The 230686-nt window shown below is 71.7% G+C and carries 188 protein-coding genes, 5 tRNA genes, 1 pseudogene and 1 riboswitch (1 of these 195 only partly in view); of the genes and pseudogenes, 134 read left to right on the forward strand and 60 right to left on the reverse strand.

All coding sequences use genetic code 11. From position 1 onward, the window contains the following. The first annotated feature begins 41 nt into the window (after nt 1-41). From OG580_RS25065 to OG580_RS25095, 7 genes are all read left to right on the forward strand, one after another. Nucleotides 42-1007, forward strand: coding sequence for a tetratricopeptide repeat protein (locus OG580_RS25065; RefSeq protein WP_267045914.1), 966 nt, complete (start codon nt 42-44; stop codon nt 1005-1007). 592 nt (nt 1008-1599) lie between these two features. Further along, entirely contained in the window at nt 1600-2277 is a 678-nt protein-coding gene (locus OG580_RS25070) for a DUF6230 family protein (protein WP_267045915.1), read from the forward strand. Between the two features lie 107 nt (nt 2278-2384). Then, nucleotides 2385-2948 (forward strand): DUF6114 domain-containing protein, encoded by a 564-nt coding sequence (locus OG580_RS25075; RefSeq protein WP_267045916.1) that lies wholly within the window; start codon nt 2385-2387, stop codon nt 2946-2948. Then, nucleotides 2938-4329, forward strand: a complete 1392-nt coding sequence (locus OG580_RS25080) for a hypothetical protein (protein WP_267045917.1) — start codon at nt 2938-2940, stop codon at nt 4327-4329. The genes OG580_RS25075 and OG580_RS25080 overlap by 11 nt, the downstream gene beginning before the upstream one ends. A gap of 371 nt (nt 4330-4700) precedes the next feature. Next, nucleotides 4701-5432, forward strand: coding sequence for a VCBS repeat-containing protein (locus OG580_RS25085; protein WP_267045918.1), 732 nt, complete (start codon nt 4701-4703; stop codon nt 5430-5432). A 161-nt stretch (nt 5433-5593) separates the two neighbouring features. Next, a complete protein-coding gene (locus tag OG580_RS25090; protein WP_267045919.1) occupies nt 5594-9292 on the forward strand; it encodes a DUF4951 domain-containing protein in 3699 nt (1232 codons plus the stop codon). Between the two features lie 13 nt (nt 9293-9305). Continuing rightward, a complete protein-coding gene (locus tag OG580_RS25095; RefSeq protein WP_267045920.1) occupies nt 9306-9536 on the forward strand; it encodes a hypothetical protein in 231 nt (76 codons plus the stop codon). A gap of 74 nt (nt 9537-9610) precedes the next feature. Here the strand turns inward: OG580_RS25095 and pyk are convergent, their stop codons facing one another. From pyk to pta, 3 genes are all read right to left on the reverse strand, one after another. Next, a complete protein-coding gene (gene pyk, locus OG580_RS25100) occupies nt 9611-11041 on the reverse strand; it encodes a pyruvate kinase (RefSeq protein ID WP_267045921.1) in 1431 nt (476 codons plus the stop codon). Nucleotides 11042-11123: 82 nt separating this feature from the next. Further along, nucleotides 11124-12356, reverse strand: coding sequence for an acetate kinase (locus OG580_RS25105; protein WP_267045922.1), 1233 nt, complete (start codon nt 12354-12356; stop codon nt 11124-11126). Next, nucleotides 12353-14446 (reverse strand): phosphate acetyltransferase, encoded by a 2094-nt coding sequence (gene pta / locus OG580_RS25110; protein ID WP_267045923.1) that lies wholly within the window; start codon nt 14444-14446, stop codon nt 12353-12355. The genes OG580_RS25105 and pta overlap by 4 nt, the downstream gene beginning before the upstream one ends. Before the next feature lie 297 nt (nt 14447-14743). Here pta and OG580_RS25115 point away from each other — a divergent pair, with 297 nt between their 5' ends. Both OG580_RS25115 and OG580_RS25120 read left to right on the forward strand, forming a co-directional pair. Further along, nucleotides 14744-15769 (forward strand): ATP-dependent 6-phosphofructokinase, encoded by a 1026-nt coding sequence (locus OG580_RS25115; RefSeq protein ID WP_267045924.1) that lies wholly within the window; start codon nt 14744-14746, stop codon nt 15767-15769. Between the two features lie 243 nt (nt 15770-16012). Beyond that, nucleotides 16013-17125 (forward strand): helix-turn-helix transcriptional regulator, encoded by a 1113-nt coding sequence (locus OG580_RS25120; protein WP_267045925.1) that lies wholly within the window; start codon nt 16013-16015, stop codon nt 17123-17125. Here the strand turns inward: OG580_RS25120 and OG580_RS25125 are convergent, their stop codons facing one another. The 4 genes from OG580_RS25125 to OG580_RS25140 all read right to left on the reverse strand — a co-directional run bounded on the left by OG580_RS25125 (nt 17126) and on the right by OG580_RS25140 (nt 21080). After that, the gene (locus OG580_RS25125) at nt 17126-17866 is read right to left on the reverse strand and encodes a tyrosine-protein phosphatase (RefSeq protein WP_267045926.1); all 741 of its coding nucleotides are present in this window, start codon (nt 17864-17866) and stop codon (nt 17126-17128) included. Nucleotides 17867-17923: 57 nt separating this feature from the next. Further along, nucleotides 17924-18532, reverse strand: coding sequence for a helix-turn-helix transcriptional regulator (locus OG580_RS25130; protein ID WP_267048117.1), 609 nt, complete (start codon nt 18530-18532; stop codon nt 17924-17926). A 167-nt stretch (nt 18533-18699) separates the two neighbouring features. Then, nucleotides 18700-19395, reverse strand: a complete 696-nt coding sequence (locus OG580_RS25135; protein ID WP_267045927.1) for a response regulator — start codon at nt 19393-19395, stop codon at nt 18700-18702. After that, nucleotides 19392-21080, reverse strand: coding sequence for a sensor histidine kinase (locus tag OG580_RS25140; RefSeq protein ID WP_267045928.1), 1689 nt, complete (start codon nt 21078-21080; stop codon nt 19392-19394). Before OG580_RS25140 ends, OG580_RS25135 begins: the two co-directional genes overlap by 4 nt. Nucleotides 21081-21276: 196 nt before the next feature. Here OG580_RS25140 and OG580_RS25145 point away from each other — a divergent pair, with 196 nt between their 5' ends. After that, complete coding sequence (locus OG580_RS25145; protein WP_267045929.1) at nt 21277-22629, forward strand: cation:dicarboxylase symporter family transporter; 1353 nt, start codon at nt 21277-21279, stop codon at nt 22627-22629. Nucleotides 22630-22806: 177 nt separating this feature from the next. Here the strand turns inward: OG580_RS25145 and OG580_RS25150 are convergent, their stop codons facing one another. Both OG580_RS25150 and OG580_RS25155 read right to left on the reverse strand, forming a co-directional pair. Beyond that, nucleotides 22807-23700, reverse strand: a complete 894-nt coding sequence (locus tag OG580_RS25150) for an aldo/keto reductase (protein ID WP_267045930.1) — start codon at nt 23698-23700, stop codon at nt 22807-22809. Next, nucleotides 23700-24596, reverse strand: coding sequence for an NAD-dependent epimerase/dehydratase family protein (locus OG580_RS25155; RefSeq protein ID WP_267048118.1), 897 nt, complete (start codon nt 24594-24596; stop codon nt 23700-23702). Before OG580_RS25155 ends, OG580_RS25150 begins: the two co-directional genes overlap by 1 nt. 67 nt (nt 24597-24663) lie before the next feature. Here OG580_RS25155 and OG580_RS25160 point away from each other — a divergent pair, with 67 nt between their 5' ends. The 7 genes from OG580_RS25160 to OG580_RS25190 all read left to right on the forward strand — a co-directional run bounded on the left by OG580_RS25160 (nt 24664) and on the right by OG580_RS25190 (nt 29735). After that, nucleotides 24664-25194 (forward strand): Lrp/AsnC family transcriptional regulator, encoded by a 531-nt coding sequence (locus OG580_RS25160; RefSeq protein ID WP_267045931.1) that lies wholly within the window; start codon nt 24664-24666, stop codon nt 25192-25194. 59 nt (nt 25195-25253) lie between these two features. Further along, a complete protein-coding gene (locus tag OG580_RS25165) occupies nt 25254-25676 on the forward strand; it encodes a MerR family transcriptional regulator (protein ID WP_267045932.1) in 423 nt (140 codons plus the stop codon). Between the two features lie 5 nt (nt 25677-25681). Beyond that, nucleotides 25682-26020 (forward strand): thioredoxin domain-containing protein, encoded by a 339-nt coding sequence (locus OG580_RS25170; RefSeq protein WP_323182605.1) that lies wholly within the window; start codon nt 25682-25684, stop codon nt 26018-26020. Nucleotides 26021-26395: 375 nt separating this feature from the next. Then, nucleotides 26396-26914: a hypothetical protein gene (locus OG580_RS25175; protein ID WP_267045933.1), complete on the forward strand. Its 519-nt coding sequence runs from the start codon at nt 26396-26398 to the stop codon at nt 26912-26914. 95 nt (nt 26915-27009) lie between these two features. After that, entirely contained in the window at nt 27010-27852 is an 843-nt protein-coding gene (locus OG580_RS25180) for a DUF4097 family beta strand repeat-containing protein (RefSeq protein WP_267045934.1), read from the forward strand. A gap of 75 nt (nt 27853-27927) precedes the next feature. After that, nucleotides 27928-28953, forward strand: a complete 1026-nt coding sequence (locus OG580_RS25185) for an ATP-binding cassette domain-containing protein (RefSeq protein WP_267045935.1) — start codon at nt 27928-27930, stop codon at nt 28951-28953. Next, nucleotides 28950-29735, forward strand: a complete 786-nt coding sequence (locus tag OG580_RS25190) for an ABC transporter permease (RefSeq protein WP_267045936.1) — start codon at nt 28950-28952, stop codon at nt 29733-29735. The genes OG580_RS25185 and OG580_RS25190 overlap by 4 nt, the downstream gene beginning before the upstream one ends. Nucleotides 29736-29765: 30 nt before the next feature. Here the strand turns inward: OG580_RS25190 and OG580_RS25195 are convergent, their stop codons facing one another. After that, nucleotides 29766-30482, reverse strand: a complete 717-nt coding sequence (locus tag OG580_RS25195) for a TetR/AcrR family transcriptional regulator (protein WP_267045937.1) — start codon at nt 30480-30482, stop codon at nt 29766-29768. 127 nt (nt 30483-30609) lie between these two features. On the opposite strand from OG580_RS25195, the gene OG580_RS25200 reads away from it, so the two are divergent. Together OG580_RS25200 and OG580_RS25205 are read left to right on the forward strand one after the other, a co-directional pair. Beyond that, nucleotides 30610-31308: a DUF4386 domain-containing protein gene (locus OG580_RS25200; RefSeq protein ID WP_267045938.1), complete on the forward strand. Its 699-nt coding sequence runs from the start codon at nt 30610-30612 to the stop codon at nt 31306-31308. A gap of 108 nt (nt 31309-31416) precedes the next feature. Continuing rightward, entirely contained in the window at nt 31417-33651 is a 2235-nt protein-coding gene (locus tag OG580_RS25205) for a UvrD-helicase domain-containing protein (protein WP_267045939.1), read from the forward strand. On the opposite strand, the gene glgB is transcribed toward OG580_RS25205, so the two are convergent. The 5 genes from glgB to OG580_RS25230 all read right to left on the reverse strand — a co-directional run bounded on the left by glgB (nt 33638) and on the right by OG580_RS25230 (nt 42790). Next, nucleotides 33638-35905 (reverse strand): 1,4-alpha-glucan branching enzyme, encoded by a 2268-nt coding sequence (glgB, locus tag OG580_RS25210; RefSeq protein ID WP_267045940.1) that lies wholly within the window; start codon nt 35903-35905, stop codon nt 33638-33640. The genes OG580_RS25205 and glgB overlap by 14 nt on opposite strands. A 163-nt stretch (nt 35906-36068) precedes the next feature. Beyond that, nucleotides 36069-37418, reverse strand: coding sequence for a maltokinase (locus tag OG580_RS25215; RefSeq protein WP_267045941.1), 1350 nt, complete (start codon nt 37416-37418; stop codon nt 36069-36071). 233 nt (nt 37419-37651) lie between these two features. After that, complete coding sequence (treS, locus tag OG580_RS25220; RefSeq protein ID WP_267045942.1) at nt 37652-39346, reverse strand: maltose alpha-D-glucosyltransferase; 1695 nt, start codon at nt 39344-39346, stop codon at nt 37652-37654. After that, nucleotides 39343-41328 (reverse strand): alpha-1,4-glucan--maltose-1-phosphate maltosyltransferase, encoded by a 1986-nt coding sequence (locus OG580_RS25225; RefSeq protein WP_267045943.1) that lies wholly within the window; start codon nt 41326-41328, stop codon nt 39343-39345. The genes treS and OG580_RS25225 overlap by 4 nt, the downstream gene beginning before the upstream one ends. A gap of 520 nt (nt 41329-41848) precedes the next feature. Continuing rightward, nucleotides 41849-42790 carry an SDR family oxidoreductase gene (locus tag OG580_RS25230; protein ID WP_267045944.1) on the reverse strand — a complete coding sequence of 314 codons (942 nt, stop codon included), beginning with the start codon at nt 42788-42790 and terminating at the stop codon, nt 41849-41851. Between the two features lie 117 nt (nt 42791-42907). Here OG580_RS25230 and OG580_RS25235 point away from each other — a divergent pair, with 117 nt between their 5' ends. The 6 genes from OG580_RS25235 to glgP all read left to right on the forward strand — a co-directional run bounded on the left by OG580_RS25235 (nt 42908) and on the right by glgP (nt 52402). Next, nucleotides 42908-43900: an AraC family transcriptional regulator gene (locus OG580_RS25235; RefSeq protein ID WP_267045945.1), complete on the forward strand. Its 993-nt coding sequence runs from the start codon at nt 42908-42910 to the stop codon at nt 43898-43900. Nucleotides 43901-44134: 234 nt separating this feature from the next. Continuing rightward, nucleotides 44135-45565: a 4-hydroxyphenylacetate 3-hydroxylase family protein gene (locus tag OG580_RS25240; protein WP_267045946.1), complete on the forward strand. Its 1431-nt coding sequence runs from the start codon at nt 44135-44137 to the stop codon at nt 45563-45565. Next, on the forward strand, nt 45562-46989 hold the full coding sequence (locus tag OG580_RS25245) for an MFS transporter (protein ID WP_267045947.1): 1428 nt from the start codon (nt 45562-45564) through the stop codon (nt 46987-46989). The genes OG580_RS25240 and OG580_RS25245 overlap by 4 nt, the downstream gene beginning before the upstream one ends. A gap of 123 nt (nt 46990-47112) precedes the next feature. Then, entirely contained in the window at nt 47113-48219 is a 1107-nt protein-coding gene (locus OG580_RS25250; RefSeq protein WP_267045948.1) for a monodechloroaminopyrrolnitrin synthase PrnB family protein, read from the forward strand. Between the two features lie 22 nt (nt 48220-48241). Further along, nucleotides 48242-49576 (forward strand): FAD-dependent monooxygenase, encoded by a 1335-nt coding sequence (locus OG580_RS25255; protein WP_267045949.1) that lies wholly within the window; start codon nt 48242-48244, stop codon nt 49574-49576. A 276-nt stretch (nt 49577-49852) separates the two neighbouring features. After that, nucleotides 49853-52402, forward strand: coding sequence for an alpha-glucan family phosphorylase (glgP, locus tag OG580_RS25260; RefSeq protein WP_267045950.1), 2550 nt, complete (start codon nt 49853-49855; stop codon nt 52400-52402). 66 nt (nt 52403-52468) lie between these two features. On the opposite strand, the gene OG580_RS25265 is transcribed toward glgP, so the two are convergent. The 4 genes from OG580_RS25265 to OG580_RS25280 all read right to left on the reverse strand — a co-directional run bounded on the left by OG580_RS25265 (nt 52469) and on the right by OG580_RS25280 (nt 57976). Continuing rightward, nucleotides 52469-54079, reverse strand: a complete 1611-nt coding sequence (locus tag OG580_RS25265; protein WP_267045951.1) for a histidine kinase — start codon at nt 54077-54079, stop codon at nt 52469-52471. After that, nucleotides 54072-54728, reverse strand: coding sequence for a response regulator transcription factor (locus tag OG580_RS25270; protein WP_267045952.1), 657 nt, complete (start codon nt 54726-54728; stop codon nt 54072-54074). The genes OG580_RS25265 and OG580_RS25270 overlap by 8 nt, the downstream gene beginning before the upstream one ends. A gap of 99 nt (nt 54729-54827) precedes the next feature. Further along, entirely contained in the window at nt 54828-56861 is a 2034-nt protein-coding gene (locus OG580_RS25275) for a M4 family metallopeptidase (RefSeq protein WP_267045953.1), read from the reverse strand. A 203-nt stretch (nt 56862-57064) separates the two neighbouring features. Further along, on the reverse strand, nt 57065-57976 hold the full coding sequence (locus tag OG580_RS25280) for a TetR/AcrR family transcriptional regulator C-terminal domain-containing protein (RefSeq protein ID WP_267045954.1): 912 nt from the start codon (nt 57974-57976) through the stop codon (nt 57065-57067). Nucleotides 57977-58101: 125 nt separating this feature from the next. Here OG580_RS25280 and OG580_RS25285 point away from each other — a divergent pair, with 125 nt between their 5' ends. Continuing rightward, nucleotides 58102-59595 carry an MFS transporter gene (locus OG580_RS25285; protein ID WP_267045955.1) on the forward strand — a complete coding sequence of 498 codons (1494 nt, stop codon included), beginning with the start codon at nt 58102-58104 and terminating at the stop codon, nt 59593-59595. Between the two features lie 57 nt (nt 59596-59652). Here the strand turns inward: OG580_RS25285 and OG580_RS25290 are convergent, their stop codons facing one another. The 3 genes from OG580_RS25290 to glgX all read right to left on the reverse strand — a co-directional run bounded on the left by OG580_RS25290 (nt 59653) and on the right by glgX (nt 65676). Then, nucleotides 59653-61509 (reverse strand): ABC transporter ATP-binding protein, encoded by a 1857-nt coding sequence (locus tag OG580_RS25290; RefSeq protein ID WP_267045956.1) that lies wholly within the window; start codon nt 61507-61509, stop codon nt 59653-59655. Next, on the reverse strand, nt 61506-63368 hold the full coding sequence (locus OG580_RS25295; RefSeq protein ID WP_267045957.1) for an ABC transporter ATP-binding protein: 1863 nt from the start codon (nt 63366-63368) through the stop codon (nt 61506-61508). Before OG580_RS25295 ends, OG580_RS25290 begins: the two co-directional genes overlap by 4 nt. A 130-nt stretch (nt 63369-63498) precedes the next feature. Beyond that, nucleotides 63499-65676: a glycogen debranching protein GlgX gene (glgX, locus tag OG580_RS25300; RefSeq protein WP_267048120.1), complete on the reverse strand. Its 2178-nt coding sequence runs from the start codon at nt 65674-65676 to the stop codon at nt 63499-63501. A gap of 196 nt (nt 65677-65872) precedes the next feature. Between glgX and OG580_RS25305 the strand changes: the two genes are divergently transcribed. The 6 genes from OG580_RS25305 (at nt 65873) to OG580_RS25330 (ending at nt 72558) form a co-directional block, all read left to right on the forward strand. Then, nucleotides 65873-67111, forward strand: coding sequence for an Ig-like domain-containing protein (locus OG580_RS25305; RefSeq protein WP_267045958.1), 1239 nt, complete (start codon nt 65873-65875; stop codon nt 67109-67111). Nucleotides 67112-67464: 353 nt separating this feature from the next. Continuing rightward, nucleotides 67465-68727: an Ig-like domain-containing protein gene (locus OG580_RS25310; protein ID WP_267045959.1), complete on the forward strand. Its 1263-nt coding sequence runs from the start codon at nt 67465-67467 to the stop codon at nt 68725-68727. Nucleotides 68728-68809: 82 nt separating this feature from the next. Further along, on the forward strand, nt 68810-69577 hold the full coding sequence (locus tag OG580_RS25315) for an enoyl-CoA hydratase/isomerase family protein (protein ID WP_267045960.1): 768 nt from the start codon (nt 68810-68812) through the stop codon (nt 69575-69577). Nucleotides 69578-69659: 82 nt separating this feature from the next. Beyond that, on the forward strand, nt 69660-70178 hold the full coding sequence (locus OG580_RS25320) for an ATP-binding protein (protein WP_267045961.1): 519 nt from the start codon (nt 69660-69662) through the stop codon (nt 70176-70178). 395 nt (nt 70179-70573) lie between these two features. Then, nucleotides 70574-71359 carry a polysaccharide deacetylase family protein gene (locus OG580_RS25325; protein WP_267045962.1) on the forward strand — a complete coding sequence of 262 codons (786 nt, stop codon included), beginning with the start codon at nt 70574-70576 and terminating at the stop codon, nt 71357-71359. After that, nucleotides 71359-72558 (forward strand): YncE family protein, encoded by a 1200-nt coding sequence (locus OG580_RS25330; protein ID WP_267045963.1) that lies wholly within the window; start codon nt 71359-71361, stop codon nt 72556-72558. Before OG580_RS25325 ends, OG580_RS25330 begins: the two co-directional genes overlap by 1 nt. A 150-nt stretch (nt 72559-72708) precedes the next feature. On the opposite strand, the gene OG580_RS25335 is transcribed toward OG580_RS25330, so the two are convergent. Then, nucleotides 72709-73347, reverse strand: a complete 639-nt coding sequence (locus tag OG580_RS25335; RefSeq protein WP_267045964.1) for a GNAT family N-acetyltransferase — start codon at nt 73345-73347, stop codon at nt 72709-72711. 74 nt (nt 73348-73421) lie between these two features. Between OG580_RS25335 and OG580_RS25340 the strand changes: the two genes are divergently transcribed. Continuing rightward, nucleotides 73422-73637, forward strand: a complete 216-nt coding sequence (locus tag OG580_RS25340; protein WP_267045965.1) for an EF-hand domain-containing protein — start codon at nt 73422-73424, stop codon at nt 73635-73637. Nucleotides 73638-73705: 68 nt separating this feature from the next. Continuing rightward, a complete protein-coding gene (locus OG580_RS25345) occupies nt 73706-74653 on the forward strand; it encodes a CopD family protein (protein WP_267045966.1) in 948 nt (315 codons plus the stop codon). Nucleotides 74654-74664: 11 nt separating this feature from the next. Here the strand turns inward: OG580_RS25345 and OG580_RS25350 are convergent, their stop codons facing one another. The 5 genes from OG580_RS25350 to gcvT form a co-directional block, all read right to left on the reverse strand. Then, complete coding sequence (locus tag OG580_RS25350; RefSeq protein ID WP_267045967.1) at nt 74665-75564, reverse strand: hypothetical protein; 900 nt, start codon at nt 75562-75564, stop codon at nt 74665-74667. Between the two features lie 116 nt (nt 75565-75680). Next, on the reverse strand, nt 75681-77051 hold the full coding sequence (locus OG580_RS25355) for an L-serine ammonia-lyase (protein WP_267045968.1): 1371 nt from the start codon (nt 77049-77051) through the stop codon (nt 75681-75683). A 158-nt stretch (nt 77052-77209) separates the two neighbouring features. Next, nucleotides 77210-78478 carry a serine hydroxymethyltransferase gene (glyA, locus tag OG580_RS25360; RefSeq protein ID WP_267045969.1) on the reverse strand — a complete coding sequence of 423 codons (1269 nt, stop codon included), beginning with the start codon at nt 78476-78478 and terminating at the stop codon, nt 77210-77212. A gap of 31 nt (nt 78479-78509) precedes the next feature. Further along, entirely contained in the window at nt 78510-78887 is a 378-nt protein-coding gene (gene gcvH / locus OG580_RS25365) for a glycine cleavage system protein GcvH (RefSeq protein ID WP_267045970.1), read from the reverse strand. 77 nt (nt 78888-78964) lie between these two features. Next, nucleotides 78965-80089 (reverse strand): glycine cleavage system aminomethyltransferase GcvT, encoded by a 1125-nt coding sequence (gcvT, locus tag OG580_RS25370; protein WP_267045971.1) that lies wholly within the window; start codon nt 80087-80089, stop codon nt 78965-78967. 159 nt (nt 80090-80248) lie between these two features. Then, a riboswitch (glycine riboswitch) is annotated at nt 80249-80348 on the reverse strand. A 151-nt stretch (nt 80349-80499) separates the two neighbouring features. On the opposite strand from gcvT, the gene OG580_RS25375 reads away from it, so the two are divergent. The 11 genes from OG580_RS25375 (at nt 80500) to OG580_RS25425 (ending at nt 92664) form a co-directional block, all read left to right on the forward strand. Continuing rightward, a complete protein-coding gene (locus OG580_RS25375; RefSeq protein ID WP_267045972.1) occupies nt 80500-81162 on the forward strand; it encodes an AAA family ATPase in 663 nt (220 codons plus the stop codon). 116 nt (nt 81163-81278) lie between these two features. Beyond that, nucleotides 81279-82019, forward strand: coding sequence for an enhanced serine sensitivity protein SseB (locus OG580_RS25380; RefSeq protein WP_267048121.1), 741 nt, complete (start codon nt 81279-81281; stop codon nt 82017-82019). A 99-nt stretch (nt 82020-82118) separates the two neighbouring features. Then, nucleotides 82119-82910: an enhanced serine sensitivity protein SseB C-terminal domain-containing protein gene (locus OG580_RS25385; protein ID WP_267045973.1), complete on the forward strand. Its 792-nt coding sequence runs from the start codon at nt 82119-82121 to the stop codon at nt 82908-82910. A gap of 362 nt (nt 82911-83272) precedes the next feature. Then, nucleotides 83273-84301 (forward strand): ABC transporter permease, encoded by a 1029-nt coding sequence (locus tag OG580_RS25390; protein ID WP_267045974.1) that lies wholly within the window; start codon nt 83273-83275, stop codon nt 84299-84301. 110 nt (nt 84302-84411) lie between these two features. Continuing rightward, nucleotides 84412-86184: an ABC transporter substrate-binding protein gene (locus OG580_RS25395; RefSeq protein ID WP_267045975.1), complete on the forward strand. Its 1773-nt coding sequence runs from the start codon at nt 84412-84414 to the stop codon at nt 86182-86184. Between the two features lie 114 nt (nt 86185-86298). Further along, nucleotides 86299-87297: an ABC transporter permease gene (locus OG580_RS25400; RefSeq protein WP_267045976.1), complete on the forward strand. Its 999-nt coding sequence runs from the start codon at nt 86299-86301 to the stop codon at nt 87295-87297. After that, nucleotides 87294-88400 (forward strand): ABC transporter ATP-binding protein, encoded by a 1107-nt coding sequence (locus OG580_RS25405; RefSeq protein ID WP_267045977.1) that lies wholly within the window; start codon nt 87294-87296, stop codon nt 88398-88400. Before OG580_RS25400 ends, OG580_RS25405 begins: the two co-directional genes overlap by 4 nt. Before the next feature lie 8 nt (nt 88401-88408). Continuing rightward, the gene (locus OG580_RS25410; RefSeq protein ID WP_267045978.1) at nt 88409-89626 is read left to right on the forward strand and encodes an ABC transporter ATP-binding protein; all 1218 of its coding nucleotides are present in this window, start codon (nt 88409-88411) and stop codon (nt 89624-89626) included. Nucleotides 89627-89783: 157 nt separating this feature from the next. Beyond that, complete coding sequence (locus OG580_RS25415; RefSeq protein ID WP_267045979.1) at nt 89784-90461, forward strand: trimeric intracellular cation channel family protein; 678 nt, start codon at nt 89784-89786, stop codon at nt 90459-90461. Nucleotides 90462-90484: 23 nt separating this feature from the next. After that, the gene (locus OG580_RS25420) at nt 90485-91339 is read left to right on the forward strand and encodes a thioesterase family protein (RefSeq protein WP_267045980.1); all 855 of its coding nucleotides are present in this window, start codon (nt 90485-90487) and stop codon (nt 91337-91339) included. 161 nt (nt 91340-91500) lie between these two features. Further along, nucleotides 91501-92664, forward strand: coding sequence for a cysteine desulfurase family protein (locus OG580_RS25425; protein WP_267045981.1), 1164 nt, complete (start codon nt 91501-91503; stop codon nt 92662-92664). Nucleotides 92665-92688: 24 nt separating this feature from the next. Here OG580_RS25425 and OG580_RS25430 read toward each other — a convergent pair whose 3' ends face one another. Then, nucleotides 92689-93348 carry an N-acetylmuramoyl-L-alanine amidase gene (locus OG580_RS25430; RefSeq protein ID WP_267045982.1) on the reverse strand — a complete coding sequence of 220 codons (660 nt, stop codon included), beginning with the start codon at nt 93346-93348 and terminating at the stop codon, nt 92689-92691. A gap of 60 nt (nt 93349-93408) precedes the next feature. On the opposite strand from OG580_RS25430, the gene mnmA reads away from it, so the two are divergent. Next, complete coding sequence (gene mnmA / locus OG580_RS25435) at nt 93409-94542, forward strand: tRNA 2-thiouridine(34) synthase MnmA (protein WP_267045983.1); 1134 nt, start codon at nt 93409-93411, stop codon at nt 94540-94542. A gap of 5 nt (nt 94543-94547) precedes the next feature. Here mnmA and OG580_RS25440 read toward each other — a convergent pair whose 3' ends face one another. After that, the gene (locus tag OG580_RS25440; protein WP_267045984.1) at nt 94548-95336 is read right to left on the reverse strand and encodes an alpha/beta fold hydrolase; all 789 of its coding nucleotides are present in this window, start codon (nt 95334-95336) and stop codon (nt 94548-94550) included. A 98-nt stretch (nt 95337-95434) separates the two neighbouring features. Between OG580_RS25440 and OG580_RS25445 the strand changes: the two genes are divergently transcribed. From OG580_RS25445 to gatB, 9 genes are all read left to right on the forward strand, one after another. Next, nucleotides 95435-95974, forward strand: a complete 540-nt coding sequence (locus OG580_RS25445; RefSeq protein ID WP_267045985.1) for a TIGR00730 family Rossman fold protein — start codon at nt 95435-95437, stop codon at nt 95972-95974. Between the two features lie 7 nt (nt 95975-95981). Further along, nucleotides 95982-96680, forward strand: a complete 699-nt coding sequence (locus OG580_RS25450; RefSeq protein ID WP_267045986.1) for an SDR family oxidoreductase — start codon at nt 95982-95984, stop codon at nt 96678-96680. A gap of 17 nt (nt 96681-96697) precedes the next feature. Beyond that, entirely contained in the window at nt 96698-97696 is a 999-nt protein-coding gene (locus OG580_RS25455) for a methionine synthase (protein WP_267048122.1), read from the forward strand. 32 nt (nt 97697-97728) lie between these two features. Then, on the forward strand, nt 97729-99909 hold the full coding sequence (gene ligA, locus OG580_RS25460; protein WP_267045987.1) for an NAD-dependent DNA ligase LigA: 2181 nt from the start codon (nt 97729-97731) through the stop codon (nt 99907-99909). Nucleotides 99910-100220: 311 nt separating this feature from the next. Next, nucleotides 100221-102359 carry a bifunctional diguanylate cyclase/phosphodiesterase gene (locus OG580_RS25465; protein ID WP_267045988.1) on the forward strand — a complete coding sequence of 713 codons (2139 nt, stop codon included), beginning with the start codon at nt 100221-100223 and terminating at the stop codon, nt 102357-102359. 104 nt (nt 102360-102463) lie between these two features. After that, nucleotides 102464-102760, forward strand: coding sequence for an Asp-tRNA(Asn)/Glu-tRNA(Gln) amidotransferase subunit GatC (gatC, locus tag OG580_RS25470; protein ID WP_015036350.1), 297 nt, complete (start codon nt 102464-102466; stop codon nt 102758-102760). Nucleotides 102761-102766: 6 nt separating this feature from the next. Next, nucleotides 102767-104269: an Asp-tRNA(Asn)/Glu-tRNA(Gln) amidotransferase subunit GatA gene (gene gatA, locus OG580_RS25475; RefSeq protein ID WP_267045989.1), complete on the forward strand. Its 1503-nt coding sequence runs from the start codon at nt 102767-102769 to the stop codon at nt 104267-104269. Beyond that, nucleotides 104266-104511 carry a hypothetical protein gene (locus OG580_RS25480; protein ID WP_267045990.1) on the forward strand — a complete coding sequence of 82 codons (246 nt, stop codon included), beginning with the start codon at nt 104266-104268 and terminating at the stop codon, nt 104509-104511. Before gatA ends, OG580_RS25480 begins: the two co-directional genes overlap by 4 nt. Before the next feature lie 29 nt (nt 104512-104540). Then, a complete protein-coding gene (gene gatB / locus OG580_RS25485) occupies nt 104541-106052 on the forward strand; it encodes an Asp-tRNA(Asn)/Glu-tRNA(Gln) amidotransferase subunit GatB (RefSeq protein WP_267045991.1) in 1512 nt (503 codons plus the stop codon). Between the two features lie 77 nt (nt 106053-106129). On the opposite strand, the gene OG580_RS25490 is transcribed toward gatB, so the two are convergent. Then, nucleotides 106130-108067, reverse strand: a complete 1938-nt coding sequence (locus tag OG580_RS25490) for a protein kinase (protein WP_267045992.1) — start codon at nt 108065-108067, stop codon at nt 106130-106132. 71 nt (nt 108068-108138) lie between these two features. Here OG580_RS25490 and OG580_RS25495 point away from each other — a divergent pair, with 71 nt between their 5' ends. The 7 genes and pseudogenes from OG580_RS25495 (at nt 108139) to OG580_RS25525 (ending at nt 116731) form a co-directional block, all read left to right on the forward strand. Further along, nucleotides 108139-108876, forward strand: coding sequence for an RNA-guided endonuclease TnpB family protein (locus OG580_RS25495; protein WP_267048123.1), 738 nt, complete (start codon nt 108139-108141; stop codon nt 108874-108876). 96 nt (nt 108877-108972) lie between these two features. Further along, nucleotides 108973-109635, forward strand: a pseudogene (locus OG580_RS25500) (phospholipase domain-containing protein); the annotation flags it as partial. A gap of 198 nt (nt 109636-109833) precedes the next feature. Further along, the gene (locus OG580_RS25505; protein ID WP_267045993.1) at nt 109834-112086 is read left to right on the forward strand and encodes an MMPL family transporter; all 2253 of its coding nucleotides are present in this window, start codon (nt 109834-109836) and stop codon (nt 112084-112086) included. Beyond that, nucleotides 112064-112651: a GNAT family N-acetyltransferase gene (locus tag OG580_RS25510; RefSeq protein ID WP_267045994.1), complete on the forward strand. Its 588-nt coding sequence runs from the start codon at nt 112064-112066 to the stop codon at nt 112649-112651. The genes OG580_RS25505 and OG580_RS25510 overlap by 23 nt, the downstream gene beginning before the upstream one ends. Before the next feature lie 35 nt (nt 112652-112686). Beyond that, nucleotides 112687-113265: a hypothetical protein gene (locus OG580_RS25515; RefSeq protein WP_267045995.1), complete on the forward strand. Its 579-nt coding sequence runs from the start codon at nt 112687-112689 to the stop codon at nt 113263-113265. Nucleotides 113266-113469: 204 nt separating this feature from the next. Beyond that, nucleotides 113470-113667, forward strand: coding sequence for a hypothetical protein (locus tag OG580_RS25520; protein ID WP_267045996.1), 198 nt, complete (start codon nt 113470-113472; stop codon nt 113665-113667). Nucleotides 113668-113674: 7 nt separating this feature from the next. Beyond that, entirely contained in the window at nt 113675-116731 is a 3057-nt protein-coding gene (locus OG580_RS25525) for a helix-turn-helix transcriptional regulator (RefSeq protein ID WP_267045997.1), read from the forward strand. Here the strand turns inward: OG580_RS25525 and OG580_RS25530 are convergent. The 3 genes from OG580_RS25530 to OG580_RS25540 form a co-directional block, all read right to left on the reverse strand. Further along, nucleotides 116615-116992: a DUF6191 domain-containing protein gene (locus OG580_RS25530; RefSeq protein ID WP_323182606.1), complete on the reverse strand. Its 378-nt coding sequence runs from the start codon at nt 116990-116992 to the stop codon at nt 116615-116617. The two genes, OG580_RS25525 and OG580_RS25530, sit on opposite strands and share 117 nt — an antisense overlap. Continuing rightward, nucleotides 116911-118044, reverse strand: coding sequence for a sorbosone dehydrogenase family protein (locus OG580_RS25535; RefSeq protein ID WP_267045998.1), 1134 nt, complete (start codon nt 118042-118044; stop codon nt 116911-116913). The genes OG580_RS25530 and OG580_RS25535 overlap by 82 nt, the downstream gene beginning before the upstream one ends. Nucleotides 118045-118145: 101 nt before the next feature. Then, nucleotides 118146-119156: an aldo/keto reductase gene (locus tag OG580_RS25540; RefSeq protein ID WP_267045999.1), complete on the reverse strand. Its 1011-nt coding sequence runs from the start codon at nt 119154-119156 to the stop codon at nt 118146-118148. 75 nt (nt 119157-119231) lie between these two features. On the opposite strand from OG580_RS25540, the gene OG580_RS25545 reads away from it, so the two are divergent. From OG580_RS25545 to OG580_RS25615, 15 genes are all read left to right on the forward strand, one after another. After that, nucleotides 119232-120197: a 2-hydroxyacid dehydrogenase gene (locus OG580_RS25545; RefSeq protein WP_267046000.1), complete on the forward strand. Its 966-nt coding sequence runs from the start codon at nt 119232-119234 to the stop codon at nt 120195-120197. Between the two features lie 439 nt (nt 120198-120636). Then, a complete protein-coding gene (locus OG580_RS25550) occupies nt 120637-123549 on the forward strand; it encodes an EAL domain-containing protein (protein WP_267046001.1) in 2913 nt (970 codons plus the stop codon). A 215-nt stretch (nt 123550-123764) separates the two neighbouring features. Continuing rightward, a complete protein-coding gene (locus tag OG580_RS25555; protein WP_267046002.1) occupies nt 123765-125615 on the forward strand; it encodes an acetolactate synthase large subunit in 1851 nt (616 codons plus the stop codon). 32 nt (nt 125616-125647) lie between these two features. Further along, nucleotides 125648-126175 carry an acetolactate synthase small subunit gene (gene ilvN, locus OG580_RS25560; protein ID WP_024756291.1) on the forward strand — a complete coding sequence of 176 codons (528 nt, stop codon included), beginning with the start codon at nt 125648-125650 and terminating at the stop codon, nt 126173-126175. A 119-nt stretch (nt 126176-126294) separates the two neighbouring features. Next, nucleotides 126295-127296, forward strand: coding sequence for a ketol-acid reductoisomerase (gene ilvC, locus OG580_RS25565; protein ID WP_267046003.1), 1002 nt, complete (start codon nt 126295-126297; stop codon nt 127294-127296). Nucleotides 127297-127533: 237 nt separating this feature from the next. Continuing rightward, nucleotides 127534-129123 carry a phosphoglycerate dehydrogenase gene (gene serA, locus OG580_RS25570; RefSeq protein ID WP_267046004.1) on the forward strand — a complete coding sequence of 530 codons (1590 nt, stop codon included), beginning with the start codon at nt 127534-127536 and terminating at the stop codon, nt 129121-129123. Nucleotides 129124-129212: 89 nt separating this feature from the next. Next, complete coding sequence (locus OG580_RS25575) at nt 129213-129791, forward strand: TetR/AcrR family transcriptional regulator (protein ID WP_267046005.1); 579 nt, start codon at nt 129213-129215, stop codon at nt 129789-129791. A 462-nt stretch (nt 129792-130253) separates the two neighbouring features. Continuing rightward, on the forward strand, nt 130254-131489 hold the full coding sequence (locus tag OG580_RS25580) for an ROK family transcriptional regulator (RefSeq protein ID WP_267048125.1): 1236 nt from the start codon (nt 130254-130256) through the stop codon (nt 131487-131489). A gap of 456 nt (nt 131490-131945) precedes the next feature. Beyond that, nucleotides 131946-132449, forward strand: coding sequence for a flavin reductase family protein (locus tag OG580_RS25585; protein ID WP_267046006.1), 504 nt, complete (start codon nt 131946-131948; stop codon nt 132447-132449). A gap of 45 nt (nt 132450-132494) precedes the next feature. Then, a complete protein-coding gene (locus tag OG580_RS25590; RefSeq protein ID WP_267046007.1) occupies nt 132495-133568 on the forward strand; it encodes an ABC transporter substrate-binding protein in 1074 nt (357 codons plus the stop codon). Continuing rightward, nucleotides 133565-134500: an ABC transporter permease gene (locus OG580_RS25595; RefSeq protein ID WP_267046008.1), complete on the forward strand. Its 936-nt coding sequence runs from the start codon at nt 133565-133567 to the stop codon at nt 134498-134500. Before OG580_RS25590 ends, OG580_RS25595 begins: the two co-directional genes overlap by 4 nt. After that, nucleotides 134476-135321, forward strand: a complete 846-nt coding sequence (locus OG580_RS25600; protein ID WP_267046009.1) for an ABC transporter ATP-binding protein — start codon at nt 134476-134478, stop codon at nt 135319-135321. The genes OG580_RS25595 and OG580_RS25600 overlap by 25 nt, the downstream gene beginning before the upstream one ends. Next, nucleotides 135305-136699, forward strand: a complete 1395-nt coding sequence (locus tag OG580_RS25605) for an LLM class flavin-dependent oxidoreductase (protein ID WP_267046010.1) — start codon at nt 135305-135307, stop codon at nt 136697-136699. The genes OG580_RS25600 and OG580_RS25605 overlap by 17 nt, the downstream gene beginning before the upstream one ends. Further along, a complete protein-coding gene (locus tag OG580_RS25610; RefSeq protein WP_267046011.1) occupies nt 136696-140619 on the forward strand; it encodes an ABC transporter ATP-binding protein in 3924 nt (1307 codons plus the stop codon). Before OG580_RS25605 ends, OG580_RS25610 begins: the two co-directional genes overlap by 4 nt. Continuing rightward, nucleotides 140616-141656: an aldo/keto reductase gene (locus tag OG580_RS25615; RefSeq protein ID WP_267046012.1), complete on the forward strand. Its 1041-nt coding sequence runs from the start codon at nt 140616-140618 to the stop codon at nt 141654-141656. The genes OG580_RS25610 and OG580_RS25615 overlap by 4 nt, the downstream gene beginning before the upstream one ends. Nucleotides 141657-141669: 13 nt before the next feature. Here OG580_RS25615 and OG580_RS25620 read toward each other — a convergent pair whose 3' ends face one another. Further along, nucleotides 141670-142782 carry a CdaR family transcriptional regulator gene (locus OG580_RS25620; RefSeq protein ID WP_267046013.1) on the reverse strand — a complete coding sequence of 371 codons (1113 nt, stop codon included), beginning with the start codon at nt 142780-142782 and terminating at the stop codon, nt 141670-141672. 182 nt (nt 142783-142964) lie between these two features. On the opposite strand from OG580_RS25620, the gene OG580_RS25625 reads away from it, so the two are divergent. Both OG580_RS25625 and pruA read left to right on the forward strand, forming a co-directional pair. Then, nucleotides 142965-143891 carry a proline dehydrogenase family protein gene (locus OG580_RS25625; protein WP_267046014.1) on the forward strand — a complete coding sequence of 309 codons (927 nt, stop codon included), beginning with the start codon at nt 142965-142967 and terminating at the stop codon, nt 143889-143891. Nucleotides 143892-144141: 250 nt separating this feature from the next. Next, the gene (pruA, locus tag OG580_RS25630; protein WP_267046015.1) at nt 144142-145773 is read left to right on the forward strand and encodes an L-glutamate gamma-semialdehyde dehydrogenase; all 1632 of its coding nucleotides are present in this window, start codon (nt 144142-144144) and stop codon (nt 145771-145773) included. Between the two features lie 76 nt (nt 145774-145849). Here pruA and OG580_RS25635 read toward each other — a convergent pair whose 3' ends face one another. Beyond that, a complete protein-coding gene (locus tag OG580_RS25635) occupies nt 145850-146740 on the reverse strand; it encodes an alpha/beta fold hydrolase (protein ID WP_267046016.1) in 891 nt (296 codons plus the stop codon). A gap of 406 nt (nt 146741-147146) precedes the next feature. Here OG580_RS25635 and OG580_RS25640 point away from each other — a divergent pair, with 406 nt between their 5' ends. From OG580_RS25640 to OG580_RS25650, 3 genes are all read left to right on the forward strand, one after another. Continuing rightward, nucleotides 147147-147278 carry a hypothetical protein gene (locus tag OG580_RS25640; protein ID WP_267046017.1) on the forward strand — a complete coding sequence of 44 codons (132 nt, stop codon included), beginning with the start codon at nt 147147-147149 and terminating at the stop codon, nt 147276-147278. Nucleotides 147279-147384: 106 nt separating this feature from the next. Further along, a complete protein-coding gene (locus tag OG580_RS25645) occupies nt 147385-148425 on the forward strand; it encodes a 3-isopropylmalate dehydrogenase (RefSeq protein ID WP_267046018.1) in 1041 nt (346 codons plus the stop codon). Nucleotides 148426-148681: 256 nt separating this feature from the next. Then, a complete protein-coding gene (locus OG580_RS25650; protein WP_267046019.1) occupies nt 148682-149770 on the forward strand; it encodes a branched-chain amino acid aminotransferase in 1089 nt (362 codons plus the stop codon). A 61-nt stretch (nt 149771-149831) separates the two neighbouring features. Here the strand turns inward: OG580_RS25650 and OG580_RS25655 are convergent, their stop codons facing one another. After that, nucleotides 149832-151253 carry a cytosine permease gene (locus OG580_RS25655; RefSeq protein WP_267046020.1) on the reverse strand — a complete coding sequence of 474 codons (1422 nt, stop codon included), beginning with the start codon at nt 151251-151253 and terminating at the stop codon, nt 149832-149834. A 136-nt stretch (nt 151254-151389) separates the two neighbouring features. Here OG580_RS25655 and ureA point away from each other — a divergent pair, with 136 nt between their 5' ends. The 3 genes from ureA to OG580_RS25670 are packed head-to-tail and all read left to right on the forward strand — an operon-like array spanning nt 151390 to nt 154805. Then, nucleotides 151390-152097: an urease subunit gamma gene (gene ureA / locus OG580_RS25660; RefSeq protein WP_267046021.1), complete on the forward strand. Its 708-nt coding sequence runs from the start codon at nt 151390-151392 to the stop codon at nt 152095-152097. Further along, on the forward strand, nt 152097-153779 hold the full coding sequence (locus OG580_RS25665) for an urease subunit alpha (protein WP_267046022.1): 1683 nt from the start codon (nt 152097-152099) through the stop codon (nt 153777-153779). Before ureA ends, OG580_RS25665 begins: the two co-directional genes overlap by 1 nt. Before the next feature lie 9 nt (nt 153780-153788). Beyond that, a complete protein-coding gene (locus OG580_RS25670; RefSeq protein WP_267046023.1) occupies nt 153789-154805 on the forward strand; it encodes an agmatine/peptidylarginine deiminase in 1017 nt (338 codons plus the stop codon). On the opposite strand, the gene OG580_RS25675 is transcribed toward OG580_RS25670, so the two are convergent. Next, nucleotides 154780-155175 (reverse strand): hypothetical protein, encoded by a 396-nt coding sequence (locus OG580_RS25675; protein ID WP_267046024.1) that lies wholly within the window; start codon nt 155173-155175, stop codon nt 154780-154782. The genes OG580_RS25670 and OG580_RS25675 overlap by 26 nt on opposite strands. Before the next feature lie 124 nt (nt 155176-155299). Between OG580_RS25675 and sigJ the strand changes: the two genes are divergently transcribed. The 8 genes from sigJ (at nt 155300) to OG580_RS25715 (ending at nt 165248) form a co-directional block, all read left to right on the forward strand. Next, on the forward strand, nt 155300-156307 hold the full coding sequence (sigJ, locus tag OG580_RS25680; protein WP_267046025.1) for an RNA polymerase sigma factor SigJ: 1008 nt from the start codon (nt 155300-155302) through the stop codon (nt 156305-156307). A 102-nt stretch (nt 156308-156409) separates the two neighbouring features. Next, a complete protein-coding gene (locus OG580_RS25685; RefSeq protein ID WP_267048126.1) occupies nt 156410-156955 on the forward strand; it encodes a TetR/AcrR family transcriptional regulator in 546 nt (181 codons plus the stop codon). A 75-nt stretch (nt 156956-157030) separates the two neighbouring features. Then, nucleotides 157031-158359: an MFS transporter gene (locus tag OG580_RS25690; RefSeq protein WP_267046026.1), complete on the forward strand. Its 1329-nt coding sequence runs from the start codon at nt 157031-157033 to the stop codon at nt 158357-158359. 282 nt (nt 158360-158641) lie between these two features. After that, nucleotides 158642-160273, forward strand: a complete 1632-nt coding sequence (cimA, locus tag OG580_RS25695) for a citramalate synthase (protein WP_267046027.1) — start codon at nt 158642-158644, stop codon at nt 160271-160273. 61 nt (nt 160274-160334) lie between these two features. Next, the gene (locus tag OG580_RS25700) at nt 160335-161654 is read left to right on the forward strand and encodes a hypothetical protein (protein ID WP_267046028.1); all 1320 of its coding nucleotides are present in this window, start codon (nt 160335-160337) and stop codon (nt 161652-161654) included. Nucleotides 161655-161792: 138 nt separating this feature from the next. Beyond that, nucleotides 161793-162782: a hypothetical protein gene (locus tag OG580_RS25705; RefSeq protein WP_267046029.1), complete on the forward strand. Its 990-nt coding sequence runs from the start codon at nt 161793-161795 to the stop codon at nt 162780-162782. A gap of 2 nt (nt 162783-162784) precedes the next feature. Then, nucleotides 162785-163789 (forward strand): beta-ketoacyl-ACP synthase 3, encoded by a 1005-nt coding sequence (locus OG580_RS25710; protein WP_267046030.1) that lies wholly within the window; start codon nt 162785-162787, stop codon nt 163787-163789. A gap of 94 nt (nt 163790-163883) precedes the next feature. Continuing rightward, the gene (locus OG580_RS25715; protein WP_267046031.1) at nt 163884-165248 is read left to right on the forward strand and encodes a hypothetical protein; all 1365 of its coding nucleotides are present in this window, start codon (nt 163884-163886) and stop codon (nt 165246-165248) included. A 134-nt stretch (nt 165249-165382) separates the two neighbouring features. Here OG580_RS25715 and dnaN read toward each other — a convergent pair whose 3' ends face one another. Then, complete coding sequence (gene dnaN / locus OG580_RS25720; RefSeq protein ID WP_267046032.1) at nt 165383-166495, reverse strand: DNA polymerase III subunit beta; 1113 nt, start codon at nt 166493-166495, stop codon at nt 165383-165385. A gap of 269 nt (nt 166496-166764) precedes the next feature. On the opposite strand from dnaN, the gene OG580_RS25725 reads away from it, so the two are divergent. Continuing rightward, nucleotides 166765-167922, forward strand: coding sequence for a serine hydrolase domain-containing protein (locus tag OG580_RS25725; RefSeq protein ID WP_267046033.1), 1158 nt, complete (start codon nt 166765-166767; stop codon nt 167920-167922). Between the two features lie 178 nt (nt 167923-168100). On the opposite strand, the gene OG580_RS25730 is transcribed toward OG580_RS25725, so the two are convergent. Then, nucleotides 168101-168712 (reverse strand): YceI family protein, encoded by a 612-nt coding sequence (locus OG580_RS25730; protein ID WP_267046034.1) that lies wholly within the window; start codon nt 168710-168712, stop codon nt 168101-168103. 238 nt (nt 168713-168950) lie between these two features. Here OG580_RS25730 and OG580_RS25735 point away from each other — a divergent pair, with 238 nt between their 5' ends. The 5 genes from OG580_RS25735 to OG580_RS25755 all read left to right on the forward strand — a co-directional run bounded on the left by OG580_RS25735 (nt 168951) and on the right by OG580_RS25755 (nt 177952). Then, on the forward strand, nt 168951-169460 hold the full coding sequence (locus OG580_RS25735) for a hypothetical protein (RefSeq protein ID WP_267046035.1): 510 nt from the start codon (nt 168951-168953) through the stop codon (nt 169458-169460). 131 nt (nt 169461-169591) lie between these two features. Beyond that, nucleotides 169592-173476 carry an endo-alpha-N-acetylgalactosaminidase family protein gene (locus OG580_RS25740; RefSeq protein WP_267046036.1) on the forward strand — a complete coding sequence of 1295 codons (3885 nt, stop codon included), beginning with the start codon at nt 169592-169594 and terminating at the stop codon, nt 173474-173476. A 120-nt stretch (nt 173477-173596) separates the two neighbouring features. Further along, on the forward strand, nt 173597-175987 hold the full coding sequence (locus OG580_RS25745; RefSeq protein ID WP_267046037.1) for a polysaccharide lyase 8 family protein: 2391 nt from the start codon (nt 173597-173599) through the stop codon (nt 175985-175987). A 162-nt stretch (nt 175988-176149) separates the two neighbouring features. Then, nucleotides 176150-177733, forward strand: a complete 1584-nt coding sequence (locus OG580_RS25750) for an acyl-CoA carboxylase subunit beta (RefSeq protein WP_267046038.1) — start codon at nt 176150-176152, stop codon at nt 177731-177733. Between the two features lie 15 nt (nt 177734-177748). Continuing rightward, nucleotides 177749-177952: an acyl-CoA carboxylase subunit epsilon gene (locus OG580_RS25755; RefSeq protein ID WP_267046039.1), complete on the forward strand. Its 204-nt coding sequence runs from the start codon at nt 177749-177751 to the stop codon at nt 177950-177952. Between the two features lie 200 nt (nt 177953-178152). Here the strand turns inward: OG580_RS25755 and OG580_RS25760 are convergent, their stop codons facing one another. From OG580_RS25760 to OG580_RS25795, 8 genes are all read right to left on the reverse strand, one after another. Beyond that, nucleotides 178153-178734 carry an ATP/GTP-binding protein gene (locus tag OG580_RS25760; protein ID WP_024756258.1) on the reverse strand — a complete coding sequence of 194 codons (582 nt, stop codon included), beginning with the start codon at nt 178732-178734 and terminating at the stop codon, nt 178153-178155. Then, the gene (locus tag OG580_RS25765) at nt 178715-179263 is read right to left on the reverse strand and encodes a DUF742 domain-containing protein (protein WP_267046040.1); all 549 of its coding nucleotides are present in this window, start codon (nt 179261-179263) and stop codon (nt 178715-178717) included. The genes OG580_RS25760 and OG580_RS25765 overlap by 20 nt, the downstream gene beginning before the upstream one ends. 92 nt (nt 179264-179355) lie before the next feature. Continuing rightward, nucleotides 179356-179769, reverse strand: a complete 414-nt coding sequence (locus OG580_RS25770) for a roadblock/LC7 domain-containing protein (RefSeq protein WP_053725133.1) — start codon at nt 179767-179769, stop codon at nt 179356-179358. Between the two features lie 7 nt (nt 179770-179776). Next, nucleotides 179777-183091: a nitrate- and nitrite sensing domain-containing protein gene (locus OG580_RS25775; protein ID WP_267046041.1), complete on the reverse strand. Its 3315-nt coding sequence runs from the start codon at nt 183089-183091 to the stop codon at nt 179777-179779. A gap of 371 nt (nt 183092-183462) precedes the next feature. Next, nucleotides 183463-184044, reverse strand: coding sequence for an ATP/GTP-binding protein (locus OG580_RS25780; RefSeq protein ID WP_267046042.1), 582 nt, complete (start codon nt 184042-184044; stop codon nt 183463-183465). Continuing rightward, nucleotides 184025-184429, reverse strand: coding sequence for a DUF742 domain-containing protein (locus tag OG580_RS25785; RefSeq protein ID WP_017235980.1), 405 nt, complete (start codon nt 184427-184429; stop codon nt 184025-184027). Before OG580_RS25785 ends, OG580_RS25780 begins: the two co-directional genes overlap by 20 nt. Nucleotides 184430-184584: 155 nt before the next feature. Then, the gene (locus OG580_RS25790) at nt 184585-184998 is read right to left on the reverse strand and encodes a roadblock/LC7 domain-containing protein (RefSeq protein ID WP_030325548.1); all 414 of its coding nucleotides are present in this window, start codon (nt 184996-184998) and stop codon (nt 184585-184587) included. Nucleotides 184999-185007: 9 nt separating this feature from the next. Continuing rightward, nucleotides 185008-188883 carry a nitrate- and nitrite sensing domain-containing protein gene (locus OG580_RS25795; RefSeq protein WP_267046043.1) on the reverse strand — a complete coding sequence of 1292 codons (3876 nt, stop codon included), beginning with the start codon at nt 188881-188883 and terminating at the stop codon, nt 185008-185010. 571 nt (nt 188884-189454) lie between these two features. Between OG580_RS25795 and OG580_RS25800 the strand changes: the two genes are divergently transcribed. From OG580_RS25800 to OG580_RS25840, 9 genes are all read left to right on the forward strand, one after another. Then, nucleotides 189455-189667: a hypothetical protein gene (locus OG580_RS25800; RefSeq protein WP_267048127.1), complete on the forward strand. Its 213-nt coding sequence runs from the start codon at nt 189455-189457 to the stop codon at nt 189665-189667. Nucleotides 189668-189788: 121 nt separating this feature from the next. Continuing rightward, nucleotides 189789-190583, forward strand: a complete 795-nt coding sequence (locus OG580_RS25805; protein ID WP_267046044.1) for a fumarylacetoacetate hydrolase family protein — start codon at nt 189789-189791, stop codon at nt 190581-190583. After that, nucleotides 190576-192051: a glutamate--tRNA ligase gene (gltX, locus tag OG580_RS25810; protein ID WP_267046045.1), complete on the forward strand. Its 1476-nt coding sequence runs from the start codon at nt 190576-190578 to the stop codon at nt 192049-192051. Before OG580_RS25805 ends, gltX begins: the two co-directional genes overlap by 8 nt. 121 nt (nt 192052-192172) lie before the next feature. After that, complete coding sequence (locus tag OG580_RS25815; protein ID WP_267046046.1) at nt 192173-192895, forward strand: HAD family hydrolase; 723 nt, start codon at nt 192173-192175, stop codon at nt 192893-192895. Nucleotides 192896-192987: 92 nt separating this feature from the next. Beyond that, a tRNA-Gln gene (locus OG580_RS25820) sits at nt 192988-193059 on the forward strand. Between the two features lie 66 nt (nt 193060-193125). Further along, nucleotides 193126-193198, forward strand: a tRNA-Glu gene (locus OG580_RS25825). 84 nt (nt 193199-193282) lie between these two features. Next, a tRNA-Glu gene (locus OG580_RS25830) sits at nt 193283-193355 on the forward strand. Nucleotides 193356-193369: 14 nt separating this feature from the next. Further along, nucleotides 193370-193441 (forward strand) — tRNA-Gln (locus tag OG580_RS25835). A gap of 41 nt (nt 193442-193482) precedes the next feature. Beyond that, a tRNA-Glu gene (locus OG580_RS25840) sits at nt 193483-193555 on the forward strand. A gap of 131 nt (nt 193556-193686) precedes the next feature. Here the strand turns inward: OG580_RS25840 and ndgR are convergent. Next, a complete protein-coding gene (ndgR, locus tag OG580_RS25845; RefSeq protein ID WP_006346345.1) occupies nt 193687-194403 on the reverse strand; it encodes an IclR family transcriptional regulator NdgR in 717 nt (238 codons plus the stop codon). Between the two features lie 140 nt (nt 194404-194543). Here ndgR and leuC point away from each other — a divergent pair, with 140 nt between their 5' ends. The 4 genes from leuC to OG580_RS25865 all read left to right on the forward strand — a co-directional run bounded on the left by leuC (nt 194544) and on the right by OG580_RS25865 (nt 197745). Then, the gene (gene leuC / locus OG580_RS25850) at nt 194544-195968 is read left to right on the forward strand and encodes a 3-isopropylmalate dehydratase large subunit (RefSeq protein ID WP_267046047.1); all 1425 of its coding nucleotides are present in this window, start codon (nt 194544-194546) and stop codon (nt 195966-195968) included. A gap of 6 nt (nt 195969-195974) precedes the next feature. Then, nucleotides 195975-196568 (forward strand): 3-isopropylmalate dehydratase small subunit, encoded by a 594-nt coding sequence (leuD, locus tag OG580_RS25855; protein ID WP_267046048.1) that lies wholly within the window; start codon nt 195975-195977, stop codon nt 196566-196568. A 104-nt stretch (nt 196569-196672) separates the two neighbouring features. Further along, entirely contained in the window at nt 196673-196900 is a 228-nt protein-coding gene (locus OG580_RS25860; protein WP_267046049.1) for a hypothetical protein, read from the forward strand. Nucleotides 196901-197043: 143 nt separating this feature from the next. Continuing rightward, a complete protein-coding gene (locus OG580_RS25865) occupies nt 197044-197745 on the forward strand; it encodes an HU family DNA-binding protein (RefSeq protein WP_267046050.1) in 702 nt (233 codons plus the stop codon). An 80-nt stretch (nt 197746-197825) separates the two neighbouring features. Here the strand turns inward: OG580_RS25865 and OG580_RS25870 are convergent, their stop codons facing one another. Continuing rightward, nucleotides 197826-198035 carry a hypothetical protein gene (locus tag OG580_RS25870; RefSeq protein ID WP_267046051.1) on the reverse strand — a complete coding sequence of 70 codons (210 nt, stop codon included), beginning with the start codon at nt 198033-198035 and terminating at the stop codon, nt 197826-197828. Nucleotides 198036-198045: 10 nt separating this feature from the next. Further along, nucleotides 198046-198693: a 2-phospho-L-lactate guanylyltransferase gene (cofC, locus tag OG580_RS25875; protein WP_267046052.1), complete on the reverse strand. Its 648-nt coding sequence runs from the start codon at nt 198691-198693 to the stop codon at nt 198046-198048. Between the two features lie 126 nt (nt 198694-198819). Between cofC and OG580_RS25880 the strand changes: the two genes are divergently transcribed. The 3 genes from OG580_RS25880 to OG580_RS25890 all read left to right on the forward strand — a co-directional run bounded on the left by OG580_RS25880 (nt 198820) and on the right by OG580_RS25890 (nt 201810). After that, the gene (locus OG580_RS25880) at nt 198820-199572 is read left to right on the forward strand and encodes a 1-acyl-sn-glycerol-3-phosphate acyltransferase (protein WP_267046053.1); all 753 of its coding nucleotides are present in this window, start codon (nt 198820-198822) and stop codon (nt 199570-199572) included. Next, nucleotides 199569-200570 (forward strand): NAD(P)H-dependent glycerol-3-phosphate dehydrogenase, encoded by a 1002-nt coding sequence (locus tag OG580_RS25885; protein ID WP_267046054.1) that lies wholly within the window; start codon nt 199569-199571, stop codon nt 200568-200570. The genes OG580_RS25880 and OG580_RS25885 overlap by 4 nt, the downstream gene beginning before the upstream one ends. A 100-nt stretch (nt 200571-200670) precedes the next feature. Then, complete coding sequence (locus tag OG580_RS25890; RefSeq protein WP_267046055.1) at nt 200671-201810, forward strand: D-alanine--D-alanine ligase family protein; 1140 nt, start codon at nt 200671-200673, stop codon at nt 201808-201810. Between the two features lie 35 nt (nt 201811-201845). On the opposite strand, the gene OG580_RS25895 is transcribed toward OG580_RS25890, so the two are convergent. Beyond that, nucleotides 201846-202325 (reverse strand): DUF3515 domain-containing protein, encoded by a 480-nt coding sequence (locus OG580_RS25895; RefSeq protein ID WP_267048128.1) that lies wholly within the window; start codon nt 202323-202325, stop codon nt 201846-201848. A gap of 23 nt (nt 202326-202348) precedes the next feature. Continuing rightward, the gene (locus OG580_RS25900) at nt 202349-202582 is read right to left on the reverse strand and encodes an Lrp/AsnC family transcriptional regulator (protein WP_003993216.1); all 234 of its coding nucleotides are present in this window, start codon (nt 202580-202582) and stop codon (nt 202349-202351) included. A 233-nt stretch (nt 202583-202815) separates the two neighbouring features. Here OG580_RS25900 and OG580_RS25905 point away from each other — a divergent pair, with 233 nt between their 5' ends. Both OG580_RS25905 and thiD read left to right on the forward strand, forming a co-directional pair. After that, nucleotides 202816-203778, forward strand: coding sequence for a thiamine-phosphate kinase (locus tag OG580_RS25905; protein ID WP_267046056.1), 963 nt, complete (start codon nt 202816-202818; stop codon nt 203776-203778). After that, the gene (gene thiD, locus OG580_RS25910) at nt 203775-204575 is read left to right on the forward strand and encodes a bifunctional hydroxymethylpyrimidine kinase/phosphomethylpyrimidine kinase (protein ID WP_267046057.1); all 801 of its coding nucleotides are present in this window, start codon (nt 203775-203777) and stop codon (nt 204573-204575) included. Before OG580_RS25905 ends, thiD begins: the two co-directional genes overlap by 4 nt. Before the next feature lie 124 nt (nt 204576-204699). On the opposite strand, the gene rpmB is transcribed toward thiD, so the two are convergent. Next, a complete protein-coding gene (rpmB, locus tag OG580_RS25915) occupies nt 204700-204885 on the reverse strand; it encodes a 50S ribosomal protein L28 (protein WP_003957616.1) in 186 nt (61 codons plus the stop codon). Between the two features lie 274 nt (nt 204886-205159). On the opposite strand from rpmB, the gene OG580_RS25920 reads away from it, so the two are divergent. From OG580_RS25920 to mutM, 9 genes are all read left to right on the forward strand, one after another. Further along, a complete protein-coding gene (locus tag OG580_RS25920) occupies nt 205160-206791 on the forward strand; it encodes a DAK2 domain-containing protein (RefSeq protein WP_267046058.1) in 1632 nt (543 codons plus the stop codon). Between the two features lie 26 nt (nt 206792-206817). Then, nucleotides 206818-209010 carry an ATP-dependent DNA helicase RecG gene (gene recG / locus OG580_RS25925; protein WP_267046059.1) on the forward strand — a complete coding sequence of 731 codons (2193 nt, stop codon included), beginning with the start codon at nt 206818-206820 and terminating at the stop codon, nt 209008-209010. A gap of 67 nt (nt 209011-209077) precedes the next feature. Continuing rightward, nucleotides 209078-209662, forward strand: coding sequence for a 16S rRNA (guanine(966)-N(2))-methyltransferase RsmD (gene rsmD / locus OG580_RS25930; protein ID WP_267046060.1), 585 nt, complete (start codon nt 209078-209080; stop codon nt 209660-209662). Between the two features lie 26 nt (nt 209663-209688). Next, complete coding sequence (gene coaD, locus OG580_RS25935; protein WP_267048129.1) at nt 209689-210168, forward strand: pantetheine-phosphate adenylyltransferase; 480 nt, start codon at nt 209689-209691, stop codon at nt 210166-210168. Nucleotides 210169-210278: 110 nt separating this feature from the next. Further along, nucleotides 210279-211328, forward strand: coding sequence for a cell division initiation protein (locus OG580_RS25940; RefSeq protein ID WP_267046061.1), 1050 nt, complete (start codon nt 210279-210281; stop codon nt 211326-211328). 128 nt (nt 211329-211456) lie between these two features. Further along, complete coding sequence (locus tag OG580_RS25945; RefSeq protein ID WP_267048130.1) at nt 211457-212110, forward strand: DUF177 domain-containing protein; 654 nt, start codon at nt 211457-211459, stop codon at nt 212108-212110. Nucleotides 212111-212112: 2 nt separating this feature from the next. Beyond that, the gene (gene rpmF / locus OG580_RS25950; RefSeq protein WP_015036448.1) at nt 212113-212286 is read left to right on the forward strand and encodes a 50S ribosomal protein L32; all 174 of its coding nucleotides are present in this window, start codon (nt 212113-212115) and stop codon (nt 212284-212286) included. A gap of 20 nt (nt 212287-212306) precedes the next feature. Continuing rightward, the gene (rnc, locus tag OG580_RS25955) at nt 212307-213119 is read left to right on the forward strand and encodes a ribonuclease III (protein WP_267046062.1); all 813 of its coding nucleotides are present in this window, start codon (nt 212307-212309) and stop codon (nt 213117-213119) included. A 173-nt stretch (nt 213120-213292) separates the two neighbouring features. Further along, the gene (mutM, locus tag OG580_RS25960) at nt 213293-214153 is read left to right on the forward strand and encodes a bifunctional DNA-formamidopyrimidine glycosylase/DNA-(apurinic or apyrimidinic site) lyase (RefSeq protein ID WP_267046064.1); all 861 of its coding nucleotides are present in this window, start codon (nt 213293-213295) and stop codon (nt 214151-214153) included. 65 nt (nt 214154-214218) lie between these two features. Here mutM and OG580_RS25965 read toward each other — a convergent pair whose 3' ends face one another. Continuing rightward, nucleotides 214219-214605 (reverse strand): helix-turn-helix domain-containing protein, encoded by a 387-nt coding sequence (locus tag OG580_RS25965; protein ID WP_267046065.1) that lies wholly within the window; start codon nt 214603-214605, stop codon nt 214219-214221. Nucleotides 214606-214729: 124 nt separating this feature from the next. Between OG580_RS25965 and OG580_RS25970 the strand changes: the two genes are divergently transcribed. Continuing rightward, complete coding sequence (locus OG580_RS25970) at nt 214730-215314, forward strand: flavodoxin family protein (protein WP_267046066.1); 585 nt, start codon at nt 214730-214732, stop codon at nt 215312-215314. A gap of 71 nt (nt 215315-215385) precedes the next feature. On the opposite strand, the gene OG580_RS25975 is transcribed toward OG580_RS25970, so the two are convergent. After that, nucleotides 215386-217002: an MFS transporter gene (locus OG580_RS25975; RefSeq protein WP_267046067.1), complete on the reverse strand. Its 1617-nt coding sequence runs from the start codon at nt 217000-217002 to the stop codon at nt 215386-215388. 162 nt (nt 217003-217164) lie between these two features. Here OG580_RS25975 and OG580_RS25980 point away from each other — a divergent pair, with 162 nt between their 5' ends. Continuing rightward, on the forward strand, nt 217165-217671 hold the full coding sequence (locus tag OG580_RS25980; RefSeq protein WP_267046068.1) for a hypothetical protein: 507 nt from the start codon (nt 217165-217167) through the stop codon (nt 217669-217671). Nucleotides 217672-217778: 107 nt separating this feature from the next. On the opposite strand, the gene OG580_RS25985 is transcribed toward OG580_RS25980, so the two are convergent. Beyond that, nucleotides 217779-218732 (reverse strand): CAP domain-containing protein, encoded by a 954-nt coding sequence (locus OG580_RS25985; RefSeq protein ID WP_267046069.1) that lies wholly within the window; start codon nt 218730-218732, stop codon nt 217779-217781. 202 nt (nt 218733-218934) lie between these two features. Here OG580_RS25985 and OG580_RS25990 point away from each other — a divergent pair, with 202 nt between their 5' ends. The 4 genes from OG580_RS25990 to OG580_RS26005 all read left to right on the forward strand — a co-directional run bounded on the left by OG580_RS25990 (nt 218935) and on the right by OG580_RS26005 (nt 225258). Next, entirely contained in the window at nt 218935-219216 is a 282-nt protein-coding gene (locus OG580_RS25990; RefSeq protein ID WP_267046070.1) for an acylphosphatase, read from the forward strand. Nucleotides 219217-219603: 387 nt separating this feature from the next. Continuing rightward, complete coding sequence (locus tag OG580_RS25995; protein WP_055641131.1) at nt 219604-219822, forward strand: hypothetical protein; 219 nt, start codon at nt 219604-219606, stop codon at nt 219820-219822. A 239-nt stretch (nt 219823-220061) separates the two neighbouring features. Then, on the forward strand, nt 220062-223643 hold the full coding sequence (smc, locus tag OG580_RS26000; protein WP_267046071.1) for a chromosome segregation protein SMC: 3582 nt from the start codon (nt 220062-220064) through the stop codon (nt 223641-223643). 181 nt (nt 223644-223824) lie between these two features. Then, complete coding sequence (locus OG580_RS26005; RefSeq protein ID WP_267046072.1) at nt 223825-225258, forward strand: sugar porter family MFS transporter; 1434 nt, start codon at nt 223825-223827, stop codon at nt 225256-225258. A 48-nt stretch (nt 225259-225306) separates the two neighbouring features. Here the strand turns inward: OG580_RS26005 and OG580_RS26010 are convergent, their stop codons facing one another. Further along, nucleotides 225307-226278: an LLM class flavin-dependent oxidoreductase gene (locus OG580_RS26010; RefSeq protein WP_267046073.1), complete on the reverse strand. Its 972-nt coding sequence runs from the start codon at nt 226276-226278 to the stop codon at nt 225307-225309. 58 nt (nt 226279-226336) lie between these two features. Beyond that, complete coding sequence (locus OG580_RS26015) at nt 226337-227794, reverse strand: cytosine permease (protein ID WP_267046074.1); 1458 nt, start codon at nt 227792-227794, stop codon at nt 226337-226339. Between the two features lie 162 nt (nt 227795-227956). On the opposite strand from OG580_RS26015, the gene ftsY reads away from it, so the two are divergent. Beyond that, nucleotides 227957-229180, forward strand: a complete 1224-nt coding sequence (ftsY, locus tag OG580_RS26020) for a signal recognition particle-docking protein FtsY (RefSeq protein ID WP_267046075.1) — start codon at nt 227957-227959, stop codon at nt 229178-229180. A gap of 86 nt (nt 229181-229266) precedes the next feature. Here the strand turns inward: ftsY and OG580_RS26025 are convergent, their stop codons facing one another. Then, on the reverse strand, nt 229267-229920 hold the full coding sequence (locus OG580_RS26025) for a bifunctional DNA primase/polymerase (RefSeq protein ID WP_267046076.1): 654 nt from the start codon (nt 229918-229920) through the stop codon (nt 229267-229269). Nucleotides 229921-230347: 427 nt separating this feature from the next. Between OG580_RS26025 and OG580_RS26030 the strand changes: the two genes are divergently transcribed. Next, nucleotides 230348-230686: the beginning of a hypothetical protein gene (locus OG580_RS26030; RefSeq protein WP_267048131.1), read on the forward strand. It continues 1137 nt past the right edge of the window; the window shows 339 of its 1476 coding nt (coding positions 1-339); the start codon lies at nt 230348-230350; the stop codon falls past the right edge of the window.

The following is a 230686-nucleotide window of genomic DNA, read 5'->3' on the forward strand; positions in this document are numbered from 1 at the left end:
TGACTTACCGGTTACGCGCGCGGAAGGGGGAGGATGTACGCATGCAGCCCCGAAACATGTCCATGAGCGGCGTCGTCGACCTCGCCGCGGTGAAGGCGGCCGGAGAGGCCAAGGCCAAGGCGGAGCAGGTCCGGGCCGAGGCCGCCCGGCAGGGTGGCTCCGCCGCGGTGCCGCCCTCCGCCCTGGTGATCGATGTCGACGAGGCCGGCTTCGAGCGCGATGTCATCCAGCGCTCCGCCGAGGTCCCGGTCGTCCTCGACTTCTGGGCCGAGTGGTGCGAGCCGTGCAAGCAGCTCGGCCCCCTCCTGGAGCGGCTGGCCGTCGAGTACAACGGCCGCTTCCTGCTCGCGAAGATCGACGTCGACGCCAACCAGATGCTGATGCAGCAGTTCGGCATCCAGGGAATTCCGGCCGTTTTCGCGGTGGTCGCCGGTCAGGCGCTGCCGCTCTTCCAGGGCGCGGTGCCCGAGGCCCAGATCCGGGAGACCCTCGACCAGCTGATCCAGGTCGGCGAGGAGCGCTTCGGTCTCACGGGGATCGCCGTGGACGCGGACGTCGACGGTACGGCTCCGGCCGCGCGCCCGGCGGGCCCGTACGACGCCCTGCTCGAAGCCGCCATGGTCGCGCTCGACGCGGGTGACCTGGCCGGCGCCGTCCAGGCGTACAAGAACGTGCTCGCCGACGACCCGGCCCACCCGGAGGCCAAGCTGGGCCTGGCCCAGGCCGAGCTCCTCGCCCGGGTGCAGGACCTCGACCCCGCCGTCGTACGCAAGAACGCGGCGGACGACCCGGCCGATGCCGCCGCGCAGATCGCCGCAGCCGACCTCGACCTGGTGGGCGGCCACGTGGAGGACGCCTTCGGGCGTCTCGTGGAGACCGTGCGCCGTACGGCGGGCGAGGACCGGGACGCGGCGCGGCTGCGACTCCTGGAGCTCTTCGAGGTGATCGGCTCCGACGACCCGCGCGTGACGGCTGCCCGGCAGGCCCTCGCCCGGGTGCTTTTCTAGGCGCTCCCCGACCCGCCGGATCGTCCGGCGATTTGGCGACACAGCGACATACAGCGGCCGCGCTTTACCAAAACTTGGTAATCGCGGCCGCTGTTACTTGCAGTAAATCGAACCGAGGATTCTGTCCGCATTCATTCGGCTATCTGCCGATATTGCGCAGCACTCGACCGCACCCTGCGTACCCGTTCGGCACCGCCCCGCCACGGCCCGGTTATCCACCCGTTACTAGCGAGTAACGAACCCTCTTGTGCGGGGGCCCGGAATGGACCACGATCGGCGACGCTCGGTCCGAACCGCACACCCCGGCAACCAACCGGGAATGCGGAGAGGGTCCCCACCGGGTGGGTCGGTGCCTCTGGCGCCGGCCGTGGACAGGGGGGTTCCCGCTCTCACCGAACGGGGCCTGTCCAATCAGGGCATGCGCAAAGGCGTGGCCCGTGGTTGTCGCTCGGGGGTGATCGCCGGTGATTCGGATGCGCATCGCGCCGCCTGATGCCTCGGCGCTCTCCTTTCCGAGGACGTAGCTCTTCTCCCATCCCAGGACGGGCCCCCGGCCCCTCCGGAGATGTACGTCCGAGAAGGAGGAATTCTCATGAAGTCCCAGGTTCGTGGCGGCACCAGATGGAAGCGGTTCGCCGTCGTCATGGTGCCGAGTGTGGCCGCGACGGCCGCGATCGGTGTCGGACTGGCCCAGGGTGCGCTGGCGGCGTCGTTTGCCATCTCCGGCCAGGAGTTCAAGGTCTCCACCAACCAGCTCGTCGGCACGCAGTTCGTGCAGTACGGCAGTGTGGCCAAGGGTGTGGGGCTCGACGGCAAGCCGTTCGGCGCTCCGGTCGCGGTCTCTGGCTTCGATGAGGCCTGGATCACGAACATGTGCCAGTCGGTCGTGACGCCGAACATCCCGGTGCTCGGTGACATCACCCTCCGCCTGGAAGCCGGCACGGATGCCCTGAAGACGGGCAAGACCGAGGACAAGGTCTACGCGAAGGACATCTACCTCGATGTCTCCGAGCTCAAGGCCGACGCCGAGTTCAAGAGCATCGACATCGGCATCGCAGCCGGGGCGCTCGGCCAGGGCAAGCCCGACGGCTGGCAGGGCATCCAGCCCAACACTGAGGCCAAGACCGCCGGCTTCGCGCAGCGCGCCGACGAGGCCGTGCTGAGCAACGTCAGGCAGAAGGCGTGGGCCACCACGGCCGCCACCTTCAAGCTCCCCGACCTGAGCCTGTCCCTGCACCGGGGCACCGCGGCGGAGTGCTTCAAGGACTGATCAGGTCCTGGAGGTGCGGGCCACCCCGGTGGCCCGCACCCCTTCCGGGGCTCGTCCCTGCCTCTCCACCTTCTTCTCAGCAATACCGCTTCCAGGGAGCTGTTTCCATGAGCGCCGAGATCCCCGCCTCCCGCGAAGTCCCCCAGGAGAACAGGTTCAAGGTCTGGCGGCAGACCCGACCCTTCTGGGCGGGACTGTTCACCATGATTGGCGGCCTGCCGATCGCCTACCTTCCATACGGGGACATGCGGCTCGGCAATGTCACCCTCGCCATGGCGACGACCGCCGGAGCCGGCGCGCTGATCATCGGCGTCCTGCTCATCACGCTCGGCCTCACGATGTGGTTCCAGCCCATGGTGCGGGTCTTTGCGGGCGTTGCGTCGATTGTCCTTGGGCTGGTGTCCATCCCGGTGTCGAACTTCGGCGGTCTGGTCATCGGGTTCCTGTTCGCCCTTATCGGAGGCGGAATGTCCGCCGCGTGGGCGCCCGCCCCCCCGGTCGAGGAGGCCGCCGACGCAGAGCACGACGGTCAGCCGGAGGCCTCCGACGAGGCCGACGCCGAGTTCGAGACCGCGGCCGTGCAGGCGGCCGGGATCCCGGAGCAGTACGAGGTGGACGAGGCGACCGAAACGACGATCGACGCCAAGGGCGGGAGGAACAGTGCGGGGTGACGAGACTCAGTCGGCGCTCGCGAAGGAGGGCCCGCGGCACGCGGCCCCGCGCAAGTCGCTGCTGAACAGGATCCAGGGCCCCGCGGGCAAGGCGATGGCGCTGGCCGCCATGCCGACCGCGGTGTTCGTGGGCATGGGCCTCACGCCCAAGCTCGCCCTGGCCGACGACAAGGACATCCCCTTCGCGCCCGGCCCCTGTGTGACCCGCTCGGACGAGCCGCTCCCGGAAGAGACGGCGACGGCGAAGCCGACGGAGAGCGCGAAGCCGACGGCCACCGCCTCGGCGACCGCGACCCCGACCGCCACCGCGACCCCGACCGCCACCGCGACGGCGACCGCTTCCGCCACCGTGACCCCGACGCCCACCGCGACGGGAACCGGTTCGGAGACGGGACAGGCGACCACGCAGACGACGCGGGAGCAGGCGGCGACCGCGCCCGAGCCGACCGCGACGCCCACGGCGACGGCCACACCCACGGCCACGCCGACTCCGACGAAGTCGACGAACCCGCTCGACCCGCTGGGCGTGGGCGACGCCATCCGTGACTTCTTCGACGGCCCGAACCCCGAGCCGACCGCCACCACGGCCGCGCCGACGACGGCGGCACCGACCACGGCCGCCCCGCAGGTGCAGAAGGCCGCGGCCGACGACGAGCCGGTCGCCACCGCGACCCCGTCGACGACCGCCACCGCCACTGCCGGCGCCACCGCCAAGCCGAAGACGGCCAACGCCTCGGCCTCCGACGCGATCAACGCGGGGACCAACGCGGCGGCCAAGACGGCGATCGAGAAGGCCGCCGACAAGGCCGGCGTCACGGTCGCCGAGCTCCCGGAGAGCGCCAAGGGCCTCGACCCCAAGAAGGACGAGTCCATACCCGACGGCGCCAAGCCGCGCTTCCCGTGCCCCGAGCTCGACCCCGAGGCGCTCGCGGCGGCCGACCTGGACCCGGGCGTCCCGCTGGTGCCGGACGAGCCGTGGCGCCTGGAGAGCTCGCTGCTCACGCTGAACGGTCTGAAGTACCACGGCATCGTGGAGGTGAAGACCGGCAGCGGCAAGATCAAGAAGGTCCTGAAGTTCACCGCGACCGGCATCGACATCAAGGACCTCCACCAGCTGACGGTCCACTCCGAGGGCCGCACGGGACACGTCCGCTCCGACAAGGGCTCGACGTCGACCATCCGCAACGGCACGGTGACCATGTACACGGAGGAGCTGAAGGGCAACCTCTTCGGCCTCATCCCGATCACCTTCGCCCCGGAGTCCCCGCCCCCGCTGGACGTCCCCTTCGCCTTCTTCACCAAGGTGCAGCTCAAGCAGGCGGGCCAGTTCGGCGGCACCCTCAAGGTCCCGGGCCTGCGCAACACGATCGAGCCCAGCTGATTTGTTCGTGGGCCGCACTCATGTCGAGTGCGGCCCACAGTATCTACTCAAAGGCTGAATAGAATCTTCACAGAATCAAACTGGTGTTCTAACTTGAGGGGTAGCTGAGGCCGACAAGGCCTGGCGCGCGGACGTCGGGGGCGGCCGTCGTGCAGTGACCCTCCATGCGTCCACGCGGGTACTCCTGTGAGGACTGATCCCACTTCATGCTTCGTCAATTCGACCGCCCGCTACGTCGGGCGGCGATCTGCGCAGCGGTCCTGACCGCTGCGCTGGCTGCCCTTCTTGTGGCTACAAGACCGTCTCTCCCTTGGGCCGACCGCACGCGCGCGGCCGCTGCTCAACAGCTCCAGGTCGCTCCTGGTCCCGTCATGTTCCCCCTCTTCGCTCGAAAGTCCGGTCGGCTCTACGACTACGAACCCAAGGGGACTGGTGGAGTCAAGCCTCTCGTCGATATGGGGGGAGGGTGGGCGGAGGCTGACGCCCTCGTCCAGGCCAATGTCTCAGAGGGCGGCAAGGGTAACGATCTCTACCACCGCTTGGGCGGCAGGCTCTTTTACACGGCCGAGCACGGCAACGACACCAAGGTCGTGGGCGCGGGCTGGGAGATTTACAACTTGCTGGTCTCCGTCGGAAACATGGGCGGGTCCGCTGAACCCGACCTGGTCGGCCGTCACACGGACGGCACGCTCTGGCTCTACCAGGGGAAGCCGGATGGCATGCTCCAATCGCGCATCCGCATAGGTAGTGGCGGTTGGGGTGGCATCTCTGCGCTCGCAGGCCGAGGTGACTACACCGGCGACGGCAAGACCGACCTCGTTGCGCGTTCCACGGACGGCACGCTCTACATCTATCCGGGCACTGGAAACCTGGTCGAAGACGGTGTGCTCGGCTCGCGCATCACGGTCGGCACGGGGTGGAACGTCCACAAGTCGATTGTCTCCGCAGGGGACAACAACGGCGACGGCAAGACCGATCTGATCGCCGCTGACACTGATGGCCTGCTCTGGCTCTTCAAGGGCACTGGAAACCCCAGTGCGCCCTTCGTCCCAAGGGTCCAGATCGGCACAGGCGGCTGGGCCGCCTTCGACCTCCTCTTCTGACCAGGACGGCTTTCATTCGTATGAGCAAGAGAACGATGCCGCTTTGGTGCCGTGGGCGATCCTGGAGAGGGCTCTTGGCCGCCACGAGCCTTACGACAGCGCTGACGATTGTGGCCTCCGGAAGCGGGCTTCAGCAGCCGGTTCCCCTCAACATCCGATCCGTGGCCTTGGCTGAGGACATTCCCGCCGGCTTCGACTTGATGGAGGCGGCCAAGGTTCGCACGGACCAGTGCCGGCTTAACTACGTGCTCCGCAAGGGTGGCACGGAGATGAAGGCCGTTGCGAGGAACGGATTGGCTGGAACTGACGAGCAACTGCATGCGGCTGCCTCGGAAAGGTACTGGGAGGCGACACCGCTGGCCCTAGCCCATGACAAGGACTGGGCCTATTCCCTAGCCAAATCTGATGAACTCACCGCCAGATCACGAGTATGGGGAGATGAGCTTTCCTTCCCCACGATGTGGGATGTCCCTGGCTATCAGAACGATGCGCCGGGCTACCCAGGCGATGATGAGGATGACATCTTCTCCCAGACAGGTTTCGCTGGCTGGATCGCAGACCAGTTCTGGAGGAGTGAGAGCGAGTTCTACGAGGACGTGACGCCTCGCGTGAGCCAGGAGACCGCGGACGCGGCAGCCGGGGTCATCAACGCCAGGTACTCACCTGACCGGTACGAAGATTCCAAGGACCTGGCTGCGTGGGGCAGCATGAACTTCCCCAGTCACCTCTTGCCCTATGCCGACGACGTGCGTCTCGTCTTTCAGTACGGCGGCTTCCCGACTAGCGCACCCGAGCCGGACTCGATGGAGTTCCGTGTCGACGTCGAGAACCTCAAGTCGCGATTCGCCTCCTGCACCAGCCACAATCCGCCGGACCCGCACAACGTTCTCGGGCCCGAGGTGGCCACTGCGTCTCTCGAATGGCAGCAGGAGCTCGCGGGGCAGCGGACCCAGCGTGACACGATCCTCGCCGCGGAGGCCCAGGCCAACAAGGCCCTCCAGACGGCGACCCAGGCCATGGGAGAGGCCCTCGGCCAGTCCATGATTGCGAGCCGTCTTGCCGAGTGGCGGGGCTACTGGACGACGAAGGCGCCCGGTTCGCCCGACTACCCGACGGCGGCAGAGTTCGCCGAGATAGACAAGCGTATTCAGTACGCGCAGGGCCGGGCCGGTGGCCGTCTCTACGTCGCCAGCCGGGCCATGGTCGATGCCAACGCCCAGGTGGCGAAGGTCGACACGGCGCTGGCCGCGGCGTACACGATCGCCGACGCGGCCGGTCTGCCGCGCGGCCGGGGCCTGATATACGGCCAGCAGGCGGCGCAGATCACCAAGGCGTCCGCCGCTGCGGCCAAGGCCGCGACGAAGGCCACCGAGACCGCGCTCAACGCCACCCGCGCATCGGCTGCCGACGCCAAGACGCTGGCCGCACTGGCGATGACCCAGGCGCACGCGGCCAAGGCCGACTTCCGTCGCAAGGCAGCCGAGGAGGCCGAGGCACAGGCCAAGGCTGCCGCCGACGGCGCGGCCGTGCAGGCGAAGCAGGCAGCGGACAACGCGGCGAAGGCCAAGGAAGCGCAGGCCAGGGCCGCCGCGGCAGAGGCGGAGGCCAAGACCGCCGCGGACGACGCCACGGCTAAGCGGGAGCAGGCCGAGGCCGAACGCGACTACGCCAAGTCCCAGAAGGAACTGGCGGACACTGAGCGCGCCAAGGCGGCCACCGCGAAGTCGAAGGCGGATGCCGAGCGCCAGGTCGCCGCCGACAAGCTCGCTGCGGCCCAGTCCGCCGCCTCAACGGCGGTCACCAACAAGGACGAGGCGCTCGCCGCAGAGAAGAGGGCCGCCGAGGCGCGAGACAACGCGCTCGCTGCCGAAGGCAGGCGGGCCGCACTGGATGCCAAGGCCTACGCGCTGGAAGCGCAGGCGGACGCCGACGCGAGTTCGGAGAACGCGGCCGCCTCCCGTGCTGCCGCGACCGAGGCACGGGCCGCGGCCGACGCCGCCGGTACCGCCGCCGTGAACGCCCGTGCCGCGGCGGACGCGGCCACCACAGCCGCCTCCAACGCCCGTGCGGCGGCCACCCGTGCCGACGCGGCGGCGAAGCGGGCGCAGGCCGCGGCCGACGGCGCTAAGCGGGATGTCGCCATCACTGAGGCTGCGATGAAGAAGGCTACGGCTGCCGCTGCCGACGCCATCGACGCGGCGGACAAGGCGAAGTGGAACGCGATCACCGCCAGGGCGCTGTCAGCCGAGGCCCGGGAGAAGGCGGCGGAGGCCAAGGGGCACGCAGCTGTCGCGCGGCAGGAGGCCACGGCGGCCGTTGCCGAGTCGGTTCGGGCCGCCGGGTTCGCCTACGCCACGGCGCAGGCCGCGGTGGCCGCGCGTGACTCGGCGGCCCAGGTGATCAAGCCGGCCAACGACGCCATCGAACTCGGCTCCCCGTACAAGGAGACTGATACCTCGGCGGGCCTCGCTGTGCTCACCGGACAGGCGTCCAAGACGTTCGCCCAGCAGCAGGCCGAACTGGCGCAGGCAAAGTCCGACCAGGCGGCCGTGGCGGCGGCCAAGGCCAAGGACCTCGCCGCGCAGGCGAGTGCAGACGCGAAGGCGGCTGCCGAGGCCGCGGCGCGCGCCGCGGAGCACGCGGCGAACGCGACGAAGTCCGCGGCCGCAGCTCAGAGCTCGGCCAACGCCGCGGCGGCTTCGGCCGAGGCTGCCAAGAAGTCCCAGGCCAAAACGGAGGAGTACCACAGCCGGGCGAAGACCGACGCCGAAGCGGCGCAGGCGGCGGCAGACTCGGCCGGCGACTACGCCGCCCAAGCGGACGCCTCCGCAACGGCGGCGGAGCAGGACGCATCAGCGGCCCGCGCTTCGGCGACGGCCGCAGAGAATGACGCCAGCACGGCCAATGACGTCGCGACCCAGGCGGAGAGCGACGCGACCACGGCCGAGGGCGCGGCCGTCCGCGCGCAGGAGTCTGCGGACGAGGCGCAGGCCGCGGCGAGCCGGACGCAGGACAACACGTACGAGGAGGATCGCGTCAAGCTGTCGGGCGAGGGCGGTCCCCTTGGTGCGGCAGACGTGCTAGGAGTCCCCTACGGGGTATCGTCCACCGCCGAGTCCGACGGGTTCTGCACCGGCACGAACGGCTGCGACTACCAGGTCGACTATCACGTCACCGGCACGATGCTGTTCTTCGTCGTGTTGTGCCCGTTCCCGGACACCTCGCTTGCGGAGTGCGTCGGGGACCTCGAAGTGCAGTACGTCGACCAGGCTCCGATCGACGTACGCGAGACGCGCACCGAGCACATCAGTGGGTACGACCTGACCATGGCCGCGCTCGAAGGTATGGCGCGCGGTCTGGTCCAGGACTTCGTGGACTGCTGGAACCACGAGATCTCCGGCTGCCTCTGGGCCGCGGCGATCGTCGCTCCCACGGTAATCGGGATCGCGGCGAAGCTGATCAGGACAATCAGGGCGTCGGTGCTCGCGGGGTCGGGTGCGGCCGAGGCCGTGAACGCGGCCACGACGAGCGGCCTCAGCGCCACGGCGGCGAACGGTACGGTGCGTTCCGCGAAGACGGCCGCTGCGGTGAAGGCAGAACTGGAGGCGGTGGTCGTGATTGCGAACGCACACGGCACGACCGTCGGTGGCCTGGGCAAGGGTGTTCTCTGGGCGAACAAGGCCGAGAACCTGGGCCTGATGAACGCGGCGCATGTCGCCAAGGTCAAGGGGGCTGGCTTCACGAAGGCTCAGATCCAGACTGTCTTCACGTACTACGACCAGGTACGGAAGGTCACGCCGCAGAACCCCAGCGCCGGGTTCCGGGCAGACCTCATGGAGTACATCCTCAAGAATTGGTAGGCGGAGCAGGCAGATGAGATTTCGAGTAACCGCGGCCGACGCGCCGCTCACCGTACAGTTCGAACCCTCGGGGATGGAGTACGAGCTCTCCGTCGGGGAGCACATCGACGTCGAATGGCCGCCCGTCGCTCCCGGGGACATCGCCGGTGACATCGACTATGGTCCGACCATGGTGACGATCGGGGCCCGTGGCACCGGATACGCGCGTGCCTGGAACTCCGAGGGGGTGGAGGTGACGACCTGACCCCCGGTCATACGGCCGTGGGCCGCACCCCCTTCCAGGGGTGCGGCCCACGGCCGTTCGCTTCGGGCGGGACGTCAGTCGCGCTCGCCGCCACCGAGGTGGTGGACGCGGACCATGTTCGTGGTGCCGGGGACGCCGGGGGGCGAGCCGGCCGTGATGACCATGGTGTCGCCCTCGCTGTGGCGCTGGAGCTTGAGGAGCTCGGCGTCCACGAGGTCGACCATCGCGTCCGTGGTCTCCACGAACGGGACGAGGAAGGACTCGACGCCCCAGCTCAGGGTGAGCTGGTTACGGGTGTTCTCGTCCGTCGTGAAGGCGAGGATCGGCTGCTGCACGCGGTAGCGGGAGAGGCGGCGGGCGGTGTCGCCGGACTGGGTGAAGGCGATCAGCGCCTTGCCGCCCAGGAAGTCGGCGATCTCGCAGGCGGCACGGGCGACGGAGCCGCCCTGGGTGCGCGGCTTCTTGCCCGGGACCAGGGGCTGGAGGCCCTTGGAGAGCAGCTCCTCCTCGGCCGCGCTGACGATCTTCGACATCGTCTTCACGGTCTCGATCGGGTAGGCGCCGACCGAGGACTCGGCGGACAGCATGACCGCGTCCGCGCCGTCCAGGATCGCGTTGGCGACGTCGCTCGCCTCGGCGCGGGTCGGACGGGAGTTGGTGATCATCGACTCCATCATCTGGGTGGCGACGATGACCGGCTTGGCGTTGCGGCGGCACATCTCGACGAGACGCTTCTGCACCATCGGGACCCGCTCCAGCGGGTACTCGACGGCGAGGTCGCCACGGGCCACCATGACCGCGTCGAAGGCCGCGACGACGGCCTCCATGTTCTCGACGGCCTGCGGCTTCTCGACCTTGGCGATGACGGGGACGCGGCGGCCCTCCTCGTCCATCACCTTGTGGACGTCCTTGACGTCGTTGGCGTCGCGGACGAACGAGAGGGCGACCATGTCGCAGCCCATGCGGAGCGCGAAGCGGAGGTCGTCGACGTCCTTCTCCGACAGCGCGGGGACGTTGACGGCCGCGCCGGGCAGGTTGATGCCCTTGTGGTCGGAGATGACCCCGCCCTCGACGACGATCGTCTTGACGCGGGGGCCGTCGACCTCGACGACCCGCAGCTCGACGTTGCCGTCGTTGATCAGGACCTGGTCGCCCTTGGAGACGTCTCCGGGCAGGCCCTTGTAGGTGGTGCCGCAGATGGACTTGTCACCGGGGACGTCCTCGGTGGTGATGGTGAACTCGTCACCGCGCACCAGCTCGACCGGGCCCTCGGCGAAGGTCTCGAGGCGGATCTTGGGGCCCTGGAGGTCGGCGAGGACGCCGACGGCGCGGCCGGTGTCCGCGGAGACCTGCCGGACGCGGTCGTACCGCTCCTGGTGCTCGGCCTGGGAACCGTGGCTGAAGTTGAATCGGGCCACGTTCATACCGGCCTCGATGAGAGCCTTCAGCTGCTCATACGAGTCGACGGCGGGGCCCAGCGTGCAGACGATTTTGGAACGGCGCATGAGGCGGATCCTATCGGTTTGTTTCACTGCGGAATATTCCGACTGGCGGAAAGTACAAATGGGCGCGGGCCCGCTCAAGCGTTCACTCGTTCGAGCTCCATGAGCTCTGAACGAGCGCGAAACTCTGCCGTGCGATCTCGAGCTCCTCGTCCGTCGGCACCACCGCGACCGCCACCCGCGCGTAGTTCGGAGAGATCAGCCGCGCCTCGTCGGAACGGACGGAGTTGAGGTCCGCGTCCACGGCGAGCCCCAGCTCCTCCAGGCCCGCGATCGCAGCCTCCCGCACCGGGGCCGCGTTCTCGCCGACCCCCGCCGTGAACACCACCGCGTCCACCCGGCCGAGCACCGCGTAGTAGGCGCCGATGTACTTCTTCAGCCGGTGGATGTAGATCTCGAAGGCGAGGGCCGCCGCCGGATCGCCCTCGTCCACCCGGCGCCGGATCTCCCGCATGTCGTTGTCGCCGCAGAGTCCGACCAGGCCGGACCTCTTGTTCAGGAGCACGTCGATCTCGTCGGCCGACATGCCCGCCACCCGCTTGAGGTGGAAGGTGACCGCCGGGTCGATGTCGCCCGAGCGGGTACCCATGACCAGGCCCTCCAGCGGCGTGAGCCCCATCGAGGTGTCCACGCACCGCCCGCCCGCCACCGCCGAGGCGGAGGCCCCGTTGCCCAGGTGCAGCACGATCACGTTCACCTCCTCGGGCGCCTTGCCGAGCAGCTTCGCCGTCTCGCGCGAGACGTACGCGTGCGAGGTGCCGTGGAAGCCGTACCGACGGATCCGGTACGCGTCGGCCGTCTCGACGTCGATCGCGTACCGCGCCGCGGACTCCGGCATCGTCGTGTGGAAGGCCGTGTCGAAGACCGCCACCTGCGGCAGGTCCGGGCGGAGCGTCATCGCGGTACGGATGCCGGTGAGGTTCGCCGGATTGTGCAGCGGCGCCACCGGCACGAGCCGCTCGATCTCCGCGAGCACCTCGTCGTCGATCACCGTCGGCTGGGTGAACCGCAGCCCGCCGTGCACCACCCGGTGACCGATCGCGGCCAGTTCGGGGGAGTCCAGGCCGAGGCCGTCCGCCGCCAGCTCCTCGGCGACCGCCTTCAGCGCCGCCGCGTGGTCGGCGATCGGCCCGTCCTTCTCGCGCTTCTCCCCTCCGCCGCCCTGCAGCGGGGTGTGCACCAGACGGGAGGTCTCCTCGCCGATCCGCTCCACCAGACCGACCGCGAGCCGGCTGCCGTCCGCCATGTCGAGGAGCTGGTACTTGACCGAGGACGAGCCGGAGTTGAGGACGAGGACACGGGTGGGGGTGCCGGTCATGCGGAGAGCTCCTGACCCTGGGAGGGAACCTGGGACTGGATCGCCGTGATGGCGACCGTGTTGACGATGTCGCTGACGAGCGCGCCGCGCGAGAGGTCGTTCACGGGCTTGCGCAGACCCTGGAGCACCGGGCCGACGGCCACGGCGCCGGCCGAACGCTGCACGGCCTTGTAGGTGTTGTTGCCGGTGTTGAGGTCGGGGAAGATCAGCACGGTCGCCTGCCCGGCCACCTCCGACTCCGGCAGCTTCGTCGCCGCGACGGAGGGCTCGACGGCCGCGTCGTACTGGATCGGGCCCTCGATCCGCAGCTCCGGATGCGCCTCGCGGACCAGCTTCGTCGCCTCCCGCACCTTGTCGACGTCGGCGCCGGAGCCGGAGGTGCCGGTGGAGTACGAGAGCATCGCGATCCGCGGCTCCACGCCGAAGCGGGCCGCGGTGGCCGCCGACTGGGCGGCGATGTCCGCGAGCTGCTCGGCGTTCGGGTCCGGGTTGACCGCGCAGTCGCCGTAGACGAGCACCTTGTCGGCGAGGCACATGAAGAAGACCGAGGAGACGATCGAGGCGTCCGGCTTCGTCTTGATGATCTCGAAGGCCGGGCGGATCGTCGCGGCGGTGGAGTGCACCGAGCCGGAGACCATGCCGTCGGCCAGGCCCTCCTCCACCATCAGCGTGCCGAAGTAGTTGACGTCCGCGACCACGTCGTACGCGAGCTCGACGGTGACGCCCTTGTGGGCGCGGAGCGCCGCGTACTTCTCGGCGAACGCGTCGCGCAGCTCCGAGGTCTGCGGGTCGATCAGCTGCGTGTCACCGAGGTCCACGCTCAGCTCGGCGGCCTTCCTGCGGATGACCTCGACGTCGCCGAGCAGGGTCAGGTCGCAGACGTCACGACGGATCAGCACGTCGGCCGCGCGCAGCACACGCTCCTCGGTGCCCTCCGGGAGCACGACCCGGCGCCGGTCGGCGCGCGCCTGTTCGAGGAGTTCGTGCTCGAACATCATCGGGGTGACCCGGCCGCTGCGGGCGACCGAGACCCGCTTCAGGAGGTCGGAGGTGTCCACGTGCCGCTCGAAGAGGCCGAGGGCGGTCTCCGCCTTGCGCGGGGTGGCGGCGTTCAGCTTCCCTTCCAGGGAGAAGAGTTCGGCCGCGGTGGGGAAGCTGTTGTCGGCCACGGAGATCACCGGGGTGCCGGGCGCGAGCCGGGCCGCCAGGGTCAGGATCTCCTTGCCGGGCCGCTCGTTGAGCGTGAGCAGCACGCCGGCGATGGGCGGGGTGCCGGCCGAGTGCGCGGCGAGCACGCCGACGACCACGTCGGCCCGGTCCCCGGGGGTGACGACGAGACAGCCGGGGGTCAGCGCGTTGAGGACGTTCGGCAGCATCGCGCCGCCGAAGACGAAGTCCATGGCGTCCCGCGCGAGGCCCTGGTCGTCGCCGAGGACCACGGAGGCGCCCAGCGCGTGGGTGATCTGGGAGACGGTGGGCGCGGCGAGCGCCGGCTCGTCCGGCAGGACGTAACAGGGCACCGGAAGCCGGGCGGAGAGCCGCTCGGCGATGACCTCCCGGTCCTCGCCCGCCACCCGGTTGACGACCAGCGCGAGCACGTCGCAGCCGAGCCCGTCGTAGGCCCGGAAGGCGTTGCGGGCCTCGGCCCGTACGGACTCCGACGGCTGACCCTTGCCGCCGACCACCGGGATGACGGAGGCACCGAACTCGTTGGCGAGGCGGGCGTTGAGCGCGAGCTCGTCGGGGAGCTGCGTGGCCGCGAAGTCGGTGCCGAGGACGAGGACGACCTCGTAGTCGCGGGCCACGGCGTGGAAGCGGTCGACCAGCTGGGAGACCAGCTCGTCGGTGCCCCGCTCGGCCTGGAGGTCGGAGGCCTCGTGATAGTCCATGCCGTAGACCGTCGAGGGGTCCTGCGAGAGCCGGTAGCGGGCCCGCAGCAGGTCGAAGAGCCGGTCGGGACCGTCGTGCACCAGGGGCCGGAACACCCCCACCCGGTCCACCTGGCGGGTCAGGAGCTCCATGACTCCCAGCTCGACGACCTGGCGGCCGTCACCGCGGTCGATCCCGGTCACGTACACGCTGCGCGTCACGCCGTGGTCTCCTGTCCAGTCCTGGGGAACGGGCGGCGGTGCCTCGGGCACCAGCGCGGCCCTTTCGTCAATCGCGGGCCCTCGGAAAGCCCCGATAGAGCGGCATTACCCCCTTGACAATACTCCCGCCAATAGCTAAATCGCCCGCCGGACGAAGGGCCTGGAGCCCCGGGACGAAAGGCCTCCACGGGGCGCCGGGAGGGACGCGCGGAGAGGCGACGAGCATGTCCGTCAGGTCCGGCGTGTGAGAATTGCGACGGCTCATCTGGACCGCGACCGAGCAGGAGACACAGCACGATGCGCATCGGAGTTCTCACCGCAGGCGGCGACTGCCCCGGCCTGAACGCAGTGATCCGGTCGGTCGTGCACCGGGCGCTGACCGGCCACGACGACGAAGTGATCGGCTTCGAGGACGGGTTCAAGGGCCTCCTCGACGGCCACTACCGGCCCCTCGACCTCAACAACGTCAGCGGCATCCTCGCCCGCGGCGGCACGATCCTCGGCTCCGCGCGACTGGAGCGCAACCGGCTGGCCGAGGCCGCCGAGTCGGCCCCCGACCTGGCCAGGCAGTACGGCATCGACGTCCTCATCCCGATCGGCGGTGAGGGCACGCTGACCGCCGCCCGGATGCTCTCCGACGCGGGCATGCCCGTCGTCGGCGTCCCGAAGACGATCGACAACGACATCTCCTCCACGGACCGCACCTTCGGCTTCGACACCGCCGTCGGTGTCGCCACCGAGGCCATGGACCGGCTGAAGACCACCGCCGAGTCCCACCAGCGGGTGATGGTCGTCGAGGTGATGGGCCGCCACGCCGGCTGGATCGCGCTGGAGTCCGGCATGGCCGGCGGCGCGCACGGCATCTGCCTCCCCGAGCGCCCCTTCCAGGTGGACGACCTCGTCAAGATGGTCGAGGAGCGCTTCGCGCGCGGCAAGAAGTTCGCCGTCATCTGCGTCGCCGAGGGCGCCCATCCGGCCGAGGGCTCGATGGAGTACAAGAAGGGCGAGATCGACCAGTTCGGTCACGAGCGCTTCCAGGGCATCGGCAACCAGCTCGCCGTCGAGCTGGAGCGGCGCCTCGGCAAGGAGGCCCGCCCGGTCATCCTCGGCCACGTCCAGCGCGGCGGCACGCCGACCGCGTACGACCGGGTGCTCGCCACCCGCTTCGGCTGGCACGCGGTGGAGGCGGCGCACCGCGGCGACTTCGGCCGGATGACGGCGCTGCGCGGCACGAACGTCGAGATGGTGCCGCTGGCCGAGGCCGTGACGCAGCTGAAGACGGTCCCGGAGGACCGGATGCGCGAGGCCGAGTCGGTCTTCTGACCGGACCTCCGACCGTCCCCCCGGTCGGGACTTCCGTCCCGACCCGTCCCGGATCCGCTCCGGGACCCGCACGCACCCGAGTGGCCCCGACCTTCCCCCCGTGGAGGGTCGGGGCCACTCGTCCGTCCGGCATCGCCCACCGGAAATGCCGAGCTCCACTCTTGAGCCGGAGCCCGAGATCAACAAGGCTTGGGGCTTGTCCCGGACATGTCCCAACTCTGTCCGGCGGAAGGGGAGAGACGGATGACGCCGGGCGAACGGGCACCGGACCCGAGGGAAGCACGGAACACCGCGGAGTTCCTCGCGCGCCTCCAGGCCCTGAAGGACTGGTCGGGTCTGACCTACCGCGAGCTGTCGGCCCGGGCGGAGACACACGGCGAGGTCCTGCCCCGGTCCACCGTGGCGAACATGCTGGCCCGCGCCACCGTCCCCCGCGAGGAGCTCCTCACCACCTTCGTCCGCGCGTGCGGGGTGGGACCGAGTGACCTGGAGGAGTGGCAGGCGGTACGGAGGGAGCTCGCGGTACGGGGGGTGTACGCGCCGGTCGACGGGCACCCGGCGGGTGCGGGTGCGGGTGCGGAGGCAGAGGCGGAGGTGGGTGCGGAGGCAGAAGCGGAGGGGGACGCGGAGGTGGACGGCACTGCCCCCGCCCCCGACACCGCCCCCGCGCCCAGCCCCGGCCCTGCCCCCAGCCCCGCCCCCGGTCCGTCGGTCGTCTGGCCGCGGGATCCGGACGAGCCCCCGGAGGACGCGCCCGAGCCCCGGCCGGGGCCCCGGTCCCGGATAGGGCGCGGACTCGTCGCGACGGTCGCGCTGGCCGGTCTCGTGCTCGCCGGCGTCAGTGTCGTCGCCTTCCTGCGGGACGGCCACGGCGCGCACCCGCCCCGTACGCTCACCGCCCCCGCCGCCGGGGACGTACGCATCCGGGTCATCGGCCCCGACCTCTGCCTCGGCGAGCGGCGCGGCTCCCGCACCGGGCAGATCCACCAGGTGCCGTGCCCCGACGCGAAGGTGCCGTCGTACGGGCTGGAGGAGGCGGGCGGCGGCCGGTGGAGAATCCTTTCGGACCACCCGGACTACGGCCCCGGCTGCTCCGGCATACCCTCCGGCGGCCGGATACCCGACGCCGCCTACGAGGACTCCGAGTGCGGCGACCCGAGCCGGGTCGAGGAGTTCGCCCTGGAGCCGTACGGCACCCCCGTCGAGGGCTACCGCATCGTTCCGGCGGGCTCCGCGACACCCGGCAGCTGCGTCACGGTCGTCGGCGACCGCGAGGCGGCCTGGGCACGACTGGCCCAGGCCCCCTGCGCGCCCGACGCGGCCGGTCAGCTCTTCAGCTTCGACCGGCGGAGCTGATCAGGCGGGGTCGACCAGCCGGGCCCTGAGCGTCGTCACCACCGCCGGGTCGAGCCCGACATGGCCGGTGACGTACCCGTACACCGAGCCGTACCGCGCGCGCAGGTCCGCGAGGAACAGCCGGATGATCTCGGCCGGCGCCCGGCCGTACCCCGGCCAGCGCAGCTCGCGGCCCGGGTGCGTCGCCCGCCAGTCGGCGATCAGCCGCTCCGTGGCCAGCTCGGTGAGCGCGAAGTCCGCGAGGATCTCCTCGTCCGGGACGTCCAGGAGCGCGAGGACGACGGCCGCGAGGAGACCGGTGCGGTCCTTGCCGGAGGCGCAGTGGAAGACGAGCGGAGCGTCGGCCGCGGCGATGACCTCCAGGGCCGTACGGAGTTCCACCGCGCCGTCCTCGGCGACCTCGGCGAACCGGTCGGCGAGGTAGCGCCACGGGTCGAGGTCCGGGTCGATCTCCGCCTGGTCGTACGGCCGGTGCTCGATGGACAGGTTGTGCCAGGAGACCTCCTCGGTCTCCGGCAGGCGGCCCTTGGCGTCGATCTCCCACGGGTAGCGCAGGTCGATCACGGTGGCCACGCGGAGCGCGCGGAAGCGGGCGAGGTCGTCCGGACCGGCTCCGGTGAGCTTGGCCAGGGAGTCGGAACGGTAGAGGGTCTCCCACCGCACGGTCCCGCCGTCGGCGGTCCGATAGCCGCCCAGGTCACGGAAGTTGTGAAGTCGTTCGAAGGGTATGTGTCGTCTCACGGCGTCAATCTACGGCCCCACCAGGGCCGTCGGCCTGTCAGCCTGTCGGCCCGGTGGCTACAGACCCACCGCCGCCCAGAAGTGTCCGGTGATCTCCTCCAGGTACGCGCGCCCCTCGTCGCCCGTCGCCGCCGAGGCGCCCCAGCTGCTGGTCGCCGCCATCCGCGCGTGGTACTCCGTGTGCAGCTGCTGCAGCGCCGGTTCCAGGGTCCGCTTGGGCAGCGGCACCATCTTCACGGCCGGTTTCACGTAGGCCTGCCAGCGGGTGGTGGCGGCGTCGCGCAGCAGCTCGGCGAGGCTCTCGTCGCCGCCGGTCGCCGTGATGAGCGCGCGCGGGCCGAGGCCGAGGAGCTCCGCGAGGGCGGCCGTCTGGCGTTCGGTGCCGCGCCAGCGGCCCTCGTCCTCCATCCGCTGGTACGCGTGGGCCGCCACACCGACCCGCCGGGCCAGCTCCTCGGGGGCGAGCCCGCGGGCGAGCCGGTGCTCGCGCAGGGTCGAGGCGGCGGCGATCAGCTCGGCGGGAGCACACCACAGCACGCCGGCGAGGGCGGTGAGCTCCTGCTCGGTCGGGCGGATGCGGCCGCGCTCCCAGGCGACGACCGTGTCGGGGGTGACGAGCAGGCCGTACTGGGCGCGCAAGCCGTAGGCGACATGACCCGGGGCCATGCCGAGGCCTTCGCGCAGCCGGCGCGCGGCCAGGGCGTTGAAGGGGGGAGAGGGTTGGTGCACTTGGCCACGGTAGGGGCGGAGGGTGACGGTTGGCTACGGTTCGTTCGCCCAACCTGCGAGGTCGTAGGAACGTGGGAACCGATCAGTAATGAGCGGGGAACCGCTCAGTGGCCGCGCGGCCTTCCGTCGAGCCAGCGGTACTGGAGCTCGGGCCGCCCGATCTGCCCGTACTGGGGGGCGCGCACGGCCCGGCCCTCGGTCACGAGGTGTTCCAGATAGCGGCGGGCGGTGATCCGGGAGATCCCGACCGCCGCGCCGGCCTCGGCGGCGGTGAGCCCGGCCGGGGTGGACCGGAGGGTACGGGTGACCGCCTCCAGGGTCGGGCCGCTCAGTCCCTTCGGCAGGGCGGCGGGGTGCGGGGCCCGGAGGGTGGCGAGCGCCCGGTCGACCTCGTCCTGCCCGGAGGCCTCCCCGGCGGACGCCCGGAACTCGGCGTACCGGGCGAGCCGGTCCCGGAGCGTCGCGAAGGCGAAGGGCTTCAGGACGTACTGGACGACCCCGAGGGACACGCCCTCGCGGACGACCGCCAGGTCGCGGGCGGAGGTCACGGCGATCACGTCGGCGGAGTGCCCGGCGGCGCGGAGCGCGCGCAGGAGCTGGAGGCCGTGGCCGTCGGGCAGGTAGAGGTCGAGCAGGATCAGATCGACCGGCGTCCGGTCCAGCACCCGCACGGCGGCGGCCCGGGAGTGGGCGACACCGACGACGGTGAAGCCCTCGACCCGCCCGGCGTAGAGCGCGTGGGCGTCGGCGGCGACGGGGTCGTCCTCGACGACGAGGACGCGGAGCGGGCTCGTGCTCACGGGGTCACCTCGGAACCGGTGGCGGGCGCCGTCGACCCCGGGCCGCCCTCACGGGGAAGGGGCAGGAGTACGGGTACGGGCCCGGGCGTGGGCAGGGATACGGGCAGCGGCAGACGTACGGTGAACTCCGCGCCGCCCTCGGGAGCCTCCGACAGGGTCAGCGTCCCGGAGGCACGGGAGACCGCCTGCCCCACCAGGGCGAGGCCGAGGCCCCGGCCCGGGCCGCGGGTCGACCAGCCACGGCCCAGGACCGCCTCCCGGTCGGCCGGGCGGACGCCGGGGCCGCTGTCCCCGACGCGGAGCAGCAGCTCGCCGTCGCCCGTCCGGGCCGCGACCGTCACCGTCACGCGCGCGTGCGGGGTCCCGCCCGCCGCCTCGACGGCGTTGTCGATGAGGTTGCCCAGGATCGTGACCAGGTCCCGGGAGGGCAGGGCCGCCGGCACCCGCCCGTCGTCGATCCGGCTCTCCTCGGTCAGCACCAGCTCCACGCCCCGCTCGTTGGCCTGCGCCGCCTTCCCGAGCAGCAGCGCCGCGAGGACGGGTTCACCGACCGCTTCGACGACCCGGTCGGTGAGCGCCTGCGCGAGCTCCAGCTCCGCCGTCGCGAACTCCACCGCCTCGGCCACCCGGTCCAGTTCGATGAGCGACACCACCGTGTGCAGCCGGTTGGCCGCCTCGTGGGCCTGCGAGCGCAGGGCCTCCGTGAACCCGCGCTCGGAGTCCAACTCACCCGACAACGCCTGGAGTTCCGTACGGTCCCGGAGCGTGACGACGGTGCCGCGCCGCTCCCCGCCCACCACCGGGCGGGTGTTGACCACGAGCACCCGGTCGGTCGTCAGATGCGTCTCGTCCACCCGCGGCTCCGCGGAGAGCAGCGCGCCCGTCAGCGGTGCGGGCAGGCCGAGTTCGGCGGCGGGGCGGCCGACGACCCCGTCGTCCAGACCGAGCAACTCCCGTGCCCCGTCGTTGATGAGGGCGATCCGCCGCCGTCCGTCGAGCATCACGAGCCCTTCCCGCACCGCGTGCAGCGCGGCCTCGTGGTAGTCGTGCATCCGGCTCAGCTCCGACGCGTTCATGCCGTGCGTATGGCGGCGCAGCCGGGCGTTGACGACGTACGTCCCCGCGCCGCCCAGCGCGAGCGCCGCGCCCGCCATGCCGAGGAGGGCGGTGACCTGCTCCCGTACCTGCTCGCTGATCTTCTCGATCGTGATGCCCGCGCTGACGAGGGCGACGATCCGGCCGTCGTCGTAGACGGGTGCCACCGTCCGCACGGAGGGGCCGAGCACCCCGAGGTGCGTCTCGGAGAAGGTCCGCCCCCGTACCGCCTCCTCGATGTGGCCGAGGTACGTCCGGCCGATCTGGGCCGGTTCCGGGTGCGTCCAGCGGGTCCCGTCCGGCGCCATGATCACCACGAAGGCGACGCCCGCGTGCCGGCGCAGCGATTCCGTGTACGGCTGGAGCACTGCCGTCGGGTCGGCCGAGCGGGCCGCGGCGACCACGGACGGGGAGTCGGCGACGGCCGCGGCGGTCGCCGTGGACTGGCGCCGCGCGGTCTCCTCGGCCTGCGCCCGGTCCGTGACGTACGCGAAGATCGCGCAGCCCGCCACGACGACGGCCACGAGCACGACCTGCATCGCGAAGAGCTGGCCGGCCAGGCTGCGGGGGTGGGGGCGGGGGAGACGCATGCGGGTAAGTGTGCACGGCGGGATTTGCGCGGGGGCATTGCGTTCCCGAATCGTTCTCTTCCCGCTCGCGCCGTTCGGACCCGTCGGATGTTTCGGTCGTGAACGAAACGTACGCAACGGTGACCCCGGTCACAGGCTGATGGATAGTCGCGGAGTCCACCGGGACGTGGACACCCATCAGCATGAGGAGGACCCCGTGGCCGCACGGCGGGACCGTACCCACTATCTGTATCTGGCCGTCATCGGCGCCGTACTGCTCGGCATCGCCGTCGGCTTCCTGGCGCCGGGCGTCGCCGTCGAGCTCAAGCCGCTGGGCACCGGCTTCGTCAACCTCATCAAGATGATGATCTCGCCGATCATCTTCTGCACGATCGTCCTCGGCGTCGGATCGGTCCGCAAGGCCGCGAAGGTCGGCGCTGTCGGCGGCCTCGCCCTCGGCTACTTCCTCGTGATGTCGACCGTCGCACTCGCGATCGGCCTGGTCGTCGGCAACCTCCTGGAGCCCGGTTCCGGCCTCCACCTCACCAAGGAGATCGCCGAGGCCGGCGCCAAGCAGGCCGAGGGCGCGAGCGAGTCCACGCCGGACTTCCTCCTCGGGATCATCCCCACCACCCTCGTCTCCGCCTTCACCGAGGGCGAGGTCCTGCAGACCCTCCTCGTCGCCCTGCTCGCCGGCTTCGCGCTCCAGGCGATGGGCGCCGCGGGGGAGCCGGTGCTGCGCGGCATCGGCCACATCCAGCGGCTCGTCTTCCGCATCCTCGGCATGATCATGTGGGTCGCGCCGATCGGTGCCTTCGGTGCGATCGCCGCCGTCGTCGGGGCGACCGGCCTCGACGCCCTGAAGTCCCTCGCCGTCATCATGATCGGCTTCTACCTGACCTGCGGGCTGTTCGTCTTCGTCGTCCTCGGCACGATCCTGCGGCTGGTCGCCGGGATCAACATCTGGACCCTGCTGAAGTACCTGGGCCGCGAGTTCCTGCTGATCCTCTCCACCTCGTCCTCGGAGTCCGCCCTGCCGCGGCTCATCGCGAAGATGGAGCACCTGGGCGTCAGCAAGCCGGTCGTCGGCATCACCGTGCCGACCGGCTACTCCTTCAACCTCGACGGCACCGCGATCTACCTCACGATGGCCTCGCTCTTCGTCGCCGAGGCGATGGGGGACCCGCTCTCGCTCGGTGAGCAGATCTCGCTCCTCGTCTTCATGATCATCGCCTCGAAGGGCGCGGCGGGCGTCACCGGCGCGGGCCTCGCGACCCTCGCGGGCGGCCTCCAGTCGCACCGGCCCGAACTGGTCGACGGGGTGGGCCTGATCGTCGGCATCGACCGTTTCATGAGCGAGGCCCGCGCCCTCACCAACTTCGCGGGCAACGCCGTCGCCACCGTCCTCGTCGGCACCTGGACGAAGGAGATCGACAAGGCGCGGGTCGCGGAGGTCCTCGCGGGGCATCTCCCCTTCGACGAGAAGACCCTCGTCGACGACCACGCCCCCGCCACGGTCCCGGACCAGCGGTCCGAGGAGGGCGAGGAGAAGGCCCGCGCGGGCGTCTGACCCCTCGGGCGCCCGACCCCGCGGGCGCCCGACCCTCGCGGTCGTCGTGCCCCGACGACCCCAGGCGAGGGGCCGCGCCCCTCCGGGTCCCGGGCCTTGAGCCGGATCCGGGCCCCGGGGGGACACGGCGGTATCCGGTACGCATGACCCAGGGGGGCGACCCCGTACGAACGCCCGTCAGGCGGCTCCGGGCAGGCCGTCCAGCTCCGCCGACTCCTCCACCGTCAGGTCGAGTTCGGCCGCGGCGGCCGAGTCGCGTACCGTCTCGGGCCGGCTCGCGCCCGGGATCGGGAGCACCGTCTCCGACCGGGCCAGCAGCCATGCGAGCGCCACCCGCTGCGGGCTCACCCCCCGCCCCCGCGCCACCCGGTGGAAGCCTCCGAACTCCGGGTCCGCCTCCAGGGCGGACGCCCCGTCCAGCGAGCTGCGCGAGATCCCGCCCAGCGGACTCCACGGCAGGAAGGCGAGACCCAGCTCGGCGCAGAGCCGCAGCTCCGCCTCGCTCTCCCGGACCGCGGGCGAATACCGGTTCTGTACGGAGACGAGCCGGTCGCCCAGGATCTCGCGGGCCAGCAGGATCTGCTCGCGGTCCACGTTCGAGACACCGGCCAGCCGGACCGTACCGGCGTCCAGCAACTCCCGTACGGCTCCCAGCGATTCGGCGTACGGGACGGCAGGGTCCGGCTTGTGCAGCTGGTACAGGCCGATCGGCGCCCCGCCGAGCCGCCGGGCCGAGCCCTCCGCCGCCCGCCGGAGGTGCGCGGGCCGGCCGTCCACGGTCCAGCCGCCGTCCGCCGTCCGGCCGCGCCCGCCCTTCGTCGCCACGAGGACGTCGTCCGTACGGCCCCCGTACGAGGCGAGGGCCCGGGCCACGAGCGACTCGCCCTCGCCGGGCGCGCCGCCGGGCGGGTGGTAGGAGTCGGCGGTGTCGAGGAGCGTCACTCCCGCGTCGAGAGCCGCGTGCACGGTGGCCACGGCCCGGGCCTCGTCGGGGCGGCCCTCGATGGAGAGCGGCATGGTGCCGAACCCGACCGCCCCGACCCGGACGTCCCCCAGTGTCCTGAAGCGCATCAGCGCGTCCCCCCGACCGTCTCGGAAACGGCGCGCGAGAGCCACTCGGCGGAATGCGAGAAGGAGTAACCGAGTGCGGTGGCGCGGGAGTTGTCCATCCCGTACGAGCGGGCGAAGGAGAACGGCGAGACCTCGCCGACCTCCACCTCGCGGAAGACCGTCCGGCCGCCCACCTGCTTCTCGACCTCCGCGCAGATGTCGGCCGTGGTGAGAGGGCCGTGGGAATGGGCGTTGACCGGCCCGGTGAATTCCGCCTCGACGGTCCAGGCGAGGAACGCGGCGATCTCCTCCACGTACACATAGGTCGCCGGACGGTTCACGACGGGTACGGCGATCGGTTCGCCGGCCCGTACGCGCTGGACGTAGTGGTCGAGCCTGCCCGTGAAGTCGTCGTCGCCGCCCAGTACGTGAGCGACCCGCACCGAGGCCCACGCGAACGGGGACCCGGCCGCGAACACCGCCTCCGCCTGCCGCTTCCCCTCCCCGTAGTGCTCCTCGCGGAACTCGGGGTCGTCCCAGGCCGGACCCGTGTCGACGGTGACGGCGGCCAGGTCGAGGACGGACTCGGCGACCGGCGTGACCGAATCCTCGTACCCGTACACCTCCACCGTCGACGTCATCACATAGCGCCGGGTCCGCGTCGCGAACACCCGCCGGGCGATCTCCGCCTGGCGCGGGGTGTAGCAGACCTGGTCCACGACGACATCGAAGGAACGGCCCGCCAGTACGGATTCCAGGGCGGACTCGTCGTCGCGGTCGGCCACGAGGTGCTCCATTCCGCCGGGCGCGGCGGAAGAACCCCGATTCAGGATGGTGATGCGATGCCCGGAATCCCGCAGCAGGGCGATAAGGCGCTTTCCGAAATAGCGGTTTCCGCCGATGACAAGAATATCCATCATTCCCAACTCCCTTGTGTCGCAGGACAAGTGTTACGTTGTGCGCTCGCCGTCTGAAGGGGGAATCATGGGAGTCCTCGCCGCCGCGCCGAAGGAACCACGGCCTGCGCGCCCCGCCGCCGACGATTCCTCGGCGGCCGCTTTCGACCCCATCGACCGGCAGATCCTGGACCTCCTGCAGAGCGACGGCCGCATCAAACTCAGCGAGCTCGGCCGCCGCGTCCGGCTCAGCCCCGCGGCCGTCACCGAACGGGTCCGCCGCCTGGAGGCGAGCGGAGCGGTCACCGGCTACGGCGCCCACGTCTCCCCGGCCCGGCTCGGCTACGGCATCCAGGCCTTCATCCGGGTCAACCCGCACGGCGGCTACACCCTGAAGCACCCGCGGACCCTGGAGCTGACCGCGCGCCCCGAGGTCCTGGAGGTCCACCACGTGGTGGGCGAGGACTGCTGGATCCTCAAGGTCGCCGTCACCGACACCGTCCACCTCGAAGAGGTCCTGGAACAGACCTCGGCGCTCGGCAGGACCACGACCTCGATCGTCCTGTCGTCGCCGGTCGAGCGGAAGCCGCTGCTGCCGCCCGGCGGACACCGTCCCTGACGGCGTTCCCGCCCTCTCCGCTTGCCTTGACGTCGGCGTCAAGGCTTACGTTCGGAGACATGCGCATCGGAGAGCTGGCCGAGCAGGCGGGAACCACCACGCGGACTCTGCGGTACTACGAGTCCCGTGGCCTGCTGACCGCACGGCGTACGGAGCAGGGGTACCGCACGTATGACGAGGGCGACCTGCGACTCCTCCAGCAGATCAGGACCTTGCAGGACTTCGGGTTCGAGCTGGAGGAGACGCGGCCGTTCGTCGACTGCCTGCGCGCGGGACACCCGGCGGGGGACGCCTGCCCCGCGTCGATCGCCGTCTACCGGCGGAAGGTCGCCGAACTGGACGGCCTGATCGAACAGCTCCAGGCGGTACGCGCCCAGGTGGGCGCCCAGCTGCTGCGGGCCGAGGCGGAACTGCCGCACGGTCCGGAACCCCGGTGCGAGCTCGGTACGGAGTGGGGCACGGAGACGGACACGGAGGGGTGACGGGGATGACGACGTACACGGAGGGCGTGGCCGAGGTCACGGACGCGGACTTCGGCACGGAGGTGCTGGAGGCCGGACTGCCGGTCCTGGTGAAGTTCACCGCGGAGTGGTGCGGGCCGTGCCGGCAGCTGAAGCCGGTGCTCGGCGCGATCGCCGCGGAGGAGTCGGCGCGGCTGCGGATCGTCGAGATCGACGTGGACCGGAACCCGGAGACCACGGTGAGGTACGGGGTGCTCGCGACCCCGACGCTCATGGTCTTCCGGGCGGGCGAGCCGGTGAAGTCGTTCGTCGGCGCGCGACCGAAGCGCCGCCTCCTGGAGGAGCTGGAGGACGTCCTGGCCTAGGGCCTGTCCGGCGGCGTGTCGATCAGCGAGGAGAGGACCCCGGCGGGGTGACCGCCGGGGTCCTCCGTCGTGCGGTGGCGGCACCGGATGGCGCGGTGTCGCACCCCATGGCGCCGCGTGGCACCGCGTGGCACCGCATGGCACCGCATGGCACCGCATGGCACCGCATGGCACCGCATGGCACCGCATGGCGCCGCGTGGTGCCATCTGGTGCCACTCCACGCCCACGCGGGGCGGTGGATGCGCGTGGTGCCATGGCCTCCCAGGTTGGCGTCACTGTGTTTGTGCAGGTGAGAGAGGGTGCGGGGAGTGCTGACCCCTCGGATGGCGCCATGTGGGTTGCGCATGGCGCCATCGTGGTGCCATGATGGCGTCATGGACCTCACCCCGTATGTCGACACCCTCCGCCGTGAACTCGCGGTGGCCGCCGAAGCCGGCGGTGAAGAAGCCCGCGAGCTGGCCGAGAGGCTCACCGCTCCTCTGGAGTCGGCGACCCGGCTGACCATGCTCAACGTGCTCTCCGCCGCGATGGACGAGGTCACCCGCGAACTCGCCCCCGGCTCGGTCGACGTACGGCTGCGGGGGCTCGACCCCGACTTCGTGGTGACGCTGCCGCCCACCGGCGACGGCGCCCCCGCGGAGCCGGCCGCGCCCGCCGCACCCCTCGCGGCGCAGGCACCCGCCGACGCCGACGAGGGCGCCACCGCCCGCGTCAACCTGCGGCTGCCGGCCCCTCTCAAGGCGCGCGCCGAGGAGGCCGCGAACCGTGAGGGCCTGTCGGTCAACGCGTGGCTGGTACGGGCCGTGTCGGCCGCGGTCGACGGCGGTACCCGGCCGCGTACGACGGAGAAGGCCCAGGCCGTCGGACAGAGCTTCACGGGCTGGGTGCGCTAGCCGCGCCTCACCCGCATCACCGCACCCGCACCACCTCACCCACACCACGTCCCACCAGCGGGGACGCCCTGAAGAGCCAAGAGGACGGGACAGCCATGCCTTCTTTCGACACTCCCGAACCGATCTCGGTCACCGCACGCGTGGAGGCCGGTTCCCTCCAGTTCACGGCGGGCGACCGGCCCGACACCGTCGTCGAGGTGCGCCCCCGCGACCCGAAGAAGGACCTGGACGTGCGGACGGCCGGCCAGACCGAGGTCGTGTACGGAGGCGGTGTACTGACCGTCCGGACCCCCAAGTCCAACCTCTTCGGCCGCACCGGTGTCGTCGACGTGACGGTCGAACTGCCCACGGGCTCGCACCTCGACGTGACCGGCGCCTGGACCCAGGTGCTCGGCGAGGGCCGGCTCGGCGAGGTCCGTGTGAAGACCTCGTCCGGCGACGCCCGGTTCGACACGACCGGCCCGCTGAAGCTGACCGCGTCGCACGGCTCGATCACCGTGGACCGGGTCGCGGGACCGGCCGAGATCACCACCAGCTCCGGCAGCCTGCGCGTCGGTGTCGTCGACGGTCCGGCCGTCATGAAGAACTCGCACGGCACCACGACCGTCGGCGCCGTGACCGGCGAGCTGCGAGTGAGCGGAGCCAACGGCGACATCGAGATCCGGCGCGCCGAGGACTCGGTCACCGCCACCACCGCCCACGGCACCCTGCGCGTGGGTGAGGTGGCCCGCGGCACCGTCCAGCTGGAGACCTCCTACGGTGCCATCGAGGTCGGCGTCCGCGAGGGCACGGCCGCCTGGCTCGACGTCAACTCCGGTTCCGGGCAGGTGCGTAACACGCTCGCCGCGTCCGGAGCCCCGGAGGCGACCGAGGACACCGTCAAGATCCGCGCCCGCACCCGGTACGGCAACATCGACGTCCGCCGCGCCAAGGCCTGACCCCGGAAGTCCGGACTCGCCCCCACCCCCACCACTTCAGCCTTCGATTGGGAGGGCCTCATGCCTTCATCTGTCATGCCCACGTCCAGGCAGGCGGACGCTCACCCGTCGCCGGCCGCCGTCTCCGCCGTCGGGCTCCGCAAGTCCTACGGGGACAAGACCGTCCTCGACGGCATCGACCTGCTGATCCCGGCCGGGTCGGTGTTCGCCCTGCTCGGGCCGAACGGCGCCGGCAAGACCACCGCGGTGAAGATCCTCTCCACGCTCATCACCGCCGACGGCGGTCAGGCCCAGGTCGCGGGCCACGATCTGGCCGTCGATCCGCAGGGGGTGCGTGGTGCGATCGGTGTCACCGGGCAGTTCTCGGCGGTCGACGGGCTGATCACCGGTGAGGAGAACATGCTCCTCATGGCGGACCTGCACCACCTGTCCAAGCGTGAGGGGCGGCGGGTCACGGCCGAACTCCTGGAGCGGTTCGACCTGGTGGAGGCGGCGAAGAAGCCCGCTTCGACGTACTCCGGCGGGATGAAGCGGCGCCTCGACATCGCGATGACGCTGGTGGGTGACCCGCGGATCATCTTCCTCGACGAGCCGACCACCGGTCTCGACCCGCGCTCCCGGCACACCATGTGGCAGATCATCCGCGGCCTGGTCGCCGACGGCGTGACCGTCTTCCTCACCACCCAGTACCTGGAGGAGGCAGACGAACTCGCCGACCGCATCGCCGTCCTGAACAACGGCAAGATCGCCGCCGAGGGCACCGCCGACGAACTCAAGCGCCTCATCCCCGGCGGGCACGTACGCCTGCGTTTCACCGACCCGGACGCCTACCGCAACGCCGCCTCCGCCCTGACCGAGGCCACCCTCCCCCAAGCTCTCGGCTTCGCTCGAGCAGGGGGTACCCCCATCGACGAGGCCCTGGCCCTGCAGATCCCCAGCGACGGCAGCCAGCGCGAACTGCGCTCCCTCCTCGACTGGCTCGACGCGGCCGGCATCGAGGCGGACGAACTGACCGTGCACACCCCCGACCTCGACGACGTCTTCTTCGCCCTCACCGGCGGCGCCGGCGTCCCCCGCCAGTCCAAGGAGGATGTCCGATGAGCTCCCTCTCCCTCGCCGTGCGCGACTCGTCCACGATGCTGCGCCGCAACCTGCTGCACGCCCGGCGCTACCCGTCACTCACCCTGAACCTGCTGCTCACCCCGGTCATGCTCCTGCTGCTGTTCGTCTACATCTTCGGCGACGCGATGAGCGCCGGCATCGGCGGCGGCGACCGCTCCGACTACGTCGCCTACCTCGTCCCCGGGCTGCTGCTGATGACCATCGGCAGCACCACCATCGGGACGGCCGTGTCGGTGTCCAACGACATGACCGAGGGCATCATCGCCCGCTTCCGCACCATGGCGATCCACCGCCCGTCCGTCCTCATCGGGCACGTCGTCGGCAGCGTCCTGCAGTGCGTGATGAGCGTGGTCCTCGTCGGCGCCGTCGCCGTCGCCATCGGCTTCCGCTCCACCGACGCCACCGCCCTGGAATGGCTCGCCGCCTTCGGACTCCTCGTCCTCTTCGCCACCGCGCTCACCTGGATCGCCGTCGGCATGGGCCTCATCAGCCCCAACGCCGAAGCGGCCAGCAACAACGCGCTGCCCCTGATCTTCCTCCCGCTCATCTCCAGCACCTTCGTCCCCATCGCCTCGATGCCCGGCTGGTTCCAGCCCATCGCCGAGTACCAGCCCTTCACCCCCGCCATCGAGACCCTCCGCGGCCTGCTCCTGGGCACCGAGATCGGCCACAACGGCTGGCTCGCCCTCGCCTGGTGCCTCGGACTCACCGTCCTCGGCTACCTCTGGTCCACCTCGAAGTTCAACGCCGACCCGAAGTAGCGGGAGAAGATCCGGTCGGCGGGAGCGCCGTCATCGGGAGGTCCAGCCCTCCCGGTGACGGCGCTCGATGCCGTCCAGGAGGAGGTCGAGGGCGAACTCGAACTCGAACTGGTCGTCACAGCCTCCGCCGACCGTCGAGCCATCGTCGTGAGCGGCGGCCGCGGCGATCTCCGCGACGTGGGGATAGGCCGCAGCCGCAGCCGAGCCCGCAGCAGCCCCCGAACCCGCCCCCGAGCCCGCGTCCGGCACGTCGGACGCGGGCTTCGCCGCGCCCGTGGCGAACAGCTCGGGGGAGAAGCCCAGCAGGCGGGTGCCCAGCGCGTGCATCGCGTGGTGCGTGAGGTCCGTCGAGAGCCCGCCGTCCCGGAACGTGCCGATCACCGAGTCGAGGTGGGCGAGGACGGCGGGGGTCGGGCCGGGGCGCGACTCGATGACGGGCGCGGCCCAGCGGTGGTGCAGCAGCTGGCTCCGTGCGGCGAGGACCTGCTGCCGTACGGCCGTCTTCCACGGGGCGCCGGGGGCCGGCCGAGCGATGTCGCCGACGACGACGTCCACCATGCCGTCGAGCAGCTCGTCCTTGTTGGCCACGTGCTTGTAGAGCGCCATCGGGACGACCCCGAGCTCCTGGGCGAGGCGTCGCATGCTGAACGCCTCGGCTCCGGTCGCGTCGGCCAGCGCGACGGCGGCCCGCAGGATCCGCTGCCTGCTCAGGGGGGTGCGGTCGCCGGTTCCGCGGTGCTGGGTCATCTGCCCTGCTCTCGTTTCCTCGTGAGGGACGGTTCGTGCTGCCGTTGACGAGTGTACGCCGTACACCTAGGGTGATCCCCAACGGTTCGGTGTACGCCGTACACCTCCGGAGGGGAAGGGTGAACCCATGGACGGGACACGAAGGACCGCGGTGGTGACCGGGGTGTTGTTCCTGGTCACCGAGGTCGCGGCGGTGGCGGGGCTCGCGCTCTACCGCCCCGCGCTCGACGGCGCCGCATACGTCGGCGGTCCCGGCGCGGACCCCCGGGTCCTCGCGGGGGCGCTGTGCGAGATGGTGCTGCTCATCGCCGTGATCGGCACGGGTGTCGCGCTGTACCCGGTCATCAGGCGACGCCATGAGGCCCTGGCCGTCGGCTATGTGTGCGGCCGGCTGCTCGAAGCGGCCGTGATCGCCGTCGGTGTCGTCGGCGTGCTCGCGGTGGTGACCCTGCGGCAGGACCTCGCCGGTCGGGCCGGCGAGTCCCCGGGGGTCGATCCCGCCGCGTACGAGGTGGCCGCGAGCGCGCTGGTCGCGGTGCGCGACTGGGCGTTCCTGCTCGGCCCGAACGTCGCCCTCGGCGCGAACACCCTGGTCCTCGCGTACGTGATGCACCGGACGGGTCTCGTGCCGAGGTGGATCGCCCTGCTCGGCCTGGTCGGCGGCGCACTCATCTGCGCCTCGGCGGTCGCCGTGCTCTTCGGTCTCTATCCGCAGGTGTCCACCGTCGGCGCGCTCGCCGCGCTCCCGGTCTTCGCCTGGGAGGTGACCCTCGCCGTCCGGTTGCTGACCCGCGGCTTCACGCCGACACGAAAATACCCCGACTAGAATTGACAGTCGGGGTATTGCGTCGCGTATATTAATGGATTCCGTGCCCGAAAAAAGAAAAAGCACGGAGAAGTTCAATAAACGCACTGTATCGCGCCGGGAGTCGAATTGTCAACCGAGGAATTTCGGAATGAGCAGCAATTCATCACCGATCTGTACGCACGACTCGACGACCTGAGGGACCAGGCCGAGGTCGCCGTCGCACAGGCCCTGCGCACCCCCGGGGCCGGCAGCAATCAGAGCCGTCTCGAACGGGACGTGACCGTCGCCGAGCAGTCCGGGCTGCTCGCCGCCTTCGACGCGGGGGAGAGCGGCCTCTGCTTCGGCCGGCTCGTCTTCCGCGACGGACGCGACCACCACATCGGCCGGATCGGCATCCGCAGGGACGACCCGAACCGCACGCCCCTCGTCGTCGACTGGCGCGCCGAGGTCGCCCGGCCCTTCTACCTCGCCACCGGGTACGAGCCCATGGGTCTCTCCCGCCGCCGGCACATCAGCACGAGGGGCCGCGAGGTCACCGCCCTCCACGACGAGGTCCTCGACCTCGCCGACGCCACCCGCACCGGACACGAGAGCCGCGACGCCGACGAGGTGCTGCTCGCCGCGCTCGACGCCGCCCGCACCGGCCGTATGCACGACATCGTGCAGACCATCCAGGGCGAGCAGGACGCCATCATCCGCTCCCCGCACCACGGTGTCCTCGTCGTCGAGGGCGGCCCCGGCACCGGCAAGACCGCCGTCGCCCTGCACCGGGCCGCGTACCTCCTCTACGCCCACCGCGAGCAGCTCGCCAAGCGGGCCGTCCTCATCGTCGGCCCCAACCCCGCCTTCCTCGGCTACATCGGCAACGTCCTGCCCTCCCTCGGTGAGACGGGCGTCCTCCTCGCCACCCCCGCCGAACTCTTCCCCGGCGTCCGCGCCACCGGCACCGACACCCCGCGCGCCGCCGCCGTCAAGGGCTCCGCCGCCATGGCCGAGGCCCTCGCCGCGGCCGTACGGGACCGCCAGCAGGTCCCCGAGCGCGGCGCGCCCCTCGTCGTCCCGCACGACGACGGTGACCTGGTCATCGACTGGGACATGGCCCTGGAGGCCCGCCACAAGGCCCGCGAGACCGTCCTCCCGCACAACCTCGCCCGCCCCTACTTCGTCTTCCGCATCCTGGACGCGCTCGCCGAACAGCTCGCCGACCGCATCGGCGCCGACCCCTACGGCGGGCCGAACTTCCTCGGCCCCGACGACCGCGCGCTGCTCGCCAAGGGCATCGCCGCCAACCCCGACGTCCACGCCGCCGTCGACACCCTCTGGCCCGAGCTCACTCCCCAGGAGTTCCTGGCCGACTACCTCGCCGAGCCCACGCACCTCGACGACGCGGACGCCGCTTCGATCCGGCGCGACTCCGGGGACTGGACCCCCGCCGACGTGCCGCTCCTCGACGAGGCCGCCGAACTCCTCGGTGAGGACGACTCCGCCGCCCGCGCCGCCCAGGAGGCAGAGCGGCAGCGGCAGATCCAGTACGCGCAGGGCGTCCTCGACGTCTCGTACGCCTCGCGCACCTACGAGTTCGAGGACAAGGAGGAGCTGGACGAGGACGCTTCGGAGGTCCTCTCCGCGCACGACATCATCGACGCCGAGCGGTTCGCCGAGCGGCACGAGGAGGCCGACCACCGCACGGCCGCCGAGCGGGCCGCCGCCGACCGCACCTGGGCCTTCGGCCACATCATCGTGGACGAGGCCCAGGAGCTCTCCGCGATGACATGGCGGCTCCTCATGCGCCGCAGTCCGACCCGCTCCATGACCCTGGTCGGCGACCCCGCGCAGACCGGCGACCCGGCCGGCGTCGGCGCCTGGGAGCGGATCCTCTCCCCGTACGTGCAGGACCGCTGGGAGCACGTCCGCCTGGGCGTCAACTACCGCACGCCCGCCGAGATCATGGCCGTCGCGGCCGAGGTCCGCCGGGCCGCCGACCCGGACTTCGAGCCGCCCAGCTCCGTCCGCTCCACCGGGGTGGAGCCCTGGGACCGTACGGTCGACGACCCGGTGAAGGAGGCCGCCGACGCGGTCGCCGCCGAGCTGCGGACCGAGGGCCGGCTCGCGGTGATCGCGCCGGAGGGCCTGCTCCCCGGCCTGGTCGCGGCCCTGCCGGAGGCCGCCCACGGCATCGCCCCCGACCTGACCCGGCCGGTCGTCCTCCTCGCCCCCCGGCAGACGAAGGGTCTGGAGTTCGACACGGTCCTGGTCGTCGACCCGGACGGCATCGTGGACGGCGCCCCGCACGGGGTCAACGACCTGTACGTGGCGCTGACCCGGGCGACTCAGCGACTGGGCGTCATCAGGCCGGCCTGAGCCAGACCGTCGCCAGCGGCGGCAGCGTCATCCGGACGCTCGCCGAACGGCCGTGCCACGGCACCGACTCGGTCTTCACCGGGTCGGTGCCCACCACGTCCCCACCGCCGTACCGGGCGGCGTCCGTGTTGAGGACCTCCGCCCAGGCGGCGAAGGTGTCCGGCACGCCGAGCCGGTAGTCGTGCCGGACGACCGGCGAGAAGTTGCAGACGGCGAGCAGCGGGGAGCCGAAGCCGTCGAAGCGGAGGAACGCGAAGACGTTGTCCTCCGCCGCGTCCCCGACCACCCACTGGAAGCCGTCCGGGGCGGTGTCCCGCTCCCAGAGCGACGGGTTCGCCGCGTACACGGTGTTGAGGTCCCGCACCAGGTCCCGCACCCCCCGGTGGTCGGGCTCCGCCCCGTACGCCGGGTCGAGCAGCCACCAGTCGGGCCCGTGCTCCGCCGACCACTCCGCCCCCTGGGCGAACTCCTGGCCCATGAAGAGGAGTTGCTTGCCGGGGTGGGCCCACATGAAGCCCAGGTAGGCCCGGTGGTTGGCCCGCTGCTGCCACCAGTCGCCCGGCATCTTCGACACCAGTGACCGCTTGCCGTGCACGACCTCGTCGTGCGAGATCGGCAGGATGTAGTTCTCGCTGTACGCGTACACCATCGAGAAGGTCATCTCGTGGTGGTGGTACTTGCGGTGCACCGGCTCCTTCGACGCGTAGCCCAGCGAGTCGTGCATCCAGCCCATGTTCCACTTCATGCCGAAGCCCAGACCGCCGAAGCCGCCCGGCCCGACCTGGTCCGTCGCCCGGGTCACCCCGTCCCAGGCCGTGGACTCCTCGGCGAAGGTGACGATCCCGGGGCAGCGCCGGTACACGGTCGCGTTCATCTCCTGGAGGAAGGCGACCGCGTCCAGGTTCTCCCGGCCGCCGAACTCGTTCGGCAGCCACTCGCCGTGCTCCCGCGAGTAGTCCAGGTAGAGCATCGAGGCGACCGCGTCCACCCGGAGCCCGTCGAGGTGGAACTCCTGGCACCAGTACACGGCGTTGGCGACGAGGAAGTTCCGTACCTCCTTGCGCCCGTAGTCGAACTCCAGGGTCCCCCAGTCGGGGTGGTGCGAGCGGCGCGGGTCCTCGTGCTCGTACAGCGGACGCCCGTCGAACTCGGCGAGCGCCCAGTCGTCCTTCGGGAAGTGCGCCGGGACCCAGTCCATCAGGACGCCGATCCCCGCCCGGTGCAGGGCGTCGACCAGGTACTTGAAGTCGTCGGGCGTGCCCATCCGGGCCGTCGGCGCGTAGAAGCCCGTGACCTGGTAGCCCCAGGAGCCGCTGAACGGGTGCTCGGCGACGGCCATGAACTCCACGTGCGTGAAACCGAGGTCACGGACGTAGTCGGGCAGCTGCTCCGCCAGCTGGCGGTACGTCAGGCCAGGTCGCCAGGAGGGCAGGTGGAGCTCGTAGACGGACAGTGGCGCCTCGTGGTGCGGGCGGGCGCCGCGCCGGTCCATCCATTCGGCGTCGTCCCACGCGTAGTGCGAGGCGGTGACGACCGACGCGGTGTTCGGCGGGCACTCGGTACGGCGGGCCATCGGGTCCGCGCGCACGGTGTGCGTACCGTCGGGGCGGGTGATGTCGTACTTGTAGAGGGCGCCCTCGCCGACACCCGGCACGAACAGCTCCCACACGCCCGTCGAACCGAGCGAGCGCATCGGCAGCGCCGTGCCGTCCCAGTGCGTGAAGTCGCCGGTGACGCGGACACCGCGGGCGTTCGGCGCCCAGACGGCGAAACGGGTGCCGGCCACGCCCTCGTGGACCAGGGGGTGGGCCCCGAGCGCCGTCCACAGCTCCTCGTGCCGGCCCTCGCCGATCAGATGGAGGTCGAGCTCGCCGAGGGAGGGCAGGAAGCGGTACGGGTCGACGACGGCGAGCTCGTCGCCACCGTCCTCGTACCGGACCCGCAGCTCGTACGCGGGCACCTTGCGCAGGAGCGGCAGCAGGCAGGAGAAGAGGCCGTCGCCGTCGTCGTGCAGTGCGACGCGGCGGCCCTTGGCGAGGACGGCGACCTCCTTCGCCCACGGCCGTAGCACCCGGACCACGACCCCGCCGCGTACCGGATGCGCACCGAGCACGCCGTGCGGGTCGTGGTGCTCGCCGGCGAGCAGCCGGGCACGGTCACCCGGACCGAGGGCCGGCGCCTCCCGTACGGCGGTCCGGTCCGGTGCGGGCGTCTTCCGGGCGCGGGACGTCTTGCCTGCGGATCGGGCGGTCACGGGGGTGCCTCCTGGAGGGCGAGGGGAACAGGGGTACGGCGTACGGGGTACGCAACGGTGGGGTGGGGGAGCGGGACACTCGGCCGAACGGGGCGCGTAGGGGTTGCCGCAGGCGAGAGCGGTGCGGCGGCGCCCGATCACTGCTCCGATCGGGCGCCGTCCGTCACGTGGACGTCGCGAGACGTTCGATCGCGGACATCGGGACCGGGAGCCAGTCCGGGCGGTGGCGGGCCTCGTAGACGACCTCGTAGACCGCCTTGTCGGTCTCGTAGGCGCGCAGGAGCGCCGGGTCCGCGCGCGGGTCGGCGCCCGCCGCCTCCGCGTAGCCCGTGCAGTACGCGGCACGGCAGCGCGCCGCCCAGTCCGCGTTCCACGGGCGGTGCGTGCGGGCCGCGTAGTCGAAGGAGCGGAGCATTCCGGCGACGTCGCGGACCGTGGGCTGCGGACTCCGCCGCTCCTCCAGTGACTTCGCCGGCTCGCCCTCGAAGTCGATGACCGCCCAGCCGCCGTCGGAGCCCCGCAGGGTCTGCCCCAGGTGCAGGTCGCCGTGGATGCGCTGGAGCGCCCCCGCCCCGGGTGCGTCGCCGGCCGCCGCGAAGACGGCCCGCAGCCCCGGTACGTACGGCAGGAGCGCCGGCACCGCCTGCGCCGCCGCGTGCAGTCGCCGGTCCATCGCGGCGGCGAGGTGCTCGGTCTCGGTCCGCAGCAGCCGCCGGGTCGGCAGCGCGTCGGCGAGCGCGAGGTGGACCTCGGCGGTGGCGCGGCCGAGGGCCCGTGCCTCGCCGATGAACTCCCGCCCGTCGGCCAGCGCGTCGAGCGCGAGCCGCCAGCCGTCCCGGGAGTCCCGGAGGTAGGGCTGGAGGACGCCGAGGGTCGCGGCCCCCGACTCGAACCAGGCGACCGGGGCCGGTACGCGGGCGCAGCCGGCCCGGCTCAGGGCGAGGGGCAGTTCGAGGTCGGGATTGGCCCCGGGGCTGACCCGTCGGAAGATCTTCAGGATGAACGAATCGCCGTACACGAGGGACGAGTTGGACTGTTCGGCGTCCAGCATGCGGGGGGCGAGGACGGGTGGCAGGGGCGTGGTGGCGTGGAAGCGCAGCGGGCCGGTCCGGCCCGGGGTGCGCAGTCGCTCGTAGAGGAGTCCGGCGAGCCGCGGGTCGCGCAGCCCTTCGTAGACCGCGCGTCCGGCGAGCGGGCCCTGCCGGATCCGCCCGATCAGGGCGGGGGCGAGGCGGGGCGGGAGCTGTGTCCGTACGCCCAGGAGGAGTTGGTAGCAGTCGGCGGGCGTTCCGGCCGGGCGGCCGGGCTGCTCGACCCGTACGAGTAGATGGAGGAGGCCGGGTCCCGTGCCGTCCAGGGGCAGCAGCTCGGTGGCCGCGTCCAGCGTGAATCCGGTGACCCGGCGGCCCTTGCCCGCGAACCAGCGCTGCCGTGGCAGCCATTCGTGGAGCAGGGGGGCGAGGGACGGAAGGAGGGCGTCCGGGGCCCGGGTGGTGGATGCGGTCTCCGGCATGGCATCGCGTCCTTTCCCCGGGGCGCGCAGTTGGCTGTCGTATGCGTTCAAATGCGCAGAGTGTCCCGGATGGCGACTTGGACTGTCCGGATGTGCGGGACGTGTCGGAAGGGGAAGATCCGTATGGGTCCGGCAAGAAGGCCCGTATGGACCTGAATCGTGTGTGGGACACAGTGCCCAGAGGGGGACGGGGGAAACCGTCCCACCCCGGACGAATCCGAACTGACCGTCGGTCAGCCCTTCTTGAGACGGAACCAGTAGAAGCCGTGTCCCGCAAGGGTCAGGAGGTACGGCAGCTGGCCGATGGCCGGGAACGTCACCCCGCCGATCAGCTCCACGGGCTGGGTTCCGGCGAACTGCCGCAGGTCCAGCTCGGTCGGCTGGGCGAAGCGGGAGAAGTTGTTCACGCAGAGGACGAGGTCGTCGCCATCCTCACGGAGGAAGGCGAGCACCGCCGGGTTGGACGCCGGGAGTTCCGTGTACGTCCCCGTGCCGAAGGCCCGGTTCTGCTTACGGATCTCGATCATCCGCTTCGTCCAGTGCAGCAGCGAGGACGGCGAGGCCATGCCCGCCTCGACGTTGGTCACCTGGTAGCCGTGGACCGGGTCCATGATGGCCGGCAGGTAGAGCCGCCCGGGGTCGCAGGAGGAGAAGCCCGCGTTCCGGTCGGGTGTCCACTGCATCGGGGTGCGGACCCCGTCCCGGTCGCCCAGCCAGATGTTGTCGCCCATGCCGATCTCGTCGCCGTAGTACAGCACCGGCGAACCGGGCAGCGAGAAGAGCAGCGCGGTGAACAGCTCCATCTGCTTGCGGTCGTTGTCGAGGAGCGGGGCGAGCCGCCGCCGGATGCCGATGTTGGCCCGCATCCGCGGGTCCTTGGCGTACTCGGCGTACATGTAGTCGCGCTCTTCGTCCGTGACCATTTCGAGGGTGAGCTCGTCGTGGTTGCGCAGGAAGATGCCCCACTGGCAGCCGGAGGGGATCTCCGGGGTCTTCGCCAGGATCTCGGAGACCGGGTACCGCGACTCGCGCCGCACGGCCATGAAGATGCGCGGCATGACCGGGAAGTGGAAGGCCATGTGGCACTCGTCGCCGCCGGAGCGGAAGTCGCCGAAGTAGTCGACGACGTCCTCCGGCCACTGGTTCGCCTCGGCGAGCAGCACCGTGTCCGGGTAGTGGTCGTCGATCTCCTTGCGGACCCGCTTGAGGAAGCCGTGGGTGGCCGGGAGGTTCTCGCAGTTGGTGCCCTCCTGCTGGTACAGGTACGGCACCGCGTCGAGCCGGAAGCCGTCGATCCCCAGGTCCAGCCAGAACTTCAGCGCGGAGAGGATCTCCTCCTGCACGGTCGGGTTCTCGTAGTTGAGGTCCGGCTGGTGCGAGAAGAAGCGGTGCCAGTAGTACTGCTTGCGGACCGGGTCGAAGGTCCAGTTGGAGGACTCGGTGTCGACGAAGATGATCCGGGCGTCCGCGTACTGCTTGTCGTCGTCGGCCCAGACGTAGTAGTCGCCGTACGGTCCGTCCGGGTCGCGGCGGGACTCCTGGAACCACTCGTGCTGGTCGCTCGTGTGGTTCATGACGAAGTCGATGACCACGCGCATCCCGCGCTGATGGGCCGCGTCGACGAACTCGACGAAGTCGGCCAGGTCGCCGAACTCGGGGAGCACCGAGGTGTAGTCCGCGACGTCGTACCCGCCGTCCCGCAGCGGGGACTTGAAGAACGGCGGAAGCCAGAGGCAGTCCACGCCCAGCCACTGGAGGTAGTCCAGCTTGGACGTGATGCCCTTCAGGTCGCCGACGCCGTCGCCGTTGCTGTCCTGGAAGGAGCGGACGAGGACCTCGTAGAAGACGGCCCGCTTGAACCAGTCGGGATCGCGGTCCTTGACGGGGGTGTCCTCGAAGGTGTCGGGGACGGGCTCGTTGACAGTCATGATGTGGGTGACCCTCCGGTCTGCGGGGACGGTCGCAGGACGAGGACGTGCGCGGGTGTGACACCCGGCTCTAGGCGCACGTAGCTGGCCCTGCCCCAGTGATAGGTCTCGCCGGTGAGCTCGTCGCGCACCGGCACGGTCTCGTGCCATTCGAGGCCGAGTTCCGGCATGTCCAACGAGACCGTCGCCTCCTGGGTGTGGTGCGGGTCGAGGTTGACGACCACCAGAACGGTGTTCGAGCCGGTGCGCTTGCTGTACGCGATCACCTGCGGGTTGTCGGTCTCGTGGAAGGTGATGTTCCGCAGCCGGCGGAGCGCCGGGTGGCGGCGCCGGATCCGGTTCAGGGCGGTGATCAGCGGGGTGATCGTCGCCCCCGTACGCTCCGCCGACTCCCAGTCGCGCGGCCGGAGTTCGTACTTCTCCGAGTTCAGGTACTCCTCGCTGCCGTCCCGCAGCGGGGTGTTCTCGCACAGCTCGTACCCGGCGTACATGCCCCAGGACGGTGAGAGGGTCGCCGCGAGCACCGCGCGCGCCTCGAACGCGGGCCGGCCGCCCTCCTGGAGGTAGGCGTGCAGGATGTCGGGGGTGTTCACGAAGAAGTTCGGCCGCATCTGCGCGGCCGCCTCCCCGGACAGCTCGGTGAGGTACTCCGTCAGCTCCTCCTTGGTGTTGCGCCAGGTGAAGTACGTGTACGACTGCTGGAAGCCGATCGCGCCGAGGGTCCGCATCATCGCGGGCCGCGTGAAGGCCTCCGCCAGGAAGATCACGTCCGGATCGGCCCGGTTGATCTCGCCGATCACCCGCTCCCAGAACACCACCGGCTTGGTGTGCGGGTTGTCGACGCGGAAGATCCGCACCCCGTGGTCCATCCAGTGCCGCAGCACCCGTACGGTCTCCGCGACGATCCCGTCCATGTCGGCGTCGAACGCCACCGGGTAGATGTCCTGGTACTTCTTCGGCGGGTTCTCCGCGTACGCGATCGAACCGTCGGGGCGGTGGTGGAACCACTCCGGGTGCTTCTCCACCCACGGATGGTCCGGCGAGCACTGCAGCGCGAAGTCCAGGGCGATCTCCAGGCGCAGCTCGCGGGCGCGCGCCACGAAGGCGTCGAAGTCCTCGAAGGTGCCCAGATCCGGGTGGAGCGCGTCGTGCCCGCCCTCCGGGGAGCCGATCGCCCAGGGCACGCCCACGTCGTTCGGGGAGGCCGACAGGGAGTTGTTCGGGCCCTTGCGGTGGGTCTCGCCGATCGGGTGCACCGGCGGCAGGTACACCACGTCGAAGCCCATCGCCGCGACGGCCGGGAGCCGTTCGGCCGCGGTACGGAAGTTCCCCGGGACCGTGCGGCCCTTGACCTTCCGTACGCCCTCCGAGCGCGGGAAGAACTCGTACCAGGAACCGAACAGGGCCCGCTCCCGCTCCACCTGCAGAGGCAACGCGGGGGAGGAGGAGAGGAGTTCGCGCAACGGGTACCGGTCGAGTGAGTCGACCACCCGTGGGGCGAGCGCCGCCGCGAGCCGGACGGCGGCCGGGCGGGACACGTCGCGGAGCGCGTCCGCCGCGGCGAGCACGGCCTCCCGGCCGCCGCCCTTCTTCGGCACGCCCTTCGCGGCGCGCTCGTGCAGCGCGGCCCCCTCGGCGAGGACCGTTTCGGAGTCGATCCCGGCCGGGATCTTGATCTTCGCCGTGTGGCGCCACGTGGCCACAGGGTCGCTCCATGCCTCGACGGTGTACGTCCACGTGCCCTCGGTGTCCGGGGTGACCTCGGCACCCCACCGGTCGGTACCGGGGGCCAGTTCACGCATCGGGGTCCACGGGCCGGGGCGCCCGGACGGGCCCCGCAGTACGACATTGGCGGCGACCGCGTCGTGGCCCTCGCGGAAGACGGTCGCCGTCACCTCGAAGGTCTCTCCTGCCACCGCTTTCGCGGGGCGCCGGCCACAGTCGACCAGCGGGCGTACGTCCAGTACGGGAATGCGTCCCATGAGCGGATTCACAGCATCACCTGACGGGTTACGGGGGTGCGGGTGGTGGTGCGCTCTTTCTAGCTCCGTCGACGGCCGGCGGGTTGCGGGCATGGCCGCTCCTGTCCGCGTTCACTCGGATGGCGGGTCCACAGGGAGTACGGGGTCCAGAGGGAAGTACGGGGGTCGGTACGGGGGTCACGGGGGACGGTTTCGGGGGGTGTACCGGAGGAGCCTTCCCACGGTTCTCGGGTGAGCAATCCGGCGCTTTGTTAACTACTCGGACGTAGGCGTGCGGGCAAGCGCCCGGACGACCGAAAAAAGGGGGGCGCACGCGAACCGGCACCCCTTCTTTCAGGGCTCGGTTCGCCTCCGGGGCGCTGGAGCCGGGGGAACGGGGACGGCCGTGCTCGAATCGCTCGTTCCTCACGATCCTCCGCGCGCCCGTCCCCGTTCCCCCGGCGCGCCCCTTCGGCTCACTCGCCGGGCGCACGCGAACCGGCCCCGTCCGAAAGGGACGGGGCCGGTGACCGTGCGGCGGTCAGCGGCGCGGCGCGGTGTCCGGTTCCTCCGCGTCCGTCGACCAGACCTGCCAGGGCTGACGGGCCACCCACTCCTCCACCGGGGCCGGTTCGAGCGCGAGGACCTCCGACGACACTCCGTCGTCGCCCGCCATGAGCAGCGGGTCCGCGTCGCTCGCCATGTAGTGGTAGACACCCGCCACCCCGGCCGCCGCCTCCGGGCCGAGGAGCGTGGCGAGCCCGTGCTCGAAGTCGACCGGATCCAGCTCCTGGTACCGCACCGCCCGGCCGAGGCCCCGGCCGAAGGCCTCCGCCAGTTCCCCGCCGGTCAGCGCCGCCGCGCCGCCGATGTCGAAGGTGCGCCCGTCGAGACCCTCCTCGGTCAGCGCCGAGAGCGCCGCCTCCGCCAGGCCCCGGTGCGAGATCCACGCCGTCCGCGCGGACTCCGGCAGCGGATAGGCGAGCACGCCCTCGTCGACGAGGGCGGGACCGTTCCACGGGGAGAAGAGGTTGTCGAGGTAGACCGGCGGCCTGATCACCACCAGTGGCACCCCGCTGTCCCGCAGCACCCGCTCCGCGAGGCGCCGCGTCTCGAACGCGGCGAACTCCGTCGGGCCGTGCGGGATCCGGGTGTTGGCGTTGTAGACCAGCCGTACCGTGCCCGCCTCCAGCGCCGCCCCCGCGATGTTCCGCGCGTACGCCTCCACCCGCTCGGGGTCGTACACCAGCGGCATCGTGACGAACGCGTGGGTCGTTCCCTCGAAGAGGCGCCGCACGTCGGCAGGCCGCCCCAGGTCACCCGGGAGGAAGGAGGCGCCGGGCAGCGGAGGCCGGTCGGCCTCGGGGCGCCGCGTCAGCGCCCGGACCCGGTGGTGCCGCTCCGCCAGCAGACGGGCCACCGCGCCACCTTGGAATCCGGTCGCGCCCACGACCGCCACCCGCATCGGAATCTCACTGGACATGTGTTTCTGAGGCCCTTCGATAGGCTGTCGCTGCTGTCGTGCCGGCTGCTTCCAGGCTCGTCGCGACGGCTTCGGCCGTTCAATTAACAAACCGGGGCGGAAGTTGAAGGATCGTCCATGGAAACCGTGGGAACCGACCGTCACGACCAGCGCGACCGGCACGACCGGACCGCCGAGCGCGAGGACCTGCTGAGCGAACTGCTGAAACCCCTCCGGCTCACCGGAGTCTTCGACAGCCGCTGGCACGTCCGCGCCCCCTGGGCCATCGAGGGCGACGCCGAGCGCAGCTGCGCCGTCCTCCACTACGTCGTCGAGGGCGACTGCTGGATCACCACCGACGGGGAGTCCTCCGTCGAACTCCACGCCGGAGACCTCGTCGTCTTCCCGACCGGCACCGCGCACCGCCTCTCCGACCGGCCCGAGCGCCGGGGCGTCCCCCTCAAGGCCGTCCTGCCCGAACGGCAGCCCGGCACCTCCGGCGAGATCGTCATCGACGGCACGGGACCCGAGGCCCGGCTCCTCTGCGCCGGACTCCACTACGACGCCAGCGCCGCCACCGGCCTCTACACCTCACTGCCCTGGGCCCTCGTCCTCGACGGCGCCCAGGTCGAGCGCGAACCGCTGCTCCGCGACACCCTCCGGCTGCTCGCCGCACCCGACCGGCCCGTCGGCCCCGGCGACCGGCTCATCACCCTGCGCGCCTTCGAGATGGCCCTCGTCCTCGCGCTCCGCCCGCTCCTGCGCGAACTCGCCGACAACCCGACCTCGCTGCCCCTCCTGCGGCACCCCGGCATCAGCCGCGCGGTCGTCATGATGGCGACGCGGTTCGCCGAGCCCTGGACGATCGACTCCCTCGCCCGGGAGGTCGGCATGTCCCGCTCCGCGTTCACCGCCGCCTTCCGCGACCTGGTCGGCGAGTCCCCGGCCCGCTACCTCGCCGCCCGCCGCATGCAGGAGGCCGTACGGCTCCTCTCCGAGACCTCGCTCCCGCAGTCGGCCCTGCCCGCCAGGGTCGGCTACCAGAGCGCCGTCGGCTTCCACCTCGCCTTCCGCAAGTGGTTCGGGGTGACCCCGGGCGAGTACCGGGCGGGGGCCGTCACGGCCGCCTGACCCGGTCGCGGCGCCGCCCGCCGACGGTCGCGGCGGCGCCAGACGGCGGTCGCGGTGCTGCCCGACGCCCCTCGCGGCGTCGCTCGACCCGGATCGGCGCCGCGAGGTCCAGGCGGCGCGCCGGGGCTGGACGGTTCTTAAGGACCCCTGGACGGACGTTCATTGCCCGGACGCACCTCGCCGGACAGGCTCGGGACGGCAGAGCCGTGACACCCGAGGAGAGGCGAGCGACCGGTGACGAGGTCCGGGCAGGAGTATCTGGAGGCGCTGCGGGACGGGCGCGAGATCTGGCTCGACGGGGAGCGCGTCAAGGACGTCACCGCGCACCCCGCCTTCCGGGCCTCCGCGGCCTCCTTCGCCGGTCTGTACGACCTCGCCGACGACCCCGTGCACCACCCCGTCCTGGTCCAGGGCGGGGTGCGGCGCGCCTACGCCGTGCCCCGCTCGTACGAGGACCTGGTGGCCCGGCGCCGGGCCTTCCGTACGACGGCCCGGGCGAGTTACGGATTCCTCGGCCGCACCCCCGACTACCTGGCGGCCGGCGCGGCCGGGTTCGCCGCCGCGCCCGCCGTCTTCACCGGGGACACCTTCGACGGAGCCGAGCACGCCCTCGCCTTCCACCGCCGGCTCGCCGAGGGCGACCTGCACGCCGCCTTCACCCTCACCAACCCCGCCTCGGGCCCCGGCGAGGACGACCTCACGCTCCGGATCGTCGGGGAGCGGGACGGGGGGATCGTCGTCCGCGGCGCCAAGACCATCGGCACCGGGGCGGTCTTCGCCGACGAGATCCTCGTCGGCACGATCGAACCGCTGCCCGCCGACGACACCGAGCACGCCGTGACCTTCTCCTTACGGCTCGACACCCCCGGCGTGAAACTGATCTCCCGCACCTCCTACGAGGCGCGCTCCCGGTCCGTCTTCGACCACCCGCTCTCCTCCCGGTACGACGAGAACGACGCGATGCTCGTCTGCGAGGACGTGTTCGTGCCCTGGGAGCGGGTCCTCACCTACCGGGACCCGGCCACCACCGGCGCGATCTGGTGGCAGACGCCCGCCTACCTGAACTTCGTCCACCAGTCCGCCACCCGCTTCTGGACGAAACTGGAGTTCCTCACCGGCCTCGCGATCCTCGTCACCCGCTCCCACGGCACCGAGAACCTGCCGCCCGTCACCCAGGCCGTCGGCCGGCTCCTCGGCATGGTCGCCCAGGCCAAGGCCTTCGTCCTCGCCGCCGAAGCCTCGTACGAGGAGGTCGACGAGGGCCGCGGCGGGGTCCGGCCGGGCCAGGAGATCTCCTTCGCCCAGCGGATCATGGCCGGCGAGCTCTACCCGCGCGCCGTCCAGGACATCAAGCTCCTCGCCGGCGGCGCCCTCGTCCAGCTCCCCGCGAGCGGCCGGGACCTCCTCCACCCCGAACTCGGGCCGCTGGTCCGGCAGTACTTCCGCACCCCGGGCCACCCCGCCGAGGACCGCCTGAAGCTCCTCAAACTGGCCTGGGACGCGCTCGGTTCCGAGTTCGCGGGCCGCCACGAGCAGTACGAGCGCTTCTACCACGGAGCCCCGCACGTCTACCTGACCATGCAGACCTGGGCGGGCTCCGCCGCGGAGTGCGAACGGCTCGCCCAGTCCTGCCTCGACGGCTACGGCCTGGGGACGACCCGGTGACGAAGCCGCCGGCGGCGCGGCGCGGGGCACTCGTCCTCCTCGCCGCCACCCAGCTCCTGCTGATCACGGACACCGCGATCGTCAACGTCGCCCTGCCCTCCGTCGGCGCCGACCTCGGGTCCGGCTCCGCGAGCCTCTCCTGGGTCGCCAACGCCTACCTGATCACCTTCGGCGGACTGCTCCTCCTCGCGGGCCGCTGCGCCGACCTCCTCGGCCACCGGCGGGTCCTCCTCGCCGGCCTCGCCCTGCTCGCCGCCGCCTCGGCCGCCGGCGGCCTCGCACCCGGGGCCGCCGCGCTCGTCGCCGCCCGGGCCGCCCAGGGCGTCGGCGCCGCCCTCGCCGCGGCCGCCGCCTTCGCCCTGCTGCTCCTGCTCTTCCCCCACGGACCCGCCCGGCACCGGGCGCTCGGAGCCTTCGCCGCGATGGGCGGACTCGGCGGAGTCCTCGGTACGGTCCTCGGCGGCGTCCTCACCGAACTCCTCGGCTGGCGCTCCACGTTCTGGCTGAACGTGCTGCTCGCCGCCGTGCTCGCGATCCTGGCCCTCCGTCTCCTCGACGACCGCGCCGGCCACCTCGGCGGCGGCTTCGACCTCGCCGGGGCGCTCACCGCGACCGCCGGAACCGGGCTCGTCGCCTACGCGCTCGTCGGCGGGGCCGCGTCCGGCTGGACCTCCGCCCGCACCCTCGGCGCCGGGGGAGCCGGGCTCGTGCTGCTCCTCGCCTTCGCCGCCGTCGAGACCCGGGCCGCCGCGCCCCTCGTCCCGCCCCAGGTGCTGGCCCGCCCCGCGCTCCGGCTCGCCAACGTCCTCGCCGCGCTCGCCCAGACCGCCCTGTTCCCGATGTTCTTCCTGGTCAGCCTCTACCTCCAGAGCGTCCTCGGGTACGCGCCCCTGGGCGGCGGCCTCGGCCTGCTGCCGCTCTCGCTCGTCGTCGTCGCGGTCGCCCCGCAGACCGGCCGGCTCCTCTTCCGGATCGGCCTGCACCGGACCATGACCCTCGGCTTCGTCCTGCTCTGCGCCGGCACCCTGTGGCTGGCCCTCGCGCTCACCGCCGACGGCACCTTCGCGAGCACGGTCCTCGCCCCCAGCCTGCTCCTCGGCGCCGCGCTGCCGCTCGTCATGGTCACCACCAACGTGGCCGCCACCGCCGAGGCCGCGCCCGAGGAGACCGGACTCGCCTCCGGGCTCGTCAACACCAGCCAGCAGTTCGGCTCCGTCCTCGGCCTCGCCGTCCTGGTGGCCGTCGCCACCTCCCGTACCGAGGCGGGGGACGCCACCCGCGCCGCCGCCGAGACGGCCGGCTTCCGCGCCGCGCTGCTCACCGGCGCGGCCTTCGCCGCCCTGGCCGCCCTGCTCTCCGTACGCCTCCACCTCCCGGAGCGGGCCCCGGCCCCCGAGGAGGCCGGTGTACCCGAGCGACGCTGACCGGCACCACCTTCCGAACGATGCCCACGACCACCGGCACGTGAGCCGAAGGGGCGCGCGGCCGTCGACAGCCGCGCGTGCGCCCCGGAGGCGAACCGAGCCTCAAACGAAAAGGAGCGTTCCTTGTTCGGCGATCCGCGTCATCGGACCGAGGACATACGAGCCGCCGACCCGCTGGGCGCCGACGCCCTGCTCGCCGCGGTGCCCGCGATGAACGCCGCGGGCGACACGGCCGCCCTGGCCGTCGCGCTGCGCGCCCTGCTCCCCGACCCGGACCGGGCCGCGGAGTGGAGCGTCGGGGACGCGCTGGCGGCGATGCGGGACCTCGGCATCCTGCTCGGCTCGCTGAAGCGGCACGGAGTGCAGCCGCTCGCGGCCGTCCCCGAGGCGCTTCCGGTGCTCGAACTCCTGGGCCGCCGCACGGACATGGTGCCCCGGGACACGGTCCACCACTACACGACCTGGAACCCGGTCGGCCGGCGCCGCCGCTCGTACACCGGCCACCCGGCGGAGGCCCGGCTCCAGGAGGCGGTCCGGATGGTGTTCCCGGGCCTGGTCGCGGCGCTCGACGACTGCTCCCGGATCGCCCGGCTCGAACCGTACGACCCCGGCTTCGCCACCGCCTTGGACCGGGTCGCCCGGCACCTGCGGGCGATGGTGGACTCGATCGACCTCACGGTCGCGCAGGTCTCGCCGGAGTACTTCGCGGTGACCCTGCGGCCGTACTTCGAGGAGGTCGAGGTGGCGGGCCGCGACTACCTGGGTCCGGCCGCCGCGCAGGTCCCGCTCTGGCCGGTCGACCTGACGCTCTGGCAGTGCGACCGCCCCGACCCCGCCTACGACGCCTTCCTGGCCGAGTCGCTGCCGTACGCGCTGCCGGCCTGGCGGGAGTTCCACGACCGGCACCGGGGCGGGGTGTCGGCGGTGAGCAAGCTGTCGGCGGCGGTCGACCGGCTGCGGGCCGACCGGCTGCCGTCCCCGCTCTCCGCCTCGGCGGCCGCGCTCGGCCGGGTGTTACGGATCCTCAAGACGTTCCGGGCCCGCCACATCGGCATCGCCCGCAAGGCGTACAGCGACGACCTGCGCCGGTACGAGGAGGGCAGCGGCGGCGCCCCCGTCGCGCTGCTGCGCTCGATCCTCGACCTCACCAGGGAGAACGAGACCATGGTGCGCCGTTCGACCGAGCGCCGCCGGCCCGCCGGGGCCCCTGCCGGACCGACGGCCGCGTAGCGCCGTGAAAGGAGCAGTCGAGATGTCGTCCCCCCTCTCCTCCCTGTACGGGAACGGGCCGCACGTCGTGATCGCCGGTGGCGGTGTCGCCGGGCTGACCACCGCGCTCTCCCTGCACGCCGCCGGATTCGAGCGGGTCACGGTCGTCGAGGCGGCGCCCGCGATCCGCCCGGTCGGCGCCGGACTCAACCTGATGCCGAACGCGGTCCGCGAACTGGACGCGCTCGGCCTGCTCGACGCGCTGGCCGCGGGCGCGCTGCCCACCCGCGAGCTGCGCTACTACCACCGGTCGGGCGGCCTGATATCCCGTGAGCCGCGCGGCCTCGGCGCGGGCTACCGCTGGCCGCAGCTCTCGGTGCACCGCGCGCACCTCCAGCAGGTCCTGGCGGGGGCGGTACGGGCCAGGCTCGGCGCGGCGTCGCTGGTGACCGGGGTCCGGGTGAGCGGGGTGGAACCGCTCCCGGACGGCCGGCCCCGGCTGCGCCTCGAACACCGGTCGGGGGCCGCCAGGGGCCGGGCCTCGCTCGAACCGGACGTGCTGGTCGGCGCGGACGGCATCCGGTCCGCGGTCAGGGCGGCGCTGCACCCGGGCGAGGGCGGGCCGCCGTGGAACGGGATGCTGGTGTGGCGGGGGGTGTCCCGGATGCCGGCGCGGGCGGTGGGTTCGTTCATGGTCGTCGCGGGTGACAACCGGCAGAAGGCCGTGGTGTACCCGATGAGCCGGCCGACGGGACCGGACCGCGAGGTCCTGGTGAACTGGGCGCTGGCCCGCCCGGCTGACCCCGGGTGCTGCGCGTCCGGGGCGGAACGGTCGCGCGGCGACTGGGACCGCTCCGTCCCCGTGGAAACGTTTCTCCCCTTCTACGAGGGATGGGAGTTCGACGGCGTCAGCATCCCCGCCGTGCTGCGCGCCGCCGACTCCGCGCACGAGTACCCGATGGTCGACCGCGAGCCCCTGGCCCGCTGGACCCACGGCCGTACGACCCTCGTCGGCGACGCCGCCCACGCCATGTACCCGATCGGCTCCAACGGGGCCACCCAGTCGATCGTCGACGCGCGCGCCCTCGCGCACGCGCTGGCCCTGCACGGTGACCCGGCCGAGGCCCTCGCCGCGTACGAGCGTGACCGCCGGCCCGCCATGACCGCGCTCCAGCACGCCAACCGGCGGCTCGGCCCCGAGGTCGTCATCAACCTCGCCCACGAGCGCGCGCCGCACGGCTTCACCGACATCCACGAGGTCATCCCGGCGGAGGAACTCGCCGCGATCGCCGGGCGGTACGCGGCGACGGGCGCCTTCGACCCGGCGACGGTCAACCAGGGCTCCCCGTACGAGGTCCCGCTGCCCGCCGTCGGGTGAGACACGCGGGGCGGTGACGTCCCGGGCCGTCGACGGGCCGGGGACGGGCCGGGGACGGCGGCCACACGTCGGGCGGCCCCCGGCCTCCTGCCCCCGGCCCCCAACCCCCGGCGACACGCCATGACGCGCCGTCCGTCGCGCTGATCGTGTGCCGCGCCGCGCCGGGTCACGCGCCGTGGCCCGACCGGGCCGGGTGCCCTACCGTCGGAGCGGAACGACGGACGCACAGCGTGGTGCGTCCACTCCGCTCCGTACTCGCCTGCGAAGGTGGAACGCGTGAAGGCAATCCGTCGATTCACCGTGCGTCCCGTCCTCCCCGACACCCTTCGACCCCTCGCCGACCTCGCGCACAACCTGCGCTGGTCCTGGCACGAGCCCACCCGCGCGCTCTTCGCGTCCCTCGCCCCCGAGGGGCGGACCGGCGCCGATCCCGTCCGGGTCCTCGGCGCCCTCGAAGCGCCCCGGCTCGCCGCGCTCGCCGCCGACTCCGGCTTCCTCGCCCGGCTGGCGGCCGCCGCCGAGGACCTCGACACCTATCTCCACGCCCCCCGCTGGTACCAGGGCCGGTCCGGCGAGAACCCCGCCGCCCTCGCCTACTTCTCGCCCGAGTTCGGCGTCGCCGCCGCCCTGCCCCAGTACTCCGGCGGCCTCGGCATCCTCGCCGGAGACCACCTCAAGTCCGCCAGCGACCTCGGCGTCCCCCTGATCGGCGTCGGCCTGCTCTACCGTCACGGCTACTTCCGGCAGTCCCTCGCCCGCGACGGCTGGCAGCAGGAGCAGTACCCCGTCCTCGACCCCGGCGAGCTGCCGGTGACCCTGCTCCGCGAGGCCGACGGCGCCCCCGCCCGGATCACCCTCGCCCTGCCCGGCGGGCGCAGCCTGCACGCCCACATCTGGATCGCCCGGGTCGGTCGCGTCCCCCTCCTCATGCTCGACTCCGACGTCGAGGAGAACGCCCCCGGCGAACGGAGCGTCACCGACCGGCTGTACGGCGGTGGCAGCGAGCACCGGCTCCTCCAGGAGATGCTCCTCGGCATCGGCGGCGTCCGCGCCGTCCGCACGTACACCCGGCTCACCGGCACCCCCGACCCCGAGGTCTTCCACACCAACGAGGGCCACGCCGGACTCCTCGGACTCGAACGCATCCGCGAACTCCAGGACGAGGGGCTCGACTTCGACAGCGCCCTGGAGACCGTCCGGGCCGGCGCCGTCTTCACCACCCACACCCCCGTCCCGGCCGGCATCGACCGCTTCGACCGGAGCCTGGTCGCCCGCCACCTCGGCGAGGACGGCGCCCTCCCCGGTGTCGACACCGGCCGGGTCCTCGCCCTCGGCGACGAGACCCCGCTCGGCGGCGAACCCGGCGTCTTCAACATGGCCGCCATGGGCCTGCGTCTCGCCCAGCGCGCGAACGGCGTCTCCACGCTCCACGGCGCCGTCAGCCGGGCCATGTTCGCCGGGCTCTGGCCGGGCTTCGACGCCGACGAGGTGCCGATCACCTCCATCACGAACGGCGTGCACGCCCCCACCTGGGTCGCCCCCGAGGTCGGCCGGCTCGGCCAGGACCCCGCCGACCGGGAGCTGTGGGAGCTGCGCCGCACCCTGCGCGAACGGCTCGTGACCGACGTACGGGAACGGCTCCGGGCGTCCTGGCGGCAGCGCGGTGCGGCCGCAGCCGAGCTCGGCTGGACCGACTCCGTCCTCGACCCCGACGTCCTCACCATCGGCTTCGCCCGCCGGGTCCCCTCGTACAAGCGGCTGACGCTCATGCTGCGTGACAAGGACCGGCTGCGGGCGTTGCTGCTCCACCCCGAGCGGCCCGTGCAGCTGGTCGTCGCCGGAAAGGCGCACCCCGCCGACGACGGCGGGAAGCGGCTCGTGCAGGAGCTGGTCCGCTTCGCCGACGACCCCCGGGTCCGGCACCGGATCGTCTTCCTGCCCGACTACGGCATGGAGATGGCCCGGGACCTGTACCCCGGCTGCGACGTCTGGCTCAACAACCCGCTCCGCCCCCTGGAGGCCTGCGGCACCAGCGGGATGAAGGCCGCCCTCAACGGCTGTCTCAACCTCTCCGTCCTCGACGGCTGGTGGGACGAGTGGTTCGAGCCCGACTTCGGCTGGGCCATCCCGACCGCCGACGGCGCGGCCGCCGCCGACGAGGAGCGCCGCGACGACCTGGAGGCCGCCGCCCTCTACGAGCTGATCGAGCGCCGCGTCGCGCCCCGCTTCTACGACCGGGGCCCTGACGGGGTGCCGGCCGGCTGGACGGCGATGGTCCGGCGCACCCTCGCCGACCTCGGCCCGAAGGTCCTGGCCGACCGGATGGTCCGCGAGTACGTCGAGCGGCTCTACGTCCCCGCCGGCGCGGCCCGCCGGGCGCTCACCCCGGACCGGGCGAGGGAGCTCGCGGCCTGGAAGGCCCGGGTCCGGGAGGCGTGGCCCAAGGTGTCCGTCGACCACGTGGAGATCGGCGACGACCTCGCGGAGACGGACGCCGAACTCGGTGCGACGCCCGTCGTCCGGGTCGGGGTCTCCCTCGGCGGGCTGAGCCCCGACGACGTCGAGGTCCAGGCGGTCACCGGCCGGGTCGGCACCGACGACACCCTCGTGGACACCCGTACCGCCACGCTGAAGCCGGCGGGCGGCCCGGACCTGGAGGGCCGGCAGCCCTACGCGGGCACCCTGGAGCTCGACCGCACCGGCCCCTTCGGCTGCACGGTCCGCGTCCTGCCCGCCCACCCGCTCCTCGCCCACCCGGCGGAACTGGGCCTGGTGGCGCTGCCGGAGGAGACGACGGGGGAGGGAGCGGGAGTCCTGCTGCGGTAGCGCGATGGTCTTGGGGGTGTCCTGCCGATCAGGCCGGGCTCGCGGGGCTGATCGACAAGGCACCCCCTACGGCACCTCGGCCTTGTCGGCGAGGTGCCCGTCGACGAAGCACAGCCGGTACACCGGGACCGCGGCGAGCAGCGTGGAGCGGTAGTACCGGCACTCGTCCATGCCGGGCGGCTCCGCCGGAGCCCCCTTCGGCGGGCCGTCCAGCGGGTGGTCGGGCAGGTCCTCGGCGTCGGTGATGTCGGTGAGCGACTGACCGGTCCGCATCCGGTCGTAGTCGTCCGGCTCCAGGTACGACTGGTGCTGGGTCCAGAGCGCGACCCCGGCCATGAGCAGGCCGAGCGCGGCGAGCAGGGCGAGCGGGATCCAGATCGCCTGTGCGAGGCCCTTGCGGACCTCGCGGCGGGCCCGGTCCAGCTCCCGGGCCGAGGTCGGCGCGGTCGGGGAGGCGTACGCGGTGGGGGAGGCCGCCACCGGCCCGGTCGCGGAAGCCGTCGGGATGCCGGTCGGGGAGGCCGTCGGGATGCCGGTGGGGGAGGCCGTCGGGCTGCCGGCCGGTGCCCGGCGCGGCAGGGTCGCCCGGACCGCGAAGCCCCCATCGGGCGTGGGCCCGTGGGTCAGGGAGCCGCCCGCGAGCCGCACCCGCTCGTCGAGGCCGACCAGACCCGTGCCGCCCGAGGCCGGCGGTGGCCCGGCCGAGCCGGGGGCGCTCACGACGTCCACGGTGACGCGCTCGGGACCCGCCTCGACCCGGACGTCCACGCCGCCGCCCGGCGCGTGCTTCGCCGCGTTGGTGAGTGCCTCCTGGACCACCCGGTGCAGCGCCCACCCGGCCATCCCGTCCGGCTCGTGCCCCTCCCCGGTGACCGTCAGGGTGACCGCGAGGCCGGAGGCGCGGGCCCGGGCGACGAGCTCCTCGACCGGTGCGCCGCCGGGGGCCGTGGGCGCCGGGTCCTCGTCGGGCTGCCGCAGGACGCCGATGACGTCCCGGAGACGGGCCGTCGCGTCGGCCGCCGCGCGGCGCAGCTCGCCGGCCGCGTGCTGCTGGGCGGGGCCGAGGGCCGGGTCGACCTCCAGGACGCCGGCCCGTACGGCGATCAGGGCCAGGTCGTGGCCGAGGGAGTCGTGCATGTCGCCCGCGATACGGGACCGTTCCCGCAGCCGCTCCCGGTCGGCGACGGCCGCCTGCTCCCGCTCCATCCGGTCGGCGAGTTCCCAGCCGCTGTGCACGAGACGGTCGTACTGGCGGACGTAACGGCCGATCAGCCAGGGCGCGACGACGGCGAGCGCCAGCGCGAGCAGCAGCGTGAACCACTGGCCGAGCGAGGTGCTGGTGATCCGGGTGAGGAGCAGCCCGACGGCGGCCACCGCGCCGAACAGCCAGAGCGCGCCCCGGGTGTGCTCCTGGCGGCGCCCGGCGAGATAGCCGAAGGCGACGAGCGCCAGGCTGTACGAGGGCGTGAACAGCTCCAGGGTGGCGGCCAGGCTCAGCGCGACCGTCACCGCGATCGGCGCCGGCGGCCACTTCCGGCTGATCGCGACGCAGCCGCCGAGCACCACGACGCCGACGGCGACCTGCGGCCAGCTCCCGCCGTCGTTGGGGTCCGACCGCAGCAGGACCGGGACGCACAGCAGCAGCCACAGCCCCAGGTCGAAGAGCCGCTCACGCATCGGGGACCACACCCGCCTCGTACGCGAGGACCGCGAGCTGCACACGGTTGCGGAGGCCCAGGCGGCCGAGGACGGCGCTCACGTGCGCCTTGACGGTGCCCTCGACGACGTACAGGCGCTCGGCGATCTCCTGGTTGGAGAGCCCGGCGCCGAGCAGGGCGACGACCTCCCGTTCCCGGCCGGTGAGCGGCTCCAGGCGGGTCCGTGCCTCGGCGGCGCGGGCGAGGCGCTCGCCGCCGAGGGTGTCGATGACCCGGCGGGCGACGGCGGGGGAGAGGGCGGCGCCGCCCCCGGCCACGGCCCGGACCCCGGCGATGAGTTCGCGCGGGTCGCCGGACTTGAGCAGGAAGCCGCTGACGCCGAGGCCGAGCGCCCGTGCGATGTAGGCGTCCTCGGAGAAGGTGGTGAGCATGACGACGGCCGTGTCCGGAACGGTCCCGCGCAGCTCCCCGGCGGCGCCGAGTCCGTCGAGCCGGGGCATCCGGATGTCGAGCAGGGCGACGTCGGGCCGGTGGAGGCGGGCGAGCTCCACGGCCTCGTGGCCGTCGCCGGCCTCGGCGACCACCTCGATCCCGGGGTCGGTGGTGAGGATGGCCCGGACCCCGGCCCTGATCATCGTCTCGTCGTCCGCCAGCAGCACCCTGATCATGCGCCCCAGGGTAGGCAGAAGCGCGGACGCCCGGAGGGAAGGTTCCCTCCGGGCGTCCGTCACCTCACTTCAGCGCGCTTCTCGTTGCGCCTTCCGGGGTTACGGGAAGGTGAGCTTGAAGGCGTTGATGTAGCCGGTGTCGATCGAGGCCTTGTCCTGGACGCGGAGCTTCCAGGCGCCGTTGGCGACCTCTGAGGAGGCGTTCACGGTGAAGGTCTGGACGATGTTGTCGGCGCTGCCGCCGGACCGGTTGCTCAGGCTGTAGACCGAGCCGTCGGGGGCGATGAGGTCGACGACGAGGTCACCGCGGTAGGTGTGGACGATGTCCACGCCGACGGCGAGGTTGGTCGGGGCGTTGCCGGTGATCCCGGTGACGTTGACCGTCGAGGTGACCGCGGCGCCGGGGGAGTCCGGGATGGACACGTCGGCCGTGTTCTCGAAGGACGTGCCGGTGGGCGGGGTGCCGCCGCCGGAGCGCGGACCCACGTTGATGGCGGCCCAGGCGTCCTCGACGGCCGCGACCTCGGGGCTGGTCGCGCCGTAGAGCGCCTTGGCGACGTCGACCGTGCCGGTGCGGGCACCGGCGTAGTTCGTGGTCGTGCCCCACTTGGTGGTGAGCGCCTTGAACCAGATCAGCGCGGCCTTGTCCCGGCCGATGCCGGTGACGGGCAGGCCGTCGGAGGTCGGCGAGTCGTAGGTGACGCCGTTGACGGTCTTGACGCCGCTGCCCTCGGAGAGCAGGTAGAAGAAGTGGTTCGCCGGGCCCGAGGAGTAGTGGACGTCGATCGAGCCTATGCCCGAGTACCAGGCGTCCTTGGACGAGCCGTCCTTGCTCGGCTTGTCCATGTAGCGCAGCGGGGTGCCGTTGCCGCGGATGTCGATCTTCTCGCCGACCAGGTAGTCGCCCGGGTCGTTGGAGTTGTTGGCGTAGAACTCGACGGCTGCCGCGAAGATGTCCGAGGTGGCCTCGTTGAGGCCGCCGGACTCGCCGCTGTACTGGAGGCCCGCGGTGTTGGAGGTGACGCCGTGCGTCATCTCGTGCGCGGCCACGTCGATGGACGTGAGCGGCTTGGTGTTGTTGGCGCCGTCGCCGTACGTCATGCAGAAGCAGGAGTCCTGCCAGAAGGCGTTGACGTACGCGTTGCCGTAGTGGACGCGGGAGTACGCGCCGACACCGTCGCCGCGGATGCCGTTGCGGCCCTGGACGTTCTTGTAGTAGTCCCAGGTGAGCGCGGCGCCGTAGTGCGCGTCGGCGCCGGCGGTCTCCAGGTCCTGCGGGGTGCCGTTGCCCCAGACGTCGTCGCTGCCGGAGAACAGCGTCCCGGTGCCCGACGTACCCCGGTTGAGGTTGTACGTCTTGTGGTTGCCGCGGGTCGTGTCGGTCAGCGTGTACGAGGGCGCCGTGCCGAGCGTGACCGAGCCGCTGTACTGGGTGTTGCCGGTGCCGGTCTCGACGGCCTGCCACTCGTACAGCTTCTTGCCGGTCTTCGCGTCGGTGACGACGTGCAGCTCGTTCGGCGTGCCGTCGTGCTGGAGACCGCCGACGACGGTCTCGTACGCGAGGACGGGAGCGCCCTGGGCCATCCAGACGACCTTGCGCGGGGCGCGCTCGGCGGCGGCCTTGTCGGAGCCGTCCGCCTGGGCGAGGCCGACGGCCTGCTTCTCGGCGGCGGCCGGCGTGACGGTCGCGCTGGTGTCGACGTTCTTCAGCTCCGCGCGGGAGGCCTTGGAGACGCTCTGGGTCGCGCCGGCCTTGGACTCCTCGACGACGAGGTCGCCGCCGAGGACGGGCAGTCCGGCGTAGGTGCGCTCGTAGCGCGTGTGGGTCGTGCCGTCGCGGTCCTGCACGACGTCACGGACGACCAGTTTCTCCTGGGCGCCGAGGCCGAGGGCCTTGGCCGTGGCGGCCTTGTCGGCGTCGGCGGCCTTGATGAGCGCGGTGCGCTCGGCCGGGGAGAGGTCGGCCGGGAGCTTGCCGGGGTTCGCCGAAGTGCCCTGCTGGGCCTTCGAGGCTGCGCCCCAGGGGGTGTTGGCCGCGGTGGCGGAACCGGTCTGGACGCTCACGGCGAGCATGGCGGCGGCAGCGATCAGAGCGCCGGTCGCGGTGGCGCGGCGGCTGGGCGTGGATCTCACGCAGACTCCTTATGCGAGGGGGGTACCGGCGGACTGGGTCGGTCCGTCCGGGCGGAGCAAGGAGAGCTGTGGAGCACGTTCGGGTGAAGCGGCGAACAGTGATGCGAAGAGCCGGGGAGAGAGTGACAGGAATGACGGGGACCTGTCAGGAGTGCATCGACAAGTTGGCCGGAATTCGTCCGCTGCCCGTACGTCCGTGTTCGTTAACCGGACGTTTCGTCGATCATGGACGCGATGCCGTCCAGCGTTCGCTGGAGCCCGAATTCGAAGAGCGCGTCCAGGTCCAGACCGAAGTCTCCGCCGCTGCTGACGGAGTTCAGCTCGGGGTACGAACCGCCCGCCTGGATCGCGTCGAACCGTGGCTCATTCTGTTCCATCCACTCGCCGTCGGAGATCCCTGTGTCCTGCCGCGCCTGCTCCTCCAGATCGGCCGCCATCGACAGTCCCTGGACGTAGGCGAAGATCAGCAGATGCGCGTGGAGCTTCTCCGTGTGCGTCAGCGGAGTGCCCCGCAACGACTGCAGCACCCACTCCAGGTACGCCATCGCGTTCCGCGTCGCGACCGGCCGTGTGAACGAGGCCATCGCGTGCGCCATCCACCGGTGCCGCTCGTACACCCCGCGCAGCCAGCGCGCCCCCCGCTCCAGGCCCACCCGCCACTCCGCCGGCACCGGCCCCAGCGGCACCTCGCCGCAGGCCGCGTCCGCCATCAGCCGCACCAGCTCGGCCTTTCCCGGCACATGGCGGTACAGCGTCATCGTCGACACCCCGAGCGCCGTCGCCACCCGGCGCATCGTCAGCGCGTTCAGGCCCTCGGCGTCGGCCAGTTCGAGTGCCGTCTCGACCAGGCGCTCCCGTGACAGCGGCTCGGCGCCATCCGCTTGCGCGTGTCGTCCCGCCGGGGCGACGACCACCGTGCCCACCCCCGGCTCCGGCCGCACCAGACCCTCCTGGCGCAGCACCCCGAGCGCCTTCGTGGCCGTCGCCATCGCCACGCCCCACTCGCGCGTGATCGCCCGCGTCGACGGCACCAGGTCGCCCGGTGACAGCTCGCCCGCCCGGACCCGGCGGCGGAGCTCGGCGGCGATGGCGAGGTAGGGCGGCTGGTCCGTCACGCGGCGGAGTGTACTAGTGCGGTCGGGACGGTGTACGCCTTGGTGTGGCGGGGTTCTGACGGTGTGATGCCCGGTGCACTAGGGCGGGAGTGGCCTTGTACGCCCGTCGCTGCTTCCTTGCTCCCATGACACTCACCGCAAGCCCCGGACACACCGCGGGACCCGGGCCCTCCCGCGCCGGGCGGCGCGAATGGGCCGCCCTCTGCGTCCTCATGCTGCCCCTCCTCCTCGTCTCCATGGACGTCTCCGTCCTCTACTTCGCCATCCCCTCCATCAGCGCCGACCTCCGCCCCGGAGCCACCGAACAGCTCTGGATCCTCGACACCTACGGCTTCGTCCTCGCCGGACTCCTCGTCACCATGGGCGCCCTCGGCGACCGCGTCGGCCGCCGCCGGCTCCTCCTCGGCGGCGCCGCCCTCTTCGGCGTCGCCTCCGTCGCCGCCGCCTACGCCCACACCCCCGGCGCCCTCATCGCCGCCCGGGCCCTCCTCGGGCTCGCCGGCGCCTGCCTCATGCCCACCACCCTCGCCCTGATCCGCACCCTCTTCCGGGACCCGGCCCAACGGGCCAAGGCCGTCACCCTGTGGACCTCCGTCATGGCGAGCGGCATCTCCCTCGGACCCGTCGTCAGCGGCGCCCTCGTCGAACACTTCTGGTGGGGGTCGGTCTTCCTCGTCAACCTGCCCGCCATGGCCCTGCTCCTCGTCCTCGGACCCCTCCTGCTTCCCGAGTCCAAGGGGGCGGCCACTCCCGGGCCGTTCGACCTGGCGAGTGCCGGGCTCTCCCTCGCCGCGCTGCTGCCCCTCATCCACGGGATCAAGGAGCTCGCCAAGGACGGGTGGGCGCCGCTGCCCGTCCTCGGCGTGGCCGGCGGACTGATCCTGGCCGGTGTCTTCGTCCGCCGACAGCGTCGGATCGCCCATCCCATGGTCGACCTCGCCCTGATCCGTACCCGGGCCTACGGCGGCTCCGTCCTCGTCAACCTGCTCGCCATGGTGGCGACCGTCGGCTTCGCCGTCTTCCTCACCCAGTACCTGCAGTCCGTCCTCGGCCAGAGCCCGCTCGAAGCGGCCCTGTGGAGCCTGGTCCCCACCCTCGGCGTCCTCGTCGCCGCCCCGACCGCCGCGGCCCTCGCCCGCCGGGTCGACCGGGCGTACGTGATGGGGGGCGGTTTCCTCGTCTCCGCCGGCGGCTTCGCCTGGATGGCGGGCGTCGACCGCGCCACCCCGCTCTGGGTGGTCCTCGTGGCCTGCGCCCTCTACGCCGCCGGGCTCGTCTCCGCCATGACCCTCGCCAACGAACTCGCCCTCGGCGCCGCCCCGCCCGAGCGCGCGGGCGCGGCCGCAGCCGTCCTCGAATCGGGCCAGGAGCTCGGCGGGGCGCTCGGCATGGCGATCCTCGGCTCGATCGGCGCCGCCGTCTACACCGCCGCGATGCCCCCCTCGGCCCCCGCCGCCGCCCGGGAGACGCTGGGCGGTGCGCTGACGGGGACGCCGGACGTCCTCGACGCGGCTCGTTCCGCCTTCACCGAGGCCATGAGCGGTGCCGCGGTGGGGGCTTCGCTGCTGATGCTCGTCGCTGCCGTGATGTCGGTCGTCCTGTTGCGGGGGCGTACCTGAGTGATGGCCGGGCGGGAGACGTTCCGGGGCCGGTGCCCCCGCCCGGCGGGTTGCCGCTCAGCCCACCAGGCTGTCCCGCCAGGCGCGGTGCAGGCTCGCGTACTGGCCCTCGTTCCTCACCAGGGTCCTCGGCGTGCCGTCCTCGATCACCCGGCCCGCCTCCATCACCAGGACCCGGTCCGCCACCTCGACCGTGGAGAGGCGGTGGGCGATGACCACCGCCGTACGGCCCGCCAGGACCGTGTCCATCGCCCGCTGCACCGCCCGTTCGCCCGGCACGTCCAGCGAGCTCGTCGCCTCGTCCAGGATCAGGACCGCCGGGTCCGCCAGGAGCGCCCGGGCGAAGGCCACGAGCTGGCGCTGGCCCGCCGAGATGCGGCCGCCCCGCTTGCGTACGTCCGTGTCGTAGCCGTCCGGGAGGCCCGCGATGAACTCGTGGGCCCCGATCGCCTTCGCCGCCGCCTCGATCTCCTCGCGGGTGGCGTCAGGGCGGCCGATCGCGATGTTCTCCGCCACCGTCCCGGAGAAGAGGAACGCCTCCTGCGTGACCATGACGACACCTCGCCGGAGCTCCGGTGTGGCGAGGTCCCGGAGGTCCACCCCGTCGAGCAGGACCCGGCCGTCCGTCGGGTCGTAGAAGCGCGCCAGGAGCTTCGCCAGCGTCGACTTGCCCGCGCCCGTCGCGCCCACCACCGCCACCGTCTGGCCCGCCGGGATCGCCAGGTCGAAGGTGGGCAGCACCTCGCCGCCCGTGCGGTAGGCGAACCGGACCTTCTCGAAGACCACCTCGCGGCCGGGTGCGCCCGTGCGCGCGGGCAGCTCCCTCGGCTCCGTCGCCTCCGGGACTCCCGGCTCCTGCGCCAGGAGACCCGCGATCTTGGCGAGGCTCGCCGCCGCCGACTCGTACGAGTTGAGGAACATCCCGAGCCGGTCGATCGGGTCGTACAGGCGCCGCATGTACAGCACGGCCGCCGCCAGGACGCCCAGCTCCAGGGTGCCGTCCGCGACGCGGTACGCCCCCCACAGGCACATGCCCGCCACCGCCGTGTTCGCGACGAGCCGCGAACCGACGACGTAGCGGGCCATCTCCAGGAGCGCGTCGCCGTTGCTGAGCTCGTGCCGGCGGTTGAGCGCCGCGAACTCGGTGTCGTTCGTCTCCTCGCGGCGGAACGCCCGGACCGGGCGGATCCCGTTCATCGTCTCCGCGAACTTCACGATCACGCCCGCGATGGCCGTGGACCGCTCGGCGTACACCGCGCCCGCGCGGCGGCGGTAGAGCCGTACGAGCAGGTAGAGCGGGACGAAGGAGGCCACGGCCACCCCACCGATGCCCAGGTCGAGCCAGAGCAGGATGACGGCGATGGAGACGAAGGAGAGGACGACGCCGATCAGTTCCTGCAGGCCCTCCGAGAGCAGCTCGCGGAGCGACTCGACGTCCGTCGTCGAGCGGGAGATCAGGCGGCCCGAGGTGTAGCGCTCGTGGAAGTCGACGCTCAGGACCTGCGCGTGGCGGAAGATCCGGCCGCGCAGATCGAGCAGCACGTCCTGGTTGACCCGGGCAGCCACCCGTACGAAGGCGTACTGGAGGAGTCCCGAGAGCGTGGCGCAGAGCAGGTAGCCGAGCGCGACCGCCACCACCGGGCCGTGGTCTCCCGCCCGGAAGGCCGGGACGCCCCGGTCGATGGCGTACGCGACGAGCAGCGGTCCCGCCTGGATCGCCACCTCCTTGACGAGGAGGACGAGCGCGGCGACCGTGACCCGCAGCCGGTGCGTGGCGAGCAGCGAGCGCAGCAGCGCGCCCGTCGCTCCCGGCGGCGACGGCAGGTCGTCGCGGTCGAAGGGGTCCGTCGGCGGTGTGTCGGGCAGGGGCGCGTGCGGGGCTTCGTCCCTCGTCGCGACGGTGGTGTCCGTCATCGGTCCTCGTTCCCCTCGGTGCCGGCCTCGTCCGTGCTCGTGTGCCCGGCCCTGTCCTCGCCGGACATCAGCCAGGCGTACTCCTCGTTGCTCCGCAGCAGTTCCTGATGCGTGCCCACCGCCGCGATCCGGCCCCGGGAGAGCAGCGCGACCCGGTCGGCCAGCATCACCGTCGACGGGCGGTGCGCCACGACCAGTGCCGTCGTCTCGCGGAGGACGTCCCGAAGGGCCGCCTCCACCCGTGCCTCCGTGTGCACGTCGAGCGCCGAGAGGGGGTCGTCGAGGACCAGGAAACGGGGCCGGCCGACCACCGCGCGCGCCAGCGCGAGCCGCTGCCGCTGACCGCCCGACAGACTCAGGCCCTGCTCGCCGACCTGCGTCGCCGCGCCCTCCGGCAGCCGGTCGACGAAGCCGTCCGCCTGCGCCAGGCCGAGGGCGCGCCGCAGCTCCGGCTCACCGGCCCCGGCCTCCGCGCCCATCAGGACGTTCTCCCCGACGCTCGCCGAGAACAGCGTCGGCTCCTCGAAGGCCACCGACACCAGGGTCCGCAGCCGCTCCCGCTCCATCAGCGCGATGTCCTCGCCGTCCAGCAGGATCCGCCCGCCGGTCGCCTCGTGCAGCCGCGGTACGAGCGCGGTGAGCGTCGTCTTGCCGGAGCCGGTTCCGCCGACCAGGGCCAGGGTCTCGCCGGGGCGGATGTGCAGATCGATCCCCTCCAGAACGGGCGGGGTGTCCTCCGACGCGTCCGGGTAGCGGAACGACACGCCCTCGAACCGCACCCCGCCGGGGCCGTCCTCCGCCCCGGGGGCCGTGGCGGAGCCCGTCGTCTCCGGCTCCTCCTCCGCGTCCATCACCTCGAAGTACCGCTCCGTCGCGGTCGCCGCCTCCTGGCTCATCGCGAGCAGGAAGCCGATCGACTCGACGGGCCAGCGCAGCGCGAGCGCCGTCGACAGGAACGCGACGAGCGTGCCCGCCGTCAGGTCCCCGTCCGCCACCTGCACGGTGCCGAGGACCAGCGCCGCCCCGATGGCCAGCTCGGGGACGACCGTGATGACCGCCCAGATCATGGCGAGCAGCCGTGCCTTGGTGAGCTCGGTGCCGCGCAGCAGCTCCGCGAGTGCCTTGAAGGCGCGCGCCTGGCTGCGGTGCCGGCCGAAGCCCTTGACGATCCGGATGCCGAGGACGCTCTCCTCGACGACCGTCGTCAGGTCGCCGACCTGGTCCTGGGCGCGCCGCGCCACGACCCCGTACCGGCCCTCGAAGAGCGAGCAGACGATCACCAGCGGCACCACGGGCGTGAGCAGCACCAGGCCGAGGGACCAGTCCTGGGCGAGCAGCAGGACGTAACCGGCCAGGATCGTCACCGCGTTGACCAGCAGGAACGTCAGCGGGAAGGCCAGGAACATCCGGACCAGCATCAGGTCGGTCGTCCCGCGCGAGAGCAGCTGCCCCGACGCCCACCGGTCGTGGAAGGCGATCGGCAGCCGCTGGAGCCTGCGGTACAGGTCGGCCCGCATCCGCGCCTCGACCCCGGAGAGCGGCCGCGCCACCAGCCAGCGCCGGTACCCGAAGAGCACGGCCTCGGTGATGCCCAGGAGCAGCAGGTAGAGCGCGCCCAGCCACACCCCGCCGGGATCGCGGTCCGCGACGGGCCCGTCCACCATCCACTTCAGGACGAGCGGGATGACGAGCGACAGACAGGACGCGACGATCGCGACGAGCGCGGCCGTGAACAGCCGCGCGCGCACGGGGCGGACGTACGGCCACAACCGCAGCAGTACGCGCACCGCCGAGCGGTCCGGGGCGGTCGCGGGGGAATCCGCGGGGGATTCTTCTGGGGGCAAGGGTTTCTCGGGCATCAGGTCCGACCATACGGTTCACCACTGACACGTCTCATCCGGTTTTCCCGCCGAGCTCCCTCCGGGGCGTACCGCCCGCCGCCCACCCGAGGACCCGGTTCCGGGAGCTCTCGGGCGGGCGGCGGCGGACCTACTCCCGGACCCGCAGCAGCACCGTCGACCGCGCGCCCACCGTGATCGTCTCGCCGCCCCGGTGCTCGGTGCCCGGCGCGCGCGACTGGTCCTCCCCGGTGGTGTCGACGAGGAGCTCGTACGACTCCGCCCACGGCGGTCCCGGCAGCCGGAACTCCAGGGGCCGCGGCCCGGCGTGCAGGACGGCGAGGAAGCTGTCGTCGGCGATCTGCTCGCCGCGCTCGTCCCGGCCCGGGATGTCCCGGCCCGAGAGGTAGAGGCCGAGCGTGGCCGTCGGCGCGTACCAGTCCCCGTCCGTCATCTCGCCGCCGTCCGCGCCGAACCAGGCCAGGTCCCGCAGCCCGTCCGCGCGCTGCGGCCGCCCGGAGAAGAAGGCCCGGCGGCGCAGCACCGGGTGGCGGTGCCGCAGGGCGAGCAGCCGGCGGGTCAGGGCGAGGAGCTGGGCCCGCCCCGGGTCCTCGGGCAGCGACCAGTCGAGCCAGCCGATCTCGTTGTCCTGGCAGTACGCGTTGTTGTTGCCGCCCTGGGTACGGCCCATCTCGTCGCCGGCGACGAGCATCGGCACCCCGGTCGACAGGAGGAGGGTGGTGAGGAGGTTGCGCTGCTGCCGCAGCCGCAGCCCCTGGATCTCCGGGTCCTCGGTCTCGCCCTCGGCCCCGCAGTTCCAGGACCGGTTGTCGTGGGTGCCGTCCCGGTTGCCCTCGCCGTTGGCCTCGTTGTGCTTCCGCTCGTACGTGACGAGGTCCCGGAGCGTGAAGCCGTCGTGCGCGGTGACGAAGTTGACGGAGGCGTACGGCCGGCGCCCGCCCCAGGCGTACAGGTCGCTGGAGCCGGAGAGCCGGTAGCCGAGGTCCCGCACGTCGGGCAGCGCCCCCCGCCAGAAGTCCCGTACGGCGTCCCGGTAACGGTCGTTCCACTCCGTCCACAGCGGCGGGAAGGCCCCGACCTGGTAGCCGCCGTTGCCCACGTCCCAGGGCTCGGCGATGAGCTTGACCCGCCGCAGCACCGGGTCCTGGGCGATCACGGCCAGGAAGGGGGACAGCATGTCGACGTCGTGCATCGACCGGGCGAGCGCCGCCGCCAGGTCGAAGCGGAAGCCGTCGACGCCCATCTCCGTCACCCAGTACCGCAGGCTGTCGGTGATGAGCCGCAGCACCTGCGGCTGCACGACGTGCAGCGTGTTGCCGCAGCCCGTGTAGTCGGCGTACCGACGGGCGTCGGACTGCAGCCGGTAGTAGCCGCGGTTGTCGATGCCCTTGAGGGAGAGGGTGGGGCCGAGCTCGCCCGCCTCCGCCGTGTGGTTGTAGACGACGTCGAGGATGACCTCGATGCCGGCCGCGTGCAGTGCCCGCACCATCCGCTTGAACTCGCCGACCTGCTGCCCGGTCGTCCCGGAGGAGGAGTAGGCGGCGTGCGGGGCGAAGTAGCCGAGGGAGTTGTAGCCCCAGTAGTTGCGCAGCCCGCGCCGGAGCAGATGGTCCTCGTGCGCGAACTGGTGGACCGGGAGCAGCTCGACCGCCGTCACCCCGAGCCGTACGAGGTGTGCGATCGCCGCCGGGTGCGCGAGCCCCGCGTACGTCCCGCGCAGCCGCTCCGGGATGCCGGGGTGCTGCTGGGTGAAGCCCTTCACGTGCAGCTCGTAGATGACCGAGTCCTGCCAGGGCGTCTTGGGCCTGCGGTCGTCCGACCAGTCGTCGTCGTCCTGGACGACGACCCCCTTCGGCACGTACGGAGCGGAGTCCCGGTCGTCCCGTACGGTGTCGGCGACGTGCTGCTGAGGCCAGTCCCGTACGTGCCCGTACACCTCGGGCGGCAGCCCGAAGTCGCCCTCGACCGCACGCGCGTACGGGTCGAGGAGCAGCTTCGCCGGGTTCCAGCGGGCGCCCGTCCACGGGTCCCAGCGGCCGTGCACCCGGTAGCCGTACCGCTGACCCGCGCCGATCCCGGGCACGAAACCGTGCCAGATCTCATGGGTCAGCTCGGTCAGCGGCAGCCGCCGCTCCGTACCGTCCCCGTCGAAGAGGCACAGCTCCACGGCCTCCGCGCCCCCCGCCCACAGGGCGAAGTTGGTGCCCTTCACCCCGTCGGGGCCGACCCGGCAGCGGGCTCCCAGGGGCGTCGGAGCCCCCGGCCACACCGGTGGCCCCTGCTCCGGCGGTGGGGCGGCCCGTTCCAGGGCATGCTCCCGTACCGCCTCCTGCTCGGCTGCGCTCGACACCGTCCCGGCCTCCCGCGGCTCATGGGGCCCGCACCCCGGGGAGCGGTGGCGTCCCGGCCACCGCTCCCGCGCGTCGCTCATTCCCGTCGTCCTCCCTGTTCTGCCCGGACGACCGCGCTCCCAACATGGCCCGCACGCACGTTTCCCCTGGAGGGTGGGGATCGTTGGGCCGAGAGTGAAACGTGTATGGAAGCGGGCGAGGTACGCCCTGGCGGTGGCGGGACTGATGGCGGGCCTCGCGGGTTGCACAGGAGCGGACGGCGAGAGGGGCATCGACATCTCCCTGCCGGGCAAGGCACGGGCCCCCGGGGACGTCATCCGGGTCAGTCCGGAGGACGGCCGCCGGGGGGTGCCGGCCGAGGGACCGGTCGAGGTCGCGGTGGACAGCGGGCGGCTCGAACGGGTGACGGTCGTCCAGGTCGAGGACGCCCAGCGGACCCGGGTCCCCGGTGAGATCTCCGCGGACGGGCTGCGCTGGCGGCCCCGGGCCGACGCCCGGCTCGCGCTGGCCGCCAAGTACAGCGTGGACGCCGTCGCGCTCGACGCCCACGGCCGCCGCTCCGCCCGGCACACCACCTTCACCACGGTCGTCCCGGAGAGCCGCTTCATCGGCTACTTCAAACCGGAGAACCGTTCCACGGTCGGCACCGGCATGATCGTCTCCTTCGGCTTCAACCTGCCCATCGAGAACCGGGACGAGGTCGAGCGGGCCATCCGGGTCACCTCGGACCCGCCCGTCGAGGTGGTCGGCCACTGGTTCGGCAAGGAGCGGCTCGACTTCCGCCCCGCCGCGTACTGGCGGCCGGGCACGAAGGTCACCGTCGAGCTCGCCCTCCGCGACGTCGAGGGCGCGCCGGGCGTGTACGGGATCCAGCGCAAGAAGGTCGGCTTCACCGTCGGCCGCTCCCAGGTGTCCCTCGTCGACGCCGCCGCGCACACCATGGAGGTCCGCAGGAACGGCGAGGTCCTGGCCACGGTGCCGATCACCGCGGGCGCGCCGAAGACGACCACGTACAACGGGAAGATGGTCGTCACGGAGCTGTACGACGTGACGCGGATGGACGGCCGGACGGTCGGCTTCGGCGGCGAGTACGACATCAAGGACGTCCCGCACGCGATGCGGCTCACCGAGTCGGGGACCTTCCTGCACGGCAACTACTGGGCGTCGCCCGACACGTTCGGCTCGGCCAACGTCAGCCACGGCTGTGTGGGGCTGCGAGACGAGAAGGGCGGCAGCGCCGAGTCCCCGGCGGGCTGGTTCTTCGACCGGACGCTCATCGGCGACGTCGTCGAGGTGGTCAACTCGCGGGACCGGAAGGTCGCTCCCGACAACGGGCTCGGAGGCTGGAACATGGACTGGGCCCAGTGGAAGGCCGGTTCGGCGCTCCACTGACGTCCCCGGGTCCGTCCCCGGTCCCTCCCCGGGTCCCTCCACGGATCTCTTCCCGGATTCCTCCCCGGTCCCTCCGCGCGCCCGTCCCCGTCCCTGTGTCCGCCCCCGCCCCCGGGTCCGCCCCAGGGTCCGTCCCCGGTCCGTCCGCGGTCCGTCCCCGTGTCCCTCTCGTGTCTCCTCCGCCACCCGCCCACCACCCCGTTGACCTAGCACATTGATCGGGACGGAACGGTGACATTCGCGAGGATCTTTCGTGTCCTGCGGTGTGATTATCTAGCGCCGTGTGCGCGAGCGGATGCGCACCGGGGGTGGGGCCGTGGCATCGCCAGGCCGCGTGAGGGGAGACGACCACAGTGAACGGGCAGCCGATATCGGGGGCATCGGTAGGGGCGACGGGCCGGCGCGGCCGACGACGCGGGGGCGTCCGTCTGCAGGCGCTGGCGGCGGGGGCACTGCTCCTCGTCCTCACCGCCTGCGGCGGTGGGACGGCCGACGGGGGCAAGGGGGGCCAGGACCCGGCGTCGCAGGGGAGCGGCAAGCCGGAGAACGCGGCCTCCCAGGCGGTCGTGACGATCCTTCCGAAGGACGGCGCCGACTCGGTCGCCACCAGCGGTGCCCTCAAGGTCACCGCCGAGCAGGGCAAGCTGACCGCGGTCACGGTCGCCGACTCCAAGGGCACCCCGGTCGAGGGCAAGATCGCGGCGGACGGCGCGAGCTGGTCGCCGACCGCCCACCTGTCCGCGGGGACCCAGTACAAGGTCCACGCGATCGCGAAGGACACCGAGGGCCGCGAGTCGGCGAAGGACACCACCTTCACCACCCTGGTCCCGAAGAACACCTTCATCGGCCACTACACGCCCGAGGACGGTTCGACCGTCGGCGTCGGCATGCCGGTCTCGATCAACTTCACCCGGGGCATCACCGACCCCGAGGCCGTCGAGAAGGCCATCAAGGTGACGGCCGTACCGGCGGTGGAGATCGAGGGGCACTGGTTCGGCAACGACCGCCTCGACTTCCGTCCGGAGGAGTACTGGGCCGCGGGCACCAAGGTGACCGTGAAGCTCAACCTGGACGGCGTCGAGGGCCGCCCGGGTGTCTACGGTGAGCAGAAGAAGACGATCACCTTCACCATCGGCCGCCGTCAGGTCTCCACCGTCGACGCGAGCGCCAAGACGATGAAGGTCGAGCGGGACGGCGCGATCATCAAGACGCTGCCGATCACCGCGGGCGCCCCGTCCACGACCACGTACAACGGTCAGATGGTCATCAGCGAGAAGTACAAGGTGACCCGCATGAACGGGGCCACGGTCGGCTTCGGCGGCGAGTACGACATCAAGGACGTCCCGCACGCGATGCGTCTCTCCACCTCGGGCACCTTCGTGCACGGCAACTACTGGGCGTCGCCCGGCACGTTCGGCTCCACCAACGTCAGCCACGGCTGTGTCGGTCTCGAGGACGAGCGGGGTGCCGGCGACGGCTCCACGCCGGCGGCCTGGTTCTTCGACCGCTCGATCATCGGCGACGTGGTCATCGTGAAGAACTCGAAGGACAAGCAGATCAAGCCGGACAACGGCCTCAACGGCTGGAACATGGACTGGTCGGAGTGGATCGCCTAGAGCGAACCCGCTCGTGAAGGGGCCCGGTGCTGTGAGCAACAGCACCGGGCCCCTCGGCGTTAACGCGGACTAACCTTCCCCCATGACTGTGAACCTCGAAGTCGCCGATGGCGTCGGCACGATCCGCCTCGACCGCCCCCCGATGAACGCCCTCGACATCGCCACCCAGGACCGGCTGCGCGAGCTGGCCCAGGAGGCGACCGACCGCGACGACGTGCGGGCCGTGATCCTCTACGGCGGCGAGAAGGTGTTCGCGGCCGGCGCGGACATCAAGGAGATGCAGGTCATGGACCACGTGGCCATGGTCAAGCGGTCGCGCGCCCTCCAGGACTCCTTCACCGCGATCGCCCGTATCCCCAAGCCCGTCGTCGCCGCGATCACCGGGTACGCGCTCGGAGGCGGCTGCGAGCTCGCGCTCTGCGCCGACTACCGGATCGCCGCCGACAACGCGAAGCTGGGCCAGCCCGAGATCCTGCTCGGCCTGATCCCGGGCGCGGGCGGCACCCAGCGGCTCTCCCGGCTGATCGGCCCCTCGCGGGCCAAGGACCTCATCTTCACCGGCCGGATGGTGAGGGCGGACGAGGCCCTGACCCTCGGCCTGGTCGACCGGGTCGTCCCCGCCGCCGAGGTGTACGAGCAGGCGCACGCCTGGGCCGCCAAGCTGGCGCAGGGCCCGGCGGTCGCGCTGCGGGCCGCGAAGGAGGCGGTCGACCAGGGGCTGGAGGCCGACATCGACACCGGTCTCGCCATCGAACGCACCTGGTTCGCGGGGCTGTTCGCCACCGCGGACCGGGAGAACGGGATGCGCAGCTTCGTCGAGGAGGGCCCGGGCAAGGCGAAGTTCGCCTAGGGCTGTCCGGCAACTCCCGCCGGGTCCTACCCGCGGGGGCCGATTCCGTCGGAACGGCCCCCGCGGACGGCTCCGTGCGGCCATGATGGGGGGCATGGCGGGCCTGGAGGGTAGGGAACAACCGTGGCAGCGCGGAAGCGCCGCCGCCGCACGGTGGTCACCTGCCGTGGAGGACGAACAGGTCGCCGACGTACTGGAGTTGTACGGGAACCCGGCCGAGGAGGATGTGCGGCTGCCGTCCCGTCCCGAGTCCGCGTGGGTGGCCCGCCGGCTCACGCAGGGCGTGGTCCTGCGGCAGTGGGGACTCGGCCCGCAGATCGCCGAGCACGCGGTGCTGCTCGTCTCCGAGCTCGTCGGCAACGCGGTCCGGCACACCGGCGCCAGATCCTTCGCGCTGCGGCTGCACAGGCGGCGCGGCTGGATCCGGGTCGAGGTCCGCGATCCCTCGCGCGGGCTTCCCTGTCTGATGCCCGTGGGTGAGCTCGACACGAGCGGCCGGGGGCTCTTCCTCGTCGACAAGCTCTCCGACCGCTGGGGCGTGGACCTCGCGCCGCGCGGGAAGACGACCTGGTTCGAGATGCGGGTCGCGGACCGCCCCTGAAGTCGCCGTGCCGCCCCCCTCCCTACGCACGAAAGCCCCCGTCCGCCGTAGTGGGGCGCGTGGGGGCTCTCGTGTGGTGCGCCGTGGACGGGGGGGTGTATCCACGGCTGCTATGTCGACCTGGCCCGGGTCAATGGGGGTCGTGTCCCCGACTATGGCAGACAGGCGGCCCAGGCGCCAAAAGTCCCTACCGGGACAGAATCGGTCAAATCGGGATTGATCGTCTATGAATCATTGGTGACTTGCGGCACCCGCCTTGCAAACATTGAATGGCTATGCGGTTCATCGATTGTTTCCCCGGCTCGTCCGCATACTGGACGCCCCGAGGTGACCCGCAAACGTCCTGAATCGGCCTAATCATCACGATTCGGTCGACATCCTTCTTTACTGGGCGGGTGAAGCCCACCGACCGCCGCGGTGCCCTCCGGGCGGGCGCGGCCGCCGCCCTCGCGGGAGCCCTCGCCACCGCCTGCGGTACGGAGCCCCGCCCCGCACCCGCCCCCACCTCGGCCTCCCGCCGCCCGGGCACCGCACCGGCCCCCGCGCCGGCCGCCGCCCCCGCCCCCCGGCGCTTCCCCGGCCGACCCGCCGAGATCGACCACGGCCCCCGCGACCGGCCCCGGATCGCCCTCACCTTCCACGGCCAGGGCGACCCCGCCCTCGCCCGCACCCTCCTCGGCCAGGCCGAGCGGGCCGGCGCCCGCGTCACCGTCCTCGCCGTCGGCAGCTGGCTCGACGCGCACCCCGGCATGGCCCGCCGCATCCTCGACGGCGGCCACGACCTCGGCAACCACACCCAGCACCACACCGACATCAACGCCATGACCGAGGCCGAGGCCCACGCGGAGATCGAGGCCTGCGCCGCCCGGCTCCGCCGCCTCACCGGCTCCGTCGGCACCTGGTTCCGGCCCTCCCGCGCCCTGCACGCGACCCCCGCCGTCCTGCGCGCCGCCCAGCGCGCCGGATACCCGCACACCCTCTCGTACGACGTCGACTCCCTCGACTTCACGTCGCCGGGCGCCGCCGCGGTCGTCCGCAACGTCACCGACGCCGTCCGGCCCGGGTCGGTCGTCAGCCTGCACTTCGGCTACCCGGAGACCGCCGACGCGCTGCCCCTCCTCCTCGCCGACCTCGACCGCCGCGGACTGCGCGCGGTCACCACCACGGAGCTGCTGACCTGATGGAACACCTCACGCAGAGACACCTCACGGCGAGAAGCAGGACCCTCCTCGCCGCCGCCCTGCTCGTCACCCTCGCGGGCTGCGGGGCCGCCAACCAGGGCGAGAACGGCGCCGCCGCCGTGAAGAAGGCCGCGGCCCCCGCCGTACCCAAGCCGGCCGCCGCGCCCGCCGGGCTCCCCGGGATGCCGCCGGTCCTCGACCCGAACGACGTCTACGCCGCCGACCGGCCGAACAAACTCTCCCCGGTGGTCAAGGACTTCCCCTCCCGGGTCTACGTCCCCAACACCAACTCCAACACCGTCTCGGTCATCGATCCCGCGACCTACCAGGTCGTCGAGACGATCCCGGTCGGCATCCAGCCCCAGCACGTCGTCCCGTCCTGGGACATGAAGACCCTCTGGGTCAACAACAACCGGGGCCACACCCTCACGCCCATCGACCCCGCCACGGGAGTCGCGGGCAAGCCGGTCGAGGTCCACGACCCGTACAACCTCTACTTCACGCCCAACGGCACGTACGCGATCGTCATGGCCTCCCTCGACCGCGAACTCGTCTTCCGCGACCCGCACACCATGGAACGGAAGAAGACCGTCCCGGTGAGCTGCTACGGCGTCAACCACGCCGACTTCTCCGCCGACGGACGGTACTTCGTCGTCTCCTGCGAGTTCTCCGGCGAACTCCTGAAGGTCGACACCGAGAAGATGGAGGTGATCGGCCAGCAGAAACTGCCCTTCGAGGGCGCCATGCCGCAGGACGTGAAGATCTCCCCGGACGGGAAGACCTTCTACGTCGCCGACATGATGGCCCACGGCGTGTGGGTGCTCGACGGCGAGAAGTTCACCACCCCGACGCTGCTGCCCACCGGCAAGGGCTGCCACGGCCTCTACATCAGCCGGGACTCGCGCGAGATGTACATCCCCAACCGAGGCGAGGGCTCCGTCTCCGTCTTCGACTTCGGCGCGAACAAGCTCACCAAGAAGTGGTGGCTCCCGGACGGCGGCTCCCCCGACATGGGCGGCGTCTCCGCCGACGGCAAGGTGCTCTGGCTGTCCGGGCGTTACGACTCCGAGGTCTACGCGATCGACACCACCAGCGGCAAGCAGCTCGCCCGCATCCCCGTGGGCGGCGGCCCCCACGGTCTGGCCGTCTACCCGCAGCCCGGCCGCTACTCCCTCGGCCACACGGGAGTCTTCCGCTGATCCGGAGGGCCCGGTTCGCCTCCGGGTCACTCACGCCGGGCCCACGGCCCCGACCGTGCTCACCTCCTTCGTTCCTCAGGAGGCTCCGCGCGCTCGGGGCCGTTCCCCGGCGCGCCCCTTCGGCTCACTCGCCGGTCCCGGCCGGCGGGATCAGCCGGCCACCAGCAGCGCCTCCGACGCCACCGGGCGGAAGCCCGCCGCCTGGAAGACACGGACGCTGCGGGCGTTGCCCGGCGACTGCTGGGCCCACACCACCGCGCCCGGGGTGAGGTGGCGGGCCGCCGTCGCCAGGGCGCGTCCGAGACCCCGGTGGCGTACGTCCTCGTCGACCTCGATCGCCGCCTCCCAGCGGCCCGCGACGCCCCTGCCCAGGACCAGGACGCCGCCGTCGGCCGCCCACACCCGGACCTCGTCGCGGAACTTCAGCGCCCGCGCCACCCGGGGATGGGAGGGGTCCTCGATCTCGCGGAGCTCCAGCGGGGGAGTACCCGGCAGGGCGTCGGCCACCGTGAGCAGGTCGATCGTGTTCATGTGCCGGCCGGTGCGGGCCATCAGGGCGATGAGGAAGCCCGGGTTCATGCTCGCCGCGAGCGGATCGCTCGACGTGGCCGCCAGCTCCGCCCGTATCCACTCCGGATCGGCGTCCGTGAAGACGACCGAATGGGCGGTGAAGGCGAGCACGCCCGCGTCCCGCGGATTCGGCTGCGGCACCACCGTCGTCGAACCGTCCGGAGGCGGGAACTCCCCGCGCGCCGCCGCTGCCAGGATCCGTGCCACGTCGCTGCTCATACCGCCATCATCCGGCAGGGGCGGGCCCGCTAATCTGACCAGCGTCAGAGAAGTACCGAGAAGGGGCGGAAGCAGTGGCGGACATCGAGTCGGCACGCACGGCATTCAACAAGTTCGACGCGGACGGGGACGGCTTCATCACCGCCGCGGAGTACAAGAGCCTCATGGCGCAGTTCGGCGACTTCAACGTCACCGAGACGGTCGCCGAGGTCCTCATCAAGCAGCGCGACACCAACGGCGACGGTGTCCTGTCCTGGGACGAGTTCTGGGCCCACTACAGCAAGGCCTGATCCGCCCGCCCGGGCGGGCGGCACAACGCTGAGTTGCCGCCCGTCCGGGGCTCGGTGACGATCGTCCGGTGACGCTTCCCGGACCCGTCGGTACCCCGAGCCGTCTGACGGCGGCGGTCCTCGCCGCAGTCGCCGTCATCGCCGTCTTCGCCGTCGCCCTGCTGGGCGCGGGCCTGGCCCAGACGGGTACCGGTGAGCTCCGGATACCCGCCGCAGGGACGACCGCGCTGCTGCGGTTCCTCGTCCTCGTGGGCCTCGCCGTCCACGTGGGCGAACTCGCCGGCCGCCGTGTCGCAGGGGACGGGCCCCGGCCCCGCGCCCTCTCCGTGCCCGCCGCCCTGCTCGCCGCGGCCGCCTCCGCCGGACTCCTGGTGCTCCTCACCGCCGTCAGCGGACTGAGCCCGCCCGTCGCGTACGGGCTCCGCGAGGGCCGCCTCCTTCTCGTCACCGCCAACGCCTTCGCCCTCGCCGCCCTGTGCGCCGCCTCCCGGCGCCCGGTGCTGGCCGTCGTCCCGCTCGCCGTCGTGGTCGTGGCCGAGGCGATGCGCGCCCACCCCGAGACCACCGCCCCCGCCGTCGGTATCGGGCTCACCGTCGTCCATCTCACGGGCGCCTCGCTGTGGTTCGGCACGCTGCTGTACGTGCTGCGCACCATGCGGCTGGGGCGCGGCGGACGGGAGGTCCTCGTCCGCTACGCCCGGATGGCCGCCTGCGTGTACGCCGCCCTCGCGGTCACCGGCACCGTCTCGACCCTGCGCCGACTGCCGCTGGACGCCGTCCTGACCACGGCCTACGGCCGGATCCTCCTGGTCAAGCTGCTGCTGTTCGGCATGGTGAGCCTGCTGGCCCTGGCGGCCCGGAGCCGGATGCCGTCCGGCGGCGAGGCCGAGGGCCGGATGCCGTCCGGCGGCGAGGCCGAGGCTCCGGCGCGGATCGAGGTGGTCGTGCTCGCGGTGGTCGTGGTCGTCTCGGCACTGCTCACGGTGGTACCGGACCCGCACGGGGTCGCGGGCTGACTCCGACGCCGTCAGGAGGAGGCGGCAGCGGGGACCTCGATCCGGCCGGTGAAGGGGGACCGGGTGTCCGCGCCGAGCCGCTGCTCGTAGCGGAGCTGTCGGCCCTCGTGCGGGACGGCGAAGCCGAAGGAGGACCGGTAGGAGGTCATCCGGTGGGTGCGCGCGTCGAGGACGAGGGTCTCCTCAAGGCCCGTCAGGACGATCCGCTTCTCGCCCGCCGTGACGCCGGCCTTCCGCAGTGTGTCGAGGGTGGGCCGGAACTCCAGGGCGGCCTTCGCGATCGCCGGCCGCTCCGTGCGGTCGGCGAGGCTCCCGGAGGGGATCCGGATGCGGAGCCGGATCTCGCCGCCGGTCCTGGTGACCTCGATCCGCTCGCCCTTCTCGGCGTAGTCGGTGAAGGAGCCCAGGACGGTCAGCGGGTCCTCCACCTTCGCGGCGATCTCCGGGTCGGTCAGGGGCCCCTCGCGCCAGGCGGCGCCGGAGCCGCCCTCGCGCACGTACCCCGTGCCGTCGACGGCGAACAGCTCCTCGGGCGTGCGCTTGCCCTTGCTGAGGATCGTGCCGGTCTGGTGCAGGGCCTCCGGGGTGCCGGTCCGCTCCACCGTCGCGGAGTAGGAGGCGGTGCTGCCGGGTGCGCCGGACTGCTTCAGCGACTCCTCGCCGGTCACCGCGAAGACCCACCCGGCCTCGGCGCCCATGGCCGCCTCCGCCCGCGCGAGGAGCTCCGCCGGGCCGGCCTCGGTGTCGTCCTTCGTGCGCTCCGGAGTGGGCGTGCTCTCCGGAGCGGGGGAGGCGGACGGGGAAGCGGCCGTGGTCGCGGCCGTCGGGCCGGCGGGCTCCTGCGTCCCGCAACCGCTGACCGCCGCGAGGGCGACCAGGCCCGCCGCCACCCACACGCTGTGTATCCGCATCTCTGCTCCGCTTCGTCCGACGCCGTGATCACCAGGTGTCGTGATCATCAGCGGTCGCGGATTGTAGGCCGCGCGCGGCCCAGGATCACCTCACCGGACAAAGCGGGACGGAACTGTCAGCACTCGATGATGTTCACCGCGAGACCGCCGCGGGCGGTCTCCTTGTACTTGACGCTCATGTCGGCGCCCGTCTCCTTCATGGTCTTGATGACCTTGTCGAGGGAGACCAGGTGGCTGCCGTCGCCGCGCATCGCCATCTTCGCGGCCGTGACCGCCTTCACCGCCGCCATGCCGTTCCGCTCGATGCACGGGATCTGCACGAGGCCGCCGACCGGGTCGCAGGTCAGGCCGAGGTTGTGCTCCATGCCGATCTCGGCCGCGTTCTCCACCTGCTCCGGGGTGCCGCCGAGGACCTCGGCGAGCGCGCCGGCCGCCATCGAGCAGGCCGAGCCGACCTCGCCCTGGCAGCCGACCTCGGCGCCGGAGATCGAGGCGTTCTCCTTGAAGAGCATGCCGACCGCACCGGCCGCGAGCATGAAGCGGACGATGCCGTCCTCGTCGGCGCCCGGAACGAAGTTCATGTAGTAGTGCAGGACCGCGGGGATGATGCCGGCCGCGCCGTTGGTCGGGGCGGTGACCACCCGGCCGCCCGCCGCGTTCTCCTCGTTCACGGCCATCGCGTAGAGGGTGATCCACTCCATCGCGAGCGCCGCCGGGTCGCCCTCGGAGCGCAGCTTGCGGGCCGTGTTCGCGGCGCGGCGCCGGACCTTCAGGCCGCCGGGCAGGATGCCCTCGCGGGACATGCCGCGCGAGACGCAGGCCTGCATGACCCGCCAGATCTCCAGGAGGCCCGCGCGGATCTCGTCCTCGGTGCGCCAGGCCTTCTCGTTCTCCAGCATCATCGACGAGATCGAGAGGCCGGTCTCCTTGGCGAGTCGCAGCAGCTCGTCACCGGTGCGGAAGGGGTACTTCAGGGCGGTGTCGTCCGGGACGATCGGGTTCTCGCCCTGGACGGCGTCCTCGTCCACGACGAAGCCGCCGCCGACCGAGTAGTACGTCTTCTCCAGGACGAGCGCGCCCTCCGCGTCGTACGCGAAGATCGTCATCCCGTTGGCGTGGTACGGGAGCGCCTTGCGGCGGTGCAGGATCAGGTCGGCGTCGAAGTCGAACGGGATCTCGTGCGCGCCCAGGAGGTTGATCCGGCCGCTCGACTTGATCCGCTCGACCTCGTCGTCCGCCGTCTCGACGTTCACCGTGCGGGGCGAGCTGCCCTCCAGGCCGAGGAGCACCGCCTTGGGGGTGCCGTGGCCGTGGCCGGTCGCGCCCAGGGAGCCGTACAGCTCCGCCCGTATGGCCGCGGTGTGGGCGAGCAGGCCCTCGTTCTTGAGTCGGCGGGCGAACATCCGGGCCGCACGCATGGGGCCCACCGTGTGGGAGCTCGACGGGCCGATACCGATCGAGAACAGGTCGAAGACCGAGATGGCCACGGAGAGACTCCTTGTGGGGGCTAGACGCCGTTGTCTGCCGGGGTGGTGCAGAACGGAGCAGGAAGATCGAAACGGGGCGTGACATGGGGTGGGGCACCGCACTCACCTTTCAGTGTGCGCGATGCCCCGGACGTTCGTACGAACAAAAGGGTACGAAACTACTTCAGGCCGGGGTACAGCGGGTGCTTGTCGGCCAGCGCGGTCACCCGGGCCTTGAGGGCCTCGGCCTTCTCGCCGTCGAAGCCCGGCTTGAGGGTCTCCGCGATGATGTCGCCGACCTCGGTGAAGTCCTCGGCCTGGAAGCCGCGGGTCGCGAGCGCCGGCGTACCGATGCGCAGACCCGAGGTGACCATCGGCGGGCGCGGGTCGTTCGGAACGGCGTTCCGGTTGACCGTGATGCCGACCTCGTGGAGACGGTCCTCGGCCTGCTGGCCGTCGAGCTCCGAGTTGCGCAGGTCGACGAGGAGCAGGTGCACGTCCGTACCGCCGGACAGGACGGAGACACCGTGCGCGGTGACGTCGTCCTGGACCAGGCGCTCGGCGATGATGCGGGCACCGTCCAGGGTGCGCTGCTGGCGCTCCTTGAACTCCTCCGAGGCCGCGACCTTGAAGGAGACGGCCTTGGCCGCGATCACGTGCTCCAGCGGGCCGCCCTGGAAACCGGGGAAGACCGAGGAGTTCAGCTTCTTCGCGAACTCCTTCTTCGCGAGGATGATGCCGCCGCGCGGGCCGCCGAGCGTCTTGTGCGTGGTGGAGGTCACCACGTCCGCGTACGGAACCGGGTTCGGGTGCAGACCGGCGGCGACCAGGCCCGCGAAGTGGGCCATGTCGACCCACAGGTAGGCCTCGACCTCGTCGGCGATCCGGCGGAACTCCGCGAAGTCCAGCTGACGCGGGTAGGCGGACCAGCCCGCGATGATCACCTTGGGGCGGTGCTCCTTGGCGAGGCGCTCGACCTCGGCCATGTCGACCAGACCGGCCTCGTCCACGTGGTAAGCGACCACGTTGAACTGCTTGCCGGAGAAGTTCAGGCGCATGCCGTGGGTCAGGTGACCGCCGTGCGCCAGGTCCAGGCCCAGGATCGTGTCGCCCGGCTGGGCGATCGCGAAGAGGGCGGCCTGGTTCGCGGAGGCGCCGGAGTGCGGCTGGACGTTGGCGTACTCGGCGCCGAACAGGTCCTTGACCCGGTCGATCGCGATCTGCTCGGCCACGTCGACGTGCTCGCAGCCGCCGTAGTAGCGGCGGCCCGGGTAGCCCTCGGCGTACTTGTTGGTGAGGACGGAGCCCTGGGCCTCCATGACCGCGACCGGAGCGAAGTTCTCCGAGGCGATCATCTCGAGGGTGGACTGCTGACGGCGGAGCTCGGCGTCGACGGCGGCGGCGACGTCGGGGTCCAGCTCGTGGAGGGGAGTGTTCAGAAGCGACATGAATCGATCCCTAGGGGTCTCGGGCCCGGTCTCAGCCGGCGGAGAACGCGGTGTACTCGTCGGCGGAGAGCAGCTCGTCCGGCTCGCCCGCGACACGTACCTTGAACAGCCAGCCACCCTCGAACGGAGCCGAGTTCACCAGCGACGGGTCGTCCACCACGTCCTGGTTCCTGGCGACGACCTCACCCGTGACGGGGGAGTACAGGTCGCTCACGGACTTCGTCGACTCCAGCTCGCCACAGGTCTCGCCCGCGGTGACGGTCGAGCCGACCTCGGGGAGGTCGGCGTAGACGACGTCACCGAGCGCGTTGGCCGCGAACTCCGTGATGCCGACCGTCGCGACGCCGTCCTCGGCGGCCGTCAGCCACTCGTGCTCCTTGGTGTAGCGCAGCTGCTGGGGGTTGCTCATGACCTGATTCTCCTGGATCGGGGGAGTACTGATGAACGTGGGTCTCGCGGGATGAGACCGGGAATGAGACGACTGCGTCACTTCTGGCGCTTGTAGAACGGCAGCGCCACGACCTCGTACGGCTCGTGGGTGCCGCGGATGTCCACACCTACACCCTCGGTGCCGGGAGCGGCGTGCGCCGCGTCCACGTACGCGATCGCGATCGGCTTTCCGAGGGTCGGGGACGGGGCGCCGGAGGTCACCTCGCCGATGACCACGCCGTCCTTGACGACGGAGAAGCCGGCGCGCGGGACCCGGCGCCCCTCGGCGATCAGTCCGACGAGCTTGCGCGGCGGGGCGGTCTCGGCGCGCTCGGCGGCCTTCTCGAGCGCCTCGCGGCCGACGAAGCGACCCTCGTTGGTCGTCTTCTCGAACTTGACGACCCGGCCGAGACCGGCGTCGAAGGGGGTGAGGGCGGTCGTCAGCTCGTGGCCGTACAGCGGCATGCCCGCCTCCAGGCGGAGCGTGTCGCGGCAGGACAGGCCGCAGGGGATCAGGCCGACCGGGGCGCCCGCCTCGGTCAGGGCCTTCCAGACGCCCTCGGCGTGCTCGGGCTTCAGGAACAGCTCGAAGCCGTCCTCACCGGTGTAGCCGGTACGGGCGATCAGCGCGGGCACGCCCGCGACGGTGCCGGGCAGACCGGCGTAGTACTTCAGACCGTCCAGGTCGGCGTCGGTGAGCGACTTCAGGATGCCGGGGGACTCCGGGCCCTGGACGGCGATCAGGGCGTACGCGTCGCGGTCGTCGCGCACCTCGGCGTCGAAGCCGGCCGCGCGCTCGGTCAGCGCGTCCAGGACGATCTGGGCGTTGGAGGCGTTCGCCACGACCATGTACTCGGTCTCGCCGAGGCGGTAGACGATCAGGTCGTCGAGGATGCCGCCGTCCTCCTGGCAGATCATCGTGTAGCGGGCGCGGCCCACGCCCACCGTGGAGATGTTGCCGACGAGGGCGTGGTCGAGGAGCTCGACGGCCCCCGGGCCCGTGACGGTGATCTCGCCCATGTGGGAGAGGTCGAAGAGACCGGCCTTGGTACGGACGGCGATGTGCTCGTCACGCTCGCTGGCGTAACGCAGCGGCATGTCCCAGCCCGCGAAGTCGGTCATGGTCGCGCCCAGCGAACGATGCAGCGCATCGAGGGCGGTCAGACGGGGGGCAGTGCTCATGGGGTGGCTCCCGGATCCCAAGGGCGGTTCGGTGACGAAACACATGACGGGCGAGGACGTCCTCCCCATCTGTCATGGAACCTGAGAGGTTCACCGAGGGCATCCTCGGCTTGCACCTTGGGTGGGGACACGGCAGGGTGTCCCGCTTTTCAGATCTGCCTCATCCACGCGGTACGGGGCCTGAGAGATTCAAGGGAGGGTCTTGCTCCTTCGGCGTCCGGACACCTGAGGTGGTCCGAAACTCTCCCGCGCGGATTCGAGCGGCCGGTATGCGGTTGTATGGCGACTGTGCGCGCCTGGCGCGGACATCATTGCACGCGTGCTCCGCGCGGCACATCACTTGTATCTCATTACCGCTTCTTTACACTTTGTGGGCAAGGGTCTTCCGAGGCCCGGCAGGGGGAGCAGCGATGAGGATCCAGCACACCGGCGCATATGCGACGAGTACCGGCATACCGTCCCAGCGTGCCCGCGCGAGAACCCGCCGGCCCGGCCGGATCCTGCGGGACCTGCGCGAGCGCGGCGGCCGGGGGCCGCGGGCCCTCACCTTCGCGGCAGGCGACCTCGTGGTCGTCTCCGGGCTGCCCGGCAGCGGCAAGTCCACCCTCATGAAGCGCGCCGCCGGCGGCCGGGGCATCGACTCCCAGGACGTCCGCGAGCGCTGGGAGGCCCGGATGCCGCGCCTCCTGCCGTACGCGGTCTACCGCCCGCTGGTCCGGATCGCGCACTACGCGGGGCTGCGCCGCGCCCTGCGCTCCGGCGCGAGCGTGATCGTGCACGACTGCGGGACCCAGTCCTGGGTGCGCGGCTGGCTCGCCCGCGAGGCGCGACGCCGGGGCGGCGCCCTGCACCTGGTCCTGCTCGACGTCGCCCCGGACGAGGCCCGCGACGGGCAGCGCGCGCGGGGCCGGGGCGTGTCCTCGTACGCCTTCGCCCGGCACCGGCGGGCCGTCGGCAGGCTGCTGCGGACCGCCGAGTCCGGCCGCCTCCCGCACGGCTGCGCCTCGGCGACCCTGCTCGACCGGGACGCCGCCGACGCCCTCCGGAGGATCGGGTTCCGCGGGGCCGTCTGACGGCCGGTCCCGTGTCCGTACCCCCTGCTTTTGGCCACGGCGGTGCCGAGGCGGCGTTAGGGTGCTGCGGGGCGGCGCGGGAGGGTGCGCCCCCGCGAGAATGGGGAAGAGTGACCGTGGACGTGACGTGGCCGGGCAATGAGCTCGAAGAGGTCCTTGCCGCCTCGCTCGGCAACCCCGCCGCAGGCGGCCGGCTGGTCGAGGTGCTGGGCCGCAGCCCGGTCTGGGTGCCCCTGCCCAACGGCGGCGGCCCCGACAGCCCCGATCTGGACCTCGCCACCATGGAGATCGACGGCGCGGCCTACGTGCCCGTCTTCAGCTCCGAACAGCAGTTCCTCGCCTGTGTCGGCAATCACATGTCCTTCGCCGTGGCCCCCGCCCGCGACTTCGCGCGCGGCCTGCCCCCGCAGCTCGGCATCGCCGTGAACCCCGGCGGTACCGTCGGCCTCCCGCTGCCCCCGCCCGCCGTCGCCGAGCTCTGCCGCGCCGGCCGCACCCCGCTCGACGGCCCCGCCAGCGGCGGCCGCGTCCGCCTCTTCGAGCCCGACTGGCAGGACGACCCGGTCGACTTCCTCGCCGCCGCCTCCGCAGAGTTCGAGGCCACCGGCGTCGTCGCCACCGCCCGCCGTGCCCTCGCGAGCGTCGAGGGCACGGAACCCGCCCTCTTCATCGGCGTCCAGCTCGCCGCCTGGGACGGCGTCGACCGCAACGCGCCCCTCGACGCCCTCGGCCGCGCCCTCGGCCGCGTCGAGGTCGCCTGGCCGGTCAACCTCATCCTGCTCGACATGGCGCAGGACCCGGTCGGAGACTGGATGCTGGAGCGGGTACGCCCCTTCTACCAGCGCGCCGCCGGGTGAGCGGCCCCCTGTTTAAGCTGAACTGAATCGGTGGCCGGATCGTCGTGTGCCCGGCCGGACGTGGTGGACGTGGTGAACGGAAGAGGGGCGGGACCCAGGGTGAGCGCGTCAGGCACCGCTGCGACCGGACAGGTCGAGCACATGCTGCGCCAGGTGGCACCCGGACGCTACGACGCGTACGAGAGCCTGCTGCACGCCCTGGCCGACGGCGAGGTCCGGATGCTGCTCTGGCAGGGCTCGCCCGGTTCGCCCGACGCCCAGTACGGGAACATGGAGGTCGACGGCTTCGGCTACGCGCCCTGCGTCACCTCCGCCCAGGAGCTCGCCGCCTCCGGCTGGAACCGCGCCCACGAGCTCGTCACCGGCCGCGAGATGGCCCGAGCCCTCTACCCCGACCGCTGGGGCATCTGGCTCAATCCGCACGCCCCCGGCGGCGGTGTCGGCATCCCCTGGGCCGACCTGCGCCGGATCGCCACCGGCCTCGACCGGATGCCCGCGGGACCCCTGCGCGTCAGCGAACCCGCGCTGGAGATCCCGCAGTTCTACGCCCTGCTCACGCAGAACGCGCACCGCACCCCGGCGGTCAGGTCGCTGCGCCGCGGCTGGGTGCAGCCCGCGCTCGGCTCCCCGTACCTCGTCATCGGTCTCGACCTGTACGACACCTCCGCGGCCGCCGTCGACGCGGTCCGCGCGATGATGAGCCAGTCGATCTCCGCCGTACCCGACGGACTGCCCGTCTCTACGGTCTCCCTCTCCGACGCGTACGACCCGGTGGCGCTCTGGCTGTGCGCCCACGCACGGCCCTTCTACGACCGCGAGGCGCACGCCGGACGCGGATCCGCCGCCGTGCCGGGGTACGGCTACCCGCCGTCGGCCCCGTCCGGATACTGAGACGCCACTCTGCTCCACTCGTACCCCATCAGCCTCCGGAGTCCTCTCCGGAGGCTTTCGTTCGCCCCAATACCGCACCTCGAACGCCCAGTTGAGCGACATGTCCGATTGGTGCGAAGAGGACCCGAGATGGTCCGCTCAGGTGATCGCGACGTCCGGATAACGGAAGTCACAGCACCGCATCACGTTTGAGCAAACATTCCTCGTCAGGGCTGGCGGGTGATCGCGGACGCATTGAAGACTCCCCGGAACACCGGGCGTTCTGCTCACATCGAGCCGAAGCCCAGCATGTTGTTCCACCGAGCCGCTACCCGCGGCGGGCAAGGGCCGGCTACCGGCGGCCGAGAGGGGTCCTCACCACGATGACGGCACCACTGCACGAGACGAGTGCGGGCGAGTCGACCGCCACCGTCGTCGGCGCGCCCGACGCTCCCGGCACTCCGGACACCTCCGGCACCGGCGCCAAGGTGATCCAGGGCCGCTCGCCCTGGCAGATCGCCTGGACCCGCCTCAAGCGCGACAAGCTCGCCCTCGCCGGCGCCTTCGTCGTCGTCTTCCTCATCCTCGTCGCGATCTTCGCCCCGGTCATCGTCGGCCTCCTCGGCCACCCGCCGGAGGAGTTCCACGAGGACCAGATCGACCCGCTGTTCGGTACGCCGATCGGGTCGTGGGGCGGCATCAGCTCCGACTTCCTCCTCGGCGTCGAACCGGTCAACGGTCGCGACGTCTTCAGCCGCATCGTCTACGGCGCCCGGATCTCGCTGCTCGTCGCCTTCCTCGCGGCGGTCTTCGCGGTCGTCCTCGGCACCGTCCTCGGCATCATCGCGGGCTACTTCGGCGGCTGGGTCGACGCGGCCCTCAGCCGGATCATGGACGTCATGCTGGCCTTCCCGCAGCTGCTGTTCACGATCGCGCTGGTCTCGGTGCTGCCGAACCAGTTCCTCGGTCTCGACGGGTCGGGCGTCCGCATCGCCGCCCTGGTGCTCGTGATCGGCTTCTTCGGCTGGCCCTACGTGGGCCGTATCGTCCGAGGTCAGACCCTCTCGCTGCGCAACCGCGAGTACGTCGAGGCCGCCCAGAGCCTGGGCGCCGGCCGCCTCTACATCCTGCGCCGCGAGCTGCTGCCCAACCTGATCGCCCCGATCATGGTCTACGCGACCCTCATGATCCCCACCAACATCCTCACCGAAGCGGCGCTCAGCTTCCTCGGCGCGGGTGTGAAGCCGCCCACCGCTTCCTGGGGTCAGATGCTGTCGACGGCCATCACCACGTACGAGGCGGACCCGGTGTTCATGGTGATCCCCGGCCTCGCGATCTTCGTCACCGTCCTTGCGTTCAACCTCTTCGGCGACGGCGTGCGTGACGCGCTCGACCCGAAGGGCTCCCGCTGACCGCTCGCCGACGACACCCAAGACCCGCCCCTGCCGCTGGCGACAGGAGGCTCATCCCCCAACGGCGGACCGATACAACGGCCGTCATTACTCCGGAGGTTGCGAGACCCATGACTCTGATGAGCTCTCAGAGGCGCAGAATCGCCGCGGGCGCGCTGCTGGCAGCGGCCACGATGGTCGTCACCACCGCCTGTGGCGGTGACAGCGGCGGCGACACCGGCGGCAAGGGCAAGGCGGGCGCGGCCGGCTTCAACGCCGCCGTGAACAAGATCGCCAGCCCCTCCGACAAGAAGGGCGGCGAGCTGAAGTTCATCGGCTCGCAGGAGGCCGACTCGTGGGACCCGCAGCGCGGCTACTACGGCTTCGTGTGGGACTTCGCCCGCTACTACACCCGTCAGCTCGTCAGCTTCAAGGCCGAGCCGGGCGCCGCCTCCACCGAGCTCGTCTCGGACCTCGCCACGGACACCGGCAAGGTCTCGGCCGACGGCCTCACCTACACCTTCACGCTGAAGGACGGAGTGGCCTGGGAGGACGGCAAGCCGATCACCTCCAAGGACATCAAGTACGGCATCGAGCGCATCTGGGCGCAGGACGTCATCTCCGGCGGCCCGATCTACCTGCAGCAGGTCCTCGACCCCAAGGGCGAGTACAAGGGTCCCTACAAGGACACCTCCGCGGACAAGCTCGGCCTGAAGGCGATCGAGACCCCGGACGACAAGACCATCATCTTCAAGCTGCCGGTCGCCAACGGTGACTTCCTGCAGATGCTGGCCATGCCCGCCGCCTCCCCGGTCCGCCAGGACAAGGACACCAAGGCCAAGTACGGCCTGAAGCCCTTCTCCTCCGGCCCGTACAAGTGGGATTCGTACACGCCGAACAAGGCGATGAAGCTCGTCCGCAACGACAAGTGGGACGGCAAGACCGACACGATCCGCAAGGCTCTGCCGGACACCATCAGCGTCACGTTCACCACGAACGCCGACGACATGGACAACCGCCTGGTCGAGGGCGAGTACGACCTCGACCTCAACGCCACGGGTGTCGGCGCCGCCGCCCGCCAGAAGGTCCTCCAGCAGCACAAGGACAACGTCGACAACCCGCAGACGGGCTTCATCCGCTACGCGGTCTTCCCGCAGACGGTGATCCCCAACATCGAGTGCCGCAAGGCCATCATCTACGCGGCCGACTCGAAGTCCCTCCAGACCGCCCGTGGTGGCCCGCAGGCCGGTGGCGACATCGCCTCCAACATGCTGCCGCCGGCGATCAAGGGTGCCGACCCGAAGGCCGACCCGTACGGCAAGCTCGCGGGCGCTCCGGACCTCGCCAAGGCGAAGGAGGCCCTGAAGAAGTGCGGTAAGCCGAACGGCTTCAAGACCACCATCGCGGTCCGCAACAACAAGAAGATCGAGATCGCGACCGCCGAGTCCCTCCAGCAGTCGCTGAAGGCCGTCGGCATCGACGCCCAGATCGACCAGTTCGACGGCGCCCAGACCTCCGGCATCATCGGTTCGCCGAAGGTCGTCAAGGACAAGGGCTACGGCATCATCGTCATGGGCTGGGGCGCCGACTTCCCGTCGGGCCAGGGCTTCCTCCAGCCGCTGGTCGACGGTCGCTTCATCCTCCAGAGCGGTAACAACAACTTCTCGGAGCTGAACGACCCGGCCGTCAACGGCCTGTTCGACGCCGCGCTGAAGGAGACCGACCCGGACAAGGCCGGCGAGCTCTACAAGCAGATCAACACGAAGGTCTCGGAGGCCGCGGTCTACCTGCCCTTCACCCACGAGAAGAACATCATCTGGCGCAGCTCCCGGCTGACCAACGTCTACACCGCGGACGCCTACAACGGCCGCTACGACTACGCGTCGCTCGGCGTCGTCAAGTAATCCGACCCGCTTCACCGGCGCACCACCCGCCGCCAGGTCCGAAGGGCAGGTGATGGCCGAGGGTGGCGGCCGGGGGATCCGATCGGGTCCCCCGGCCGCCGACCGGCCGACCGCATGCTTGCATACATAGTCCGACGGCTCTTCGCAGTCGTCGTGATGCTGCTCGTCGTCACGCTCGTGACGCTCAGCATCTTCTTCCTCATCCCCAAGATGACCGGCAGCGACCCTGCCGCGATGTTCGTCGGCAAGCAGGCGGATCCGGCTTCCATTGAGGGAATCCGTCAGAAGCTGGGCCTGGACGAGCCGATCCTGGTTCAGTTCTGGCACTTCGTCTCCGGCATCTTCGTCGGCCGGGACTACACGGGTGGTGGCGACACCATCCACTGCGCGATGCCCTGCTTCGGCTACTCGTTCCGCACCGAGCAGGACGTGTGGACGATGCTGGTCGACGCGTTCCCCGTCACCCTTTCCATGGTCCTCGGCGCCGCCGTGCTGTGGCTGGTCCTGGGCGTGTCCACGGGCGTGATCTCCGCGCTCAAGCGCGGCACGATCATCGACCGTGCGGCCATGATCACCGCGCTCGCCGGTGTCTCGCTGCCCATCTTCTTCACGGCCATGCTCGCGATGCTCGTCTTCCGCACGCAGCTCGGCTGGGTCAACGCCTCGTACGTCCCGATCTCCGAGTCCTTCGGCGGCTGGTTCGGCGGTCTGCTCCTGCCATGGGTGACCCTCGCCTTCCTGTACGCGGCGATGTACGCGCGGCTCACCCGCGCCACCATGCTGGAGGTCCTGGGCGAGGACTACATCCGTACCGCCCGCGCCAAGGGCCTGCCGGAGCCGGTCGTGCTCGGCAAGCACGCGATGCGCTCCACCATGACCCCCATCCTGACCATCTTCGGCATGGACCTCGGCGCCCTCGTCGGCGGCGCGATCCTCACCGAGACCGCGTTCAGCCTCCACGGCCTCGGCGGTCTCGCCATCAAGGGCGTGAGCGAGCGTGACCTGCCGCTGATCCTGGCGGTCACCCTCATCACCGCCGCCTGCGTGGTCGTCGCCAACCTCGTGGTGGACCTTCTCTACGCAGTGATCGACCCCCGAGTGAGGCTCGCATGACGGACAAGCTGTCGAAGACCGGCGCGGCCGTGGGCGAGCCGGTCTCCACCGGGAAGTCCGCGCCCTCCGACGCGTTCCTCGACGTACGTGACCTGAAGATCCACTTCCCGACCGACGACGGTCTGGTCAAGTCGGTCGACGGCCTCAGCTTCCAGCTGGAGAAGGGCAAGACCCTCGGCATCGTGGGCGAGTCCGGCTCCGGCAAGTCGGTCACCTCGCTCGGCATCATGGGCCTCCACACCGTCGGCCAGTACGGCCGGCAGAAGGCCCGTATCTCCGGCGAGATCTGGCTGAACGGGCGCGAGCTCCTCACGGCCGACCCCGACGAGGTCCGCAGGATGCGCGGCCGCGAGATGGCGATGATCTTCCAGGATCCGCTGTCCGCGATGCACCCGTACTACACGATCGGCCACCAGATCGTGGAGGCGTACCGCGTCCACAACAACGTCGACAAGAAGACGGCGCGCAAGCGGGCCGTCGAACTCCTCGACCGGGTCGGCATCCCCGAGCCCGCCAAGCGGTTCGAGAACTACCCGCACGAGTTCTCCGGCGGCATGCGCCAGCGCGCCATGATCGCCATGGCGCTCGTCAACAACCCCGAACTGCTCATCGCGGACGAGCCGACCACCGCGCTCGACGTGACCGTGCAGGCCCAGATCCTCGACCTGATGCGGGACCTCCAGAAGGAGTTCGGCTCGGCGGTCGTCATCATCACCCACGACCTCGGCGTCGTCGCCGAGCTCGCCGACGACATCCTCGTCATGTACGGCGGGCGGTGCGTCGAGCGCGGACCGGCCGAGTCCGTCTTCTACGAGCCGCAGCACCCCTACACCTGGGGCCTGCTCGGCTCGATGCCGAGGATCGACCGCGATCAGACCGAGCGGCTCATCCCGGTCAAGGGCAACCCGCCCAGCCTCATCAACATCCCGGACGGCTGCGCCTTCAACCCCCGCTGCCCGTACGCGGACGTGCCCAAGGGCGGCATCACGCGCACCCAGCGGCCCGAGCTGGCCCTGGCCGGCGACCGCCACTTCTCGGCCTGCCACATGCCGCAGGAGGAGCGGACCCGCATCTGGACCGAAGAGATTGCGCCGAAACTGTGAGCGACAACATGGAACCTCTGCTCAAGGTCACCGGCCTGAAGAAGCACTTCCCCATCAAGAAGGGCCTTCTGCAGCGCCAGACCGGTGCGGTCAAGGCGGTCGACGGGATCGACTTCGAGGTCCTGCCCGGTGAGACCCTCGGCGTCGTCGGCGAGTCCGGCTGCGGCAAGTCCACGATGGGCCGGCTCATCACCCGGCTGCTCGAACCGACCGGCGGTACGGTCGAGTTCCAGGGCACCGACATCTCCCACCTCGGGGTGGGAGGGATGCGGCCGTTCCGCCGGGACATCCAGATGATCTTCCAGGACCCGTACGGCTCGCTGAACCCGCGCCACACGGTCGGCACGATCGTCTCCGCGCCGTTCAAGCTCCAGGGCGTCGAGCCCGAGGGCGGTGTGCGCAAGGAGGTCCAGCGGCTCCTCGGCCTGGTGGGCCTCAACCCCGAGCACTACAACCGCTACCCGCACGAGTTCTCGGGCGGCCAGCGCCAGCGCATCGGCATCGCCCGCGCGCTGGCCCTGAAGCCGAAGCTGGTGGTGGCGGACGAGCCGGTGTCGGCCCTCGACGTCTCCATCCAGGCGCAGGTGGTCAACCTCCTGGACGACCTCCAGCAGGAGCTCGGCCTCACCTACGTCATCATCGCCCACGACCTGTCGGTCATCCGGCACGTCTCGGACCGCATCGCGGTGATGTACCTCGGCAAGATCGTCGAGCTCGCGGACCGCAAGTCCCTGTACGAGAACCCGATGCACCCGTACACCCGGGCCCTGATGTCCGCGGTCCCGATCCCGGACCCGCGCCGCCGGGGCGCCAAGAGCGACCGCATCCTGCTCACCGGCGACGTCCCGTCCCCGATCGCCCCGCCGTCCGGCTGCCGCTTCCACACGCGCTGCTGGAAGGCGACGGAGGTCTGCAAGACGCAGGAACCCCCTCTCCTGGAACTCCGCCCGGGTCAGCGCGTGGCGTGCCACCACCCGGAGAACGCGGAATCCCTGACGATCCCGGCGGCTCGCGAGTCCGTCGAGGTGACGAAGCGGGAGGAGAGCGTGGCGGTCGCGGCGGAGCCGGCGACGGCCGAGCCGGAGGCTGTGGCGGAGCCGAAGTCCGCGCCCGCGGCCGAGGCCGAGGCAACGGTCGGGTCCGCGCCGGAGGCGGAGGCGGCGGAGACCGCCGCCGAGTCCGAGGCGACGGAGCCGTCGACCGAGGGCGACGCTCCGAAGGCGTGACACCGAGAAGCCCCTGCCGCACCCCGTGCGGCAGGGGCTTCTCGCTGCGGCCGCGCACGGGGGGTCGGGGGCGGAGCCCCCGGCCCCGTCAGGGTTCCGGGGAGGGGCGGGGTGGGGGAGCCGCAACCCCCGCGGGCGCAACCGGCACAATTGGGCGGTGCTCCACGATCTGTTCAGCCCCGACGTCCAGCACGCCCTGGACCTCGTCGGCATCTTCGTCTTCGCCATCTCCGGCGCCCTCCTCGCCGTCCGCAAGAACTTCGACGTCTTCGGCATCGCCGTCCTCGCCGAGGTCACCGCTCTCGGCGGCGGCCTGCTCCGCGACCTGATCATCGGCGCCGTACCCCCCGCCGCCTTCACGGATCTCGGCTACTTCGTCATGCCGCTGGTCGCGTCCGTCCTCGTCTTCTTCCTCCACCCGGAGGTCGAACGGACCCAGACCGCCGTGAACGTCTTCGACGCCGCCGGGCTCGGCCTCTTCTGCGTGACGGGCACGACGAAGGCGTACGACTACGGCCTCGGTCTCACCTCCTCCGCCGCGCTCGGACTCGCGACGGCCGTCGGCGGCGGTGTCCTGCGGGACGTGCTCGCCAACGAGGTGCCGTCCCTGCTCCGCTGGGACCGCGACCTGTACGCCGTCCCCGCGATCGTCGGAGCGACGATGGTGGTCCTCTGCATCCGTTTCGACATGCTCAACGCCTTCACCAGCGGGGCCGCCGTCCTCACCGCCTTCGTGCTCCGGCTCCTCGCGATGCGCTACCACTGGCGCGCGCCCCGCGCGTGGAACCGCCGCTCCTCCGCCCGCGAGGAGCCGGAAAAAGCTACCGCTCAGTAGCTAGCTGGGGTACCGTCGAAACCATGAGCACGAGCACCGAGACGACCGCCGTCGGGACCGCGAACGAGTTCGACCGCGACACCGCCGTCACCCTCAGGACCCCCGGCGTCTATGACGCCGACCTCTCCGCCGGCTGGACGATCATCCAGGCCGTCAACGGCGGCTACCTCCTCGCCCTGCTCGGCCGCGCCCTCGGCGACCACCTCCCGCACCCCGACCCGTTCACGATCTCGGCGCACTACCTCACGCCGTCCGTGCCCGGCCCCGCGGTGATCCGGACCGAGACCGTCCGTACCGGCCGGACCCTCTCCACCGGACAGGCCTCGCTCTTCCAGTACGCCGAGGACGGCACCGAGGTCGAGCGCATCCGCGTCCTCGCCTCGTACGGCGACCTCGACGCCCTCCCCGACGACGTCCGCACCACCGCGACGCCGCCCGTGATGGCCCCGATCGAGAACTGCTTCAGCGCCGCCGACAACCCGGCCCCGAGGATCCCCGGCTCCTCCGCCATCGCCGACCGGCTGGACCTCCGCCTCGACCCGGCCTGCGTGGGCTGGGCGGTCGGCGCGCCGTCCGGCAAGGGCGAGATGCGAGCCTGGTTCGGTCTCGCCGACGGCCGCGAGCCGGACGCGCTCTCCCTGCTGCTCACCGTCGACGCGCTGCCGCCGACCTCCTTCGAACTGGGCCTCAAGGGCTGGACCCCGACGGTGGAGCTCACCACCCACGTCCGCTGCCGCCCCGCACCCGGCCCGCTGCGGGTCTCCATCACCACGCGCAACCTGGCCGGAGGCTTCCTGGAGGAGGACGCCGAGGTCTGGGACAGCGCCGACCGCCTGGTGGCCCAGTCCCGCCAGCTGGCCCGCGCCCCGCGCGGCTGAACACCCCGGAGCCGGTCCGGCCCAGGGGGCCGGACACCCCGGCGTGGGCCCGGCCCAGGGGCCGGGCACCCTGGGCGCCACCGCGAGCAGGGGCGCCGGACAGGTCATAAACCGGCCAGGCGCCGAGGCCGCCGTGGTGGGCTCGTAGAATCGACCCCACCATGGCTTACCTCGACCACGCCGCGACCACGCCCATGCTTCCCGAGGCGATCGAGGCGATGACCGCCCACCTCGCCGTCACGGGCAACGCCTCCTCCCTGCACGCCTCCGGACGCCGGGCCCGGCGGACCGTCGAGGAGGGGCGCGAGGCGCTCGCCGCCGCGCTCGGCGCACGGCCCAGCGAGGTCGTCTTCACCTCCGGCGGCACCGAGGCCGACAACCTCGCCGTGAAGGGCCTCTACTGGGCCCGCCGCGACGCCGACCCCCGCCGCACCCGCGTCCTCGCCAGCCCGGTCGAGCACCACGCCGTGCTCGACGCCGTCGACTGGCTCGCCACGCACGAGGGCGCCGACGTCGAGTACCTGCCGGTGGACCGGCAGGGCCGCGTCCACCCCGAGGCCCTGCGCGAGGCGATCACCCGCGACCCCGGTTCCGTCGCCCTCGCCACCGTCATGTGGGCGAACAACGAGATCGGCACCGTCATGCCGGTCCGTGGACTCGCCGACGTCGCCGCCGAGTTCGGCGTCCCCCTGCACGCCGACGCCGTCCAGGCCGTCGGTCAGGTTCCGGTCGACTTCGCCGCCTCCGGCCTCGCCGCGATGACGGTCTCCGGTCACAAGATCGGTGGCCCGTACGGGATCGGCGCCCTGCTCCTCGGCCGTGAGTACACCCCCGTACCCGTCCTGCACGGCGGTGGCCAGGAGCGGCACGTCCGCTCCGGCACCCTCGACGTGCCCGCCGTCGCCGCCTTCGCCGTCGCCGCCCGACTCGCCACCGAGCGCCGCGAGGAGTTCGCCCGCGAGGTCGGCGCGCTGCGCGACGAACTCGTCACCGCCGTCCGCGAGGTCGTCCCCGACGCGATCCTCGGCGGCGACCCCGTCGAGCGGCTCCCCGCCAACGCGCACTTCACCTTCCCCGGCTGCGAGGGCGACTCCCTGCTCCTGCTGCTCGACGCGGCCGGCATCGCCTGCTCCACCGGCTCCGCCTGCACCGCCGGCATCGCCCAGCCCAGCCACGTCCTGCTCGCCACCGGCACCGACCCGGACCTGGCCCGGGGCACCCTGCGCTTCTCGCTGGGCCACACGTCCACCGCGCAGGACGTGGCAGCGGTCGCCGAGGCGATCGGCCCGGCCGTGGAGCGAGCGAGGACCGCAGGCCTCACCTGAGCTCCGCCACCCCGCGCGTCCGCCTCACACGGGCTTCTTCGACGCCTCCCGCACGAGCCGCAGATACCGGTCCCAGTCCCAGTGCGGCCCGGGATCGGTGTGGTCGGTGCCCTCGACCTCCACGTGCCCGATGACGTGCTCCCGGTCCACGGGTATCCCGTACCGCGCGCAGATGTCGGCCGTGAGCCGCGCCGATCCCGCGTACATCGCCGCCGTGAAGTCCTGCGGCCGGTCGACGAAGCCCTCGTGCTCGATGCCGATGCTCCGCTCGTTCATGTCGCGGTTCCCCGCGTGGAACCCGACGTCGAGCTCCCTGATCATCTGCGCCACGTGGCCGTCCTTGCGGACGACGTAGTGCGCGGCGGCCCCGTGCCCCGGGTTCTTGAAGACCTTCAGCGCGGTCGCGTAGCTGCCCTGGACGACGTGGATCACGACCCGGTCGATCCGGTAGTCGTCCGGCCGGTCGGCCCGCCGCCAGTTCGCCCGCGCCGCCGAGGTCCACTCGGCGCCCTTGTGGTCGAGCTCCCCGTCGACCCGCTTCTTCTCCATGCCCGGCAGTCGCCACCACACGCGCGCCAGCTCGTCCCGGGCCAGCGCGGCCGTACCCAGCACGGCCACCCCGCCGCCGAGCAGCACGGCCCGCCGCCCCACCCGCCTGTCCGACCCGCTCCCCTTGCTCCCCATGCATCAGAGAACGCTTACTCCCGCGACCATGGTTCCCGCGCCCCGTACCCTGGTAGGGCTATGACTCAGACTCCGCCCCCGCGCACCCTTCGCGTCCTCGCCGCCATGTCGGGCGGCGTGGACTCCGCCGTCGCCGCCGCCCGTGCCGCCGAAGCCGGCCACGACGTCACCGGCGTGCACCTCGCGCTCTCCGCGAACCCGCAGTCGTTCCGTACCGGAGCACGCGGCTGTTGCACGATCGAGGACTCGCGCGACGCACGCCGGGCCGCCGACGTCATCGGTATCCCGTTCTACGTGTGGGACCTCGCCGAGCGGTTCCGCGAGGACGTCGTGGACGACTTCGTCGCCGAGTACGAGGCCGGCCGCACGCCCAACCCCTGCCTGCGCTGCAACGAGAAGATCAAGTTCGCGGCGCTGCTCGACAAGGCGCTCGCCCTCGGTTTCGACGCGGTCTGCACCGGCCACTACGCCACGGTCGTCCTCAACGAGGACGGCACGCGCGAGCTGCACCGCGCCTCCGACATGGCGAAGGACCAGTCGTACGTCCTCGGGGTGCTCGACGAGAAGCAGCTCGCGCACGCGATGTTCCCGCTCGGCGACACGCTCACCACCAAGGACGAGATCCGGGCGGAGGCCGAGCGGCGCGGGCTCGCGGTCGCGAAGAAGCCCGACAGCCACGACATCTGCTTCATCGCCGACGGCGACACCCAGGGCTTCCTCGCCTCCCGCCTGGGCAAGGCCGAGGGCGACATCGTGGACGAGGCCGGCGCGAAGATCGGCAGCCACGACGGCGCGTACGGCTTCACCATCGGCCAGCGCAAGGGCCTGCGGATCGGCCACCCGGCCGCGGACGGCAAGCCCCGCTACGTCCTCGACATCTCGCCCGTGAACAACACGGTCACCGTCGGCCCGGTCGAGGCCCTCGACGTCACCGCCCTCACGGCGATCAAGCCCCGCTGGTGCGGCACGGCCCCCGAGGGCCCGGGCCGCTACACCGCCCAGCTCCGCGCCCACGGCGGCGAGACCGAGGTGACCGCCGCCTTCGCGGACGGCGAGCTCACGGTCACCTTCGCCGAGCCGGTCCGGGGCGTGGCCCCCGGCCAGGCGATCGTCCTCTACGACGGCACGCGCGTGGTCGGCTCGGCCACCATCGCCACGACGGCCCGCCGCACCACGGAACCCACGCCGGCGTAGCCGAGCTACGCGGCCTCGCTCGTCTCCCGCTCCTCCGCCAGGAACTCCTCCAGGACCGGAGCCAGGACGTGCGGGGCCACCTCGTGCGTCTGCCCCGTCAGGGTGCGGTGGCGGGCCCGGGGGAGCGCCGCCGTCAGGGCGCGGGCCGCCCGGCGCGCCCACGCGGGGCTCGCGCCCCCGTCGACGACCAGCACGCGCGCGTGGACCCCGGCGAGGCGCCGCTCCGGCACCGTCCCGTCGCCGAGGAGGGCGTGGTCGTACGCGAGCGTGGACGCCAGCTCCTCCCGCCCGGGCCACGCCCCCGCCGGCACGGCCGACTCCGCCAGGAACAGGTCGAGGGCCGCGCCCCGCTGCCCCCGGTCGAGCAGCGCCGCCGCCCGACCGTGCCGGTCGGCGGCCTCCGTCGCGTACGGCGGCTCGTACACCGACACCGGCCCGGTCGGCAGCCCGGCGGCCACCGCGGCGAGCGCCAGCGCGCCCCCGGTGCCCACGCCGTGCAGGGCCGCACCGCTCCCGGCCTCCGCGACCACCGCCGCCAGGTCCTCGATCTCCCGCTCCACGGTGTACGGCCCGGTGTCGCCGCTGCCGCCGCGCCCCCGCCGGTCGTACGTCACGACCGAGAAGCGCCGGGCGAGCAGCCGGGCGAGCGGCCCCTCGCTCGCGGCCGTGCACAGGGCCCCGCTCACCAGGACCACCGGCGGCCCGTCCCCGTACCGCTCGTACGCGATCGTCGTCCCGTCCCGCGACGTGACCCGTCCCCGGACCCTGCTCAGCGTGGTCTCCACCTCGTCCATGGCAGTGCAGACCCGGCCCGTCACCGGAACTCATCGCCACGCGGGGGGATTTCCCGAAGAATTCCGGAAGCCGCTGGTCAGCCCCTACGGTGGAGCGCATGAACATCTGCGTCTTCCTCTCCGCCGCCGACCTCGACGAGCGCTACACGGTCCCCGCCCGCGAATTCGCCACCCTCCTCGGCAAGTCCGGCCACACGCTCGTCTGGGGCGGCTCCGACACGGGCCTGATGAAGGTCGTCGCGGACGGCGTCCAGGAGACGGGCGGCCGGCTCGTCGGCGTCTCCGTCGACTTCCTCCAGTCCAAGGCCCGCCCGGCCACGGACGAGATGGTGGTCGCCCGGGACCTGGCCGAGCGCAAGGCGCTCCTCCTCGCCAAGTCCGACGCGATCGTCGTCATGGTCGGCGGCGTCGGCACCCTCGACGAGGCCACCGAGATCCTGGAGCTGAAGAAGCACGGCAAGCACACCAAGCCGGTGGTCCTGCTCAACACGGCGGGTTTCTACGACGGCCTGAAGGCCCAGCTCCACCGCATGGAGGACGAGGGCTTCCTGCCGCTCCCGCTCACCGACCTCGTCTTCTTCGCGGAGGACGGCCCGACGGCCCTCGCGTACCTGGAGGACGGCATCGGCTCCCGCTGATGCGAGCATGGTGCCCATGGCTACACATGTGATCACCGGAGCCGGTTCCGGCATCGGCGCGGCCGTCGCGCGCCGCCTCCACGCACGCGGAGACGAACTCGTGCTGCACGCGCGCGACGCGGGGCGGGCCAAGGAGCTCGCCGCGGAGTTCCCCGGGGCGCGGACCCTCGTGGGGGACCTGGCCGACCCGGACCGGCTGTCCTGGGCCTTCTCGCACCAGACCATGCCCGAGCGGGTGGACAGCCTGCTGCACATCGCGGGCGTCGTCGACCTCGGGCCGATCGGGGACCTCACCCCGAAGACCTGGCACCACCAGCTCAACGTCAACCTGATCGCCCCGGCCGAGCTGACCCGGCACCTCCTGCCCCAGCTGCGGGTCTCCCAGGGGCACGTCGTCTTCGTGAACTCGGGCGCCGGGCTCCACGCGCACGCCGAGTGGGGCGCGTACGCCGCCTCCAAGCACGGCCTCAAGGCCCTCGCGGACTCCCTGCGCCACGAGGAGCACGCCAACGGCGTGCGGGTCACCTCGGTCTACCCGGGCCGCACCGCGAGCCCCATGCAGGCGAAGGTGCACCAGCAGGAGGGCAAGGAGTACGACCCGTCGAAGTGGATCGACCCGGAGTCGGTCGCGACGGCGATCCTGACGGCGATCGACCTGCCGCGCGACGCCGAGATCAACGACCTGACCGTCCGTCCGGGGCGATAGGCGTGAGCGACGCAGACATGGGCGACACGAGCTTCTGGGGCCCCGCCACCGGCGTCGGGTCCCTGCCCGGCGGCGACGCCCGCGAGGCCGCCAAGACGGTCACCGGATCCTTCGAGGACTTCCCGTTCCTGGCGGAACTTCCCGCGCGCGGCCCGGGCGCCGACATGATCGGCCGGACCATCGGGCTGCTCGTCGACCTGTACGCGCACGTCGAGCCGAGCGGCTGGCGGATCAGCGACCGCCCCGGCCGGGACACCAAGCGGGCCCGCTCCTGGCTCGGCGAGGACCTGGACGCGCTGGAGGAGTTCACCCAGGGGTACGAGGGCCCGCTCAAGGTCCAGGCCGTGGGCCCCTGGACGCTCGCCGCGGCCCTGGAACTGCGCGGCGGCGAGGCGGCCCTCGGCGACCCGGGCGCCTGCCGCGACCTGGCCGGCTCCCTCGCGGAGGGGCTCCGCACCCATCTCGCGGACCTGGCCAGGCGGATCCCCGGGGCCCGGATCGTCCTCCAGCTCGACGAGCCCTCGCTCACCGCGGTGCTGCGCGGGCAGATCCGTACCGCCAGCGGCTACCGCACCTACCGGGCCGTCGACCGGCAGGTCGCGGAGAGCGCCCTGCGGGACGTGATCGCGGTCCACGACGGGCCGGTGGTCATCCACTCCTGCGCCCCCGACGTCCCGTTCGCGCTGCTGCGCAGGGCCGGCGTCGCCGGAGTCTCGTTCGACTTCGGGCTCCTCACCGAACGTGACGAGGAGCCGATCGGCGAGGCCGTGGAGGCCGGCACGAAGCTCTTCGCCGGTGTGGTGCCGTCCACCGACGGCCCGTTGTCGGACCCGGGCGGTAGCGTCATGGGTGTCAGGACGCTGTGGCGCAGGCTGGGGCTGAATCCGGGGACTCTCGCGGAGTCCGTGGTCGTCACCCCCACGTGCGGGCTCGCGGGCGCTTCGCCCGCCTATGCCCGTGCGGCGCTCGCCCACTGCGCGAGGGCGGCGAGATCGCTCGCGGACAACCCAGAGTGACCGGGTTTCGAGGCACGGGAGGACGGACGAAGGTGGCAGTCGAACAGGGGGCCCTGCCCGCCGAGGCACGGGAGAAGCACGCCGACCTGGCGGAGCGGATCGAGGAGCACCGCTTCCGGTACTACGTGAAGGACCAGCCGGTCATCAGCGACGGCGAGTTCGACACGCTCCTGCGCGCGCTCGAAGCGCTGGAGGAGGAGTACCCGGAGCTGCGGACGCCGGACTCGCCGACGCAGAAGGTCGCCGGGCAGTACGAGACCGACTTCACCTCCGTCGAGCACAGGGAGCGCATGCTCTCCCTGGACAACGCCTTCGACGACGAGGAACTGGCCGCCTGGGCCGAGCGGATCGCGCGGGACGTCGGCACCCCCGACTACCACTACCTGTGCGAGCTCAAGGTCGACGGCCTGGCCGTGAACCTCACGTACGAGCACGGCCGGCTGACCCGGGCCGCGACCCGCGGCGACGGCCGCACCGGCGAGGACATCACGCCCAACGTGCGGACGATCGCCGACATCCCGGACCGGCTGCACGGCGACCGCGTCCCGGACCTCGTGGAGATCCGCGGCGAGGTCTACTTCCCGATGGAGGCCTTCGAGGGGCTCAACGCCCGGCTGGTCGAGGCGGGGGACAAGCCCTTCGCCAACCCGCGCAACGCGGCCGCCGGTTCGCTCCGCCAGAAGGACCCCAAGGTCACCGCCTCCCGGCCGCTCCACATGGTCGTCCACGGCATCGGCGCCCGCGAGGGCTTCGACATCGACTGCCTCTCCCACGCCTACGAGCTGCTGCGCGAGTGGGGCCTGCCGACCGCCCGGCACAACAGGGTGGTCGACTCGCTCGACGGCGTGAGGGAGTTCATCGCGTACTTCGGCGAGAACCGCCACTCCGTCGAGCACGAGATCGACGGGGTCGTCGTCAAGCTCGACGAGATCCCGCTCCAGGGCCGGCTCGGCTCCACGGCGCGCGCGCCCCGCTGGGCCATCGCCTGGAAGTACGCGCCGGAGGAGGTCAACACCAAGCTGGTCGACATCAAGGTCGGCGTCGGCCGCACCGGGCGCGTCACGCCGTACGCGCAGGTGGAGCCGGTGACCGTGGCCGGTTCCGAGGTCGAGTTCGCCACCCTCCACAACCAGGAGGTGGTGAAGGCCAAGGGCGTGCTGATCGGCGACACGGTCGTGCTGCGCAAGGCCGGTGACGTGATCCCCGAGATCCTCGGTCCCGTCGCCGACCTGCGGGACGGCAGCGAGCGGGAGTTCGTGATGCCCGCCGAGTGCCCCGAGTGCGGGACGCCGCTGAAGGCGATGAAGGAGGGCGACATCGACCTCCGCTGCCCGAACGCACAGACGTGCCCGGCCCAGCTGCGCGAGCGGCTCTTCTTCCTCGCCGGGCGCCAGTGCCTGGACATCGAGAACTTCGGCTCGGTCGCCGCGGCGGCGCTGACCCGCCCGCTGGAGCCGGCCGAGCCGCCGCTCGTGGACGAGGGCGACCTCTTCGACCTCACGATCGAGCAGCTGCTGCCGATCAAGGCGTACGTCCTCGACCCGGACAGCGGGCTGCCCAGGCGGGACCCGAAGACCGGCGAGGAGAAGATCGTCACGGTCTTCGCCAACCAGAAGGGCGAGCCGAAGAAGAACGCCCTGGCGATGCTGGAGAACATCGCGGCGGCCAGGACGCGGCCGCTGGCCCGCTTCATCAACGGGCTCTCGATCCGGCACGTGGGGCCGGTCGCGGCCGAGGCGCTGGCCCGCGAGTTCCGCTCCCTGGAGCGGATCGAGCAGGCGAGCGAGGAGGAGCTCGCGGCCGTCGACGGCGTAGGCGGGATCATCGCGGCCGCGGTGAAGCAGTGGTTCTCCGAGGAGTGGCACCGCGAGATCGTGCGCAAGTGGCGTGCGGCCGGGGTCGCTCTGGAGGACGAGGGCGCCGGGGAGGACGTGGGACCGCGTCCGCTGGAAGGTCTCACGGTCGTCGTGACCGGCACCCTGGAGAAGTTCACCAGGGATGGCGCAAAAGAGTCGCTCCAGGCGCTCGGAGCGAAGGTGACCGGTTCCGTTTCGAAGAAGACCGCCTTTGTGGTGGTCGGTGAAAACCCTGGTTCGAAGTACGACAAGGCGATGCAGCTGAAGGTTCCGGTTCTGGACGAGGAAGGCTTCTCGGTCCTGCTCGAACAGGGGCCCGAAGCCGCCCGGGAGGCCGCGGTCCCGGTCACGGAGTAGCCGGCTCCGGCCCCCGGGGAGGCCACCCGTTCGGCGCATACCAGATCGTTACGGGTGGCCGGGTCGCATTCGGGCAAGAGAGGAAGAGCGCTGCCCGTCGGAGCCCTCGGCGGCCTACTGTGGTGACCGTGCGCCTGTCCCGCACGGCCGCGCGAGGGCTCCGACGGTCGAGCGCGCCAGGAAGAACGGCCCCGTGACATGAGGAACAGCCGCTCCGCGGCGGCCGCATGACGGACGGCCGGACGACGGACGGCCGCGTGACCGCGGCCCATCGCACACCGACGGCACCGCCGCCTGTGAGAGGGACGGGAATGGAACCGACCGAGAGCGCAGCCCCGGCCCCACGGCCGTACGGCCGTGTGGTCCCCACGGGCCTCACCTCCCGGCTGCCCGCAGCCGTGGTGGGCCTCGCCGCCGTCGTGCTCGTCGCCGGCCTCCAGCAGGCCCTGCGCACCGGACACGGACTCTTCCCCGGCGGGGCCGCCGGCTGGTCCCTCGCCGTCCTCACCGGCCTCATCGTCGGCCACCTGGTCGCGCTCGGCCGCGACCGCTGGTGGGGCGGCACCGGCTCCGCCGCCGCCCTCACCCTCGCCGTCCTCCTGCTGTACGGCTGGATGCCCGCCGGACTCGTCTCGCTGACCGTCGTCGCCCTCGTCGGCGCCGCCCGCCGGCACCGCTGGCGCCAGGGCCTCCTGCACGGCGCCGCCGACGTCCTCGGAGTCGCCGCCGCCGCCCTCGTCCTCGCGCTGTTCGGAGACGTACCGACCGTCGAGGAGTCCTGGCAGCCCCTCGACTGGACGATCGGGGACATCCCGGAAGTCGTCCTCGCCGCGAGCGCCTATCTCGTGGTGACCCGCATCCTCCTGTGGTACACGCTCGCACCCCTGGGCCGCGGACTGCCCACCATCGCCCGCACCGCCCTCCTCCGACAGGGGCTCGTCGCCGTCGCGCTGCTCGGCATCGCCCCCCTCATCTGCGTCGTCGCGGCCACCCGGCCCGTCCTCCTGCCGCTCTTCGCCGTCCCCCTCATCGCCCTCGACTCCACGCTGTGGATCGCCCGCGCCCGCGCCGAGGAACAGCTGCGCGACCCCCTGACCGGACTCCCCAACCGCCAGTGGCTCCTGGAGAGGGCCTGGACGGCCCTGGAGGAGGCCGAGAGCGAAGGCGCCCGCGCCGCCCTCGTCCTGATCGACCTCGACCGGTTCAGATCGGTCAACGACACCCTCGGGCACCTCGCGGGCGACCGGCTCCTCCTGCAGATCGCCGACCGGCTCCGCCTCGCCCTGCCCCGCGGCGCCGAGGCCGCCCGCCTCGGCGGCGACGAGTTCGCCGTCCTGCTGCCCTCCGCCGACTCCACCACCAGCGCCCAGCGCGTCGCCCGCCACCTCGTCGCGGAACTCTCCTCCCCGCTCGACCTCGACGGACTCACCCTCGTCCTGGAGGCCAGCGCGGGCGTCGCCGTCTTCCCCGACCACGCCCTCGACGCCGAGGGCCTGCTGCGCCGCGCCGACGTCGCCATGTACCAGGCCAAGCGGGACCGCACCGGCGTCGAGGTCTACGAGTCCAAGCGCGACTCCAACACCCCCGACCGGCTCGGCCTCCTCGGCGATCTGCGCCGTGCCCTCGACGCCGGCGAGGTCGAACTCCACTACCAGCCCAAGGTCCGCTTCGACGGCCAGGTCGCGGGTCTGGAGGCGCTCGTCCGCTGGGTCCACCCGGAGCGCGGAAAGGTCCCGCCGGACGAGTTCATCGCCATCGCCGAGTCCTCCGGCCTGATGCCCCACCTCACCGAGTACGTCCTGGAGACCGCCCTCGCCCAGGTCGCCCGCTGGCGCGCCCAGGGCCTCAACGTCCCGGTCGCGGTCAACGTCTCACCGCGTGACGTCCACACCCCCGGCTTCGCGGGCGCCGTCGCCGCCCGCCTCGCCCGCCACGGGGTCCCGGCCGGCGCCCTCCAGCTGGAGATAACGGAGCACGTGCTCCTGGAGGACCCCCAGCGGGCCGCCGACACGCTCAACGGGCTCACCGGCCACGGCGTCAAGATGTCCCTCGACGACTTCGGCACCGGCTACTCCTCCCTCGTACATCTGCGCAGGCTGCCCGTCAGCGAACTGAAGATCGACCGCTCCTTCGTCGCCCGGCTCGCCGTCGACACCGAGGACGCCGAGATCGTCCGCTGCACCCTCGACCTCGCCCACTCGCTCGGCCTCCTCGTCGTCGCCGAGGGAGTGGAGGACGACGAGACCTGGGAGCGCCTGCGTGACCTGGGCTGCGACGCGGTCCAGGGCTGGCTCGTCGCCGCCGCGATGCCGCCCGCCGAGGCGACGGCCTGGCTCCTGGCCCGCAGCGAGCACGGCTGGCGTCGACCCGCCGACATCGCCGCCGAACTCGCCGCCGACGTCGTCGTCGAGGTCGACCTCGACCACCCCTCCGGTCAGGTCGTCCCGTAGGGGCCGCCTCAAGGGCGTCCCGCCCGGGCCGACCGTTTCACGGGGAGCGGCACCGGCCCCATAGGATGGGTCAACACCATCAAGCTCACCCCGTGAGGATCCGCATGCCTGGCATCACGCGCGAGGAGGTCGCCCACCTCGCACGGCTGGCGCGTCTGGAGCTGAAGGGCGAAGAACTCGATCACTTCGCCGGCCAGCTCGACGACATCATCGGCGCGGTCGCCCGCGTCTCCGAGGTCGCCGACCAAGACGTACCGCCGACCTCCCACCCGCTGCCGCTGACCAATGTCATGCGCGCGGACGAGGTCCGTCCGTCGCTCACCCCCGAGCAGGCGCTCTCCGGCGCCCCGGCCCAGGAGCAGCAGCGTTTCAAGGTGCCGCAGATCCTGGGGGAGGACTAACACGTCATGACGGACAACACCATCATCATCAAGCTCACGGCCGCCGAGATCGCCGGGAAGATCGCCGCAGGCGAGCTCACCGCGGTCCAGGTCACCGAGGCCCACCTCGCCCGTATCGAGGCCGTCGACGAGAAGGTCCACGCCTTCCTGCACGTCGACCGCGAGGGCGCCCTCGCGCAGGCGCGCGCCGTCGACGAGAAGCGTGCCCGGGGCGAGAAGCTCGGCCCGCTCGCCGGCGTCCCGCTCGCGCTCAAGGACATCTTCACCACGGTCGGCATTCCGACGACCGTCGGTTCGAAGATGCTGGAGGGCTGGATCCCGCCGTACGACGCGACCCTGGTCAAGAACCTCAAGGCCGCCGACGTCGTCATCCTCGGCAAGACCAACATGGACGAGTTCGCGATGGGCTCCTCCACGGAGAACAGCGCGTACGGCCCGACCGGCAACCCCTGGGACCTGACCCGGATCCCCGGCGGCTCCGGCGGTGGCTCCTCGGCCGCCCTCGCCGCGTACGAGGCCCCGCTCGCCATCGGCACGGACACCGGCGGCTCCATCCGCCAGCCCGCCGCCGTCACCGGCACGGTCGGCGTCAAGCCGACCTACGGCGCGGTCTCCCGCTACGGCATGGTGGCCTTCTCCTCCTCCCTCGACCAGGGCGGCCCCTGCGCCCGTACGGTCCTGGACGCGGCCCTCCTGCACGAGGCGATCGCCGGGCACGACCCGCTCGACTCGACCTCCATCGACGCCCCGGTCCCGCCGGTCGTCGAGGCCGCCCGCAACGGCTCGGTCGCCGGCATGCGCGTCGGTGTCGTCAAGCAGTTCCGCGGCGAGGGCTACCAGGCCGGTGTCGTGCAGCGCTTCGACGAGTCGGTCGAGCTGCTCAAGTCGCTGGGCGCCGAGATCGTCGAGCTGGACTGCCCGACCTTCGACCTCGCCCTGTCGGCGTACTACCTGATCGCGCCGTCCGAGTGCTCCTCGAACCTGGCCCGCTTCGACGCCATGCGCTACGGCCTGCGGGTCGGCGACGACGGCACGCGGTCCGCCGAGGACGTCACCGCCCTCACCCGTGAGGCCGGCTTCGGCGACGAGGTCAAGCGCCGCATCATCCTCGGTACGTACGCGCTGAGCTCCGGCTACTACGACGCGTACTACGGCTCGGCCCAGAAGGTCCGTACGCTCATCACCCGTGAGTTCGAGAAGGCCTTCGAGGAGGTGGACGTGATCGTCTCCCCGACGACCCCCACCACCGCCTTCCCGATCGGCGAGCGCGCCGACGACCCGATGGCGATGTACCTCGCGGACCTGTGCACCATCCCGACCAACCTGGCCGGCAACGCCGCGATGTCGCTGCCCTGCGGCCTCGCGCCCGAGGACGGGCTGCCGGTCGGTCTGCAGATCATCGCTCCCGCCCTGAAGGACGACCGGCTGTACAAGGTCGGCGCCGCCGTCGAGGCCGCGTTCGTGGAAAAGTGGGGGCATCCGCTGCTTGAGGAGGCTCCGTCGCTGTGAGTACCAGTGCACTGCAGAAGGCCAAGGGCTTCAAGAAGTCCAAGACCGGCACGTACCTGTCCATCGGCACCACCGCGTTCGGCCTGCTGGGCGTGGTCAAGCGGGGCCGTGCGGCCCGTAGCGAGCACGACACGCTCAAGCTGCTCGACGCCGTCGTGTCCGCCGCCGCCATCGCCACCGGCGTCGCTCTCCTCGTGCGCGAGCTCAAGCGCATCGGTGACGACGACGTCCTGTTCGGCTGAGGCCGAAGGCATCAGAGGGAATTCTCACCGTGACTGTCACTGAACTGCTGTCGTACGACGCGGCCCTCGCGGCGTTCGACCCCGTCATGGGCCTTGAGGTCCATGTCGAGCTCGGCACCAAGACGAAGATGTTCTGCGGCTGCTCGACCGAGCTGGGCGCGGAGCCGAACTCGCAGACCTGTCCGACCTGCCTCGGCCTGCCCGGCTCGCTGCCGGTGGTCAACGCGATCGGCGTCGAGTCCGCCATCAAGATCGGTCTCGCGCTGAACTGCGAGATCGCCGAGTGGTGCCGCTTCGCCCGGAAGAACTACTTCTATCCGGACATGCCGAAGAACTTCCAGACCTCCCAGTACGACGAGCCGATCGCCTTCAACGGCTACCTGGACGTCCAGCTGGAGGACGGCGAGATCTTCCGCGTGGAGATCGAGCGCGCCCACATGGAGGAGGACACCGGAAAGTCGCTGCACGTCGGCGGCGCCACCGGCCGTATCCACGGCGCGTCCCACTCCCTGCTCGACTACAACCGGGCCGGCATCCCGCTCATCGAGATCGTCACCAAGCCGATCGAGGGCGCGGGCGAGCGGGCCCCCGAGGTCGCCAAGGCGTACGTCGCCGAGCTGCGCGAGCTGATCCGCGCCCTCGGTGTCTCCGACGCGCGCATGGACAAGGGCCAGATGCGCTGCGACGTGAACCTGTCGCTGCGTCCGCACGGCGTCGAGAAGTTCGGCACCCGCTCGGAGACGAAGAACGTCAACTCGCTCCGCTCCGTGGAGCGTGCGGCGCGCTTCGAGATCCAGCGCCACGCGGCCGTGCTCACCTCCGGGGGCACGATCATCCAGGAGACCCGTCACTTCCACGAGGACGACGGCTCCACCACCTCCGGCCGCATCAAGGACAACGCCGAGGACTACCGGTACTTCCCGGAGCCCGACCTCGTCCCCGTGGCCCCGGCCCGCGCCTGGGTCGAGGAGCTGCGCGGCGGTCTGCCCGAGCTGCCGCGGGTGCGTCGCAACCGGCTCCGTGAGGAGTGGGGCGTGTCCGAGCTGGACATGCAGTCCATCCTCAACGCGGGCGCGGTCGACTCGATCGTCGCCACGATCGAGGCGGGCGCGGACGCGACCTCGGCCCGCAAGTGGTGGATGGGCGAGCTCGCCCGATCCTCCAACGAGCAGGGCGTCTCGCTCGAGGAGCTGGCGATCACCCCGTCGGACGTGGCCCGGGTCTCCGCCCTGGTCTCCGCCGGCGATCTGAACGACAAGCTGGCCCGTCAGGTCATCGAGGGCGTCCTCGCCGGCGAGGGCACCCCGGACGAGGTCGTCGAGAAGCGCGGTCTGAAGGTCGTCTCCGACGACGGCGCGCTCGGCACGGCGGTCGACGAGGCCATCGCGGGCAACGCGGCCATCGCGGACAAGATCCGCGGCGGCAAGGTCGCGGCGGTCGGCGCCCTCGTGGGCGCGGTCATGAAGGCGACCCGCGGCCAGGCGGACGCGGCGCGCGTGAAGGACCTGATCCTGGAGAAGCTGGGCGTCAGCGAGGGCTGAGCCTCTTCTCGTACGGACATGCGAGCGGCCCCGCACCGGAGTTCCGGTGCGGGGCCGCTCGTCGTCTCCCGTACGCGCTACCGCTTGAGCAGCGGGGCGGCGATGACCGCGTTGCCGGTGTCGTCGCAGGTCGACTCCACCTTGAGCCGGAGCCGCAGGGCCCCTTCGATGTTCAGGGACTTGACGATCGGCTTTCCGAGGTCCACGGTCTCGTTGAAGAGCGCGGGTTGGTCGTCCACGGAGATGACGACCCGCGCGGACTCGATCCTGGAGCCGTCGTCGATCCCCGCGGTGAACTCGAAGATCTTCCACTCGCGGTTGAGGTCGTACTCGACGTACGCGCCGTTGTAGCAGTCGCCGATGAGGGCGGCCCCGTACTCCTTGGTGTCGATCTTGGCGCTGCCGATGACGAAGTCGTCGGGATCGCTGACCGAGGCGAGGGCGGTCAGATCGGCGACGGGCAGGTCCCGCACCGAGCCGGGGTCGTCGGTCGGGCTCGCGGAACCCTCCGGGTCCGTGGTCGGCGTGTCCGTCGGTTCCTCGGAGGTCGGCTGCTCGGAGGTCGGTTCCTGGGTGGGCTCCTCCGTCGGGGCTTCCGTCGTGGGTTCCGTCGTGGCGGGCGCGGATGTGGTGGTCTCGGTGGACGCCCCGCCGCCGGCCTTGTTCTTGCCGTCCTCGCCCTCCTTGGCGCCGAGCAGCTGGACGCCGATCACCGCGAGGACGGCGATCAGGACGACCCCGGCCGCGGCGCCGATGAGCGGCCCCTTGCGACGGCGGCGCGGCGCGGGCGCGGAGGGAGCCGTCGACGCGGGCGCCGGCGCGGCGGGAGGCGTCGGGGGACCGAAGCCGGGCGTCGCGACGGTGGGCGGCTCGGCGGACGGCTCCGGTACGACGGGCTGCGGGGCCGCCGGAGGCTGCGGGCTCACCACGGGCTGGGAAACCACGACCGGCGGCGGGCCGACGGGCGGCTGGGCCACCGGTGCGGCCACCGGCGCGGGCGGCGGGGTCGCGGGCGGGGGCGGGGCCAGGAGAGGCGCAGCGGGCGGTACCGCGGGGGCCGCCACGGGCCGCGCGGTGGGGACCGGCGGGACCGCGTCCTCGACCGTCGCGGGGCGCGAGGTCGTCGTGGACACCATCCCGTGCCGGACGTCCTTGACCCAGGACGACAGGGACAGGGGGCGGTGGTCCGCGTCGGCGGCCGCGATGCTCAGCACCCGCTCGCGCTGCTCCGCCGGCAGCCCCGCGATCTGCGGGAGCGCGCCGAGCGCGGCGACCAGCTGCTCGGGCGCGGGAGGCGGGGACTCCCCGCTGAGCAGGAAGTACGCGATGGCGCCGAAGGCGTAGCGGTCGGTGCTCGGGGTGCGCTTGCCCGCGAAGATCTCGGGTGCCGCGTATCCGGGGGTGAACCACACCTCGGCGGTCTGGTGGTCGGCGGTCAGTTTGCTCAGACCGAAGTCGACCAGGGTGGCCTGGCCGTGCTCGTCGACCATGACGTTGCCCGGGGACAGGTCGCCGTGGACGACCGTCCGTCCCGAGGGCGTGGCCTTCCCGGAGTGCAGCCAGTCCAGGACGTCCGCGAGCTGCTCCAGGGTCCGCATCACCTCGCGCCGTTCGCCCGGCGTGGTGAGCGTGCGCTCGGCCCGCCAGTCGCGCAGGTCGAGGCCGTCGACGTGGTTCATGACGAGAACCAGGGCCCGGCCGGTGATGGTCCCGGACTCGCCGGGGCGGTGGATCGGCGGCCCCTGGAAGTGCTCCCGTACGCCGACCACGCCCGGGCGGTGGACGAAGCGGAGCAGCTCGGCCTGCTCGTTCCACTTCTGGCTGATCCGCTCGAAGACCTCCGGCGTGATCGTCGTCTTCGAGTCGAGGATCTTGACGACGACGGGCTCGGTGCCGCCGGCCAGCTGGATCTCCGCGAGATAGAGCACGGCCTCGCCGCCCCGCCCGATGGACCGGAGGAGCCGGTACCGGTCAGGAGTGGAGTCGGGCCCGATGTGGTGTGCCGTGTTGCTCAAGTTTCCCCCAAGGCACAGTGATTGACAGAGGGTCAGCTTGCCGTTTCGGTGTGGCGGAGGTCAACGCGGGAGTGGTCCCGCGCACCGATCCGGTATGCGAGGGGGGCCCCGGCGCGGGGCGAGGGCGGCCGGAAGTCGCCTGGATTCCCGTCACGGACACCGCGGTCGGGGTCGATGTCGGCCTGGACCACCTGCTGACGCTCTCCACGGGGGAGAAGATCGCCAACCCCCGGCATGGGCGCCGTGACCGTGTCGCTCTTGCCAGGGCCCAGCGGAGCCTTGCTCGCAAGGCTCCGGGCGATGGCGCCAACCGTCGAAAGGCCCGGCGGAAGGTCGCGAAGATCCACGCCCGGATCGCCGATCGGCGGCGTGATGGGCTGCACAAGCTGACGACTCGACTCGTGCGTGAGAACCAAACGCTCGTGATCGAGGACCTGAGTGTGCGGAACATGGTCAAGAACCGGAGCCTCGCCCATGCCATCAGTGATGCGGCCTGGTCGGAGTTTCGGAGCATGTTGGAGTACAAGGCTGCTTGGTACGGGCGGGAAGTGGTCGCGGTCGACCGCTTCTTCCCCTCCTCCAAGCTGTGCTCCCACTGCGGCCGGCTCGCGAAGAGCATGCCGCTGCACGTTCGCACCTGGACGTGCGAGGGCTGCGGCACGGTCCACGACCGGGACGTGAACGCGGCGAAGAACCTCAAGGCCGCCGGGCTGGCGGTGTCGGTCTGTGGAGCCGGTGTAAGACCTCAACGGAGAACTCCGGGCGGGCAGCCGACGACGAAGCAGAAAACCCCACGGCGCGAGCCGTAGGGACCCCCTTCATCAGGAGGGGAGGAAGCCAAGGAGTCCTTCTACGCCGGGCGCCGGGCGGGCGCCCGCCCCGGACGTCTGGCGCCGCACCAGCGGGGCCGCCGGCCGCCCGTCGAGCAGCCCGGCCCGATCCCGCCGTTCACCGGCCGCTGGCGGCCCCAGCCCCCGGCCGTCCAGCGGATGCCCGTCCAGGAGCCCGGCGTCCGCCCGGCCCGCCCCCTGCCGTACCAGCCGGACGCCTCCGCGACCGTCACGCCCGGGGCCGTGACCGTGGCCCTGCGCAACACCGGCCGAGCGAGCGCGCACTTCGCCCTCTACCCGTACGCGGGCGAGTTCTCCGTCCCGCAGCACCGGGACGTCAGGGGCACGGACGAGTGGACCGTCCCCGTCGCGGGTGATCATTACCGCTTCACGATCACCGGCCCGAACGGCTTCCGCCGCGAGTTCGAGGGCTCCGCGGCCGGCGGCGCGGAGCTCGCCACGCGGATCGACCACCACGACCGTGACCTGCACCTCACCGTACGGAACACCGGCCCGGCCCCGCTCGCCTTCACCGTCCGGCCCCTCGGGTACGTGGACGAGGACGACCTCGCCGACTGGACCCGCACGGTCACGGTGAAGCCCGGGAAGACCCGTACGGTCGTGCACTCGGCCGCCGACGCGCACGGCTGGTACGACGTCGAGGTCACCGCGCCCGACGGCTTCCGCCGCCGCCTCATGGGCCACATCGAGAACGGTCGCCCCAGCGTCTCCGGGTGACCCCACCGTCTCCGGGCGGCTCCACTCCGTGTGCGGAGGTCCGGGACCGAGGTCCCGAACCTCCGCACACGGCTGTGAGCATCGACACGAAAGGGGCAAACGATCATTTTTGGCTGCGACAGTAGGCGCAATTAGGTCATGCGTTCTTCTCGGGCTGTTCCCGTGCAAGATCCACGAACCATCCAGGGAGCACGTCCTTTGGCAGCCATCGCACGATGGTGCATCAGGCACCGTCTCGTCGTCGTTCTCCTCTGGCTCCTCGCCCTCGGCGGGGTCGGCACGGGGGCGGTCCTCGCGGGGAGCGCGTACTCCAACGACTACGAGGTCCCCGGCACCGAGTCGGGCCGGGCCACCGCCCTCCTCGACCGCGGGTTCCACGGTCTCGGCGGCGACAGCGACACCATCGTCTGGCACACCGAGCAGGGCAGCGTCCGCGCCGACGCCGTCGAGCAGCGGATGACCGCGATGCTCGACGAGGTCGCCGAGCTGCCCGGCATCGCCGCCGTGACCTCTCCTTACGGGGACACCGCGGACACCGCGGGGCGGATCAGCGAGGACGGGCGCACCGCCTACGCCACCGTCACCTTCGACGCGCAGGCCGATGACATCCCGCAGGCGCAGGCCGAGGCCCTCGTCGACACCGCCAAGGCGGCCGAGGCGAAGGGCGAAGGCCTTCAGGTCGAGCTGGGCGGCACGGCCGTCGCGCTCACCGAGGCCCCCGGCGGCCACATCGCCGAGGTCGTCGGCGTCGCCGTCGCGGCCGTCGTCCTCTTCCTCGCCTTCGGCTCGCTCGCCGCCTCCGTGCTCCCCATCGCGACCGCGCTGGTCAGCGTCGGCATCGCCTACTCCGGGATCGTGCTCCTCGGCCACCTGATGACGGTCGCCGACTTCGCGCCCATGCTGGGCATGCTCGTCGGCCTCGGCGTCGGCATCGACTACGCGCTCTTCATCGTCACCCGGCACCGCAGAGGCCTCAAACGCGGTCTCTCCGTCCCCGAGGCCGCCGAGACCGCCGTCGCCACCACCGGCCGAGCCGTCGTCTTCGCGGGGGCCACCGTCTGCATCGCCCTGCTCGGGATGCTGATCCTGCGCCTCAGCTTCCTCAACGGCGTCGCCATCGCCGCATCCCTCACCGTCGTCCTCACGGTCGCCGCCTCCATCACCCTGCTGCCGGCGCTGCTCTCGCTCATCGGGATGCGTGCCCTGTCCCGGCGGGAGCGGCGGGTCCTCGCCGAGCGCGGGCCGCAGCCCGAGCTCCCCACCGGCTTCGCCGCCCGCTGGTCCGCCTTCGTGGAGCGCCACCCGAAGCTCCTCGGGGCCGTCGCCGCGCTCGTCATGGCCGTCCTCGCGCTGCCCACGCTCTCGCTCCACCTCGGCACCTCCGACCAGGGCAACGGGCCGGCCTCCGCGACCACCCGACAGGCGTACGACCTGATCGCCGACGGCTTCGGGCCGGGCGTCAACGGGCCCCTGACCCTCGTCGCCGGGCTCGACGGCGCCGACGACCGGGTCGCCCTCGACCAGCTGCCGGCCGCGCTCTCCGCCACCCGCGGGGTCGCGTCCGTCTCCCCGGTCACGTACAACAGCTCCGGCGACACTGCCGTCATCACCGTCGTCCCCGACTCCTCGCCCCAGTCCAAGGCGACCAGCGAGCTCGTCGACCGGCTCCGCTCGGACGTCCTCCCGAAGGCCGAGGACGGCACCTCCCTGGAGGTGAACGTCGGCGGCGTCACCGCCTCCTACGACGACTTCGCCGAGATCATCATCGGCAAGCTGCCGCTCTTCGTCGGTGTCGTCATCGCGCTGGGCTGTCTGCTGCTCCTGCTCGCCTTCCGCTCGATCGGCATCCCGCTCAAGGCCGCCGCCATGAACGTGGCCGCCGTCGCCGCCGCCTTCGGCATCGTCGTGGCGATCTTCCAGTGGGGCTGGGGGAGCGAGCTCCTCGGCCTCGGCAGCGCCGGACCGATCGAGCCCTTCCTCCCCGTGATCATGGTCTCCGTCCTCTTCGGACTCTCCATGGACTACCAGGTCTTCCTGGTCAGCCGGATGTACGAGGAGTGGCTGGAGACCGGCGACAACCGGCGGGCGGTCCGGGTCGGCCTCGCCGAGACCAGCCGCGTGATCAACTCCGCCGCCGTCATCATGATCGCGGTCTTCCTCGCCTTCGTCCTCTCCGGCGACCGGGTCATCGCGATGTTCGGCATCGCGCTCGCCGCGGCCGTCGCCCTCGACGCCTTCGTGCTGCGCACCCTGCTCGTCCCCGCGCTCATGCACATGCTCGGCGGGGCGAACTGGTGGCTGCCGAAGAGCCTCGACCGGATCCTGCCGCGGATCAGCATCGAGCCGCCCGAGAGCCGCGCCGCGGCGGACGCCCGTGCGAAGATCCCGGGGCAACGTGTGACGGTTTCGACGGCCGAGGAGAACGACGATGTTCGCGATATCGCTGGGTGACGACGGTGCCGAGCTGCGGCCCCTGGAGCCCTGGCAGGCCGAGGAGTTCCTGGCCCACATGGACCGGGGCCGGGAGTTCGTCGGGGAGCACATCGCTCTTCCGGACTTCGTCGCGGACCTCGACTCCGCCCGTTCCTTCCTCCGTTCGTACGCGGAGAAGGCCGCGAACGACGCCGGACGCATCTACGGCATCTGGACCGACGGCACCCTCGTCGGCGGCGTCCTCTTCCGCACCATGGACGTGCAGTACGGCTCCGCGGAGGCGGGCTGCTGGCTGGAGCCCACGGCCGCAGGGAAGGGCCTGATCACCCGGGCCTGCCGGGTCATCATCGACTGGGCGATCGAGGAGCGCGGCATCCACCGCGTCGAATGGCACGCCTCCTCGAAGAACGAGCCGAGCATCGCCGTCGCCCGCCGCCTCGGGATGACCCGGGAGGGCGTGCTGCGCGAGAACTACCCGCACCGCGGCTTCCGCGCGGACACCGAGGTCTGGGCCGTCCTCGCGACCGAGTGGCGCGCCGCCAAGGCCGCGGCGAAGACCGAGGCCAGGACCGCGGCGTCTTAAGACCGTTCTCATGTGCGACACCTAGCGTGCGCCGCATGGACATCACGAAGACCGACGAGAAGACCGAAGAGACGGCGCCGGAGCCCGACGCCGTCCCTGAGGCCGAGGCGGCCCCGAAGACCGAGACGGCCCCGAAGGCCGACGCCGACGCCGAGCAGGACGACGAGCAGCAGGACCAGCTGGACGAGCTCGACGAGCTGGACGAGCTCGACGACGAGGCCGCCCCCGTCGGCACCGGTGTCGGCGCCGGCGGCGCGGCCGTGGTCTCCGCGGCCCTCGGCGCCGTCGCGCTCACCGGCACCTGGACCGGCAAGGTCGTCTCCGAGCGCGAGACGCTCATCGGGCAGATCAACACCTCCCAGGCCGGCACCCCGGCCCAGCAGATCTCCGAGATCTACGGCGACGCCTGGCACAGCACCGCGCTGGTCAACGGCGTCTTCGCGCTGCTCGCGCTGGTCACCGCCGTCCTCGTCCTGGTCCTCGCCCGCCCCGAGCGTCCCGTCTGGGTCCGCGCGGTCGCCCTCGCCGGCGCCGTCCTGGGCGGTCTCGGGCTGCTCCTGTCGGTCGGTACCTACTTCGACCTCTTCCTGAGCCTGCCCACCGCCGGGTCCTGAGGCGGTCCTGGCCGGGTCCTGAGGTGGTCATGGACGGTCCTGAGGTGGGGACCCGGACCGTCTAAGGCACCCCTAGGGCCCGCCTAAGGCCCACCGCCCCCCGAACATGCGGCACTCGCCCGATGTGGCCGCACCCCCTGGGAGCCGAGAGTAGAGGCATCGCAAGGAGCGATACCGAAACCCGGAGCAACCAGGGAGCACCCCATGTTCGAGTACGAACTCCACCGCATGGACCACGCCCGGCTCGTCCGCGAGGCCGCCGCCCAGCGCCTGTCCCACGAGGCCGCCGAGTCCACCGGCTCCGCCCGGGGCCTGCGCCGCTTCGGCCGACGCAGTGGGGGCGACGACACCGAGGGGCGGGTGAGCGACACCGAACGCGACCACTTCGTCCGGGCCGCGTGACCCCCGTATGAGCGCATGCACGGACGGCTGTGCGATGCTCGGCGCCGTGGAGACCAGGTCAGTCAGCCCCGTCTTCGTCGGCCGCGCCGGCGAATTCACCGCCCTCACCGAGGCGCTCTCCCGCGCGACCGCGGGAGAGCCCCAGGCGCTGCTCGTCGGCGGTGAGGCGGGCGTCGGCAAGACCCGGCTCATCGAGGAGTTCCTCGACACGGCCTGTGACCGGGGCGCCGTCGTCGCCGTCGGCGGCTGCGTCGAACTAGGCGCCGACGGTCTGCCCTTCGCGCCCTTCGCCACAGCCCTGCGCTCGCTCCGCCGCAAGCTCCCCGAGGAGCTGACCGCCGCCGCAGAAGGCCAGGAGGGCGAACTCGCCCGGCTCCTGCCCGAACTGGGCGACCCCGGCAGCCACGAGTCCTCCGACGAGGACTCCACCGCGCGCCTCTTCGAACTGACGGTACGGCTCCTGGAGCGGCTCGCCGCCGACCGTACGGTCGTGCTCGTCCTGGAGGACCTGCACTGGGCCGACGCCTCCACCCGGCACCTCCTCACCTACCTCCTCCGCACCCTGCGCCGCGGCAGGATCGTGGTCGTCGCCAGTTACCGCGCCGACGACATCCACCGCCGCCACCCGCTGCGCCCCCTCCTCGCCGAACTCGACCGGCTCCGCACCATCCGCCGCATCGAGCTCTCCCGCTTCACCCGCACCGAGGTCCACCGCCAGCTCACCGGCATCCTCGCCGCCGAACCCTCACCCGGGCTCGTCGAGGAGGTCTTCGAACGCTCCGACGGCAACGCCTTCTTCGTCGAGGAGCTCGTCGTCTCCCACGAGGCCGGCTGCGCCCCCGGACAGCTCAGCGACTCCCTGCGCGACCTGCTGCTCGTCCGGGTCGAGGCGCTCCCCGAGGACGCCCAGCGGGTCGCCAGGATCGTCGCCGAAGGCGGCTCCACCGTCGAGTACGGCCTGCTCGCCGCCGTCGCCCGGCTCAGCGAGGACGAGCTCATCGGGGCGCTCCGGGCCGCCGTCGGCGCCAACCTCCTGCTCGCCGTCCCCGACGGCGACGGCTACCGCTTCCGGCACTCCCTCGTCCGCGAGGCCGTCAGCGACGACCTGCTCCCCGGCGAACGCTCCCGCCTCAACCGGCGCTACGCCGAGGCCCTGGAGGCCGACCCCGGCCTCGTCCGGCCCGACGAGCGGGCCACCCGGCTCGCCACGTACTGGTACCACGCGCACGACACGTCCAAGGCCCTGCCCGCCGTCCTCCGCGCCTCCGTCGCCACCCGCAAGCGCCACGCGTACGCCGAGCAGCTCCGGCTCCTGGAGCGGGCCATGGAGCTCTGGGACGAGGCCCCCGCCGAGGTCCGCCGTGAGCTGCGCCCCATGGACTACGCCGAGGCCTACCCGCCCTGCGGCTGCGACCCCGAGACCACCCCGCTGAGCTACCTCGACCTCCTCGCCGAGGCCGCCGTCGCCGCCCGGCTCAGCGGCGAACGCGAACGCGCCCTGAAGATCGGCAGGATGGCGCTGCGCCTCCTCGACGGCGAGGACGTCAACGACCCCCTGCGGGCCGCCTGGTTCTGGACCGAGAAGGCCCGGCTCCAGTCCAACCTCGGCCTGGGCGACGGCTCCGAGGAGATCGCCCGCGCCCAGGAGCTCGTGAAGGGCCTTCCGCCGTCGGCCGTCCACGCGGTCGTCCTCGTCGGCGCCGCCGGCTGGGGCATGCTCCGCAACCCCGGTCCCGAGGCCCTCGCCGCCGCCGAACGCGCCGTCGAGTACGCCCGGCACGTCAAGGCCGAGTCGATCGAACTCAACGCCCGCCTCACCCTCGGCAGCATCATGACCGCCGCCGGGGACGTCGAGGCAGGTCTCGCCGAGATGCACGAGGTACGGGAGCGGACCACCGACCTCGGCCAGTTCAGCGAGGCCTCACGCGCCCACATCAACATCTCCTCCTCCCTTGAGGGCCTCGGCCGCTCCCACGAGGCCGTCGAGATCGCCGACTCCGGCATCCGCCTGGCCCGCTCGTACGGACTCGTCGACAGCGTCGGCTGGATCGAGGCCAACCGCGCCGAGTCCCTCTTCTCCCTGGGCCGCTGGGACGAGACACGGGAGCTCGCCGAACGGCTCCAGCACTCGGCGACCAGCACCAAGCCCCGCGGCTCGGCCTCCCTCCGCCTCGCCCAGCTCGCCGCCGCCCGGGGCGAGACCGACGCGGCCGTTCGCTACCTCGCCGACGCCCGCACCGTCTACGGCACCCGCGACCTGCTCCCGCAGTACACCCTGCCCATGGCCCAGGTCGCGCTCGCCGTGGCCGCCGCCGAGGGCCGCGTCCGGGACGTCCGGACCCAGCTCGCCGCCGCCGTGGAGGCCGGCTTCCCGCCCGGCACCCACCGGTACGGCTGGCCTCTCGTCCTCACTGCCGCCACCGCCGAGGCCGACAGCCGGGGACTGCCCGCCGCCGACGAGGGCCGTGCCGAGGCGCTCGACCTGATCCGCCGCTGCACCCGCGGCCTCGCCGCCCCTGCCCCGGTCTGGGCCGCCCACTCCCTGCAGGTGTCCCAGGAGCTCGCCCGCGCCGAGGGCCGTGAGTCCGCCGACCGCTGGGCCGAGATCGTCGCCGCCTACGAGCCGCTGGACCGCCCGGCCCAGCTGGCCCGCGCCCGCCACCGCCTCGCCGACGCCCTGCTCGTCGAGGGCGGCCATCGCGAGGAGGCCACGGCGCTGCTGCGCGAGGCCCACGCCACCGCCGTCGGCCTCGGGGCCCGCACGCTCCGCGAGGACGTGGAACTCCTCGCCGCCCGGGCCCGTCTCTCCCTGGTGCCCGAGACACGGACTCCGGCACCCCCGGAACCCGGCGACGACAGCTTCGGCCTGACCCCCCGCGAGCAGGACGTGCTCCGCCTGGTCGCGGCCGGCCGCACCAACCGGCAGATCGCCGAGGAGCTCTTCATCTCACCGAAGACGGCGAGCGTCCACGTCTCCAACATCCTCGCCAAGCTCGGCGTCGCCGGCCGCGGCGAGGCCGCCGCCCTCGCCCACCGCCTCCACCTCCTCGACACGACGCTCTGACCCCGGTCGGGGGATCCGTATCGTCACGCGGCCCGAGGTCAGGTCTATCGGGCCGCGCGCCGGGTCCGCGTCCCCCGGGTCCTCCCTGGTCAGGGCCTGTCTGCGGCGTTCCTCCTCGGCGTGCCTGCGCCCCGGCGCGAAGAACTCGTCCAGCCCGCCGAACACGGTCACCGCCCTCTCTACCTCACCTCCAGCCGGAGGATCCTGTCGTCGCCGTCCTCGGGCGTGCCCCGGGCGTCGGTCTCGCTGGTCACGAGCCACAGCCGGCCGTCACCGCCGGCGAGGACCGTGCGCAGCCGTCCGTACGTACCCTTCAGGAACGCCTCGGGCTCCCCGGAGCGTTCCGTTCCGGAGAGCGGTACGCGCCACAGCCGCTCGCCCCTGAGCCCGGCCATCCAGATCGCGCCCCGCGCGTACGCGATGCCGCTGGGGGAGGCCTCCGAGGGCGGCCACTGGGCCACGGGGTCCACGAACCCGGCCTTCCCGGCCCGCCCCTCGACCTCCGGCCAGCCGTAGTTGCGCCCCGGCCTGACCAGGTTCAGTTCGTCCCAGGTGTTCTGCCCGAACTCGGCCGCCCACAGCCGCCCCTCCGCGTCCCAGGCGATCCCCTGCACGTTCCGGTGCCCGTACGAGTAGACCACCGAGCCGGGGAAGGGGTTGCCGGGCGCCGGGCGGCCTTCGGGCGTCATCCTCAGGATCTTCCCGCCGAGCGAGGACCGGTCCTGGGCGAGCCCCGTCAGGCCCGTCTCGCCCGTGCCCGCGTACAGCATCCCGTCGGGCCCGAACGCGATCCGCCCGCCGTTGTGCACGAACCCCTTCGGGATGCCGGTGAGCACCGGCTGCGGCACCCCGAGCCGGTCGCCGTCCCCGCCTCCGTACCGCATGCGCACGATCCGGTTGTCGTGCGCGGCCGTCAGATACGCGTACACCCAGCCGTCGCGGACCGCGATCCCGAGGAGGCCGCCCTCGCCGGCCCGGACGACCCCGGGCACCTCGCCGAGCGGGGTCTTCGCGCCGGTCTTCCCGTCGACCCGGGTGACCGTCCCCTCGTCCCGCGAGGAGACGAGCAGGTCGCCGCCGGGCAGCTCCGCGAGCCCCCAGGGCGACGCCAGCCCCTCGGTGAGGGTGCCCGCCACCGTGACCCGGCCGTCGCGCGTGGAGGTCGGGGCCGCGGCCGGGACAGAGGCCGATGCCGTCGCCGGAGCCGTACGGGAGGGCTCACCGCCCCCGCCGCCCCCGCCCGACGAGCACCCCGCCACGAGCAGGAGCGCGGCGGTGCCCCACAAGGCCTTCAGCACAGCAGGACGGCTCATGGTCCGGTCCCCTTCGACGAGTCGAGTGGCTTCCTCACACCTTTGATACACCGCTCGACCCGATCGGGTTCCCGCCCACCGACGGCGAGTTTGGCGGGGCGTCAGTCCCACGACCCCCGGGGCGCCGGAAGCGCCGCGATCTCCGCGAGATCGCCCGCCGTCAGCCGCAGCCCGGCCGCCCGCGCGTTCTCCACCACCCACCGCTCCCGCTTCGCCCCCGGCACCGGCACGACGTGCGGTCCGCGTCCGAGCACCCACGCCAGCGCCACCTGCGCCGGTGTGACGTCGTCCCCGTGCCGTGCGGCGACCCGCCGCAAGCCCGCCACCAGCGGCTGGTTCGCCGCCATCATCTCGGCAGTGAACCGCGGGTGCCGGGCGCGCGGATCGTCCGACTCGAAGCCGCCGCCCGGCGTCAGCGTGCCGGTCAGGAAGCCGCTCCCCAGCGGCATCGCCGCCAGGAATCCCACCCCGCGCGCCGCGCACCAGGGCAGCAGCCGGACGAGCGCCTCCGGCGACCACACCGACAGCTCGGCCTCGACCGCCGCCACCGGGAAGACCTGCTGGATCCGCTCCAGTTGGCGGATCGTTCCCTCGTACCCGTCACGGGCGCTGCCGGTCGCGCCCCTGCGGGCCGACCGCGCGCCGACCGCACACAGCCCGAGCGCCCGCACCTTGCCCGCCGCGACCAGCTCGGCCATCGCGCCCCAGGTCTCCTCGACGGGTACCTCGGGGTCCGCGCGGTGCAGTTGGTACAGGTCGATGACCTCGGTCTGCAACCGTCGCAGCGAGGCGTCGCAGGCCCGACGCACGTACCCCGGCCTGCCGTTGGCGACCACGTGCTGGTCGCCGACGAGCAGTCCGCACTTCGTCGAGACGAAGGCCTCCGCCCGCCGCTCCTTCAACACCCGCCCCAGCAGCAGCTCGTTGGTGAACGGCCCGTACATGTCGGCGGTGTCGAGCAGGCTCACCCCGGCGTCCAGTGCCGCGTGCACGGTCCGCAGCGAGCGGTCCCCACGCTGTTCCGAACGCCTGTACGCCCAGTTCATCGGCATGCACCCCAGGCCGATCGCACCCACGTCGAGCGCCGTCGCCCCGATAGTCCTGCGCTCCACCTGCCGGTACCCCTCCCTGTGCCCTCCCCCAAAGTAACCAATGGCGTGCGGGATTCTTCGCATAGCCTCCCGGTCATGACATTCGAAGACACCGCCACCGACGTGTGGCTCCCGGTTCCCGCGGACGAGATCGAAGGACTGCCCGATCCGGGCGAGTCCGGCCTGAACTACCGCTTCTGGGACGGCGGACCGGAGTTCCCCGCCGATCCCGCGCGCTGCGCCTTCTACGTCGTCCCGTACATGAAGGGGTCGGAGATCGCCGTGCGGCCGCTGGCGGCGATGACCTCCGTCCGGGCCGTGCAGACCCTCTCCGCGGGCATCGACCACGTCACTCCCGGCATCGCCTCGCTGCGGTCCGGGGTCGCCCTCTGCAACGCGAAGGGCGTGCACGAGGCCAGCACCGCCGAACTCACGCTCGCGCTGATCCTGGCCTCGCTGCGCGGCATCCCCGGGTTCGTGCGCGGCCAGGACGCCGAGGAGTGGCGGGCCGGCTTCTACCCGGCGCTCGCCGACAAGTCCGTACTGATCGTGGGGTACGGGTCGATCGGCGCCGCCATCGAGGACCGGCTCGCGCCGTTCGAGTGCGCGCGGGTGGCGCGCGTCGCGCGCTCCGCGCGCACCTCGGAGCGCGGCCCGGTCCAGGCCCTGGCGGAGCTGCCCGCGCTGCTCCCGGAGGCCGACGTGGTCGTCCTCTCGACGCCGCTCACCCCCGCGACCCACCACCTCGTCGACGCCGGATTCCTGGCCAGGATGAAGGACGGGGCGCTCCTCGTGAACGTCGCCCGCGGGCCGGTCGTCGACACGACGGCGCTGCTCAAGGAGGTCGAGAGCGGACGGATCACGGCGGCGCTCGACGTCACCGACCCGGAACCGCTGCCGAGCGGGCATCCTTTGTGGCACGCTCCGGGTGTCCTGATCAGTCCCCATGTGGGCGGTTCCACTTCGGCGTTCATGCCGAGGGCGAAGCGGCTGATCGCGGGGCAGCTGCGGCGGTTCGCGGCGGGGGAGGGGCTGGCGAACGTCCTCCTCACCACCGGCTGAGTGCCGGAGGGTCGTCGTGGGCGGGGCCGGGCGCAGTGCGCCCCGACACGCGCCGCCCGCAAGCCCCCAGGTAGTCACGGAGAGTACTGCACCCCTGTCCCTGAGTGACGGTCCTGGTGTATCGTCCCCGATGGGGGACTGCGTCGATGACGGGCTGACGCTGGGGAGCGAAGTGACGGGTCATCAGATTTCGAGGGGGGCGGCGGGTGAAGCACGTCCGGAGGGCCGACGATCCGACGCGGCGTCGTCGCCGCCGGCACGCCTCCCGCGTCTCACTGCCGGCCTCGCGCGTACGGTGCCGGGCCAGGCCACGCCGCGCCGCGCACCACGCGCCGCCGGGCCGCACGACTGCGACGGGCACGCCACCGGAGGTGCCGAGGAGCCGCCCGCGCGTCCGCACGAGCCGTCCGGGTGCGGTGGCGCGACACCGGAGGGCCCGGTGAGCGCGTCCGGGGCGGTCATGGCGCGCAGCGCCGTCGGCGGAGACGCCGGACACCCCGGCCGCGACCGCCAGGGCATCGGCTCGGTCTTCGCCCAGATCGCCCTGGGACTCATCTGCGCGGGATACACGACCGGCGCCTCGCTCGGCTGGGGGTCACCGGAGCTCGCGCTCTTCATGGGCGACTTCGGGCTGAGCGTCGCCGCGCTCACCGCCGCCGTCTCCTGCTTTCTCTACGCCCGCGCCCACCACGGCAGCGACCGTCCGGCGTGGCTGCTCTTCGCCTTCTCCTCCTTCATGGCCGCCGCGGGGAACGCGGTGTGGGGGTGGTACGAGGTGGTCCTGCGGACGCAGGTGCCCGACTCGTCCATCGCCGACGTCTTCTTCCTGCTCTTCGCGCCGCCCGCCGTCGTCGGACTCCTCGTCCTGGCCAAGAAGCCCGTCACCCGGGCCGGCTGGGTCTGCCTCGCGCTCGACGCCTGGCTCATCGCCGGCTCCCTGCTCACGCTCTCCTGGAGCCTCGCCCTCGCCCGCACCGCGCAGTTCGACGGCGAGTCCGTCGCCCAGGCCGCGCTGTCGCTCGCGTACCCGCTGCTGGACATCGTGCTCGTCAGCATGGTCCTGGCCCTGCACTTCCGGCGCTCCCAGGCGAACCGCTCGGCGACCAACACCGCCATCGCCGCGCTCGCCCTGACCGTCCTGTGCGACGCCCTGTTCACCTCGCCGCTGCTCCGCGAGAACTACGCCTCCGGCCAGCTCCTCGACGCCGGCTGGTTCGCCGGTTCGCTGCTCCTCGCGTACGCCCCCTGGGGGGTGCGGCGCCTGCCCGACAGCACGGCCACCGCCCGCGGCCCCTGGCTGCACAGCCGCCCGGTCGCCGGCTCGCTCGCCGCCCTCACCCCGTACCTCGCGGCCGCGGTCTGCACCCTCGGCATCCTGTACAACGTCGTCGAGGGGCGCAGGATCGACCGGGTCGTCGTCCTCACCGGCTGCGCGGTCGTCCTCGCCCTCGTCGTCCGGCAGGGCATCATGCTCCTCGACAACATCGCGCTGACCCACGAACTGGCACACAAGGAGAACCACTTCCGGTCCCTCGTGCAGGGGTCGAGCGACGTCATCATGATCGCCGCGCCGACCGGCATACTCCGCTACGTCAGCCCGGCCGCCGCCGGTGTGTACGGGCGCGACGCCGAGGAGCTCATCGGCTCCGAGCTCGCCTCCCTCATCCATCCCGAGGACCTCGGCGCCGTCGTCCACGAGGTGCGCCGCTTCCTCGCGGCCTCGCCCGCCGAGGAGCCCACCACCCGCATCGAGTGCCGTTTCCGCTCCGGCCATGGGGGTACCTCCCGCTCTGGGGGCACCTCCCGGCCGGAGGCTGGGGGAGAAGCCGAGAGTGGGGGAGAAGCCGAGAGTGGGGGAGACTGGCTCAACGTCGAGTCGACGGTCAACCGCCACCAGGGCGGCCTCATCTTCAACAGCCGGGACGTGACCGAACGGGTCCGGCTCCAGGCCCAGTTGCAGCACAACGCGGAGCACGACCCGCTGACCGACCTGCCCAACCGGGCGCTCTTCACGCGGCGGGTCCGGCAGGCGCTCGGCGGCCGCCGGGCCTCCGACCCCGGCACCGCCGTGCTCTTCATCGACCTCGACGGCTTCAAGGGCGTCAACGACCGCCTAGGCCACCAGGCGGGCGACGAACTCCTCGTCCAGGCCGCCCGCCGGCTCCAGGAGTCCGTACGGGCCGGGGACACGGCCGCGCGGCTCGGCGGCGACGAGTTCGCCGCCCTCATCCTCGGCGACGGCGGCCGCGACCAGGCCGCCCGCGAGTGCCAGGTCCAGGAGATCGCCGACCGCCTCCGGCTCACGCTCTCCCAGCCGTACCGCGTGGACGGCGGCAACGAGGTCCGGGTCGCCGCCTCCATCGGCGTCGCCTTCGCCGAACCGGGCATCGAGGCGGGAGACCTCCTGCGCAACGCCGACCTCGCCATGTACCGGGCCAAGGCCGCGGGCAAGGACCGGGTCGAGCTCTACAAGCCCCAGATGCAGGCCGAGGTCGTCCGGCGCACCGAGCTGGCCGCCCGCCTGCGCACCGCCCTCCACGACGGCGAGTTCGCCCTGCTCCACCAGCCGGTCGTCGACCTCGCCACCGGCCGGATCTCGGCCGTCAGCGCCCAGGCGCGCTGGCGCTCGACCCAGGGCATCCTCTTCACCCCCGCCGAGTACCTCCGCGTCACCGACGACGGCGAGCGCACCGCCGAGCTCGGCCGCTGGCTCCTCGAAGAGGCCGTGGAGCAGGCCGCCGAGCGGGCGGGAATCGGCCATCGTGCACCGGTCTCCATCCGGCTGTCCGCCCGCCGCCTCCTGGACCGCTCGCTCCCGCTCGGCTCGGTCGAGTCACTGCTGACCCGGCACGGACTGGCGTCCGGGTCGCTGATCATCGAGCTCGCCGACAGCGACCCCCGGACCTCGCTCGACGAGCTCGAACAGCGCCTGGTGACCCTGCGCCGTCTCGGGGTGCGGATCGCCCTCGACGGATTCGGCAGTGGACATGTGGCGATCGACGCACTGCGGCGGCTTCCCGTCGACATACTGAAGCTGGACCGGGGACTCGTCGAGGGCGTGGTCGAGTCCGCCCGGCTCCGCAAGATCACCAGAGGTGTGCTCCGTATCGCCGGCGAGCTCGGGATGCAGACGGTCGCCGAGGGCGTCGACGTGCCGGAGCAGGTGCTCGCCCTGCGCGCCATGGGCTGCAGTCACGCCCAGGGCATGGCCTTCTCGGGCCCGCTCGACGAATACCGCCTGCGCAGAGCCCTCGTACGGGACGAGTACCCCCTCCCCGGAACGGTCCCCGTACGGGTCGGGAACCGTCCCCCGTTTCGCTCAAATACTGAGACGCCCGTCCCACCCACTTGACACCGGTGAGGTGGGAGAGGGAGGGTCAGTGCCATGCGCACCCGAATTCTCGTACTTGGAAAGCGCGTCGGCTGAAGCGGGGCCATCGAAGGCCCAGCTGAGAAAGCACCCGACGCGCTCCCCTCGCTTGCCTCACGGCACGAGGGGTTTTTTGTTGCACTGGCTCACCCCCAAGTCGTCCTAAACCTCGCAAAAACCCTCTGCTTCGAGAAGAGATGCTGATGACCGACCAGGCCACCGGGCACCATCCGCAGCCGCGGCCCCGTAGCGGCGCGCAGCCCGCCACCACCGTCGAGCACGTCACGGGCGCGCAGGCCCTCATCCGCTCTCTCGAGGAAGTCGGCGCCGACACGGTCTTCGGCATTCCGGGCGGCTGCATCCTCCCGGCCTACGACCCGATGATGGACTCGGAGAAGGTGCGCCACATCCTGGTCCGGCACGAGCAGGGCGCGGGCCACGCCGCCACCGGCTACGCGCAGGCCACCGGCAAGGTCGGCGTCTGCATGGCGACCTCCGGCCCCGGCGCGACCAACCTCGTCACCCCGATCGCCGACGCGCACATGGACTCCGTCCCGCTCGTCGCGATCACCGGCCAGGTCGCCTCCAAGGCCATCGGCACGGACGCCTTCCAGGAGGCGGACATCTGCGGCATCACGATGCCGATCACCAAGCACAACTTCCTCGTCACCAAGGCCGCGGACATCCCGCGGACGATCGCCGAGGCCTTCCACATCGCCTCCACCGGCCGCCCCGGCCCGGTCCTGGTCGACATCGCGAAGGACGCCCTGCAGGCGAAGACCACCTTCAGCTGGCCGCCGCAGACCGACCTGCCCGGCTACCGCCCGGTGACCAAGCCGCACGCCAAGCAGATCCGCGAGGCCGCGAAGCTGATCTCCGCCGCCAAGCGGCCCGTCCTGTACGTCGGCGGCGGCGTCATCAAGGCCGGCGCCACCGCCGAGCTGAAGATCCTCGCCGAGCTCACCGGCGCCCCGGTCACCACCACCCTGATGGCCCTCGGCGCCTTCCCCGACAGCCACCCGCTGCACGTCGGCATGCCGGGCATGCACGGCGCGGTCACCGCCGTCACCGCGCTCCAGAAGGCCGACCTGATCGTCGCCCTCGGCGCCCGCTTCGACGACCGCGTCACCGGCAAGCTCGACAGCTTCGCCCCGTACGCCAAGATCGTCCACGCGGACATCGACCCGGCCGAGATCGGCAAGAACCGCGCCGCCGACGTCCCGATCGTCGGTGACGCCCGCGAGGTCATCGCCGACCTGATCCAGGCCGTCCAGGCCGAGCACAGCGAGGGCAACAAGGGCGACTACACCGCCTGGTGGAGCGACCTGAACCGCTGGCGCGAGACCTACCCGCTCGGCTACGACCTGCCGGAGGACGGCAGCCTCTCGCCGCAGCAGGTCATCCAGCGCATCGGCGCGCTCGCCCCCGAGGGCACGATCTTCACCGCGGGCGTCGGCCAGCACCAGATGTGGGCCGCCCACTTCATCGACTACGAGCGGCCGGCCACCTGGCTGAACTCCGGCGGCCTCGGCACGATGGGGTACGCGGTCCCCGCCGCGATGGGCGCCAAGGCCGGCATGCCGGACCGCACGGTCTGGGCGGTCGACGGCGACGGTTGCTTCCAGATGACCAATCAGGAGCTCACCACCTGCGCGCTGAACAACATCCCGATCAAGGTCGCCATCATCAACAACGGCGCCCTCGGCATGGTCCGCCAGTGGCAGACGCTGTTCTACAACCAGCGCTACTCCAACACCGTCCTGCACTCCGGCCCGGACGACGTCCAGGCCAACAAGGGCACCCGCGTCCCCGACTTCGTCAAGCTCTCCGAGGCCATGGGCTGTGTCGCCCTGCGCTGTGAGGACCCGGCCGACCTGGACAAGGTCATCGCCGAGGCGAACGCCATCAACGACCGGCCGGTCGTCATCGACTTCATCGTCCACGAGGACGCCCAGGTCTGGCCGATGGTCGCCGCGGGCACCTCGAACGACGAGGTCATGGCCGCGCGGGGCGTCCGCCCCGACTTCGGTGACGGCGAAGACGACTGACGGCGAAGAGCGAAAAAGGAAGAGACCCAGACATGTCCACCAAGCACACGCTCTCCGTTCTCGTCGAGAACACGCCCGGCATCCTCGCCCGGATCGCCGCGCTCTTCTCCCGCCGCGGCTTCAACATCGACTCCCTCGCGGTCGGCGTCACCGAGCACCCCGACATCTCCCGCATCACCATCGTGGTCAATGTCGAGGACCTGCCCCTGGAGCAGGTGACCAAGCAGCTCAACAAGCTGGTCAACGTCCTGAAGATCGTCGAACTCGAGCCCAGCGCCGCGATCCAGCGCGAGCTCGTCCTGGTGAAGGTCCGCGCCGACAACGAGACCCGCTCCCAGATCGTCGAGATCGTGCAGCTGTTCCGCGCCAAGACCGTGGACGTCTCGCCCGAGGCGGTCACCATCGAGGCCACCGGTTCGAGTGACAAGCTCGACGCGATGCTCAAGATGCTGGAGCAGTTCGGCGTCAAGGAGCTCGTCCAGTCGGGCACGATCGCCATAGGGCGTGGTTCCCGGTCCATCACGGACCGGTCCCTGCGGGCCCTCGACCGCAGCGCCTGAGAGTCATCGGAGGTCAACCGCCGGTCCACCCGGCGGTCCGACTGACGAGACCACAAAGCTTCCCTCAAGCGCTCCGCCGTACGGTGGGACGCAACACCAGCACCTCAAGGAGATTTCCAGTGGCCGAGCTGTTCTACGACGACGACGCCGACCTGTCCATCATCCAGGGCCGCAAGGTCGCGGTGATCGGCTACGGCAGCCAGGGTCACGCCCACGCGCTGTCCCTCCGTGACTCCGGTGTCGACGTCCGCGTCGGCCTCCAGGAGGGCTCGAAGTCCAAGGCCAAGGCCGAGGAGCAGGGCCTGCGCGTCGTCTCCGTCGCCGAGGCCGCGGCCGAGGCCGACCTCATCATGATCCTGACCCCGGACCCGATCCAGGCCCAGGTCTACGAGGAGTCCATCAAGGACAACCTGAAGGCGGGCGACGCGCTCTTCTTCGGTCACGGCCTGAACGTCCGCTACGGCTTCATCAAGGTGCCCGAGGGCATCGACGTCGCCCTGGTCGCCCCGAAGGGCCCGGGCCACCTGGTCCGTCGTCAGTACGAGGAGGGCCGCGGCGTTCCGTGCATCGCGGCCGTCGAGCAGGACGCGACCGGCAACGCCTTCGCGCTGGCGCTCTCGTACGCCAAGGGCATCGGCGGCACCCGCGCCGGCGTCATCAAGACGACCTTCACCGAGGAGACCGAGACCGACCTGTTCGGTGAGCAGGCCGTCCTCTGCGGTGGCACCGCGGCGCTGGTCAAGGCGGGCTTCGAGACCCTGACCGAGGCCGGCTACCAGCCGGAGATCGCGTACTTCGAGTGCCTCCACGAGCTGAAGCTCATCGTCGACCTCATGTACGAGGGCGGCCTGGAGAAGATGCGCTGGTCGGTCTCCGAGACCGCCGAGTGGGGCGACTACGTCACCGGCCCGCGGATCATCACCGCCGACACCAAGGCCGAGATGAAGAAGGTCCTCGCGGAGATCCAGGACGGCACCTTCGCCAAGGAGTGGATGGCCGAGTACCACGGCGGCCTGAAGAAGTACAACGAGTACAAGACCCAGGACGCCAACCACCTCCTGGAGACCACCGGCAAGGAGCTGCGGAAGCTCATGAGCTGGGTGAACGACGAGGAGGCGTAAGCCTTCGGGGGCGGGGCCGGACAGTGTGTTCGGCCCCGCCCCACTTCGTTGGACACCTCGTCCAACCACGGACGGGTGATCCTTCCAACGAGGCGTATGAGCTGCGCCGACGCACCACTACACTTCTCAACAACATACGCGTCAGGCCCACAGCGTCGTGCGCTTTCACGCGGCAAGCCCCCTCCACCGCCTGCGGCCGTCGGGACGGCCGTCCGCACTGGATCTGTGAGGACTCACGTGAGCTCGAAACCTGTCGTACTCATCGCTGAAGAGCTGTCGCCCGCCACCGTCGACGCGCTGGGCCCGGACTTCGAGATCCGGCACTGCAACGGCGCCGACCGCGCCGAGCTGATCCCCGCCATCGCGGACGTGGACGCGATCCTGGTCCGCTCCGCGACCAAGGTCGACGCCGAGGCCCTCGCCGCCGCGAAGAAGCTCCGGGTCGTCGCCCGTGCCGGCGTCGGTCTGGACAACGTCGACGTCTCCGCCGCCACCAAGGCCGGCGTGATGGTCGTCAACGCCCCGACCTCGAACATCGTCACCGCCGCCGAACTCGCGTGCGGTCTGCTCGTCGCCACCGCGCGCAACATCCCGCAGGCCAACACCGCGCTGAAGAACGGCGAGTGGAAGCGCAACAAGTACACGGGTGTCGAGCTGAGCGAGAAGACCCTCGGCGTCGTCGGCCTCGGCCGCATCGGCGTCCTGGTCGCCCAGCGGATGTCGGCCTTCGGCATGAAGATCGTCGCGTACGACCCCTACGTGCAGCCCGCCCGCGCCGCCCAGATGGGCGTGAAGCTGCTGGCTCTCGACGAGCTCCTCGAGGTCGCGGACTTCATCACCGTCCACCTGCCGAAGACCCCGGAGACCCTCGGTCTCATCGGCGACGAGGCGCTGCACAAGGTCAAGCCCTCCGTCCGGATCGTCAACGCCGCGCGCGGCGGGATCGTGGACGAGGCGGCGCTCTTCTCCGCCCTCAAGGAGGGCCGGGTCGCCGGCGCGGGCCTCGACGTGTACGCGAAGGAGCCCTGCACGGACTCCCCGCTCTTCGAGCTCGACCAGGTCGTCTGCACCCCGCACCTCGGCGCCTCCACGGACGAGGCCCAGGAGAAGGCCGGTATCGCCGTCGCCCGGTCGGTGCGCCTGGCGCTCGCGGGCGAGCTGGTCCCGGACGCGGTCAACGTCCAGGGCGGTGTCATCGCCGAGGACGTGAAGCCGGGTCTGCCGCTCGCCGAGAAGCTCGGCCGGATCTTCACCGCGCTCGCGGGCGAGGTCGCGGCCCGTCTCGACGTCGAGGTCTACGGCGAGATCACCCAGCACGACGTGAAGGTGCTCGAACTCTCCGCGCTCAAGGGTGTGTTCGAGGACGTGGTCGACGAGACCGTGTCGTACGTCAACGCCCCGCTGTTCGCGCAGGAGCGCGGTGTCGAGGTCCGTCTGACGACGAGCTCCGAGTCGCCCGACCACCGCAACGTCGTCACCGTGCGCGGCACGCTGTCGAACGGTGAGGAGGTCGCGGTCTCCGGCACGCTGGCCGGCCCCAAGCACCTCCAGAAGCTCGTCGCCGTCGGCGACTACGACGTGGACCTCGCGCTCGCCGACCACATGGTCGTGCTGCGCTACGAGGACCGTCCGGGTGTCGTCGGCACGGTCGGCCGGATCCTCGGCGAGGCCGGTCTGAACATCGCGGGCATGCAGGTCTCCCGCGCGGAGGAGGGCGGCGAGGCGCTCGTCGTGCTCACCGTGGACGACACGCTGCCGGCGGCCGTCCTGACGGAGATCGCCGAGGAGATCGGCGCCACCTCGGCGCGCACGGTCAACCTGATCTGACGCACCACCCCGTACGTACACGCGTACGCGTACCCGGTTTCTAGACGTTCGTCTTACACGAACGTCTAGCGGCCGGGTACAGTGCTGTCATGGGACACAAGGAAGACCTGCTCGAAGGCGCCAAGCGCTGCCTCCTGGAGAAGGGGTACGGGCGCACCACGGCGCGCGACATCGTCGCCGCCTCGGGCACCAACCTCGCCTCCATCGGCTACCACTACGGCTCCAAGGACGCCCTGCTCCAGCAGGCCTTCCTGGCCCTCACCGAGGAGTGGGGGGACCAGGCCGGCGCGGCCGGCGCGGAGGGTGCCGAGGCGCTGCCGGCCGACCCGTACGAGCGTTTCCACGCCGTCTGGGAGCAGGTCATCGCCGCGGCCGGGGCCAGCCGGCCCGTCTGGAAGCTCCAGACCGAGATCGTCACCCGGCTCGACGACGACGAGAAGCTGCGCGACGCCATCAAGGAGCCGCAGCGCGAGGGGCGGCTCGGGATGGCCGAGGGGTTCCTCGGGATCGACCCCGAGGCGGACCCCGAGAAGGCCCGGGTGGCCGGACTGCTCTGCCAGGCCCTGGCGACCGGCGTGATGATCCAGTGGATGGTCGACCCGGACACCGCTCCGACCGCCGACGACCTCACGGAGGGGCTCAAGGTCCTGATGGGGGAGCGGGGCTGACGTTCCGCCACCACTGTCCGAGGGGTGAGAAGGAGCGGTGCTCCCGCCGTCCATGATGCGGGCCGTCGATTGACCGTCTTGCGGCACTCCGGCTATGTTGCGCGCCATGCACCGTTCCGCGCTTCTCACGACACGAGGTCATGTCGACCTGAAGCGTGTGTGCTCCGCCGCGTGTCCGTAGGCCCGCGAGCGCACGGCGCTGACCGCGCGGATTCCTGACACCCCGAGAGCACCACCGGGGGAGTGGGCCCGTCGCGCGCCGGCGCTCCGCCGAGAGCAGCGCTCCCGCCCGGGAGCTTCGAGCGTCCGCCCGCCTCCGGAACACACCGGCCCACCGGCCTTCCGGTACGCCGCCCGTCCCCGCCGCCGTACCCGCGGCCGGGACGGGCGGCCGCGCCTCGCGCGGCGGCGGTACGCACCACCGCAACGGACCCGAAGAAGGCCCTCGTGGACAGAACGCGCATGTCCTCCTCCCGCCCCGTCCCCCTGCGCCGCGCGGACATCCCGTCCGCGGCCGGCCCGCCGCGGCGCGCCTCCAGCACCGGCGCCGTGCTGGGGGCGATCCTCGACCACGGCCCGGTCGCCCGCAGCACGATCGCCCGGCTCACCGGTCTCTCGCCCGCCTCGGTCACGGGCCACTGCGGCGTCCTGATCGGCAGGGGGCTCATCAAGGAGGGCCCCGAGACGGCCGGTCCGCGGGGCCTCGGCCGCCCGCACGTCCCCGTCGAGATCGACACCGCGCGCTACCTCCTCGCCGGTGCGCACGTCGCCGTCACCCACACCACGCTCGCCCTCATGGACCTGCGAGGACGTCTGGTCTCCGAGGAGCGCCTCCCGCACACGAGCACCGAACCCGCCGAGGTGCTGGGCCGGGTGGCGGAAGCGCTGCCCCGGATGCTCGCCGCCCACGGCTCGGGCCGGACCGCGCTCGCGCTGGGCGTCGCCACCGGGCACTGGGTCGACCCGGCCGCGGGGGTCGTGCTCCACCATCCGCAGCTGGGCTGGCGGGACGTCCCGGTGCGGGAGGTCCTCACCAAGGCCACCGGGCTGCCCGTCCATGTGGACAGCCACTCGCGCGCCCTCGCCCGCGCCGAGCAGCTCGTCGGCGTCGCGTCGACCCGGGCCAGCGCGGTGGTGCTGTTCGTCGGCAACGTGGTGGACGCGGCCTTCGTCTCCTCGGGCACGGTGCACCAGGGGCCGAGGTTCGGCGCGGGCAACGTCGCTCACCTGCCGGTCGGGACGGGCGACGGCAGCACGACGTGCGTCTGCGGCGTTCCCGGCTGCCTCCAGTCCGAGGTGTCGGAGCCCGCGATGCTGCGCCGGGCCACCCGGCAGGGCCTCCGTGTCGCGACGTTCCCCGAGCTGTTGCGGCGAGCCGTGGAGGGGGAGGCCGCCGCGGTCTCGCTGTTCCGCCGTCGGGCCCGGTTCGTCGGCAGGGCGGCGGCCGTCCTCCTCGACATGTTCGACCCCGAGGTGTTGGTGGTCGTCGAACCGGGTGCCGGCCGACTGGCTCCCTGCCTGGCCGAGTTGCGGGCCGTCGCGGCCGAACGGTCCCTGGTCTGCGACGACCCCGAGCGGTCCGTCGTGCCGAGCAGCTTCACCGGCCGGGTGCTGGCCACCGCGGGGCCGGCCGTCGCCCTCGGCGCCCTGCACGACGATCCGCTCGGTCCCTGGCCCGCGCTGCCCGCGGTGTCCTGACGGCGGGCGGGGAGGGTGGTGCGCCCTCCCCGCCGTGTGCCGGTACGGCCACCCGTACGGCCGGCGAATACCGACTTAATTCAGAGAGTTGCATTGTTGACCGGGGCGGATCGCGAACGGGAAGATGTATTCATGAGCAGCCCGCAGAGGATCCGACGCCACGTGCCGAATTCGGCACCTGCCCGGCGTTCCTGTTGTCCCTGCCGCGTCGCCCGGTAATTCGAGCGGTATTCCCGACTTCCGCTTCCGCTCCTGATCCCGGATTCCATGTGCGCGCCTTTCCGTGCGCGTGACGTCCCGGCCTTCCGTCGCCGTGCCCCTGTGGCGCCGCGTGACCTCGTACCGCCGTGCCCGGGTCCGCCGTGCCCTCGTACCGCCGTGCCGGGGTCCGCCGTGTCCGGGTCCCGCCCGCGCCCTCACCGTCCCGTACGTCCCTCTCCGTCGCCCGGGGGAAACATGACTGTCTCGTTGTCCTCGCATCCCGCGGCCGGTCTCGCACCCGGCCTCTTCAAGCAGGCGTTCCGCGCCTATCCGGCCGGCGTCGTGGTCGTCACCGCGGACGCCGGAGCCGGCCCCGTCGGCTTCACCGCGACCTCGCTCACCTCCCTCTCCCTCGAACCGCCGCTCCTCTCCTTCGGCATCGCGACCCGCTCCTCCTCCTGGCCGCACATCGAGCGCGCCACGTCGGCGGTCGTCAACTTCCTGGGCGCCGAACAGGAGGACCTGGCCAGGCGCTTCGCCACCAGCGGCATCGACAGATTCGCCCACCCCACCGGCTGGCGGCGGCTCGCGCAGGGCGCCCCGGTCCTCGACGGCGTCACCGCCTGGCTGCGCGTCGACATCGAGCAGCTCGTCCCCGCCGGCGACCACCGCATCGTCATCGGCCGTGTCGTGGACGCCTGGCAGGACACGGACCGGCGCCCGCTGCTGTTCCACGACGGCGGCTACCACTCCCTCTGACTCTCCCCCCGCCCGCGAGCACCGCACCCGACAGGAACTCCTCCCATGCCTTCCTTCCCGCACCCGCCACCGTCCCCCGCCCTCGCCCGAAGGGGGTTTCTCGCCCTCGCGTCCGGCGCCGTCCTCGCCGCCGCGGGATGCGCACCCCAGACCGGAAACGCCGCCCATTCCGTACCGCTGAAGGAGCTGCCCACCGGCCCGCCGCCCGCCGGAACGTCGCTGACCGTCGCCGTCCGCAGCGCGCGCATTCAATTCGAGGAATCGGGTATCGGGAAGAAACTTCCCTTCACCGTCTCCGAGTGGCCCAATCTGAGTGCCGGACCCGACATCATCCAGGGATTCCGGGCGCACTCCATCGACCTGGCCAGCAACGCCGGAATTCCGCCGATCCAGGCCGAGGCCATCGGCGTGGAGTCCCGCATCGTCGCCGTACAGGTGCGCAGACAGCCCTCGTACGTCTTCGCCACCGCACCCGGCGTCGAGCTCCGGAGCGTCGCGGACTTCCGGGGCAGGAAGATCGCCTTCTCGCAGGGGCAGGCACAGGGCGTGGTCGTCCTGCGCGCGCTGAAGCAGGCCGGGATCGCCAACGGCGACGTCGATCTCGTCGAACTGCCGAGCACGCAGTTCCTCACCGCGCTGCAGTCCAAGCAGGTCGACGTCGCGCCCCTGGGCGAGCCGACGCTCACCAAGTACCTGACCCAGTACGCGAAGGACGGTGCCCGCCGGGTGGCCACCGACGTCATCGACCTGCTGACCGTCCTCTGGGCCCCCGTCGAGGTGCTGAACGACCCGGCGAAGGCCGCGGCCGTCCGCAGCTTCGTCCCGCTGTGGGCCCAGGGCGTGGTGTGGGCGTGGGAGAACACCGACCGCTGGATCGACGCCTACTACGTCAAGGACCAGGGCGTGAAGGAGGCCGACGGCCGCCGCATCGTCGCCTCCCTCGCCAAACCGCAGTTCCCCGTCTCCTGGGACAAGGCCATCGCCTGGGAGCAGGAGACCGCCGACCTGCTGGCCGAGGGAGGGTTCGTGCCGAAGCTGGAGGCCGCCACGCTGTTCGACCGGCGCTTCGAGGGCCTCGCGGCCGGCGCCGTACCCGCCCAGTACCGGGAGGGGTCATGACCGACGCCCTGACCGATGTCCGCACCCTCGTCCCGGCGGACGCGCCGGCCCCGCCGCGGGAGCCGGACGACACGACGGCCCCCACGGCCGCGGCCCGGAAGCCGGCCGCCGCGCCCCCGGACGCCGTCGCGGCGCACCGCACCCGCGTCCACAGGCGGCGACGTCTGGGCCCCGGCCGGGGCGTTCCGTTCGGCCGGCTCCTCGGCCCCGCGCTGGTGGTCGCCGTCTGGTGGACCGCCTCCGCGGCCGGCTATCTGGACCCGCGCATCCTCTCCGGGCCCGGGGCGGTCGTCTCCACGGCCGTCGAACTGATCGAGGACGGCCGCCTCCAGGGCAATGTGCTCGTCTCCTTGCAGCGGGCCGGCCTCGGGCTGTTGCTGGGGGTCGGCGCGGGAGTGCTGCTCGCCGTCGCCTCCGGACTCAGCCGCACCGGCGAGTACCTCGTCGACGGGCCTCTCCAGATCAAGCGTGCCATACCGTCGCTCGCGATGCTGCCGCTGCTGATCCTCTGGCTCGGCATCGGCGAGCAGATGAAGATCACCGTCATCGCCCTCGGCGTCGCCGTGATCGTGTACGTCAACACGTACGCCTCGCTGACCAGCATCGACAGCCGTCATGTGGAGCTCGCCGAGGTGCTGGAGCTGGGTAGATGGCAGTTCCTGCGCAAGGTCGTCCTGCCCGGTTCACTGCCCGGCTTCTTCGTGGGGCTGCGGCTCGGCGTCACCTCGTCGTGGCTGGGGCTGATCGTCGTCGAGCAGGTCAACGCCACCAGCGGCATCGGCTACATGATGTTCCAGGCCCAGCAGTACGCCCAGTCCGACGTGATCATCGTCGGCCTGGTGGCCTACGGAACCTTCGGATTCGCCTCCGACGCCCTCGTCCGAGCCGTCGAGAGGAGGGCCCTGTCATGGCGACGCACGCTGGCGGGCTGACGAGGGAACACGATCCGCGCCCCTCCGACCTCAAGGCTCCGACCCCCGACGGGCGGGCTCCCGGGGCAGGGCCCGCCGTACGGGCCGGCCGCCTGGTCCGCCGCTTCGGTGATCGGATCATCCTCAAGGAGATCGATCTCACCCTGGCCGCAGGGGAGTTCACCGCCCTCCTCGGGCGCAGCGGCTCCGGCAAGTCCACCCTGCTGCGCGCCGTGGCCGGTCTCGACCACGACGTCGAGGGATCGGGGGAGCTGCTCGTTCCCGACCGGGTCTCGCTCTCCTTCCAGGACTCCCGGCTGCTGCCGTGGCTGCGGGTCCTGGACAACGTGACCCTGGGACTGCGAGGGCCCGGTGCCCAGGAGCGCGGCCGGACCGCCCTCGCCGAGGTGGGCCTCGCCGGCCGCGAGCGGTCCTGGCCGCACGAACTGTCCGGCGGTGAGCAGCAGCGGGCCGCGCTCGCCCGCGCGCTCGTACGCGATCCGGAACTGCTCCTGGCCGACGAGCCGTTCGGCGCGCTCGACGCGCTGACCCGGATCAAGATGCACGACCTGCTGCGCGAACTGTACGAACGCCACCGGCCCGCGGTCCTCCTCGTCACCCACGACGTCGACGAGGCCGTCGAACTCGCCGACCGCGTCCTCGTCCTCGACGAGGGGCGCATCTCGGTCGACCTCACCATCGACCTCCCCACCCCGCGCAACCGGCGCGACCCGCGGTTCCAGCAGTACCGCGACGCCCTGCTCGCCTCGCTCGGCGTGCACTCCGCACCGCACACCCCCGCCCCCCGCCAGGAGGACCACTCCCATGCCGCACACGTCTGACCGTCCCGGCCGCAAGCCCCTCCACCTCAACGCCTTCCTGATGTCGGTCGGCCACCACGAGGCGGCCTGGCGACTCCCCGAGAGCCCCGCCGACGGCGGCACCGGCATCGCGCACTACCAGAACCTCGCCCGCATCGCCGAACGCGGCCTGCTCGACTCGGTCTTCCTCGCGGACAGCCCGGTCCAGCACGGGGACCCCGGGCGCCGGCCCGTCAGCAAGCTGGAGCCGACCGTGCTGCTCACGGCCCTGGCGGCCGTCACCAGCCGCATCGGGCTCATCGCGACCGCCTCCACCAGCTACAACGAACCCTTCAACCTGGCCCGCCGCTTCAGCTCTCTCGACCACGTGTCGAACGGGCGGGCCGGCTGGAACATCGTCACCACGGCCGGAGCGGACGCGGCCCGCAACTTCGGTCTCGACGACACCCCGCTGCACCGCGAGCGCTACCGGCGCGCGGCCGAGTTCGTCGACGTGGCCACCAAGCTGTGGGACAGCTGGGCCGACGACGCGGTGGTGGCGGACAAGGAGGGCGGGATCCACGCCCGCGCCGACCGGGTCCGGCCCGTCGGCCACCGGGGCGAGTTCTTCCGGGTGGAGGGGCCGCTGAACGTCGAGCGCTCCCCCCAGGGCTACCCCCTCCTGGTGCAGGCCGGGTCGAGCGAGGACGGCAAGGACTTCGCCGCCCGTTACGCCGAGGCGGTGTTCACCGCACAGCAGACCCTGGAGGAGGGCATCGCCTTCTACAAGGACGTCAAGCGGAGGGCACTCGCGCTCGGCCGGGACCCCGACGGCATCAAGATCCTCCCCGGCATCGTCCCCGTCATCGGCGACACCGAGGAGGAGGCCCGCGAGCTGGACGCCGAACTCGACCGGCTCATCGTGCCGGAGTACGCCAAGCGCCAGCTGGCCCAGCGGCTGCGGATCGCGCCCGACGAGCTCGACCTGGACGCCGAACTGCCCGAGAACATCCCGACCGAGGACGACATCGAGGGCGCGAAGAGCCGCTACACACTGATCGTGGAGCTGGCCCGCCGCGAACGCCTCACCGTGCGCCAGCTGATCGGACGGCTGGGCGGCGGCCGGGGACACCGTACGTTCGCCGGTACCGCCGAGCAGATCGCCGACACCATCGAGCACTGGTACGTCAGCGGCGCGGCCGACGGCTTCAACATCATGCCGGCCGTCCTGCCGTCGGGCCTGGAGGTCTTCGTCGACCGGGTGGTGCCGCTCCTCCAGGAGCGCGGGCTGTTCCGCACCGAGTACACCGGCACCACCCTGCGGGACCACTACGGCCTGCCCCGCCCCGCCAACCGCCTGTTCGACACCGTGGAGCACGACGCCGGCCACCTCGGCATCGGTCTGGTCGAGACCCGGTGAGCGACTGTCCCCCGCACAAGGGCGGCGGCCCTGCCCCGGGAGCGGCGCGCCCCGGCTGGGCGCGCCGCCTCGGCGGGTACTGCCTCCGCCGCCGCACCGACCTCCTGCTCGCCTTCGGCGCCGCGGCCGTGGCGGCCGTCGCCACCGCCTCGCTGCCCCTCCTGCTGCGCCATGTCGTCGACGGCGTCGCCGGTGGTGCCGCCGACTCCACGACGGCGTCCCTCACCCCCTGGATCCTGCTGCTGACCGGCATCGGCGCCGTGCGCTTCGCCGGGAGCTTCGTCCGCCGCTACTGCTCCGGACGGCTCTCCCTGGGGGTCCAGTACGACCTGCGCAACGACGCCTTCGCGGCACTGCTGCGGCTGGACGGCACGCAGCAGGACGACCTGCGCACCGGCCAGGTGGTGAGCCGTTCCATCTCCGACATCACCCTGATCCAGACACTGCTGCAGTTCCTGCCCAACATGACCGGCAACGCCCTGATGTTCGGCGTCTCGCTGGTCTTCATGGCCTGGCTCTCGCCGCTGCTCACCGTCGTCGCCCTGGTCGTCGGCCCGCTCCTGTGGCTGATCGCGCTGCGCGGCAGGCGCACGCTGTTCCCCGCCAACTGGCACGCCCAGCAGGAGGCGGCCGAGGTCGCCTCCGCCGTCGAGGCCACGGTCACCGGGGTCCGGATCGTCAAGGGCTTCGGTCAGGAGCGGCGCGAGCTGGAGGGGCTGGAGCGCCGCGTCCGCGGACTGTTCTCCTCCCGGCTGCGCGTCGTCGCGTTCACCAGCCGCTACAACCCTGCACTGCAGGCGGTCCCCGCGCTGGGCCAGGTGGCGGTCCTCGTGTTCGGCGGGTGGCTGGCGCTCGACGGCCGCGTGTCGCTGGGCACCTTCCTCGCCTTCACCGCCTACCTCGGCTCCTTCGTCACCCCGGTCCGGCAGGTGGCGACCCTGCTCACCGTCTGGCAGCAGGCCAGGGCCGGCGCGGAGCGCGTCTTCGAGGTGATCGACGAGAAGCCAGGGATCACCGACACCCCGGGCGCCCGCGACCTGTCCGCCGACGCCCCGGACGTCCGCGACCTGCCCGCCGACGCCCCGGGCGCCGGCGGCCTGCCCGCCGGCCTCCCGGCGCTCGTCTGGGACGACGTGACCTTCGCCCACGGGACCGGCGAGCCCCTGCTGCGCGGCTTCAGTCTGGACGTACGCCCGGGTGAGACGCTCGCGCTCATCGGCCCGGCGGGATGCGGAAAATCCACCGCCGTCGCGCTGCTGCCCCGCTTCTACGACGTGGATGCGGGCACGGTCCGGGTCGGCGGGCACGACGTCCGCGAGCACTCCCTGGCCGGTCTGCGCTCCCGTATCGGCTTCGTCTTCGAGGAGAGCCTGCTGCTCTCCGACACCGTACGGGCCAACATCGCCTACGGTCGTCCGGACGCCGACGACGAGGAGATCCGGGCGGCCGCCCGGCTGGCGTGCGCCGAGGAGTTCGTCCAGCGGCTGCCCGACGGCTACGACACCCTCGTCGGGGAGCAGGGGCTGACGCTCTCCGGCGGCCAGCGCCAGCGGATCGCGCTCGCCCGTGCCCTGCTCGGCGACCCCGCCGTCCTGGTCCTCGACGACGCCACCTCCGCGATCGACGCCCGGGTCGAGGCCGAGATCCACGCGTCCCTCCGCGAGGCCGGGCGACGGTGTACGACGGTCCTCGTCGCCCACCGCGAATCGACGCTGGAGCTCGCGGACCGGATCGCGGTCATGGACGGCGGCCGGATCGTCGACACGGGCACCCTGGACGAGCTGCGCTCCCGCTCGGCCCTGTTCCGCTCGCTCCTGGCCATGGACGGGGACGAAGGGGAGCGGGCTGCGGCCCCGGCCCCGGCGCGGGGCGTCACCGAGGAGCTCTGGCGTCGCCCCGCGGAGTCCGGGCGCGTCCACGACGAGTCCACGGCCGTACGGGCCGCCCATGCGCTCGCCGAGGCCGCGGCCACCTCCGGGCCGGGCCGCGGCGGACCGGGTGGCGGAGTCCTCGGCTCCGCACCGCCCACCCCCGAACTCCTCGCCGCCCTCGAACGCCTTCCGCTGCCCGAGGACGACCCCGAGGTGCCGCTGGAACAGGCGGTCTCGGCCGACCCCTCGTTCCATCTCGGCACCCTCCTGAGGCCCTTCCGGGTGCCGCTGCTCGCCGGACTTCTCCTCGTCGCCGTGGACGCCCTCGCCCAGATCGCCGTCCCCGTCCTCGTACGCCACGGCGTGGACGGCGGCGTCGCGGCCCAGGCCCGGGGCGTCCTGCTCGCGGCATCGGCGACGGCCGCCGTCGTCGTCGGCCTGAACTGGCTCGTCGGCGTCGCCCAGGTCCGCACCACGGGACGCACCGGCGAGCGACTCCTCTACACCCTGCGGATCAAGACCTACGCCCAGTTGCAGCGACTCGGCCTCGACTACTACGAGGGGGAGCTCGGCGGCCGGATCATGACGCGGATGACCACCGACGTGGACGCCCTGTCGAACTTCCTCCAGACCGGTCTGATCACCGCGGTCGTCAGCCTCCTCACCGTCCTCGGTGTCCTGGCCGCGCTCCTCGTGATCGACGCCGGCCTCGCGCTCGTCCTGCTCGCCGCGCTGCCGCTGCTGATCGGCGCGACCGCCGTGTTCCGCCACTACTCGGTGCCCGCCTACCTGGAGGCCCGGGAACGGATCAGTACGGTCAACGCCTGCCTCCAGGAGAACGTCGGCATGCTGCGCGTCACCCAGGCGTTCCGGCGCGAGCGGCACAACGCCGACCACTTCGCCGCCCTCGCCTGGTCGTTCCGCGACTCGCGGCTGCGCGCACAGCGCTACATGGGCACCTTCTTCCCGTTCGTGGAGTTCCTCGGCACGCTGTCCACCGCCGCGGTGCTGGCCGTCGGCGTGGGACAGGTGCGCTCCGGGGAGCTGACCGCCGGGACGCTGATCGCCTTCCTGCTCTACGTCGAACTCTTCTTCTCGCCCATCCAGCAGCTGTCCCAGGTCTTCGACGGCTACCAGCAGGCGGTCGTCGGGATGAGCCGGCTGCGCGCCCTGATGCGTACCCCCGTCGCCACACCCCCGGCGGCGGCACCGCGTCGGGTGACCTCGCTGCGCGGTGAGATCGAGTTCGACGACGTGTCGTTCCACTACGCGGGCGGCCGGGAACGGGACGTGCTCCACGGCGTCCGGCTGCGTGTCGCCCCCGGCGAGACGGTCGCGCTCGTGGGGACCACCGGCGCGGGCAAGTCCACGGTCGTCAAGCTCCTGGCCCGGTTCTACGACCCGGTGGCCGGGACGGTACGGGTGGACGGGCACGACCTGCGCGATCTCGACCTGACCGGCTACCGCCGCAGGCTGGGCATCGTGCCGCAGGAGCCGCATCTGTTCGGCGTCACCGTCCGCGACGCCATCGCCTACGGCCGCCCGGACGCCACCGACGCCGAGGTGGAGGCCGCCGCCAGGGCGGTCGGGGCCCACGACACGGTGGCCGCGCTGCCGGCCGGCTACCTGACGCCCGTGGGGGAGCGGGGTCACGGGCTCTCGGCCGGGCAGCGTCAGCTGCTCGCGCTCGCCCGGGCCGAGCTCGTCGACCCCGACGTCCTGCTGCTCGACGAGGCGACCGCCTCGCTGGACCTCGCCACCGAGCGGCGTGTGGCCGCGGCGGTCGACGCGCTCAGCCGCAGACGGACCACGCTCGTCGTCGCGCACCGGCTCACCACCGCGGCGCGCGCCGACCGCGTCATCGTCCTGGAGGCGGGCACCGTCGTGGAGAGCGGCACCCACGCCCAGCTCCTCGCGGGCCAGGGACCCTACCGCCGCCTCTGGGACGCCTACCGGCAGAGCGCCACGACCACCACGACCACCACGACCCCGTCCGCCCGTCCGGCGGCGGATCACGACGACCGACTCGTTCAAGGGAGTGCGCGATGACCACCGAACACCGCCTGCTGGGCCGCACCGGCGTCAGGGTGAGCCCGCTGTGCCTGGGCACGATGATGTTCGGCGCCCGCGGCAACACCGACCACGCCGACAGCGTCCGCATCATCCACCGGGCCCTGGACTCGGGCATCAACTTCGTCGACACCGCCGACGTCTACTCGGCCGGGGAGTCGGAGACGATCGTGGGCAAGGCCCTCGCCGGAGCCCGCCGGGACCACGTCGTCCTGGCCACCAAATTCCATGGCAGTCTCGGCGACGACCCCAACGAGCGCGGCAACAGCAGGCGTTGGATCGTCCGCGAGGTCGAGAACAGCCTGCGTCGCCTCGGCACCGACTGGATCGACCTCTACCAGGTGCACCGGCCCGAGCCGGAGACCGATTTCGACGAGACGCTCGGTGCCCTGACCGATCTCGTCCGCCAGGGCAAGATCCGCTACATCGGCACCTCCACCTTCGAACCCTCCGCCATCGTCGAGGGCCAGTGGATCGCCGAGCGCCGGGGCCGCGAACGCGTCGTCGCCGAACAGCCGCCGTACTCCCTGCTGGCCCGCGGCGTGGAGCGTGAGGTGCTTCCCGTCGCCCAGCGCTACGGGCTCGGCGTGCTCACCTGGAGCCCGCTGGCCGGCGGCTGGCTCTCGGGCCGCTACCGCAAGGGGGCGGAGCAGCCCGCGTCCAGCCGCATCGACCGGCAGGCCGCCCGCTTCGACATCGGCGACCCCGAGAACGCGGCCAAGCTCGACGCCGCCGAGGCGCTGGCCCAGCTCGCCGAGGAGGCCGGACTGACGCTCGTCCAGCTCGCGCTGGCCTTCGTCCTGGAGCACCCCGCCGTCACCTCGGCGATCATCGGCCCGCGGACCTTCGAGCAGCTGGAGGCGCAGCTCGGCGCGGACCGGATCCGGCTGAGCCGGGACGTCCTCGACCGGATCGACAAGATCGTGCCGCCGGGCACGAACCTGTCGGCCAGGGACGCCGGGTACGTGCCGTCCGCGCTGGGGGAGCCCGGCCTGCGCCGCCGTCCCCGGCCCTGACCGGCCACCGGGTCTACAGCTTGGCGGACTTCAGGGACATGTGGAGCAGGAGGCGGTCCTCGCCGTCGTCCAGGTCCAGACCCGTGAGCTGTTCGACCCGGGACAGCCGGTAGTAGAGGGTCTGCCGGTGGATGCCCAGGGCCGCCGCCGTGCGGCCCGCCTGGCCCGCGTTGTCGAGGAACACCTCGGCCGTGCGGGCCAGTTCGGCGTGGGCCGGGGCGAGCAGCGGCGCGACGACGGGGTCGATCTCGGGGTGGTAGAGCGCCGCGAGCAGGCGGTACGGCCCGATCCCGGCCCACTCCGCGACCGGGCCGAGCGTCGGCTGGGCCGTCGCGGCACGCGCCGCGGTACTGGCCTCGCGCCAGGCCGCCGGGAGCTCCGTGAGGCCCCGGCGGGGGTTCGCGATGCCGGCCGGCACGGCGGCGCGCAGCCGGTCCGCGGCGACACGGGCGGGGGAGAGGTCCTCGGCCGTGCGCAGCCGTACGAGGACGGCGAGGGACTCGCTCTCCGGGAGCGTGGCGACCGCCGCCGCGCCGGGGACCGCCCGGATCGAGGGGGCCTCGCCCTGCCAGGGGGTCACGCAGACGACCGTGTGCAGGCCGTCCGCGCTGGGGCCCAGAGCCGCCCGGAGCGCCGCGACGGCCATGTCGCTCTGCCAGCCGCGCCCGGCGGTGAGCACCGCGACGAACTCACGGGAGAGGTCGGAGTCCGCGCGCTCCTCGTCGGCGAGGAGCCCGCCGATCCGGGTGGCGACCTCCATCGCGGCCGTGAGCTGGGCGGGTGTGGGGCCGGGCTCGGCGTCCAGCAGCCAGACGTACCCGAGGACGACACCCCGATGGCGTACGGGAAGACAGATCCGGTCCCGGAAGACACCCGCGTCCGGGGCGGCCGGGATGCGGACCGGGCCGGTCGCCCGGGTGATGCCGAAGCCCTCGAACCAGGCGCGGACCGCCGGGGTCGACTTCCGGGTCAGGATCGACCGCGTCCGGACGGGGTCCATCGCGGCGTCGTCGTCGCTGTCGTGCGCCCCGAAGGCGATCAGCCCGAAATCACGGTTCTCCAGCGTCGCCGGGGTGGCAAGCAGCGCCGAGATCTCGTCGACCAGTTCCTGGTAATCGCCCTTCACGGGGCCATTCTCGCACCCCTTCAGACACATGTATGAGATGCCGCGCACGGATGCGTGACAGCTGTCGATGGCAGAGGATCGGAGCGATCCATAGGTTTCACGGTGGTTCTCCGTGCTGTTACCCGTTTCTTACGAAAGATCGGGTACAGCCCCCTTCGTCACTGTCCTTTTGGAGGTGCCCCGTGCTGGGTCCCGTGATCCTCGCCGCGTCGCGCAGCGACAAGATGCGCCGTTTCGTTTCGGCCGCCCCCGGGACCAAGCAGGTCGTCGCCCGCTTCATCGCCGGTCAGTCGGTCGACGACGTCGTCCCGATCGTCCAGGAGCTGAGCGACCGCGGCCTGGAGGTCACCCTCGACGTCGTCGGTGAGGACATCACCACCGTCGAGCAGTCGTACGCCGCCCGGGACGCCTACCTGGAGCTCATCGGCCGCCTCAAGGAGCTGGGCCTCGGCGCCCGCGCCGAGATGTCCGTGAAGCTGTCGATGTTCGGCCAGTCGCTGGAGAACGGCCACGAGCTGGCCCTCGCGAACGTCCGCCCGGTCGTCGAGGCCGCCGCCGAGATCGGCACCACCGTCACCCTGGACGCCGAGGACCACACCACCCTCGACTCGATGTTCGCCATCCACGAGGAGCTGCGGAAGGGCTTCCCGCAGACCGGCTGCGTCATCCAGGCCTACCTCTTCCGCACCGAGGACGACGCCCGTCGCCTCGCCGCGAACGGCTCCCGTGTCCGGATCGTGAAGGGCGCCTACAAGGAGCCCGCCTCCGTCGCCATCCAGGAGAAGCCCGAGATCGACAAGGCGTACGTCCGGATCATGAAGATCCTGATGGACGGCGAGGGCTACCCGATGATCGGCTCGCACGACCCGCGTCTGATCTCCATCGGCCAGGAGCTGGCCCGCCGCGCCGGCCGCAAGCTGGACGAGTACGAGTTCCAGATGCTCTACGGCATCCGTGGCGAGGAGCAGAACCGTCTCGCCGCCGAGGGCCACCGCATGCGTGTGTACACCGCGTACGGCACCGACTGGTACGGCTACTTCATGCGCCGTCTCGCGGAGAAGCCGGCCAACCTGCTCTTCTTCGTCCGCTCCATCCTCACCAAGGGCTGATCAACGACATGAGCGGCGTCTGCCAGCACCCTGGAGCAGGGTTTCGACAGACACCGCTCATCTCATCGGCCGACCGCGTCGGCCCGTGTCGCAAAGGAGTACTGCGACTTGTGACTCCGCCCCTTGAGGCTTCTCACTTGCCCACCGCAGTGGACTCATGACGGTCAAGCCCTGACCGCCGCCAAACGTACGCCCAAACGCTTCGCTCAATCGCCGCTGAAGCCCAGCATTCACTCGGAAGAGGTACCCCATGGATGCCGTCACCCAGGTCCCCGCTCCGGTCAACGAGCCGGTGCACAGCTACGCCCCCGGCTCCCCCGAGCGCGCCCGTCTCGAGGTCAAGCTCAAGGAGCTGGCCGAGAACCCGCGCGAGCTGCCGATGACCATCGGTGGCGTGAAGCGCCTCGGTGGCGGCGAGGAGTTCAAGGTCGTCCAGCCGCACAACCACAAGGCCGTCATCGGCACCTTCCGCGGCGCCACCACGCAGGACGCCCAGGACGCCGTCGACGCCGCCCTCGCCGCGGCTCCGGCCTGGCGCGCGATGGCCTTCGACGACCGCGCCGCGATCATCCTGCGCGCCGCCGAGCTGCTCGCCGGCCCGTGGCGCGAGACGCTGGCCGCCTCGACGATGCTCGGCCAGTCGAAGACCGCCCAGCAGGCCGAGATCGACACCCCGTGCGAGCTCGTCGACTTCTGGCGCTTCAACGTGGCGTACGCCCGCCAGATCCTGGCCGAGCAGCCGCCGGCCAACTCCCCGGGTGTGTGGAACCGTCTGGACCACCGCCCGCTGGAGGGCTTCGTCTACGCGATCACGCCGTTCAACTTCACGGCCATCGCGGGCAACCTGCCCACCGCCCCCGCCCTCATGGGCAACGTGGTGGTCTGGAAGCCGTCCCCGACGCAGACCCACTCCGCCGTGCTCCTCATGGAGCTCCTGGAGGAGGCCGGCCTGCCGAAGGGCGTCATCAACCTGGTGACCGGCGACGGCATCGCCGTCTCCGAGGTGGCCCTGAACCACCGCGACCTGGCCGGCATCCACTTCACCGGTTCGACCAAGACCTTCCAGCACCTGTGGAAGACGGTCGGCACCAACATCGAGAAGTACCGCTCGTACCCGCGGATCGTCGGCGAGACCGGCGGCAAGGACTTCGTCGTCGCCCACCCGAGCGCCGACCGCGCCATCCTGAAGACCGCGCTGAACCGCGGCTCCTTCGAGTTCCAGGGCCAGAAGTGCTCCGCGTCCTCGCGTGCGTACATCCCGGCCTCCATCTGGAACGACGGCTTCAAGGAGGAGTTCGCGGCCGAGATCGACGGCATCACCATGGGTGACGTCACCGACCTGTCGAACTTCATCGGCGCCGTCATCGACGAGCGCTCGTTCGCCAAGAACAAGGCCGCGATCGACCGTGCCGCGGCCGACCCGACCTGCACGATCATCGCCGGTGGCACGTACGACGACTCGGTGGGCTACTTCGTCCGCCCGACCGTCATCGCGTGCACCGACCCGGAGAACGAGGTCTTCAAGGCCGAGTACTTCGGCCCGATCCTCGCGATCCACGTGTACGAGGACGAGAAGTACGACGAGATGCTGACCCAGATGGAGTCGGTCTCGGACTACGCCCTCACCGGCGCGGTCATCTCCGGTGACCGTGCGGCGGCCGCGTACACGATGGAGAAGCTCCGCTTCGCGGCGGGCAACTTCTACATCAACGACAAGTCGACCGGTGCCGTCGTCGGCCAGCAGCCCTTCGGCGGCGGCCGTGCCTCGGGTACGAACGACAAGGCCGGCGCCCCGCAGAACCTGATGCGCTGGACGCTGACCCGCGCCATCAAGGAGACGCTGGTCCCGCCGACCGAGTACGGCTACCCGCACATGGGCTGACGCCCCCCGGCCTCCCTGAGGCCCCCTGACACCGCCCCCCTCCTCAGTTCCCCCAACTCGAGGACGGGGGCGGTTCTCATTCCCCCTTCACGACGCGCCGGGCCAGGAAGTCGCCGATCAGTCCGGCGACGGCCGGGGCGTGGGTCTCCAGGGCGAAGTGGCCCGTGGGGAGGAGGTGGACCTCGGCGTCGGGGAGGTCGCGGAGGAAGGCTTCGGCGCCCGCCGGAACGAAGACCTGGTCGCCCTCGCCCCAGACGGCGAGGAGCGGGACCCGGGAGGTCCGGAAGTACTCCTGGAAGGCGGGGTAGAGGTCGAAGTTGGATCCGTAGTCGGCGATGAGGCCGAGCTGGATCTCGTCCTGGCCCTCGCGGGCCATCAGGGCGGCGTCGTGGTGCCAGGCGTCGGGGCTGAGGAGGTCGCGGTACGCGGCGGGGACGCCGGTCTCGTACTGCCAGCGGATGCCGTCGAGGGAGCGGATGGCGCGGACCGGCTCCTCGGTCTCGGGGGTGCGGTCCGCGATCAGGGCGAGGACCGGGGCCCAGGCCTCGGCGCCGAGGCCCTCCTCGTAGGCGTTGCCGTTCTGGGTGACGATCGCGGTGATCCGCTCGGGGTGGGCGAGCGCGAGGCGCAGGCCGATGGGGGCGCCGTAGTCCTGGATGTAGAGGGCGAACCGGTCCAGGCCCAGGACCTCGGTGAACTCGGCGGTGAGCGCGGCCAGCTCGGCGAAGGTGTAGTCGAAGTCCGCGGCGGAGGGGGCGGCGCTGCGGCCGAAGCCCAGGTGGTCGGGGGCGATCAGCCGGTAGTCGTCGGCGAGCAGGGGGATCAGGTCGCGGAACATGTGCGAGCTGGTGGGGAAGCCGTGGAGCAGGAGCAGCACGGGGGCGTCGGCCGGGCCCGCCTCGCGGTAGGAGATCTCGTGGCCGCGGACGGTGGCGGTGCGGTGGTGGGTCGGCAGCACGGTCGTCATCTCTCTAACCCCTTATATGCGTGTGACTGGTTATGGGAAGACTCAATCAGGTGATCACCTAACCTGTCAATGTGTAGTGACCGGTTAGTCGAGTGTGTGCTCCGGGAGCCGCGGGCCGTCGCGGAGTGGTCCTCGCGGGATGACCGTCGTGCGACCCCCGGAGGACTCTCGGTCCCACGCCGTCTCAGATAGTAGGAAGTCCGAGTAATTGTGGAGACAGATGCGGCGCCCTGCCCTAGCTTTGTAGAAGCCGAACGTCTCGCTACATCAGCGAATGGCGGTCGAGAGCGCGACGCCCCTGTGCAGGCAACCCCTGCGGCGGCGCTCCCCGCCCCTGCCGGCGCCTTCGATCACCACTGATCTCCGCACTTTCGGGTCATCACTGATCTCAAGGAGTCGATCCCTCATGGCCACTCAGACCACCCGCCGCGTCCGCCACTCCGTCAACCGCTCCGGTGACGAGGCCCGCCAGAACGCCGCCGCCGCCCTCCAGCGCGCCCTCGACCGCCGTGACAACGGCGGCTCCACCGGCCACTGATCCGAAGGGTCCCCCGTTCGGGGGCCCTTCGTCCGTTCGGGCTGTCCGTTCGTCCACATGATGGACGCAGCGTGTCAGACGATGGGACGAAGAGTAGGGTGCCGACATGTCTCACAGCATCAATCTCGCAGTCATTCCCGGCGACGGCATCGGCCAGGAGGTCGTGGCCCAGGGCCTCAAGATCCTCGCGGCCGTCCTTCCCCAGGACGTGAAGCTGGAGACCGAGGAGTACGACTTCGGCGCCAAGCGCTACCACGCTTCCGGTGAGACCCTCACCGACGCCGACCTCGACTCCCTCAAGAAGCACGACGCCATCCTGCTCGGCGCCATCGGCGACCCGTCGGTGCCGTCCGGCGTCCTGGAGCGCGGCTTCCTGCTGAAGCTCCGCTTCGCCTTCGACCACCACGTGAACCTGCGTCCCTCGAAGCTGCTCCCCGGCGTCGCCACCCCGCTCGCCGGGCAGCCCGAGATCGACTTCGTCGTGGTCCGCGAGGGCACCGAGGGTCCGTACACGGGCAACGGCGGCACCATCCGCAAGGGCACCCCGCACGAGGTCGCCACCGAGGTCTCGGTCAACACCGCCTTCGGTGTCGAGCGCGTGGTCCGGGACGCCTTCGCCCGCGCCCAGGCCCGTCCGCGCAAGAAGCTGACGCTGGTCCACAAGAACAACGTGCTGACCTTCGCCGGCCACCTCTGGACGAACATCTTCACCAAGGTGTCCGCGGAGTTCCCCGAGGTCACCACCGACTACCTGCACGTCGACGCCGCGACGATCTTCCTCGTCACGGACCCGGCCCGCTTCGACGTCATCGTCACCGACAACCTCTTCGGCGACATCATCACCGACCTCGCCGCGGCCGTCTCCGGCGGCATCGGCGTCGCCGCCTCGGGCAACATCAACCCGAGCGGCGAGTTCCCGTCCATGTTCGAGCCGGTCCACGGCTCCGCGCCGGACATCGCGGGTCAGGGCAAGGCCGACCCCACGGCCACCGTCCTCTCCGTCGCCCTTCTGCTGCGCCACCTCGGCTACGAGACCGAGGCCGCCCGGGTCGAGAAGGCCGTCGCGGCCGACCTCACCGAGCGGGGAGAGTCCGTCCGTACGACGGACGAGATCGGCGACGCGCTCGCCGCGCGAGTAGCGAGCTGACCCGCGCCGACTGACATCTGACAGCAGCCGCCGGGTCGCACACGCACCCGGCGGCTGTTCTTTGTGTGGTCGCGGGGTGCACCATCGAACCCTGGACCGCGTTCACCCGTTTCGTGCACAGGTCCCCGCGAGCGATAATCGAACGTGGGGCCGCGGCATGCGGGCATGCTCGGACGTCCACACAGTCATGGACATCAGCCGATGACTGGGTGGTGAGCGCGGTCCGACCCACACAACCGGTGAAGGACACGCACTCATGACGACGCCCATGATCGAGCTCAAGCCCTCCTCCAACCCGCTGTCCGACGCGGAGCGCGAGGCGATCCTGGCCAACCCCGGATTCGGCCGCCACTTCACCGACCACATGGTCACCATCCGGTGGACCGAGGGTCGCGGTTGGCACGACGGTCAGCTGGTGCCCTACGGCCCGCTGCACCTGGACCCGGCGACGAACGTCCTGCACTACGCGCAGGAGATCTTCGAGGGTCTGAAGGCCTACCGCCACCCCGACGGCTCGGTCGCCAGCTTCCGTCCGGACGCCAACGCCCGCCGTTTCCAGGCCTCCGCGCACCGTCTGGCCATGCCGGAGCTGCCCGTCGAGACCTTCGTCGCGGCCTGTGACGCCCTCGTCCGGCAGGACAAGGCGTGGGTTCCGGCGCACGGCGGCGAGGCCTCGCTCTACCTGCGCCCGTTCATGATCGCGACCGAGATCGGCCTGGGCGTCCGCCCGGCCAACGAGTACCTCTTCGTCGTCATCGCCTCCCCGGCCGGTCCGTACTTCCCCGGCGGCGTGAAGCCCGTCTCCATCTGGCTCTCCGAGAACCGCGTCCGCGCCGTCCCCGGCGGCATGGGCGACGCCAAGACCGGCGGCAACTACGCGGCCTCCCTGCTCGCGCAGGCCGAGGCGGCGGGGAAGGGCTGCGACCAGGTCGCGTACCTCGACGCCGTGGAGCACAAGTGGGTCGAGGAACTCGGCGGCATGAACCTGTACTTCGTGTACGGGAACAAGCTCGTCACCCCGGCGCTCACCGGTTCGCTCCTCGCCGGCATCACCCGTGACTCGCTGCTCAAGCTGGCGGCGGACCTCGGCCTGGAGCCGGAGGAGGGTCGCGTCTCCATCGACCAGTGGCAGGCCGACTCCGCGAACGGCACCCTGACCGAGGTCTTCGCCTGCGGCACCGCCGCCGTGATCACCCCGGTCGGCACGGTCAAGTCCGAGCGGGGTGAGTGGCAGCAGTCGGGCGGCGAGCCCGGTGAGGTCACGATGAAGCTGCGCGAGGCGCTGCTCGCGGTCCAGACCGGCAAGGCCGAGGACGTCCACGGCTGGATGCACGAGCTGGGCTAGAGGGCGTCTCGCCGATCAGGCCGGGCTCGCGGGGCCTGATCGACAAGACACCCCCTAGTCGCTACTCCGTTCCCACCAGGGCTTCCGGGGCCGTCACGGTCCCGGGAGCCCTGTGCGGTGTCAGGGCGGCGTACAGCGCGCCGCCCACCACCCCCGACAGCACGAAGCTGCAGTCGATCCCGCCCGTCAGGGCGAGCAGCGGCCCCTCGTAGAGCGGCGTCGACACCCCGGCCAGGCCGACCGCCGCGCCGATCGCCCAGGAGGCGGTGGCGCGCGGGTGCCAGCCCGCCGAGAACCAGTAGATCCCGCCGCGCGAGCGGCGGTTGTAGACCTGGAGCGCCTCCGGGTCGTACGTCCCCCCGCAGCGCGCGTGCCCGATCAGGGTGATCACGGCCCACGGGGTGCCGATCGCGGTGAGCAGCAGGACGAACGAGGTCATGGCCGTCTGGGCGTCCGAGGCGAAATGGCCGAGGAAGACGAAGCCCGTCGCCACCGCCGCGACCACGAGCGTGGCGCGCGCCCGGGTGGCGCGGGGCAGGATCGCGTCGAGGTCGAGCCCCATCGAGTACAGCATCAGCCCGGCGTTGCCGACCGATCCCGCCGTGGCGGCGAGCAGCAGCGGCACCAGGTACCAGGCGGGGGAGGCGGCGACGAGCGGCCCCGCGTAGTCGAGCGCGCCGCGGGCGGCGAGCGCCGTGTACGTACCGAAGAGCTGGGGGATCAGCAGGCCGACGAGCAGGCCGAGACAGGTGGCGCGCCAGACCTTCTTCGCGCTGTGCCGTTCGGGTGAGATGTACCGGGTGTAGTCGCCGAGCAGGGTGATGAAGGCGACCGGTCCGCTGAGACCGGCGGCGACCGCGGAGAGCAGCCAGGTCGGCCAGAACGAGCCGAGGAGGTACGGGGTGTCCGGTACGGCCGCCGGAGTGAAGTCACCGGCGTAGGCGACCAGGCCGAGAGCGAGGAGCACGGTCATGCCGACCGCGAGGGCCTTGCTCAGCTTGAGCAGCAGCCGGTAGCCGTACACGGCGGCGACCACCGTGCCCGCGGCGAGCAGGGCGTAGACCAGGGCGTGCGAGGCGCCGCCGGTCGGCAGGCCGACGAGCCGGGCGAGCGTCCCGACCATGACGTCTCCGCCGATCCACAGCGTCAGCGCGGTGTAGCCGAGCGACAGCAGCAGCCCGACCACCGAGCCGACGAGCCGGCCGCGGACGCCGAAGAAGGCGCCGGAGGAGGTGGAGAGGTTGGTGGCGGTACGGAGGGAGACGAGCGCGAGCGGGGCGGTGACGGCGACGCCGACGACGGTGCCGGCGACGACGGAGGTGACCGAGGCCCAGAGGCCGAGTCCGAAGGAGACCGGGAGCCAGCCGAAGACGATCACCCCCAGGCAGAGGTTGGAGCCGAGCAGGATCGAGACGAGATCCCGGGGGCCGCTGGTGCGTTCGGCCTCGGGGATGGTGTCGACTCCGCGCTGTTCTATCGGCATGAGGACTCCTGGGGAAGGGAGCGGGTGGCGCATTTAGAGTGACGCTCAATGTGACCTAAGGCTGTCGGCCACGTCAATCCTTGGCTGTCAGCTCGCGAGCATTTAGAGTGTCGCTCAAACAGGAGGTGTTTCGGACGTGCGACTGACCCCCACGGAACGCGACCGGCTGCTGCTCTTCGGCGCCGCCGAGCTCGCCCGTGCCCGCCGGGCCCGGGGCCTGCGGCTCAATGTCCCCGAGGCGACCGCGCTCATCGCGGACACGGTCTGCGAGGCGGCCCGCGACGGCAAGCGACTCGCCGAGGCGATCGCCGCGGCCCGCTCCGTCCTCGGCCCCGACGACGTCCTCCCCGGTGTCGCCGACGTGGTCACCGAGGTCCACGTCGAGGCCGTCTTCGACGACGGCTCCCGCCTCGCGGTCGTCTCCGACCCGATCGGCTGGGGGTCCCCCCGCGAAGCAGGGGGAGGAAAGCCGGGCGCGGAGGCGCCGGGCGCCCTGCTGCCCGGCCCCGAGCACCCGGAGCCCGCGCCCGCGGTCACCCTCCCCGTACGGAACACGGCGACCGTGCCCGTCAGCGTGACCTCGCACTTCCACTTCTTCGAGGCCAACCCACGGCTCGACTTCGACCGGGCGGCCGCCTACGGGATGCGGCTCGCCATCCCGGCCGGCGCGTCGTTCCGCTTCGACCCGGGCGGCGAGGCCGAGGTCGGTCTCGTGCCGATCGGCGGCGCGCGCGTCGCCATCGGCTTCGCGGGACTGGTCGACGGGCCGCTGGACGCGCCCGGCGCGAAGGAAGAGGCCCTGCGGCGCGCGGCGGCCTGTGGCTACCTGGGAGTGGAGAGCTGATGGACCCGTACGAGTACGCCTCCGTGCACGGCCCCCGGGCCGGCGACCGCGTCGTCCTGGGCGACTCCGGGCTCGTCGTCCGCGTCGAGTCCGACTCCCAGAAGCACGGCGACGAGTTCCTCGCGGGCTTCGGCAAGACCGCCCGTGACGGCCTTCACCTCAAGGCCGCCGCCGTCCGTGACACCTGCGACGTCGTCATCAGCAACGTGCTGGTGATCGACGCCGTGCAGGGCATCCGGAAGGTGTCCATCGGCATCCGGGAGGGCCGGATCCACGCGATCGGGCGGGCCGGCAACCCCGACACCCTCGACGGCGTCGACGTCGTCGTCGGCACCGGCACCTCGATCGTCTCCGGCGAGGGCCTCATCGCCACCGCCGGAGCCGTCGACACCCACGTCCACCTGCTCTCGCCCCGGATCATGGAGGCCTCGCTCGCGAGCGGCGTCACCACGATCATCGGGCAGGAGTTCGGCCCCGTCTGGGGCGTCGGCGTCAACTCGCCGTGGGCGCTGCGTCACGCCTTCAACGCGTTCGACGCGTGGCCGGTCAACATCGGCTTCCTGGCGCGGGGTTCGTCCTCGGACGCGGCGCCGCTCGTCGAGGCGCTCGCCGAGGGCGGGGCGTCGGGATTCAAGGTCCACGAGGACATGGGTGCCCACACCCGGGCCCTCGACACCGCGCTGAGGGTGGCCGAGGAGCATGACGTCCAGGTGGCCCTGCACAGTGACGGCCTGAACGAGTGCCTGTCGGTGGAGGACACCCTGCGGGTCCTGGACGGCCGGACCATCCACGCCTTCCACATCGAGGGCTGCGGTGGGGGGCACGTACCGAACGTCCTGAAGATGGCGGGCGTGCCGAACGTCATCGGCTCCTCCACCAACCCCACCCTGCCCTTCGGCCGCGACGCGGTGGCCGAGCACTACGGGATGATCGTCTCCGTCCACGACCTGAAGACCGACCTGCCGGGCGACGCCGCGATGGCGCGTGACCGGATCCGGGCCGGGACGATGGGCGCGGAGGACGTCCTGCACGACCTCGGCGCGATCGGGATCACCTCGTCCGACGCGCAGGGGATGGGAAGGGCCGGCGAGACCGTACGCCGGACCTTCGCCATGGCCGGGAAGATGAAGGCCGAGCTGGGCCCGCTGGAAGGCGACGGCGCGCACGACGACAACGCGCGTGTCCTCCGCTACATGGCCAAGCTCACCATCAACCCGGCGATCGCCCACGGCCTCGCCCACGAGATCGGCTCGATCGAGGTCGGCAAGCTGGCCGACATCGTGCTGTGGCGCCCGGAGTTCTTCGGCGCCAAGCCGCAGCTGGTGCTGAAGTCCGGCTTCCCCGCGTGGGGGGTCGTGGGCGATCCGAACGCCGCCACGGACACCTGTGAACCCCTCGTCCTCGGACCGCTGTTCGGCGCGCACGGCGCCACGGCCGCCGACCTCTCCGTCGCGTTCGTGGCGCAGGCAGCCGTCGACCTCGGCTCCGACGCGATGCCGACCCGCCGCCGTCGCGTCCCCGTGCGCGGCACGCGCGGCATCGGCCCCGCGGACCTGGTCTTCAACTCCCGTACCGGAGACGTGCAGGTCGACGGCCATACGGGCCTCGTCTCGCTCGACGGCTCCCCGATCCGCTCCGAGGCGGCCGAGTCCGTCTCCCTCAACCGCCTCTACTTCCTCTAGGACCCTGTGATGACCTTCCGCATGCCCGCCGAGTGGATGCCGCACGAGCGCACCTGGATGGCCTGGCCCAGCCCCAACCCCACCTTCACCAACGACGAGGAGCTCGCCGAGGCCCGCGCCGCCTGGGCCTCCGTGGCCCGCGCGGTACGCCGCTACGAGCCGGTGACGGTGATCGTCGCCCCCGGTGAGGCGGAGTCGGCCGCCGCACTCCTCGGCCCGGAGATCGAGCTGGCGGAGCGCGAGCTCGACGACGCCTGGATGCGGGACATCGGCCCGACCTTCGTCACGAACGGCACCGAGCTGGCCGCCGTGGACTGGGTGTTCAACGGCTGGGGCGCCCAGGACTGGGCCCGCTGGGAGCACGATGCGAAGATCGCCCGCCATGTCGCGGACCTCGCCGGCGTCCCCGTGGTCTCCTCCCCGCTCGTCAACGAGGGCGGCGCGATCCACGTCGACGGCGAGGGAACGGTTCTGCTGACCGACACGGTCCAGCTCGGCGCCGGCCGCAACCCGGAGTGGACCCGCGAGCAGGTCGAGGCCGAGATCCACGCCAGGCTCGGCACCACCAAGGCCATCTGGCTCCCGCACGGCCTCAGCGGCGACTACGGCCTCTACGGCACCCAGGGCCACGTCGACATCGTCGCCGCCTTCGCCCGCCCCGGCACGGTCCTCGTCCACAGCCAGCAGGACCCGGCCCACCCGGACTACGAGCGCTCCCGGACGTACGTGAACATCCTCCGCGGCCAGACCGACGCCCAGGGCCGCCCGCTGGAGGTCGTCGAGATCCCGGCCCCCACCGTCCTCAAGGACGAGGAGGGCGACTGGGTCGACTACTCGTACATCAACCACTACCTGTGCAACGACGGCGTGGTCCTCTGCGCCTTCGACGACCCGCACGACGAACTCGCCGCGGAGATCTTCCGCCGCCTCTTCCCGGAGCGCACGGTGACCCTGGTCGACGCGCGGACGATCTTCGCCGGTGGAGGCGGCATCCACTGCATCACGCAGCAGCAGCCCCGCGTGTAGTCCGCACGGTGGCGGCCAGCACCAGCACGCTCAGGGCGAACATCACGATGCCCAGGGGGACGTGGAAGGCCGGCATGTGCGCGACGCCGAGCACCACCTGCGCCGAGGAGAGCACGAGGAAGCCGGTGGCGTACAGGGCCGGGCGGGCAGACCCCCCGCCCGGCTTCCACGCCAGGACCGCGGCGAGCACGTACAGCATCGACGCGCCGTACATCACCTTCGATCCGGCGTCGTGCAGCGCGAGGCCGAGGGACCCGGACAGCAGCATTCCGGCGGTGACCGACTGGAAGAAGAGGGCCAACGTCTGCAGGGCGACCGCGACCTGCGGGAACGTGAACCTGCCCGGCGACGGCGTCGTCTGTACGGCCATGATGGGGTCCCTTCTTCTGCCTCGCGGCGGTGGATCGGTACTCTCTCGACTGTTCGACGACGCAGCCCCGCGAAATGTGAGGCGAGCCGTCGGACTCACGGGGGAACGGGGAGCGGTCGGCACCATGAGCACACAGCCCGATTCGGGGTACGACGTCCGGTCCGAGCCGGGGCGCGACCGGTCCGAGCCGGCGACGGAGGCGGGGCCGGAGCTCGGCGCCGTCGTCGGCGAGCGGCGTCATCTGACCGACCTCGCCTACCGGCTGCTCGGTTCGCTGGCCGAGGCCGAGGACGCCGTGCAGGAGACGTACATCCGCTGGTACGCGATGTCACCGCGGGAGCAGGCGGCCATCGCGTCGCCCGGCGCCTGGCTGACGACGGTGGCGGGGCGCATCTGCCTCGACGTGCTCGGCTCGGCGCGGGCCCGGCGCGAGCGCTACGTCGGCGCGTGGATACCCGAGCCGCTCCCCGACCGCTCGGAGTGGGCAGGCGCTGCCGATCCCGCCGACCGGGTCACCCTGGACGAGTCGGTGAGCATGGCCTTCCTCATCGTCCTGGAGTCGATGACCCCGGCCGAACGCGTGGCCTTCGTCCTCCACGACGTCTTCCGTTACCCCTTCGCGGAGATCGCCGAGATCGTCGGCCGGACGCCCGCCGCCTGCCGGCAGCTGGCCACCTCGGCCCGCCGGCGCGTGCGGGCCGCGCACGCACCGGCGGCTCCACCGGCCGGGCAGGCCGGACTCGTGCGGAACTTCAAGGAGGCGTGGGAGGCCAAGGACATCGAGGCCCTCGTCGGCCTCCTCGACCCCGAGGCCGCGATGGTCGCCGACGGCGGCGGCCTGGTCGGCACCGTGCTGCATCCGGTCGAGGGCGGCGAGGAGATCGCCGCGTACCTGATCCACATCGCCGACAAGGTCCCGGGAATGCGGCTCCTGGAGCGGTCGGTCAACGGCCGGCCCGGGCTGGTCGCGCAGCACGCCGGCGTGACCGTGACCGTGGCCGCCTTCGACCTCGCCGGAGACCGCGTCACCCGCATCTGGGCGGTCCGCAACCCGGAGAAGCTCCGGGCGTGGACCGGGACGGGACCTGACGGGGCGATCCTGGGGAGCGGGTCCGGCGGGACGATCCTGTAGAACATACGGGTGAGTCAGAGCAGCAATCCGTCCCAACCCCCGCCCCATGCCCGCCGCCGCAACCAGGCCGCCCCGCCCCGCGAGGACGTGCTCGCCGCGGCCATGGACACCATCGCCGAGCGCGGGCTCGACGGGCTCACCATGGCCGGGCTCGGGCGCCAGGTCGGGATGAGCAGCGGGCACCTGCTCTACTACTTCCGCACCAAGGACGAGCTGCTGCTCCAGACCCTGGAGTGGAGCGAGGGCCGGCTCGGCGCCGCCCGGAGCGCGCTGCTCTCCCGGCCCGGGACCGCGCGCGAGCGGCTCGACGGGTACGTCGACGTGTACGTGCCCGACGGGCCGCGTGACCCGCACTGGACCCTGTGGCTGGAGGTCTGGAACCGCTCGCAGAACGCCGCCGACGACGCCCGGGCCCGGCAGGCAGCCATCGAGGGGGCCTGGCACAGGGACCTGGTCGCGATCCTCGCCGAGGGCATCTCGCGGGGGGAGTTCCGGGCGGTCGACCCGGACCGGTTCGCCACCCGTACGAGGGCTTTGCTCGACGGCTTCAGTGTGCACGTGGCCGTCGGGATCCCGGGTACGGGACGGGACCAAGTCCTGTCCCACGTACGGGAGTTCATCGAGCAGGACCTGCTGCCGCGACCGTAACGCACGTAAGTACACAGGATCGTTGTGCGCTACAGCCTTGTTGCCCGGGTGTGACCTCCGGCACGGTTCCGGTCCATGGGACGAGAGCACTGGAAGAAGATCTGGGTCGGCTCCGCCGGCAACATGGTCGAGTGGTTCGACTGGTTCGTGTACGCGAGCTTCGCCACCTACTTCGCGGGATCGTTCTTCCCGGAGGGGAACGACACCGCGAAACTCATGAACACCGCCGGCATCTTCGCCGTCGGTTTCTTCATGCGGCCCGTCGGCGGCTGGCTCCTCGGCCGGGTCGGCGACCGCAAGGGCCGCAAGGCGGCGCTCACCCTCACCGTCACCCTGATGTCCGCCTCCGCGCTCCTGATCGCCGTCGCCCCCACCTACGCGGTCGCGGGCTACGGAGGCGCCGCCGTCCTCCTGGTCGCCCGCCTCCTCCAGGGTCTCTCCGTCGGCGGCGAGTACGCCGCGAGCGCCACCTATCTCACGGAGGCCTCGGCCCCGGAGCACCGCGGCTTCGCCTCCAGTTTCCAGTACGTGTCGATGACCGCGGGCCAGGTCTTCGGCCTCGGCCTGCTGATCGTCCTCCAGCGCACGATGTCCGACGCGGCCCTGCACAGCTGGGGCTGGCGCATCCCCTTCGTCATCGGCGCCCTCGGAGCGGCCGTCGTCTTCTACCTGCGCCGCACCATGCTGGAGACGGAGGTGTACGAGGAGAGCGCGGGCGACGGGGTCGCGAGCGGCGAGCAGGGAACCCTCAAGGCGCTCTGGGCGCACCGGCGCGAGGCCTTCCTCGTCGTCGCCCTCACCATGGGCGGGACCGTGGCCTACTACACGTACACCACCTACCTCACCAAGTACCTCTCGAACTCCGCCGGACTCCCCAAGCAGACCGCGACCCTGGTCTCCTTCTGCGCCCTGATCGTCTTCGCCTGCCTCCAGCCGCTGGCAGGCCGGCTCTCCGACCGGATCGGGCGCCGTCCGCTCCTCATCACCTTCGCGGTCGGCTCCACCCTCCTCAGCGTGCCGATCCTGGCGATGCTGAAGCACGCGGGCTCCTTCTGGCCGGCCCTCGGTCTCTCGCTGCTCGCGCTCCTCGTCGTCACCGGCTACACCTCCATCAACGCCTGCGTGAAGGCCGAGCTCTTCCCGACCGGCATCCGCGCCCTCGGCGTCGCCCTCCCGTACGCCATCGCCAACGCCCTCTTCGGCGGCACCGCCGAGTACGTGGCCCTGTGGTTCAAGAACGCCGGGATCGAGTCGGGCTTCTCCTGGTACGTCGCGGGCTGCGCGGCCGTCTCCCTGGTCGTCTATCTCGCGATGCGGGAGACCCGGGACATCGACCTGGGCAGGGTCGGCGCGTCGGCATCGTCCGTGCCGGGCCGGAAACGAGATCAGCTGCCCGTATCGTGAGACCGCCGACCCGGCGGCCCCCCACCTGTGTCAGACTTCCGGCGTGCTTGCTACCACGATGATTATCGGCAGCGGCGCGCCGGTCCGCAGTGGCCACTGAATCGCGGCACAACCCCCGCGGCAGTGGACACCGTGCCTCAGACCCGCGCGCAGACCTCTCGCACCCGCGAGGGGTTTTTTCGTTTTCCGGCCCCACCCATGCCGGAAACGGACAGCGCGTGAGAATGGGGGCAAGTGGATCCAGACCTTCCGGAGCCACATCCGACAGGAGCCATCACAGTCATGACCACGGAGAACGGCGAGAGCCCGCGCCTCGACGACCGCCATGTCGACGACAGCTTCCACGTCTTCGACACGACGCTGCGCGACGGGGCGCAGCGTGAGGGCATCAACCTCACGGTCGCGGACAAGCTGACCATCGCGCGCCACCTCGACGACTTCGGCGTGGGCTTCATCGAGGGCGGCTGGCCCGGTGCCAACCCGCGTGACACGGAGTTCTTCGCCCGCGCCCAGCAGGAGATCGCGTTCAAGAACGCGCAGCTCGTCGCCTTCGGCGCCACCCGCAGGGCCGGAGGCAACGCCGCAGAGGACCCGCAGGTCAAGGCGCTGCTCGACTCCGGTGCCCCGGTGGTCTGCCTCGTCGCCAAGTCGCACGACCGGCACGTCGAACTGGCCCTGCGCACGACCCTGGACGAGAACCTGGAGATGGTCCGCGACACCGTCTCCTTCCTGACCTCCCAGGGCCGCCGTGTCTTCGTCGACATGGAGCACTTCTTCGACGGCTACAAGGCCGACCCGGACTACGCCAAGGCCGTGGTCCGCGCCGCGCACGAGGCCGGCGCCGACGTCGTCATCCTCTGCGACACCAACGGCGGGATGCTCCCGGCCCAGATCCAGGCCGTCGTCTCCACCGTCCTCGCCGACACCGGCGCCCGCCTCGGCATCCATGCCCAGGACGACACCGGCTGCGCCGTCGCCAACACCCTCGCCGCCGTCGACGCGGGCGCCACACACGTCCAGTGCACCGCCAACGGATACGGCGAGCGGGTCGGCAACGCCAACCTCTTCCCCGTCGTCGCGGCCCTGGAGCTCAAGTACGGCAAGCGGGTCCTCCCCGAGGGCGCGCTCGCCGAGATGACCCGGATCTCGCACGCCATCGCCGAGGTCGTCAACCTCACGCCCTCCACCCACCAGCCGTACGTCGGCGTCTCCGCCTTCGCGCACAAGGCCGGGCTCCACGCCTCCGCCATCAAGGTCGACCCCGACCTCTACCAGCACATCGACCCCGAGCTCGTCGGCAACACCATGCGGATGCTCGTCTCCGACATGGCCGGCCGCGCCTCGATCGAGCTCAAGGGCAAGGAGCTCGGCGTCGACCTGGGCGACGACCGCGCCCTCGTCGCCCGGGTCGTCGAGCGGGTCAAGGAGCGCGAGCTCCGGGGCTACACGTACGAGGCCGCCGACGCCTCCTTCGAGCTGCTGCTCCGCGAGGAGGCCGAGGGCCGCGCCCGCCGCTACTTCCGTACGGAGTCCTGGCGCGCGATCGTCGAGGACCGCCCCGACGGCACCCACGCCAACGAGGCCACCGTGAAGCTCTGGGCCAAGGGCGAGCGGATCGTCGCCACCGCCGAGGGCAACGGCCCGGTCAACGCCCTCGACCTGGCGATGCGGGTGGCGCTGGAGCGCATCTACCCGCAGCTCGCCAAGTTCGAGCTGGTCGACTACAAGGTCCGCATCCTGGAGGGCCGCCACGGCACCGAGTCCACGACCCGGGTCCTGGTCACCACCAGTGACGGCAACGGCGAGTGGGCGACGGTCGGCGTCGGCGAGAACGTGATCGCGGCCTCCTGGCAGGCCCTGGAGGACGCCTTCACGTACGGGCTCCTGCGCGCGGGGATCGACCCGGCCGAATAAACCCATAAAGTCGGTAGATCCTCTATGTCTAGTTCGATGCTGTTCGGGTAGCGTCGAACACATGAGGACCAGGCCGCTCTTCGCCCTGTCGGCCCTCGCCGGGCTGATACTGCTGCTGCTCCTGGCCCTGGCCCCGTCCGCGGGCGCCAGGGCCACGGGGATACCGGACGTGGCCGCCGCCCTGAAGCAGGGCCCGGTGTACGTCGACCCGGGCGCCGCCGACCAGCTCTCGAAGGCCGACGCGGACGCCCTCGCCCAGAAGATCAAGGACGCGGACAAGCCGCTCTTCGTGGCCGTCCTGCCGGCGAACGCCCAGTTCCCGGCGGAGGACCTCTTCCGGGACCTGCGCACGCAGACCGGGATCACCGGCCTGTACGCGATCCGCCTCGGAGACGGTTTCGACGCGAAGGCCGACGCCGCCGTCATGTCCCCGCAGGCCGTCGGGAACCTCGTCGCCTCCGTACGCCAGCCCGGCGTCGACGCGGCCACCGAGCTGAACAACTTCGCCGACCAGGCCCTGCTCACCCTGCGCGGCTCCGCGCCCGCCTCCTGGGGCTCCGTCGGTACGGACTCCGGGGTCCCCGTCGCCGGACTCGTCACGCTCGGCGCGGTCGTCGCCGTGAGCGGCGGGGCCGCCTACACCGTCGTCCGCCGCAAGAGGCTCCGCAAGGAGGCCGAGGAGCGGGCCGCCCTCGACAAGCTGCGGGTCGTCGTCGACGAGGACATCACCGCCTTCGGCGAGGAGCTCGAACGCCTCGACTTCCACCCCGCCGAGCCCGGCGCCGACGACACCAGGCGCGGCGACTACGAGCGCGCCCTCGACTCGTACGACAAGGCGAAGTCCCTCATGGGCTCCGCGACCCGCCCGCACGACGTCCGCGCGGTCACCGAGGCCCTGGAGGACGGCCGGTTCTCCCTCGCCGTCCTCGCCGCCCGCCGCGAGTCCCGCCCGCTGCCCGAGCGGCGCGCCCCCTGCTTCTTCGACCCGCGCCACGGCCCGTCCGCCGAGGACCGCACCTGGGCCCCGGCCGGCGGGACCGCCCGCCAGGTCCCGGTCTGCGCCGCCGACGCGGCGCGCCTCGACGACGGCCTCGACCCCCTCGCCCGTACCGTCGACACGGACGCGGGCCGCCGCCCCTACTGGGAGGCGGGCCCCGCCTACGGCCCCTGGGCCGGCGGCTACTTCGGCGGCGGCCTCCTCCCCGGCCTGCTCATGGGCACGGTGCTCGGCTCCATGCTCGCCACCCCGGCGTACGCCTCCGAGTACGGCGGCGGCGACTTCGGAGGCGGTGACTTCTCCGGCGGTGACTTCTCCGGCTCCGACTTCGGCTCCGGCGACTTCGGCGGAGGCGGCGGATTCGACGGCGGCGGCGGGTTCTGACCGCACGGCGACCGGGGCCGCACGGGGCCCCGGGCGTTGAACGCGTTGAGTAGACGTGCGCGCACGAACGGTGATCGGTGACAGTGCTCGCGGCGGCGCAGCCCGCGCCGGCCGAGCACACCGAAAGGTCGCACCACCGTGCCGAACAGCACCTCCGCCCAGACCGGCACCACCGTCGAGACCGGCACCCCCGGGCCGTTGGACGTTCACGGCCTGATCTGTGTCGAGCCCCCCTACTTCGCCCTCCGTGACCTGCGCCGGGAGGCACCCGGCGAGGTCACCGCCGAGATACCCGTCGAGGCCGACGGCGGTCGCCAGGCCACCCCCATCGGCATCTCCGAGATCGGCCGCCACCTCGCGATCGCCGGACTGTGCGCCGCCGCCACCGTCAACCCCCGCGAGGGACGCCACTTCTACCTGGCCCGTGCGGCCCGCGGCAGCTGGCACGCCCCCGCCACCCCTCCCGGCACGCACCCGGTGGACGGGCTGATCGGCAGGGCAGGCGCCGCCTTCTCCTCCCCGCGCCGGGTGGCGGCGGGGACCTGCCTCACCAGCCGGGACGGCACCCTGCTCGCCACCCTGGACGTCGAGTACGACGTACTGGCGCAGCCCGTCTTCGAACGGGTCCTCGGTGACCGGGTTCCCGACGCCCCCGTCACCGTCAACCCGTACTCCCTGCCGATGCCCCTGCGGCAGGTGGAGGTCCGGGGCGGCCACGGCTCGGCCGCGCTGACCGTCACGCCCGAGATGTGCCCCGGCCACTTCGCCGGCCACCCGGTGCTCCCCGTGGCCACCCTCTCCGTCGGCATGACCACGCTCATCGACCACGTCGTCGCCGCCCGCGGCCGCCATCTCCGCTGGCTGCCCGTGACCTGGTTCCTCAGTGCCGACAAGCTCGTGCACGCGGGGGAGACGGTCGTCTTCGAGGGCGAGGTCACCTATGCCGCCGGAGACCCGAAGGGCGCCCTCGGCGCGGCGGGTGCCGTCGCCTCGTTCCGCGGCACCGCGCGGGTGGGCTCCGAGACCGTCGCGGAGGCCGGAGTCGACCTCCTCCTCGTCGACGACGGCGTCCCGGGGGTGCTGCGCCCCGCATCGCCGTCCGCCGTCCGTCCGGCTCCGCACGCCTGACCGTGCGTCCGGCCAGCAGCACGACGCGCCGTCACGCGCGGATCGTTTCGGTCGCGGCGTACCACCCGGTCCGCTCCGTCGGCAACGCCGAACTCATCGAGTCGTACGGGCTCGACTCCACCGACGCCTGGATCCGCGCCCGCACCGGCATCGGTGCCCGCGGCCTCGCGGGCCCGCACGAGACCCTCGCCCACATGGGGGCGCGCGCGGCCGAACGGGCCGTGCGGCGGGCGGGCCTCGAAGGGGGCGGCATCGACTGCGTCCTCGTCGCCACGATGAGCCACCTCACGGGCGACACCTCGCTCGCGCGCGAGATCGCCGACCGGCTGCACCCGGTGCCGCGCGCGGCCCTGGACGTCTCCGCCGCGTGCGCAGGCTTCGCCACCGGTCTCGAGCTGGCCCGCTGCCTCGTCTCCGGAGGTGTCTTCGGCCGGGTCCTGCTCGTCGGCGCCGAGCGGATGTCCGACATCGTCGAGGCCGCCGACCGGACCACCAGCGTCATCTTCGGCGACGGTGCGGGCGCGGTGGTCGTCGAGGCCGCCGACGAGCCCGGGATCTCCGCCGCCGCGTGGGGAAGCGACGGGGCGCAGGGCGACCTGCTCAGCCGGGCGCCCGGCGACCCCCGGAACCCGCCGAAGGGCGCCGAGGGGCCGCCGTACCTGCGGATGCGGGGTCCTGAGCTCTACCGCTGGGTCATGGCCCACGTGCCGGAGAACGCCCACCAGGCCCTGCGGCGCGCCGGGATCACCGCGGGGGAGCTCGACGCCTTCATCCCGCACCAGGCCAACGACCGGATGATCACCGGTCTGGCCAAGGCGCTCGGACTGCCCCCGACCGTGGCCGTGGCCAGGGACGTGGTCCGGCGCGGCAACACCTCCGCGGCCTCCATCCCGCTGGCCATGGAGGCCCTGCTGGGCGAGCGGCCCGAACTGTCCGGCGGGCTCGCCCTCCTGACGGGATTCGGCGCGGGCGTCGCGTACGCCGCCCAAGTGGTCCGGCTCCCGTGAGGGGGCGGGGCCGTCCCGAGGGGCGACCGGTGCCCCACGGAATGCCGGCGTCACCATGGACAGGTCGGACACGGAAGAGAAGGAGGACGAGGCCGTGACCACTCGACGTGCCGGTCATCTGCTGAACGGTCTGCTTGCCGAGGCGCGGTGGAGCGCCGGTGACCTGGCCCGGGCCGTCAACGCCCTCGGCACCCGGCAGGGCATACCCCTGCGGTACGACCGCTCGGCGGTCGCGCACTGGATGGCCGGTTCCTTCCCGCGGCCGCCGGCCGGCGAGCTCGCGGCGCAGGCCCTGAGCCAGCGCCTCGACCGGGTGGTGACGCCCGAGGAGACCGGGCTCGTCAGGGACCGGGGCGGCGCCGGGTCCGACGTGGCCGCGCCCTCGGCCCGGGCCGACCCGGTGGGGGAACTGATGGCGCTCTGCCGGAGCGACGCCGGCTCCACCCACCGCGGAGCGCTCGCCGGGATCGTGTACGACGCGGCCTACGTCCCGCCGCCCGTACGCCGCAGCGGTACGGGGCGGTCGGCGCCCAGGATGACCCACCGGGCCGGAGCCGGGGACGTCGAGCTGATGCGACGGCTGACCCAGGTCTTCAGCGACCTCGCCGCGGCCCACGGCGGAGGGCACGCCCGGACGGCGCTCGCCGCCTACCTCGGCGACGACGTGGCCCGGGCGCTGCGGTCCACCGCCCCACCCGGGCTGCGCGCCGAACTGTTCACCGGCGCGGCGCAGTTGACCCATGTCCTGGCGGCGTCGACGGACGACGCGGGGCGGCCGGGGCTGGCCCAGCGGTACTACCGCCTGGCCCTCGGGCTCGCGGTCGAGGCGGAGGACCGGCGTATGCGGGCGATCGTGGTGCGCTCGCTGAGCGCCCAGGCCGCCAGGCTCGGGCACCGGGCGAGCGCGACGGCCTACGCGGACGAGGCCGTGCGCGCGGCGCGGGCCACCGGGGACGACGCGACCGTCTCCTTCGCGCTGGTCCAGCGCTCGCTCACGTACGCCCTGAGGCGGGAGGAGCGGGCCGCGCGGGCCGATATGGCCGCCGCGGAGCGGATGCACGACCGGGCCACCGCCCGGCCGGGCCCCTTCGCGGCCTATCCGCGGTCGGGCCTCGACTATCAGCGGGCCGAGGTCTTCCACGCCCTGGGGCAGCGGGACGAGGCGGTGCGGGCGCTGCGCCAGGCCGTCGCCCTGCGCCCGCCGGAGCAGCACCGCGCCCATGCGCTCACCCAGGCGCGGCTGGCCGAGGTCCTGATCGGCGACGGGAAGGCGGAGGAGGCGTGCGGTCACTGGAACCTCTTCCTCGACCACTATCCGCACATCCGGTCGGCCCGCGCCGAACAGGCCCTCGCCCGGCTGCACTACGGTCTGAGCGCCGTGCCCCACCAGGCCGACGGGGCGGCGCTCAGGGAACGGGTCAGCGCCCTGGCGCGGACTCGGCGCACGTCGGAAGGGTGACAAGTCGGGTAAAAGGGATCATCCATGGGGCAGGGGTATCACGCGGTCCGGCGGGGGCGTGGCAGGCAGGCGCGGGTGGGAGTCGTGCGATTTTATGAGTATCTGAAATGGCCGGAGGGCAGCCGGAATTCAGGTCACACCAGCGGCTTCACCGACATCAGCAGGTGCCGGTGGGTCGGCTTCTCGGCGTCGGTGAGGAGGGCCCGCTGGCCGGGGCCCAGGAGGTGGAAGCGGGCCTCGGGGGCGTCCAGGGAGCTCAACGCGTCCAGGAGGTAGCCCGGGTTGAACGCGACCGTCATCGAGTCCGCCCCGGCGAGGGTGCCGGGGAGGTGCTGGGAGGCCACGTCGTCCTCGTACCCCGCCTGGAGGTGGACTCCCGAGGGTGTGAAGGCCAGCTGGACCGGGCTGTCGCCCTCGGCGACCACCGCGACCCGCTTGACGGCCTCCGTCAGCGGCGCCCGCTCCGTCACCGCCAGGGCGTGGTCGCCCAGGGCGAAGAGCTTGTCGTGGCGGGGGAGCCGTCCGTCGAGCAGCCGGGTGGTGGTCCGCGTGCCCCCGCTCTCGAAGCCGATCGAACCGGCGTCGAGCGCGAGGCGGGCCGGGCCGGCGCCCGCGAGGGAGCGGGCGATCTCGGTCAGACGACGGGCCGGGACGACCACGTCGGCCGGCGTGGCGGGCGCCGCCGCCCTGCCGAAGTCCGGGTACCACTCCAGGGTGCGGACCGCGTAGCGGTAGCGGTCGGTGGCCGCGAGCGTCATGGTCGACCCGTCCAGGGCGAGCCGTATCCCGGTGAGGACCGGCAGGGAGTCGTCCCGGCCCGCCGCCACGGCGATCCGGCCGACCGCCGCCGCGAAGGCGTCCCCGTCCACCGTGCCCAGGACCTCCGGCAGCGCGGGCGGGGCCGGGTAGTCGTCGAGCGGCAGCAGGGAGAGGCCGAAGCGGGCGTCGCCCGAGGTCACCGTGAGCCGGGCGCCCTCGACGACGAGCTCCGTACGGCCGCGCGGCAGCACCTTGCAGATGTCGAGGAGCCGGCGGCCCAGTACCAGGGCCCGTCCCTCGGCGAGCGTGTCGGCCTCGACCTCGACGCGGGCGGACGCCTCGTGGTCGAGGCCGGAGACCCGCAGCCGCCCCTCCGCCGCCTCCAGGAGCAGCCCGCCGAGGACGGGCATCGGGGAGCGGGGCGGCAGCACGCGCGCGGCCCAGGCCACGGCGTCGGTCAACACGTCGCTTTCGATACGGAATTCCATGCCGCCGACGCTAGCGACCGCCACTGACAACGGCGTTGACCAGCAGGTTCAGCCGTCCCTCGGCGAGGTCGGGCGGGAGCCGGTCGCCCCCGTCGAGGGCGGCCGGGCCGGTGGTGTGCTCCGGACCGCCTCTGTTCGCGACGTCCCGGGACGAGGTCGGGACTAGGTCGGGACGAGGTCGGGACGAACCCGGCCCTGCGGGAAGGGGAGCGGGCCGTCCACCGTTCTACGCTCTGATCTCACAACGGCACACAGGGGGAGAGAGCGCGATGAGTGACGTCCGCGTCCACGGCACGGTGGAGCCCGGATTCGAGTCCGTGCGCGAGGTGTTCGCGGGGATCGCCGCGAACGAGGCACGGGACGGCGGTGCCCAGCTCGCCGTCCACCACCGCGGCCGCCTGGTCGTCGACCTCTGGGGCGGTGACGGCGTCGACGGGGACTCCCTGCTCGGGCTCTACTCCTCCTCGAAGGGCGCCATGGCCCTGGTCACCGCCCTCCTCGTCCAGGACGGCACCCTCGACCTGGACCGCGCGGTCTGCTTCTGGTGGCCCGAGTTCGCCGCCGAGGGCAAGGGCGAGACCACCCTCCGGCAGCTGCTCGCCCACCGCTCCGGCGTGATCGGCACCGACGACGGCCTCTCGGCGGAGGAGCTGGCCGACGACCGCCTGGCCGCCGCCCGCCTCGCGGGACAGCGCCCCTTCTGGGAGCCGGACGGCGGACACGGCTACCACGCGCTGGTGATCGGCGCCCTGGTCGGCGAGGTGGTCCTGCGGGCCACCGGCCGGACGGTCCAGGAGCTGTACGAGGAGCGGGTCCGCGCCCCGTACGGCATCGACTACCACCTCGGCCTGCCCGAGGAACTGGAACCCCGCTTCCGTACGGCCCTGCCGATGCTGCCCACCCCTGCCGAGCAGGCACTCCTCGCGGCGAACCCGATCGCCCCGGACAGCCTCATGGCCGTCGCGTTCAACCTCCACGCCGACCCGCCCTTCGACATCGTCGGCTACGCCAACTCCCGTGCGGTTCGGGAGCGGGCACCGCTCTCCGGCGGTGGCATCGGCACCGCGCGCGGCCTCTCCCGGATGTACGCGGCGATCGCGGGCGAGCTGGACGGGCGGCCCCCGCTCCTCACGCCCGACACCCTCGCCGAGGTCGCCCGGATCCATTCGGCGGGCAAGGACCTGGTGACGGGCGAGGAGAACGCCTTCGGCCTCGGCTTCGTCCCGTCGGCCGACCGCTACCCGTCCCTGAGCCCGGCGGCCATCGGCCACAGCGGCGCCCCCGGTTCCCAGGCCTTCGCCGACCCGGCGACCGGCCTGGCGTACAGCTACGCCCGCCGCCGCTTCGGCTTCGCCGCCGGCCCGGGCGCCGTCGAGAACGACCGCCTGATCCCGGCCGTCGTCGAGGCGGCGGCACAGGCCGGCTGATCCGCGCCCGCCGGAACGGAGCGCCGGGCCCACCGACCCCACCGGACAGGAGCGCCGGGCCCACCGGCCCCACCGGACAGGAGCGCCGCGTCCGCCGAGTCCGCCGGGCCCGCCGCGCAACGCCGAGCGCCCGCCTTCCGCTGTCGCGGAGGGCGGGCGCGCTCGTGGGGCAGGCCGGTCAGGCGGCGTTCTTGATCGCGGAGATGTCGAAATTCAGCTTGACCTTGTCGCCGACCAGTACGCCGCCGGTCTCCAGGGCCGCGTTCCAGGTCAGGCCCCATGCGGAGCGCAGGATCTCGGTCGAGCCCTCGAAGCCGACGCGCTCGTTGCCGAAGGGGTCCGTGGCCGCGCCGTTGAACTCCAGGTCGATGCTGAGCGGCTTCGTGACGTCCTTGATGGTCAGGTCACCGGTGATCCGGTACCTGTCGCCGCCCAGCTGCTCGGCCTGCGTCGAGCGGAAGCTCATCAGCGGGAACTGCTCGACGTCGAAGAAGTCGCCGCTGCGCAGGTGGCCGTCGCGGTCGCCGAGACCCGTGTCGATGGAGGCGATCGTGATGTCGATCGAGGCGGTCGAGGCGCTCGGGTTCGAGCCGTCCAGCTTCAGCGCGCCCTCGTGCTCCGCGAAGGTGCCGCGGACGTTGGTGACCATCGCGTGGCGGACGGTGAAGCCGATGCTGCTGTGGCTCGGGTCGATGGTGTATTCGCCGGTCAGAGCGGCCAGCGCGGGGTCCACCGGGAGGGTGGCGGTGGCGACGGCGGACTCGTTGTTCTTGCGGCCGAAGAGACCCATGACTGACTACTCCTTGATCGGGATTGGTTGAACCTTCAACGAGAACGACTGTAGCCCTATTCCGTTCAAGTTTCAACTTCTCTGGAGGATGTTCATCCGAAAGGCGCCGAACAGCGGCCGACGCCCTCTATCGGACGCGCGTAGAACTGCGGCACCATCTCCCTGCACCACCGGATCCACCGGCTCCACCTGCACCGCCGTCCCCAACCGTCACGGTCACCAGCAGGAGGCACTCCCGATGAAGCTCCGCTCCGTCCTCACCGCCCTGGCCCTCGTCCTCGGGGCGCTCTTCGCGCCCGGCGTCGGCGCCCTCACCGCCGCCGGCGAGGCCCACGCGGTCACCAAGATCAGCCACGCCACCGCGACCTCGATGTTCCGTTCCTCCGGCATCACCTGGTCCTCGTCCGGCAACTGCTCGAACCGGAACAACTCGACCTGTACGTCCTTCGAGCAGCTCAACCTCGCCACCGCCCAGGGCGCCCAGACCCTCAAGAGCGCCAGCGGCTGCGCCCTCAACATCACCGGCGGCACCGAGACTGGGCACGCGAGCGGCACCTACTCGCACTGGAACGGCTACAAGCTCGACTTCAGCAAGTACACCTGCGTCGGGAGCTACATCAAGAACACCTTCACCTACATCGGCCTGCGCGGCGACGGTGCTCCGCAGTGGAGGTCCGGCGCGGGCAACGTCTACGCCGACGAGGGCAACCACTGGGACGTGACCTTCTACAACTGCGGCGGCTGCTGACCGCTCGCCACGTGCCAAGAAGCCCCTCTCGGTGGTCACTTGGACTAACCGAGGGGGGTTCTTGGACTGGAGGGGCCCGCGCGGCGCGATCTCGTTGACGGTGCCGCGGGGGCGGGGGCCAACTAGTGCGCATGCCCCTCCCCAAGTCGCGAAGAATCCGTGCGGCCTGCGCACTCGCCGCCGCTTCATCCGCCGTGTTCGCCCTGGCCGGCCCGGCGACCGCCGAGGCCGGGACCCCGCAGGCCGAGGACACCACCGCAGCCACCACCGCCACCGGAACCACCGCCGTCATCGCCTCCGCCCAGCTCTCCGTCGCCGTCGCCGAGGACTTCCCCCGCGCCCTCTCGTACACCGACCGCGCCGGCGGCGCCCGCCTCCTCGGCAGTACGGCCCCGGTCACCCAGGTCGTCCTCAACGGCACCCCCTACGCCGTCCAGGCCAAGGGCGCCCCCGTCCTGACCGCCACCTCCGCCGCGTACACCCTCGCCTTCCCCGCCCTGCCCGGCGTCGAGATCGACGCGAGCCTGAGCGTCGACGGCCGGACCACCACCTTCCGGGTCACCGCCGTCCGCGACACCGACACCTTCCGCGTCGGCACCCTCGACATACCCGGCCACGACCTCGTCTCCGTGGGCTCGGCGGACGGCGGCGCCGCCACCGCCTTCACCCGCCTCGACCCCGACTCCACCCGTACCGCCGACGTCTTCGCCCAGGTCACCGCCGCCACCACCGCCGAGGCGAACCCGGTCGGCGCGAGCTACGCGCTCGTCAACACCGGGCAGCTGGCCGCCGCCGTCGAGTCCAACTCCAGCTACGACAAGCCCTCCGGCGCCTCCGCCCGCGACGGCGCCCGCTTCTGGCACCAGGCCCGTACGCGGACGTCGGAGACCGGAACCGAGACCCGCGTCGGCGTCTGGTCCGGCCAGTGGACCTACCGCGGCGCGGGCGCCCCGCAGCCCGAGACCGGCGACGACCTCCCCTGGGCCAAGGTCGTCGTCACCCCCGACGCCAACGACGACGGCGCCACCGACTGGCAGGACGGCGCCCTCGCCTTCCGTACGATCGGGATCAAGGCCCCCGGCAGCGAGCAGACCCCCGACCGGGTCGTCGCCCACATCCCGTTCAACTTCGCCTCGCAGGCCACGCACCCCTTCCTGCGCACCCTCGACGACGTCAAGCGGATCTCGCTCGCCACCGACGGACTCGGCCAGTTCGCGCTGCTCAAGGGGTACGGCTCCGAGGGCCACGACTCAGCCCACCCCGACTACGGCGGCAACTACAACAAGCGCGCCGGCGGCCTCGCCGACCTCAACACCCTCCTCAGGGAGGGCAGGAAGTGGGGCGCGGGCTTCGGCGTCCACGTCAACGCCACCGAGTCGTACCCCGAGGCGAAGAACTTCAGCGAGACCCTCGTCGACAAGACCAAGCCCGGCTGGAACTGGCTCAACCAGAGTTACTACATCGACCAGCGCCGGGACATCAACAGCGGCGACCTCGCCCGCCGCTTCCAGCAGCTGCGCGACGAGACCGACCCCAACCTCTCCGCGCTCTACATCGACGTCTACTACACACACGGCTGGATCGCCGACAAGACGGTCCAGGCCGTCCAGGCGCAGGGCTGGAACGTCGCCACCGAGTGGTCCGAGAAGTTCGAGCGGGCCTCCCTCTGGTCCCACTGGGCCAACGACCTCGACTACGGCGGCGCCACCAACAAGGGCCTCAACTCCCAGATCGTCCGCTTCATCCGCAACGGCGAGAAGGACGTCTGGAACAACCACCCGGTCCTCGGCCAGACCGCGCTCGTCGACTTCGAGGGCTGGACCGGCGAGACCGACTGGAACGACTTCACCGCCAACATCTGGCAGCGGAACCTGCCCGCCAAGTACCTCCAGCAGCAGCGCATCACCCGCTGGAACGGCAACGACATCACCTTCACCGGCGGCGTCCGCGGCACCGTCGAGAACGGCCGCCGCACCTTCCACGAGAACGGCCGCAAGGTCCTCGACGGCGAGACCTACCTGCTCCCCTGGGACGACGGCAAGAAGCTCTACCACTACAACAAGACCGGCGGGACGACCAGCTGGGCCGTCCCCGCGGGCGTCGGCTCGTACTCCGTCCACAAGCTCACCGACAACGGCCGGGTGAAGACCGCCACCGTGCGGCCCGTCGACGGGCGGATCACCCTCGACGCCGTCGCCGGACAGCCCTACGTCCTCTACCCGGACCGCGCCCCCGCCCAGCCCGCCCCGCGATGGGGCCAGGGCACCCCCGTGAAGGACCCCGGCTTCAACGACGCGAAGCTCGGCGCCTGGACCACGGCGGGGACCGTCGCCCGTGACACCGACGCGCAGGGCCGCAACAGCGCGAAGCTCAGCGGCTCGGCCACCGCGTCCGTACGCCAGCAGATCACCGGCCTCACCCCCGGCGCGCGGTACACCGCCTCCGCCCTGATCGAGGTCGAGCCGGGCAGGACCCGCCCCACCACCCTCTCCGTCGCCGGGCGGACCGTCACCGTCGAGCGCTCCGCCCTCGACGACCGGGTCGCCGCCTCCGACTGGAACGGCACCCGCTTCCAGCGCGCCAAGGTCACCTTCACCGCCCCCGCCAACGGAACCACCCCGCTGCGGATCGAGGCCGCGAGCGGCAGCACGGCGACCGTCCGGATCGACGACGTACGGATCGTGGCCAACGCCCCGGCGACGAAGGCCGGAGCCGTCGCGTACGAGGACTTCGAGGCCGTCGACCAGGGCTGGGGCCCCTTCCTCAAGGGCGACTCCGGCGGGACGACCGACCCGCGCACCCACATCGCCCAGCTGCACGCCCCGTACACCCAGGCAGGCTGGAACGGAAAGCCGATCGACGACGTCATCGGCGGCGCCGAGTCCCTCAAGTCGCACGACGAGAACAGCGGCCTGGTCTACCGGACCGCGCCCTGGACCGTCCCGATGAAGGACGGGAACAGCTACCGCGTCGAGTACGACTACCAGTCGAGCCACGCCGGCGCGTACGAGTGGGTCACCGGCTACGACCGGACGACCGGCAACGGGCCGGCCGTCGAGACCCGCCGCATCCCGGTCGGGCAGCAGAGGACGACCGGGCACTTCTCCGAGACCGTGACGGCCGGCTGCGGCGACACCTGGACCGGGCTCCGCAAGCGCGGCGACGCCCCCGACGGCGCCGACTTCGTCCTCGACTCCTTCACCGTCACCGACCTCGGCCCGGCCGCCGAACGCGCCGCCTGCGGCACGCTCGCCGTCACCGCCCCGGAGACCCTGGAGCCCGGCCGGGCCAACGAGATCACGGCCACCTTCGGCAACGACGAGCCGGCCGCCATCACCGGCGCCCAGGCCGTGCTCACCCTCCCCGAGGGCTGGACCGCCGAACCGGCCGCGCCCGTCACCCTCGACACGGTCGCGGCGGGCGGCAGCACCACCGCCACCTGGCGGGTGACCCCGCCCGAGGACGCCGCCTACCGGCCGTACGCGCTGGGCGCCGAGGTCACGTATGCCCTCGGGGGAGGCGCACGGAAGCTCACCGCCGCCACCACCGTCCGCACCCTGCCCCCGCCGCCCACCACCGACAGCTGGGCGAGCGACCTGGACTGGACCTCGGCCACCAACGGCTGGGGACCTGTCGAGCGCGACCTCTCCAACGGCGAGACGGGCACCGGCGACGGCTCCCCGCTGCGGATCGGGGGAGTGACGTACGCCAAGGGGCTCGGCAGCCACGCCCCCGCCAGGGTCCGCTACTACCTGGGCGGCCGGTGCACCTCCCTCACCGCCGAGGTCGGGGTGGACGACGTCCAGACCAGCCGGGGCACCGTCCGGTTCAGCGTGGTCGCGGACGGGACGGAGAAGGTGACGTCCCCGGTCCTCAAGGCCACGGACACCGCCTGGCCGCTCACCGCCGACGTCACCGGCGCCTCCTACGTCGAGCTCGTGGCCGACGACGGCGGCGACGGCAACGGCAACGACCACGCGGACTGGGGGAACGCCCGCTTCCACTGCGGAGGCTGAGCACCCGGCACCGGACGGCAAGCGCTTTCGGCCGGCCGGTGTCGTGCTCATTGATTGCGTCGGAAACCCGGTGTTACACCAGGCGCCGAACGGTCTCACCACGTCCCCCGGGAGGCTCCCGTGTCCGTCCCCGCCTGGTCCCGCCGCACGTTCCTGATCACCGCGTCCGTCACCGCCGCCGCCCTCGGGCTCCCGCTCCCCACCGCCCACGCGGCGGAGCCGGAGGGGGAGTTCGAGGCGCTACGGCTCCGCTGGCTCGACCTCCAGCTCGGCTCCGGCTTCGACGCCGGGGCCGAGCCCTACGCCTCCAAGCTCGCCGAGACGGGCACGCTCGCCCGCGCGTTCCGCACCTCCATGACCCCCGCCCCCACCTCCCTCTGGCCCGGGGTCCCCTTCGACCCGCCGGCCGGCGTCACCCAGAGCTACAGCCGCCTGTGGACCATGACCCAGGCGTACGCGCAGCCCGGCACCGGCCTCACCGGGGACCCGACCCTGCTCGCCGACGTCCTGACCGGCCTCGACCACCTCTCCGCCACGGTCTACCGCGCGGGCGCCCCCCGCTACGGCAACTGGTGGGAGTGGCAGATCGGCAGCCCCCGCCTCCTCATGGACATCGTCGCCGCGCTCCACCCGCACCTCGGCGCCGAGCGGATCGCCGCCGCCTGCGCCGCCGTCGACCACTTCGTCCCCGACTCGGTGCTCACGAACTACAGCGGCACCTCCACCGGCGCCAACCGCGTGGACCTGTGCCGCTCGGTCGCCCTGCGCGGAGTCCTCGGCGCGGCCCCCGCCAAGATCGCCCTCGCCCGCGACGCCCTCTCGCCCGTCTTCCCGTACGTCACCCAGGGCGACGGCCTCTACGCCGACGGCTCCTTCGTCCAGCACACCTGGGTCGCCTACTCCGGTACCTACGGACAGGTCATGCTCGACGGCCTCGGCCGGCTCTTCTCCCTCCTCGCCGGGTCCACCTGGGCCGTCACCGACCCGAACCGGCAGATCGTCCTCGACAGCGTCGAGAAGGCCTACGCGCCCCTGATCTACGACGGCCTGATGATGGACAGCGTCAACGGCCGTGCCATCAGCCGCGGCCTCCTCAGGAACGACGACCGGCAGATCCTGCGCTCCGACCACTTCCACGGCCAGGGCGTCATCGCGGCGATGGCACTGCTCGCCGGCGGGGCCTCGGCCGCCGAGCGCGACCGCTGGCACGCGCGCGTGAAGGGGTGGATCCAGCGCGACACGGTCTCCCCGGTCCTCGCCGCCCGTCAGTTCGGCGTCGCCGACCTCGCCAGGCTGCACGCCGTGGCCGCCGCCCCCGTCCCCGCCGCCCCCGAACCCACCGGTCACCGGCTCTTCACCGCCATGGACCGGGCCGTGCACCGCCGCCCCGGCTGGGCCGCCAACATCGCCATGGCCTCGAACCGGATCTCGTCCTACGAGTGCGGCAACGGCGAGAACCCGCGCGGCTGGCACACCGGCGCCGGGATGCTCTCCTGGTGGACCCCGGAGCACGGCGACCAGTACACCGACTGGTTCTGGCCCACCGTCGACCCGTACCGCCTCCCCGGCACCACCGTCTCCACCAAGCGCCTCGCCGACCGGGCAGGCGGCGAGTGGGGCGCGCCCAGGCCGGCCGTACGGTGGGTCGGCGGCGCCACCGACGGCGAGTACGCGGCGGTCGGCCAGCACCTCAAGGGCCTCGGTTCCACCCTGGAGGCCCGGAAGTCCTGGTTCTGCGCGGCCGACGCGGTCATCTGCCTGGGAGCCGGGATCACCGCCACCGACGGGGTGCCCGTCGAGACCGTCGTCGACAACCGCCTCCTCGGCGAGGGGGGCACCTCCGACACCGAAGGCCGTGGGGGAGCCGCACAGGCGTTCACCACGGGCCGCGGCTGGGCGCACCTGGACGGCCACGGCGGCTGGGTCTTCCCCGACGGGGCCTCGCCGGAGGGGACCTCGTCCGAGGGGGCCGGGAACCTCCGGACCCTCCTCGACGACCGCACCGGAGCCTGGAGCGACATCAACACCACCAGCTCGACGGAGCGTCGCACCCGCCGGTACCGGACGCTCTGGCTGGACCACGGCACGGACCCGTCCGACGCCTCGTACACGTATCTCCTGATGCCGGGCGCCTCCCGGTACCGGATCGCGGCCCGCGCCGCCGACCCGGACTGGCTGCAGGTTCTCGACAACAGCGCCGAGCGGCAGGCGGTCGCCGTCCCGTCCCTCGGGCTGACCGCGGCGAACTTCTGGCAGGCCGGTACGGTGGGACGCCTCACGGTCTCCGCCCCGGCGAGCGTCCTCGTCCGAAGGCGCCGCTCGGTGCTCGACCTGAGGGTCGCCGAGCCGCCCCGCACGGGACAGCCGCTGGAGCTGGTCTGGGACGGTCCGGTGCGGCGGGTCCTCACGCACGACCCCTCGGTGGAGGTGCTCGGCACCGGCGGTTCGCTGCGCCTGCGGATCACCCCCGGCACGGCGGGCGCGACGCATCAGTGCGAGGTCCTCGTCTAGACCTGTGTCGTCTATGTCAGAACCCCACAAACACGGGGGGTGTCGGGCTGTTGACTCGGGCTGGACGGGTGATGGTTCTGTCCAGCCCCACCAGGAATCGACACGCGAGACTGTACGGAGTCGACGGCGGGGTTTTCTTGTCTGACTTCGTAGGGTCGACACATGACCGTTGTGGACCAGATCCCGAGCGAGCCCGCTGACGCCCGTGGCCGTGTGGCCGAGCTGCACGTCCTGCGTGAGCAGGCGCTCCGTGGGCCGAGTGAGCGTGCCACCGAGGCGCAGCACGCGAAGGGCAAGCTGACCGCGCGTGAGCGTATCGAGCTGCTGCTCGACGCGGGTTCGTTCAGTGAGGTCGAGCAGCTGCGCCGGCATCGGGCGACGGGCTTCGGCCTGGAGGCGAAGAAGCCGTACACCGACGGTGTGGTCACCGGTTGGGGGACGGTCGAGGGCCGGACGGTCTTCGTGTACGCGCATGACTTCCGGATCTTCGGTGGTGCGCTGGGCGAGGCTCACGCGACGAAGATCCACAAGATCATGGACATGGCCATCGCGGCCGGTGCTCCGCTGGTCTCGCTGAACGACGGTGCGGGCGCCCGTATCCAGGAGGGCGTCTCCGCTCTCGCCGGGTACGGCGGGATCTTCCAGCGCAACACCAGGGCGAGCGGTGTCATCCCGCAGATCTCGGTGATGCTCGGCCCGTGTGCCGGTGGCGCGGCCTACAGCCCGGCGCTGACGGACTTCGTGTTCATGGTCCGTGAGACCTCGCAGATGTTCATCACCGGTCCGGACGTCGTGAAGGCGGTCACGGGTGAGGAGATCACCCAGAACGGCCTGGGCGGCGCGGACGTGCACGCCGAGACCTCGGGCGTCGCGCACTTCGCGTACGACGACGAGGAGACCTGCATCGCGGAGGTCCGCTACCTCCTGTCGATGCTCCCCCAGAACAACCGCGAGAACCCGCCGACCGTCACCTCCGAGGACCCGGCGGACCGCCGCTCCGAGGTCCTGCTCGACCTGGTCCCGGCCGACGGCAACCGTCCGTACGACATGCACAAGGTCATCGAGGAGCTCGTCGACGACGGCGACTACCTGGAGATCCACGAGCGCTGGGCCCGCAACATCATCTGCGCGCTCGCCCGGATCGACGGCCAGGTCGTCGGCATCGTCGCCAACCAGCCCCAGTCGCTGGCCGGCGTGCTGGACATCGAGGCCTCCGAGAAGGCCGCCCGCTTCGTACAGATGTGCGATGCCTTCAACATCCCGATCATCACCCTTCTGGACGTACCCGGCTTCCTTCCGGGCGTCGACCAGGAGCACGGTGGAATCATCCGGCACGGCGCCAAGCTGCTCTACGCGTACTGCAACGCGACCGTCCCCCGGATCTCACTGATCCTGCGCAAGGCCTACGGCGGCGCCTACATCGTCATGGACTCCCAGTCCATCGGCGCCGACCTGACGTACGCCTGGCCCACCAACGAAATCGCGGTCATGGGCGCCGAGGGCGCCGCCAACGTGATCTTCCGCAAGCAGATCGCCGAGGCCGAGGACTCCGAGGCCATGCGGGCACGCATGGTCAAGGAGTACAAGGCCGAGCTGATGCACCCGTACTACGCGGCGGAGCGAGGCCTGGTCGACGACGTCATCGACCCCGCCGACACCCGCCGGGTGCTCGCCCGGTCCCTCGCGATGCTCCGCACCAAGCACGCCGACCTGCCGTCCCGCAAGCACGGCAACCCGCCTCAGTAAGAGGGAGCCATCCACGTGACCACCCCTGCCAATCTTCTCCGTGTCGAGAAGGGCCACGCCGACCCCGAGGAGCTCGCCGCCATCACGGCGGTCCTGCTCGCCCGCGCGTCCGCCCGCCCCGACGAGCTCGCGGCGACGCACGACGGCCGCTCCACGGCCGGCTGGCGCCGCCTGGAGCGTCAGTCGGGCTTCCGCCCCTCCCACTCCTGGCAGGGCTGACCCCCGCCGCACGCCGAAGGCCCCCGCTCCCACCCGGAGCGGGGGCCTTCGGCGTACCGGAGGGCCCGGGAGCCGGGGAGCCGGGGAGCCGGGGAAGCGGGAGCCCGGGAGCCGCGGAGCCGGAAACACGAAGGCCCCGCGCACCGAACCGGTGCGCGGGGCCTCCGCGAAATCCGTACGACGTACGACGCCCGTCGGGACTACCGCAGGCGGGCCATGAGGGCGTGCTCGACGAGGGTGATGAGCGCGCTCTTGGCGTCCGCGCGGTGGCGGGCGTCGGTGATGATGATCGGGGTGTCCGGGCCGATCTGCAGCGCCTCGCGGACTTCCTCGGGCTGGTAGGGCTGGTGTCCGTCGAAGCCGTTGAGGGCGATGACGAACGGCAGGCCGCTGTTCTCGAAGTAGTCGACCGCGGGGAAGCAGTCGGCGAGGCGTCGTGTGTCCACGAGGACGACGGCGCCGATGGCGCCGCGGACCAGGTCGTCCCACATGAACCAGAAGCGGTCCTGACCCGGCGTACCGAAGAGGTACAGGATCAGGTCCTGGTCCAGGGTGATGCGGCCGAAGTCCATGGCGACAGTCGTCGTCGTCTTGTCGCCGGTGTGCGTGAGGTCGTCGATGCCCGCGGACGCAGACGTCATGACGGCCTCGGTACGCAGCGGGTTGATCTCCGAGACGGCGCCGACGAACGTGGTCTTGCCCACGCCGAAGCCGCCCGCCACCACGATCTTCGCGCTGGTGGTTGAGCGGGCTGCACCGCCGCTAGAGCTTGCGAAGTCCACTGAGCACCCTTTCGAGCAGTGTCACGGCTGGCTGGCCGCCGGCGGCTTCGTCGCCGCCTGGCTGGTGAATGGCGACAAGTCCGGCCTCCGCCAGGTCGGCGACGAGGATCCGGGCAACGCCGAGAGGAATGGAGAGCAGGGCCGAGATCTCGGCGACCGACTTGATCTCGATGCACAGCTGGCAGATCCGCTGGTGCTCGGGCAACTGCCCCTGCAGCCTGGACAGATCGGCCGTGGTGCTGACCAGCGCCTCGATGGCGAGCTGGTAACGCGGCCGGGTCCGGCCGCCGGTCATCGCGTAGGGACGCACGAGCGGGTTGTGCCCGCCCGAACCACCCGAGGAGGACGCGGCGCGCGGGGCGCTCGGCGAACCCACGGGCATGTGCGGGGCATGCGGCTGATAGGGCTGCGACGGACCCTGTCTGCTCGGGGCGGAGGGAAAGTTGAACCGGTTCTGCGCGGCGTCGCCCTGCGGCGCCTGGTGCGCGTCATATCCGTTGTAGTGGCTTGCGCCCGGGGGTGTTCCCACGTCTCCTCCTCCGACTGCCTCGCGGTCCATGTCCCTTGGAGCCGCGCCACCGCACCTTACGGTGCGGTGACGTGAAACGCACTGTCTGTCTGTTAGTTGAGAAGACTTCCCTGAAGCTCCGCCCGGAGGTCAGGAGTCAGGACGCTTCCCGCGCGGTCCACGAGAAGTGCCATCTCGTAGCCCACGAGACCGATGTCGGCCTCCGGGTGGGCGAGCACGGCCAGCGAGGAGCCGTCCGAGACCGACATGATGAAGAGGAAGCCGCGCTCCATCTCCACCACGGTCTGGTTGACCGCACCACCCTCGAAGATCCGGGACGCGCCCGCGGTCAGCGAGGTCAGTCCCGAGGCGACGGCCGCCAGCTGGTCGGCGCGGTCCCGAGGGAAACCCTCGGACATCGCCAGCAGGAGTCCGTCGGCGGAGACCACCACGGTGTGGGACACCCCGGGGGTGTTGTCCACGAAGTTGGTGATCAACCAGTTCAGATTCTGCGCCGCCTGGCTCATGCTCACACTAACGCTCCTGGTTGTAGGTACTGCCCGGGCCGAGGCCCGATCCGTTCGTGTCCGTTCCCGCGCTGCGTCCCTGCTGGACACCGCGGCGCAGGTTGCTCAACCTGCCCCGGACGTCCTCGGGGGCGCGGGAGACCTGGGGGCCGCCCTGCGGGGTCTGCTCAGCCGTGCCCTCGACCAGGTTGGCCTTCGGGACCCGGCGGGGAAGACCGGACGAGGTGACCCCGCCCGCCTTCGGGTCCTTGAGCTTCCCGGCCCGCTGCCAGCGCTCGTCGTTGGTCGAGCGCCAGGACTCGGAGCCCTCGGCTTCGTTCTGCTGCTCCATCGACCCCGCCGGCTGTTCGGCCTGCGCCGGCTGCTGGGCCTGCGCGGCCTGCGGAGCCTGCGCGGGCGGAGCCTGTCGCGGCGCCTGCTGCGTCTGCGGAGCGACGCTGCCGCGGCGCGGCAGGCCGGCGTCGGTCAACGCGTGGCCGGCGTCCGGAGCGGGGTTCGGAGTGGGACCCGGACGGTCGAAGCCTACGCGGTCGGGGGCCTGTTCGGGAGCGCTCGGAGCAGATTCCGATTCCGCTCCGTACTGCTGCCCGTAGCCGCCCTGGTAGGCGCTCTGGTCCGGCCACTCGCCCTGGTGGGCCTGGGGTTCGAACGCATTGCCGTACTGCTGCTGTTCGACTGCCGGGGCCTCGTACGAGGCTTCCGCATAGCCGGACTGAGGGTACGCCTCGTACCCCTGCTGCGGGTACTCGCCGGCGTACTCCTGAGCCTGGCCGAAGTCCTGCTGCGGCGCGTACTCCTGCTGCGGCTGGGCGTACTCCTGGGGCTGCGCGTACTCCTGGCCCTGGCCGTACTCGCCCGCGTACTCCTGGCCGTACGCCTCGGTCGGCGCGTACTCCTGGGCCTGGCCGTACTCCTGCTGCGGCTGTCCGAACTCCTGCGCCGCCTGCTCCGCCTCGTCGCGGAAGAGCGGCTGGTCGCCGCCCTGCGCCTGGGCGCCGAGCGTCGCACGCCGGCCCTCGCGCGTCAGTGAGCGGTTGACCGGGTCGAGCTCCTGCTCGTCGTCGCCCTGCTGCTCGTAGCGCGAGTCGTCGAAGCCGAGGTCGGCGGCGGTCAGCATCGCCTGCGGGGCCGGAGCCTCGAAGGCGTTCTGCTGCTGCCTGGGAATGATCTGCGAGACGGTGAAGTCGTCCTGGACCGGCTGCTCGCCGCCACCACCGTGGGTGATCGCGTCCGGCAGCATGACGAGCGAGGTCGTCCCGGCCTGCTCGCCCGAGGGGCGGAGCTGGACCCGGATGCCGTGCCGGTCGGCGAGGCGGCCGACCACGAAGAGGCCCATGCGCTGCGAGACGGCGGCGTCCACGGTCGGCGGGTTGGCCAGCTTGTGGTTGATGTCCGCGAAGTCCTCGGCGGTGAGGCCGATGCCCTTGTCGTGGATCTCGACCATCACGCGGCCGTCGGGGAGACGGGTCGCGGTGACGCGCACCTTGGTCTGCGGGGAGGAGAACGTGGTGGCGTTCTCCAGGAGCTCGGCGAGCAGGTGCACGAGGTCGGTCACGGCCTGGCCGTGGATCTCGGCCTCGGGGACGCCGGCCAGCTCGATGCGCTCGTACTGCTCCACCTCGGAGGAGGCGGCACGCATGACGTCGACCAGCGGCACCGGCTGGTCCCAGCGGCGGCCCGGCTCCTCGCCGGCGAGGACGAGGAGGTTCTCGCCGTTGCGGCGCATACGGGTCGCCAGGTGGTCCAGCTTGAAGAGGTTCTCCAGCTGGTCCGGGTCGGCCTCGTTGTTCTCCAGGTCGGTGATGAGGGTCAGCTGGCCCTCGATGAGCGACTGGTTGCGGCGCGAGAGGTTGGTGAAGATCGCGTTGACGTTGCCCCGGAGCATGGCCTGCTCGGCGGCGAGCCGCACGGCCTCGCGGTGGACCTGGTCGAAGGCGCGGGCGACCTCGCCGATCTCGTCCTGCGAGTCGATCGGGATCGGCTGTACGCGGGTGTCGACCCGGCCGGGCTCGGTACGGGACAGCTGGTCGACGAGCATCGGCAGGCGCTGCTCGGCGATGCCGAAGGCGGCGGTGCGCAGCTGCTGCATCGAGCGGCTCATCTGGCGGGCCATCATCCCGGCCAGGATGAAGGCGGTGAGCAGGGCGATGACGACGATGCCGCCGTTGACCCAGGCGTCCGTCTTGGCCTCGTCGGAGATCCTGGCGGCCTCGGCCACGGCCTTGTCGACGAGCGACTTCTCGGCCTCGGAGTAGCCCTCGAACTTGGCGGTGGCGACGGCCATCCAGGTCTCGGCCGTGATGCCCTGGGCCTTCAGGGCCGCGAGGGCCTCGGGGCTCTTGGCGGTGCCGATCGCGGAGGCCATGCCGGAGTAGACGGAGCCGTCCTTGCCCTTGGGCAGCTCGACGTCGGCGGCCTGCATCTGCTTCGCGCCCTCGGCGGCCTTGCCGGCCATGATCTTCTTGAGCAGCTCGACGTCCTCGGGCATACCGCCGGAGCTGTACTCGCCGAGGGCGATCTGCTCCAGGTAGTTGTACGAGTTGAACGCCACGGACTGCTGGGCGAAGACCGCCTCCTGGCGGCTGGGCCGGACCAGGAGCTGGGTGCCGATCGAGCGCTGCAGCGACTCGGCGCCCTTGGCGAGCTGGACCGCGTAGACGCTGCGGCCGTAGGCGGTGACGTTGCCGGTGCCGAGGCCGAGCTCGTTGGAGAACTCGGTGAGGTAGTGCTGGACGCCGGTGTACCCGAGCTGGGTGTTCACGGGGTCGAGGGAGCGGCTGTACGCGGCCTTGCGCAGCGCGTCGAGCTTCGGCTCCTCGTCCTTGAAGAGCCGCAGACGGCGCTCCAGGCCCTGGCCCGAGGGAAGGTTCCTGGCGGCCTCGTCGAACTTCACGCGGGCGGCGTCGGTCGCGGCGTACGCCTGCGTCACCACGTCGCTCTTGCGGTCCTCGGGCGTCTTCGCGGCCAGCAGGGGAGCTGCGGTCAGGTCGCGCTCGTTGAGGAGAGCGGTGCTGTACTCCGAGGCTGCTCGGATGATGAGCGCCGTCTTCTCGGCGTCCTGGGCCTCCTGCCAGGTGTCGATCGACCCCTTGACCTGGAAGCCGCCCATGACGAGGCCGACGAGCACGGGTATGAGGAGGATCGCGTTCAGGCGGGTGGGCACCCGCCAGTTTCGCGGCGAGAGCTTGCTGGAGTTGCCCGGGGCGGCCGCGGTCGGCGGCGGCGTCACGGGCACGTCCGCGGGCGACACCGCTGTGCGTGACGGCGGGGTGAAGTTGCCCCGTGTCTCCTGCTCCGCGGAGCTTTCCTTGCTGCGCCTCACTCGACCAACAACCTCTCGGCGTCGGCACCTACGTTGTGCCGGTGTTTCGTTCAGGGCCGTACTACTCGGGAGTTCATGAATTGCAGCACGTGAAGGGGTTCGGTTCCAAACAGTGGGAAACGGCCTCTTTCAGTGGTCCAGGCCTGACATAAAACGGGCATAAAGAGCGAGCCCCGCCAAATGGCGGGGCTCAAGTGAGCGCAGTGACACCGATCGGATGCGTCGGGTGTCCGAGGCGCCCCAATTCTCTGTCGAAACGTTATGAACACGAGGGCGGCCGTGTCGAAGGACACAGACCGCCCCCAGGCAGAGGCATATGACAAAAGCACGGACCCGCCGGCTGTTCGACGGGCCGGTCCCGAGCCGCTCCGCTACTTGAGGCGGGCCATGAGGGCGTGCTCGACCAGGGTGATGAGCGCGCTCTTGGCGTCCGCGCGGTGGCGGGCGTCCGTGACGATGATGGGGGTGTCGGGCCCGATCTGCAGCGCCTCCCGTACCTCTTCGGGCTGGTAGGGCTGGTGTCCGTCGAAGCCGTTGAGGGCGATGACGAACGGCAGGCCGCTGTTCTCGAAGTAGTCGACCGCGGGGAAGCAGTCGGCGAGGCGTCGCGTGTCCACGAGGACGACGGCGCCGATGGCGCCGCGGACCAGGTCGTCCCACATGAACCAGAAGCGGTCCTGACCCGGCGTACCGAAGAGGTACAGGATCAGGTCCTGGTCCAGCGTGATGCGGCCGAAGTCCATCGCCACCGTCGTGGTGGTCTTGCCCCCGGTGTGGGTCAGGTCGTCGATCCCCGCCGAAGCGGAGGTCATCACGGCCTCGGTACGCAGCGGGTTGATCTCCGAGACGGCGCCGACGAACGTGGTCTTGCCCACGCCGAAGCCACCCGCCACCACGATCTTCGCGCTGGTGGTTGAGCGGGTCGCGCCGCCGTTAGAGCTTGCGAAGTCCACTGAGCACCCTTTCGAGCAGTGTCACGTCCGGCGTGCCGCCGGTCTCTCCGTTGCCCGGCTGGTGGATCGCCACCATGCCGGCCTCTGCCAGGTCGGCGACGAGGATCCGGGCGACACCGAGCGGCATCGACAGCAGTGCCGACACCTCGGCCACCGACTTGACCTCACGGCACAGGTGGCAGATCCGCTGGTGCTCCGGCAGCAGCGTGGCGAGGTGCGCGGGGTCGGCCGTGGTGCTGACCAGCGCCTCGATGGCGAGCTGGTAGCGCGGCCGGGTCCGGCCGCCGGTCATCGCGTACGGACGCACCAGCGGCTGGTCGCCCTCGTGTCCGTACTCGTCGACTGAGGCGCCGTACGGATCGTGAGAGGCGGGGGGCGGGGTCATGAATCCTCCGGGCGTGACGGCGAACTTCCGCCGTCGGATGGGGCCGGTGGGGGGCCGGGTGGGGCGGCCGGACGATGAACATGTTCAGGGCGGTACGGAGGGGCGTACCGCCCTGTCGGTCGGTGCGTGGGGAGCCGAGCCGGATGTCGGGTCGGCTAGTGGAGCAGGCTGCCCTGGAGCTCCGCGCGGAGATCAGGGGTGAGTACGCTGCCGGCCCGGTCGACCAGCAGCGTCATCTCGTAGCCCACGAGGCCGATGTCGCACTCGGGGTGGGCGAGCACGGCCAGCGAGGAGCCGTCCGAGACGGACATGAGGAAGAGGAAGCCGCGCTCCATCTCCACCACGGTCTGCGCGACAGGACCGCCCTCGAAGATCCGGGACGCGCCCGCGGTCAGCGAGGTCAGTCCGGACGCGACCGCGGCGAGCTGGTCCGCGCGGTCGCGGGGGAATCCTTCGGACATGGCAAGCAGGAGTCCGTCGGCGGAGACCACCACGGTGTGGGACACCCCAGGGGTGTTGTCCACGAAGTTGGTGATCAACCAGTTCAGATTCTGCGCCGCCTGGCTCATCGCGTTCAACTAGCGCTCCTGCTGGTGGTTCGGACCGAGGTGGTGGTTACCCGTGGTCGAGTTACCTGCCTGTCGGCCCTGCTGGATGCCGCGGCGCAGATTGGTGAGCCGGCCGCGGACGTCGTCGGGTGCACGCGAGACCTGGGGGCCGGCTGTGTGCGCCTGCTCCTGAGCGGTCCCGGGTACGAGGTTGGCCTTCGGCACGCGCCGGGGAAGGCCGGAGGTGGTGACGCCGCCGGCCGCGGGCTTGCGCACCCGCTCGGCCTGACGCACCAACTCGTCGTTGGGCGAGGTCCGCCAGGCGGCCCCGCCGTTCTGCCGGCCGTCACCGGCGCCGGCACCGGCCGGGCCTCCGGCCGGACGCGGCGCCGCCGGAGCGGGGGCCTGCGGGGCGGGAGCCTGCGGCGCGGCCTGCTGGCCCTGCTGCTGGCCCTGCTCCTGGTGGAACCAGTTGGTCTCCAGCGTGTCGTACAGCGGGGTACGACCGTCGCCCGGGCCACCGGCCGGCGGCAGCGCCTCCGGACGGCGGGGCTGCTGGAGCTGCGGCTGACGCGGCTGCTCGGCCTGCTGCCCGTTGACCGGACGCGGGGCGCCGAGGTCGTTGCCGCCGGACCGCTGACGCGGGGCCGGGGGCTGCTGCGGGGCCTGCTGCTGCGCCTGCGGTACGTAGGGCTGCCGGCCGAACTGCTGCTGCTGGCCGCCCTGGTACTGCTGCGCCTGCGGGGCCTGCTGCTGCGGGGCCTGCTGCGCGCCGAAGTCGGGGCGCGGGAACTGACCGGTCGAGCCGGGACCCTGCGGGGCACCGAAGTCCGGCTGCGGGAACTGGCCCGTGGAACCGGGACCCTGCGGGGCGCCGAAGTCGGGGCGCGCGAACTGCGCCGTGGACGCCGGGTCCTGCACACCGCCCGGGTACGCCTGGACCTGCGGAGCCTGGGGCGCCTGCTGCTGCGCGCCGAAGTCGGGGCGCGGGAACTGGCCCGTGGAGCCGGGGCCCTGGGGGGCCGCCGGAGCCGCGTACCGGCCCGCCGCCTCCGGGTCCTCGTGACCGCGCGGGGCGTCCAGCGGGGACATCTCCTGCTGCGGGCGCCGCACCGGCTGCTGCGCCGGCTCGTTGCCCCAGCTCGCGGCCTGCGGGCGCTGCGGCTGCGGGTTGCCGCCCGGCAGCTCGGCGCGCGGGAAGCCGTACCCACCGGGCTGCTCGCCCTGCGGCGCCTGACCCTGCGGGGCCTGCTGCTGCGCACCGGGCCCGGCCTGCTGGCTGCCCTGGTTGGGCTGGTTGCCCCACACGTCGGTACGGGAGGGGATGGCGCTCGCCGCACCGCCGATGAGACCGCCCGCGCCGGGGCCCGGACGCAGCGGGTCCTGCTGCTGCGGGGCCTGCGGAGCCTGGGGGATCTGCGGCAGCTGCCCGGTCTGGTCCAGCTGGGCGTGCTGCGGCTGGGCCGTGCGGGACGGCTGGGGGCCGCCCGTGAGCGGGGCGCCCTCACGACCGGGCAGAGCGGCACGCGGGCTGCTCGTACCGACCTGGCCGCGGGTGGCCGCGGCACCGAGCCGGCCGGCCGCCGACGCGGGGGCACCGCCCGGGCGTCCGCCGGCGGGGCCGCCGGCCGCGCCGGGACCGCCGGGGAGCCGGCCGCCGGGAGCGGAGGCACCCGGGGGCATCGCGCCCTGGCCGCCGGCGCCCTGCTTGGGCATGGGCTTCTTGTTGCCCTGGGCGACGTCGACCGGAAGCATGACGAGCGCGGTGGTGCCGCCCGAGTCGGAGGGGCGCAGCTGGATCCGGATGCCGTGTCGCAGGGACAGGCGGCCGACCACGAACAGACCCATGCGGCGGGAGACCGAGACGTCCACGGTGGGCGGCGAGGCGAGCCGCTCGTTGATCGCGGCGAGGTCCTCGGGGGAGAGGCCGATGCCGGTGTCGTGGATCTCGACCAGCACGCGGCCGTCGGGCAGCGCGTGACCGGTGACCCGGACCTTGGTCTGCGGGGAGGAGAACGACGTGGCGTTCTCGAGGAGCTCGGCGAGAAGGTGCACGAGGTCGTTGACGACCCGGCCGGCGACCTCGGTCGCCGGGACCGCGGCCAGCTCGATGCGCTCGTACTGCTCCACCTCGGAGGCGGCGGCACGGAGCACGTCGACCAGCGGGACCGGGCGGGTCCAGCGACGGCCCGGCTCCTCGCCGGCGAGGACGAGGAGGTTCTCGCCGTTCCGGCGCATACGGGTGGCGAGGTGGTCGAGCTTGAACAGCGAGGAGAGCTGGTCCGGGTCGGCCTCGCGGGACTCCAGCTCGGAGATGAGCGAGAGCTGACGCTGGATGAGGCCCTGGGAACGACGCGAGAGGTTGGTGAACATCGCGTTGACGTTGCCCCGGAGGAGGGCCTGCTCGGCGGCGAGGCGGACGGCCTCGCGGTGCACGTCGTCGAAGGCCGCGGCCACCTGGCCGATCTCGTCCCGGGAGTGCACACCGACGGACTCGACGGAGGTGTCGACGTCCTGCGGGTCCGACTCGGAGAGCTGCTTGACGAGCTCGGGCAGTCGCTCCTGGGCGACCTTGGTCGCGGTGTCCTGGAGTCGGCGCAGCGAGCGGATCATGGACCGGGCCACGACGAAGGCGCCGATGAGCGAGACGCCGAGGACGAGGAGGATCAGCGCACCGTTGATGATGGCCTCGCGCTGGGCGTCCTGCCGCAGCTCACGGGCCATGCTCTCCATGTCGCCGAGCAGACCGCGCTCGATGCGGTTCATGGCGGCGATCTTGGTGCCGTACTCGTCGGTGAAGTTCAGGTGACCGCGCCGGGTGCCGCCGGGCATCGCCTCGTCCGACTTCAGCACGCGCTCCGCGTACTTGTCGGCGGCGATGATCGACGGGTCTCCGGTGTTCAGCGAAGCGGTCCGCTCGTTGGCGTCACCGCCGGTCGACTCGTAGATCGCCTGGAAGGACTTGAGCTCGACGCTCTCGGAGTTGAGCGCGGCCTCGCCGTAGAGGCGGTCGCCCTGCTGGATCTTGCCGGCGCTCCGGTCGTTCGGCGGCAGCGCGCCGGCGATGATCGCCTGCTGGATGGAGGCGTACTCCTTGGCGGACGAGAAGGCGGCGAGCGCCCGGGTCCGCTTGATCATCTCGGGGTTGCTGGTCGCCTGCGCCATGTCCTGGGACAGGCTCAGCAGCGAACGGATCAGGCGGCTGTACGCCTCGACCGTCACCGAGTGGGAGACGCCCTTCTCGTAGGCGTTGCCACGGATCGTGTTGAGCTGGATGACCTGCGAGGCGATCTGGCTGACGTTCTGGCGGATGCTCCGCAGCGCCTCGTCGTTCTCGGTGGTCGGGATGTCCTCGGTGGCGGCGAGGAAGGCCTTGTACTCGCGGTCCGTCTTCTTCCGCGGGTTCGACACCTGGTAGTCGCTGACGGGCCTGCCGTTGGCCAGCGGGCCGGCGGAGAGGTCACGCTCGGCCTGGAGGGCCTGGGCGAGGTCGGTCGCCTCACGGGTCAGCTTGGTCAGCAGCTGCATGTGGTCGAGCTGCTCGATGTCCTGGAGCGACTCGCTGATACGGATGCCGCCCAGGGTCGTCGCCGCGACCACGGGGAGGGTGAGGAGAGCGACCAGACGCGTGGAGATGCGCCAGTTGCGCAGGGCTATTCGCGGGCCGACCTCGTTCTCGGCCCGGGGCTTGGGGGGAGCGGCCGAAGGTTCGGACGGCGCGGCCTTGGCGCTCGCGCGCCTGCCGTCACCGCCGTCGCCGGACGGTCCCTGACCCTGCTTGGGGGCGTGCGAGGCCGAGGGACCGCGGTCGGTCCCGGCACGCGGTTCCTGCTCCGCCGGAGCTTCGGCTCGGCCCTGACGGGCCTGGGGAGACCCCGAGCCATCCCTCTTGAAACGTCCCTGCACTAGCGTCGCAACCTCTGGACCAGGCGTCCTTCCGGATGAACGGAGAGGACGGTGTCGGCGTCGTTGGGGCGCGTGATACGCACCCCAGGGTGGTCGTCGGTGACCGGCGCAGATCCCCCTTCCCCGCCACTCGGCCGGCGCTGCGTTGCGCCCTCTGCGCGCCGGCTTGAAACCCGCGACGGTGCGTGGAATTCCAGCACAGTGCCGGATCTCCAACAAGGGCCGCGCGTCAGGCCCGGAGTGGGATGACAACCCGTGCCCGGGACGTCACCGCATGTAGAAGATGATCACGGAGGATTCGGACTTTTCCCCTCCAATGGCTGCGCGTACCCGTGTGTCCCAGTCGACATGATCAGGAGCGGAATAGAGCATTCAATGCCGGAATGCCCGTTTCCGTGCCGGGTCATGGCAGTCCGTAATGCCTGGAATGTGGGGTGATTCGTGAGCAAACTCACACGATGATCGATGTCTTAGCCATGCATTCGAAGGGAATCGCATGTTTAGCCTGACGCTTTACACGATGCTCGCGCCCGCACGGGCGCTCCTCCCGGGACAGGGTCTGAACACCGCCATGAACCCCACGAAGACCGTGACGCTCCACGTCACCGCCAACCCGCGCCGCTCCACCCTCGCCCACCTCGAGGACGCCGCACAGCTGGGCCGGGGCGCCCAGCCGGAGTACGCCGCCGTACTCCCCGGGCAGACGGCCAACCCGCGCCGCACCATCCTCATGACCGCCCCCGCCCCCTACCAGCCGGCGCCCTACGCATCCGCCTCCCGCTAGTCACGGAGCCCTCGCCTCAGGTCTCGAGCCTCACCCGCCGGCATCGCCGGTCGGCCGCCCCCGCCGCGTTAGCCTGGAGCGTCAGACTCCAGCCAGCATCAAGTGAGGGGCGACAGCACTCGTGCGCATCGCCAGATTCTCCATCGACGGCAATGTGGCCTTCGGCGCCGTCGAGGGCGAGGGAACCGTCGAGTCCGGCGGCCTCGTCCTCGACATCATCAAGGGCATCCCGTACACCGACTTCGAGCTCAGCGGCACCAAGGTCCCGCTGAGCAAGGTACGGCTCCTGCCGCCGGTGCTCCCCAACAAGGTCGTGGCCATCGGCCGCAACTACGCGGAGCACGCAGCCGAACTCGGCAACGAGGTCCCCGACGTCCCCGTCGCCTTCTTCAAGCCCACCACCTCGGTGATCGGCTCCGGCGACGCCATCGAGTACCCCTCCTTCTCCAACGAGCTGCACCACGAGGCCGAGCTGGCCGTGGTGATCGGCCGTATGTGCCGTGAGGTGCCCCGGGAGCGGGTCAAGGACGTCATCTTCGGCTACACCTGTGCCAACGACGTCACCGCCCGCGACGCCCAGCAGCGCGAGAAGCAGTGGGCCCGCGCCAAGGGCTTCGACACCTCCTGCCCCCTGGGGCCCTGGGTGGAGACGGACATGAGCATCGCTGCCGCGAGCGACCTGACCATCCAGGCCACGGTCAACGGCGAACAGCGCCAGCTGGGTCGGACGAGCGACATGATCCGCTCCATCGAGGACCTGGTCGTCCACATCACCGAGGCCATGACGCTGCTCCCGGGCGACGTCATCCTCACCGGCACTCCCGCCGGGGTCGGCCCCCTCAACGTCGGCGACGAGGTCGCCGTCACCATCGAAGGCATCGGCACTCTCACCAATAAGGTGATCAAGCGTGGCTAACGCGAACATCCGCGTCCGTTTCTGTCCCTCGCCGACCGGCAACCCCCACGTGGGCCTGGTCCGCACCGCTCTCTTCAACTGGGCCTTCGCCCGGCACAACGAGGGCACCATGGTCTTCCGCATCGAGGACACCGACGCTGCGCGCGACTCCGAGGAGTCGTACAACCAGCTGCTCGACTCCCTGAAGTGGCTCGGCCTCGACTGGGACGAGGGCCCGGAGATCGGCGGCCCGCACGCGCCGTACCGCCAGTCGCAGCGGATGGATATCTACAAGGACGTCGCCGAGAAGCTGATCGCCGGCGGCTACGCGTACCCCTGCTACTGCACCACCGAGGAGCTCGACGAGCGCCGCGCCGCCGCCCGCGCCGCCGGCCGCCCCTCCGGCTACGACGGCCACTGCCGTGACCTCACCGCCGAGCAGAAGGCCGCGTACGAGGCCGAGGGCCGCGTGTCGATCGTCCGCTTCCGGATGCCCGACGAGCCGATCACCTTCACCGACCTGGTCCGCGGCGAGCTCACGTTCACCCCGGACAACGTCCCGGACTACGGCATCGTGCGCGCCAACGGCGCCCCGCTGTACACCCTGGTCAACCCGGTCGACGACGCGCTGATGGAGATCACCCACGTCCTGCGCGGCGAGGACCTGCTCTCCTCCACCCCGCGCCAGATCGCGCTCTACAAGGCGCTGATCGAGCTGGGCGTCGCCAAGGAGATCCCCGCCTTCGGCCACCTGCCGTACGTCATGGGCGAGGGCAACAAGAAGCTCTCCAAGCGCGACCCGGAGGCCTCTCTCAACCTCTACCGGGAGCGCGGCTTCCTCCGCGAGGGCCTGCTGAACTACCTCTCGCTCCTCGGCTGGTCGTTCTCGGCCGACCAGGACATCTTCACCATCGAGCAGATGGTGTCGAAGTTCGACATCGCCGACGTCAACGCCAACCCGGCGCGCTTCGACCTCAAGAAGGCCGAGTCGATCAACGCGGACCACATCCGCATGCTCGACGTGAAGACCTTCGCCGAGGCCTGCGAGCCCTGGCTCCAGGCCCCGCACGCCAACTGGGCGCCCGAGGACTTCGACCGCGCCGCCTGGGAGGCCATCGCGCCGCACGCCCAGACCCGTATCACCGTCCTCTCGGACATCACGGCCAACGTCGACTTCCTCTTCCTCCCGGAGCCGGTCTTCGACCAGCCCTCGTGGGACAAGGCGATGAAGGGCGAGCCGGCCGCGCTGCTCGCCACGGCCCGCGAGAAGCTCGTGGACGCCGACTGGAGCGACCCCGAGTCCCTCAAGAACGCGGTCCTGGTCGCCGGCGAGGCCCACGGCCTCAAGCTCGGCAAGGCCCAGGCCCCCGTCCGCGTCGCCGTCACCGGCCGCACGGTCGGCCTCCCCCTCTTCGAGTCCCTGGAGATCCTGGGCAAGGAGAAGACCCTGGCCCGCATCGACGCGGCCCTGGCGAAGCTCGCCGGCTGAGCCTCGCGTCATCCGTCCACGGGGGCGGCGACCGGAACACACTCCGGCCGCCGCCCCCGTGGCGTTCCCGGCCCGGGGAAAAGGCCCACGCGGACCGGGGGAGCGGCGGTACGGTCGTGGCATGGCCATCCGAGCGGTCCTGTGGGACGTGGACGACACGATCTTCGACTACGCGGGCGCGGACCGCGCCGGCATGCGCGGCCACCTGACGGTCGAAGGGCTGCTCGACGGGTACGACTCCGTGGACCAGGCCCTGGACCGCTGGAAGGAGCTCACGGAGCTGCACTGGCGCCGCTTCGAGAGAGAGGGCGGCGACTTCCAGGACCAGCGACGGGACCGGGTCCGGGACTTCCTGGGGGCGCCGGACCTCTCCGCCGCCGGCGCCGACGACTGGTTCGACCGGTACGTCGTCCACTACGAGGCCGCCTGGGAGCTCTTCCCCGACGCCCTGCCCGTCCTCGACGAGCTCGCCGACGACTACCGCCAGGCGGTCCTGTCGAACTCCAGCATCCACGCCCAGGACCCCAAGCTCCGCGCCCTGGGCGTGCGCGACCGCTTCGAGACCGTCCTGTGCGCCGCCGAACTCGGCGTCGCCAAGCCGGCCCCGGAGGCCTTCCACGCCGCCTGTACGGCCCTCGGCCTGGCCCCGGAGGAGATCGCGTACGTCGGGGACCAGCCGGACATCGACGCGCGCGGCGCGACGGAGGCGGGGCTCCTGGGTGTCTGGCTGGACCGCGCGGACACCGGTGGCCGGCCCGAGCTGCAGCGGATCACGGACCTCCGCCAGCTCCCCGCCCTGCTCGGCGGGCATACCCGTTTTGGAGCACCGTCCACCTTCGGGTAATGTTCTTTCTGCGCCGAGGGGAACAAGCCGAAAGGCAAGAGCCCGGAAAGCGCAAGCCGAGCAAGATCCCCCTGGTGGGGACGTTGTTCTGGTGGCCTATGGTGTAATTGGCAGCACGACGGTTTCTGGTTCCGTTAGTCTTGGTTCGAGTCCAGGTAGGCCAGCTCGCAGAGCTCATCTGCAAACCAGCTCGCAGAGCTCATCTGCAAATCGTGGATCACATCCACAAGGCCCCCGTTGTGTAGCGGCCTAGCACGCCGCCCTCTCAAGGCGGTAGCGCCGGTTCGAATCCGGTCGGGGGTACAGATCCATCCTGTGGATCACTTGGGTAGCTCCCGGTGAATCCACGGTGACATCACCCGGCTCTCGCCGGGTGGGATCGCTAGGGCCCCCGTTGTGTAGCGGCCTAGCACGCCGCCCTCTCAAGGCGGTAGCGCCGGTTCGAATCCGGTCGGGGGTACGGTGTAACCACCATGGCCTATGGTGTAATTGGCAACACTACGGTTTCTGGTACCGTCATTCTTGGTTCGAGTCCAGGTAGGCCAGCTCGCAGAGCTCATCTGCACCTGCGGATCCGATCCGCAAAGGCCCCCGTTGTGTAGCGGCCTAGCACGCCGCCCTCTCAAGGCGGTAGCGCCGGTTCGAATCCGGTCGGGGGTACAGAACAAAGAAGCCCTTCCCTTCGGGGGAGGGCTTCTTCGCTGTTCCGGAACGGTACGCGCACACAACTCCGGCCCACCGCTGCGGCGTTGAAGCGGTGGGCCGGAGAACGAACGGAAGGGGCGGAGGGCTCAGCCGTTGCGGCGGAGCGCCTCGGAGAGGCGGGCTGCGGCGTCGATGACCGCCTGGGCGTGCATACGGCCCGGGTGGCGCGTCAGGCGCTCGATCGGACCGGAGACCGACACGGCGGCCACGACGCGGTTCGAGGGGCCGCGTACGGGCGCGGAGACGGACGCGACGCCCGGCTCCCGCTCACCGATCGACTGGGCCCAGCCGCGGCGCCGTACGCCCGACAGGGCCGTCGCCGTGAAGCGCGCGCCCTGGAGGCCTCGGTGGAGCCGCTCGGGCTCCTCCCAGGCCATCAGGATCTGCGCGGAGGAGCCGGCCTTCATGGTCAGCGTCGAGCCGACCGGGACGGTGTCCCGGAGACCCGAGAGTCGCTCGGCCGCGGCCACGCAGATGCGCATGTCGCCCTGGCGCCGGTAGAGCTGGGCGCTCTCGCCGGTCACGTCGCGCAGATGCGTCAGTACCGGGCCCGCGGTCGCGAGCAGGCGGTCCTCGCCGGCCGCGGCCGAGAGCTCCGACAGGCGCGGTCCGAGAATGAACCGGCCCTGCATGTCACGCGCCACCATCCGGTGGTGTTCCAGTGCCACGGCGAGACGATGTGCCGTGGGTCGTGCGAGTCCCGTCGCCGCGACCAGTCCTGCGAGGGTGGCCGGACCGGACTCCAGGGCGCTCAGGACAAGGGCTGCCTTGTCGAGAACGCCTACGCCGCTAGAGTTGTCCATGCAACGATACTCGCGTCTCACTCTGTGAAACGCAAGTTCAATTTTCCGAGGAACCCGGCACTCTGGTGAGGCGGCCGCACAACGGCCCGCGAAACGGGTCTCTAGTTGTGCCGACGCAGACGTCGGCCGGAGGGAAAGCGATGGGTAGGACACTCGCGGAGAAGGTCTGGGACGATCATGTCGTCCGGCGCGCCGAGGGCGAGCCCGACCTCCTCTTCATCGATCTGCACCTGCTGCACGAGGTGACCAGCCCCCAGGCCTTCGACGGCCTCCGGCAGAACGGCCGGCCGGTGCGGCGCCTCGACCTCACCATCGCGACCGAGGATCACAACACCCCGACCCTCGACATCGACAAGCCCATCGCGGACCCCGTCTCCCGTGCCCAGCTGGAGACCCTGCGGAAGAACTGCGCCGAGTTCGGCGTACGACTGCACCCGCTGGGCGACGTCGAGCAGGGCGTCGTCCACGTCGTGGGACCGCAGCTGGGCCTGACCCAGCCCGGCACCACGGTCGTCTGCGGCGACTCGCACACCTCCACGCACGGCGCCTTCGGCGCGCTGGCCTTCGGCATCGGCACGAGCCAGGTCGAGCACGTGCTGGCCACCCAGACGCTGCCGCTGGCCCGCCCCAAGACCATGGCGATCACGATCGACGGCGAACTGCCCGAGGACGTCACCGCCAAGGACCTGATCCTCGCGATCATCACGAAGATCGGCACCGGCGGCGGCCAGGGCTACATCCTGGAGTACCGGGGCTCCGCCATCGAGAAACTCTCGATGGAGGCCCGGATGACCATCTGCAACATGTCGATCGAGGCCGGCGCCCGCGCGGGCATGATCGCCCCCGACGAGACCACCTTCGCCTACCTGGAGGGCCGTGCCCACGCCCCCGAGGGCGAGGACTGGGACGCCGCCGTCGCGTACTGGAAGACCCTGAAGTCCGACGAGGACGCGGTCTTCGACGCCGAGGTCGTCATCGACGCCGCCTCGCTGGCGCCGTTCGTCACCTGGGGCACCAACCCCGGCCAGGGTGCGCCGCTTTCGGCGAACGTCCCCGACCCGGCTTCGTACGAAGACGCTTCGGAGCGCCTCGCCGCCGAAAAGGCCCTGGAGTACATGGGGTTGACCGCCGGGCAGCCGCTGCGCGACATCAAGGTCGACACCGTCTTCGTAGGCTCCTGCACCAACGGCCGCATCGAGGACCTGCGGAACGCCGCCGGGCTGCTCAAGGGCCGCCAGGTCGCCGACGGCGTCCGGATGCTGGTCGTCCCCGGTTCGGTCCGGGTCGCCCTGCAGGCCGTCGAGGAGGGCCTGGACAAGGTCTTCAAGGAGGCCGGCGCCGAATGGCGGCACGCGGGCTGCTCGATGTGTCTGGGCATGAACCCCGACCAACTGGCTCCCGGTGAGCGCTCCGCGTCCACCTCCAACCGCAACTTCGAGGGCCGGCAGGGCAAGGGCGGCCGGACCCACCTGGTCTCGCCCCAGGTCGCCGCCGCCACCGCCGTCCTGGGCCACCTGGCCTCCCCGGCCGATCTGTCCGACGCCGTCACCACCGCGGGGGTCTGAGGAACCATGGAAGCTTTCACCACGCACACCGGCCGGGCCGTCCCGCTGCGCCGCAGCAACGTCGACACCGACCAGATCATCCCGGCGCACTGGCTGAAGAAGGTCACCCGCGACGGCTTCGAGGACGGCCTCTTCGAGGCCTGGCGCAAGGACTCCGAGTTCGTCCTCAACCGCCCCGAGCGGCAGGGCGCCTCGGTCCTGGTCGCCGGCCCCGACTTCGGTACCGGCTCCTCCCGTGAGCACGCCGTCTGGGCGCTCCAGAACTACGGCTTCCAGGCGGTCATCTCCGCCCGCTTCGCCGACATCTTCCGTGGCAACTCGCTGAAGAACGGCCTGCTGACCGTCGTCCTGCCGCAGGAGACGGTGGACGCTCTCTGGGAGCTGACCGAGGCCGACCCGACCGCCGAGATCACCGTCGACCTGGAGCAGCGAAAGGTCCTGGCCGCCGGGATCGACGCGGACTTCGAGCTCGACGAGAACGCCCGCTGGCGTCTGCTGAACGGCCTCGACGACATCAGCCTCACCCTTCAGAACGAAGCGGACATCGCGGCCTACGAGGCGGCGCGACCGGCCCACAAGCCCCGTACAATTACGGTCTGAGCAGCGCTTTTCCAAGACTGCGCCCCCCACCGCCAGGTGGGGGGCGCAGTCGCTTGTTGGGACCCTATCGGGCGACAACTCGCCCTAGATGGCACAATCGGTGCATGGAACGCGACAGCCAACTCGAGCTCTACGAGTCAGTCGCCGCCCGATTGAAGGAAGCGCACACAAGAGTGCGCTCACTGCAAGTCCCGGAGGGCGTAAGGATGGCGCTGTCCCGGAAGCTGCTGGTCGTGACGGCCGCGGCGAAGCACGATCTCAAGGACGCGGCAACGCGTCTGGAGCGGTTGATGAAGGACCTCGACGAGGGCCGATTCCCAGAGGACGACTGACACCAGGAACTCCGCAGCGGGTCTTTCACGTTGCGGCACTAGGGTGATTAGCCCGTTTCGTGTTTGATTTGCGGTATATACATGCCTAACGTGCGAAAAAGCTTGAACACTTTCGTTCTGGCAATGTCTCCGAAGGGGAAGACGTGAACAAGGCGCAGCTCGTAGAAGCGATTGCCGACAAGATGGGCGGTCGCCAGCAGGCCGCCGAAGCCGTCGACCACGTGCTCGACGCCATCGTGCGTGCCGTGGTCTCGGGGGACCGGGTCTCGGTCACGGGCTTCGGCTCGTTCGAGAAGGTCGACCGTCCGGCCCGCTACGCCCGCAACCCGCAGACGGGTGAGCGCGTCCGGGTCAAGAAGACCTCGGTTCCGCGCTTCCGCGCAGGTCAGGGCTTCAAGGACCTGGTCAGCGGCTCGAAGAAGCTCCCCAAGGGTGGCGAGGTCTCCGTCAAGAAGGCCCCCAAGGGCAGCCTCACCGGTGGCGCTTCCGCGACCGTGAAGAAGGCCGCGGCCAAGAAGGCCACCACCGCCAAGAAGGCCGCCGCGAAGAAGGCGACCCCGGCGAAGAAGGTCACGGCCGCCGCCGCCAAGAAGGCGACCCCGGCCAAGAAGACCACCACCGCGGCCGCGAAGAGGACCGTCGCCGCCAAGAAGGCCACGACGGCGGCGAAGAAGGTCACGGCCGCCGCCGCGAAGAAGACCACGACGGCCGCGGCGAAGAAGGCCGTCAAGACCACGGCCAAGAAGACCGCGCCGGCCGCGAAGAAGGCCACGGCGACGAAGGCGCCCGCGAAGAAGACCACGGCGCGCAAGACGACCGCCAAGAAGACCGCCGCCAAGAAGTAGGACGAGCGGTACCACCCGCGCGGGCCGGGCTCCCCATCCAGGAGCCCGGCCCGCGGCGCGTTCCGGGAGAGGGGAGTCGCTCAGAAGGTCTGGAGCGTCACCAGCGTGATCCGCAGGCCGGCCCCGGACGTCCCGGGCTCCGCCTCGATCCGCACCCGCTGGCCCGGCCGGAGCAGCCGCAGCCCGCCCGCCTCGAAGGCCTGTGCCCCGAACTCCACCGGGGTGCCGTCGTCGAGCAGCACACTTCCGCTGCGGGTCTCGGAGTCGTACGTGAACGCGGTCGCCTGCATGGACCGCAGCCTATCCGGCCACCGGCAGCCACCGGGCGGCCGTCCGCGGACCGAGCCCCAGCGCCCGGGCCGCCGCCAGATCCTCGCCGGTGTCCACGTCCCGGCGTACGGAATCCACCCCGGTCAGCCGTATTTCCACCGCACCCGACGACAAATGTCGAAGCCTCGACGCGCCCCCGAATGCCGGTTCCAATTCCACCCCGGGTCCCGCCGAGAGGAATGTCGTACCTATTTCGGCGGCATCCGAGAGAAATGCTCGGGGAAATTTCCGGGCGACGTCCAGGACCCGGGTCAGCTCGGCGGTCCGCAGCGCCGGCAGATCGGCGTTGAGCGCGGCCACGCGCGCGTGCGGCCACCGCTCCCGTACGGCACCGACGCCGTGCGCCAGCGCCGCGTTGAGCCCCGCCGACGGGACGTCCGGCACGATCCGGGCGCCCAGGGCCGCGAGGGCGGCGCCGGCCGTCGGGTCGTCCGTGACGACCACCACATCCCGTACGCGCGCGCAGCTCAGCACCGCCCCCACCGTGTCCTCGGCGAACGCGAGGGCGAGCCGTGGGCGGAGCCGGGCTCCCGCCGCCGAGGCCAGTCTGCTCTTCGCCAGGGCAAGGGGTTTCAGGGGTACGACCAGGGACCAGCCCTCGTCCGCATCGCTGTTCATCGCGGCCCATTCTGTCCCGCCCACGCGGTCCGGCGGAGGCCCCGGGGCGTACCGTGTCCTCGACAGACCAGGAGCATGGGGCGACACTTGACCCCCTGCCAGCCAGTCCCGGAGAAAGGTGTTCGAGTGCCCCGCCGCAGAATCGGCTTCTGGTACCGCCTCGCGGCGGTCATCGCCAAACCCCCCCTGGTGGTTCTGTTCAAGCGGGACTGGCGCGGTATGGAGCACATTCCGGCCGATGGCGGTTTCATCACCGCGGTCAACCACAACTCGTACCTGGATCCGCTGTCCTACGCGCATTACCAGTACAACACCGGTCGCGTTCCGCGCCTCCTCGCCAAGGCGGGCCTCTTCAAGAGCCCCTTCGTCGGCATGATGCTGCGCAACACCGGACAGATCCCCGTCTACCGCGAGACCACCGACGCGCTGGACGCCTTCCGCGCCGCCGTCGAGGCCATCGAGCAGGGCGAGTGCGTCGCCTTCTACCCCGAGGGCACCCTCACCCGGGACCCCGACATGTGGCCCATGGCCGGCAAGACCGGCGCCGCCCGCGTCGCGCTCCTCACCAGGGCCCCGGTCATCCCGGTGGCCCAGTGGGGCGCCAACCTCGCGATGCCGCCGTACGCCAAGGAGAACAAGTTCAGCCTGTTCCCCCGCAAGACGCTGATCGTGCAGGCCGGTCCGCCCGTCGACCTCTCCCGCTTCGACGGACTCGAGCCGACGCCCGAGGTGCTCCGCGAGGCCACCGAGGTCATCATGGCCGCCATCACCGCCCTCCTGGAGGAGGTCCGCGGCGAGAAGGCGCCCGCCGAACCGTACGACCACCGCAAGGCCCGCCTCGAACAGCGGCGCAAGGCCGTCGAAGGAGGCACCAAGTGACCAAGGCAGCAGTCTTCGGCAACGGATCCTGGGGCACGGCCTTCGCCATGGTGCTCGCCGACGCGGGGTGCGAGGTGAGCCTGTGGGGCCGCCGCGCCGAACTCGCGAAGGAGATCAACACCACCCGGGTCAACCCCGACTACCTCCCGGGCATCGAACTCCCCAGGGCGATCACGGCCACCGCGGACCCGGCCGAGGCAGCCCACGGCGCCGACTTCACCGTCCTCGTCGTCCCCTCCCAGACCCTGCGCGGCAACCTCGCCTCCTGGAAGCCGCTGCTCGCGCCCGACACCGTCCTCGTCTCCCTCATGAAGGGCGTCGAACTCGGCACCGCCGAGCGGATGAGCGAGGTCGTCATGGAGGTCGCGGACGTGCCCGCCGAACGCGTGGCCGTCCTCACCGGACCCAACCTGGCCCTGGAGATCGCCGCACGGCAGCCCGCCGCCGCCGTCGTCGCCTGCGTCGACGAGTCGGTCGCGCAGCGGGTCCAGGCGGCCTGCATGACCCCGTACTTCCGCCCGTACACCCACACCGACGTCGTCGGCTGCGAGCTCGGCGGCGCGGTCAAGAACGTCATCGGGCTCGCCGTCGGCATCGCCAACGGCATGGGCCTCGGCGACAACTCCAAGGCCACGCTCATCACGCGCGGCCTCGCCGAGACCACCCGTCTCGGCCTCGCCATGGGCGCCGACCCGCTCACCTTCTCCGGCCTCGCGGGCCTCGGCGACCTGGTGGCCACCTGTTCCTCGCCGCTCTCCCGGAACAACACCTTCGGCACCAACCTGGGGCGCGGCATGACCCTCCAGGAGACGATCGCGGCCACCAGGCAGACCGCCGAGGGCGTCAAGTCCTGCGAGTCCGTGCTCGATCTGGCCCGCCGCCACGGCGTCGACATGCCGATCACCGAGACGGTCGTGTCGATCGTCCACGAGGGCAAGCCGCCGGTCGTCGCCCTCAAGGAACTGATGTCCCGCAGCGCCAAGTCCGAGCGCCGCTGACGCCCACCGGAAGGCGCGGTGGCCGGTCCACTGCGCCGGACGCGCGCGGGGGAGCGGGGCGCTCAGCCGTTCGGGAGTCGCAAGGTACGCTCATCGCGATATGAGCGAGAACACCCAGAGCCCCCGCAAGCCGCGCGTGGCCGTCGTCTTCGGCGGTCGCAGCTCCGAGCACGCCATCTCCGTCGTCACGGCGGGCGCCGTCCTGAGCGCCATCGACCGGGACAAGTACGACGTGCTGCCCATCGGCATCACGACGGACGGGCGCTGGGCGCTCACCGCCGACGACCCCGAGCGGATGGCCATCGCCGACCGCGCCCTGCCGAACGTCGCCGACCTGGCCGAGTCCACGGAGGGCGGTGTCGTCCTCTCCGTCGACCCCGCCAACCGCGAGGTCGTCCTCAGTGAGCCCGGCGCCGTCCCGAAGGCCCTCGGCGAGGTCGACGTGGTCTTCCCGATGCTGCATGGCCCGTACGGCGAGGACGGCACCCTCCAGGGCCTCCTGGAGCTCTCCGGCGTCCCCTACGTCGGCGCGGGCGTCCTTGCCTCCGCCGTCGGCCAGGACAAGGAGTACATGAAGCGGGTCTTCATCTCCTTCGGCCTCCCGGTCGGCCCGTACGTGGTGATCCGCCCCCGCGAGTGGGAGCAGAACCAGGCCGCCGCCCGCAAGAAGATCGTCGAGTTCGCCGCCGACCACGGCTGGCCGCTCTTCGTGAAGCCGGCCCGTGGCGGCTCCTCCATGGGCATCACCAAGGTCGACGACCTCTCGGGCCTGGACGAGGCCATCGAGGAGGCCCGCCGCCACGACCCCAAGATCCTCGTCGAGTCGCTGCTGCGCGGCCGCGAGATCGAGTGCGGCGTCCTGGAGTTCGAGGACGGCCCGCGGGCCAGTGTCCCGGCCGAGATCCCGCCGGTCACGGACCACGACTTCTACGACTTCGAGGCCAAGTACATCGACTCGGCCTCCGGCATCGTGCCCGCCCCGATCGGGGACGAGGCCACCGCCGAGATCCAGCGCCTGGCCGTCGCCGCCTACGAGGCGGTCTCCTGCGAGGGCCTGGTGCGCGCCGACTTCTTCCTCACGGAGGACGGCGACTTCGTCATCAACGAGATCAACACGATGCCCGGCTTCACGCCGATCTCCATGTACCCGCGCATGTGGCAGGAGAGCGGCGTCAGCTACCCCGAGCTCGTCGACCGGCTCATCCAGGCCGCGCTGACCCGCTCCACGGGCCTGCGCTGACCCGACGGCACTCCGGAAGACCGTGCCGCCGCCTCTCAGAGGCTGGGCGGCACGGTCTTCCGTACGGGAGTGGCGAGATCCGCGAGCGGTGTGGCGTCGTGCGTGTACCGCTCGTCCATCTGCACCTCGACGTACGTCTTGCGGTACACCGAGGTGAAACGGGGCCCGCCGCCCTCCGGCCGCTCCAGCATCCAGTTCACGCCGTTCGCCTCGACGGCCTGCGCGTTCGGATCGCTCATCTTTTCGGGCCGGGGCACCCCGCAGCGCAGTACGATCGCACCGTCACCCCAGCCGGCGGTCAACTCGGAGCCGGGCTCCGGGTCACTCCGCTCCAGCCCCGCCACGGTGTCGGGAAGCTCCTTCGCCAGGTCCTGGCAGAGGGCCGCCTCCGCCGCCGGGGGCCGGGGAACCGCGACGGACGCCCCGGCGTCCGACGAGGAACAACCGGTGGCGGCCAGCAGCAGGACGGTCGCCGCGACGGCGGCGGGCAGGCCGAAGGGCCGGTGGGATGACATCACCGGCCAAGCGTAGACGGGGGCTACAGATGAACGACCGGGCAGGTGAGGGTGCGCGTGATGCCGTCCACTTGCTGGACCTTGGCGACCACCATGCGGCCCAAATCATCGACCGTGTCGGCCTGCGCGCGCACGATCACGTCGTACGGACCGGTCACATCTTCGGCCTGGAGCACCCCCGGGATCTTGGAGATGGTCTCGGCGACGGTCGACGCCTTGCCCACCTCGGTCTGGATGAGGATGTACGCCTGAACCACGGAACCTCCAGGGCGACCACGAGGATCTTGTGGGAGAAAGAGACGCCACGGTACCGCGTCGCCGCGGGCCGCGGGGAGACCTGCGTGTCCCGGGGCGCTCGCGTTGTGGTGTACGCACGACAGAAGTTGACGGTCTACTTGACGGTACCCAGCATGGTGACGGCCCGCGACCCGCGGCGCGCCCAGACGCGCCCCCGCCCGCCGGCCGGCACGAAGACACGAGGTGAGGCGCGGTGAAGGGCACAGTCGGAGAGCTGGGCGAGTTCGGGCTCATCAGAGAGCTCACGTCCCGGCTCACCTCCACCCCGGCGGTACGGATCGGGCCCGGCGACGACGCCGCGGTCGTCTCCGCCCCCGACCGGCGCGTGGTGGCCAGCACGGACATCCTCCTCGAAGGACGTCACTTCCGCCGCGACTGGTCGACGGCGTACGACGTCGGCCGCAAGGCCGCCGCGCAGAACCTCGCCGACATCGCCGCCATGGGCGCGGTCCCCACCGCGCTCCTCCTCGGCCTCGTCGTCCCCGCCGAACTTCCCGCCACCTGGCCCGTCGAACTCATGGACGGGCTGCGCGACGAATGTCAGGTCGCTGGCGCCGCGGTGGTCGGCGGCGACGTCGTCCGCGGCGACACCATCACCATCGCCATCACCGCCCTCGGCGACCTGCGCAACCACGACCCGGTGACCCGGGGCGGGGCCCAGCCCGGCGACGTCGTCGCCTACACCGGCTGGCTCGGCTGGTCCGCCGCCGGCTACGCGGTCCTCTCCCGCGGCTTCCGCTCCCCCCGCGCCTTCGTCGAGGCCCACCGCAGGCCCGAGCCGCCGTACCACGCGGGCCCCGCGGCCGCGGGACTCGGCGCCACCGCCATGTGCGACGTCAGCGACGGCCTCATCGCCGACCTCGGCCACATCGCCGAGGCCAGCAAGGTCCGCATCGACCTGCACTCCGGGCTCATCGACATCCCCACCCAGATGAACGACATCGGCCAGGCCGTCGGCGTCGACCCCATGCAGTGGGTGCTCACCGGGGGAGAGGACCACGCCATCGTGGCCACCTTCCCGCCGGACGTGAAGCTCCCCGCCCGCTGGAAGGTCATCGGCGAGGTCCTCAACCCCTCGGCGCTGCCGCAGGTCACCGTGGACGGCGCCCCCTGGCACAGCGCGGGCGGCTGGGACCACTTCGGGGAGACGGAGTGACGGCTCGGCCCCCGCTCGTGCTCACCGTCGCCGGATCCGACTCCGGCGGCGGCGCCGGCATCCAGGCCGACCTGAAGACCATGCTCGCCCTCGGCGTCCACGGCATGAGCGTGCTCACCGCCGTCACCGCGCAGAACTCGCGGGGCGTCCAGGGCGCCTGGGAGCTGCCGGCGGAAGCCGTACGCGCCCAGTACCGGGCCGTCGTCGACGACATCGGCGTGCAGGCCGTGAAGACCGGCATGCTGGCCTCCGCCGACCTCGTCGAGACCGTGGCCGAGCTGCTCGCCGGGACGGCGGCACCGGTGGTCGTGGACCCGGTCGGGGTCTCCAAGCACGGGGACGCGCTGCTCGCGGCCTCCGCGCTCGACTCCGTTCGTACGAGACTGCTGCCGGTCGCGACCGTCGCCACGCCCAACCTGGACGAGGTGGCGCAGCTCACAGGCGTGCACGTCGTGCACGAGAGCGACATGAGGTCGGCGGCGGAGGCGATCCTCTCGTACGGGCCGCGCTGGGCCCTGATCAAGGGCGGGCACCTGCCGACGGGCCAGGAGGCCGTGGACCTGCTCACGGACGGCACGGAGGAGCACTGGCTGCGCGCGCCCCGGCACGACAACCGGCACACCCACGGCACGGGCTGCACGCTCGCCTCGGCGGTGGCCGCGGGGCTCGCCGGGGGCCTGCCGGTGCCGGAGGCGGTGCGACGGGCCAAGGAGTACGTGACCGGGGCCATCGCCGCAGGATTCGCCCTGGGCTCGGGCATAGGCCCGGTCGACCACGGCTGGAAGTTCAGGAAGTAACCACTTCGGGAGCCGCCCGCTCACAGAGCGTGACCGTGCCAGGGCAAGGCAAGAGGCCGGTTCACCTAGGTGAACCGGCCTCTCAAGGCAACCGCAGGGGCTGCGCTACGACGAAACGTCGCAATTAGCGCGAGACCTTGCCGGCCTTGATGCACGAGGTGCAGACGTTGAGCCGCTTCGGCGTCCGACCGACCACGGCACGCACGCGCTGGATGTTCGGGTTCCAGCGACGGGACGTACGGCGGTGCGAGTGCGAAATGTTGTTGCCGAAGCCCGGCCCCTTGCCGCAGACGTCGCAGTTGGCAGCCACGGGTCACTCCAAAGACTTCAGAATTACAGTGAAATCCGGCGCACCGGAATCAGGAGTCTGAAGTGGCTTGCCGGGGGATGGCCCGGTGTGAACCGGGCAACCGAAGCAGCATACAACGCCTGCTTCGGTGGAACGAAACTACCATGGTCTGCGCCGACCTCGCCCCCGGCCCAGGCCACTGGGGGTCCCCCCTGCTCGAGCGAAGCCGAGAGCTTGGGGGAAGGACACCCCGGGTCTACCCTGCGGTGAGCTCACCGCCGAAGGAGGCCCCCTGTTGTCGCGAGCCCTTCAGCCTTTCGAGGAGCTCGTCGAGCTCGACGCCGAAGCGCTCCGGACCTGGTCCGCGCGGGCGCTTGACGCCCTCGGGCGGGAGCGCGAGGAGATCGACGCGATCAACGTCTACCCGGTCGCGGACGGGGACACCGGCACCAACCTGTACCTGACGGCGGAAGCCGCCCACCAGGCCGTCGAGGCCGTCTTCGCGGCCGCCGAACCCGACGCCGGCGAGACCGTACGGGCCATGGCGCACGGCGCCCTGCTCGGCGCCCGCGGCAACTCCGGGACGATCCTCGCCCAGCTGCTGCGCGGCATGGCGGGCGTGCTCGCCGACGGACGTGACGGTGATCACCTCGCCCGCGCCCTCGCCGAGGCCGCCACCGCGGCCCGCCTCGCCGTCGCCCATCCCGTCGAGGGCACGATCCTCACGGTGGCCTCCGCCGCCGCGCGGGCCTGCACGGGGGGCGGCGGGCTCGCGGAGGTGGCGGAAGACGCCTACGAGGGGGCCAGGGAGGCCCTGGCGACCACCCGGGGGCAACTGGACGTCCTCACCCGCGCCGGAGTCGTGGACGCCGGCGGACGGGGCCTGGTGGCCGTCCTCGGGGCCCTCGTGGAGACCGTCACCGGACGGACACCGCCCGGCCCGGAGACACCGCCGCACGGCGTGGTCGTACCCGCGGGCCCCCTCGCACCCGAGGAGTGCGGCACCCAGGACGGACCCGCCTACGAGGTGATCTACCTCCTGGAGGCCGAGGACGCGTCCGTGGAGCTGCTGCGGGCCCGGCTCGACACGCTGGGGGAGTCCCTCGTCGTCGTCGGCGGTGACGGGCTGTGGAACGTCCACGTGCACGTCGACGACGCGGGCGCCGCCGTCGAGGCCGGCGTCGAGGCCGGACGGCCGCACCGGATCCGTATCACCCACTTCGCGAGCACCGTGCCGGCCGCGGCCGACGGCCCCGGGGAACGGGCCCAGCGCGCCGTCGTCGCCGTCGTCCCCGGCGAGGGCCTGGCCGGGCTCTGCGCCGAGGCCGGCGCCACCACCGTCCAGACCCGGCCCGGCGAACCGCCCGCCGGAGACGAACTCGTCGACGCCATCCGGCGGGCGCACGCACGCGAGGTCGTCCTCCTGCCCAACGACACCGAGCTGCGCCAGACGGCCGCGGCGGCCGCCGAACGGGCCAGGGCGGAGGGCATCCGTGTCGCCCTCATCCCGACCCGGGCCGCCGTCCAGGGCATCGCCGCCCTCGCCGTCCACGAACCGGACCGCAGCTTCGACGAGGACGTCGTCGCCATGACGGCCGCCGCCGGCGCCACCCGCTACGCCGAACTCGCCGTCGCCGAACGCCAGTCCTTCACCTCGGCCGGTGTCTGCCAGGCCGGCGACGTCCTCGGCCTCATCGAGGGCGACGTCGCGGTCATCGGCCAGGACCTCACCGACACCGCCCGCACCGTCCTGGACCGCATGCTCTCGGCGGGCGGCGAACTCGTCACCCTGATCGTCTCCGACGACACCCCGCCCGACCTCGCCGCCGCCCTGGAGAGCCACGTCCGCCGCGGCTACCTGGCCGTCGACACCACCACGTACCACGCGGGAGAGGGCGCGCCGCCGCTGCTCATCGGAGTGGAATGACCCGACTGTCGGTGCCGTGGTGTGCAATGGAACGCGTGCCCGTGCTCGACGAACCACTCAAGAAGTCCCTCGGCCCCGCCACCGCCAAGGTCATGGCCGAGGCACTCGACCTGCACACGGTCGGTGACCTGCTCCACCACTACCCCCGCCGGTACGCCGAGCGCGGGGAGCTGACGACGCTCTCCGACCTGCCGCTCGACGAGCACGTCACGGTGGTCGCCCAGGTCGCCGACGCCCGCGTGCTCACCTTCAACGGCTCCAAGGGACGCGGCCAGCGCCTCGAAGTGACCATCACGGACGGCAGCGGCCGCCTCCAACTGGTCTTCTTCGGCAAGGGCGTGCACAAGCCGCACAAGGACCTGCTGCCCGGCACCCGTGCGATGTTCTCCGGCAAGGTCTCGCTCTTCAACCGGCGCCTCCAGCTCGCCCACCCCGCGTACGAACTCCTCCGCGGCGATGGCGAGGAGGCCGTGGACACCTGGGCCGGAGCCCTCATCCCGATCTACCCGGCCACCACCAAACTGGAGTCCTGGAAGATCGCCAAGGCGGTCGACGCCGTGCTGCCGAGCGCCGCCGACGCCGTCGACCCCCTGCCGCCCGCCCTGCGAGAGGGCCGCGGCCTCGCCGAGCTCCCCGACGCCCTGCGGAAGATCCACCGCCCCCGTACGAAGGCGGACGTCGCCGACGCCCGCGACCGGCTCAAGTGGGACGAGGCCTTCGTCCTCCAGGTCGCCCTCGCCCGCCGCCGGCACGCCGACACCCAGCTTCCCGCCGTCGCCCGGCGCCCCGTGCCCGGCGCCATCCTCGACGCCTTCGACGCCAAGCTCCCCTTCACCCTCACCGACGGCCAGCAGAAGGTCTCCCGCGAGATCTTCGACGACCTCGCCACCGAACACCCCATGCACCGGCTCCTCCAGGGAGAAGTCGGTTCGGGCAAGACGATGGTGGCCCTGCGCGCCATGCTCGCCGTCGTCGACTCCGGGGGACAGGCCGCGATGCTCGCCCCCACCGAGGTCCTCGCCCAGCAGCACCACCGCTCGGTCACCGAGATGATGGGCGAGCTCGCCGAGGGCGGGATGCTCGGCGGCGCCGAGCGCGCCACCAAGGTCGTCCTGCTCACCGGCTCCATGGGCATGGCCGCCCGCCGACAGGCCCTCCTCGACCTCGTCACCGGCGAGGCCGGGATCGTCATCGGCACGCACGCGCTGATCGAGGACAAGGTCCAGTTCCACGACCTCGGCCTGGTCGTCGTCGACGAGCAGCACCGCTTCGGCGTCGAGCAGCGCGACGCCCTGCGCGGCAAGGGGAAGCAGCCGCCTCACCTCCTGGTGATGACCGCCACCCCCATCCCGCGCACCGTCGCCATGACCGTCTTCGGTGACCTGGAGACCTCCGTCCTCGACCAGCTCCCGGCCGGCCGCTCCCCGATCGCCACCCACGTCGTCCCCGCCGCCGACAAACCGCACTTCCTCGCGCGGGCCTGGGAGCGCGTGCGCGAGGAGGTCGAGAACGGCCACCAGGCGTACGTGGTCTGCCCCCGCATCGGCGACGAGGAGGACCAGAAGAAGAAGTCCAAGGCCTCCGCCGAGGACGAGGCCGAGAAGCGTCCGCCGCTCGCCGTCCTGGAGGTCGCGGAGAAGCTCCGTACGGGCCCCCTCGCGGGCCTGCGGATCGCCGTCCTGCACGGGCGCATGCACCCCGACGACAAGGACGACGTCATGCGCCGCTACGCCGCCGGCGAGCTCGACGTCCTCGTCGCCACCACCGTCATCGAGGTCGGCGTCAACGTGCCCAACGCCACGGCCATGGTGATCATGGACGCCGACCGGTTCGGCGTCTCCCAGCTCCACCAGCTCCGCGGCCGCGTCGGCCGAGGCTCCGCCCCCGGGCTCTGCCTCCTCGTCTCCGAGATGCCCGAGGCGAGCCCCGCCCGGCAGCGCCTCGCCGCCGTCGCCGCCACCCTCGACGGCTTCGAGCTCTCCCGTATCGACCTCGAACAGCGCCGCGAGGGCGACGTCCTCGGCCAGGCCCAGTCCGGCGTCCGCTCCTCCCTGAAGATGCTCACCGTCATCGACGACGAGGAGGTCATCGCCGCCGCCCGCGAGGAGGCCACCACCCTGGTCCTCGCCGACCCGGACCTCACCGCCCACCCCGGCCTGCGCACCGCCCTCGAAGCCCTGCTCGACAAGGACCGGGAGGAGTACCTGGAGAAGGGCTGACCCCAGGGCGACGGCAACCGCCATAAGCTGATGCGTACGCACTGGCTCATGGAGAACGAGGACACCGATGACCCGCGTGATCGCCGGCACCGCCGGCGGACGCCGACTGGCCGTGCCCCCCGGCACCGGCACCCGCCCCACCTCCGACCGGGCGCGCGAGGGCCTCTTCTCCACCTGGGAGGCATTCCTCGGCACCCTCGACGGGACCCGGGTCGCCGACCTGTACGCGGGTTCCGGCGCCGTCGGCCTCGAAGCGCTCTCCCGGGGCGCGGTCCACGCGCTCCTCGTCGAGGCCGAGCCCCGCGCCGCGAAGACGATCCGCGAGAACATCACGTCGCTCGGCCTGCCGGGCGCCGAACTCCGCACCGGCAAGGCGGAACAGATCGTGACGGGACCGGCCCCGGCCGACCCGTACGACCTGGTCTTCCTCGACCCTCCGTACGCCGTCGCGGACGACGATCTTCGCGAGATCCTGCTCACACTCCGCTCGGAGGGCTGGCTCACGGGCGATGCTCTCGTCACCGTGGAGCGCAGCACCAGAGGCGGGGAGTTCGACTGGCCGGCCGGTTTCGAGCCACTGCGGGCCCGTCGTTACGGCGAGGGAACGTTTTGGTACGGTCGCGCCGCCTCTACGTGCGAAGACGCACGATGACCGGACCGGAGAGCGAGGGACCCACGTTGCGCCGCGCCGTATGTCCGGGGTCATTCGACCCCATCACCAACGGACATCTCGACATCATCGCCCGCGCCTCCAAGCTGTACGACGTCGTACATGTCGCGGTGATGATCAACCAGTCCAAGAAGGGGCTGTTCACGGTCGAGGAGCGGATCGACCTGATCCGCGAGGTCACCGCCGGCTTCGGCAACGTCGAGGTGGAGGCCTTCCACGGGCTGCTCGTCGACTTCTGCAAGCAGCGCGACATCCCCGCGATCGTCAAGGGCCTGCGCGCGGTCAGCGACTTCGACTACGAGTTGCAGATGGCGCAGATGAACATCGGCCTCTCGGGCGTGGAGACCCTCTTCGTCCCCACCAACCCGACGTACAGCTTCCTCTCCTCCTCGCTGGTCAAGGAGGTGGCGGCCTGGGGCGGCGACGTCTCGCACCTGGTCCCGCCGCAGGTCCTCGGCCGGCTGACCGAGCGCCTCGCGCAGAAGTGACACCCGGCCACCTCCACTGACGCTCCGTCACCTGGTGTCGGACGGGAGCCGACTGCCCTTACAGTCGTCCCGTCCGTCTCCATCCAGCTGTAGAGAGTGGCGAGCACCCGGTGGACGTGCAGAAGAAGCTCGACGAGATCGTCGCGACCGTGCAGGGCGCCCGTTCCATGCCCATGTCGGCATCCTGTGTGGTCAACCGGGCCGAGCTGCTCGCCCTGCTCGAAGAGGTACGGGACGCCCTGCCCGGCTCCCTCGCCCAGGCCCAGGAGCTGATCGGCGGCCGTGAGCAGCTGGTCGAGCAGGCCCGCCAGGAGGCCGACCGGATCATCGAGGCCGCCCACGCCGAGCGCGGTTCGATCGTCTCCGACACCCAGGTCGCCCGGGAGTCGCAGGGCGAGGCGGACCGGATCCTCGCCGAGGCCCGCCGCGAGGCCGAGGAGGTCCGGGCCGAGGCCGACGACTACGTCGACTCCAAGCTCGCCAACTTCGAGGTGGTCCTCAACAAGACCATCGGCTCCGTCGACCGGGGCCGCGAGAAGCTCCTCGGCCGCGGCCCGGGCCTCGACCCGAACGGGTACGCGGACGAGGACGCCCCCGAGTACAGCGCGGACCCGCAGACCCTGATCAGCCGGGCCGACGAGTACGTGGACGCCAAGCTCGGCGCCTTCGAGGCGGTGCTCAGCAAGACCCTGGAGGCCGTCGGACGCGGCCGGCAGAAGCTGCACGGCCGGATCGCCACCGACGACCTCGGCGAGCACATGGCCGCCCAGGACGGCCTCGGCGGCACGGTGCACACCAGCGACGCCGACTACCTCGCCGGGCTCGCGGAGCTCGCCGACCCCCAGCCGGCCCCGATCGCCGCGCAGGCCCCCGCGCAGATCCCGGCCCAGCAGCAGCCCGACCCGTACGGGTACCAGCAGCAGCCTCAGCAGCCGCAGCAGGACCCGGCGTACGGCTACCAGCAGCAGCCGGACCCGTACGGGTACCAGCAGCAGCCCGACCCGTACGCGTACCAGGGTCAGTACGGCTACGAGCAGCAGCACGTGTACCAGCCGCAGGCCCCGCAGCAGGCGCCGTCCGCCGCGCTCGACGAGACCAGTTTCTTCGACACGAGCATGATCGACCTGGAGCAGTTGCGCCGGTACGAACAGGGGCAGTAATGGGGCCCGGGCCCCGGATTGGGCCCTGAGCGAAGAGTCACGTATCCTGGCTCTTCGATCGCGCGTATTCCGCGATCCGTGCTGCCCACGTCTGGCAGCCCCCACACGATTCGAAAGCGGGAAGAGCCCTGAGCACGCGCCTTGACCACCGCAACCCCCTCGTGTTCGACACGCACGAGCTGGGGCGGCGTCCTGGCGCCCTCCAGAGGATCTCGCGCACGGTCGAGGCCCCCACGGCCCTCGGCGTCGAAGGGGTCATCGGAGTGCCCGAGGGCGCTTCCGTGGAAATCGATCTCCGTCTTGAGTCGGTCATGGAAGGGGTGCTTGTCACAGGCACCGCCCGTGCATCGGCCGAGGGGGAGTGCGTAAGGTGTCTGGAGCCCGTCGAGCTGGAGCTCGACGTGGACTTCCAGGAGATGTTCTCGTACCCCGACTCCGACGACCGGGGCCGCTCCAAGGCGGCCGCGGACGACGAAGCCGAGGAAGACGAGAGCATGACCCCCCTCGAGGACGGCATGTTCGACCTCGAACCTTTGCTGCTTGATGCGGTGGTGCTCGCACTGCCGATGCAGCCGGTGTGCCGGGAAGACTGTGCGGGTCTGTGCTCCGAGTGTGGAGCCGACCTGAACGAGAACCCTGGCCACCACCATGATGCCGTCGACGCCCGTTGGGCGGCATTGCAGGGACTCGCCGGTTCGCTGGGAACCGATGAGAAGGACAACATGAGCGGCAAAGCCTCTGACGGGGACGTCCGAAGCGCCGCCGAGAAGCAGGAGAAGTAGCCGTGGCTGTTCCGAAGCGGAAGATGTCGCGCAGCAACACGCGCCACCGCCGGTCGCAGTGGAAGGCTGCGGTCCCCACCCTGGTTTCGTGTGAGCGTTGCCAGGAGCCGAAGCTGCAGCACATCGCGTGCCCGAGCTGCGGCACCTACAACAAGCGCCAGGTCCTCTCGGTCTGATTGGGCTGGTGAGAGGCGCAATGTCTGAGTCCCGCAAGACGGACGACAAGACGGACCATGCCTCGTCCCACACGCTTCTGGAAGGGCGGCTCGGCTATCGGCTCGAGTCCGCCCTTCTGGTGCGTGCACTGACCCACCGTTCGTTCGCGTACGAGAACGGCGGTCTGCCCACCAACGAGCGGCTGGAGTTCCTCGGGGACTCCGTGCTGGGCCTGGTGGTCACGGACACGCTGTACCGCACCCACCCCGACCTGCCCGAAGGCCAGCTGGCCAAGTTGCGGGCCGCGGTGGTCAACTCACGTGCACTTGCGGAGGTCAGTCGCGGCCTCGAACTCGGCTCCTTCATCCGGCTCGGCCGGGGCGAAGAGGGCACGGGTGGCCGGGACAAGGCGTCCATCCTCGCCGACACCCTTGAAGCGGTGATCGGCGCGGTCTATCTCGACCAGGGCCTCGACGCGGCGTCCGAGCTGGTTCACCGGCTCTTCGACCCGCTGATCGAGAAGTCCTCGAACCTCGGTGCCGGCCTGGACTGGAAGACCAGTCTCCAGGAGCTCACCGCGGCCGAGGGCCTGGGTGTGCCCGAGTACCTCGTCTCCGAAGAGGGCCCGGACCACGAGAAGGTCTTCACTGCTGCCGCCCGCGTCGGTGGTGTCTCGTACGGCACCGGCACCGGCCGCAGCAAGAAGGAAGCGGAACAGCAGGCGGCGGAGTCCGCGTGGCGTGCGATTCGCGCGGCCGCGGACGAGCGCGTGGCGGCGGCCAAGGCCGCTGCCGAAGCCGGCACGGGAGAGGTCGCCGACCCCTCTCCGTCCACTCACGGTGCGAAGGCCTGACGGCTTTCGTCCACCGCTTCCCGAGAACCCCGCCCCAGGGCGGGGTTCTCGTCTTTTCCCGACCCCTCTTCCGTTCCTCCCCGGCTCTCGTCCGTTCCTCCCGGCCCCTCTTCCGTCGCCCCGCGGCCGGTAGGGTTGAACCGCTGTCGATCGACGTCGTCCGGAGGAGTCCCGTGCCCGAGCTGCCCGAGGTCGAGGTCGTACGGCGCGGACTGGAGCGCTGGGTCGCCGGACGGACCGTGACCGAGGTCGAGGTGCTGCACCCGAGGGCCGTACGGCGGCATCCGGCGGGCGGCGCCGACTTCGCGGCGCGGCTGAAGGGGCAGCGGTTCGAGGTGGCGCGGCGGCGCGGCAAGTACCTCTGGCTGCCGCTGGCCGACACCGGTACCTCCGTGCTCGGGCACCTCGGCATGAGCGGCCAGCTCCTCGTACAGCCGGAGGACGCCGCCGACGAGAAGCACCTCCGCATCCGGATCCGCTTCGACGACCCGGCCGGCACCGAGCTCCGCTTCGTCGACCAGCGCACCTTCGGCGGGCTCTCGCTCCACGACCAGACCCCGGACGGGCTGCCGGACGTCATCGCGCACATCGCCCGGGATCCGCTGGACCCCGAGTTCGACGAGGCGGCCTTCCACCGCGCGCTGCGCCTGCGCCGTACGACGGTCAAGCGGGCGTTGCTCGACCAGTCGCTGATCAGCGGCGTCGGCAACATCTACGCGGACGAGGCGCTCTGGCGGTCCCGGCTGCACTACGAGCGGCCCACCGCCACCCTCACCAGGCCGCGCTCGGCGGAGCTCCTCGGGCACGCCCGGGACGTCATGACCGAGGCGCTCGCGGTCGGGGGCACCACCTTCGACAGCCTGTACGTGAACGTCAACGGCGAGTCCGGCTACTTCGACCGCTCGCTGGACGCCTACGGGCGCGAGGACGAGCCCTGCCACCGCTGCGGTACGCCGATGCGCCGACGCCCCTGGATGAACCGGTCCAGCTACTTCTGCCCCCGCTGCCAGCGCCCGCCGCGCGCGAGCGCGTGACGGGACCGCCGGCCGGGTGGTGACGAGAGTCCGGCCGGGTCAGGTGGTGACGAGGGTCCGGCCGGTCAGGTGGTGACGGGCGCCGCGCGCTCCGTGTCGTACGCCTCGCGCGCCGCCTCGACCTCGGGCATTCGGCCCTCGACCAGCATGATCAGACCGATCAGCCGCTCCGCGATCTCGCGGCCGAGCGGGGTGAGCCGGTAGTCGACCCGCGGCGGGTTCGTGGGTTGCGCCTCGCGGTGGACGAGGCCGTCGCGCTCCAGTGCGTGGAGCGTCTGCGACAGCATCTTCTCGCTCACGCCGTCGACCCGGCGCCGCAGCTCGTTGAAGCGGAACGTCCCGTCGTGCAGGGCGCCGAGGGTCAGGCTGCCCCAACGGCCGGTCACGTGCTCCAGCGTGCCGCGCGAGGGGCAGGCCCGTGCGAACACGTCGTAGGCGAGGTCGTCAGTCATGCCCTCCACCGTACTCGCGTACAGCGCTTACCGCCACGGCAGCGCTACCCATCTGCTTGCGCTTTCCAAAAGTTAGTGCTCTACTTCTGGTCATCGCCCCGCAGTCCCCACCGAGGAGCCCCCTGTGACCACCCCCGTCGTCTCCATCGCCTACCACTCCGGCTACGGCCACACCGCCGTCCTCGCCGAGGCCGTCCGTGACGGTGCCGCCGACACGGGCGCCACCGTCCACCTGATCAAGGTCGACGGGATCACCGACGCCGAGTGGGAGCTGCTCGACTCCTCCGACGCGATCGTCTTCGGCTCCCCGACCTACATGGGCACCGCCTCCGGCGCCTTCCACCAGTTCGCCGAGGCCACCTCGAAGCGCTGGTTCTCCGACGCCTGGCTGGACAAGCTCGCCGCCGGCTTCACCAACTCCGGCTCCAAGAGCGGCGACAAGCTGCACACCCTGCAGTACTTCCAGACCCTCGCCGGCCAGCACGGCATGACCTGGGTCAACCTCGGCCTGAAGCCGGGCTGGAACAGCAGCGAGGCCTCCGAGAACGACCTCAACCGCCTCGGGTTCTTCTCCGGCGCCGGCGCCCAGACCCACACCGACCTGGGTCCCGAGGGCGTCCACAAGGCCGATGTCGCCACCGCCGAGCACCTCGGCCGCCGCGTCGCCCTGACCGCCCGCACCTTCGCGGCCGGCAAGGCGGCCGTCTGACGCCCGGTAGGTCTCCGTACGCGGAAGGGCCCCGTCACCACTGCGGTGACGGGGCCCTTCCGCGTACGCGCCTAGGACGTCGGCGCGCGGGGCTGGGTCGTCGGGATCCGCTGGGTGAAGAACAGTGCGAGAGCGGCGGCGAAGGCGAGGATGGCGAGTGCGGCGCGCAGGCCGTCGAGCCGGGCCTCGGTGTTGGCGTCCAGCACCGCCCGCGTCACCTCCGCGCTCGTACCGGCCTCGTCGAGGGCGGTCGTGAGCTGGGCGTCCGACAGGAAGGGCGCGCCACTGCTGAGTTCGACGGTCGCCTGACTCGTGACCTCGGGCGGCACCGCCGGATTCTGGGCCACGGTGGTCAGGAAGGACGACGTGAGCGCGGCGATCATGAGCGACCCGGCGAGTGCCGTGCCGATCGAGGCGCCGAGGTTGGTGACCGCGTTCTGGACGCCGCCGACCTCCGCGCTCTGCGCCTCCGGCACCGCGGACACGGTGACCGATCCGAGCTGGGACGCCAGCGCGCCCATGCCGAGCCCGATGAACAGGAGGGGCACCGTGACGATCTCCGCACCGGCGTCCGCGTCCAGCGCGCCCATCAGGACCACCGCGCCGAGGAGCAGCGCGAGGATCCCGAACCGCACCACCCGCCGGGGGGAGACGTCCGGGAGGAAGCGGGGGATCAGGACCGCGGCTGCCAGCAGGGTGATCGAGAGCGGCAGGAGACGGGCCCCGGTCTGGAGCGCGGAAAGGCCCAGGGCGACCGACAGATAGAGGGGTACGACGAAGAACACGCCCATCTGCACGAGGTACTGGAAGAAGAACATCGTCAGCCCGCCGGTGAGCTGCTTGTTGCGCAGCATCGCCGGGTCGACGAGCGGCTCCCGGCCCCGCTTCACGAGCCGGGCCTCCCAGCGGAGGAAGAGCCAGATCAGCAGCAGCCCCGCGAGCGTCATCCAGACGACCGGGGAGACCCCGAGCAGCGAGGGCGCTTCGGGCTTCGGCCGGAGCCAGCCCCATTCGTCCGAGCGCAGGACGCCGTAGACGAAGATCCCGAGCCCCAGGGCGGAGAGCACGGCGCCGACGAGGTCGATGCGGGGGCTTTCCTCGCTCGCCGCGTCGGCGATGTCGCGGGCGAGGAACAGGATGCCGAGCACCACCAGGACCTCACCGGCGAAGACCCACCGCCAGGAGAAGTACGTCGTCGCGACGCCCCCGATGAGCGGCCCGAGCGCGATCGCCACGGCCCCCGCGGCCGCGACGAGTCCGTAGGCGGCGGGACGGCGCTCCACGGCGAAGTTGCCGGCCACGAGCGCCACGATCGCCGGCAGGATGAGCGCCGCTCCGATCCCTTCGAGGAACGCCCAGCCGAACAGCAGTACGGGAAGGTTCGGTGCGAGCGCCGTGGTGAGCGAACCGCAGCCGTAGACACAGCAGCCGATCATGAACGCGCGCTTGCGGCCGATCAGCCGCCCTACCTTGCCTCCGGGGATCATGAACATCGCCATCACCAGGGTGTAGGCGGTGATCGCCCCCTGGATGCCCGTCACCGTCGTGCCCACGTCCTCGGCCACGGTCGCGATCGAGACGTTCATGACGGAACTGTCGAGCGCCATGAGGAACTGACCGGCCGCGAGGGTCAGCAGGACGGATCGCGCCTTGGTCGAACTCGCGGTGTTGCCTGCTCCCGGCGTCATGGGCGCATCGTTCCAGCCGTCCCGGAAGGGAGTCGACGACCCGCCAGGAAGATCATCCGATTGGCGTACCGAGGGCGCGAAGCGCACGTGGGGAGGGATGTCTCCCGGAAGGCGCGGCCGGCACCCGGCCCATATCTTGGGATGATGAGTCGCCCGAGCGATATGCCCGAGCGTGCGGAACGCACCAGCCTGCCGAAAGGGCGCCGGACGGATTACGCCGGCGCCATCTACGGCTCGCTCCTTGCCGCCTCTGTGGTGGCCACCGCCGGAACCGCCGGGGAGTACCCGCGATTCCAGCTCGTGCTGTTGCTGGTGATCACCGGTCTGGTCTTCTGGGCCACGCACGTCTACGCACGTCTCGCGGGGGAGCGACTGGTCGGTCAGCCCTGGTCATGGCGGGAGATCCGCCGGGTCGGCGCGGACGAGTGGTCCATCGTCGAAGCCGTCACCCTTCCGGCTGCCGCTCTGGCCGTCAGCCCCCTGCTGGGGATGAGCGTGGGCGCGGCCTTCTGGCTCGCCCTGGGCATCGCGGTGGCCCAGCAGGTCGTCTGGGCGTGTCTCGGCGCCGTCCGTGCCGGCGCCTCCCGGCGCCTGGTGATCGCCGAGGGTGTCGCCAACCTGACGTTCGGGCTGATCATCGTGGCGGCGAAAGCCCTGCTGAAGCACTGAGGGGCCCTCGCCGGACAGTCCCTGGACGCGGTGTGGGCCGCCCCGGTCGTCGATGACGGTCACGGGACGGCCCACGAGAACTCACACGGCTGCGACCTGCGGAGGAATCAGCGACCGAAGTCCTGGGTCCACCAGGGGCCGCCGTCACCGAACTGGACGCCGACGCCCAGCGTCGTGAAGTCGCAGTTCAATATGTTGGCGCGGTGGCCGTCGCTGTTCATCCAGGAGTCCATCACGGCCGCCGCGTCCGCCTGGCCGCGCGCGATGTTCTCGCCACCGAGGCCCGAGACGCCCGCCTGCTCCGCGCGCGCCCACGGGGTGGCCCCGTCCGGGTCCGTGTGGTCGAAGAAGTCGCGTGCCGCCATGTCCGCGCTGAACGCGCCGGCCAGCGCCGCGAGCTGCGCGTCCGCGCGGACCGGGGTGCAGCCCACCTGGGAACGCTCGGCGTTGACCAGCCGGAGGACCTCCGCCTCGGCGGCCTCGGCCCGGTCGGCGGTGGAGGGCGCGGCCGAAGTCTCGGTCGGCTTCTCGACCGGCGCTTCGGTGGTGGGAGCCGGCTTCGGGACGGGCGCCTTCGTCGAGGGCGCGACCGAGGCCTTGGGGGTCACGGGCCGTGCGCTGCTCGCGGACTTCGTCGGCGTCGGCGTCGGCTTCGGGCTCGGCTTCGCCGAGGCGGAGGACGGGGCCGCCGAGGGCGAGGCGGTCGTGCCGCTGCCCTTGCCGGAGCCCGCCCGCGACGCGGTGCCGCCGCTCGTACCGCCCGACTCGCCGTCGGCCGGGGTCTGGGTGGCTCCGCCCTGCGTGGTCAGCTCCGGGGCCTGCCGGGACTGGACCTGGCGCTCGCCCGTACCGGCGTTGCCGACCGTGAAGGTGTCCCCGCCGGGCAGCAGTCCGGAGGCGACGGCGACGGCTCCCACCGCCACCGCCGCGGAGGCGCCGAGGAGTCCGGTGCGCACGGGGGTGATGCGCCGCTTGCGGCGGTCACCCCGGTGCCGGCTGTCCGTACCGGCCGCGTAGTCTTCTGCGGCGGGTGCGGCGTCGGAGCGACGGTGGCGTCCCATCTGCTGCCCTGCCTTCCTCTGCGGGTCTCCGCCGTTTGCTGCGGATCTTTGCGGTATTTGCTGATCTTTGCTGTCGGTCCGGTTCGGACCGGCGGTCGAATGGCGCGCGCCCGAACGGGTGAGGCGCATTCCGTCGGGACTGTACGCGATGGGAGGCGGGGGCGGCGTGCTGATCGGGCAATCCGCCCGCTAGCGTGCAGTCATGAGTGACGACGTACGGATGACCGCCTGGGTGCGCGGCCGGGTACAGGGAGTGGGCTTCCGCTGGTTCACCAGGGCAAATGCGCTGGAGATCGGGGGCCTCGTGGGCTTCGCCCTGAACCTCGACGACGGCCGGGTCCAGGTGGTGGCCGAGGGCCCGAGTGAGAATTGCCACCGTCTCCTCGACTGGCTCCACACGGGCGACACGCCCGGCCGCGTGGACGGTGTGACGGAGATATGGGGCACCCCGCGCGGAGGCTACGAGGGGTTCGCGATCCGCTGACGTTCGTCCCGGAACCCCCTTCGCCGGTGACCGGGAGAGGCGTCGGAGAGACGCGCGGTAACGGGGGCGTGGCGGGAGAACTCCCTGGTGGTTGCCAAGAAGTGCGCGCCGTGGAAGGCTGCCCGGTAAGGATGATCGCCACGCCCCGAGGCACCGGGTCGAGAGGCACCGCTGCTTGCCGCGCGGCTGCCGACTCCCCGGACGCCCCTTCAAACGGGGTGTGATCGTGTTGACCGTCAAACTTTTTGGTGAGACGCTGGAATCCCCGCGCACCTTAGCTGTTTGGCAGTAAGAACCGGCACGATGCACTGCCGAGCACCGCGGGTGCGAATCCCTCACGACCCACACCGCAATCGGTCGGTCACTCAGTGTGGAGGACCATCCATCATGGCAAAGGCGCTTCTCGGTTACGTCGGCGGCTCCGACCCGCGACTCCTCGCCGAGATGCGACGGCTTCAGCAGCGCGTCCAGGACCTGGAATCCGAGCTGGTACGGATCCAGTCCGAGAACGACACGCTTGCGGCTGCCGCCGCTCAGCACCAGGGAGAGTCGCTGCTCGACAGCATCGATCTCGACGTACCCCAGGCGGAGCCTGCGCTCACCTGACAACCCAGCCCCCGAAGGGCCAGGTGGGAAACACTCCGTCCGGCATCGCCGACGCCGGCACAGCCGGATACGGCACAGCCGGATACGGCACAGCTGGATATGCAAGGGGCGCTCCGGCGTCCCTTCTTTCTTTCACCCGCCGTTTCCCCCACGGCCCGCACCCGGTCACCCCTCCTCACCCGAGGATCTTCCCTATGCCTTCCCGAGTGAAACGCGCGTGCCCCGGTAGAGTCCCCTGAGTGCACCTCAAGGCCCTGACCCTCCGTGGATTCAAGTCGTTCGCCTCGGCCACCACTCTGCGGTTCGAGCCAGGAATCACCTGCGTCGTGGGTCCCAACGGATCGGGCAAGTCCAATGTCGTGGACGCCCTGTCCTGGGTCATGGGCGAGCAGGGCGCCAAGTCGCTGCGCGGCGGGAAGATGGAGGACGTCATCTTCGCCGGCACGACCGGGCGCCCTCCGCTCGGCCGCGCCGAGGTCTCGCTGACCATCGACAACTCCGACGGCGCGCTGCCCATCGACTACGCCGAGGTCACGATCACCCGGATCATGTTCCGTGGTGGCAGCAGCGAGTATCAGATCAACGGCGACACCTGCCGGCTGCTCGACATCCAGGACCTGCTCTCCGACTCCGGCATCGGCCGCGAGATGCACGTCATCGTCGGACAGGGGCAGCTCGACTCCGTCCTGCACGCCGACCCGATGGGCCGCCGCGCCTTCATCGAGGAGGCCTCGGGCGTCCTCAAGCACCGCAAGCGCAAGGAGAAGGCGCTGCGGAAGCTGGACGCGATGCAGGCCAACCTCGCGCGCGTGCAGGACCTCACCGACGAACTGCGGCGCCAGCTCAAGCCCCTCGGCCGACAGGCCGCCGTCGCCCGCCGGGCCGTCGTCATCCAGGCCGACCTGCGCGACGCCCGTCTCCGGCTCCTCGCCGACGACCTCGTCCACCTCCAGCAGGCACTCACGACGGAGGTCGCCGACGAGGCGGCCCTGCTCGCCCGCAAGGAGACCACCGAGACCGAACTGCGCGCGGCGCTCGCCCGCGAGGCGGAGCTGGAGGCGGAGACCCGCGCTCTCGCGCCCCGGCTCGAACGCGCGCAGCAGACCTGGTACGCCCTCTCGCAGCTCGCCGAACGGGTCCGCGGCACGATCTCGCTCGCCGACGCGCGCGTGAAGAGCGCCACCGACGCCCCCGCCGAGGAGCGGCGCGGCCGTGACCCCGAGGACCTGGAGCGGGAGGCGGCCCGCGTCCGCGAACAGGAGGCGGAGCTCGAAGCCGCCCTGGAAGCGGCCGAGCGCGCCCTGGAGGAGACCGTCACCTGCCGCGCGGAGCTCGAACGCGCGTTGACGGCCGAGGAGCGCCGCCTCAAGGACGTGGCCCGGGCCATCGCCGACCGGCGCGAGGGCCTCGCCCGGCTTCACGGCCAGGTCAACGCCGCCCGCTCACGCGCCGCGGCCGCCCAGGCCGAGATCGACCGGCTGGCCGCCGCCCGCGACGAGGCGGGGGAGCGGGCGGTCACCGCCCAGGAGGAGTACGAGCAGCTCAGGGCGGAGGTCGAGGGACTCGACGCCGCGGACGGTGAACAGGGCGAGCGGTACGAGGCCGCCCGCCGTGAACTCGCCGAGGCGGAGGCCGCGCTGAGCACCGCCCGGGAGGAACTCGGCGCCGCCGAACGCGGCCGGGCCGCGACCAGGGCCCGCCACGAGACCCTCGCCCTCGGCCTGCGCCGCAAGGACGGCACGGACGCGCTGCTCTCCGCCGGGGTCTCCGGACTCCTCGGGCCCGCCGCCGAACTCCTCACCGTCACCCAGGGGTACGAGATCCCCGTGGCAGCCGCCCTCGGCGCGGCCGCCGACGCGGTCGCCGCCACCGGGCCGGGCGCCGCGACCGAGGCCCTCCGCCTCCTCCGCAAGCAGGACGCGGGCCGGGCCTCTCTCCTCCTGACCGGCGCCCCTGAAACGGAACCCGCCGTCGCCTCCGCCGCCGAGGGGCGCCTCCGGGCCGCCGACCTCGTCCGCGGGCCGGCCGAACTCCTTCCCGCCGTCCGGCGGTTGCTGGCCGGGATCGTCGTCGTCGAGGACCTCGACGAGGCCGAGGAGCTCGTCCGGGCGCAGCCCGGCCTCACCGCCGTCACCGCCGAAGGGGACCTGCTCGGCGCGCACTTCGCGCACGGAGGCTCCGCCGGCGCGCCCAGCCTGCTCGAAGTCCAGGCATCGGTGGCGGAGGCCGCCGCCGAGCTCGACGAACTGGCCGTACGGTGCGAGGAGCTGACCTCCGCTCAGCGCGAGGCCGACGAGCGTCGGCGTACCGCGGGCGCGCTCGTCGAGGAGCTGGACGGCAGCCGCCGCGCGGCCGAACGCGAGAAGTCCGCCGTCGCCCAGCAGCTCGGGCGGCTCGCCGGGCAGGCCAGGGGAGCGGCGGGGGAGGCCGAGCGGACCGCGGCGGCCGTCGCCCGCGCCCAGGAGGCCCTGGAGAAGGCCGTCGCCGAGGCGGAGGAGCTGGCCGAACGGCTGCTCGTCGCCGAGGAGGTCACGGCTGACGGGGCCGGCGAGGAGGAGCCCGACACCTCCGCCCGCGACCGGCTCGCGACCGACGGATCCCTGGCCCGGCAGACCGAGATGGAGGCGCGGCTCCAGGTCCGTACCCACGAGGAACGGGTCAAGGCGCTCACCGGTCGCGCCGACTCGCTCGACCGGGCGGCCCGCGCCGAACGCGAGGCACGCGCGCGTGCCGAGCAGCGCCGGGTCCGGCTCCGGCACGAGCGGCAGGTGGCGGGCGCGGTGGCCGCCGGTGCCCGCGGGCTCCTCGCCCATGTCGAGGTCTCGCTCGTTCGCGCCGAGCGGGAGCGGACGGCGGCCCAGGAGGCGAGGGCCGACCGCGAGCTGGGTCTCACGGTGGCCCGCGCAGGCGCCCGGGACCTCAAGGACGAGCTCGACAAGCTGACCGACTCGGTCCACCGGGGCGAGGTCCTCGGCGCGGAGAAGCGGCTGCGGATCGAGCAGTTGGAGGCGAAGGCCCTGGAGGAGTTCGGGGTCGAGACGCCCGCGCTGGTCGCCGAGTACGGCCCCGACCGTCCCGTACCCGTGCCGCCGTCCGACGACGAGGCCGCCGGCGGCGAAGAGCACCCGGGGAGCGGCGAAGGGCACCCCGAGGCCCCCCGGTCGCGGCCGTTCGTCCGTTCGGAGCAGGAGAAGCGGCTCAAGGCCGCCGAACGGGCGTATCACCAGCTCGGCAAGGTCAACCCGCTGGCCCTGGAGGAGTTCGCGGCCCTGGAGGAGCGGCACCGGTTCCTCTCCGAGCAGCTGGCGGACCTGCGCAAGACCCGGACCGACCTCCTTCAGGTCGTGAAGGAGGTCGACGTCAGGGTCGAGCAGGTCTTCACGGAGGCGTACCGGGACACGGCCCGCGAGTTCGAGGGCGTCTTCTCGCGGCTCTTCCCGGGCGGCGAGGGCCGGCTGGTCCTCACCGACCCCGACAACATGCTCACCACCGGCGTGGACGTGGAGGCCCGTCCGCCGGGCAAGAAGGTCAAGCGGCTCTCGCTGCTCTCCGGCGGCGAGCGGTCGCTCACCGCCGTGGCGCTGCTGGTCTCGATCTTCAAGGCCAGGCCCAGCCCGTTCTACGTGATGGACGAGGTCGAGGCGGCGCTCGACGACACCAACCTCCAGCGGCTGATCCGGATCATGGAGGAGCTCCAGGAGTCCTCGCAGCTGATCGTGATCACGCACCAGAAGCGGACGATGGAGGTCGCGGACGCGCTGTACGGGGTGTCCATGCAGGGCGACGGCGTCTCGAAGGTGATCAGTCAGCGGCTGCGCTGAGGGTCTTCTCTTCAAGTCTTGAAGTCATCGCATCCCCTGGCGTTCTTAAAGTCATACGACATCGACTATTGACTTCGAAACTTGAAGGCATAGTCTCTGCAACGTTGCTTTTACCTTCACGTGGTGAGCGGCGTGATGTTGTGCGCCACTGGAAGGGCTTGCCCCCCACCCAGGAGTCCATGTGACCAGTACCGCGCAGGCGCCCACGCCGCCGCCGTCCGAAGGCCGAGCGGCCCATCCTGACCACCTCGGCCACGTCATCTTCATCACGGCCTCCGCCGCGATGGGCGGCTTCCTCTTCGGCTACGACAGCTCGGTCATCAACGGCGCCGTCGAGGCGATCCGCGACCGCTACGACATCGGCTCCGGCACGCTCGCCCAGGTCATCGCCATCGCCCTGATCGGCTGTGCCATCGGCGCCGCGACCGCCGGCCGGATCGCCGACCGCATCGGCCGCATCCGCTGCATGCAGATCTCCGCGGTGCTCTTCGCCGTCAGCGCCGTGGGCTCCGCGCTGCCCTTCGCCCTCTGGGACCTGGCCTTCTGGCGGGTCGTCGGCGGCTTCGCCATCGGCATGGCCTCGGTCATCGGCCCCGCGTACATCGCCGAGGTCGCCCCCGCCGCGTACCGCGGCCGCCTCGGCTCCTTCCAGCAGGCCGCGATCGTCATCGGCATCGCCATCTCCCAGCTGGTCAACTACGGCATCCTCCAGCTCGCCGACGGGGACCAGCGCGGCGAGATCGGCGGCCTCGAGGCCTGGCAGTGGATGCTCGGCGTGATGGTCGTCCCCGCCCTGCTCTACGGCATGCTGTCCTTCGCGATCCCCGAGTCCCCGCGCTTCCTCATCTCCGTCGGGAAGACCGACCGGGCCAAGGAGGTCCTCGCCGAGGTCGAGGGCCACGGCATCGACCTCGACGCGCGCGTCGAGGAGATCGACCGGGCCATGCGCAGCGAGCACAAGTCGACCTTCAAGGACCTGCTCGTCGCCGGCCGCCGGTTCAAGCTGCTGCCCATCGTCTGGGTCGGCATCGGGCTCTCCGTCTTCCAGCAGCTCGTCGGCATCAACGTCGCCTTCTACTACTCCTCGACGCTCTGGCAGTCCGTCGGCATCGACCCGTCCAGCTCGTTCTTCTACTCGTTCACCACGTCGATCATCAACATCATCGGCACCGTGATCGCGATGGTCCTGGTCGACCGGGTCGGCCGCAAGCCGCTCGCCCTCGTCGGCTCCGTCGGCATGGCGATCGCCCTCGCCGTCGAGGCCTGGGCCTTCTCCGCCGACCTCGTCGACGGCAAGCTGCCCGAGACCCAGGGCGTCGTGGCGCTCGTCGCCGCCCACGTCTTCGTCCTCTTCTTCGCCCTCTCCTGGGGCGTCGTGGTCTGGGTCTTCCTCGGTGAGATGTTCCCCAACCGGATCCGCGCCGCGGCCCTCGGCGTCGCCGCCTCCGCCCAGTGGATCGCCAACTGGGCCATCACCGCGAGCTTCCCGTCCCTCGCGGACTGGAACCTCTCCGGCACCTACATGATCTACACGTTCTTCGCCGTGCTCTCGATCCCCTTCGTGCTCAGGTACGTCAAGGAGACCAAGGGCAAGGCGTTGGAGGAGATGGGCTAATCCCCGCTGCCCCTCTCCTCACCCACGGAACTGCCCCGGCCCGAGGCCCTACGCCTTGAGCCGGGGCAGTACGCCGTCGCAGAACAGCCGCAGACTCCGCCACCCCTCCTCGACCGGCATCCCCCCGCACAGCGGATGCAGCACCAGGCTCTCCAGGCCGAGGGCCACGCACTCCTCCGGTGTCACCACCCGGTACACGCCCTCCGCACGCAGCTCCGCCACCGTCGTCGCCGTCGACCGCACCGCCGAGCGGATGTCCTTCGACTGCCAGGAGGCGTACGTCCGCGCCTCGTGCAGGAAGTGCTCCCCGTACTCCGCCCAGGTCCGGTCCGGATCCTCCGACAGATGCAGCAGCGGCACCTCCTCGGCGGGCATCATCGTCCAGCCCTCGGTGCCGTACTCCGCACACCGCTCCCGGTAGTACGTCTCCAGCTCCGGCAGGTGCGCGCTCGGGAAGAACGGCAGCCCGAGCCGGGCCGCCCGCCGCGCCGCCGCCCGCGACGAGCCCCCGACCAGCAGCATCGGATGCGGCTGGGTGAACGGCCGCGGGGTGACCCGTACCGTACGCCCCTGATACGTGAACGGCTCGCCCTTCCAGGCCGTCAGCAGGGTCTCCAGGAGCAGGTCCTGGAGTTTGCCGCGGCGGCCCCAGTCGACCCCGCGCTCCTCGTACTCCTCCGGCCGGTACCCGATCCCCGCGACCGTCACCAGGCGGCCCCCGCTCAGCAGGTCGAGGACCGCGATGTCCTCCGCGAGGCGCAGCGGGTCGTGCAGCGGTCCGATGATCGCCGAGACGGTCACGGCGATCCGTTCCGTCGCCCCGAAGACCGCACCCGCGAAGGCGAAGGGGGACGGCAGCCAGTTATTGGCGACGCCGTGGTGCTCCTCGGTCTGGACCGTGTCGACCCCGTGCGCGTCGGCGTGGGCGGCCATCTCGACGGCGGCCCGGTAGCGGGCCGCGAGGGAGACGGGGGTCGCGTGCGGGTCGACGAGGTTGAACCGTACGACTGTGAAGGTCATGGGAAGTCCCCCTCCGCTGGTGGGATACCGGCGAAGGGGGACGTTATCTGACGTGGTGTCAGATGGAAACGGTCTCGTGACCCGGAACCGGCTCCGCCGGGACCGTCTCGGGCGTGCGCGGCAGTACGGCGTACAGCGCGCCGGCCACCACGATCGTCGCCGCCCAGCCCAGACCGTTCTCACCGATCCACGACGTGGCCAGCGGACCCGCGAACCAGTCGACCTTCGTGAAGAGCAGGCCCACGAGCAGCGCCACCGCCCACGCCGTCATCGCCTGCCAGGCGAAACCGCCCCGGTACCAGTAGGCGCTGGTCCTGGTGGTGTCCATCAGCGCCACCGCGTCGTACGACTTCCGGCGCAGCATGTCCACGCCGAAGACACCGATCCAGGCCGAGAACGCCACCGCGAGCAGGGTGAGGAAGGAGATGAAGGAGCCGATGAAGCTGGTCGCCACCACCATCAGCAGGAAGCCGAAGACCAGGCTGATCACGGCGTTCACGCTGACCGCCGCGGCGCGCGACACCTTGATGCCCAGGGTCTGCGCCGTGAACCCGGCCGAGTACATCGACATCGAGTTGATCAGCAGCATCCCGAGCAGGGCGATCACCAGGTACGGCACGGAGATCCACATCGGGAGCAGCTCGCCGATGAAGGAGACCGGGTCCTGCGCCGAGGCCAGGTCCGGCGTGGACACCGCCATCACCGCGCCCATCAGCACCATCGGCAGGACCACGATCCCGGCGCCGCCGATGGTCGAGCCGACCATCGCCTTAGAGGAGGCCGTGCGGGGCAGGTAGCGGGTGAAGTCGGGGCCCGACGGGACCCAGCTGATGCCACCGGCCGCGATCGTGCCGATGCCCGCGACCAGCATCGCGGTCGAACCGGCCGGCTTGTCGAAGACCGCGGACCAGTCGGTGTTCGCCACCAGATAGACCAGGACGAGGACGGAGAACGCGCCGAAGAGGTACGTGGACCACTTGCTGCACACCCGCAGCGCGTTGATCCCGAGCCCCGAGACCAGGAAGGTGCAGGTGACGAAGAGCAGCAGCGTCACCACGATGAGGAGGGTGTTCGACTTCACGCCGAAGAGCAGGTCGAGCACGGTCAGCACCGCGTAGGCGCCGGTCACCGCGTTGATGGTCTCCCAGCCCCAGCGGGCCACCCAGATCAGCGCACCGGGAAAGAGGTTCCCGCGCTGACCGAACACCGCCCGCGACAGCGCCATCCCGGGCGCCCCGCCGCGCTTCCCCGCGATCGAGATCAGACCGACGATCCCGTACGAGAGCACGGGCGCGGCGATCGCCACGGTGAGGACCTGCCAGAAGTTCAGGCCGTTGAAGACGATCAGACCGGCGCCCATCGTGAGCAGCAGCACACTGATGTTGGCCGCGACCCAGGTCGGGAAGAGCTCGCGGACCCGACCGGTCCGCTCGGTGTCGGGGACGGGCTCGAGACCGCGGGTCTCCATGGCGCCGTCGTGCGTCGCGCCCGCTTCTTCGGAGGCGTCGTGGGGCATGGGGGTACTCCGTACAGGTGTGGGGGGTCCGAACATCGTACATTCGCGCCCTAACGAGCAAAGGGTGCGTCAGGCCACAGAAGGGGCCGAGGCGCCCTCCGGGTGCGTCGTGCGCTCCGGTACCCGGGGACGCGGGGGAGGTCACGCCATACTGGTCACGTTATGGAACTCATCCTTGCTGTAGTCATCGCTCTGGTCGTCGCGGTCGCCGTGACGAGCGGGCTCGTGATCAGCGGCCGCAAGAAGAAGCAGCTGCCGCCGGCCGAGCCGCCGTCCACCACGCCGACCATCACCGCTCCGCCCGCCGAACCGCACGTCGGCGAGGAGGCGGAGACACCGCGGGAGGAACCACGCCGCACGGTCGAGGAGGTCGAGCTCCCCGCCGAGGAGGCCGTCGAGACGCCGCCCGCCGTCGAGGACCCCGTCATCGCCGCGCCCCCGGCGCCCGAGATCGAGGTCCCCGAACCGACCGCCGGCCGTCTCGTACGGCTCCGCGCGCGGCTCGCCCGCTCCCAGAACTCGCTCGGCAAGGGGCTTCTGACGCTCCTCTCCCGCGAGCGCCTCGACGAGGACACCTGGGAGGAGATCGAGGAGACCCTTCTCACGGCCGACGTCGGCGTCGCCCCCACGCAGGAGCTCGTCGACCGGCTGCGCGAGCGGGTCAGGGTGCTCGGCACCCGCACCCCGGACGAGCTGCGCGCCCTGCTCCGTGAGGAGCTGATCGCCCTCCTCGGCCCCGACCTCGACCGCACGGTGCATACCGAGAGCCCCGCCGACGTGCCGGGCGTGGTCATGGTCGTCGGCGTCAACGGCACCGGCAAGACGACCACCACCGGCAAGCTCGCGCGCGTCCTGGTCGCCGACGGCAAGTCCGTCGTCCTCGGCGCCGCGGACACCTTCCGCGCCGCCGCCGCCGACCAGCTCCAGACCTGGGGCGAGCGCGTCGGCGCCCGGACCGTCCGCGGACCCGAGGGCGGCGACCCGGCGTCGATCGCCTTCGACGCGGTCAAGGAAGGCATCGCCGAGGGCGCGGACGTCGTGCTCATCGACACCGCCGGCCGCCTCCACACCAAGACCGGCCTCATGGACGAGCTCGGCAAGGTCAAGCGCGTCGTCGAGAAGCACGGCCCGCTCGACGAGATCCTCCTCGTCCTCGACGCCACCACCGGCCAGAACGGTCTGATCCAGGCCCGCGTCTTCGCCGAGGTCGTCGACATCACCGGCATCGTCCTGACCAAGCTCGACGGCACCGCCAAGGGCGGCATCGTCATCGCCGTCCAGCGCCAGCTGGGCGTCCCGGTCAAGCTGATCGGCCTGGGCGAGGGCCCCGACGACCTGGCGCCCTTCGAACCGGCCGCCTTCGTCGACGCCCTGATCGGCGACTGACCGCCGCACGCACGCACGCGCGTACGCGTACCCATGGGAGAGGGCCCCCGCCACGAACCGGCGGGGGCCCTCTCACGTACGGACGGTCAGAACCGGGTCCGGTGACAGATGTACGCCAGCGTGCCGAGCAGCAGCCGCGCCTGCGGCGGCGCGCCCGCCGTGTCCAGCGTCGGCGGCCGCAGCCAGCGCACCGGCCCGAGCCCGCCCAGATCCGACGGGGGAGCGGTGACATGGGTGCCGGGGCCCAGACAGTGCAGGTCCAGATCGGCGTCGTCCCAGCCCATCCGGTACAGCAGCTGCGGCAGCTCGGCCGCCGCGCCCGGGGCCACGAAGAACCGCGCCCGGCCGGTAGGGGTCGCGCACACCGGGCCCAGTGGCAGCCCCATGCGCTCCAGGCGCACGAGCGCCCGCAGGCCCGCCGCCTCCGCGACCTCGATCACGTCGAAGGCCCGGCCCACCGGCAGCAGCACCGACGCGCCGGGGTACCGCGCCCATGCCTTGGTCGCGTCGTCGAGACCGGCGCCCGCCGGCACCGGTTCCGCGAAGGCGAGGGGGTGCGCCCCCGGAGCCGTGCACGCCGGATCCCCGCAGGAGCACCGGCCGGAGACGGCCCGTACTCCGGGGACCACGTCCCAGCCCCACAGTCCTGTGTACTCGGCCACCGCTGTGCACTCCGTGGTGCGCACGCGGCGGCGCGAGCCGGACCGCATCTCACGAATGCCGCCGATCGTGAAGCCCATGCCCCCTCCAACGGGTCGAACGCGCCGGTGGTTACGACCCGGAGCGTCGTCGTCACCTTTGGTCACGGTCCGTCGCCTTATGTGGCGTGCGGTCGTGGGCGGGGTGGTGCGGGCCGTCACGCGCGCCTCTCCGCGCATCCGTCCGCCGACTCCGGTTCGTCGCATGTCAAGTGAATCGCGTCCGGCGCGTGGCGAGTTCATTCGAAGGGGTGGCGAATGGTGGCGTTTCTTGAATCGCCCTCACGGGAGGGGTGATCGTAGGATTACTTTCGGTACTCGAACCCCGGGGCCGCTTGCGCGCACGGGTATGCCGGAGGCAACCCGGTTTCCAGTTCGAAGGAGTGAGAACCCCGGACGAGCGGCCGTGTGAGGCGGCATTCTGATAGGGGTTCGCATGACAGGCAATCAGGTGGATGGGGGCGTTCCAGTGGGCGGCAACGGCGCAGACGGTACGACTGCCGGCAAGCGCCCGAACGAGCAGCTGGGCTCGTGGTTCGTGCGCAGCGGCTGGTCCAAGGGCGAACTGGCACGTCAAGTGAACCGCAGGGCGCGCCAGATGGGCGCGCACCACATCTCCACCGACACCTCGCGGGTCCGCCGCTGGCTCGACGGCGAACAGCCTCGCGAGCCCATTCCGCGGATCCTCTCCGAGCTGTTCTCCGAGCGCTTCGGCTCCGTCGTCGCCGTCGAGGACCTCGGCCTGCGCACCGCCCACCAGTCCCCGTCCGTCTCCGGCGTGGACCTGCCCTGGGCCGGCCCCCAGACC

This window comes from Streptomyces sp. NBC_00094 (assembly GCF_026343125.1).
Taxonomy (GTDB): Bacteria; Actinomycetota; Actinomycetes; order Streptomycetales; family Streptomycetaceae; genus Streptomyces.

What these genes read in the sequence shown, in the direction of transcription:
- dnaN (WP_267046032.1), bottom strand. Translation starts at nt 166,495, where the DNA reads ATGGAATTCCGTATCGAAAGCGACGTGTTGACCGACGCCGTGGCCTGG.
- ndgR (WP_006346345.1), bottom strand. Translation starts at nt 194,403, where the DNA reads ATGGACAACTCTAGCGGCGTAGGCGTTCTCGACAAGGCAGCCCTTGTC.
- ftsY (WP_267046075.1), top strand. Translation starts at nt 227,957, where the DNA reads ATGGAACTCATCCTTGCTGTAGTCATCGCTCTGGTCGTCGCGGTCGCC.
- OG580_RS25085 (WP_267045918.1), top strand. Translation starts at nt 4,701, where the DNA reads ATGTTCCCCCTCTTCGCTCGAAAGTCCGGTCGGCTCTACGACTACGAA.
- OG580_RS25185 (WP_267045935.1), top strand. Translation starts at nt 27,928, where the DNA reads ATGCCCACGTCCAGGCAGGCGGACGCTCACCCGTCGCCGGCCGCCGTC.
- OG580_RS25605 (WP_267046010.1), top strand. Translation starts at nt 135,305, where the DNA reads ATGCCGCACACGTCTGACCGTCCCGGCCGCAAGCCCCTCCACCTCAAC.
- OG580_RS25315 (WP_267045960.1), top strand. Translation starts at nt 68,810, where the DNA reads ATGACTGTGAACCTCGAAGTCGCCGATGGCGTCGGCACGATCCGCCTC.
- OG580_RS25455 (WP_267048122.1), top strand. Translation starts at nt 96,698, where the DNA reads ATGGGCGACACGAGCTTCTGGGGCCCCGCCACCGGCGTCGGGTCCCTG.
- OG580_RS25120 (WP_267045925.1), top strand. Translation starts at nt 16,013, where the DNA reads ATGACGCCGGGCGAACGGGCACCGGACCCGAGGGAAGCACGGAACACC.
- OG580_RS25230 (WP_267045944.1), bottom strand. Translation starts at nt 42,790, where the DNA reads ATGTCCAGTGAGATTCCGATGCGGGTGGCGGTCGTGGGCGCGACCGGA.
- OG580_RS25445 (WP_267045985.1), top strand. Translation starts at nt 95,435, where the DNA reads ATGAACATCTGCGTCTTCCTCTCCGCCGCCGACCTCGACGAGCGCTAC.
- OG580_RS25525 (WP_267045997.1), top strand. Translation starts at nt 113,675, where the DNA reads ATGAGCGCATGCACGGACGGCTGTGCGATGCTCGGCGCCGTGGAGACC.
- OG580_RS25980 (WP_267046068.1), top strand. Translation starts at nt 217,165, where the DNA reads ATGCCCGAGCGTGCGGAACGCACCAGCCTGCCGAAAGGGCGCCGGACG.
- OG580_RS25270 (WP_267045952.1), bottom strand. Translation starts at nt 54,728, where the DNA reads ATGATCAGGGTGCTGCTGGCGGACGACGAGACGATGATCAGGGCCGGG.
- OG580_RS25140 (WP_267045928.1), bottom strand. Translation starts at nt 21,080, where the DNA reads ATGCGTCTCCCCCGCCCCCACCCCCGCAGCCTGGCCGGCCAGCTCTTC.
- OG580_RS26015 (WP_267046074.1), bottom strand. Translation starts at nt 227,794, where the DNA reads ATGCCCCACGACGCCTCCGAAGAAGCGGGCGCGACGCACGACGGCGCC.
- OG580_RS25400 (WP_267045976.1), top strand. Translation starts at nt 86,299, where the DNA reads ATGCTTGCATACATAGTCCGACGGCTCTTCGCAGTCGTCGTGATGCTG.
- OG580_RS25450 (WP_267045986.1), top strand. Translation starts at nt 95,982, where the DNA reads ATGGTGCCCATGGCTACACATGTGATCACCGGAGCCGGTTCCGGCATC.
- OG580_RS25115 (WP_267045924.1), top strand. Translation starts at nt 14,744, where the DNA reads ATGCGCATCGGAGTTCTCACCGCAGGCGGCGACTGCCCCGGCCTGAAC.
- OG580_RS25285 (WP_267045955.1), top strand. Translation starts at nt 58,102, where the DNA reads ATGACACTCACCGCAAGCCCCGGACACACCGCGGGACCCGGGCCCTCC.
- OG580_RS25155 (WP_267048118.1), bottom strand. Translation starts at nt 24,596, where the DNA reads ATGGATATTCTTGTCATCGGCGGAAACCGCTATTTCGGAAAGCGCCTT.
- gcvT (WP_267045971.1), bottom strand. Translation starts at nt 80,089, where the DNA reads ATGAGCACTGCCCCCCGTCTGACCGCCCTCGATGCGCTGCATCGTTCG.
- leuC (WP_267046047.1), top strand. Translation starts at nt 194,544, where the DNA reads ATGGGTAGGACACTCGCGGAGAAGGTCTGGGACGATCATGTCGTCCGG.
- OG580_RS25685 (WP_267048126.1), top strand. Translation starts at nt 156,410, where the DNA reads ATGGACACCATCGCCGAGCGCGGGCTCGACGGGCTCACCATGGCCGGG.
- OG580_RS25735 (WP_267046035.1), top strand. Translation starts at nt 168,951, where the DNA reads ATGAAGCTCCGCTCCGTCCTCACCGCCCTGGCCCTCGTCCTCGGGGCG.
- OG580_RS25510 (WP_267045994.1), top strand. Translation starts at nt 112,064, where the DNA reads ATGTTCGCGATATCGCTGGGTGACGACGGTGCCGAGCTGCGGCCCCTG.
- rnc (WP_267046062.1), top strand. Translation starts at nt 212,307, where the DNA reads ATGTCTGAGTCCCGCAAGACGGACGACAAGACGGACCATGCCTCGTCC.
- OG580_RS25985 (WP_267046069.1), bottom strand. Translation starts at nt 218,732, where the DNA reads ATGGGACGCCACCGTCGCTCCGACGCCGCACCCGCCGCAGAAGACTAC.
- OG580_RS25730 (WP_267046034.1), bottom strand. Translation starts at nt 168,712, where the DNA reads ATGGGTCTCTTCGGCCGCAAGAACAACGAGTCCGCCGTCGCCACCGCC.
- OG580_RS25615 (WP_267046012.1), top strand. Translation starts at nt 140,616, where the DNA reads ATGACCACCGAACACCGCCTGCTGGGCCGCACCGGCGTCAGGGTGAGC.
- gatC (WP_015036350.1), top strand. Translation starts at nt 102,464, where the DNA reads ATGCCTGGCATCACGCGCGAGGAGGTCGCCCACCTCGCACGGCTGGCG.
- OG580_RS25965 (WP_267046065.1), bottom strand. Translation starts at nt 214,605, where the DNA reads ATGACTGACGACCTCGCCTACGACGTGTTCGCACGGGCCTGCCCCTCG.
- OG580_RS25675 (WP_267046024.1), bottom strand. Translation starts at nt 155,175, where the DNA reads ATGGCCGTACAGACGACGCCGTCGCCGGGCAGGTTCACGTTCCCGCAG.
- OG580_RS25655 (WP_267046020.1), bottom strand. Translation starts at nt 151,253, where the DNA reads ATGCCGATAGAACAGCGCGGAGTCGACACCATCCCCGAGGCCGAACGC.
- OG580_RS25520 (WP_267045996.1), top strand. Translation starts at nt 113,470, where the DNA reads ATGTTCGAGTACGAACTCCACCGCATGGACCACGCCCGGCTCGTCCGC.
- mnmA (WP_267045983.1), top strand. Translation starts at nt 93,409, where the DNA reads ATGACTCAGACTCCGCCCCCGCGCACCCTTCGCGTCCTCGCCGCCATG.
- OG580_RS25175 (WP_267045933.1), top strand. Translation starts at nt 26,396, where the DNA reads ATGGACCTCACCCCGTATGTCGACACCCTCCGCCGTGAACTCGCGGTG.
- OG580_RS25195 (WP_267045937.1), bottom strand. Translation starts at nt 30,482, where the DNA reads ATGACCCAGCACCGCGGAACCGGCGACCGCACCCCCCTGAGCAGGCAG.
- OG580_RS25255 (WP_267045949.1), top strand. Translation starts at nt 48,242, where the DNA reads ATGTCGTCCCCCCTCTCCTCCCTGTACGGGAACGGGCCGCACGTCGTG.
- OG580_RS25600 (WP_267046009.1), top strand. Translation starts at nt 134,476, where the DNA reads ATGGCGACGCACGCTGGCGGGCTGACGAGGGAACACGATCCGCGCCCC.
- cimA (WP_267046027.1), top strand. Translation starts at nt 158,642, where the DNA reads ATGACCACGGAGAACGGCGAGAGCCCGCGCCTCGACGACCGCCATGTC.
- OG580_RS25635 (WP_267046016.1), bottom strand. Translation starts at nt 146,740, where the DNA reads ATGACGACCGTGCTGCCGACCCACCACCGCACCGCCACCGTCCGCGGC.
- OG580_RS25575 (WP_267046005.1), top strand. Translation starts at nt 129,213, where the DNA reads ATGGGACACAAGGAAGACCTGCTCGAAGGCGCCAAGCGCTGCCTCCTG.
- OG580_RS25815 (WP_267046046.1), top strand. Translation starts at nt 192,173, where the DNA reads ATGGCCATCCGAGCGGTCCTGTGGGACGTGGACGACACGATCTTCGAC.
- OG580_RS25235 (WP_267045945.1), top strand. Translation starts at nt 42,908, where the DNA reads ATGGAAACCGTGGGAACCGACCGTCACGACCAGCGCGACCGGCACGAC.
- OG580_RS25515 (WP_267045995.1), top strand. Translation starts at nt 112,687, where the DNA reads ATGGACATCACGAAGACCGACGAGAAGACCGAAGAGACGGCGCCGGAG.
- OG580_RS25860 (WP_267046049.1), top strand. Translation starts at nt 196,673, where the DNA reads ATGGAACGCGACAGCCAACTCGAGCTCTACGAGTCAGTCGCCGCCCGA.
- OG580_RS25065 (WP_267045914.1), top strand. Translation starts at nt 42, where the DNA reads ATGCAGCCCCGAAACATGTCCATGAGCGGCGTCGTCGACCTCGCCGCG.
- OG580_RS25640 (WP_267046017.1), top strand. Translation starts at nt 147,147, where the DNA reads ATGGCCACTCAGACCACCCGCCGCGTCCGCCACTCCGTCAACCGCTCC.
- OG580_RS25595 (WP_267046008.1), top strand. Translation starts at nt 133,565, where the DNA reads ATGACCGACGCCCTGACCGATGTCCGCACCCTCGTCCCGGCGGACGCG.
- OG580_RS25190 (WP_267045936.1), top strand. Translation starts at nt 28,950, where the DNA reads ATGAGCTCCCTCTCCCTCGCCGTGCGCGACTCGTCCACGATGCTGCGC.
- OG580_RS25670 (WP_267046023.1), top strand. Translation starts at nt 153,789, where the DNA reads ATGACCTTCCGCATGCCCGCCGAGTGGATGCCGCACGAGCGCACCTGG.
- OG580_RS25465 (WP_267045988.1), top strand. Translation starts at nt 100,221, where the DNA reads ATGGAACCGACCGAGAGCGCAGCCCCGGCCCCACGGCCGTACGGCCGT.
- OG580_RS25975 (WP_267046067.1), bottom strand. Translation starts at nt 217,002, where the DNA reads ATGACGCCGGGAGCAGGCAACACCGCGAGTTCGACCAAGGCGCGATCC.
- OG580_RS25995 (WP_055641131.1), top strand. Translation starts at nt 219,604, where the DNA reads ATGGCAAAGGCGCTTCTCGGTTACGTCGGCGGCTCCGACCCGCGACTC.
- OG580_RS25800 (WP_267048127.1), top strand. Translation starts at nt 189,455, where the DNA reads ATGAACCCCACGAAGACCGTGACGCTCCACGTCACCGCCAACCCGCGC.
- OG580_RS25990 (WP_267046070.1), top strand. Translation starts at nt 218,935, where the DNA reads ATGAGTGACGACGTACGGATGACCGCCTGGGTGCGCGGCCGGGTACAG.
- recG (WP_267046059.1), top strand. Translation starts at nt 206,818, where the DNA reads ATGGAACGCGTGCCCGTGCTCGACGAACCACTCAAGAAGTCCCTCGGC.
- treS (WP_267045942.1), bottom strand. Translation starts at nt 39,346, where the DNA reads ATGACTGTCAACGAGCCCGTCCCCGACACCTTCGAGGACACCCCCGTC.
- OG580_RS25410 (WP_267045978.1), top strand. Translation starts at nt 88,409, where the DNA reads ATGGAACCTCTGCTCAAGGTCACCGGCCTGAAGAAGCACTTCCCCATC.
- leuD (WP_267046048.1), top strand. Translation starts at nt 195,975, where the DNA reads ATGGAAGCTTTCACCACGCACACCGGCCGGGCCGTCCCGCTGCGCCGC.
- OG580_RS25440 (WP_267045984.1), bottom strand. Translation starts at nt 95,336, where the DNA reads ATGGACGAGGTGGAGACCACGCTGAGCAGGGTCCGGGGACGGGTCACG.
- OG580_RS25320 (WP_267045961.1), top strand. Translation starts at nt 69,660, where the DNA reads ATGATGGGGGGCATGGCGGGCCTGGAGGGTAGGGAACAACCGTGGCAG.
- OG580_RS25645 (WP_267046018.1), top strand. Translation starts at nt 147,385, where the DNA reads ATGTCTCACAGCATCAATCTCGCAGTCATTCCCGGCGACGGCATCGGC.
- OG580_RS26010 (WP_267046073.1), bottom strand. Translation starts at nt 226,278, where the DNA reads ATGACCTTCACAGTCGTACGGTTCAACCTCGTCGACCCGCACGCGACC.
- OG580_RS25690 (WP_267046026.1), top strand. Translation starts at nt 157,031, where the DNA reads ATGGGACGAGAGCACTGGAAGAAGATCTGGGTCGGCTCCGCCGGCAAC.
- cofC (WP_267046052.1), bottom strand. Translation starts at nt 198,693, where the DNA reads ATGAACAGCGATGCGGACGAGGGCTGGTCCCTGGTCGTACCCCTGAAA.
- OG580_RS25870 (WP_267046051.1), bottom strand. Translation starts at nt 198,035, where the DNA reads ATGCAGGCGACCGCGTTCACGTACGACTCCGAGACCCGCAGCGGAAGT.
- OG580_RS25165 (WP_267045932.1), top strand. Translation starts at nt 25,254, where the DNA reads ATGCGCATCGGAGAGCTGGCCGAGCAGGCGGGAACCACCACGCGGACT.
- OG580_RS25350 (WP_267045967.1), bottom strand. Translation starts at nt 75,564, where the DNA reads ATGCGGATACACAGCGTGTGGGTGGCGGCGGGCCTGGTCGCCCTCGCG.
- OG580_RS25225 (WP_267045943.1), bottom strand. Translation starts at nt 41,328, where the DNA reads ATGGGACGCATTCCCGTACTGGACGTACGCCCGCTGGTCGACTGTGGC.
- OG580_RS25895 (WP_267048128.1), bottom strand. Translation starts at nt 202,325, where the DNA reads ATGTCATCCCACCGGCCCTTCGGCCTGCCCGCCGCCGTCGCGGCGACC.
- OG580_RS25580 (WP_267048125.1), top strand. Translation starts at nt 130,254, where the DNA reads ATGTCCTCCTCCCGCCCCGTCCCCCTGCGCCGCGCGGACATCCCGTCC.
- OG580_RS25790 (WP_030325548.1), bottom strand. Translation starts at nt 184,998, where the DNA reads ATGAGCCAGGCGGCGCAGAATCTGAACTGGTTGATCACCAACTTCGTG.
- OG580_RS25330 (WP_267045963.1), top strand. Translation starts at nt 71,359, where the DNA reads ATGGAACACCTCACGCAGAGACACCTCACGGCGAGAAGCAGGACCCTC.
- OG580_RS26025 (WP_267046076.1), bottom strand. Translation starts at nt 229,920, where the DNA reads ATGGGCTTCACGATCGGCGGCATTCGTGAGATGCGGTCCGGCTCGCGC.
- OG580_RS25430 (WP_267045982.1), bottom strand. Translation starts at nt 93,348, where the DNA reads ATGGGGAGCAAGGGGAGCGGGTCGGACAGGCGGGTGGGGCGGCGGGCC.
- OG580_RS25130 (WP_267048117.1), bottom strand. Translation starts at nt 18,532, where the DNA reads ATGGCCCCGGGTCATGTCGCCTACGGCTTGCGCGCCCAGTACGGCCTG.
- OG580_RS25170 (WP_323182605.1), top strand. Translation starts at nt 25,682, where the DNA reads ATGACGACGTACACGGAGGGCGTGGCCGAGGTCACGGACGCGGACTTC.
- OG580_RS25375 (WP_267045972.1), top strand. Translation starts at nt 80,500, where the DNA reads ATGAGGATCCAGCACACCGGCGCATATGCGACGAGTACCGGCATACCG.
- OG580_RS25200 (WP_267045938.1), top strand. Translation starts at nt 30,610, where the DNA reads ATGGACGGGACACGAAGGACCGCGGTGGTGACCGGGGTGTTGTTCCTG.
- OG580_RS25105 (WP_267045922.1), bottom strand. Translation starts at nt 12,356, where the DNA reads ATGACCGGCACCCCCACCCGTGTCCTCGTCCTCAACTCCGGCTCGTCC.
- OG580_RS25585 (WP_267046006.1), top strand. Translation starts at nt 131,946, where the DNA reads ATGACTGTCTCGTTGTCCTCGCATCCCGCGGCCGGTCTCGCACCCGGC.
- OG580_RS25740 (WP_267046036.1), top strand. Translation starts at nt 169,592, where the DNA reads ATGCCCCTCCCCAAGTCGCGAAGAATCCGTGCGGCCTGCGCACTCGCC.
- OG580_RS25555 (WP_267046002.1), top strand. Translation starts at nt 123,765, where the DNA reads ATGCTGATGACCGACCAGGCCACCGGGCACCATCCGCAGCCGCGGCCC.
- OG580_RS25335 (WP_267045964.1), bottom strand. Translation starts at nt 73,347, where the DNA reads ATGAGCAGCGACGTGGCACGGATCCTGGCAGCGGCGGCGCGCGGGGAG.
- OG580_RS25095 (WP_267045920.1), top strand. Translation starts at nt 9,306, where the DNA reads ATGAGATTTCGAGTAACCGCGGCCGACGCGCCGCTCACCGTACAGTTC.
- OG580_RS25770 (WP_053725133.1), bottom strand. Translation starts at nt 179,769, where the DNA reads ATGAGCCAGGCGGCGCAGAATCTGAACTGGTTGATCACCAACTTCGTG.
- OG580_RS25295 (WP_267045957.1), bottom strand. Translation starts at nt 63,368, where the DNA reads ATGCCCGAGAAACCCTTGCCCCCAGAAGAATCCCCCGCGGATTCCCCC.
- sigJ (WP_267046025.1), top strand. Translation starts at nt 155,300, where the DNA reads ATGAGCACACAGCCCGATTCGGGGTACGACGTCCGGTCCGAGCCGGGG.
- pruA (WP_267046015.1), top strand. Translation starts at nt 144,142, where the DNA reads ATGGATGCCGTCACCCAGGTCCCCGCTCCGGTCAACGAGCCGGTGCAC.
- OG580_RS25160 (WP_267045931.1), top strand. Translation starts at nt 24,664, where the DNA reads ATGGGAGTCCTCGCCGCCGCGCCGAAGGAACCACGGCCTGCGCGCCCC.
- gatA (WP_267045989.1), top strand. Translation starts at nt 102,767, where the DNA reads ATGACGGACAACACCATCATCATCAAGCTCACGGCCGCCGAGATCGCC.
- OG580_RS25265 (WP_267045951.1), bottom strand. Translation starts at nt 54,079, where the DNA reads ATGCGTGAGCGGCTCTTCGACCTGGGGCTGTGGCTGCTGCTGTGCGTC.
- OG580_RS25070 (WP_267045915.1), top strand. Translation starts at nt 1,600, where the DNA reads ATGAAGTCCCAGGTTCGTGGCGGCACCAGATGGAAGCGGTTCGCCGTC.
- glyA (WP_267045969.1), bottom strand. Translation starts at nt 78,478, where the DNA reads ATGTCGCTTCTGAACACTCCCCTCCACGAGCTGGACCCCGACGTCGCC.
- OG580_RS25535 (WP_267045998.1), bottom strand. Translation starts at nt 118,044, where the DNA reads ATGAGCCGTCCTGCTGTGCTGAAGGCCTTGTGGGGCACCGCCGCGCTC.
- OG580_RS25785 (WP_017235980.1), bottom strand. Translation starts at nt 184,429, where the DNA reads ATGACCCCGCCCCCCGCCTCTCACGATCCGTACGGCGCCTCAGTCGAC.
- OG580_RS25725 (WP_267046033.1), top strand. Translation starts at nt 166,765, where the DNA reads ATGAGTGACGTCCGCGTCCACGGCACGGTGGAGCCCGGATTCGAGTCC.
- OG580_RS25290 (WP_267045956.1), bottom strand. Translation starts at nt 61,509, where the DNA reads ATGACGGACACCACCGTCGCGACGAGGGACGAAGCCCCGCACGCGCCC.
- OG580_RS25405 (WP_267045977.1), top strand. Translation starts at nt 87,294, where the DNA reads ATGACGGACAAGCTGTCGAAGACCGGCGCGGCCGTGGGCGAGCCGGTC.
- OG580_RS25150 (WP_267045930.1), bottom strand. Translation starts at nt 23,700, where the DNA reads ATGCGCTTCAGGACACTGGGGGACGTCCGGGTCGGGGCGGTCGGGTTC.
- OG580_RS25420 (WP_267045980.1), top strand. Translation starts at nt 90,485, where the DNA reads ATGAGCACGAGCACCGAGACGACCGCCGTCGGGACCGCGAACGAGTTC.
- pyk (WP_267045921.1), bottom strand. Translation starts at nt 11,041, where the DNA reads ATGCGCCGTTCCAAAATCGTCTGCACGCTGGGCCCCGCCGTCGACTCG.
- OG580_RS25700 (WP_267046028.1), top strand. Translation starts at nt 160,335, where the DNA reads ATGAGGACCAGGCCGCTCTTCGCCCTGTCGGCCCTCGCCGGGCTGATA.
- OG580_RS25750 (WP_267046038.1), top strand. Translation starts at nt 176,150, where the DNA reads ATGACCGTTGTGGACCAGATCCCGAGCGAGCCCGCTGACGCCCGTGGC.
- gcvH (WP_267045970.1), bottom strand. Translation starts at nt 78,887, where the DNA reads ATGAGCAACCCCCAGCAGCTGCGCTACACCAAGGAGCACGAGTGGCTG.
- OG580_RS25650 (WP_267046019.1), top strand. Translation starts at nt 148,682, where the DNA reads ATGACGACGCCCATGATCGAGCTCAAGCCCTCCTCCAACCCGCTGTCC.
- OG580_RS25545 (WP_267046000.1), top strand. Translation starts at nt 119,232, where the DNA reads ATGACATTCGAAGACACCGCCACCGACGTGTGGCTCCCGGTTCCCGCG.
- ilvN (WP_024756291.1), top strand. Translation starts at nt 125,648, where the DNA reads ATGTCCACCAAGCACACGCTCTCCGTTCTCGTCGAGAACACGCCCGGC.
- OG580_RS25890 (WP_267046055.1), top strand. Translation starts at nt 200,671, where the DNA reads ATGAGCGAGAACACCCAGAGCCCCCGCAAGCCGCGCGTGGCCGTCGTC.
- rsmD (WP_267046060.1), top strand. Translation starts at nt 209,078, where the DNA reads ATGACCCGCGTGATCGCCGGCACCGCCGGCGGACGCCGACTGGCCGTG.
- OG580_RS25075 (WP_267045916.1), top strand. Translation starts at nt 2,385, where the DNA reads ATGAGCGCCGAGATCCCCGCCTCCCGCGAAGTCCCCCAGGAGAACAGG.
- OG580_RS25215 (WP_267045941.1), bottom strand. Translation starts at nt 37,418, where the DNA reads ATGCCGGAGACCGCATCCACCACCCGGGCCCCGGACGCCCTCCTTCCG.
- OG580_RS25425 (WP_267045981.1), top strand. Translation starts at nt 91,501, where the DNA reads ATGGCTTACCTCGACCACGCCGCGACCACGCCCATGCTTCCCGAGGCG.
- OG580_RS25395 (WP_267045975.1), top strand. Translation starts at nt 84,412, where the DNA reads ATGACTCTGATGAGCTCTCAGAGGCGCAGAATCGCCGCGGGCGCGCTG.
- OG580_RS25180 (WP_267045934.1), top strand. Translation starts at nt 27,010, where the DNA reads ATGCCTTCTTTCGACACTCCCGAACCGATCTCGGTCACCGCACGCGTG.
- OG580_RS25665 (WP_267046022.1), top strand. Translation starts at nt 152,097, where the DNA reads ATGGACCCGTACGAGTACGCCTCCGTGCACGGCCCCCGGGCCGGCGAC.
- OG580_RS25390 (WP_267045974.1), top strand. Translation starts at nt 83,273, where the DNA reads ATGACGGCACCACTGCACGAGACGAGTGCGGGCGAGTCGACCGCCACC.
- OG580_RS25590 (WP_267046007.1), top strand. Translation starts at nt 132,495, where the DNA reads ATGCCTTCCTTCCCGCACCCGCCACCGTCCCCCGCCCTCGCCCGAAGG.